This is a genomic window from Acinetobacter sp. YH12100 (assembly GCF_013419135.1).
Taxonomy (GTDB): Bacteria; Pseudomonadota; Gammaproteobacteria; order Pseudomonadales; family Moraxellaceae; genus Acinetobacter; species Acinetobacter pseudolwoffii.
In genome coordinates, this window is record NZ_VPAQ01000002.1 from 1 (window position 1) to 230,686 (window position 230,686).

Annotated in this window: 211 protein-coding genes, 10 tRNA genes and 3 pseudogenes (1 of these 224 cut by a window edge); 122 read left to right on the top strand and 102 right to left on the bottom strand. The window is 45.0% G+C overall.

Annotation, left to right across the window (positions count from 1 at the left end; genetic code table 11):
* The 3 genes and pseudogenes from FTU40_RS01855 to FTU40_RS01865 all read left to right on the top strand — a co-directional run.
* Positions 1 to 110: pseudogene (locus FTU40_RS01855) on the top strand (IS5/IS1182 family transposase); the annotation flags it as partial.
* Positions 106 to 1,404, top strand: coding sequence for an APC family permease (locus FTU40_RS01860; protein WP_373686043.1), 1,299 nt, complete (start codon positions 106 to 108; stop codon positions 1,402 to 1,404). The pseudogene FTU40_RS01855 and the gene FTU40_RS01860, both read left to right, overlap by 5 nt.
* A gap of 40 nt (positions 1,405 to 1,444) precedes the next feature.
* On the top strand, positions 1,445 to 2,851 hold the full coding sequence (locus FTU40_RS01865) for an FAD-binding oxidoreductase (protein WP_180039561.1): 1,407 nt from the start codon (positions 1,445 to 1,447) through the stop codon (positions 2,849 to 2,851).
* 63 nt (positions 2,852 to 2,914) lie between these two features.
* Here FTU40_RS01865 and FTU40_RS01870 read toward each other — a convergent pair whose 3' ends face one another.
* The 7 genes from FTU40_RS01870 to hisB form a co-directional block, all read right to left on the bottom strand.
* Positions 2,915 to 3,835, bottom strand: a complete 921-nt coding sequence (locus FTU40_RS01870) for a DMT family transporter (RefSeq protein WP_180039563.1) — start codon at positions 3,833 to 3,835, stop codon at positions 2,915 to 2,917.
* A 64-nt stretch (positions 3,836 to 3,899) separates the two neighbouring features.
* Complete coding sequence (gene hisA / locus FTU40_RS01875; RefSeq protein WP_074383906.1) at positions 3,900 to 4,634, bottom strand: 1-(5-phosphoribosyl)-5-[(5-phosphoribosylamino)methylideneamino]imidazole-4-carboxamide isomerase; 735 nt, start codon at positions 4,632 to 4,634, stop codon at positions 3,900 to 3,902.
* A gap of 145 nt (positions 4,635 to 4,779) precedes the next feature.
* Positions 4,780 to 4,944: a hypothetical protein gene (locus FTU40_RS01880; RefSeq protein WP_180039565.1), complete on the bottom strand. Its 165-nt coding sequence runs from the start codon at positions 4,942 to 4,944 to the stop codon at positions 4,780 to 4,782.
* An 8-nt stretch (positions 4,945 to 4,952) separates the two neighbouring features.
* The gene (locus FTU40_RS01885) at positions 4,953 to 5,612 is read right to left on the bottom strand and encodes a 3'-5' exonuclease (protein WP_180039567.1); all 660 of its coding nucleotides are present in this window, start codon (positions 5,610 to 5,612) and stop codon (positions 4,953 to 4,955) included.
* Between the two features lie 103 nt (positions 5,613 to 5,715).
* A complete protein-coding gene (locus FTU40_RS01890; RefSeq protein WP_005173134.1) occupies positions 5,716 to 6,249 on the bottom strand; it encodes a DUF805 domain-containing protein in 534 nt (177 codons plus the stop codon).
* 160 nt (positions 6,250 to 6,409) lie between these two features.
* Positions 6,410 to 7,027 (bottom strand): imidazole glycerol phosphate synthase subunit HisH, encoded by a 618-nt coding sequence (gene hisH, locus FTU40_RS01895; RefSeq protein WP_180001416.1) that lies wholly within the window; start codon positions 7,025 to 7,027, stop codon positions 6,410 to 6,412.
* A complete protein-coding gene (gene hisB, locus FTU40_RS01900) occupies positions 7,027 to 7,620 on the bottom strand; it encodes an imidazoleglycerol-phosphate dehydratase HisB (RefSeq protein ID WP_005095198.1) in 594 nt (197 codons plus the stop codon). Before hisB ends, hisH begins: the two co-directional genes overlap by 1 nt.
* A gap of 96 nt (positions 7,621 to 7,716) precedes the next feature.
* Between hisB and FTU40_RS01905 the strand changes: the two genes are divergently transcribed.
* The 8 genes from FTU40_RS01905 to tehB all read left to right on the top strand — a co-directional run bounded on the left by FTU40_RS01905 (position 7,717) and on the right by tehB (position 12,507).
* Positions 7,717 to 8,094: a GNAT family N-acetyltransferase gene (locus FTU40_RS01905; RefSeq protein WP_005095200.1), complete on the top strand. Its 378-nt coding sequence runs from the start codon at positions 7,717 to 7,719 to the stop codon at positions 8,092 to 8,094.
* A gap of 201 nt (positions 8,095 to 8,295) precedes the next feature.
* Positions 8,296 to 8,371: transfer RNA gene (locus FTU40_RS01910), tRNA-Phe, on the top strand.
* Positions 8,372 to 8,507: 136 nt separating this feature from the next.
* Positions 8,508 to 8,583: transfer RNA gene (locus FTU40_RS01915), tRNA-Phe, on the top strand.
* A gap of 285 nt (positions 8,584 to 8,868) precedes the next feature.
* On the top strand, positions 8,869 to 9,381 hold the full coding sequence (locus tag FTU40_RS01920) for a hypothetical protein (protein WP_225553284.1): 513 nt from the start codon (positions 8,869 to 8,871) through the stop codon (positions 9,379 to 9,381).
* A 237-nt stretch (positions 9,382 to 9,618) separates the two neighbouring features.
* Entirely contained in the window at positions 9,619 to 10,122 is a 504-nt protein-coding gene (locus FTU40_RS01925) for a hypothetical protein (protein WP_074383911.1), read from the top strand.
* Between the two features lie 173 nt (positions 10,123 to 10,295).
* The gene (locus FTU40_RS01930) at positions 10,296 to 11,045 is read left to right on the top strand and encodes a hypothetical protein (RefSeq protein ID WP_180039569.1); all 750 of its coding nucleotides are present in this window, start codon (positions 10,296 to 10,298) and stop codon (positions 11,043 to 11,045) included.
* A 109-nt stretch (positions 11,046 to 11,154) separates the two neighbouring features.
* Complete coding sequence (locus tag FTU40_RS01935) at positions 11,155 to 11,427, top strand: hypothetical protein (protein WP_005095207.1); 273 nt, start codon at positions 11,155 to 11,157, stop codon at positions 11,425 to 11,427.
* Between the two features lie 213 nt (positions 11,428 to 11,640).
* The gene (gene tehB / locus FTU40_RS01940) at positions 11,641 to 12,507 is read left to right on the top strand and encodes an SAM-dependent methyltransferase TehB (RefSeq protein WP_100329469.1); all 867 of its coding nucleotides are present in this window, start codon (positions 11,641 to 11,643) and stop codon (positions 12,505 to 12,507) included.
* 96 nt (positions 12,508 to 12,603) lie between these two features.
* Here the strand turns inward: tehB and FTU40_RS01945 are convergent, their stop codons facing one another.
* From FTU40_RS01945 to fadB, 4 genes and pseudogenes are all read right to left on the bottom strand, one after another.
* On the bottom strand, positions 12,604 to 13,029 hold the full coding sequence (locus FTU40_RS01945) for a hypothetical protein (protein ID WP_005173119.1): 426 nt from the start codon (positions 13,027 to 13,029) through the stop codon (positions 12,604 to 12,606).
* Positions 13,030 to 13,179: 150 nt separating this feature from the next.
* Positions 13,180 to 13,782 (bottom strand): annotated as a pseudogene (locus FTU40_RS01950) (ImmA/IrrE family metallo-endopeptidase); the annotation flags it as partial.
* A gap of 54 nt (positions 13,783 to 13,836) precedes the next feature.
* The gene (fadA, locus tag FTU40_RS01955) at positions 13,837 to 15,009 is read right to left on the bottom strand and encodes an acetyl-CoA C-acyltransferase FadA (RefSeq protein ID WP_180039571.1); all 1,173 of its coding nucleotides are present in this window, start codon (positions 15,007 to 15,009) and stop codon (positions 13,837 to 13,839) included.
* Between the two features lie 12 nt (positions 15,010 to 15,021).
* Positions 15,022 to 17,172: a fatty acid oxidation complex subunit alpha FadB gene (fadB, locus tag FTU40_RS01960; protein ID WP_005173108.1), complete on the bottom strand. Its 2,151-nt coding sequence runs from the start codon at positions 17,170 to 17,172 to the stop codon at positions 15,022 to 15,024.
* A 583-nt stretch (positions 17,173 to 17,755) separates the two neighbouring features.
* Here fadB and FTU40_RS01965 point away from each other — a divergent pair.
* Positions 17,756 to 18,184 (top strand): PH domain-containing protein, encoded by a 429-nt coding sequence (locus FTU40_RS01965; RefSeq protein ID WP_180039573.1) that lies wholly within the window; start codon positions 17,756 to 17,758, stop codon positions 18,182 to 18,184.
* A gap of 1 nt (position 18,185) precedes the next feature.
* Here FTU40_RS01965 and FTU40_RS01970 read toward each other — a convergent pair whose 3' ends face one another.
* Complete coding sequence (locus tag FTU40_RS01970) at positions 18,186 to 19,247, bottom strand: AAA family ATPase (protein ID WP_100534497.1); 1,062 nt, start codon at positions 19,245 to 19,247, stop codon at positions 18,186 to 18,188.
* A 224-nt stretch (positions 19,248 to 19,471) separates the two neighbouring features.
* Here FTU40_RS01970 and uvrC point away from each other — a divergent pair, with 224 nt between their 5' ends.
* From uvrC to FTU40_RS01990, 4 genes are all read left to right on the top strand, one after another.
* Complete coding sequence (gene uvrC / locus FTU40_RS01975) at positions 19,472 to 21,271, top strand: excinuclease ABC subunit UvrC (protein ID WP_180039575.1); 1,800 nt, start codon at positions 19,472 to 19,474, stop codon at positions 21,269 to 21,271.
* 115 nt (positions 21,272 to 21,386) lie between these two features.
* Positions 21,387 to 22,181 (top strand): thioesterase family protein, encoded by a 795-nt coding sequence (locus tag FTU40_RS01980; protein WP_180039578.1) that lies wholly within the window; start codon positions 21,387 to 21,389, stop codon positions 22,179 to 22,181.
* Between the two features lie 107 nt (positions 22,182 to 22,288).
* Positions 22,289 to 22,876 (top strand): CDP-diacylglycerol--glycerol-3-phosphate 3-phosphatidyltransferase, encoded by a 588-nt coding sequence (pgsA, locus tag FTU40_RS01985; RefSeq protein WP_005095228.1) that lies wholly within the window; start codon positions 22,289 to 22,291, stop codon positions 22,874 to 22,876.
* A 41-nt stretch (positions 22,877 to 22,917) separates the two neighbouring features.
* Positions 22,918 to 23,193 carry a hypothetical protein gene (locus tag FTU40_RS01990; RefSeq protein WP_100329464.1) on the top strand — a complete coding sequence of 92 codons (276 nt, stop codon included), beginning with the start codon at positions 22,918 to 22,920 and terminating at the stop codon, positions 23,191 to 23,193.
* Between the two features lie 285 nt (positions 23,194 to 23,478).
* Here FTU40_RS01990 and FTU40_RS01995 read toward each other — a convergent pair whose 3' ends face one another.
* Positions 23,479 to 23,748 carry an oxidative damage protection protein gene (locus FTU40_RS01995; protein ID WP_180039580.1) on the bottom strand — a complete coding sequence of 90 codons (270 nt, stop codon included), beginning with the start codon at positions 23,746 to 23,748 and terminating at the stop codon, positions 23,479 to 23,481.
* A 15-nt stretch (positions 23,749 to 23,763) separates the two neighbouring features.
* A complete protein-coding gene (gene argH, locus FTU40_RS02000; RefSeq protein WP_180039582.1) occupies positions 23,764 to 25,194 on the bottom strand; it encodes an argininosuccinate lyase in 1,431 nt (476 codons plus the stop codon).
* Between argH and FTU40_RS02005 the strand changes: the two genes are divergently transcribed.
* The 26 genes from FTU40_RS02005 to rplL all read left to right on the top strand — a co-directional run bounded on the left by FTU40_RS02005 (position 25,185) and on the right by rplL (position 44,559).
* Entirely contained in the window at positions 25,185 to 26,339 is a 1,155-nt protein-coding gene (locus FTU40_RS02005) for a sensor histidine kinase (RefSeq protein WP_180039585.1), read from the top strand. The two genes, argH and FTU40_RS02005, sit on opposite strands and share 10 nt — an antisense overlap.
* Positions 26,340 to 26,408: 69 nt before the next feature.
* Entirely contained in the window at positions 26,409 to 27,149 is a 741-nt protein-coding gene (locus FTU40_RS02010; RefSeq protein ID WP_005095238.1) for a LytTR family DNA-binding domain-containing protein, read from the top strand.
* A gap of 107 nt (positions 27,150 to 27,256) precedes the next feature.
* A complete protein-coding gene (hemC, locus tag FTU40_RS02015; RefSeq protein WP_100354892.1) occupies positions 27,257 to 28,180 on the top strand; it encodes a hydroxymethylbilane synthase in 924 nt (307 codons plus the stop codon).
* On the top strand, positions 28,180 to 28,959 hold the full coding sequence (locus tag FTU40_RS02020; protein WP_180039587.1) for a uroporphyrinogen-III synthase: 780 nt from the start codon (positions 28,180 to 28,182) through the stop codon (positions 28,957 to 28,959). The genes hemC and FTU40_RS02020 overlap by 1 nt, the downstream gene beginning before the upstream one ends.
* On the top strand, positions 28,956 to 29,792 hold the full coding sequence (locus FTU40_RS02025) for a hypothetical protein (protein ID WP_180039589.1): 837 nt from the start codon (positions 28,956 to 28,958) through the stop codon (positions 29,790 to 29,792). The genes FTU40_RS02020 and FTU40_RS02025 overlap by 4 nt, the downstream gene beginning before the upstream one ends.
* Before the next feature lie 6 nt (positions 29,793 to 29,798).
* On the top strand, positions 29,799 to 30,992 hold the full coding sequence (locus FTU40_RS02030) for a hypothetical protein (RefSeq protein ID WP_100354889.1): 1,194 nt from the start codon (positions 29,799 to 29,801) through the stop codon (positions 30,990 to 30,992).
* 8 nt (positions 30,993 to 31,000) lie between these two features.
* A complete protein-coding gene (locus FTU40_RS02035) occupies positions 31,001 to 31,429 on the top strand; it encodes a thioesterase family protein (RefSeq protein WP_180039591.1) in 429 nt (142 codons plus the stop codon).
* A 142-nt stretch (positions 31,430 to 31,571) separates the two neighbouring features.
* A complete protein-coding gene (locus FTU40_RS02040) occupies positions 31,572 to 31,898 on the top strand; it encodes an H-NS family nucleoid-associated regulatory protein (protein WP_167381258.1) in 327 nt (108 codons plus the stop codon).
* Positions 31,899 to 32,079: 181 nt separating this feature from the next.
* A complete protein-coding gene (gspN, locus tag FTU40_RS02045; RefSeq protein WP_180039593.1) occupies positions 32,080 to 32,823 on the top strand; it encodes a type II secretion system protein N in 744 nt (247 codons plus the stop codon).
* Positions 32,823 to 33,686, top strand: coding sequence for a type II secretion system protein N (locus FTU40_RS02050; protein ID WP_074383927.1), 864 nt, complete (start codon positions 32,823 to 32,825; stop codon positions 33,684 to 33,686). Before gspN ends, FTU40_RS02050 begins: the two co-directional genes overlap by 1 nt.
* A gap of 38 nt (positions 33,687 to 33,724) precedes the next feature.
* Positions 33,725 to 35,977, top strand: a complete 2,253-nt coding sequence (gspD, locus tag FTU40_RS02055) for a type II secretion system secretin GspD (RefSeq protein ID WP_180039595.1) — start codon at positions 33,725 to 33,727, stop codon at positions 35,975 to 35,977.
* A 62-nt stretch (positions 35,978 to 36,039) separates the two neighbouring features.
* Positions 36,040 to 36,699, top strand: coding sequence for an FHA domain-containing protein (locus FTU40_RS02060; RefSeq protein WP_005095259.1), 660 nt, complete (start codon positions 36,040 to 36,042; stop codon positions 36,697 to 36,699).
* A 78-nt stretch (positions 36,700 to 36,777) separates the two neighbouring features.
* Positions 36,778 to 37,446, top strand: coding sequence for a phosphoglycolate phosphatase (gph, locus tag FTU40_RS02065; protein ID WP_005095262.1), 669 nt, complete (start codon positions 36,778 to 36,780; stop codon positions 37,444 to 37,446).
* Between the two features lie 108 nt (positions 37,447 to 37,554).
* Positions 37,555 to 39,048 (top strand): anthranilate synthase component I, encoded by a 1,494-nt coding sequence (gene trpE, locus FTU40_RS02070; protein WP_180039597.1) that lies wholly within the window; start codon positions 37,555 to 37,557, stop codon positions 39,046 to 39,048.
* 98 nt (positions 39,049 to 39,146) lie between these two features.
* Positions 39,147 to 39,222: transfer RNA gene (locus FTU40_RS02075), tRNA-Thr, on the top strand.
* A 54-nt stretch (positions 39,223 to 39,276) separates the two neighbouring features.
* A tRNA-Tyr gene (locus FTU40_RS02080) sits at positions 39,277 to 39,360 on the top strand.
* A 38-nt stretch (positions 39,361 to 39,398) separates the two neighbouring features.
* Positions 39,399 to 39,474 (top strand) — tRNA-Gly (locus FTU40_RS02085).
* Between the two features lie 17 nt (positions 39,475 to 39,491).
* Positions 39,492 to 39,566, top strand: a tRNA-Thr gene (locus tag FTU40_RS02090).
* A gap of 150 nt (positions 39,567 to 39,716) precedes the next feature.
* Complete coding sequence (tuf, locus tag FTU40_RS02095; RefSeq protein WP_005095265.1) at positions 39,717 to 40,907, top strand: elongation factor Tu; 1,191 nt, start codon at positions 39,717 to 39,719, stop codon at positions 40,905 to 40,907.
* A 52-nt stretch (positions 40,908 to 40,959) separates the two neighbouring features.
* Positions 40,960 to 41,035: transfer RNA gene (locus FTU40_RS02100), tRNA-Trp, on the top strand.
* A 74-nt stretch (positions 41,036 to 41,109) separates the two neighbouring features.
* The gene (secE, locus tag FTU40_RS02105) at positions 41,110 to 41,550 is read left to right on the top strand and encodes a preprotein translocase subunit SecE (protein WP_005095267.1); all 441 of its coding nucleotides are present in this window, start codon (positions 41,110 to 41,112) and stop codon (positions 41,548 to 41,550) included.
* Between the two features lie 7 nt (positions 41,551 to 41,557).
* On the top strand, positions 41,558 to 42,091 hold the full coding sequence (gene nusG, locus FTU40_RS02110; protein WP_180039599.1) for a transcription termination/antitermination protein NusG: 534 nt from the start codon (positions 41,558 to 41,560) through the stop codon (positions 42,089 to 42,091).
* Between the two features lie 119 nt (positions 42,092 to 42,210).
* A complete protein-coding gene (rplK, locus tag FTU40_RS02115) occupies positions 42,211 to 42,639 on the top strand; it encodes a 50S ribosomal protein L11 (RefSeq protein WP_004278614.1) in 429 nt (142 codons plus the stop codon).
* Positions 42,640 to 42,642: 3 nt separating this feature from the next.
* Positions 42,643 to 43,338 (top strand): 50S ribosomal protein L1, encoded by a 696-nt coding sequence (rplA, locus tag FTU40_RS02120; RefSeq protein WP_005095271.1) that lies wholly within the window; start codon positions 42,643 to 42,645, stop codon positions 43,336 to 43,338.
* A gap of 300 nt (positions 43,339 to 43,638) precedes the next feature.
* Positions 43,639 to 44,145 (top strand): 50S ribosomal protein L10, encoded by a 507-nt coding sequence (gene rplJ / locus FTU40_RS02125; RefSeq protein WP_005095272.1) that lies wholly within the window; start codon positions 43,639 to 43,641, stop codon positions 44,143 to 44,145.
* 48 nt (positions 44,146 to 44,193) lie between these two features.
* The gene (gene rplL / locus FTU40_RS02130) at positions 44,194 to 44,559 is read left to right on the top strand and encodes a 50S ribosomal protein L7/L12 (RefSeq protein WP_005095274.1); all 366 of its coding nucleotides are present in this window, start codon (positions 44,194 to 44,196) and stop codon (positions 44,557 to 44,559) included.
* Positions 44,560 to 44,622: 63 nt separating this feature from the next.
* Here rplL and FTU40_RS02135 read toward each other — a convergent pair whose 3' ends face one another.
* Positions 44,623 to 44,874 (bottom strand): hypothetical protein, encoded by a 252-nt coding sequence (locus FTU40_RS02135; protein WP_034608820.1) that lies wholly within the window; start codon positions 44,872 to 44,874, stop codon positions 44,623 to 44,625.
* Here FTU40_RS02135 and rpoB point away from each other — a divergent pair.
* From rpoB to FTU40_RS02150, 3 genes are all read left to right on the top strand, one after another.
* Positions 44,868 to 48,956, top strand: a complete 4,089-nt coding sequence (gene rpoB / locus FTU40_RS02140; protein ID WP_100357923.1) for a DNA-directed RNA polymerase subunit beta — start codon at positions 44,868 to 44,870, stop codon at positions 48,954 to 48,956. The genes FTU40_RS02135 and rpoB overlap by 7 nt on opposite strands.
* A gap of 177 nt (positions 48,957 to 49,133) precedes the next feature.
* Complete coding sequence (rpoC, locus tag FTU40_RS02145) at positions 49,134 to 53,324, top strand: DNA-directed RNA polymerase subunit beta' (RefSeq protein ID WP_005173031.1); 4,191 nt, start codon at positions 49,134 to 49,136, stop codon at positions 53,322 to 53,324.
* Between the two features lie 212 nt (positions 53,325 to 53,536).
* Positions 53,537 to 53,902: a hypothetical protein gene (locus FTU40_RS02150; protein ID WP_005095281.1), complete on the top strand. Its 366-nt coding sequence runs from the start codon at positions 53,537 to 53,539 to the stop codon at positions 53,900 to 53,902.
* 57 nt (positions 53,903 to 53,959) lie between these two features.
* Here the strand turns inward: FTU40_RS02150 and FTU40_RS02155 are convergent, their stop codons facing one another.
* Complete coding sequence (locus FTU40_RS02155) at positions 53,960 to 54,454, bottom strand: DUF4442 domain-containing protein (RefSeq protein WP_205668332.1); 495 nt, start codon at positions 54,452 to 54,454, stop codon at positions 53,960 to 53,962.
* Between the two features lie 117 nt (positions 54,455 to 54,571).
* Between FTU40_RS02155 and FTU40_RS02160 the strand changes: the two genes are divergently transcribed.
* The 5 genes from FTU40_RS02160 (at position 54,572) to htpG (ending at position 60,465) form a co-directional block, all read left to right on the top strand.
* Positions 54,572 to 55,447, top strand: coding sequence for an alpha/beta fold hydrolase (locus FTU40_RS02160; RefSeq protein WP_100329327.1), 876 nt, complete (start codon positions 54,572 to 54,574; stop codon positions 55,445 to 55,447).
* A gap of 100 nt (positions 55,448 to 55,547) precedes the next feature.
* The gene (locus FTU40_RS02165; RefSeq protein ID WP_005173021.1) at positions 55,548 to 56,912 is read left to right on the top strand and encodes a Na+/H+ antiporter family protein; all 1,365 of its coding nucleotides are present in this window, start codon (positions 55,548 to 55,550) and stop codon (positions 56,910 to 56,912) included.
* A 331-nt stretch (positions 56,913 to 57,243) separates the two neighbouring features.
* Complete coding sequence (locus FTU40_RS02170; RefSeq protein WP_180039737.1) at positions 57,244 to 57,861, top strand: OmpW family protein; 618 nt, start codon at positions 57,244 to 57,246, stop codon at positions 57,859 to 57,861.
* 181 nt (positions 57,862 to 58,042) lie between these two features.
* Positions 58,043 to 58,387: a lysozyme inhibitor LprI family protein gene (locus FTU40_RS02175; protein ID WP_005095291.1), complete on the top strand. Its 345-nt coding sequence runs from the start codon at positions 58,043 to 58,045 to the stop codon at positions 58,385 to 58,387.
* Positions 58,388 to 58,545: 158 nt separating this feature from the next.
* The gene (gene htpG, locus FTU40_RS02180; protein WP_180039601.1) at positions 58,546 to 60,465 is read left to right on the top strand and encodes a molecular chaperone HtpG; all 1,920 of its coding nucleotides are present in this window, start codon (positions 58,546 to 58,548) and stop codon (positions 60,463 to 60,465) included.
* A 428-nt stretch (positions 60,466 to 60,893) separates the two neighbouring features.
* Here htpG and FTU40_RS02185 read toward each other — a convergent pair whose 3' ends face one another.
* The 4 genes from FTU40_RS02185 to FTU40_RS02200 all read right to left on the bottom strand — a co-directional run bounded on the left by FTU40_RS02185 (position 60,894) and on the right by FTU40_RS02200 (position 64,126).
* The gene (locus FTU40_RS02185) at positions 60,894 to 62,015 is read right to left on the bottom strand and encodes a hypothetical protein (protein ID WP_180039603.1); all 1,122 of its coding nucleotides are present in this window, start codon (positions 62,013 to 62,015) and stop codon (positions 60,894 to 60,896) included.
* A 92-nt stretch (positions 62,016 to 62,107) separates the two neighbouring features.
* Positions 62,108 to 63,502 carry a hypothetical protein gene (locus tag FTU40_RS02190; protein WP_180039605.1) on the bottom strand — a complete coding sequence of 465 codons (1,395 nt, stop codon included), beginning with the start codon at positions 63,500 to 63,502 and terminating at the stop codon, positions 62,108 to 62,110.
* A 9-nt stretch (positions 63,503 to 63,511) separates the two neighbouring features.
* Positions 63,512 to 63,691: a hypothetical protein gene (locus tag FTU40_RS02195; protein ID WP_180039607.1), complete on the bottom strand. Its 180-nt coding sequence runs from the start codon at positions 63,689 to 63,691 to the stop codon at positions 63,512 to 63,514.
* A 267-nt stretch (positions 63,692 to 63,958) separates the two neighbouring features.
* Positions 63,959 to 64,126 carry a hypothetical protein gene (locus FTU40_RS02200; protein ID WP_171063334.1) on the bottom strand — a complete coding sequence of 56 codons (168 nt, stop codon included), beginning with the start codon at positions 64,124 to 64,126 and terminating at the stop codon, positions 63,959 to 63,961.
* A 400-nt stretch (positions 64,127 to 64,526) separates the two neighbouring features.
* On the opposite strand from FTU40_RS02200, the gene FTU40_RS02205 reads away from it, so the two are divergent.
* Entirely contained in the window at positions 64,527 to 64,727 is a 201-nt protein-coding gene (locus FTU40_RS02205; RefSeq protein WP_005095303.1) for a dodecin family protein, read from the top strand.
* Positions 64,728 to 64,836: 109 nt separating this feature from the next.
* Here the strand turns inward: FTU40_RS02205 and FTU40_RS02210 are convergent, their stop codons facing one another.
* From FTU40_RS02210 to ompR, 4 genes are all read right to left on the bottom strand, one after another.
* The gene (locus FTU40_RS02210) at positions 64,837 to 65,487 is read right to left on the bottom strand and encodes a DsbA family oxidoreductase (RefSeq protein ID WP_005095305.1); all 651 of its coding nucleotides are present in this window, start codon (positions 65,485 to 65,487) and stop codon (positions 64,837 to 64,839) included.
* A gap of 229 nt (positions 65,488 to 65,716) precedes the next feature.
* A complete protein-coding gene (locus tag FTU40_RS02215) occupies positions 65,717 to 67,234 on the bottom strand; it encodes an acetyl-CoA hydrolase/transferase family protein (RefSeq protein WP_180039609.1) in 1,518 nt (505 codons plus the stop codon).
* A gap of 205 nt (positions 67,235 to 67,439) precedes the next feature.
* Positions 67,440 to 68,900, bottom strand: a complete 1,461-nt coding sequence (locus FTU40_RS02220; RefSeq protein WP_180039611.1) for an ATP-binding protein — start codon at positions 68,898 to 68,900, stop codon at positions 67,440 to 67,442.
* Between the two features lie 259 nt (positions 68,901 to 69,159).
* Positions 69,160 to 69,924 (bottom strand): two-component system response regulator OmpR, encoded by a 765-nt coding sequence (ompR, locus tag FTU40_RS02225; protein WP_004278590.1) that lies wholly within the window; start codon positions 69,922 to 69,924, stop codon positions 69,160 to 69,162.
* 336 nt (positions 69,925 to 70,260) lie between these two features.
* Between ompR and FTU40_RS02230 the strand changes: the two genes are divergently transcribed.
* Positions 70,261 to 72,615 carry a Tex family protein gene (locus tag FTU40_RS02230; protein ID WP_180039613.1) on the top strand — a complete coding sequence of 785 codons (2,355 nt, stop codon included), beginning with the start codon at positions 70,261 to 70,263 and terminating at the stop codon, positions 72,613 to 72,615.
* A 54-nt stretch (positions 72,616 to 72,669) separates the two neighbouring features.
* Here FTU40_RS02230 and FTU40_RS02235 read toward each other — a convergent pair whose 3' ends face one another.
* The 7 genes from FTU40_RS02235 to FTU40_RS02265 form a co-directional block, all read right to left on the bottom strand.
* Complete coding sequence (locus FTU40_RS02235) at positions 72,670 to 72,987, bottom strand: hypothetical protein (RefSeq protein WP_074383938.1); 318 nt, start codon at positions 72,985 to 72,987, stop codon at positions 72,670 to 72,672.
* A 60-nt stretch (positions 72,988 to 73,047) separates the two neighbouring features.
* Complete coding sequence (locus tag FTU40_RS02240; RefSeq protein ID WP_100534686.1) at positions 73,048 to 74,127, bottom strand: patatin-like phospholipase family protein; 1,080 nt, start codon at positions 74,125 to 74,127, stop codon at positions 73,048 to 73,050.
* A 90-nt stretch (positions 74,128 to 74,217) separates the two neighbouring features.
* A complete protein-coding gene (locus tag FTU40_RS02245) occupies positions 74,218 to 74,640 on the bottom strand; it encodes a hypothetical protein (RefSeq protein WP_180039615.1) in 423 nt (140 codons plus the stop codon).
* Positions 74,641 to 74,712: 72 nt separating this feature from the next.
* The gene (locus FTU40_RS02250) at positions 74,713 to 76,332 is read right to left on the bottom strand and encodes an AarF/ABC1/UbiB kinase family protein (RefSeq protein WP_005095319.1); all 1,620 of its coding nucleotides are present in this window, start codon (positions 76,330 to 76,332) and stop codon (positions 74,713 to 74,715) included.
* Between the two features lie 12 nt (positions 76,333 to 76,344).
* Complete coding sequence (locus FTU40_RS02255) at positions 76,345 to 77,022, bottom strand: SCP2 domain-containing protein (protein ID WP_005095321.1); 678 nt, start codon at positions 77,020 to 77,022, stop codon at positions 76,345 to 76,347.
* A 12-nt stretch (positions 77,023 to 77,034) separates the two neighbouring features.
* Positions 77,035 to 77,979: a bifunctional demethylmenaquinone methyltransferase/2-methoxy-6-polyprenyl-1,4-benzoquinol methylase UbiE gene (gene ubiE / locus FTU40_RS02260; RefSeq protein WP_005095322.1), complete on the bottom strand. Its 945-nt coding sequence runs from the start codon at positions 77,977 to 77,979 to the stop codon at positions 77,035 to 77,037.
* 146 nt (positions 77,980 to 78,125) lie between these two features.
* The gene (locus FTU40_RS02265; RefSeq protein WP_074383941.1) at positions 78,126 to 78,830 is read right to left on the bottom strand and encodes a hypothetical protein; all 705 of its coding nucleotides are present in this window, start codon (positions 78,828 to 78,830) and stop codon (positions 78,126 to 78,128) included.
* Positions 78,831 to 79,035: 205 nt separating this feature from the next.
* Here FTU40_RS02265 and FTU40_RS02270 point away from each other — a divergent pair, with 205 nt between their 5' ends.
* Complete coding sequence (locus FTU40_RS02270; RefSeq protein WP_180039739.1) at positions 79,036 to 80,454, top strand: phosphate--AMP phosphotransferase; 1,419 nt, start codon at positions 79,036 to 79,038, stop codon at positions 80,452 to 80,454.
* 53 nt (positions 80,455 to 80,507) lie between these two features.
* Here the strand turns inward: FTU40_RS02270 and FTU40_RS02275 are convergent, their stop codons facing one another.
* Positions 80,508 to 81,008, bottom strand: coding sequence for a hypothetical protein (locus FTU40_RS02275; RefSeq protein WP_005095328.1), 501 nt, complete (start codon positions 81,006 to 81,008; stop codon positions 80,508 to 80,510).
* Between the two features lie 175 nt (positions 81,009 to 81,183).
* Here FTU40_RS02275 and FTU40_RS02280 point away from each other — a divergent pair, with 175 nt between their 5' ends.
* The 5 genes from FTU40_RS02280 (at position 81,184) to pnp (ending at position 94,381) form a co-directional block, all read left to right on the top strand.
* On the top strand, positions 81,184 to 84,888 hold the full coding sequence (locus FTU40_RS02280; protein WP_180039617.1) for an exodeoxyribonuclease V subunit gamma: 3,705 nt from the start codon (positions 81,184 to 81,186) through the stop codon (positions 84,886 to 84,888).
* Positions 84,889 to 84,892: 4 nt separating this feature from the next.
* Positions 84,893 to 89,014, top strand: coding sequence for a UvrD-helicase domain-containing protein (locus FTU40_RS02285; RefSeq protein ID WP_180039620.1), 4,122 nt, complete (start codon positions 84,893 to 84,895; stop codon positions 89,012 to 89,014).
* Between the two features lie 71 nt (positions 89,015 to 89,085).
* Positions 89,086 to 90,867: an exodeoxyribonuclease V subunit alpha gene (gene recD, locus FTU40_RS02290; RefSeq protein WP_180039622.1), complete on the top strand. Its 1,782-nt coding sequence runs from the start codon at positions 89,086 to 89,088 to the stop codon at positions 90,865 to 90,867.
* Positions 90,868 to 91,764: 897 nt separating this feature from the next.
* Positions 91,765 to 92,034: a 30S ribosomal protein S15 gene (gene rpsO / locus FTU40_RS02295; protein ID WP_004637724.1), complete on the top strand. Its 270-nt coding sequence runs from the start codon at positions 91,765 to 91,767 to the stop codon at positions 92,032 to 92,034.
* 259 nt (positions 92,035 to 92,293) lie between these two features.
* Positions 92,294 to 94,381, top strand: a complete 2,088-nt coding sequence (pnp, locus tag FTU40_RS02300; RefSeq protein ID WP_171063368.1) for a polyribonucleotide nucleotidyltransferase — start codon at positions 92,294 to 92,296, stop codon at positions 94,379 to 94,381.
* A gap of 196 nt (positions 94,382 to 94,577) precedes the next feature.
* Here the strand turns inward: pnp and FTU40_RS02305 are convergent, their stop codons facing one another.
* From FTU40_RS02305 to FTU40_RS02330, 6 genes are all read right to left on the bottom strand, one after another.
* The gene (locus FTU40_RS02305; protein ID WP_005095339.1) at positions 94,578 to 94,841 is read right to left on the bottom strand and encodes a YdcH family protein; all 264 of its coding nucleotides are present in this window, start codon (positions 94,839 to 94,841) and stop codon (positions 94,578 to 94,580) included.
* Positions 94,842 to 94,929: 88 nt separating this feature from the next.
* Entirely contained in the window at positions 94,930 to 95,262 is a 333-nt protein-coding gene (locus FTU40_RS02310; RefSeq protein WP_074383946.1) for a chaperone modulator CbpM, read from the bottom strand.
* A 446-nt stretch (positions 95,263 to 95,708) separates the two neighbouring features.
* Positions 95,709 to 96,170 carry a DUF2147 domain-containing protein gene (locus tag FTU40_RS02315; RefSeq protein ID WP_005095344.1) on the bottom strand — a complete coding sequence of 154 codons (462 nt, stop codon included), beginning with the start codon at positions 96,168 to 96,170 and terminating at the stop codon, positions 95,709 to 95,711.
* A gap of 323 nt (positions 96,171 to 96,493) precedes the next feature.
* Positions 96,494 to 97,369: an Hsp33 family molecular chaperone HslO gene (locus tag FTU40_RS02320; RefSeq protein ID WP_005095347.1), complete on the bottom strand. Its 876-nt coding sequence runs from the start codon at positions 97,367 to 97,369 to the stop codon at positions 96,494 to 96,496.
* A 50-nt stretch (positions 97,370 to 97,419) separates the two neighbouring features.
* A complete protein-coding gene (locus FTU40_RS02325; protein WP_180039624.1) occupies positions 97,420 to 99,273 on the bottom strand; it encodes a cation:proton antiporter in 1,854 nt (617 codons plus the stop codon).
* Between the two features lie 76 nt (positions 99,274 to 99,349).
* Positions 99,350 to 101,572 carry a primosomal protein N' gene (locus FTU40_RS02330; RefSeq protein WP_180039626.1) on the bottom strand — a complete coding sequence of 741 codons (2,223 nt, stop codon included), beginning with the start codon at positions 101,570 to 101,572 and terminating at the stop codon, positions 99,350 to 99,352.
* A 150-nt stretch (positions 101,573 to 101,722) separates the two neighbouring features.
* Between FTU40_RS02330 and gspF the strand changes: the two genes are divergently transcribed.
* The 3 genes from gspF (at position 101,723) to FTU40_RS02345 (ending at position 104,062) form a co-directional block, all read left to right on the top strand.
* Positions 101,723 to 102,928 (top strand): type II secretion system inner membrane protein GspF, encoded by a 1,206-nt coding sequence (gspF, locus tag FTU40_RS02335; RefSeq protein WP_005172955.1) that lies wholly within the window; start codon positions 101,723 to 101,725, stop codon positions 102,926 to 102,928.
* Between the two features lie 79 nt (positions 102,929 to 103,007).
* Entirely contained in the window at positions 103,008 to 103,442 is a 435-nt protein-coding gene (gspG, locus tag FTU40_RS02340; RefSeq protein ID WP_005095357.1) for a type II secretion system major pseudopilin GspG, read from the top strand.
* Between the two features lie 284 nt (positions 103,443 to 103,726).
* Positions 103,727 to 104,062 carry a hypothetical protein gene (locus tag FTU40_RS02345; RefSeq protein WP_180039628.1) on the top strand — a complete coding sequence of 112 codons (336 nt, stop codon included), beginning with the start codon at positions 103,727 to 103,729 and terminating at the stop codon, positions 104,060 to 104,062.
* Between the two features lie 153 nt (positions 104,063 to 104,215).
* On the opposite strand, the gene lnt is transcribed toward FTU40_RS02345, so the two are convergent.
* Together lnt and FTU40_RS02355 are read right to left on the bottom strand one after the other, a co-directional pair.
* Entirely contained in the window at positions 104,216 to 105,775 is a 1,560-nt protein-coding gene (gene lnt / locus FTU40_RS02350) for an apolipoprotein N-acyltransferase (protein WP_180039630.1), read from the bottom strand.
* Positions 105,772 to 106,611, bottom strand: coding sequence for an HlyC/CorC family transporter (locus FTU40_RS02355; RefSeq protein WP_218951623.1), 840 nt, complete (start codon positions 106,609 to 106,611; stop codon positions 105,772 to 105,774). Before FTU40_RS02355 ends, lnt begins: the two co-directional genes overlap by 4 nt.
* Before the next feature lie 202 nt (positions 106,612 to 106,813).
* On the opposite strand from FTU40_RS02355, the gene tusA reads away from it, so the two are divergent.
* Entirely contained in the window at positions 106,814 to 107,074 is a 261-nt protein-coding gene (tusA, locus tag FTU40_RS02360) for a sulfurtransferase TusA (RefSeq protein ID WP_004729361.1), read from the top strand.
* Between the two features lie 248 nt (positions 107,075 to 107,322).
* On the opposite strand, the gene FTU40_RS02365 is transcribed toward tusA, so the two are convergent.
* Positions 107,323 to 109,035, bottom strand: coding sequence for an electron transfer flavoprotein-ubiquinone oxidoreductase (locus FTU40_RS02365; RefSeq protein ID WP_180039632.1), 1,713 nt, complete (start codon positions 109,033 to 109,035; stop codon positions 107,323 to 107,325).
* Between the two features lie 186 nt (positions 109,036 to 109,221).
* Here FTU40_RS02365 and FTU40_RS02370 point away from each other — a divergent pair, with 186 nt between their 5' ends.
* From FTU40_RS02370 to FTU40_RS02390, 5 genes are all read left to right on the top strand, one after another.
* Complete coding sequence (locus FTU40_RS02370) at positions 109,222 to 109,833, top strand: DUF1285 domain-containing protein (protein ID WP_005095365.1); 612 nt, start codon at positions 109,222 to 109,224, stop codon at positions 109,831 to 109,833.
* Positions 109,834 to 109,881: 48 nt separating this feature from the next.
* Positions 109,882 to 110,754, top strand: coding sequence for a glutamate racemase (gene murI / locus FTU40_RS02375; RefSeq protein ID WP_180039634.1), 873 nt, complete (start codon positions 109,882 to 109,884; stop codon positions 110,752 to 110,754).
* 118 nt (positions 110,755 to 110,872) lie between these two features.
* Positions 110,873 to 111,901 carry a DUF4062 domain-containing protein gene (locus tag FTU40_RS02380; RefSeq protein ID WP_005095369.1) on the top strand — a complete coding sequence of 343 codons (1,029 nt, stop codon included), beginning with the start codon at positions 110,873 to 110,875 and terminating at the stop codon, positions 111,899 to 111,901.
* Positions 111,902 to 111,966: 65 nt separating this feature from the next.
* Positions 111,967 to 112,980 carry a ferrochelatase gene (gene hemH, locus FTU40_RS02385; protein ID WP_180039636.1) on the top strand — a complete coding sequence of 338 codons (1,014 nt, stop codon included), beginning with the start codon at positions 111,967 to 111,969 and terminating at the stop codon, positions 112,978 to 112,980.
* Positions 112,981 to 113,002: 22 nt separating this feature from the next.
* Positions 113,003 to 113,647 carry an MBL fold metallo-hydrolase gene (locus FTU40_RS02390; protein WP_159516190.1) on the top strand — a complete coding sequence of 215 codons (645 nt, stop codon included), beginning with the start codon at positions 113,003 to 113,005 and terminating at the stop codon, positions 113,645 to 113,647.
* A gap of 38 nt (positions 113,648 to 113,685) precedes the next feature.
* On the opposite strand, the gene FTU40_RS02395 is transcribed toward FTU40_RS02390, so the two are convergent.
* Together FTU40_RS02395 and FTU40_RS02400 are read right to left on the bottom strand one after the other, a co-directional pair.
* A complete protein-coding gene (locus FTU40_RS02395; protein ID WP_005095373.1) occupies positions 113,686 to 113,868 on the bottom strand; it encodes a hypothetical protein in 183 nt (60 codons plus the stop codon).
* Positions 113,869 to 114,041: 173 nt separating this feature from the next.
* Positions 114,042 to 114,215 (bottom strand): DNA gyrase inhibitor YacG, encoded by a 174-nt coding sequence (locus FTU40_RS02400; RefSeq protein ID WP_005095374.1) that lies wholly within the window; start codon positions 114,213 to 114,215, stop codon positions 114,042 to 114,044.
* 85 nt (positions 114,216 to 114,300) lie between these two features.
* Here FTU40_RS02400 and FTU40_RS02405 point away from each other — a divergent pair, with 85 nt between their 5' ends.
* Both FTU40_RS02405 and FTU40_RS02410 read left to right on the top strand, forming a co-directional pair.
* Positions 114,301 to 114,945 carry an SAM-dependent methyltransferase gene (locus tag FTU40_RS02405; RefSeq protein WP_171063366.1) on the top strand — a complete coding sequence of 215 codons (645 nt, stop codon included), beginning with the start codon at positions 114,301 to 114,303 and terminating at the stop codon, positions 114,943 to 114,945.
* Between the two features lie 4 nt (positions 114,946 to 114,949).
* Complete coding sequence (locus FTU40_RS02410; protein ID WP_180039638.1) at positions 114,950 to 116,149, top strand: TIGR03862 family flavoprotein; 1,200 nt, start codon at positions 114,950 to 114,952, stop codon at positions 116,147 to 116,149.
* 157 nt (positions 116,150 to 116,306) lie between these two features.
* On the opposite strand, the gene FTU40_RS02415 is transcribed toward FTU40_RS02410, so the two are convergent.
* The gene (locus tag FTU40_RS02415) at positions 116,307 to 116,888 is read right to left on the bottom strand and encodes a hypothetical protein (protein ID WP_180039640.1); all 582 of its coding nucleotides are present in this window, start codon (positions 116,886 to 116,888) and stop codon (positions 116,307 to 116,309) included.
* A 15-nt stretch (positions 116,889 to 116,903) separates the two neighbouring features.
* Positions 116,904 to 117,680: a class I SAM-dependent methyltransferase gene (locus tag FTU40_RS02420; RefSeq protein WP_100355485.1), complete on the bottom strand. Its 777-nt coding sequence runs from the start codon at positions 117,678 to 117,680 to the stop codon at positions 116,904 to 116,906.
* A 113-nt stretch (positions 117,681 to 117,793) separates the two neighbouring features.
* On the opposite strand from FTU40_RS02420, the gene FTU40_RS02425 reads away from it, so the two are divergent.
* From FTU40_RS02425 to FTU40_RS02435, 3 genes are all read left to right on the top strand, one after another.
* Entirely contained in the window at positions 117,794 to 119,065 is a 1,272-nt protein-coding gene (locus tag FTU40_RS02425; RefSeq protein WP_159516193.1) for a hypothetical protein, read from the top strand.
* Positions 119,066 to 119,191: 126 nt separating this feature from the next.
* On the top strand, positions 119,192 to 119,389 hold the full coding sequence (locus FTU40_RS02430; RefSeq protein WP_005172920.1) for a hypothetical protein: 198 nt from the start codon (positions 119,192 to 119,194) through the stop codon (positions 119,387 to 119,389).
* Positions 119,390 to 119,478: 89 nt separating this feature from the next.
* The gene (locus FTU40_RS02435; RefSeq protein ID WP_180039642.1) at positions 119,479 to 120,432 is read left to right on the top strand and encodes a 2-hydroxyacid dehydrogenase; all 954 of its coding nucleotides are present in this window, start codon (positions 119,479 to 119,481) and stop codon (positions 120,430 to 120,432) included.
* A gap of 69 nt (positions 120,433 to 120,501) precedes the next feature.
* Here FTU40_RS02435 and FTU40_RS02440 read toward each other — a convergent pair whose 3' ends face one another.
* Positions 120,502 to 120,996, bottom strand: a complete 495-nt coding sequence (locus tag FTU40_RS02440; protein WP_180039644.1) for a hypothetical protein — start codon at positions 120,994 to 120,996, stop codon at positions 120,502 to 120,504.
* Positions 120,997 to 121,222: 226 nt separating this feature from the next.
* Positions 121,223 to 121,612: a hypothetical protein gene (locus tag FTU40_RS02445; RefSeq protein WP_100329299.1), complete on the bottom strand. Its 390-nt coding sequence runs from the start codon at positions 121,610 to 121,612 to the stop codon at positions 121,223 to 121,225.
* An 11-nt stretch (positions 121,613 to 121,623) separates the two neighbouring features.
* On the opposite strand from FTU40_RS02445, the gene FTU40_RS02450 reads away from it, so the two are divergent.
* The gene (locus FTU40_RS02450; RefSeq protein ID WP_180039646.1) at positions 121,624 to 122,673 is read left to right on the top strand and encodes a hypothetical protein; all 1,050 of its coding nucleotides are present in this window, start codon (positions 121,624 to 121,626) and stop codon (positions 122,671 to 122,673) included.
* A gap of 25 nt (positions 122,674 to 122,698) precedes the next feature.
* On the opposite strand, the gene glyS is transcribed toward FTU40_RS02450, so the two are convergent.
* Complete coding sequence (gene glyS, locus FTU40_RS02455) at positions 122,699 to 124,768, bottom strand: glycine--tRNA ligase subunit beta (protein ID WP_180039648.1); 2,070 nt, start codon at positions 124,766 to 124,768, stop codon at positions 122,699 to 122,701.
* On the bottom strand, positions 124,768 to 125,751 hold the full coding sequence (gene glyQ / locus FTU40_RS02460) for a glycine--tRNA ligase subunit alpha (RefSeq protein ID WP_005095400.1): 984 nt from the start codon (positions 125,749 to 125,751) through the stop codon (positions 124,768 to 124,770). The genes glyS and glyQ overlap by 1 nt, the downstream gene beginning before the upstream one ends.
* A 312-nt stretch (positions 125,752 to 126,063) precedes the next feature.
* On the opposite strand from glyQ, the gene FTU40_RS02465 reads away from it, so the two are divergent.
* Positions 126,064 to 126,906, top strand: coding sequence for a transglutaminase family protein (locus FTU40_RS02465; protein ID WP_180039650.1), 843 nt, complete (start codon positions 126,064 to 126,066; stop codon positions 126,904 to 126,906).
* A 232-nt stretch (positions 126,907 to 127,138) separates the two neighbouring features.
* Entirely contained in the window at positions 127,139 to 128,257 is a 1,119-nt protein-coding gene (locus FTU40_RS02470; protein WP_180039652.1) for an HPP family protein, read from the top strand.
* A gap of 122 nt (positions 128,258 to 128,379) precedes the next feature.
* Here the strand turns inward: FTU40_RS02470 and FTU40_RS02475 are convergent, their stop codons facing one another.
* From FTU40_RS02475 to FTU40_RS02485, 3 genes are all read right to left on the bottom strand, one after another.
* Positions 128,380 to 129,792, bottom strand: a complete 1,413-nt coding sequence (locus tag FTU40_RS02475; protein WP_005172903.1) for a DASS family sodium-coupled anion symporter — start codon at positions 129,790 to 129,792, stop codon at positions 128,380 to 128,382.
* 83 nt (positions 129,793 to 129,875) lie between these two features.
* Positions 129,876 to 130,661: a sulfite exporter TauE/SafE family protein gene (locus tag FTU40_RS02480; protein WP_100329294.1), complete on the bottom strand. Its 786-nt coding sequence runs from the start codon at positions 130,659 to 130,661 to the stop codon at positions 129,876 to 129,878.
* Between the two features lie 216 nt (positions 130,662 to 130,877).
* The gene (locus tag FTU40_RS02485) at positions 130,878 to 131,153 is read right to left on the bottom strand and encodes a PspC domain-containing protein (RefSeq protein WP_005172901.1); all 276 of its coding nucleotides are present in this window, start codon (positions 131,151 to 131,153) and stop codon (positions 130,878 to 130,880) included.
* Positions 131,154 to 131,396: 243 nt separating this feature from the next.
* Here FTU40_RS02485 and FTU40_RS02490 point away from each other — a divergent pair, with 243 nt between their 5' ends.
* The gene (locus tag FTU40_RS02490; protein ID WP_180039653.1) at positions 131,397 to 132,089 is read left to right on the top strand and encodes a hypothetical protein; all 693 of its coding nucleotides are present in this window, start codon (positions 131,397 to 131,399) and stop codon (positions 132,087 to 132,089) included.
* Between the two features lie 191 nt (positions 132,090 to 132,280).
* Here the strand turns inward: FTU40_RS02490 and FTU40_RS02495 are convergent.
* The 5 genes from FTU40_RS02495 to FTU40_RS02515 all read right to left on the bottom strand — a co-directional run bounded on the left by FTU40_RS02495 (position 132,281) and on the right by FTU40_RS02515 (position 138,258).
* Positions 132,281 to 132,356 (bottom strand) — tRNA-Lys (locus FTU40_RS02495).
* A 58-nt stretch (positions 132,357 to 132,414) separates the two neighbouring features.
* Positions 132,415 to 132,490, bottom strand: a tRNA-Lys gene (locus tag FTU40_RS02500).
* Positions 132,491 to 132,510: 20 nt separating this feature from the next.
* Positions 132,511 to 132,586, bottom strand: a tRNA-Lys gene (locus FTU40_RS02505).
* A gap of 195 nt (positions 132,587 to 132,781) precedes the next feature.
* Positions 132,782 to 134,623, bottom strand: coding sequence for a long-chain-acyl-CoA synthetase (locus FTU40_RS02510; protein ID WP_180039655.1), 1,842 nt, complete (start codon positions 134,621 to 134,623; stop codon positions 132,782 to 132,784).
* 173 nt (positions 134,624 to 134,796) lie between these two features.
* Complete coding sequence (locus tag FTU40_RS02515; RefSeq protein WP_180039657.1) at positions 134,797 to 138,258, bottom strand: Rne/Rng family ribonuclease; 3,462 nt, start codon at positions 138,256 to 138,258, stop codon at positions 134,797 to 134,799.
* 766 nt (positions 138,259 to 139,024) lie between these two features.
* Between FTU40_RS02515 and FTU40_RS02520 the strand changes: the two genes are divergently transcribed.
* From FTU40_RS02520 to FTU40_RS02550, 7 genes are all read left to right on the top strand, one after another.
* Positions 139,025 to 139,981 (top strand): RluA family pseudouridine synthase, encoded by a 957-nt coding sequence (locus FTU40_RS02520; RefSeq protein ID WP_180039659.1) that lies wholly within the window; start codon positions 139,025 to 139,027, stop codon positions 139,979 to 139,981.
* A 167-nt stretch (positions 139,982 to 140,148) separates the two neighbouring features.
* A complete protein-coding gene (locus tag FTU40_RS02525) occupies positions 140,149 to 140,817 on the top strand; it encodes an HAD-IA family hydrolase (protein WP_180039661.1) in 669 nt (222 codons plus the stop codon).
* Between the two features lie 406 nt (positions 140,818 to 141,223).
* Complete coding sequence (locus FTU40_RS02530; protein WP_005095421.1) at positions 141,224 to 142,021, top strand: 2-keto-4-pentenoate hydratase; 798 nt, start codon at positions 141,224 to 141,226, stop codon at positions 142,019 to 142,021.
* 24 nt (positions 142,022 to 142,045) lie between these two features.
* A complete protein-coding gene (locus FTU40_RS02535) occupies positions 142,046 to 142,939 on the top strand; it encodes an acetaldehyde dehydrogenase (acetylating) (protein ID WP_004278526.1) in 894 nt (297 codons plus the stop codon).
* Positions 142,940 to 142,950: 11 nt separating this feature from the next.
* A complete protein-coding gene (gene dmpG / locus FTU40_RS02540) occupies positions 142,951 to 143,970 on the top strand; it encodes a 4-hydroxy-2-oxovalerate aldolase (RefSeq protein ID WP_100534659.1) in 1,020 nt (339 codons plus the stop codon).
* Positions 143,971 to 144,399: 429 nt separating this feature from the next.
* Positions 144,400 to 145,695, top strand: coding sequence for an OprD family outer membrane porin (locus FTU40_RS02545; protein ID WP_180039664.1), 1,296 nt, complete (start codon positions 144,400 to 144,402; stop codon positions 145,693 to 145,695).
* A gap of 284 nt (positions 145,696 to 145,979) precedes the next feature.
* Positions 145,980 to 146,840 carry an alpha/beta fold hydrolase gene (locus tag FTU40_RS02550; RefSeq protein WP_005095425.1) on the top strand — a complete coding sequence of 287 codons (861 nt, stop codon included), beginning with the start codon at positions 145,980 to 145,982 and terminating at the stop codon, positions 146,838 to 146,840.
* A 379-nt stretch (positions 146,841 to 147,219) separates the two neighbouring features.
* Here the strand turns inward: FTU40_RS02550 and hcaR are convergent, their stop codons facing one another.
* Positions 147,220 to 148,128 (bottom strand): DNA-binding transcriptional regulator HcaR, encoded by a 909-nt coding sequence (gene hcaR / locus FTU40_RS02555; protein ID WP_180039666.1) that lies wholly within the window; start codon positions 148,126 to 148,128, stop codon positions 147,220 to 147,222.
* 280 nt (positions 148,129 to 148,408) lie between these two features.
* Between hcaR and hcaE the strand changes: the two genes are divergently transcribed.
* The 8 genes from hcaE (at position 148,409) to FTU40_RS02595 (ending at position 156,507) form a co-directional block, all read left to right on the top strand.
* A complete protein-coding gene (gene hcaE, locus FTU40_RS02560; RefSeq protein WP_180039668.1) occupies positions 148,409 to 149,776 on the top strand; it encodes a 3-phenylpropionate/cinnamic acid dioxygenase subunit alpha in 1,368 nt (455 codons plus the stop codon).
* Positions 149,773 to 150,291 carry a 3-phenylpropionate/cinnamic acid dioxygenase subunit beta gene (hcaF, locus tag FTU40_RS02565; RefSeq protein WP_004647365.1) on the top strand — a complete coding sequence of 173 codons (519 nt, stop codon included), beginning with the start codon at positions 149,773 to 149,775 and terminating at the stop codon, positions 150,289 to 150,291. The genes hcaE and hcaF overlap by 4 nt, the downstream gene beginning before the upstream one ends.
* Complete coding sequence (gene hcaC, locus FTU40_RS02570) at positions 150,291 to 150,617, top strand: 3-phenylpropionate/cinnamic acid dioxygenase ferredoxin subunit (RefSeq protein ID WP_074383972.1); 327 nt, start codon at positions 150,291 to 150,293, stop codon at positions 150,615 to 150,617. The genes hcaF and hcaC overlap by 1 nt, the downstream gene beginning before the upstream one ends.
* A gap of 2 nt (positions 150,618 to 150,619) precedes the next feature.
* The gene (gene hcaB, locus FTU40_RS02575) at positions 150,620 to 151,435 is read left to right on the top strand and encodes a 3-phenylpropionate-dihydrodiol/cinnamic acid-dihydrodiol dehydrogenase (RefSeq protein WP_004278515.1); all 816 of its coding nucleotides are present in this window, start codon (positions 150,620 to 150,622) and stop codon (positions 151,433 to 151,435) included.
* A 113-nt stretch (positions 151,436 to 151,548) separates the two neighbouring features.
* The gene (locus FTU40_RS02580) at positions 151,549 to 152,514 is read left to right on the top strand and encodes a 3-carboxyethylcatechol 2,3-dioxygenase (RefSeq protein WP_074383973.1); all 966 of its coding nucleotides are present in this window, start codon (positions 151,549 to 151,551) and stop codon (positions 152,512 to 152,514) included.
* 5 nt (positions 152,515 to 152,519) lie between these two features.
* Complete coding sequence (hcaD, locus tag FTU40_RS02585; RefSeq protein ID WP_100329290.1) at positions 152,520 to 153,746, top strand: 3-phenylpropionate/cinnamic acid dioxygenase ferredoxin--NAD(+) reductase subunit; 1,227 nt, start codon at positions 152,520 to 152,522, stop codon at positions 153,744 to 153,746.
* Between the two features lie 297 nt (positions 153,747 to 154,043).
* Complete coding sequence (locus FTU40_RS02590; protein ID WP_180039670.1) at positions 154,044 to 154,952, top strand: DMT family transporter; 909 nt, start codon at positions 154,044 to 154,046, stop codon at positions 154,950 to 154,952.
* 499 nt (positions 154,953 to 155,451) lie between these two features.
* On the top strand, positions 155,452 to 156,507 hold the full coding sequence (locus tag FTU40_RS02595; RefSeq protein WP_074383975.1) for an MBL fold metallo-hydrolase: 1,056 nt from the start codon (positions 155,452 to 155,454) through the stop codon (positions 156,505 to 156,507).
* Positions 156,508 to 156,561: 54 nt separating this feature from the next.
* Here FTU40_RS02595 and FTU40_RS15315 read toward each other — a convergent pair.
* The 3 genes and pseudogenes from FTU40_RS15315 to FTU40_RS02610 all read right to left on the bottom strand — a co-directional run.
* Positions 156,562 to 156,762: pseudogene (locus tag FTU40_RS15315) on the bottom strand (DoxX-like family protein); the annotation flags it as partial.
* Positions 156,752 to 157,183, bottom strand: coding sequence for a thiol-disulfide oxidoreductase DCC family protein (locus FTU40_RS02605; protein ID WP_180039673.1), 432 nt, complete (start codon positions 157,181 to 157,183; stop codon positions 156,752 to 156,754). The pseudogene FTU40_RS15315 and the gene FTU40_RS02605, both read right to left, overlap by 11 nt.
* Positions 157,184 to 157,279: 96 nt before the next feature.
* Positions 157,280 to 158,800 (bottom strand): catalase, encoded by a 1,521-nt coding sequence (locus FTU40_RS02610; protein ID WP_180039675.1) that lies wholly within the window; start codon positions 158,798 to 158,800, stop codon positions 157,280 to 157,282.
* A 642-nt stretch (positions 158,801 to 159,442) separates the two neighbouring features.
* Here FTU40_RS02610 and FTU40_RS02615 point away from each other — a divergent pair.
* The gene (locus FTU40_RS02615; protein WP_005095450.1) at positions 159,443 to 159,622 is read left to right on the top strand and encodes a hypothetical protein; all 180 of its coding nucleotides are present in this window, start codon (positions 159,443 to 159,445) and stop codon (positions 159,620 to 159,622) included.
* On the opposite strand, the gene FTU40_RS02620 is transcribed toward FTU40_RS02615, so the two are convergent.
* The 3 genes from FTU40_RS02620 to FTU40_RS02630 all read right to left on the bottom strand — a co-directional run bounded on the left by FTU40_RS02620 (position 159,619) and on the right by FTU40_RS02630 (position 163,017).
* Positions 159,619 to 160,107 carry a hypothetical protein gene (locus FTU40_RS02620; protein WP_180039677.1) on the bottom strand — a complete coding sequence of 163 codons (489 nt, stop codon included), beginning with the start codon at positions 160,105 to 160,107 and terminating at the stop codon, positions 159,619 to 159,621. The genes FTU40_RS02615 and FTU40_RS02620 overlap by 4 nt on opposite strands.
* Before the next feature lie 41 nt (positions 160,108 to 160,148).
* Entirely contained in the window at positions 160,149 to 162,446 is a 2,298-nt protein-coding gene (gene ptsP, locus FTU40_RS02625) for a phosphoenolpyruvate--protein phosphotransferase (protein WP_180039679.1), read from the bottom strand.
* A gap of 88 nt (positions 162,447 to 162,534) precedes the next feature.
* A complete protein-coding gene (locus FTU40_RS02630; protein WP_005095455.1) occupies positions 162,535 to 163,017 on the bottom strand; it encodes an RNA pyrophosphohydrolase in 483 nt (160 codons plus the stop codon).
* A 182-nt stretch (positions 163,018 to 163,199) separates the two neighbouring features.
* On the opposite strand from FTU40_RS02630, the gene FTU40_RS02635 reads away from it, so the two are divergent.
* Both FTU40_RS02635 and FTU40_RS02640 read left to right on the top strand, forming a co-directional pair.
* On the top strand, positions 163,200 to 163,850 hold the full coding sequence (locus tag FTU40_RS02635; protein WP_005095456.1) for an HAD family phosphatase: 651 nt from the start codon (positions 163,200 to 163,202) through the stop codon (positions 163,848 to 163,850).
* 169 nt (positions 163,851 to 164,019) lie between these two features.
* Positions 164,020 to 164,268, top strand: coding sequence for a DUF2789 family protein (locus tag FTU40_RS02640; protein ID WP_005095458.1), 249 nt, complete (start codon positions 164,020 to 164,022; stop codon positions 164,266 to 164,268).
* A gap of 43 nt (positions 164,269 to 164,311) precedes the next feature.
* On the opposite strand, the gene ovoA is transcribed toward FTU40_RS02640, so the two are convergent.
* The 3 genes from ovoA to FTU40_RS02655 all read right to left on the bottom strand — a co-directional run bounded on the left by ovoA (position 164,312) and on the right by FTU40_RS02655 (position 167,943).
* A complete protein-coding gene (gene ovoA / locus FTU40_RS02645; RefSeq protein WP_180039681.1) occupies positions 164,312 to 166,486 on the bottom strand; it encodes a 5-histidylcysteine sulfoxide synthase in 2,175 nt (724 codons plus the stop codon).
* 149 nt (positions 166,487 to 166,635) lie between these two features.
* Positions 166,636 to 167,511, bottom strand: a complete 876-nt coding sequence (locus FTU40_RS02650; RefSeq protein WP_005095462.1) for a LysR family transcriptional regulator — start codon at positions 167,509 to 167,511, stop codon at positions 166,636 to 166,638.
* Positions 167,512 to 167,706: 195 nt separating this feature from the next.
* Positions 167,707 to 167,943 (bottom strand): DUF2061 domain-containing protein, encoded by a 237-nt coding sequence (locus FTU40_RS02655; RefSeq protein ID WP_005172852.1) that lies wholly within the window; start codon positions 167,941 to 167,943, stop codon positions 167,707 to 167,709.
* Between the two features lie 261 nt (positions 167,944 to 168,204).
* Here FTU40_RS02655 and leuC point away from each other — a divergent pair, with 261 nt between their 5' ends.
* From leuC to leuB, 4 genes are all read left to right on the top strand, one after another.
* The gene (leuC, locus tag FTU40_RS02660; RefSeq protein ID WP_005172850.1) at positions 168,205 to 169,638 is read left to right on the top strand and encodes a 3-isopropylmalate dehydratase large subunit; all 1,434 of its coding nucleotides are present in this window, start codon (positions 168,205 to 168,207) and stop codon (positions 169,636 to 169,638) included.
* 105 nt (positions 169,639 to 169,743) lie between these two features.
* A complete protein-coding gene (gene leuD / locus FTU40_RS02665) occupies positions 169,744 to 170,394 on the top strand; it encodes a 3-isopropylmalate dehydratase small subunit (protein WP_100329281.1) in 651 nt (216 codons plus the stop codon).
* 87 nt (positions 170,395 to 170,481) lie between these two features.
* The gene (locus tag FTU40_RS02670) at positions 170,482 to 171,045 is read left to right on the top strand and encodes a hypothetical protein (RefSeq protein WP_005095471.1); all 564 of its coding nucleotides are present in this window, start codon (positions 170,482 to 170,484) and stop codon (positions 171,043 to 171,045) included.
* Positions 171,046 to 171,087: 42 nt separating this feature from the next.
* Positions 171,088 to 172,167 (top strand): 3-isopropylmalate dehydrogenase, encoded by a 1,080-nt coding sequence (gene leuB, locus FTU40_RS02675; RefSeq protein WP_180039683.1) that lies wholly within the window; start codon positions 171,088 to 171,090, stop codon positions 172,165 to 172,167.
* Positions 172,168 to 172,250: 83 nt separating this feature from the next.
* On the opposite strand, the gene FTU40_RS02680 is transcribed toward leuB, so the two are convergent.
* From FTU40_RS02680 to infA, 3 genes are all read right to left on the bottom strand, one after another.
* Positions 172,251 to 172,655, bottom strand: a complete 405-nt coding sequence (locus FTU40_RS02680) for a hypothetical protein (protein WP_180039685.1) — start codon at positions 172,653 to 172,655, stop codon at positions 172,251 to 172,253.
* 146 nt (positions 172,656 to 172,801) lie between these two features.
* Positions 172,802 to 173,182: a hypothetical protein gene (locus tag FTU40_RS02685; protein ID WP_180039687.1), complete on the bottom strand. Its 381-nt coding sequence runs from the start codon at positions 173,180 to 173,182 to the stop codon at positions 172,802 to 172,804.
* Positions 173,183 to 173,315: 133 nt separating this feature from the next.
* Positions 173,316 to 173,537: a translation initiation factor IF-1 gene (infA, locus tag FTU40_RS02690; RefSeq protein ID WP_001284370.1), complete on the bottom strand. Its 222-nt coding sequence runs from the start codon at positions 173,535 to 173,537 to the stop codon at positions 173,316 to 173,318.
* A gap of 230 nt (positions 173,538 to 173,767) precedes the next feature.
* Here infA and FTU40_RS02695 point away from each other — a divergent pair, with 230 nt between their 5' ends.
* The gene (locus tag FTU40_RS02695) at positions 173,768 to 174,775 is read left to right on the top strand and encodes an AraC family transcriptional regulator (protein WP_005172840.1); all 1,008 of its coding nucleotides are present in this window, start codon (positions 173,768 to 173,770) and stop codon (positions 174,773 to 174,775) included.
* Between the two features lie 90 nt (positions 174,776 to 174,865).
* Here FTU40_RS02695 and truA read toward each other — a convergent pair whose 3' ends face one another.
* The 5 genes from truA to asd all read right to left on the bottom strand — a co-directional run bounded on the left by truA (position 174,866) and on the right by asd (position 180,910).
* Positions 174,866 to 175,663 (bottom strand): tRNA pseudouridine(38-40) synthase TruA, encoded by a 798-nt coding sequence (truA, locus tag FTU40_RS02700; RefSeq protein ID WP_180039689.1) that lies wholly within the window; start codon positions 175,661 to 175,663, stop codon positions 174,866 to 174,868.
* A 15-nt stretch (positions 175,664 to 175,678) separates the two neighbouring features.
* Entirely contained in the window at positions 175,679 to 176,647 is a 969-nt protein-coding gene (locus tag FTU40_RS02705) for an asparaginase (protein WP_100355814.1), read from the bottom strand.
* A gap of 47 nt (positions 176,648 to 176,694) precedes the next feature.
* Complete coding sequence (locus tag FTU40_RS02710; protein ID WP_005095483.1) at positions 176,695 to 178,005, bottom strand: hypothetical protein; 1,311 nt, start codon at positions 178,003 to 178,005, stop codon at positions 176,695 to 176,697.
* A 67-nt stretch (positions 178,006 to 178,072) separates the two neighbouring features.
* Positions 178,073 to 179,668, bottom strand: a complete 1,596-nt coding sequence (locus FTU40_RS02715) for a hypothetical protein (RefSeq protein WP_100329276.1) — start codon at positions 179,666 to 179,668, stop codon at positions 178,073 to 178,075.
* Between the two features lie 123 nt (positions 179,669 to 179,791).
* Complete coding sequence (asd, locus tag FTU40_RS02720) at positions 179,792 to 180,910, bottom strand: aspartate-semialdehyde dehydrogenase (RefSeq protein WP_100329275.1); 1,119 nt, start codon at positions 180,908 to 180,910, stop codon at positions 179,792 to 179,794.
* A gap of 188 nt (positions 180,911 to 181,098) precedes the next feature.
* Here asd and FTU40_RS02725 point away from each other — a divergent pair, with 188 nt between their 5' ends.
* Together FTU40_RS02725 and FTU40_RS02730 are read left to right on the top strand one after the other, a co-directional pair.
* Entirely contained in the window at positions 181,099 to 182,229 is a 1,131-nt protein-coding gene (locus tag FTU40_RS02725) for an endonuclease/exonuclease/phosphatase family protein (protein ID WP_180039692.1), read from the top strand.
* Between the two features lie 375 nt (positions 182,230 to 182,604).
* Positions 182,605 to 182,937, top strand: coding sequence for a GNAT family N-acetyltransferase (locus FTU40_RS02730; protein WP_257223507.1), 333 nt, complete (start codon positions 182,605 to 182,607; stop codon positions 182,935 to 182,937).
* A gap of 43 nt (positions 182,938 to 182,980) precedes the next feature.
* Here FTU40_RS02730 and FTU40_RS02735 read toward each other — a convergent pair whose 3' ends face one another.
* Positions 182,981 to 183,916 (bottom strand): hypothetical protein, encoded by a 936-nt coding sequence (locus tag FTU40_RS02735; protein ID WP_005095497.1) that lies wholly within the window; start codon positions 183,914 to 183,916, stop codon positions 182,981 to 182,983.
* Positions 183,917 to 184,024: 108 nt separating this feature from the next.
* Complete coding sequence (locus FTU40_RS02740) at positions 184,025 to 185,923, bottom strand: ATP-binding cassette domain-containing protein (protein ID WP_100355804.1); 1,899 nt, start codon at positions 185,921 to 185,923, stop codon at positions 184,025 to 184,027.
* A 33-nt stretch (positions 185,924 to 185,956) separates the two neighbouring features.
* Between FTU40_RS02740 and FTU40_RS02745 the strand changes: the two genes are divergently transcribed.
* From FTU40_RS02745 to FTU40_RS02790, 10 genes are all read left to right on the top strand, one after another.
* On the top strand, positions 185,957 to 186,202 hold the full coding sequence (locus FTU40_RS02745) for a SlyX family protein (RefSeq protein WP_005095502.1): 246 nt from the start codon (positions 185,957 to 185,959) through the stop codon (positions 186,200 to 186,202).
* 274 nt (positions 186,203 to 186,476) lie between these two features.
* Positions 186,477 to 187,475 carry a hypothetical protein gene (locus FTU40_RS02750; RefSeq protein ID WP_005172818.1) on the top strand — a complete coding sequence of 333 codons (999 nt, stop codon included), beginning with the start codon at positions 186,477 to 186,479 and terminating at the stop codon, positions 187,473 to 187,475.
* A 70-nt stretch (positions 187,476 to 187,545) separates the two neighbouring features.
* Positions 187,546 to 187,995 (top strand): ammonium transporter, encoded by a 450-nt coding sequence (locus FTU40_RS02755; protein ID WP_100355802.1) that lies wholly within the window; start codon positions 187,546 to 187,548, stop codon positions 187,993 to 187,995.
* Between the two features lie 30 nt (positions 187,996 to 188,025).
* Positions 188,026 to 190,668 (top strand): type I DNA topoisomerase, encoded by a 2,643-nt coding sequence (gene topA / locus FTU40_RS02760; RefSeq protein ID WP_180039694.1) that lies wholly within the window; start codon positions 188,026 to 188,028, stop codon positions 190,666 to 190,668.
* A gap of 98 nt (positions 190,669 to 190,766) precedes the next feature.
* Positions 190,767 to 191,522 (top strand): hypothetical protein, encoded by a 756-nt coding sequence (locus tag FTU40_RS02765; protein ID WP_005172813.1) that lies wholly within the window; start codon positions 190,767 to 190,769, stop codon positions 191,520 to 191,522.
* Positions 191,523 to 191,586: 64 nt separating this feature from the next.
* Entirely contained in the window at positions 191,587 to 192,732 is a 1,146-nt protein-coding gene (locus FTU40_RS02770; RefSeq protein ID WP_180039696.1) for a glycerate kinase, read from the top strand.
* 294 nt (positions 192,733 to 193,026) lie between these two features.
* Positions 193,027 to 195,015, top strand: a complete 1,989-nt coding sequence (locus FTU40_RS02775) for an ATP-dependent helicase (protein ID WP_180039698.1) — start codon at positions 193,027 to 193,029, stop codon at positions 195,013 to 195,015.
* 83 nt (positions 195,016 to 195,098) lie between these two features.
* Positions 195,099 to 195,350 (top strand): RNA-binding protein, encoded by a 252-nt coding sequence (locus FTU40_RS02780; protein WP_005095517.1) that lies wholly within the window; start codon positions 195,099 to 195,101, stop codon positions 195,348 to 195,350.
* A 204-nt stretch (positions 195,351 to 195,554) separates the two neighbouring features.
* Entirely contained in the window at positions 195,555 to 196,058 is a 504-nt protein-coding gene (locus FTU40_RS02785; protein ID WP_074383987.1) for a DUF6586 family protein, read from the top strand.
* Positions 196,059 to 196,163: 105 nt separating this feature from the next.
* Positions 196,164 to 196,442 carry a hypothetical protein gene (locus tag FTU40_RS02790; protein WP_004278462.1) on the top strand — a complete coding sequence of 93 codons (279 nt, stop codon included), beginning with the start codon at positions 196,164 to 196,166 and terminating at the stop codon, positions 196,440 to 196,442.
* Positions 196,443 to 196,665: 223 nt separating this feature from the next.
* Here the strand turns inward: FTU40_RS02790 and FTU40_RS02795 are convergent, their stop codons facing one another.
* The 4 genes from FTU40_RS02795 to FTU40_RS02810 form a co-directional block, all read right to left on the bottom strand.
* Complete coding sequence (locus tag FTU40_RS02795) at positions 196,666 to 198,381, bottom strand: cation:proton antiporter (RefSeq protein ID WP_005172795.1); 1,716 nt, start codon at positions 198,379 to 198,381, stop codon at positions 196,666 to 196,668.
* A 135-nt stretch (positions 198,382 to 198,516) separates the two neighbouring features.
* Positions 198,517 to 198,672 carry a 50S ribosomal protein L33 gene (rpmG, locus tag FTU40_RS02800; RefSeq protein ID WP_001205031.1) on the bottom strand — a complete coding sequence of 52 codons (156 nt, stop codon included), beginning with the start codon at positions 198,670 to 198,672 and terminating at the stop codon, positions 198,517 to 198,519.
* A gap of 12 nt (positions 198,673 to 198,684) precedes the next feature.
* Positions 198,685 to 198,921 carry a 50S ribosomal protein L28 gene (rpmB, locus tag FTU40_RS02805; RefSeq protein ID WP_000048256.1) on the bottom strand — a complete coding sequence of 79 codons (237 nt, stop codon included), beginning with the start codon at positions 198,919 to 198,921 and terminating at the stop codon, positions 198,685 to 198,687.
* A 165-nt stretch (positions 198,922 to 199,086) separates the two neighbouring features.
* Positions 199,087 to 200,535 carry a coniferyl aldehyde dehydrogenase gene (locus FTU40_RS02810; protein WP_005172791.1) on the bottom strand — a complete coding sequence of 483 codons (1,449 nt, stop codon included), beginning with the start codon at positions 200,533 to 200,535 and terminating at the stop codon, positions 199,087 to 199,089.
* A gap of 115 nt (positions 200,536 to 200,650) precedes the next feature.
* On the opposite strand from FTU40_RS02810, the gene FTU40_RS02815 reads away from it, so the two are divergent.
* From FTU40_RS02815 to FTU40_RS02835, 5 genes are all read left to right on the top strand, one after another.
* Positions 200,651 to 201,382 (top strand): TetR/AcrR family transcriptional regulator, encoded by a 732-nt coding sequence (locus tag FTU40_RS02815; RefSeq protein ID WP_034608773.1) that lies wholly within the window; start codon positions 200,651 to 200,653, stop codon positions 201,380 to 201,382.
* Between the two features lie 47 nt (positions 201,383 to 201,429).
* Positions 201,430 to 202,296, top strand: coding sequence for a formyltetrahydrofolate deformylase (gene purU / locus FTU40_RS02820; RefSeq protein WP_005095527.1), 867 nt, complete (start codon positions 201,430 to 201,432; stop codon positions 202,294 to 202,296).
* Between the two features lie 192 nt (positions 202,297 to 202,488).
* Positions 202,489 to 203,259, top strand: a complete 771-nt coding sequence (locus FTU40_RS02825) for an energy transducer TonB (protein ID WP_180039700.1) — start codon at positions 202,489 to 202,491, stop codon at positions 203,257 to 203,259.
* A gap of 25 nt (positions 203,260 to 203,284) precedes the next feature.
* Positions 203,285 to 203,908 carry a MotA/TolQ/ExbB proton channel family protein gene (locus tag FTU40_RS02830; RefSeq protein WP_180039702.1) on the top strand — a complete coding sequence of 208 codons (624 nt, stop codon included), beginning with the start codon at positions 203,285 to 203,287 and terminating at the stop codon, positions 203,906 to 203,908.
* Positions 203,908 to 204,312, top strand: coding sequence for a biopolymer transporter ExbD (locus FTU40_RS02835; protein WP_005172785.1), 405 nt, complete (start codon positions 203,908 to 203,910; stop codon positions 204,310 to 204,312). The genes FTU40_RS02830 and FTU40_RS02835 overlap by 1 nt, the downstream gene beginning before the upstream one ends.
* A gap of 64 nt (positions 204,313 to 204,376) precedes the next feature.
* Here FTU40_RS02835 and msrA read toward each other — a convergent pair whose 3' ends face one another.
* The 6 genes from msrA to FTU40_RS02865 form a co-directional block, all read right to left on the bottom strand.
* Positions 204,377 to 204,901, bottom strand: coding sequence for a peptide-methionine (S)-S-oxide reductase MsrA (gene msrA / locus FTU40_RS02840; RefSeq protein WP_005095533.1), 525 nt, complete (start codon positions 204,899 to 204,901; stop codon positions 204,377 to 204,379).
* Positions 204,902 to 205,004: 103 nt separating this feature from the next.
* Positions 205,005 to 205,466 carry an META domain-containing protein gene (locus tag FTU40_RS02845; RefSeq protein WP_100329269.1) on the bottom strand — a complete coding sequence of 154 codons (462 nt, stop codon included), beginning with the start codon at positions 205,464 to 205,466 and terminating at the stop codon, positions 205,005 to 205,007.
* A 101-nt stretch (positions 205,467 to 205,567) separates the two neighbouring features.
* Complete coding sequence (locus tag FTU40_RS02850; RefSeq protein WP_180039704.1) at positions 205,568 to 206,617, bottom strand: DUF4105 domain-containing protein; 1,050 nt, start codon at positions 206,615 to 206,617, stop codon at positions 205,568 to 205,570.
* Between the two features lie 23 nt (positions 206,618 to 206,640).
* Positions 206,641 to 207,153 carry a dihydrofolate reductase gene (locus FTU40_RS02855; RefSeq protein WP_180039706.1) on the bottom strand — a complete coding sequence of 171 codons (513 nt, stop codon included), beginning with the start codon at positions 207,151 to 207,153 and terminating at the stop codon, positions 206,641 to 206,643.
* Positions 207,154 to 207,250: 97 nt separating this feature from the next.
* The gene (gene thyA, locus FTU40_RS02860; RefSeq protein ID WP_180039708.1) at positions 207,251 to 208,093 is read right to left on the bottom strand and encodes a thymidylate synthase; all 843 of its coding nucleotides are present in this window, start codon (positions 208,091 to 208,093) and stop codon (positions 207,251 to 207,253) included.
* 181 nt (positions 208,094 to 208,274) lie between these two features.
* Entirely contained in the window at positions 208,275 to 208,766 is a 492-nt protein-coding gene (locus FTU40_RS02865) for a lipocalin family protein (protein ID WP_100329265.1), read from the bottom strand.
* A 400-nt stretch (positions 208,767 to 209,166) separates the two neighbouring features.
* Between FTU40_RS02865 and FTU40_RS02870 the strand changes: the two genes are divergently transcribed.
* On the top strand, positions 209,167 to 209,682 hold the full coding sequence (locus FTU40_RS02870; protein WP_180039710.1) for a CHAP domain-containing protein: 516 nt from the start codon (positions 209,167 to 209,169) through the stop codon (positions 209,680 to 209,682).
* A gap of 18 nt (positions 209,683 to 209,700) precedes the next feature.
* On the opposite strand, the gene FTU40_RS02875 is transcribed toward FTU40_RS02870, so the two are convergent.
* The 3 genes from FTU40_RS02875 to lgt all read right to left on the bottom strand — a co-directional run bounded on the left by FTU40_RS02875 (position 209,701) and on the right by lgt (position 211,372).
* Complete coding sequence (locus FTU40_RS02875) at positions 209,701 to 210,087, bottom strand: hypothetical protein (protein ID WP_180039712.1); 387 nt, start codon at positions 210,085 to 210,087, stop codon at positions 209,701 to 209,703.
* Positions 210,080 to 210,472, bottom strand: a complete 393-nt coding sequence (locus tag FTU40_RS02880) for a hypothetical protein (RefSeq protein ID WP_005095547.1) — start codon at positions 210,470 to 210,472, stop codon at positions 210,080 to 210,082. Before FTU40_RS02880 ends, FTU40_RS02875 begins: the two co-directional genes overlap by 8 nt.
* A 90-nt stretch (positions 210,473 to 210,562) precedes the next feature.
* A complete protein-coding gene (lgt, locus tag FTU40_RS02885; RefSeq protein ID WP_005095548.1) occupies positions 210,563 to 211,372 on the bottom strand; it encodes a prolipoprotein diacylglyceryl transferase in 810 nt (269 codons plus the stop codon).
* Positions 211,373 to 211,465: 93 nt separating this feature from the next.
* Between lgt and FTU40_RS02890 the strand changes: the two genes are divergently transcribed.
* On the top strand, positions 211,466 to 212,248 hold the full coding sequence (locus FTU40_RS02890) for an NRDE family protein (protein WP_180039714.1): 783 nt from the start codon (positions 211,466 to 211,468) through the stop codon (positions 212,246 to 212,248).
* Between the two features lie 52 nt (positions 212,249 to 212,300).
* Here the strand turns inward: FTU40_RS02890 and FTU40_RS02895 are convergent, their stop codons facing one another.
* The 4 genes from FTU40_RS02895 to tatA all read right to left on the bottom strand — a co-directional run bounded on the left by FTU40_RS02895 (position 212,301) and on the right by tatA (position 216,171).
* Positions 212,301 to 214,553 carry a PhoX family phosphatase gene (locus FTU40_RS02895; protein WP_159138506.1) on the bottom strand — a complete coding sequence of 751 codons (2,253 nt, stop codon included), beginning with the start codon at positions 214,551 to 214,553 and terminating at the stop codon, positions 212,301 to 212,303.
* A 194-nt stretch (positions 214,554 to 214,747) separates the two neighbouring features.
* Positions 214,748 to 215,524 carry a twin-arginine translocase subunit TatC gene (tatC, locus tag FTU40_RS02900; RefSeq protein WP_005095554.1) on the bottom strand — a complete coding sequence of 259 codons (777 nt, stop codon included), beginning with the start codon at positions 215,522 to 215,524 and terminating at the stop codon, positions 214,748 to 214,750.
* Positions 215,521 to 215,943, bottom strand: a complete 423-nt coding sequence (gene tatB, locus FTU40_RS02905) for a Sec-independent protein translocase protein TatB (protein WP_005095555.1) — start codon at positions 215,941 to 215,943, stop codon at positions 215,521 to 215,523. The genes tatC and tatB overlap by 4 nt, the downstream gene beginning before the upstream one ends.
* Before the next feature lie 9 nt (positions 215,944 to 215,952).
* Positions 215,953 to 216,171 (bottom strand): Sec-independent protein translocase subunit TatA, encoded by a 219-nt coding sequence (gene tatA, locus FTU40_RS02910; RefSeq protein WP_100355649.1) that lies wholly within the window; start codon positions 216,169 to 216,171, stop codon positions 215,953 to 215,955.
* A 185-nt stretch (positions 216,172 to 216,356) separates the two neighbouring features.
* On the opposite strand from tatA, the gene FTU40_RS02915 reads away from it, so the two are divergent.
* Entirely contained in the window at positions 216,357 to 217,238 is an 882-nt protein-coding gene (locus FTU40_RS02915) for a hypothetical protein (protein WP_005172765.1), read from the top strand.
* Positions 217,239 to 217,379: 141 nt separating this feature from the next.
* On the opposite strand, the gene rdgB is transcribed toward FTU40_RS02915, so the two are convergent.
* From rdgB to FTU40_RS02955, 8 genes are all read right to left on the bottom strand, one after another.
* The gene (gene rdgB, locus FTU40_RS02920) at positions 217,380 to 218,006 is read right to left on the bottom strand and encodes an RdgB/HAM1 family non-canonical purine NTP pyrophosphatase (protein ID WP_180001633.1); all 627 of its coding nucleotides are present in this window, start codon (positions 218,004 to 218,006) and stop codon (positions 217,380 to 217,382) included.
* A 102-nt stretch (positions 218,007 to 218,108) separates the two neighbouring features.
* A complete protein-coding gene (locus FTU40_RS02925) occupies positions 218,109 to 218,699 on the bottom strand; it encodes a tetratricopeptide repeat protein (RefSeq protein WP_100534625.1) in 591 nt (196 codons plus the stop codon).
* Positions 218,696 to 219,289: a methionine biosynthesis protein MetW gene (gene metW / locus FTU40_RS02930; RefSeq protein WP_004278415.1), complete on the bottom strand. Its 594-nt coding sequence runs from the start codon at positions 219,287 to 219,289 to the stop codon at positions 218,696 to 218,698. Before metW ends, FTU40_RS02925 begins: the two co-directional genes overlap by 4 nt.
* Positions 219,289 to 220,449, bottom strand: a complete 1,161-nt coding sequence (locus FTU40_RS02935) for a homoserine O-acetyltransferase (RefSeq protein ID WP_180039716.1) — start codon at positions 220,447 to 220,449, stop codon at positions 219,289 to 219,291. Before FTU40_RS02935 ends, metW begins: the two co-directional genes overlap by 1 nt.
* 113 nt (positions 220,450 to 220,562) lie before the next feature.
* The gene (gene leuA, locus FTU40_RS02940; RefSeq protein ID WP_005095570.1) at positions 220,563 to 222,260 is read right to left on the bottom strand and encodes a 2-isopropylmalate synthase; all 1,698 of its coding nucleotides are present in this window, start codon (positions 222,258 to 222,260) and stop codon (positions 220,563 to 220,565) included.
* Between the two features lie 428 nt (positions 222,261 to 222,688).
* Positions 222,689 to 223,372 carry a Fe2+-dependent dioxygenase gene (locus tag FTU40_RS02945; protein WP_100355653.1) on the bottom strand — a complete coding sequence of 228 codons (684 nt, stop codon included), beginning with the start codon at positions 223,370 to 223,372 and terminating at the stop codon, positions 222,689 to 222,691.
* Positions 223,373 to 223,444: 72 nt separating this feature from the next.
* Complete coding sequence (locus FTU40_RS02950) at positions 223,445 to 225,676, bottom strand: TonB-dependent siderophore receptor (protein ID WP_180001635.1); 2,232 nt, start codon at positions 225,674 to 225,676, stop codon at positions 223,445 to 223,447.
* A gap of 313 nt (positions 225,677 to 225,989) precedes the next feature.
* Positions 225,990 to 228,197, bottom strand: coding sequence for a TonB-dependent receptor domain-containing protein (locus FTU40_RS02955; protein ID WP_180039718.1), 2,208 nt, complete (start codon positions 228,195 to 228,197; stop codon positions 225,990 to 225,992).
* A gap of 265 nt (positions 228,198 to 228,462) precedes the next feature.
* Between FTU40_RS02955 and tig the strand changes: the two genes are divergently transcribed.
* The 3 genes from tig to clpX form a co-directional block, all read left to right on the top strand.
* Positions 228,463 to 229,794 (top strand): trigger factor, encoded by a 1,332-nt coding sequence (tig, locus tag FTU40_RS02960; RefSeq protein WP_005095580.1) that lies wholly within the window; start codon positions 228,463 to 228,465, stop codon positions 229,792 to 229,794.
* A 195-nt stretch (positions 229,795 to 229,989) separates the two neighbouring features.
* On the top strand, positions 229,990 to 230,595 hold the full coding sequence (gene clpP / locus FTU40_RS02965) for an ATP-dependent Clp endopeptidase proteolytic subunit ClpP (protein WP_005095582.1): 606 nt from the start codon (positions 229,990 to 229,992) through the stop codon (positions 230,593 to 230,595).
* Positions 230,596 to 230,624: 29 nt separating this feature from the next.
* Positions 230,625 to 230,686, top strand: the 5' portion of a protein-coding gene (clpX, locus tag FTU40_RS02970) for an ATP-dependent protease ATP-binding subunit ClpX (RefSeq protein WP_100329253.1). Its footprint extends 1,249 nt past the window's final position; 62 of the gene's 1,311 nt are visible here — the first part of the coding sequence; its start codon is at positions 230,625 to 230,627; its stop codon lies beyond the right edge, outside the window.

A 230,686-nucleotide genomic window follows, 5' to 3' on the forward strand; every position in this document is an offset into this window, starting at 1 on the left:
AACTTAAACATTTTCGGATATTAACAGAACGCTATAGAAATAGACGGAAACGCTTTGGTCTAAGAATGAATTTAATTGCTGGAATGGTGAATTGGATGCTCTTAAATTAACTTTCGCAAGAGATCTATTGGTGTGGCATATATGACCCCGATGGTTGTTTTTGATACCTTTGGGATTGTTTCCGGCATCACTGAGGGACGTGTTCCACTCGCGTATATCCTTGCCTTAGGTGCCATGCTGTTAACGGCATTCAGCTATGCGCGATTTAGTCGCCAGACAGAAAAACCGGGCTCGGCTTATACTTATACGGCGGAATCTTGCGGGCCGAAAGCCGGTTTCTTTGTTGGCTGGTGTGCCTTAATGGATTATATATTGCTGCCGCTCGTGAATGCTTTACTGGCCGGGATTTATTTGGAAGCTCTGATTCCAGGCGTGCCATATTGGGTGTGGGTCTGTATCTTTACCGGTTTGGTGACCCTGATTAACTGTTTCCGCATTAATATCTTGGCGAACTTAAGCCTGGTTTTTGTGGTGGCTCCCTTGATTTTAATGCTGCTGTTTATCTATCTGGTGATCAAGGGTATTGGTACGGAGCAAGGTTATCATCACGTCCTGACCATGACGCCATTATTGAACGGCGATAGCAGTATATTGCCGTTAATTGCCGGGGCATCAATTTTATGTTTCTCGTTTCTGGGCTTTGATGCCGTGACGACAATATCACACGAAACTAAAGACCCGAAAAAAAATATTCCACGTGCTGTAATGCTGACCACGTTGACAGGCGGGGTGATTTTCTTCTCGGCATCGTGGTTTATCCAGTTGTATTTCCCCAGCAATGTCCGCTTTAACAACCCCGATGAAGCATTGCCTGAAATTGTGATGTATGTCGGTGGGGCACTATTTCAGGCAGTGTTCCTCTGCGCGCAAATCATGAATACCTTTGCTTCAGGTTTGGCGACTCATGCCAGTGCCTCGCGTTTAATCCATATCATGGGACGTGACGGAATTTTCCATAAAGGCACATTCGGTCAAGTGCATAACAAGTTGGGTACACCACTTTATGCCGTGCTGTTCATTGGCTTAACTTCACTCCTCGCCATCAGCCTTGATCTTGCGACAGTGGTGAGTATGGTGAGTTTTGGTGCCCTGATTGCCTTTACTGCAGTGAATTTCTCGGTATTTGTGAAATTCTTTGTTCAGGATAAACAGCGCCAAGGCTTAAAAAATATCTTCCTTAACTTGGTTTTGCCCCTGCTTTCGGTGGGCGTGATGTTGGGTTTATGGATCAACCTGGAAATGTCAGCTTTGATCTGTGGCTGTATTTGGCTCGCAGTAGGCGTGCTGCTCTATATGTATAAGCGTCTGCGTAAACAGAATATTGTGATTAGTAGTGCTTACTAAAATCGAATCAATTGTATTGAAGTAATAGTGAGAAGATGAAATGAATAAACCAAAATTTATTGAAGATGTCGAGTTTAAAGCCAGTATTAATACACAGAGTGGCAAAGAGTGGAACTGGATTAATCCCAAACATGGCAATTTTGAACATCCTGCCAATTACTATGAAAGCTCACTCGAAACTGGGCATGCGTTTCCAGGTTTAAATGCCGATCTTGAATGTGATGTGGTGGTGATTGGTGGTGGGCTACTTGGAGCATCGACAGCACTCCATCTGTCTGAACATGGCATAGATACCATTTTGGTAGAAAAAAATCGCATTGGTGGCGCTGCTTCAGGACGTAATGGTGGACAGCTCACACCAGGGCTAGCGCGTTGGGAAGCGTCAGAAATGATTGAGCATTTCAGCTATGCAGATGCGAAAAAACTCTGGTACTTTAGCTCTACTGAAGCGATGTCTTTAATCGATGACATTGCAGCAAAATACCAACTTGAGCTACAGCGTAAACGTGGACATATTACCGCAGCAGTGCATGAAGGGCACTTGGTTGGTTTAACTCAAGGGGCAGATGCACGTAAATTTTTAGGTGAAGACCACACCAAAATTGTCGGTGAGCATGAGCTGAAACAGCATATTGCTTCAGAGAATTATTGTGGTGGTCTAATTGACTCGCTGGGGGGACATATCCATCCACTCGCACTGAACCGTGGACTGGTTTATGGCTTCTGCCAAAACGGTGGACAGGTGTTTGAGCAAACTGAAGTGGTGTCAGTAGAAGAGCGTGAAGATGGGATTTATGTCACGACCATAAGTGGCGTAGTAAAAGCGCGTAAGAGTGTGGTCATGGGCGTACATCATGCTTCGTTTAAACTGCTGCAAAAGAACAATCAGACCACAATTCCATTTTATACTTACGTATGTACCACCGCGCCTTTAGAAGTAAGTTTAAAAGAGCTATTGCCAACCGATGCGCCTGTCTACGACACCCAGTTCCAGATTGATTATTACCGGGGTGTGTCTCAAAACCGAATTTTATTTGGTGGTGAAGGGACAGGTTCGTGTTGGAGTCCTGAAAAAACCCATCAGTATTTGTTAGGTCGAATTCAGCATGTATTCCCACAATTAAAACAGGTTGAGCTGGATTTTGTCTGGAGTGGAACCACGGATCTGACCATGAATGGTGCAGCCGACAGCCGTAAATTTGGCCATAAATTCCCGATTTATGCCGTGCAAGGCTGGAGTGGGCATGGTGTGGCGCAAACGGTGCGTATCGGTAAAGCGATTGCAGATGATTTCTGTGGCAAGGCAGATGATTTCAATATGCTGACCACTATTCAGCATCAGGATATGTTGTTTGGTCGCACACTTGCCCCTGTGGTGATTCCAATTGCCAAAACTGCCTATGGACTGGGAGCATTGGTGAATCCGGGCAAGATGGTATCTTTCTAAAATTAAATATAAAAAATTCCCCTTTCTTAAAAGGGGAATTTAGGGGGGATTAAAAAGAGGAAATTAAGTGATTTGTTCTTTTACTTTCCGCTTTAAAAACTTCGGTTTCCATTCACTGGCAATTACGCCCAGTACCACCATCAATCCGCCCAACAGTGCCAGTGCAGGTAAGCGTTCTCCTGCAAGTCGGCCAAAAAGTGCTGCCCATACCGGTTCACCGGCATAGATAATTGCTGCCTGTGATGGATCTACCCTACGTTGTGCCCAGTTCATGACCAGTTGAATCATCGCACTGGCAATGCCTAAACCGACTAAAATGCCTGCCAGATGCCAGTGAAATTCAGGTAGCTGAGATTCACCTAAAACAGGTGCAATCATAAAGCAGAACAAGGACGCAAAAATCAGTTGCAGCACTGTGACCCGGCGTACATTCACCTGCTCAGCAAAATAACTGATCAAAATAATCTCCAGGGCAATGGCAATGGAGCCAAGTAAAGTCAAAGTTTGTCCAAAACTGAGCTGAATTGCTGCAAAGCCATTACCAGTCAAAAACACTAACCCGATAAAGGCAAACAATGCCCCGATCCAGGTCATCACCTGTGGTTTTTGACCAAACAGCAGCCAGAGCAGGATTGGTACCAGTGGAACATACAAGGCGGTTAAAAAAGCAGACTCGCTGCTGCTAATCGTTTGCAATCCCACGGTTTGGGTGCCGTAACCGATGGCGATCATGAGCCCAATCACCGCGCCGGCAATAATCTCCTTGAGGGTCATACCTTTTAAAGATTTTAATGAGATCAGGGTCACGGCAATGGCGGCTGCAGCAAAACGCAGCCCAACAAACATAATCGGACTGCTAAAATTCAGCCCGTATTGTACGGTAATAAAACTGCCGCCCCAGATCAGGGTAATCAGAATTAAAGCAAGCTGCGGAAGTTTGGCTGCCAGAGCGGGAGAGCGAAAAGTGGAGATGAGGGTCGACATATCAGGAGATCGGAAAATAACAAATAAAAAAGAGGCCCGAAGACCTCTTGTGCAGCAGGCTTAATTATAGCGCCTGTTGTTCATCTAACAATAACTGCGCTTCACGCAGGCTTAATGTACCTTCGTAAATGGCACGACCAGTAATAGCACCTAGAATGCCCGGCTGATCTTTCAGGTTACGGACGTCATCCATATTGGTTACGCCGCCTGAAGCAATCACAGGTAAACCTGAATATTGTGCCAGATTTACGGTTTGCTCAATATTCACACCCTGCATCATGCCATCACGGGCAATGTCAGTATAGACAATGCTGGATACGCCCGCATCGGCAAAACGCTTGGCCAGATCTGTCGCTTTGACATCCGTCACATTGGCCCAGCCATCGGTTGCCACCATGCCATTCATGGCATCAATGCCGACAATGATATGACCCGCGAATTTTTTGCATGCTTCTTCCACAAATTCAGGATCCTGAACTGCTTTGGTACCAATAATCACAAAAGATACGCCTGCTTGCAGATAATGCTCGATGGTTTCCATCGAACGGATACCGCCGCCAATCTGGATCGGTAAATCTGGCTGCGCTCTGGCAATGGCTTCAACCACTGGCTTATGGATAGGCGTACCTGCGAAAGCACCGTTTAAATCCACTAAATGCAAGCGGCGAGCGCCTTCATTTACCCAATGCTGTGCTGTTGCGACCGGATCGTCAGAAAATACGGTATCGTCTTCCATACGACCTTGTTTTAAACGGACACATTTGCCATCTTTCAGGTCAATTGCAGGGATGATCAGCATGCTTTCGCTCCTTGCTTAATCTTTAGAATGAATTTGAGTGAGTTCATCTTAGCAAATAAAGTCGAAATTTCTAACTCTTAAACAGTATCAATAAAGAAAACCTGTCCGAAGACAGGTAGCAGTGAGGTCATTTATTTTAATGGCATTAATGATTCATCTCTTGAATGGAGATCAGGTTTTCCATAACGGGTCGTGTACTGAGCTGGTCGATGATCGAAGCGGTAAGATCTGTTAAAGTCACAACCACCTCATCGATCGTGCTCATCACGGCATTCATGCGTACATCAAGTTGCCAGAACCAATACGCCACTTAAACGCTTAAGCCGTCGATGAAGGACGGATTCTCAATTTCAATGAAGTATTGGGAATCTCTCTGGGTAATAAATCCCGACGCAGCAATTCTTCAAATACCAACACTGGCGCATAGGCATCTGCAGCTGCATAGTCAATCTGGGCTGCACTTAAGTTTTTGCTGGCCCAATTGGAAGTGCTAATCCGTTTCGATTTAGGAAAATTTAATCCAAATAACAGGGCGATGGCATTTTTCAGTCCGACCGGATTTTTTAGACCAAAATGACCAAAGCATTTCGACAGCTCAATCACGCTATTCAGTTCTATGCCTCGTTTACGAAACAGATGCGCATCATTTTTCAGGCCAAAACCAACCTTGATCTGATCACGATTGGCAAAAATCGGCGCGAGAAATGTCCAGATCGCCGGACTCATTTGAAATAAATAGGCTTTGTCTAAAGTCGCCAGCTGAATCAGATGTGGCCCAGTGGAGACTTCACCGACTTTAAAGGTGGGCTTGGATTCAGAATCGAAACCCAGGACTGCACAGCTTTTTAGCTCATGTTCAAGGGCATGACACTGTTCCAGGCTATTAATCACCTGAATCTGTTGCATCGGAAGATTTTGAAATACAGGAAAGGTCTGAATTTTTTCCTTGCTTGGTAAAATGTCCAGCAGCTGTTCCATACGCATTAATCATGAAATGAATGCGTTCAGCTTAATCACTTTTCTAGCGCTAGGCAAAAATAAAGCCCATAAAGAATGAGCTTTATACAAAATTTAAATAGGATTAATCAGTGTGATAGCTACTCTGTTCCATCTGCGCCTGTTGAGCACGCGTCACATAGTCTTGATAAGCTGGGATTGCAATCGCGGCTAAAATACCGATTGGAAAAATAAGTACATAAATCAATCCCAACACCTTTTCCCAAGCTTTGGTGGTACGTCGCGGGCCGTATTGATTGCTTCTGTCATCACCTTTGGCAAAAATCAGATAAAGGATAAAAATCAGATTGAGTAGCGGAACCAAGATCAGCAGCGATAACCATCCAGTATGATTGCGGTCATGTAGACGGCGAATAGTAAAAACAAAACTAAAATAAAGCATGACCAAGTAAGCGAGTCCGATGAGAACAGTTGCAACCATGGATGAGCCTGCCAAGGCAGAGCTATCCATAAATAGGCCAGGTGAAAAAGCTGCAATGATCCCAATGATGATCAGGAGCGAAAAGGTCATTAGCATGTTCCAGCCGAGATAAGACAAGCGGCCAAAACGACCATTTGGGCTTAAAGCTGATTCATTGCTTGGATAGTGTGGATTCATTATTGTATTTCCCTTGAGTTTAATTATTTTTAAATATAATGAGTTACTTCAACATCATAACAATTTTAATGACTAAAAAATAGTCAGAATCACTAGCAGTGAACTAATCTAAATGAATAAAAAAGCCCGCAATCTGCGAGCTTTTTAGGTGAAAGGAAAATCAGATTTTCCAGTCCACAAAGTTTTTCAATAACTGCAAACCGGCGGTATGACTCTTTTCCGGATGGAACTGGGTCGCGAACAAGTTTTCTTTATGAATCGCGGTACAGAACTCGATGCCATAGGTACAGCTGGCAGCCACCAGCTCTGAATCTTGTGGCTCGACATAGTAGCTATGTACAAAGTAGAACCGCGCATCCTGTTCAATATTGTTCCACATCGGATGGTCTGGATTGGCCTGATGTACCTGATTCCAGCCCATATGTGGCACTTTTAGACCGGCCATTTCCGGGAAATGCTTGACCGCACCTTTGAAAATACCCAGCGCATTTGTGCCACCATTCTCTTCAGAATGCTGCATCAAGGCCTGCATACCGACACAGATTGCCAGTACCGGTTTGTTAAACACGGCATTGCGTACCACTTCATCGATACCTGCTTCATGCATACCTTGCATACAGTCACGCATGGCGCCTACACCCGGAAAGACAATTTTGTCTGCTTGCGCAATCAATTTGGGATCATTGGTCACATCAACCGTGGCACCGACATGTTCGAGTGCTTTTGCTGCAGAGTGCAAATTTCCCATGCCATAATCAAGAAGGGCAATACGGGTCATTACAGCGTTCCTTTGGTTGAAGCGACCGTGTTCGCAGCACGCGGATCCACTTCACAGGCCATACGCAGCGCACGCGCAAAAGCTTTAAATACGCTTTCGATCTGGTGATGGCTATTTTTGCCTTTCAGGTTGTCGATATGCACGGTCATCAATGAATGATTGACAAAGCCCTGGAAGAATTCAGAGAATAAATCCACATCAAAACGGCCGATCATGGCACGGGTAAATGGAATATCCATAAACAGGCCTGGACGACCGGACAGATCCACCACAACACGGCTTAAAGATTCATCGAGTGGTGCATAAAAGTGACCGTAGCGTTTCAGGCCTTTTTTATCGCCCAGCGCTTGTGCAAAAGCCTGACCCAAGGTAATACCACAGTCTTCTACGGTATGATGGTCATCAATTTCCAGATCGCCTTCACAATGAATATCAATATCAAACAAACCATGACGCTTGATTTGATCAATCATATGGTCTAAAAATGGAATACCCGTGTTTAAGGTGCCTTGACCAGTACCGTCGAGATTCAAACGAACTCGAATTTTGGTTTCGTTGGTATTTCTTACCACTTCACTGATACGATCTGTCATAGACACGTTCCTCAAATACGTCAAAATGATTGATGTAGAAAATATTTTCGCCGTGACGACGTCACTGCATATTAGATTGCTCAGGAGGGTTTATCAATGCCTATTACCGTACATGCTTATACTTCTTTAGAAAATGATGAAGTGCGCAGCCAGCTTGAGCGACTGTATGACACTAGCCCTGAATTTAGCGATGGGGCAGATGCCATGGAACAACTAGAGCAAAACCTTACACAGTATACCTCAGTTTATAGTGCAGAATTTAATACCAAGATTATCGGGGCAATCTGGTGCACCGGACAGGGAGAAAGCCGGATTCTGGAAAATATCGTGGTGCATCCGGCCAACCGCGGGCGTGGCGTTGCAGAAAGGCTGGTCAGTGAAGTCTGCCGCATGGAAGAAGAAAAAGGGGTCAAGAATTTTGTGCCGGGGTGTGGTGCCATCCATCGTTGTCTGGCCAATCTGGAAAAAATCTAAAAATAGATCAAGCAGTCGCAGCCTTCGGGCTGCTTTTTTGTAAATAAGACCGCAGATTTGTTTTATTGGTGAAGTCTTTGGTAAAAACTGTTTAATTTATGACTCAAATTGATGCGAGTTGATGGAAAAGTAAACATTTGATGAAAATTATTCTCTGCGCTCTTGACGATTTAAAGCTGAAACTGTTTAATACGCGACATCGGCGTGATAGCTCAGTAGGTAGAGCAACGGATTGAAAATCCGTGTGTCCCCAGTTCGATCCTGGGTCTCGCCACCATATTTTAAAACATTTTAAAGTTTTCAATCCCTGATCCCATCAGGGATTTTTTTTAGACCAAAATTCAGTCATTCAATTATTTTTTTTATAATTTTGATTGACTAATGCAGCCAGATACGGCTTAATACACCGCATCGGCGTGATAGCTCAGTAGGTAGAGCAACGGATTGAAAATCCGTGTGTCCCCAGTTCGATCCTGGGTCTCGCCACCATATTCGAAAAAACCTCAAACATTGTTTGAGGTTTTTTTTCGCCTGTCATTTTGTCTTTCAGCTGAAAACAGTGGTTTTGCCTCACTATTCGGCTTTCAGACGATGAGTCCATGCTTTGCTGACTTTCAGGATAATTCACATGAGTTGCCATTCATCTGAGCAAGCATGAGTTATCCAATTAATCAATGTAATCTAGTAGATAAGAATATTGAAAATAGACTGAATCATCGTCAGTTGCAGTATTTGGGCCATCAATAATAGGGGAAAGGCAAACCAATGAATATCATGAAAATGTCTATATTCGGACTCATGCTCGGTGTTTACAGCATCGGAGCGCAAGCCGAGGACGAGCAAGCGGTGGTGACGCTACCAACCCTGACCGTGATGGCTGAACCTGAAATGAGTAATGAAACCGGCTATGTACCTTTTGTACAGGAAGAAAAGAATCTGCGTGCCTTACAGCATCAGGTGATTCGTGGTACCCGGGATGCAGAGAATTTTATGGTCAATCCTGATGTGGTGGCAAACCTCGAGATCCAGCCCATAAAAGCACCTGATTTAGATTCATTGTCACCGGCACTACAGCAGTACGTGCTCACCATTGCCCAGGGACTGCAATCCAGTGATCCAACCCAAGGGCTGTATACCATTCTGGAGAATTTTGGCATTGATCGGAGTAACAGCCTGCAGCCAGATCGCAATATGAAAATCCAGATCAATCTGGACAAGGTGAATATCGACCTGCTTGAAAATCACCTTAATGTACCTGCTGTCATACAATTACCGAAACAGCCCTGAAATACTGTCCAATGCTACCTATCCATCCCCGCCAGTCGGGGATTTTTTATTGCTAAAATTTACGGTAAAAGGAGCATTAATTTCTAATCGCCCGCTTAAAACCAGCTCGAAATATGCGCCAGTGATCAGGCTGACATGACCGTGTATCAATCCTCACAGTAATGCTGATCATATTTACACAAGTTTAAGGAACAATAAGGTATCTCCCCCTGAAATGAAGATGCGGAGGTTTTCCTTATGCGTCCCCTTAGCACAACTTTCCTTGTATTAATAAGCCTGTTTTCTGTGCTGCATCTGGTCAATGCACATGCCGCACCAGAATCTGTCACTTTACCGACACTGACCGTGATGGCAGACCGTGAATTGCGTGAAGAAACAGAGTTCATGCTTCCCCTGCAACAACAATCCAGCCAGAAAAAAGCGTTAAAGATGCGGATGCTGAAGATTGAACGCGAATTGCAGGACTACACGGTTAATGCTGATTTCGCGGGTGATCTCGACATTCTACCTAGCAGCAATCCGGCACGACTGGATAGCCTGCCACCGGGGCTGCAACAGTATGTGCAGGCGATTGCGGATGGTTTACGCTCTGCTGACCCACGTGATGGTATTTATCTGATGCTGGTGCCATTTGGTATTAACCGTAATGCAACTTCGGTTCAGGCTGCCCGAGAACAATTCAACCTGAATAATATTGACCGGACGCTGCTGAATGAATGGTGTGCTGCGAATGGTTGCTAGATAAAGTCAAACGATACAGCGCGAGCTTAAAACAGCAATGGTGATCAAATTTCCTTTTGGAACAGTTCGTGCCTTTGCAGAGGTTTTGTATAGAAGAATTGATTTTTGTTTAAAAAATAAGCATATTGATAAAAAGGAAATCTATACATAACCTGCAGCAGGAGAGCATGTGCATGCCGCGTGTTTTTATGATTTTAGCCGCTGTGACACTGGCAATTTTTATCGGGCTGTTTTATCAAAACTCTGCCCAGAAAAAACATCAGGCTGATTTGCTCGAATATGAAACTGTGCTTGAAGAAAAAACCGAGAGCATTGCGCAGCAAGCACAGGACTGGTCTAAACCGATTCAGCTTGAGCTTGAGGATGATCGTCTGGATGGGGACTATGCCATCATGGCCGAATTTATGCTGGGTCAACTACGGGACAGTGCCGAGGAGCGCAATCAGTATCTACGCGACCTGAAAGCGGCCAACTGGCAGAATTTTCTGGATATTGACCGTCTGGCCAAGGATCAGGCACAAGACTATAAAGAAACTGAAGCCATGCTCAAGCAAGTGCATCAAATTGTGAACAGCTATCAGCAGCAAATTCAGCAGCGTGATGCCGAGCTGATCAATAAGGCACAGCAACTGGATATTAAAAACCGTTATCGCCAGCAGCTGACCGCGAACCTGCAAGCCGATCAACAGCAAAGTAATGCCCATGCGATCTTTGAGATTGAGAAACAAAGTCTGGCCAAGGCAGATGCCTTATTTGCCGTATTGAAAAAGCATAAATGGCAAAAGAAAAATAAAACTTTCATGTTTTATGAAGATAAAGCAGTGAAAGAGTTTAATGCGCTGTATAAAGAAATATTAAATCTGAATAAACAGATGCAACAGATTGCGACAGCAAACCAGAAAGCGGTGGAAAACAAGTTATAAGCTGCTAGAGATAACAGGATTGCCATAGGACTGTCATCTGCTGTTCAAACTCGCTTGCTAAGTTGGAGGGGTCGCACAGATCACGACATAACATTTAAGCAGGTGAGTCATGCAAACAATTCAGGTTTTTGCTGATATTCAGCAGGTGTACGGTGAGTTTGTCGCAAATAAAATATGTCCAAAACTACAAAGTCTGAATAATGAGGGCAGGAGCCGATTTTTCTTGAATCAATATTTCAAGCTGATCGAGGACTGGCACTATACTGAACAGATTGTGATCCAGTTTAATCAGCAATATTTCAGTCTGGATCTGGAAGGCGCGCCGGATTTTATGGATCAGGAAAATTATATGCGCTGGCTACAATCAGAACTACTGCATTAATCCAGTCACCCTATTCATTCTCTGGCTAAACTCAAGCTGTCGATCGAGGCAGCTTTTTTATTTTCCAGATTTGGTCTGCATCTTGCTGCTGTATTGGCACAGCGTAAATAAGCGCTGATTCCAATTCCGGCCTGAACCAGCTATGCTGAAATGAATAAAACCGTCGCTATAAGCATGACAGGCGGCGCATGCATGAGATGGAGGGCGATATTGATGCAAGAACTGATTTGTTATAAGCAACTTCCGGTCTGGACAGAAAAGAGTATTCCTCAGGGCTTCAAGAATCAGCACAATACCAAAGCAGGGACTTGGGCCAAACTGACGCTACTTAAAGGCGAGCTGCGTTTTGCCATGCTGGAAGCATCCGGTGTGGTGCAATCTGAACATGTATTTACACCAGAACAGCAACCGCCATTTATTGAACCTGAGGCTTGGCACAAGATTGTTTCTGCCAGCGAGGATGTCGAATGCCAGCTGCGTTTTTATTGCCGGCCTGAAGATTACTTCATCAAAAAATATCAGTTGAATCCTACCCATTCTGAAGTGCTGGCGGCCATGCCCTATTTAAAGGGTGGCCGTGCGCTGGACGTCGGTTGCGGTACAGGACGTAATGCGCTGTATTTAAGTCAGAATGGTTTTAATGTCGAAGCCTGGGATGTCAATGAAAACAGTTTGCAGACCTTAAGACAGATTGTGCAGACGGAGCACATTGATCACGTGCAGATCCAGCGCCGTGATCTCAACACAGATACCAGTATTACAGGCCAGTATGACTTCATTTACTGCACCGTGGTGATGATGTTCCTCGAGGCCAAAACCATTGCACCCTTGATTGCGCAGATGCAGCAGGCCACCGTGCCGGGTGGTTATAACCTGATTGTTTGTGCGATGGATACGCCAGAGATTCCGGTACAGCCCGATTTTCCATTTAGCTTTAAGCCGGGCGAGTTACGGGCTTATTATGAGGACTGGAAGATTGTGAAATACAATGAAAATATTGGTGAGCTGCATCGGGTGGATGCACAAGGCCAACGGATTAAACAGCATTTTGCGACCATGTTAGCGCAAAAGGTCGAATAAGTGCTTTAAGCTGCTGTTAAACTCTTGAATTAAAATGAGAGTGTTCAAAACAAAAAAAGATGTCGTAATGACATCTTTTTTATGCTTTTAAAAAGCTTAAGCCGCTTTTTTAAACCAAGAGAACCAGCCTTTTTTCTCAGCTTTTACTTCTGCTTGAGCAGCTTCGGCTTTCTCAGTAGTCGCGTCTTTTACTTCAGCAGCAGTTTCAACAGTTGCGTCTTTTGCTTCTGCTACTTCTGTTTTTGCAGCTTCAACTTGTTGTTCTGCGGTTGCCTGTGCAGTTTCTACTTGAGCAGTTGTTTCAGCTTTTACTGTTTCAACTTTCGCTTCAGTTACTTGTTTTGCATCTGTAGCAGTGGCTTGAGCAGCTTCAACTTTTGCTTGCACAGGCGCAACCGCTTCTGTAGCAACAGTTTGAACTGTAGTGGTTGTAGCAGCAGGTGCTACTTGAGCTTCAGTTGCCATTGCAGATGCAGAAGTTGCTACGATTGCAGTCGCAAGCATTGTTTTAAGCATGTTCATATAAACCCCTTAAGGAAGTAGGAAAAAAGAGGCTTGATCATACACAGATAAAATTTAAGCGATTCATAATTAAGATTTTAATGGTGGAAAAATAAACCAATTTTACAAAGGGATAACATTCTAGTTTAAATAAAAAAGCTCCGAAGAGCTTTAACTAATGACATAAAGCTTTGGTCGAGGTTTAGATTCTTCATATTTAATTAAAGAATCAAATGTTAGTTCATTAAAGTCTTTTTCAGATATACGAATTTCATCGAGCATTTTCTGCTTACTAAATTTTGGATCTGAAGCTAATGTTAAAATTAATTTAGGAAGCATTACGCTTTCATCACGGTGAGTTTCGTTAGGCTCATTAATGTGATAACCTAAGGTATTAATTTTCATAGAGTTACTTCGATAAAACCAATCTGTTATACGTTGCAATTTATGCGATTTATAATTTATAGCCTTTAAACATGTTCGCCATACTTTCTTATAGTCGATCATATTTTCAATCGTTAAATAAGAAGGAACTGTACTTAAAAAACCTTCAGTAGGCATTAAAAATTCTGAAGCAAACTTATCTGCTTCAGTTTCTAAAATGCGATTGTCTACTTCATTGCGGACATATTTATTATGTGTGTGCATAACGGTGTGGCCTAATTCATGCGCACAATCGAATCTTACCCGTTCGGCAGATTTTGTATCATTCAAAAAAATAAACGGTGAGCCTGATTCATCATCAAAAAAAGAAAGGGCATCAATTTCTTTTTTTGTATAAAAAACCCCGCACTAAGCGGGGTTTATTTTTATCTGAGTATTTAAGAATTAAACACGTTCGATAATGGTCGCAATACCTTGACCCAAACCAATACACATGGTCGCAAGACCAATTTGTGTATCTTGCTGTTCCATCACGTTCAACAACGTCGTTGTGATACGCGCACCAGAACAGCCCAATGGGTGACCCAATGCAATCGCACCACCGTTCAAGTTTACACGGTCTTGTTGGTCATAAATGCCTAAGCCTTTAAGAACAGATAAACCTTGTGCTGCGAATGCTTCGTTCAGTTCAAATGTTTGAATATCAGCAATCGACAAGCCAGCACGTTTAAGCGCTTTTTGAGTTGCTGGCACTGGACCATAACCCATGATCGCCGCATCACAGCCTGCAACCGCCATCGAGCGAATCACAGCACGTGGCTTAAGACCTAAAGCTTGAGCACGTTCAGCAGACATCAGCAACATTGCAGAAGCACCGTCAGACAACGCTGAAGAAGTCGCAGCAGTCACAGAACCACCTTTCGGGTCGAATACTGGACGTAAAGCCTGGAACGCTTCAAGGTTAGCATCTGGACGAATGACTTCGTCTACATCGCACAGGACTTTGAAGCCATTTTGGTCATGACCTTCAACACCAATAATTTCGTTTTTGAAACGACCTTCTTGGGTTGCAGCCCAAGCACGGCGGTGAGATTCCACACCAAACGCATCCTGTTCTTCACGGGTAATGCCGTTCATACGACCGAGCATTTCAGCGGTTAAGCCCATCATGTTCGACGCTTTTGCATAGTGCTTAGACGCTTCTGGGTTAAGGTCGATGCCGTGCATCATACCTACGTGGCCCATATGCTCAACACCACCAATAATAAACACGTCGCCTTGACCGGTCATGATTTGTGCCGCAGCCGTATGGATCGCTTGCATCGAAGAACCACACAGACGGTTAACGGTTTGACCTGCAACAGTCTTCGGTAAATCAGCCAATAACGCAATGTTACGGGCAATGTTCATCCCTTGTTCCAGGGTCTGATTCACACAGCCCCAGATCACGTCTTCAACTTCATTCGGGTCGAATTCGTTACGTACCATCAGGGCACGGACAAGTTCAGCAGACAGGCTGTCCGCACGTACATTGCGGAACATACCGTTTTTGGTTTTACCCATTGCTGAACGTACGCCATCGACGATGACAACGTCACGTGGATTTAAAGTAGCCATTCACGTTGCTCCTTAACCGTAGAATTTTTTGTTGTTAGCAGCCATTTCACGCAACATTTCTGGCGCTTCATAAGCTTTACCAAGGTGCGCATACTTATTGCAAAGCGCAACATATTCAGCTACACCGGTTTGATCTATGTAACGGCATGGACCACCACGGAATGGAGGGAAACCGACACCCATGATCATTGCCATATCTGCTTCAGAAGCAGTCGCGACAATGTTGTCTTCCAGGCAACGAACCGTTTCGTTACAGAAAGCCAGCATCATACGGTCAATGATTTCCTGAGCGTCAAATTCACGTTTTTCCACAGTTGCAACAGAGGCCACAAGCTCATATGCAGTTGGATCAACCACTTTGGCTTTTTTGCCTTTACGGTCAAGTTCATACTTGTAGAAACCCACGTCGTTCTTTTGCCCCAGACGTTTGTTCTCATACATGGTTTGAATCGAACCTTTGAAGTCCGGTTTCATACGATCCGGGAAGCCTTCAGCCATCACTTCTGCACCATGCACGCCAGTATCAATACCGACCACGTCCATCAGGTAAGCAGGGCCCATCGGCCAGCCGAATTTTTCCATCACTTTATCGATTTGCTGGAAATCAGCACCATCTTTAAGCAATAGGTCAAATGCACCGAAGTAAGGGAACAATACGCGGTTGACCAGGAAGCCCGGGCAGTCATTCACCACGATTGGTGTTTTACCCATTTTCTGAGCAAGTACCACAGTCGTTGCAATGGCTTCGTCAGAGGTCTTCGCGCCACGGATCACTTCAACCAAAGGCATCATATGTACCGGGTTAAAGAAGTGCATCCCCACGAAGTTCTCAGGACGTTGCAGGCTTTCAGCCAGACGCGTGATCGAAATCGTAGACGTATTTGAAGCAATGATGGTGTTCTCACGTACTGATTTTTCAGTATCAGCAAGTACAGCAGCTTTGATTTTAGGGTTTTCAGTTACCGCTTCAATCACGATATCCACTTCTTTAAACTCTTCCAGGCTTAAAGTCGGACGGATACGTGCAAGCGTTTCACCCATTTTCGCTGGTGTCATTTTTTTGCGTTCAACCTGTTTGGTCAACAGTTTGTTCGCTTCAGACATACCCAATGCAAGCTGTGGATTACCAATATCTTTCATGATGATTGGTGTGCCTTTGCTCGCCGCCTGATAAGCAATACCACCACCCATGATCCCAGCGCCAAGTACCGCCGCCTGGTTTACCGGATGCGCACCTTTTTCGTAGCGCTTCGAGGTTTTTTTCACGATCTGATCGTTCAGGAACAAACCGATCAATGCACCTGCTTGTGGCGTAACTGCAGCTTTGGCAAAGCCTTCAGCTTCAACTTTTAACGCGTCATCACGATGCAGGCTCGCACCGGCCTGTAATGAATCAAGCAGTAATTTTGGCGCCGGATATTGAGCCGGATTGGCCTTGGCCAAAACCATGCCTTTCGATGAGTTAAACGCCATCATCTGTTCAATCGGGCTGAGTTTAACCGGATCCAGTTTTTCCTGACGCTTGGTTCTCCAGTCTAAACGGCCATGAATCGCCTGTTTGACCAGATCAAGTGCAGCATCTTTAAGTTTGTCAGCAGCAACCACCGCATCTACAGCACCGTCTTTTAGTGCAGCAGCAGGCTTTTTCGGGTTGGCCATGGCCATCCATTCTACGGCGTTGTCGATACCGATCAGACGGCTTAAACGCACTGTACCACCGAAGCCCGGGAAAATGCCCAGCTTGATTTCAGGCAGACCGACTTGCGCCTGTTCTGACATGACACGGTAGTCACACACCAGACACATTTCAAAACCACCACCCAGTGCCATGCCATTAATGGCCGCCACTTTAGGAATGTCGAGATCTTCGAAGCTGTTGAAAATTTCATGTACCGGCATCGCCCAGTCAACAATTGCTTGTTCACCCTGAGCAAAGTTATCGCCGAATTCTGTGATATCGGCACCGACAATAAATGTAGATTTGCCTGAAGTGACAATCAGACCTTGAATATCGGCATGGGAGACGGCTTCAATAGCAGCCTTGAAATCTTCAATCGTTGCACGGTTGAATTTGTTAACAGACTCACCTTGTAAGTCAAAGCGGAATTCTGCAATCCCGTCCTCTAGCATTTGGACGGTAATGGCATTGCCAGCGTGGATCATGCCCTGATCTCCTTTATTTTGGAGGACTTCTAAGTTGATGTTGTGAAGCAAATGCGCATATCCCGCGCACTTTTAGACTTCGCTAATCTTACGATAACTATATCCAAAAAGAACATAACAAGTTGTATCAAGCCGTGACGCAAGGGTCATCAATTTTTGCCGAATCGATTCCATCTGCGCTGTATTTTTGTTGCCGTTTTTGACCACAGCCTGAACTAAAGATTCTGTTTCAATTCATTATTTTTTATCGATTAGCCTGATTGATATGGAGCAGGGTGGACAATATTCAAGGGCAGGCTTTACCGCTCTTTGGTCAATTCAGTCAATTATCGGCCTGTGGAACAAGGAAAATCAGGGCTGAATCTCGCTCAGTACAGGGCGTGCAGGCATGTATAGATATTTTCGGATCAGCCGCAATAAAACTGCAGTTGATTGTTTTAGTCGAGGGTTTTCTGAGGATTTCAGCCCCAGCATGCCTATGTTGATGCTAGGCCTGAAATAACAGTGCTTCTGTTGAATATGACCTCTGTCATCTGGCACAGAATTGTTTATGATGATTAGGCACATAGATATGGGGATCTCGATGCACGTGTTTCGTTCTAAAAAAGACTGGTGGTTACTGGCTTTTGTGATTTGTATGAGTGGCCTGCTGCTGCAACTGCTGTTGACCATGCAGGCTAAAGGGACCATGCAGCAGTATCCGCTGCATACCGCTGTGTATATTCTGACTATTATTATCCTGTGGTGGCCGCTGTGGAGTACGCGCTATGTGGTGGACAATGGGGTATTGACCATAAAAAGCCTGTGGTTAAGCTGGCAGATTCCGTTGAGCGCCATCCAGTCCATTCAGCCGACAGATCACTCTATCATTGCACCGGCCTTGTCCTTAAAGCGTCTGCGGATTGACTATAGGGAAGACGGCGTGCAGAAATTTGTATTGGTTTCACCTACAGATCCGACCGCTTTTAGACAGGCAATTCAAGCAAATAAAACGGATAGTGAGTCTGCATGATTTAAGCTTTTGCTTGCTCAGGCAGAACCACAAATTGTCCATCGACACAGTCCAGATGCAGACTGAACTGCTCGGGCTGGCTTAAAAAATACAGCGCCAGAACCGGTTCCAGTTCGGTACGCAGCTTGCGGCCCAAATGCCGGGCGCCGTAACGAATATCATAGCCCTGATAGAAATAGGCTTTGGCTGCATCCGATAAATGTACTTGTCGGTTTTGATGTTGCAGGCGTTTATTGAGTTTTTCCAGTTCAATTTCGACCAGACGTGGCAGGGCATCATGCTGTACCGCCTGATAATGCAGGCTGCGGTCAATCCGGTTTAGAAATTCAGGATCGAATTTACGCTGCATGACTTTTTCAATAATGCGCTGGGTGGGTACATGTTTCAGGCACAGTGCCTGTATTTGCTGTGGCAGGTAGCTGAGTTTTTCCAGATATTGCTGTGCCGCCTGTGCGCCGACATTACTGGTCATAAAGATCATGCAGTTACGGAAATCAATAGTTTTGGTTCCAGCTGTCAGGGTCAATCTGCCAGTATCCAGCACATTCATCAAACCACGAATCACCTCGTTACTGGCTTTTTCCAGTTCATCAAACAGCATGATGCCGGGACGGGTATGGCTGCCGGCAATCGCCGTTTCATCAAACAGGCTGTGACCTTCTTTAGAACCGACATAACCTGGCGGCGCACCGGTGAGTGCCGCGGCATAATGTTCCTGTGCCAGAGTGTTCATGTCAATCCGGCAGAAAGCATCCGGACGACCATAAATCGCTTCGGCAATCAGACGCACGGTTTCAGTTTTACCCACGCCGGTTGGGCCGAGCATCAAGGTGACCGAGAGTGGACGCTCCGGACTGGAGAAATCGGCCTTGACCACATGCAGCATTTTTTCAATTTCATTCAGTGCGGCATCCTGTCCAATCATCCGTTCACGCAGCAATTGCATCACGTGATTCGGCTCGAAATGAAAACGCGGTTTGCCAATCCGGCGATCACGCTCAGAGGGGTGATGGGTGGAGCTGGATGGTTGAACAATATGGATGCCCGATTGCTGCATGGTCATGCGAATCATCTCAAAACTAGACCCTTTGAGCATAGCAAAGTTAAAGGTTGAAATTTAGAGCTTTTAGCAATCAGATCATGCGGAGAAAGCTATAGATTGCAAAGATGGCTGAGCTATAGTTTTAAATTGGGTGTCAAGTTGAGGGGAATTTTGTGTTTTCGCTTGAAAATAACCGAATAATCATCACATATATCTGCAGATTGCATGTAAAAAATAGGCTTTAGGTGAACGAAAACGCACGTCCTCATATCGAGAAAATTCTGGCCAATATGACCAGCCTGCCCGGGGTCTACCGGATGTATGGCAAAGACGGCGAACTGTTGTATGTGGGGAAAGCCAAAAATCTAAAAAACCGGGTCTCCAGCTATTTTGTCAAAACGCTGGATCATCCCAAAACCCAGGCCTTGGTGGCGCGGATTTATGATATTCAGACCTTGGTGGTGCGCTCTGAAACCGAAGCCTTGTTGCTGGAACAGAACCTGATCAAGCTGCATCATCCGCCGTATAACATTATGCTGCGCGATGATAAATCTTATGTCTATATCTTTGTTTCCGCAGATAAACCTTATCCACGACTGGCCAGTGGGCGCGGCAAGGGCAAGCATCAGGTCGGCAAGTTTTTTGGGCCTTATCCGAGTGCCTATACCGCCCGGGATACCTTGGTAGTGCTGCAAAAACTGTTTAATGTGCGTTCCTGTGAAAACAGCTTTTTTGCCAACCGAACCCGTCCTTGTCTGCAATACCAGATCAAGCGCTGTTCTGCGCCCTGTGTCGGATTTATCTCTCCGGAAGACTACAAAGCAGATGTGGATAACTCGATTCACTTTTTGCAGGGCGATACCAAGGAGCTGAATCAGGAACTGATCGCAAAAATGGAAGCGGCAGCCGAAGCTCTGGAATTTGAAAAAGCCGTGTTCTATCGCGATCGGATGGCACTGTTAAGAGATGTGCAGTCACAGCAGGCGATTTATAAGCTCAAAGGCGAAGCCGATATCCTGTCTATTGCTTATCAGGCCGGGGTGACCTGTGTGCAGATCATGCATGTGCGCAACGGTAAAATGCTCGGCGGAAAAAGCTATTTCCCGGATATGCTCAGTGATGATCTGGGGCAGATGCTGGCCGATTTTATTGCCAATTTCTATTTTCAGGTGGCGGATGAAATTCCGGCCGAGCTGATTGTCAATGTCGAAGTGGCCGATCGCAAGGAACTGGAAGCTGCCCTGTCGCAGCATTTTGATAAAAAAATCCAGATCAAGTCCAAGGTTCGTGAAACCCGCGCGGAATGGCTGGAACTGGCACAAATGAATGTACAGCATGCGATTCAGGGCAAGTTGGCCAATCATTTTGAACTGAATGACCGTTTCCATCAGCTGGAACAGGTGGTCGGCCGCCCGGTGGACCGGATCGAATGTTTTGATATTTCGCATACCATGGGTGAAGACACTATCGCATCTTGTGTGGTATTTGATAGTGGTGGGGTACGTAAACGTGATTATCGTCAGTTTTCCATCCATGACATTCAGGCGGGCGATGACTATGCCGCCATGCGTCAGGCTTTGACCCGTCGTTATAAAAAAGCCATGCTGCCAGATTTACTCCTGATTGATGGCGGCAAGGGGCAACTGCATATGGCGATGGAAGTGATGCAGGAACTAGGGCTGGAGGCCTTTATGGTCGGTGTGTCCAAAGGCGAGGGGCGTAAACCCGGTCTGGAAACCCTGCACTTTACCGATGGTCGCAAGATTCAGTTGCCAGAAGATCATAAGGCACTCCATTTGATTCAGCAGGTGCGGGATGAAGCGCATCGCTTTGCGATTACCAAGCACCGCGCCAAACGCGATAAAAAACGCGGTTCATCGGTACTAGAAGTCATTCCGGGCCTTGGGCCAAAACGCCGTCGTGACCTGTTGACCCATTTTGGCGGGATTCAGGGCGTACTGAAAGCCTCAGAAAGAGATCTGCAACTGGTGCCGGGATTGGGTTCAGTCATGGCACGGATGATCTATAAAGTGCTGCATGAATAATTATCAAGCCCAATGCAAGGGCAAAAGAGCACATTGACGCACGGGTCATTGATCATTCACAGCAGAGCAAGCTTGACTCAATATACTGAGGATCAAGACTCACTGAGGGATCAACATGTCTTTGCAGGCGCTTTATGCACAAATTTCCGAACAGGAATGGGTGGAATTTCCATCAGGATGGTTACAGGGGCGCACCCTGTATGGTGGTCTGGCTGCAGCAATGATGATGCAAAAAGCGGTTATTCAGATCAATGATCCGGTCAAACATCTGCTCAGTTGCAGCGTCACCTTTGTTGGGCCGATCCAACAGGCGAAAGTGCGACTAAGTGCTGAAATTTTGCGGGAAGGTAAGTCGGTCACCACCATCGAAGTGCGTCTATGGCAAGACGAGGTAGTACAAAGTATTCTGATTGCCAGTTTTGGTATCTCGCGTGACTCGGAAATTCAGGTGCAGCAAGAAGAACAGGCACCTGACTATGCTGCACCAGAGCAGCTGTTGCAGATTCCTGCTGGTTATGGCCTGCCAGAATGTTATGACCATTTTGAAATCGCCTGGGCGGACGTCAATCTGCCTTGTAGTGCCAGCTCACGTCCGGACTTTGGCGGCTGGTGCCGTTTTCATCCTGAAAAGCATAGCAATCGTGAATTCCTGATCGCTGACCTGATGGCAATTTTCGACATCTGGCCACCTGGTGTACTGCCGATGTTTAAAAGTATGGCACCCGCGAGTAGTCTGACCTGGAGCGTGACCTATGTGCATCCGCTTCAGCATCAACTGCATGATTGGTTTAAATATAAAGTATTTACGGATCATGCTACGGATGGTTATGCAACCGAGCATGCCTATCTCTGGGATGCAGAAAATCGCCTGATTGCGATGGCAAGACAAACAGTGACGGTGTTTGCCTAGTGACACTGACAGCCAATTCGTATAAAGTGAAGCCTATTAATGATGGATCAAACCTCTAAAAAAGTGTGCATTTTCATCGTACATGAGGGGAACAATTGGCGGTGTCTATGACTACAGGTCGTATCCTGAATATTCCAAATATCTTGACCTTGGCGCGTATCGCTCTTATTCCGGTATTTTTATTGGTGGCTTACTGGCCGCCTGCAATGGGCTTTGAAGCCAACCATTCTGACATGACACGGCATATTATTTTGACCACGATCTTTGTAGTGGCTGCAGTGACGGACTGGTTTGATGGCTATCTGGCTCGAACTTTAAACCAGACCTCTGCTTTTGGCCGTTTTCTCGATCCGGTCGCAGATAAATTGATGGTCGCAGCTGCGCTGATTGTATTGGTGCAATGGCAACCTTCGATGTCGATGGCTTTTGCTGCGATTGTAATTATTTCACGTGAAATTACTGTTTCAGCATTACGTGAATGGATGGCAGAACTCGGTGCGCGGACCAATGTTGCGGTTTCAACAGTGGGTAAATACAAAACGGCTTTTCAGATGATTGCGATTACCGTGTTTTTGCTGAACTGGCCACCGCTAGAAATGCTGGCGTATGCCTTGTTGTACACAGCAGTCATCCTGACTTTATGGTCGATGTTTATTTATCTGAAAGCGGCTTGGCCCTATTTGAAACAGCCTTAATCGAAATGAAAAGAGAAGCTCCTTGAAAGGGGGCTTTTTTTATGCGCTTAAATTATCAAGCCAATCGGCAAATTGCAGGCAAAAAAATACCCAGCCTTTGGGGGAAGAACTGGGATGAAATCGGGGTATTTGTTGCTTATTATTATAGTTATTCAAAGATATCTCATCTTCTTAGAGCTCATTATAGAGAGACCATTTTACAAAATCATATGACTTCTTGTAGCAGATTGTTGTGTTTTGTGATCGGTTTGTATGTAGGATTTACAATCTATAATTTTGATACAAATATGAATGTTTTTCAGCAGGATAGTGGCTGACTATTGGCGGGGGATAGGCTAGGTAAAAATGCTTTTTAATCCTTCAGCTTTTGTCTAAAAAGTACAGAATACCGGCCGCCGCCCAATCAAAACCCTGAATTCAAGACATCAATAACTTAGCTTGCTGCTATTACTCTGTTCTTGAAATTTGAAAGCGCTATTGGAAAGAAAGATTTATAATTTCAGAAATGAAAAAGAGCCTCAAAAGAGACTCTTTTAGATTAAAGCCTACGCGCAGCATAGCTGCTTGTCTTGCGTTCGGGTGGAGCAGCGCTCCACTAATCCTCACTCAGGCTTTAGCCCTTCAGCTTTTTCCAAAGTTTCGTCATTGCTAAAGAACTTTTCACGTTGTTCTTCTAGAAACTTTTTCGCATCAGCTTCAAACACGTTTAAACGCTTTTCATTAATTAGCGTGGTTTGGTGTTTTAGCCATTCTTGCCAAGCCTGTTTAGACACATGGTCAAACAGTTCCTGACCCTTGGGACCTGGGAAGGGTGCAAAGTCCAGGCCTTCCATTTCTTGTTGATACTTACGGCAAAAAACTTGTCGAGACATATCCATACTCCAAAATTATGCGTAAAGTTGTTCCAAACGCGCATGTGCGCGCTCAATGGCTGCTTTCACTTGAGCAGGCGCGGTGCCACCAATGTGGTTACGTGCATTTACAGATGCTTCAAGAGTTAAGGCTTTTTCAAATACGTCTGCTTGAATCAGGTCAGAGAACTGTTGAAGTTGCTCAAGTGTCAGCTCAGACAAATCTTTCGACTCTGCAACACCCAGTGCTACAGCTTTACCTACAATCTCGTGCGCATCACGGAATGCCACGCCGTTTTTTACCAAGTAATCAGCCAGGTCAGTCGCAGTTGAGAAACCACGTAGTGCTGCTTCGCGCATTTCAGCAATGTTTGGAACCAGTGCAGGAATCATGTCGGCAAATGCCATGAGTGAACCGCGAACGGTATCAATTGCATCGAACAATGGCTCTTTATCTTCTTGGTTGTCTTTGTTATAGGCTAGTGGCTGGCCCTTCATTAAAGTCAGCAGGCTCATCAGGTCACCATAGACACGACCAGTTTTACCACGTACCAGTTCAGGTACATCCGGATTTTTCTTCTGTGGCATGATTGAAGAGCCTGTACAGAAACGATCTGGAATATTCACGAATTTGAACTGCGCTGAAGTCCATAGAATCAGTTCTTCAGACATACGAGACAAGTGCATCATAATTAACGATGCAGCGGCATTAAATTCAATTGCAAAATCACGATCCGATACTGCGTCTAAAGAGTTTTCAGCAACGGCTTCAAAACCTAACAGCTCAGCGGTGTAAGCACGCTCAATCGGGTAGGTGGTTCCTGCAAGTGCAGCAGAACCCAGTGGCATACGGTTGACACGTTTACGGCAATCAATCAGACGCTCAGAGTCGCGTACCAGCATTTCAAACCAGGCCATTAAGTGATGACCAAAAGTCACCGGCTGAGCGGTTTGTAAATGGGTGAAGCCCGGCATGATGGTATCGGTATTTTTAGCCGCCAAGCTTAAAATACCTTTTTGTAATTTTTCGAGTAATTTTAAAATCGCATCAATTTCATCACGTACATAAAGACGAATGTCAGTTGCGACCTGATCATTACGGCTACGGCCAGTGTGTAATTTCTTGCCTGTGATGCCAATACGCTGAGTCAGGCGCGACTCAATGTTCATGTGCACATCTTCTAGGTCAATGCGCCATTCGAACTTACCTGCTTCAATATCGGCTTGAATGGCAGTCAGACCTTCGATGATGTCATCGCGTTCCTGTGCCGTCAGTACGCCTACTTTGGCCAGCATGGTTGCATGGGCAATCGAGCCTGCAATATCCTGTTTATAAAAACGTTGGTCAAATTGAACAGATGCTGTAAATTCAGCAACAAAAGCATCAGTCGCTTCAGAGAAACGACCACCCCACATACCCGAAGTCTGGGCTTGTGATGGATTAGAGGAATTAGAAGATGTGGTCATGTCGGCTCAATCAGATTAAAAGCAGTAGAACGAAAAAGAGTATAACAAATTCAAAGCCTATTGCCGAAGTCACATCTGCTCAATCTTTCGCATCGATAAACAGGCAAACACAAAGTTCCTATTTTTTTAGCCAGATTGGCAATCTTCGCTATTTGCTGGAACTGTTTGTCGGCGGCAATATTCTGGCCATGATTCTAGCGCTCGCAGAAGCACAGTCGTGGCAAGCTTTAAATGCGATGCATCTGCTGCAATATATGCTGTATATCAACTGGGTACTGTTATGTTTTGCAGCACTGGTGGAATTATTCCATCAGGCCTTTCAGCATATGGGGATTAAGCTGGCGCTCATTTCCGGTTTTTTGCTACTACAGGCCATTGTGGTGCTGACCACCATCAGTCTGAATGTTGTGATACATTTTGGAATGAATTTTAATTTTCAGGGCTTAAACCTGGCAATTGCCCTGGATCAGGTTGGGTTACATCTCAGTTTGGGTGTTTTGCTCGGTATGTTTTGTTTTCGCTACCTGTATTTGCGTGAACAATGGGAACAGCAGCAGCATAGTGAACTGAATGCCCGGATTCAGGCCATGCAAGCGCGGATTCAACCGCATTTTCTGTTCAATAGTATGAACAGTGTGATTAGCCTGATCAGCATCGATCCGGATAAAGCCGAACATATGCTGCTGAATCTGTCCCGCTTATTTCGTGCCAGTTTTCAGGAGTTGAAACTGGTCAGTCTGCAAGAGGAAATTGATCTGTGCCAGCGCTATCTGGAGATTGAGCAGATCCGTTTGGGTGAACGCCTGCAAATCGAATGGAAGTTAGAAAACAAAGACTTATACTCACAAGTACAAATCCCATTATTAACTTTACAACCCTTGTTAGAAAATAGTATTTTCCATGGAGTTGAAAAAATTCTCACAAAGAGTACGATAAGCATATTGGTTGAAATATTGCAAAATCAAATTAATATCATTATTACTAACCCTTATACGCAGGATAATAAAACTTTAAAAAAGGGGCATGGTATTGCAATAGAAAATGTCAGACAGCGTCTGCAAGCTTATTACGGACCCAGTATGACCTTTCAAACCTTTGCCGGCGAAGGGATGTTTACGACGGTAGTGCGATATCAATATAAATAAAAATAAATCAAAGAAATCGCAGTTAGCTTTATCATGTATTTGATCATGTTAACTGGGTAAGGAGGAGCAATGGACATCCTGATTTGTGATGATGAGCCTTTGGCTGTCGAGCGATTATCACGTTTAGTCTCTCAGCTGGGGCATGATGTGGTGGCGACTGCAAGTCATGGTCGTCAAGCGATTGATCTGGCTCACCAATACGAACCCGATGTCATACTATTAGATATTCAAATGCCTGAAATGAATGGCCTTGCTTGTGCGCAGTATTTGCGTCAGCTGGACCCGATGCCGGCAATTATCTTTTGTACGGCCTATGACCAACATGCGCTGGATGCATTTAAATCAAATGCCGAAGGCTACTTGCTTAAACCCGTGATGCAACAGGAATTGGCACAGGTTTTGGAGCACTTAACTAAACTTACCCAAGCTCAGATGAGCCAACTAAAACAAAAAGAAAATATGGACGAAATCAATATCAGCCGCCAGCAGATTGCGGCAAAGACCTATCGTGGTGTCGAATTGGTGCCAGTTGAAAATATCTATTATTTTCTGGCGGATCAGAAATATGTCACTGTACGTCATAAAAACGGCAGTGTACTGATTGATGAAACCTTAAAGGAGCTAGAGCAGGAGTTTGGGAACCAGTTTATCCGGATTCATCGTAATGCCTTGATCTCGGTGAATTATCTGGATGGTCTGGAAGTGGTCAGTTCAGGTCAGTATCAGGTGCGTTGTCGTGAGCTGGACGACCGTTTAGCGGTCAGTCGGCGACATTTGCCATTTTTAAGGGATCGGATTCAAAAGCTATAGCAGGAATCAATGAGAGCATTCAGTTGAAACTTGTATAAATTCACTTGCATTTTAAAGTGAGCAGGTTAAGTTTAGACTATTGTTCTCATTTACTGTTATTGAAATTTATGAAGACCCTAAAAATTGCAACTCGACAAAGTCCACTTGCGCTTTGGCAAGCGGAACATATCCGTGCGCGCCTACAAGATTTGCACGCTGGTTTGCAGGTCGAGTTAGTCACTTTTGTTACACAGGGCGATAAAATCCTAGATACGCCGCTGGCCAAAATTGGTGGTAAAGGTCTATTTGTAAAAGAATTAGAAGCTGCTTTACTCGATGGCCGTGCCGATCTGGCCGTACATTCCATGAAGGATGTACCGATGGCATTGCCGGAAGGGCTGAGCCTTGCGGTGATCTGTGAGCGTGAAGATCCACTGGATGCCTTTGTCTCGAATACCTATGCCAGCTTTGATGAATTGCCACAGGGCGCCAAAGTGGGCACTTCCAGTTTGCGCCGTAAAACCCAGATTTTAAAACAGCGTCCTGATCTCGAAATCATTGATTTGCGCGGTAATGTCGGTACACGTTTGTCCAAGCTGGATGCCGGTCAGTATGATGCGATTATTCTGGCCAGTGCCGGTTTGAAACGTTTAGGTCTGGCAGAACGTATTCGTCATACTCTGACTCCTGAAATCAGTCTACCGGCCGTAGGTCAAGGTGCACTGGGGCTGGAATGCCGTACCCATGATCAGGCGGTACTGGACTTGATTCAGCCATTATTACATGCAGAAACGGATGCCTGCGTGCGTGCTGAGCGTGCCTTTAATGCCTATCTGGAAGGCGGATGTCAGGTGCCGATTGCCGGCTATGCCACGCTCCAGAATGATGCGATTTCAATCGAAGGTCGCGTTGGCAGTGTTGATGGAACGGTTTTGCTGCGTGCACAGCACACTGGAAAAATTGCAGAAGCTGAACAGTTAGGGGTGGAATTGGCCAAAAATTTACTCGATCAAGGTGCAGGCGAGTTGCTGAAAGCACTTTATTCAAACTGATGTTACTGATTAATACCCGTCCGAGTGAGCGTGCTGCGGGTTTGACTCAGCAGTTACAGGCAGCGCAGATTTCTGTACTAGAATTGCCTTTGCTGGAATTGCACGCACAGCCTTATTCCGACGAGCTGTTACGCTTGTGTCGCCAGCTGGATCAGGCCAAAATCATTGTGGTGGTCAGTCCGACTGCCGCCCAGATTGGCATGCAATATTTACAGCAAGCGGAAATTATCTTATCGCGCTTGGCAGATGTGCAATGGGTGGCGGTGGGTAAAGCCACTGAGCAGGCGCTGGCTGGTTATGGTATTCAAAGTCATGTGCCTGAACTTGAAACTTCGGAAGGCATGTTGCAATTACCCGTGTTAAGGCAACTGCCTGCTGGCTCAGCTGTGGCCTTCTGGCGCGGAGAAGGCGGCCGTCAATTTATGATGGATCATCTGCGCGCAAATAATATCAAAATTTTGAATTTTATTTTATATCGGCGGCAATGCCCCGCAAGCACAGCAATGATTTTGGCAGAAAACCTGGCATTGCTTGAGACGCAGCAGCGCTTTGCCGTGCTAATCAGCAGTGAAGCAAGCTGGTTAAACTGGCTGACATTAATGCAGGATAATTCGGATTTAATGCATCAGGCCCGTTATTTGGTTTTGGGGCCGCGTTTGGCCACTCTTCTTGGGGAATATCAACAACAGCATCAGGCAGGGTTTGAATTTGTGCAAATTGATGATTTAGAGGCGAATACGATCTTGCAAAAAATGAGACTGATACTAGGGAACGCATGAAGAAACTATTTATTGTATTTTTCATTTTGAGTGTGGTGTGGCTCATCAAACTCAGCTATGACCTTTATGTTCTCAATGCAGCGCAGACTGGACTTCATCAAGGTGTTAAACAGTTGCAGCAGCAAAATGCCAATCTCAATGATCAGTTTGTGGCATTAAAACGCCAGTTTACCGCCCAGCAGCAAAATGCAGGCACTCCCTCAGCTCAGGCAGCAGCTGCAGTGCTAACTGCTGACACGCAGAATGATATTGCTCTCGTACAACAGCAGCTGGATCTGATTGAATTTGCACTGCAACAGCAACAATATGCCACCGCTATTGAAAAACTAAACCACCTGCAGAATGAGTTGGATGAGTATGTCTTGGCGCCCGCCTTGGTCAGTAGTCTGCAGCAAGTGATTGCGAAAGATCAGGACATGCTGAAAAAATTCGTCAATAGTCGCTTGGTGCAGCAAAATAAATTAAAAGAAGTATTGATGCAGATGGATGCTGAAATTGAAAAAGAAATTCAGGCTCCGCATCTTCAAAGTTTGGAAACTCAACGCTCTTTCTGGCAGCGCTGGATTCAGATCGAAGCTGCAGAGCAGCCGAGTACCGTATTAATGCAACGGCATCTGGTATTGAAAGAAGCTCAGTTGCGCTTGCTCATTGCACAAAATACGTTGCAGCAAGATCAATCTGTCGCCTTTCAGCAAGCGTTGAATGCGGTGATTGATGTCTTGGAGCAATTACCGGATGCACGTAGTCAGTACTGGATTCAGCAGTTGCATCAAATCAAGGCCACACCGGTCACTCCAACGCCTTTATTAAATACACGCACCTTAGTTGGCTAATTGCTTATGAAACAGATTTTGCTGGCCTATTTATTTATCTGCCTACTGGGTATAGCGGGGCTGAGCATCCTGAGTTATGGGCATGGGGCCGGCTATGTCTATTTATATTGGCGTGAGTGGCAGTTACAAACCACATTGTGGTTTTTGGCGGCCTCACTGGTCACGTTCAGTTTTCTGATTCATTGCCTCTGGTACGCGATCAAACAGTATCGCAGCCGTGAACAGCGTAAAAATGAAACCGTATTTAGTTTTGCCCATTTACATCCTTATGAACAACTGGCTGTAATCTGGTTATTAAATGCAGCTCAGGATCAACGGGATTTTATTCAGCAGTCTTTTAGCAAGTCGGGCTTACTCAAACATATTATTGATGCACGATTATCTTGGGGGCAACAGCAATATACAGATGCCTTGACTGCTTTAAATCAGTCTAACCCGATGGCATTTGAGTTGGCAGAATTGCAGCGAATTGAAATTTATTTATCGCAACAGCACGGTGAGCAAGCACTGACTCATTTAGAATTTTTAAATCAGCATGAATTATCACCATGGTTAATACAGGTGAAACCAGCCTATGAACAGCGACTCACCACATTATGGGGTGTATTTGCCCTACAGTTTCCCTGGTTATATTTACGCTCGACTAAATATGGACATTTAGAACAAGAAGTAAAAAAAATATGGCTTGAACAATTATTATTGGCCTATGATCAAGCCACACAAGATGATTTAATTTATTTACAACAGCGTTATTTAGATTTAAAAAAGCAAGTATTTGATCGTGACTATACAGTCAAGTTATTATGGTTGAAATTATTATTCAGAATACCTGAAATGAGTGCCGAACATGAAACAATGGCAATTCATTTATTAGAGCAACAATTTAATCAGGACGTATTTTATTTGTGGTTTCAACAGCAATTGTTACGGCAGAACCCGGATTATGATCATATTGCACAGCAGATTTCGCATTGGGAAACCAAGTATCCGGCATTACCGATTTTGAGTTTTGCAAAATGGCATGTGTTACAGGCCACCGGTTATACAGAGGAAGCCCAGCATTTGCTTGACTTATATCCTGATGATATTCGTATGAGTTATTTGAGAATTAAAGCGGCCTTACAAGACCGTGAAGACTTGCTCCAGCAGTTAAATGCAGTATTTGAATCCAATGTAAACTTTATCGAAATTAAAATTTGAGAATCATCATGTCAGAATTACAACAATATCCAGTGGTTTATGCACAGAGCGTGGCATGGGGAGACATGGATGCATTGGGCCATGTGAATAATGCCATGTATTATCGTTACATAGAAAATGCACGTCTGGCTTATCTGAATGCATTGGATTTACTGAATGAATCGGTCTCTACGGTGGTCTCTTCAAATCAGTGCCGTTATTTAAAACCGGTGGTTTTTCCAGATCATTTAAAAATTGCAGCACGTATTGAAGAGATTCGAAATAGTGCATTCCGCATGCATTATTTATTATGGAGTGAAAAACAGCAAAGTATAGTAGCAACTTCTGAAGCGGTTATTGTTTGTATTGATCAAAAAACCCTGCAGAAAACTCAAATTCCAGAACATATCCGAAATAAAATCGAAGCACTTGAATTAACAGCCGGACATGAAATCTAAAAAATGAATTGATTATTTAATTTTGTCATTATTTCTAAACTTTATTGTTATTGATTTAAATATTTATATTGAATGTTTTATTTAATATAAATATGATGGGGTATTATTTAACAAAACAAATAATATTATTTAATCGGAGAGCATTATGCCAGATATTACTCATTTATCAGTAGAAGAGTTAAAGCGTTTACAAGCCGAAGCAGAATCACTGATTGCTTCAAAAAAAGACCAAGAGATCGAAGATGCTTATCAGCAAATCTTGGCCGTTGCTGACAAAGTAGGTATGACGGTTGAACAGTTACTTGAATTTGGCGCGTCTAAACGCAAGAAATCATCACGTAAATCGGTAGAGCCACGTTATCGTAGCAAAAGCAACCCAGATGACACCTGGACGGGTCGTGGCAAGCAGCCGCGCTGGTTGGTGGCAGAGCTGGACAAAGGTGCCAAGCTTGAAGATTTCTTGATCTAAGCCTCGATTTGATCTCGTCATTAGGCTGTCATACAGACAGTCTAAGATTGCTGAACCAAGCATGATTGCTTGGTTTTTTTATATCTATGAATTGGCGTTGGGAAAAAAGTGTGCATAATGTGTCTGTATAAGGAAAACATTATAAATGGGGATTTAGACTTGAGATATTGGTCGTGGTGGGATGAGCAATAAACCTAAAACTTTAAGATGGTTCATCCTTGCTCTTGTGGCGTTTTTTGTCTTTGTGATCCTGCAAGTGCCAGCTGCCTGGTTGATTTCAAAATTTTATAAAAATAATCAGGCCTTGCACAATGTAAACGGGAATATCTGGCAGGGCAGTGCTGACTGGAAAAAAGGTAATTTGCGGGGCAGCCTGAACTGGAAAGTACGGCCATTGGACTTGCTATTGCTGCGAGTTGGGGCAGATGTTGAATTGCATAGCGGCAATACTCAGCTTTCAGGGGTCATGGGCTATGGGCTGAATAAAGCCTTGATCGTCAAAAATCTTGAGGGTCAGCTCGCGCCGGAAACCTTAAAAAAAGTGGCAGACTGGCAATGGCCAGCGACTGCTATTCAGTTTAAAGAGCTGGATTTTAAATATAAACAGGAACAAGGCTTCAGTCAGGTGACCGGGCAAATGCAATGGGCGGGTGGTGAGCTGATTTATAGCTTTGCCCAGCGTCAGGAACGTATGAATGTACCGGCCATGACCGGACAACTGGCAGATGAGAGCGGACAGCTCTTACTCAACGTTCGGGATAACCGAGAGCAACGTATGCTGAATATAAAGCTTGATCCCAGTCTGATGCTCGATATCCAGCTTACCCAGCGCTTTTTAATGAATGCACCCTCCTATGAAGGTAAAGCTGGCCTGGATACTTATGTGATTAGTACCCGCCAACCCCTAATGGGAGGCTTGAACTAATGGCCATTTCTCTTGGCGATCTAAAAAATATCGATCTGAAACAGGCCAATCGTGTTGCGCCTGTCGTGTTGCTGTTGTTGATTCTATATTTATGCTGGAAACTGGCGGCCATGTTCTGGTTGCTGATTGCACCACCTCAAGCTATGCAGCTGGATCGGGTAGAACTGGGTTCACAACAGGCGCAAATCCCCAATATCAGTGCATTTTCGCTGTTTCAGGAAAGTGGACAAACAGCAGCAGGAGCAGAAGCTGCCAATATTCTTTTGCAAGGCGTGGTGGTTGCCAGTCCAAGCTATAACTCTTCTGCAGTGCTGAAAGTCAATGATCAGGTGGATCGTTATCGCGTTGGAGAAATGCTGGGCAGTAGTGGTTTTGAGCTGGCCGAGGTCTATTGGGATCGGGTCATTCTGCGCAGAGCAACCGGTGCCACTCATGAAGTGTTATTCAAGGGTCTGGAAAATGGCTTGAATCAGCCGATCGTGCCGGCAACCCCAGCATCTAATACGATGTCTGCTCCATCTTCGATTATGAATAGCGCAGCTGAAGCACAAAATCTGCCTTCAGCGCAAAATGAAATCGGTCGGGCAATCCAGCAGATGCAGGAAAACAAGGATCAGTATTTACAGAATATGGGGGTCAGTGCGTCGGATGGAGGCTTTGAAATCACTTCCCGGACACCAGCTGCACTGCGTAATCGACTCGGTTTAAGACCGGGAGACCGGATTTTATCTTTAAACGGTCAGACGCTATCGCAGGGGCAAACCGAGGCGCAATTACTGGAACAGGCTCGACGTGAAGGTCAGGTCAAACTCGAAATAAAACGTGGTGATCAGACGATGACCATACAACAAGATTTGAAGTGATGTGTCATCACGCATAGGGTTAGGAAACACAAAAGTTTATGGCTTTATTTAATAATAATCGATCAGCATGGGCATGCTGTGTGGCCGCCCCGCTCGTAGCAATGATCAGTACGACGGGTTATGCGCAAACCTGGAAAATCAACCTGCGGGATGCTGACCTCACCGCATTCATTAATGAAGTGGCTGACATTACCGGCAAGAACTTCGCAGTCGATCCGCGGGTGCGTGGTAATGTTACCGTTATTTCCAATAAAGCACTGAATAAAAATGAAGTCTATGACCTGTTTTTAGGTGTGCTCAATGTCAATGGTGTGGTGGCGATTCCTTCGGGCAATACCATCAAGCTGGTACCGGACAGCAATGTCAAAAGCTCGGGCATTCCCTATGATGCCAGAAGCCGTGCCAGTGGTGACCAGATCGTGACTCGGGTATTGTGGCTGGAAAATACCAATCCGAATGATCTGATTCCAGCACTGCGCCCTTTGATGCCGCAATTTGCCCATCTGGCAGCAGTGCCGGGCACCAATGCGCTGATCGTATCAGATCGGGCCAATAATATTTATCAGCTGGAAACCATCATTCGTAATCTGGATGGCACCGGTCAAAATGATATGGAAGCGGTCAGTCTACAATCGAGTCAGGCCGAGGAAATGATCGAGCTGATCGAGTCCATGACAGCCACGGGTGCAGCCAAAGATGTTCGTGGTTCGCGGGTACGTGTCATCGCAGATACCCGCACCAACCGGATTATCATTAAAGGTGATCCGACAACGCGTAAGCGGCTGCGTCAAATGATTGAAACTTTGGATGTGCCGGCGGCAGACCGTCTGGGCGGCTTGAAAGTCTTTCGTTTGAAATATGCCAGTGCCAAGAATCTGGCAGAGATCTTGCAGGGACTGGTGACAGGGCAGGCGGTGAACAGTAGTTCAAATTCCACTAGCACGTCTTCGGGTTCATCTTCCCTGAGTTCGAATAACAGTTTAAGCAATAACAACAGTAGCAACACCAGCGGAAATAATACTTCCTCCGCTATTCAGTTGAATACCGGCATGAACACCGAGCAGGGTGGAATTAGCAGCTTTAGCGCAAATGGGGTGAGTATTATTGCCGATGCCACGCAAAACTCTTTGGTGGTTAAGGCCGATCCGCAATTGATGCGGGAAATCGAATCAGCAATTAATCAGCTGGATATTCGCCGTCAACAGGTACTGATTGAAGCTGCCATTATCGAAGTAGAAGGTACAGATGCCGATCAGCTTGGGGTGCAATGGGCCTTGGGAGATATCAGTAGCGGTATTGGGCTGATTAACTTTGATAATTTTGGTACCAGTCTAAAAAATGTGGCAGCCGGCTATCTCACCGGCGGTGGTGCAGGTGCTGCAAGTACCGTGGGAGCTGGGACTTCGTTGGTGCTCGGCGATTATCGTGAAGGCAGTGATGGTTCACGCCGTCTGTATGGTGCGCTGATTCAGGCCTTAAAAGAAAGCACCAAGTCCAATCTGTTGTCTACGCCATCCATTGTGACTATGGACAACGAAGAAGCCTATATTGTGGTTGGTGAAAACGTACCCTTTGTGACAGGTTCGGTTTCAACTGGCGCTGCTGGGGTGGCCAATCCCTATACCACGATTGAACGTAAAGATGTCGGGGTCACTTTAAAAGTGGTGCCGCATATTGGTGAAGATGGTACGGTGCGTCTGGAAGTGGAGCAGGAAGTATCGGCTGTTAATCGGGATCGTGGACAAGCGCAGGATCTGGTAACCAGCAAGCGTGCGATTAAAACTTCGATTCTGGCCGAAAATGGGCAAACCATTGTGCTGGGTGGTCTGATTTCGGATAACACCAGTTATGGCCGTCAGGCAGTTCCGGGTCTGGGCGCAATCCCTGGTCTTGGGCGTTTATTCCGTTCTGAAGGTAAATCTAATCAGAAACGTAATCTGCTGATCTTCATCCATCCAACGATTGTGGGTGATAAAAATGAGGTCAGTAAACTGACCCAGCAACGTTATAGCCAACTGTATAGTCTGCAACTGGCCCTGGATGCTGATGGTAATTTTGCCAAGCTGCCGGAACAGGTCGGTGATGTCTATCAACAGCGTATTCCGGTTTCGAAAACACCTTTACAAAATTCGTCTTATCAAACTGTGCCGACGGCTCCAGTGCCGACTCAGTCAGCTGCTGTGGTAGTCACGCCTGTCGCGATTGAGCCTGTGTTGCAGTCACAACCCGGACAACACGTCGAAAAGCGTAAAAATACCGTGACCACCACAACACTTAGACCGAAAAGCTAAGTGATGTAGCATGAACAAACAGCATGTTATGATAATGTCAAAGAGAAAAGAGAAGTAAATTCATGACTTGGAAAATACACGCGATTACAGGTGACTTGACAGGGCAAGAGATTAGCATTGACCGTGATATGCTGGTGGGACGTCATCAGGCCGCAGACATTGTGTTGCAGGCCGCAGAGATCTCGCGCAAACATGCTGCTTTCTTGCTCAAAGATGATGCGCTCTGGGTACAGGACTTAGGATCATCGAATGGCACTTTCGTCAATGATGTGCAGATTGCACAGGAAACGTTATTAAAACAGGATGATATCGTTCAGTTTGCCAGCCTGAAATTTTCCGTGTTGGCGCCTGTGGCTGCGGTAGAAGTTCCAGCAGAAATAGAAGCCACGGCAGAAAAAGTCGTGGCACAGGTTGAAGTGACTGAACCAACGCCAGCACAACAAATGAATGAGCAGGGTATACCGGAACTGACACAGCGAGATGCCTCAGTCCAGCTGACCCGAGATGGCATGCCAACCCATGTCGGGATTCCAAAACCAGCGCCGATTCCTGAAGGCGTCGATCTTGCTGCAGTGAAACCAGAACCTACGCCAATGCCGGTTGAGCAGCCTGTGTCACGGGTAGAGCAGGAAAAAGAAACCCAGAAAAATGTGTCTGTTGGTTTGATTTCAGTGATTGTATTGATTATTTTGGCAATTATGGCTTGGGTAATGTTTAAATAAGCCGATGATTGGTTACAATCAAGGCATGCACAGCGCATGCCTTTTTTGTGGCTGCGAATAATATAAAAGAGGGTCGGGATGTCTATTGCACAATTAGAACAGCGTGAACTGATCTTGTTTGATCTGGATGGTACTTTGGTTGATTCGGCGCATGACCTGTATCGTGCCATGAATATGAGCCTGAATGTGTTGCAATTGCCTTTGGTCACGGAAGAGCAGGTTCGTACCTGGGTGGGCAAGGGCACCTCGATATTTTGTGAAAGTGTATTGCTACATCTGGTCGGTGAAGTTACACCCGCACAGCATCAGGAGCTGCTGAATACTTTTCTGGATATTTATAATGTCGATCCTTGTGTCGACACGGTTCCATTTCCCGGGATTCTGAAGTTTCTCGACTGGGCCAAAGCGCAGGGCAAAACCCTGATCTGCGTCACCAATAAGCCGGAGCTTCCTGCTTGTGCTATTTTAGAGACATTGGATATGGCACATTATTTTGCCGAGACCATTGGTGGCGACCGTTTTAGCGAGCGTAAACCGCATCCGCGTCAATTATTGCACTGTGTCGAACAGTATGGTGTAAGTAAAGAACAGGTATTATTGATCGGGGATTCTTCCAATGATGTGGAGGCTGCGCGTCGCGCCGGGATTGATTGTATTGTGGTGAGCTATGGCTATAATCATGGTGAAAATATAGCAGACTGTCATCCTCAAGAAATTGTAGATGATCTACGTGAATTGCTTGCTTAATTAGGGTGTTAGGAAAATAAAATGAATAGTGATCAGGTTTTTCGATGGCGTCGCTCAGTTCAAGTCTATTTATACACTGAGTAAACCCAATTTAAAGAGAAAAACCGCATGACCACACAAGCACAATTCCAGCAACTTGCTGCACAAGGCTATAACCTGATTCCAGTGTACCGTCAGCGTCTGGCCGATACGGATACCCCACTTTCTATTTTCGCGCGTCTTAAGCAGCATCAGCAGGCTTATCTGTTTGAATCTGTCGAAGGTGGAGAAAACTGGGCACGCTATTCGATTATTGGGCTGGGCGAATCTACGGTATTTTCCTGTAATGCCGGTGAACTGACGGTACAGCATGCGGACGGCTCGCTTGAAAAGCAGCACTGTGCAGATCCTTTTCACTATATTCGTGACTTTCAGGCTCAGTTTAAAGTGCCGACCCAACAGGACTTGCCTGCATTGCCAAGCTTCACTGGCGGTCTGGTGGGCTACTTTGGTTATGATGCTGTACGTTATATTGAACCCAAACTCAAAAATGTGCCTGAAGCAGATCCGGTTGGCTTGCCTGATATCTGGATGATGTTGTCTAAAACCGTCATTGTCTTTGACAATTTAAAAGATACCTTATTTCTGATTGTGCATGCCGATGCAGCTGACCCGATTGCTTATGAAAAAGCACATGAACAATTGAATGAATTGGAAAATATTCTGGCAACACCGATTAGCCTGAAAGCTGAAAAACATAGTCCGCCACATTTTGAATCTCTAACCGGACATGACAACTTTATTGCCTCGGTTGAAAAGGTCAAAGAATATATTCGTGCTGGCGATGTGATGCAGGTGGTGCCCGGGCATCGTATGGTGTCAGATTTCGATGGTGATCCCTTACAGGTCTATCGTGCGCTACGTCATCTGAATCCTTCGCCGTATCTGTTTCTGGTACAAGGGCAAACCTTGGAAAACAATACACCGTTCCATATTGTCGGTTCATCACCAGAAATTTTATCGCGTTTGGAAAATGGCATTGCCACAGTGCGTCCTTTAGCAGGCACACGACCACGTGGCAAAACCAAGGAAGAAGATCTGGCCCTTGAGCAAGACTTGCTCTCTGATGAAAAAGAAATTGCCGAACATGTCATGCTGATTGACTTGGGGCGCAATGACGTCGGACGCATTGCAAAAATTGGTAAAGTTCAAGTGACTGATCGAATGGTGATCGAACGTTATTCGCATGTCATGCATATTGTCTCGAATGTACAGGGTGAAGTGCGTGACGATGTCGATGCCTTGGATGTTTTCAAGGCAACTTTCCCTGCCGGTACGCTTTCAGGTGCACCAAAAATTCGTGCCATGGAAATTATTGACGAAGTTGAGCCGGTAAAACGTGGAATTTTTGGTGGCGCTGTCGGTTATTTAGGCTGGCATGGTGAAATGGACATGTCGATTGCGATTCGTACCTGTGTGATCCGTGAAAATAAGGTCTATGTTCAGGCCGGAGCAGGGCTGGTTGCCGACTCAAATCCCGAATCTGAATGGAATGAAACCCAAATAAAAGCTCGCGCAGTGATCAAAGCGGTTGAATTATCATCAAATGGTTTGATTTTATGAGTTTTTGGGGTTTTTTTTGAAAAAAACACTTGCATGGTTTGTGAGTTTTGCTAAACTGCACACCGTTCCGATACGAAACGTACGAAACACTAAGAAACGCCGGCATAGCTCAGTTGGTAGAGCAACTGACTTGTAATCAGTAGGTCCACAGTTCGAATCCGTGTGCCGGCACCATCTTAGAGAGTTTCAAGGGTTGAGTAAAGAACAGCACTGATGTAAGTGTAAAATGGTGAGGTTCCCGAGCGGTCAAAGGGGGCGGACTGTAACTCCGCTACGAAAGTTTCGAAGGTTCGAATCCTTCCCTCACCACCAATTTTAATACTTCAATAAGTGGTTTGTACCAACATCGTGCGGGAGTAGCTCAGTTGGTAGAGCGGTAGCCTTCCAAGCTGCATGTCGCGAGTTCGACCCTCGTCTCCCGCTCCATTGAAGTGCTAATATTTGCTCTTATAGCTCAGTGGTAGAGCACTCCCTTGGTAAGGGAGAGGTCTCGAGTTCAAATCTCGATAAGAGCTCCAGATTACAGTTTAGCAATTTTTATTGCACAATATTCCAGAAGCAGGCTATTTAGTCTGCTTTTCAAGTATTTGGTATTTGGTTTTTTAAAACGACATGTCGGAACTGGGTTTTACTCAGAATTGTGTTCGACGTAAACGAGGAGTATTAACATGGCTAAGGCTAAGTTTGAACGTAATAAGCCACACGTTAACGTGGGCACAATTGGTCACGTCGACCATGGTAAAACAACTTTAACAGCTGCGATTGCAACTGTATGTGCGAAAAAATTCGGTGGCGAAGCGCGTGATTACGCTGCAATCGACTCTGCACCAGAAGAAAAAGCACGTGGTATTACAATTAATACTTCACACGTAGAATACGACTCTCCAACTCGTCACTACGCTCACGTAGACTGCCCGGGCCACGCCGATTATGTTAAAAACATGATTACTGGTGCTGCTCAGATGGACGGCGCGATCCTTGTATGTGCTGCGACTGATGGTCCTATGCCACAGACTCGTGAACACATCCTGCTTTCTCGTCAGGTAGGTGTACCTTACATCGTTGTATTCTTGAACAAATGCGACCTTGTAGACGACGAAGAGCTTCTTGAGCTGGTTGAAATGGAAGTTCGTGAACTTCTTTCTACTTATGACTTCCCGGGCGATGACACTCCAGTAATCCGCGGTTCTGCACTTGCTGCACTTAACGGTGAAGCTGGTCAGTATGGCGAAGACGCTGTTGTTGCACTGGTTGAAGCACTTGACTCTTACATTCCAGAGCCAGAACGTGCAATCGACCTTCCATTCCTTATGCCAATTGAAGACGTATTCTCAATCTCTGGTCGTGGTACAGTAGTAACTGGCCGTGTAGAGACTGGTATTGTTAAAGTGGGCGAATCAGTTGAAATCGTTGGTATCCGTGATACTCAAGTAACTACAGTTACTGGCGTTGAAATGTTCCGTAAATTGCTTGACGAAGGTCGTGCAGGCGAGAACTGTGGTGTTCTTCTACGTGGTACTAAGCGTGAAGACGTACAACGTGGTCAAGTATTGACTAAACCAGGTGCGATCAAGCCACATACTAAATTCGATGCGGAAGTATACGTACTTTCTAAAGAAGAAGGTGGTCGTCACACTCCATTCCTTAACGGTTACCGTCCACAGTTCTACTTCCGTACTACGGACGTAACTGGTGCGATCGCGCTTAAAGAAGGCGTGGAAATGGTTATGCCTGGTGACAACGTTGAGATGTCAGTAGAGCTAATCCACCCAATCGCAATGGACCCAGGTCTACGTTTTGCGATCCGTGAAGGCGGTCGTACAGTGGGTGCTGGTGTAGTTGCTAAAGTAACTGCATAATCATAGAATAAGATAAACGGGTTGGGGTTTAGGCTCCAACTTGTTATTTTGCAGGTCAGTAGTTCAATTGGTAGAGCGTCGGTCTCCAAAACCGAATGTTGGGGGTTCGAGTCCCTCCTGACCTGCCAAGTTTTGAAAAAGACGCTTGATGTCGGCAAAATTGGTCATATAATAAGTCGCGAAACCTACGACGAGTACAAAAATGTCGAATGAAAAATCACGCGACGCATTAGGCGAAGCGGCAATTCCTCAAAGAAATAATCCTGCAGTAGATGTAAGTTCTGGTTCTCCATTAGACATGGTTCTATGGGTTATCGCCTTGATTTTATTGGTTGGTGCAATGATGGTAAACCAATATTTACCAGCATACTGGGCCCCTGCGAATGATATTTGGGTGCGTGTTGGGGTGATTTTGGCTTGTATCGTTGCAGCATTCGGTTTATTATACGCCACCCATCAAGGCAAAGGCTTTATTCGTCTGCTGAAAGATGCACGAATCGAGCTCCGTCGAGTGACCTGGCCTACCAAGCAAGAGACTGTGTCCACATCTTGGCAAGTTCTTGTTGTAGTCGTAATTACCTCCATTGTTTTATGGTGTTTCGATTATATTTTAGGCTGGTTAATCAAGTTTATTATCGGGTAAGAGAGCTATGAAACGTTGGTACATTATTCATGCCTATTCAGGTTATGAAAAACAAGTAATGCGTTCGCTTAATGATCGAATCCAGCGTAGCGCTGTTGCCGATAGCTTTGGTGAAGTCCTGGTTCCTACCGAAGAAGTGGTAGAAATGAAGGATGGCAAGAAACGTAAATCAGAGCGCAAGTTCTTTCCTGGCTATGTTCTAGTCGAAATGGAAATGAATGACGACACTTGGCACATTGTTAAAGAATGTCCGAAAGTTTTAGGCTTTATTGGTGGTACGGCGGAAAAACCGGCGCCAATTACGCAAAAAGAAGCTGATGCGATTCTTGCGCGTGTACGCAATACTGGTGAAGCACCTCGTCCTAAGACGATGTTTGAACCAGGCGAAGAATTACTCGTAGTTGACGGTCCATTCACGGACTTTAAAGGTGTGGTGGAAGAAGTTCAGTACGAAAAGTCACGTTTAATGCTGACCATTAATGTATTTAACCGTCCAACTCAAGTTGAACTGGAATTTCGTCAAGTCGAAAAATCAGTTTAATTGGTTTGGGTTGAAAACGCCTGATTTGCGTGCAAATCAGGCATTGTTGTTGTAACGGTATCGTTACTTGAAATCATTGGGGAGCCTTCACCGGCGTTTGCACCCAGAGGTAATTTGAAATGGCTAAGAAGATTGACGGCTATATCAAGCTGCAAGTTCCAGCTGGTAAAGCGAATCCATCTCCACCGATTGGTCCTGCACTAGGTCAACGTGGTGTGAACATCATGGCATTCTGTAAAGAATTCAATGCTGCGACACAAAAAGTTGAAGCTGGTCTACCAATTCCAGTCGTGATCACTGTGTACAACGACAAGTCGTTCACATTCATCATGAAAACTCCACCTGCTGCTGTTCTTCTTAAGAAAGCTGCTGGTATCCAGAAGGGTTCAGCTGTACCTAACAAAACTAAAGTTGGTAAGTTGACTCGTGCTCAAATCGAAGAAATCGCGACTACTAAAGAACCAGATTTGACTGGTGCTGATTTAGACGCACGTGTACGTACCATTGCTGGTTCTGCGCGTTCTATGGGCTTGGAAGTGGAGCTTTAAGACATGGCTAAATTAACTAAACGTCAAAAAGCGATCGTAGCTGCTGTAGAAGCGCACAAAGTTTACACGCTAGAAGAAGCTGTTGCAGTTTTAGAGAGCCTTCCAGCTCCTAAATTCAAAGAATCTTTGGATATCGCGGTAAACCTAGGTGTTGATCCTCGTAAATCTGACCAAGTTGTTCGTGGCGCGACTACACTTCCTGCAGGTACGGGTAAAACTGTACGTGTAGCTGTATTCGCTCAAGGCGCTGCTGCTGAAGCTGCTAAAGCTGAAGGCGCAGACGTTGTTGGTTTCGATGATCTTGCTGAAAGCATCCAAGCGGGTAACCTTGACTTTGACGTTGTAATTGCTGCTCCAGATGCAATGCGCGTTGTAGGTAAACTTGGTACGATCCTTGGTCCACGTGGCTTAATGCCAAACCCTAAAGTGGGTACGGTAACTCCTGACGTAGCAACTGCAGTTAAAAATGCAAAAGCTGGTCAAGCACGTTACCGCGTAGACAAAGCGGGTATTATCCACGCTGCGATCGGTCAAGTAGGTTTCACTGCTGAAGCTGTTCGTTCAAACGTTGAAGCACTTGTTGCTGACTTGAAACGTTTGAAACCTGCGACTTCTAAAGGCGTATACATTCAAAAGATCACTTTGAGCTCAACTATGGGTCCTGGTTTGATCGTTGATGTAGCAAACGTTTCTAAATAAGTCTCGACTTATACAGAATTTTAAAGCCCTGAGTAAGTTTTAAAGCACTGCTTTAAAACTTACGCAAGAAACGCTCCGTCGTATTTTGCAAACTTAGGCAAACTTTGAATTGATAAATGAAAATTTATCAGCGTCAAAGACCGCGGGCGAGGGGAGTTTTATGCTTCGCTCTTAATCGTCCAGCCTGCGTAGACGCGGTGGTGTGATTTGTTCATCCTCCGCGTGTTAGTCCAGTGATGGATTAACGAATTGGGAGTGTACTTCGCGTAAGTACATAAATCACCGTTAGGAGGTTTTACAATGGCTCTTCTTATCGAAGGCAAAAAACAGATCGTAGCTGAAGTAACTGAAGTTGCTTCTACTGCATTTGCCGCTGTTGTTGCTGACTATCAAGGTTTAACTGTTGAGCAATTAACTGCTCTTCGCGTTGAAGCTCGTAAACTAGGTGTTCACACACGTATCGTGCGTAACACTTTGGCTAAACGCGCTCTTCAAGATACTCAATTCAATATCTTGAACGACAACCTTGTTGGCCCAACAATCTTAGCTTTCTCGACTTCTGAAGACGACATGGGTGCTGCTGCACGTTTGTTCGAAGAATTCGCTAAAACTAATAAAGCATTTGAACTTAAAGCTGCTGCATTTGATGGCAAACTTTATCAAGGCGAAGAAGTTAGCGTTATCGCGAATCTTCCGAACCAAGAGAAAGCGCTTACTATGCTTGCAAACGTTCTTCAAGCTCCTATTTCGAAATTGGGCCGCTTACTTACAGCGCTTCAAGAGAAAAACGAGTCAGAAGCTGCTTAAGCTCAAACTTACACACACATCATTCAATACCCATTTGGAGTTAATCTCATGGCTTTAACAAACGAAGAAATCCTAAACGCAGTTGCTGAAAAAACTGTTCTTGAACTTGTTGAACTTATTTCTGCTTTCGAAGAGAAATTCAACGTTTCTGCTGCTGCTGTAGCTGTTGCTGCTGGTCCTGCTGCTGCTGCTGCTGAAGAGCAATCTGAATTCAATGTTGAATTGACTTCTTTTGGCGCAAACAAAGTTGCTGTAATTAAAGCAGTTCGTGAAGCAACTGGCCTTGGCTTGAAAGAAGCTAAAGACATGGTTGAAAGCGCTCCTACAGTTCTTAAAGAAGGCGTTTCTAAAGAAGAAGGCGAAGAACTTAAGAAGAAACTTGAAGAAGCTGGTGCTACAGTTACTCTTAAGTAATAGCTTAAGGGAGCCGGTTTTTTTATAATCAGCTCCAAAAATTGGCTGATGGCTCTTGGGTCATCAGCCTTTTTGCGTTACAATAATCGGCTCGATTTTTGTTTGCATGATATAAAAATCATACAAATTAAAAATAAACATAATGAACAAACGTTTACCAATATTTTTCAGTAAAAAAATATTGATAAGCGTTTTAATACCACTAAAAATTGCAGCATTTGTAAAGAGTGGTGGCCATATCGGCCAGCGTAATTCCTTCTGAGCCCGTTCTGCAGGCGGGCTTGGTTTACACTTTCCGAGGACTCCAGATGGCATACTCATATACCGAAAAGAAACGGATCCGTAAGAATTTTGGTAAATTGCCTAGCGTTATGGATGCTCCGTACCTGCTCGCGATTCAAGTCGACTCGTACAGAACGTTCTTACAAGATGGCAAATCACCAAAAAACCGCGAAGATATCGGTCTCCAAGCCGCATTTCGTTCAGTTTTTCCTATAGAAAGTTATTCTGGCAATGCTGCTTTAGAATTTGTTGAGTATAGTCTTGGTAAGCCTGAGTTTGATGTACGCGAATGTATTCTTCGTGGCTCAACTTATGCAGCACCAATGCGTGTAAAAATTCGTTTGATCCTGAAAGATCGTGAAACGAAGTCAATTAAAGACGTACGTGAACAAGAAGTCTATATGGGCGAGATGCCATTGATGACGGATAACGGGACCTTTGTAATTAATGGTACCGAGCGTGTAATCGTATCTCAATTACACCGTTCACCAGGCGTATTCTTTGACCACGATAAAGGTAAGACTCACTCAAGTGGTAAAGTCCTTTATTCAGCGCGTATCATTCCTTACCGTGGTTCATGGTTAGATTTTGAATTCGATGCCAAAGACCTGGTCTATGTACGTATTGACCGTCGTCGTAAATTACTTGCGACTGTGGTGCTGCGTGCGCTGGGTTATAGCAACGAAAACATTCTCAACATGTTCTACGAGAAAGTCCCTGTATATCTTGACATGGGTAGCTATCAAATTGACTTGGTGCCGGAACGTCTGCGCGGCGAAATGGCACAATTTGACATCTTGGATAAAGATGGCAAGGCAATCGTTGAACAAGGTAAACGTATTAACGCGCGTCATGTACGTCAGATGGAAGCTTCAGGTCTTGAAAAACTTGCAGTGCCTGATGAGTATTTGTATGAGCGTATCACGGCTGAAGACATCGCATTAAAAGATGGCGACGTGATTGCTGCAAATACCGTATTGAGCCATGAAGTCATGGTGAAAATTGCAGAAGGCGGCGTGAAGCAGTTTAATGTTCTGTTCACCAATGATATCGACCGTGGTTCATTCGTTGCAGATTCTCTACGTGCAGATACTACGACCACTCGTGAAGAAGCATTGGTCGAAATCTACAAAGTCATGCGTCCGGGCGAGCCACCAACCAAAGAAGCAGCTGAGAACCTGTTCAATAACCTGTTCTTCTCTTCTGAGCGTTATGACTTGTCTCCAGTCGGTCGTATGAAGTTCAACCGTCGTTTGGGTCGTCCTTATGAAGTGGGTACAGACCAGAAGTCGCGTGAAGTTGAAGGTATTCTCTCGAACGAAGATATCACTGATGTATTGAAAACATTAGTTGAAATCCGTAACGGTAAAGGTGAAGTCGACGATATCGATCACTTGGGTAACCGTCGTGTTCGTTCTGTGGGCGAAATGACAGAAAACCAATTCCGTGTCGGTCTGGTTCGTGTAGAACGTGCTGTTAAAGAACGTTTATCTCAAGCTGAAACAGACAACCTGTCTCCGCAAGATCTAATCAATGCGAAGCCTGTTGCTGCTGCAATCAAAGAATTCTTTGGTTCAAGCCAGTTGTCTCAGTTCATGGATCAAAACAACCCGTTGTCTGAAATCACGCACAAGCGTCGTGTATCAGCACTTGGTCCCGGTGGTTTGACGCGTGAACGTGCGGGCTTTGAAGTACGTGACGTACATCAAACGCATTACGGTCGTGTATGTCCAATTGAAACGCCGGAAGGTCCAAACATTGGTTTGATCAACTCGCTTTCTGTATATGCTAAAGCGAACAACTTCGGTTTCCTGGAAACGCCTTACCGTAAAGTAGTTGATGGCCGTGTAACCATGGACATTGAATACCTGTCTGCGATTGAAGAAGTGGGTACTGTGATTGCTCAGGCCGATTCTGCAGTAGATGCTGATGGTAATTTATTAGAAGAAGTTGTATCTGTACGTCACCAAGGTGACTTCGTACGCATGCCACCGGAAAAAGTAACGCATATGGATGTATCTGCTCAGCAGGTTGTATCTGTGGCTGCGTCACTGATTCCGTTCCTTGAACACGATGATGCCAACCGTGCATTGATGGGTTCAAACATGCAACGTCAGGCTGTTCCTACGTTAATCGCTGACAAACCACTCGTAGGTACGGGTATGGAAGCGAACGTAGCACATGACTCTGGTGTATGTGTGATCGCTCAGCGTGGTGGTCGTATCGAGTTTGTTGATGCATCTCGTGTAGTCATTCGTGTGAACGAAGAAGAGATGATCGCAGGTGAGGCAGGTGTAGATATCTATAACCTGATCAAATACACCCGTTCAAACCAAAACACCTGTATCAACCAGAAAGTTCTGGTGAACCTGGGCGATAAAGTGGGTCGTGGTGATGTATTGGCCGATGGTCCATCGACTGATGGCGGTGAGCTAGCGCTTGGTCAAAACATGCGCGTCGCATTCATGACCTGGAACGGTTATAACTACGAAGACTCGATCTTACTTTCAGAACGTGTACTTCAAGAAGACCGTTTAACCTCGATTCATATCCAGGAATTGTCATGTGTCGCACGTGATACTAAGCTTGGTGCTGAAGAAATCACGGCCGATATCCCGAATGTGGGTGAAGCAGCGCTTTCTAAACTTGATGAATCAGGTATTGTTTACATCGGTGCTGAAGTAACAGCAGGTGATATTCTTGTTGGTAAAGTGACGCCTAAAGGTGAAACGCAGCTAACGCCGGAAGAAAAATTGCTTCGTGCAATCTTCGGTGAAAAAGCAGCTGACGTTAAAGATTCATCTTTACGCGTTCCATCAGGTACTAAAGGTACAGTCATTGACGTTCAAGTGTTTACACGTGACGGTCTTGAAAAAGACGAACGTGCTCAAGCAATTGAAAAAGCGCAATTGGATGCATACCGTAAAGACTTGAAAGAAGAATTCAAAATCTTCGAAGAAGCTGCACGTGAACGTGTAATCCGTCTACTGAATGGCCAAGAGTCGAATGGTGGCGGTACAACTAAACGTGGCGACAAACTGTCTGAAGACGTGTTGTCTGGTTTAGAGCTTGTTGATCTTCTTGAAATTCAACCAGTTGATGAAGCAATTGCTGAACGTTTAACTCAAATTCAAGTGTTCTTGAAAGAGAAGAGCTTCGAAATTGACGAGAAATTTGCTGAGAAAAAACGCAAACTTTCTACAGGCGATGAACTGACGACTGGCGTATTGAAAGTAGTTAAAGTTTATCTTGCTGTAAAACGTCGCATCCAGCCGGGTGATAAGATGGCGGGTCGTCACGGTAACAAAGGTGTTGTATCAAACATCTTGCCGGTAGAAGACATGCCACACGATGCCAATGGTGTACCTGTTGATATCGTACTGAACCCGCTGGGCGTACCATCGCGTATGAACGTGGGTCAGATTCTTGAAACTCACTTAGGTATGGCTGCCAAAGGTCTTGGCGATCAAATCGACAAGATGATGAAAGAACAGCGTACTGTACTTGAGCTTCGTGATTTCCTGGACAAGATTTATAACAAAGTTGGTGGCGAGCAAGAAGATCTTGACAGCTTGACTGATGATGAAATCTTGAAACTTTCTGGTAACTTGCGTGCTGGTGTGCCTTTGGCAACACCTGTATTCGATGGTGCTGAAGAAGGTCAGATCAAAGAATTGTTACAACTTGCAGGTCTATCAAGTACTGGTCAGACAGTATTATATGATGGTCGTACTGGTGAGCGTTTCGACCGTCCAGTAACTGTAGGTTATATGTACATGCTGAAACTGAACCACTTAGTTGATGACAAGATGCATGCGCGTTCAACTGGTTCTTATTCTCTAGTCACGCAACAGCCGCTGGGTGGTAAAGCACAATTCGGTGGTCAGCGTTTCGGTGAGATGGAAGTCTGGGCACTAGAAGCTTACGGTGCAGCATATACGCTACAAGAAATGCTGACTGTGAAATCGGATGACGTTGAAGGCCGTACCCGTATCTACAAGAATATTGTAGATGGTAACCATTATATGGACCCGGGTATGCCTGAATCGTTCAACGTATTGACCAAAGAGATCCGTTCTTTAGGTATCAACATTGAACTGAAAAATGGTGACTAATTAGTTCCATTGAATCTCCCTTGCGAAGCAGTGCTTCTCACCTCTTTAAGAAAGAGGGGAAAGTCCCTCTTTATAAAGGGGGATTTAGGGGGATTCTTGGGATTCCCAATTCAGTTAAAAACAATATTTGTGACCCAGTCGAGAAGTGAAAATCTCCTCGACACACGGAGAAAAAAATTGAAAGACTTGCTCGATATCATGCGCAAAAAGACGGATTCAGACGGTCATGCTCCTGTAGAGTTTGACCGCATCCGTATTGGTCTTGCGTCACCAGAAATGATTAAGTCATGGTCTCACGGTGAAGTTAAAAAGCCAGAAACCATTAACTATCGTACGTTCAAACCTGAACGTGATGGTTTATTCTGTGCCAAAATCTTTGGTCCAGTAAAAGATTACGAATGCTTGTGTGGTAAATACAAGCGTATGAAATACAAAGGCGTCATTTGTGAAAAATGTGGCGTTGAAGTAACAACTGCGAAAGTTCGTCGTGAACGTATGGGTCACATCGAGCTAGCTTCTCCAGTTGCACACATCTGGTTCTTGAAATCATTGCCGAGCCGTATCGGTCTATTATTAGACATGACGCTACGTGATATCGAACGCGTATTGTATTTCGAATCTTATGTGGTTACCGATCCTGGTATGACACCATTTGAGAAATACCAGCTTCTGAACGATGAAGAATACTTCAATGCGTTGGAAGAACACGGTGATGAATTCACAGCGAAAATGGGTGCTGAAGCGGTTCAAGACTTGTTGAAAGACATCGATCTTGAAGCTGAAATTGCGCGTCTTCGTGAAGAAATTCCTGTGACAACTTCAGAAACCAAGCTGAAAAAAGCCTCTAAGCGTTTGAAGTTGATGGAAGCATTCAACGATTCGAACAACAAGCCAGAATGGATGGTGTTGACTGTACTTCCAGTTCTGCCACCAGACCTTCGTCCGTTGGTACCACTTGAAGGTGGTCGTTTCGCGACTTCTGACTTGAACGATCTTTACCGTCGTGTGATTAACCGTAACAACCGTTTGAAGCGTCTTCTTGACCTTGCAGCGCCAGACATCATCGTACGTAACGAAAAACGTATGTTGCAAGAGTCTGTCGATGCATTGTTAGATAACGGTCGTCGTGGTCGTGCAATTACCGGTTCAAACAAGCGTCCGCTTAAATCTTTGGCAGATATGATCAAAGGTAAGCAAGGTCGTTTCCGTCAGAACTTATTGGGTAAACGTGTCGATTACTCAGGTCGTTCGGTCATTACCGTTGGTCCAAACCTGCGTTTGCACCAATGTGGTCTTCCGAAGAAAATGGCACTTGAACTGTTCAAGCCATTCATTTTCGCGAAACTACAAGCATCTGGTCAAGCAACCACCATTAAAGCTGCGAAGAAAATGGTTGAGCGCGAGACGCCAGAAGTTTGGGACGTTCTTGCTCACGTGATCCGTCAACATCCAGTGATGTTGAACCGTGCGCCAACACTTCACCGTCTAGGTCTTCAAGCATTTGAACCGATCCTGATTGAAGGTAAGGCGATCCGTCTACACCCACTTGTATGTGCTGCGTTTAACGCCGACTTCGATGGTGACCAGATGGCGGTACACGTACCATTAACACTTGAAGCTCAGCTTGAAGCTCGTGCGTTAATGATGTCGACGAACAACATTCTGTCTCCAGCGAACGGTGAGCCAATCATCGTACCGTCTCAGGACGTGGTCTTGGGCTTGTATTACATCACGCGTGATGCAATCAATGCCAAAGGTGAGGGCATGGTGTTCGCGGATACTCACGAAGTAAACCGTGCACTGGCAACAGGTCAGGTTGATCTACACGCTCGCGTTAAAGCACGTGTACACCAGACTGTCATCGATGAAGATGGCAACCGTGAACATCAAACCATTATTGTAGATACCACACCTGGTCGCTGCCTACTTTGGGAAGTTGTGCCTGAAGGTATGGATTTCCAGCAAATTAACGTTGAGATGACCAAGAAAAACATCTCTAAGTTAATTAACTCTTGCTACCGTAAATTGGGTCTGAAAGATACTGTTATCTTCGCTGACCAATTGATGTACCTAGGCTTCCGTCAGGCGACGCGTTCAGGTGTATCTGTCGGTATGGAAGACATGGTTATTCCACCGCAAAAACAAGTCATTATTGGTAAAGCGGAAGCTGAAGTTCGTGAAATCGAACAACAGTTCGAACAAGGTTTCGTAACTGCCGGCGAACGTTATAACAAAGTGGTCGATATTTGGGCGCGTACCAATGACCAGGTTGCTAAAGCGATGATGGACAACTTGTCTTTCACGACTGTTAAAAACAAACAGGGTGAAGACGAGAAGCAAAAATCATTCAACTCGATCTACATGATGTCTGACTCGGGTGCCCGTGGTTCGGCAGCTCAGATTCGTCAGTTGGCGGGTATGCGTGGTTTGATGGCGAAGCCGGATGGCTCGATCATTGAAACGCCTATTAAAGCGAACTTCCGTGAAGGTTTGACTGTACTACAGTACTTCATCTCGACACACGGTGCGCGTAAAGGTTTGGCCGATACAGCACTGAAAACTGCGAACTCTGGTTACTTGACGCGTCGTCTGGTAGACGTTGCGCAAGACTTGGTGATTACCGAGCCAGATTGTGGCACCTTCGACGGTCTAGTAATGACACCATTCATTCAAGGTGGCGATGTCATCGAGAACTTGGGTGCACGAGTATTGGGTCGTGTGGTTGCTGAAGATGTGAAACGTGTCGGTACAGACGAAGTTCTGCTTCCACGTAATACTTTAATTGACGAGAAACTGGCGACGTTTATCGAAAGCCAAGGTGTCGACGAAATTAAAGTACGTTCGGTTGTAAACTGTGCGTCTACTTTCGGTGTATGTGCGAAATGTTACGGCCGTGACTTGGCGCGTGGTCATCAGGTGAACCCGGGTGAGTCTGTTGGTGTCATGGCAGCTCAATCAATTGGTGAACCAGGTACACAGTTAACTATGCGTACCTTCCACGTGGGTGGTGCTGCAAGCCGAACGTCTGCTGCAAACAGCGTACAAGTTCGTAACCAGGGTACAGTGCGTTTCCACAACGTGAAAACAGTACAACATGCCAAAGGTCACTTGGTATCGACTTCACGTTCAGGTGAGATCGGTATTGCGGATGATTTAGGTCGTGAGCGCGAGCGCTATAAACTGCCTTACGGTGCATCTATCTTGCTAAAAGATGGCGAAGCTGTAGAAGCAGGCGGTATCGTGGCGACTTGGGATCCGCATACACATCCATTGGTAACAGAAGTTGCAGGTAAAGTGCGTTTCAGCCAGATCGCTGATGGCGTGACCGTGACTTCGAAAACTGATGATGCAACAGGTATGTCAACCATCGAAATCTTGCCAGTGACTTCACGTCCTGCGTCAGGTAAAGATTTGCGTCCTGCTGTAGTGTTAGACACAGTTGAAGGCACTGAACAGTTCTACTTCTTGCCACAAAACACTATTCTTTCTGTCCGTGATGGCGAAACGATTGGTGTCGGTGACGTTATTGGTCGTGTACCACAAGAATCTTCACGTACCCGTGATATTACCGGTGGTCTACCGCGTGTAGCTGACTTGTTCGAAGCACGTAAGCCGAAAGAGCATGCAATCCTTGCAGAAGTATCGGGTGTTGTGAGTTTCGGTAAAGAAACCAAAGGTAAGAACCGTCTGGTGATTACACCGGATGATGGCTCTGAGATTTACGAAGAGCTGATTCCGAAATGGCGTACCATTAACGTGTTCGAAGGCGAACATGTGAACCGTGGTGAAACCATTTCTGACGGCCCACAGAACCCGCATGACATTTTACGTCTGAAAGGTGAAGTGGCGCTGACCAACTACATCGTGAACGAAGTTCAGGACGTATACCGTCTGCAAGGTGTAAAAATCAACGACAAGCACATTGAAGTCATCGTACGTCAAATGCTGCGTAAAGTGGATATCACTGATGGTGGCGATACCAGCTTCATCAAAGGCGAACAAGTGGATTACATCCGTGTTGTACAAGAAAACCAAGCAGTTCTTGCACAAAACAAGTTCCCTGCGAAGTTTGAACGTCTGTTGATGGGTATTACCAAAGCGTCGCTTTCGACTGACTCGTTCATCTCTGCTGCATCGTTCCAGGAAACAACTCGTGTGTTAACTGAAGCGGCTGTAACAGGTAAAGAAGATGACTTACGCGGTCTGAAAGAAAACGTGGTTGTAGGTCGTCTGATCCCAGCGGGTACAGGTTTGGCTTACCATCTCGAGCGTCGTCGTCAAGAAGCAGAAGCTGCAGAATTTGAACTGCACAATGACTTCTCTGATGTTGATCAAGCTTTAAGTCAGGCATTTAACGAAGAATTCTAATTCAAGTTAAAGCTAAAAAAGAGACGCCTTCGGGCGTCTTTTTTTGTCTTAAATACATAAAAATTAAAAGCTAATTAAAGGCTAAACAGCGGAATAATCCATTGATACTTACAAAACTCAGCAGGAATACCGAGAGAAGTAACACGCTCCATGTTTTAGTTTTATAAAATGAAGATAAGCTAAATTAAAGTATGAAAAGGAAGGCCAAAGTCATGAAAAAATTAATGGGTGTGATGGCAGTTGCAACTCTCTCCACCTTTATGCTGGCAGGTTGTGAAAGTATGTCTGCCAATGAGCAGCGTATCGGTGCTGCCGCCTTAGGTGGTGCAGTCGGTGGTGGTGTAGGTAATAGTGTCGGGGGTGGTCTTGGTTCTGCAGTCGGTGGTGGTGCAGGCGCAGCCGTGGGAAGTAAGTCCCAAGGTGGCTCAAACCGTAATGCGACCTATAGTGGTGTCGGCGGTGCTGTAGGCTCAGCTGTAGGTAAAAGCATATTCGGTGGGAATGCTGGTGCTGCGATTGGTGGTGCAATCGGTGGTGGCGCAGGTGCTGCGATCGAACAGGATAACCGCCGTCGTTAAGTCTGCACTGACTTTAAATCGATTCAGATCTAAAAGCGCCCATGTGGCGCTTTTACCTTATCCAGTTTTTTGAATTTTTCCTTTGCTTTGTTTGCGCCGGATATAAACCGTTTTTTGTACTTCGGCAATTCGAACGCCAGCCTCATCATAGATATTGAGCTGGTAATGGCGATATACCGGTGCATAGTCAGCAGCCAGGTCAATAATAGTACTGACTTCTTCAGCAGAGATGCGCACATCAGCAAAGACGGTGCCGCGACCCGGTGCTAAAAACTGGATACTCGCGCCCTTATCCCAGACGATATATTTCGGCCCTAAATGATGCATCAGTAAGAGCATATAAAATGGATCGACCATTGAATATAAGCTGCCACCAAAATGGACGCCGACAATATTCTGGTTTTTACGGGTCAGTGGCATTTTGACCCGAATGTGATAATGATTAAAATCAATTTTATCAATTTCGATGCCTGCACCACGATAGGGGGCATAGCGGTTCAGAATAAATTTTGAAACCAAGGGCAGTTTTTGAATTTTCTGGAATAGGCTCATGCTGACATTCTTTTTTCTTGTGTAGTTATGCATACTAGAGCAACAAAAATGCGCTGGCATTGATAAATTATTCCGATTTATAAACTATGCGGTCAATAACAACAACAGGATCAAAACATGGAAATGCAATGGGTCGATACCACGGATCAGCAGCGTCTTTGCGTTAAAACTTACGGACAGCCCACACGGCCGGCATTGGTACTGGTTCATGGCTACCCCGATCATCAAGCAGTTTGGGAGCCAGTCATTGCTTATTTGAGTCAGGATTATTTTGTTGTGAGCTATGATGTGCGCGGCGCAGGTGAGTCCAGTATTCCTCAAAAAATTTCGGATTACCGCCTGGCACGCTTAAGTCAGGATCTGGAAGAGGTAGTGAGCAAGGTATTGCCGAATCGTGGTTTTCATCTGGCAGCGCATGACTGGGGTTCAATTCAGTCTTGGGAATCTGTCACAGATTTAAGATTCAAAGGCCGAATTCTGTCTTATAGCACGCTGTCTGGCCCTTGTCTGGATCATGCTGCTTTCTGGATGCGCGAGCAGTTCAATCAAGACAAAGCAAAATTTTTAAAGCAAATGAGCAAGTCCTGGTATATCGCGGTATTTCAGTTACCTTTACTAGCCCCCTTGGCCTGGAATTTTTTTAATCCGCAGCGCTGGGCCAAGATTGTCCGGCAATTAGAAAGACGGGACGATCTGCCGCTGAACCCGAAGATCGTCAAAGATGGCAAGTATGGGGTAAACCTATATCGGGCCAATTTTTTACCGCGTTTGGCCCGACCACGGCAGCGCTTTGCCATCTGTCCGGTACAAGCGATTGTACTGAAATATGACCAGTTTGTCGGGCCTGATCTGGTCGATGAGATGGCAAAATGGGTCGATAATTTATCTAAAGTGGAACTGGACGCCAATCACTGGGCAATTCTGAGCCAGCCAGAACAAGTGGCTCAATTAATTGATCACTTTATTCAGCGTCAATCTGCTGAAGTCGTTTAATCAGCCCCAGCACTGAACATGACTGCTGAAAGGAAAAGTGGCGGAATTTTTATCCGAATTTTCTGATAAAATAGCCGCTTTCTCTCTATTCCGATTCATTATGTTCGCAATTCTTGCTGCTATTGGAGTCATGTTCGGACTCTCATTGGCACGTGTACCTGTGGTTTTTGCCCTGGTCATTGGTGCTGTTACGGGTGGTTTACTGGCAGGTCTTGGCCTTCAGGGAACCTTGGACGCGTTTAACAATGGCTTGGGCGGCGGTGCCAAAATTGCCTTGGCTTACGGTATTTTAGGTGCATTTGCTTTGGCGTTGGCACGTTCAGGTTTGCCGGATTTGTTGGCGTATAAAATGATCAACACCTTAAAAGGTGAGGCTGATTTTAAAGCACAAAACCGGGTGAAATATCTGATCTTTTTTACAGTAGCCATTGCTGCGGTATTTTCCCAGAACGTGATTCCGGTACATATCGCCTTTATTCCAGTCCTGATTCCACCATTATTGACTGTATTTAACCATTTAAAGCTCGACCGTCGTTTGATTGCCTGTTTGCTGACCTTTGGTCTGGTAGGCACCTATATGCTGATTCCGGTCGGTTTTGGTGCCATCTTCCTGAATGACATTCTGGGTCATAACATCAATACTTTTGGTAAGCCATATGGATTTGAAATTAGCTATGACCAGATTCCATCTGCGATGGCAATTCCAGTATTCGGTATGTTTGTGGGCTTATTGGTGGCGATCTTTATTAGCTATCGCAAACCACGTCAATATCAAGATATTCATGTCCAGGAACAGCAAAGTATTTCCGCTGAATTGGGTGTGGCTGAGCAGGTTAAACCGCAGATTGCCAAATTTACCATCTGGATGGCCGGCCTTGCAGTTATTGCCACATTGGCGGTACAGCTTTATTCAGACTCGATGATTCTGGCCGGTCTGGTCGGTGTCGCAATCCTGAGTTGTGCCGGGATCTTTAAATGGAAAGAAGCGGATGATGTGATCATTACCGGTATGCGCATGATGGCGCTAGTTGGCTTTATCATGATTGCGGCACAAGGCTTTGCCGCGGTGATTGAAGCGACTAATCAGGTACCAACCTTGGTTGAAGCATCAGTAAACTGGATTGGTAATAGTCAGGCACTGGCCGCATTTCTGATGCTGTTGATTGGTTTGCTGATCACATTGGGCATTGGTTCGTCTTTCTCGACTATTCCCATTCTGGCGATTATTTATGTTCCGCTGTGTATCCAGTTTGGTTTCAGCCCGGCTGCGACCATTGCCATTATCGGGACTGCGGCGGCTTTAGGCGATGCCGGCTCTCCAGCGTCAGATTCAACTCTAGGCCCAACATCCGGTCTGAATATGGATGGTCAGCATGACCATATGAAGGATAGTGTGGTTCCAACCTTCATTCATTTTAATATCCCGCTGATGATTTTTGGCTGGATCGCGGCGATGGTGCTGTAATTTAATTATACGGACTTGAGTGAATATTAAATTCACTCAAGGGTATTTTAAATGGCTTTATAATATATATTTAAAATACATGTTTTAATGATTTTAAATATAAAAATGAATTAATTTTATCTAAATATGGCTATTTAATTCTGATTGGATTGGTTGGTATTAAAACCAACCAATTTAGTATATTTAAAATAAATAATATATAAAAACAATAACTTAAATAATATTTATAATTTAGTTTTATAATAACTATTGCATATTAAATCCCTCCATGTTTATCATTAAATTAATATTTAAATTCTTAATAAATAATCTTCCAGTGGGGTATTTAAAAATGTTAAAGCAAGTTGCTCTAATTGCATTAATGGGTCTTTCTGCATCAGCGATGGCGGGTCAATGGCAAGTGAAAGTCGGTGCTAGCTCTTTAGCACCATCAGAAGACAAAAATGTTTTGGCAGGCGGTGCATTTGATAATGTCAAAGCATCTCAAGAATATGGCTTTACACCATCTGTAGAATATTTCTTTAATGATAATTTTTCAGCTGAATTATTACTGGCAACACCTTTTAAGCATGATGTTTCTTCAGCAGGGCAGGATATCGCATCTTTTAAGCATTTACCGCCAACTCTTACAGCAAAATACAATTTTAAAAACTCAACCCGCTTTACCCCGTATATTGGTGTGGGTGCTACCGTAGTTGTTCCATGGGATGAAGAAATTGCATTACCAGGTCATAAGCTTGATGCAGATGTCGCTTATGGTGTAGCCGGTCAGGTTGGTTTTAACTTCCAGCCAGCCGATGCTAAAAACTGGGGTGTATTTGCAGATGTTCGCTACGCTCAAGTTGAAACAGATCTTACTTTGACAAAGCCTGATGGTACAAAAGTCGACTTGGGTGAATTAAAGGTAAATCCTTGGGTATATACAGTCGGCTATAGCTATAAATTCTAAGCTTGCATTTTTCTGGATTGATTTTCCAAAAGCCTCATCTTGTATGAGGCTTTTTTTCAAAATAACAACGATTTATAACCTATTGAAATTGAGCAGATTGGCAATGTTCAAATATATTAAAGCGAATAAAGTAAATATTAATTGAATACGACTTAATAATTGAATAATAAGGAAGATCAGCATGAGATTTTTAATGAAGAGTATTGTGATCTTCTGCGGCCTATTGGTCGCACCTGCCTATGCCGCAAGTTTTGATTGTCAGAAAGCTGAAACCGTGACCGAAAAAGCCATTTGTGAACATCGTCTGCTCAATGATGCTGATGTGAAAATGAGTACCAGCTATCATATCTTACGGCGTATGGTTCCGATGGGCACGCGTTCAGTGATTCAGCGCGATCAGGTCAAATGGTTGCAGTTTCGCGACCAGTGTCTGGAGTCGGTCTCTTGCCTGAACCAAGTCTATAATATGCGGCAACAGCAACTGGACTTGCAGTTTCAGCGCATTTATAAGCTTGGGCCTTATTAAGTCTGACAGTCGGTCTGGCAAAGATTAAAACCCTGCCAGATCAAGTGCTCAAAAATATCTTGTGAAAAAATATACAACTGACTATTGAAAATTGAGGAACTCACTCCATTCATATAGGCAACAGTATTGACCTGTATTTAAAATAAAAGGAGTGATTAATGAGAGAGTCTAACGCACAAAAACATAGTTTCCAGGCTGAAGTGGCTCAGTTACTACATCTCGTGACCCATTCGCTTTATTCAAACCCTGAAATTTTTCTGCGCGAACTGATCTCGAATGCCTCGGATGCTTGTGACAAATTGCGTTTTGAAGGGATCAATCATCCCGAATTTTATGAAAATGATCCGGATTTACGTGTTCGTGTCAGCCTTGATGCAGAGAATAAGACCATTACCATTTCAGATAACGGAATTGGTCTAAGCGAACAGGAAGCTATTGATAATTTAGGCACCATTGCCAAATCGGGCACCAAAGACTTTATGTCTAAACTGACCGGTGACCAGAAGGCCGATGCCCAGCTGATTGGCCAGTTTGGGGTCGGTTTCTATTCCGGTTTTATTGTGGCAGACAAGATCACGGTAGAATCACGTCGTGCCGGTGCAGATGCATCTGAAGGCGTACGCTGGATCAGTGGTGGTACTGGTGAATTTGAAGTTGAACAAATTCAAAAAGCAGGTCGTGGTACCGATATTATTCTGCATCTGCGTGACGATGCGCTGGACTATTTGCAAAGCCATAAAGTCAAACAGATCATCAATAAATACTCAGACCACATCAGCCTGCCAATCCAGATGCAAAAAGAAGTCTGGCAGGAAGAAGAAGCAGCTGAAGGGGAAACACCGAAAGGTGGCCAGTATGTCAAGACTGATGAGTGGGAAGCGATTAACTCGGCCAGCGCACTCTGGACACGGAGCAAGTCTGAAATTACTGAAGAACAATATGTCGAGTTCTACAAAAACTTAAGCCATGATTTCACGGTGCCATTGGCCTGGGCGCATAACCGGGTGGAAGGCAGCACTGAATATACCCAGTTATTGTATATTCCAAGCAAAGCCCCACATGACATTTTCACCCGCGAATCCAAAGCTGGTATCAAGCTGTATGTGAAACGCGTCTTTATTATGGATGATGCGGATAATCTGATTCCGAATTACCTGCGTTTTGTACAAGGCGTGGTAGACAGTGCGGATTTACCACTGAACGTCAGCCGTGAGTTGCTGCAAGAAAGCCGCGATGTGAAAACCATTCGTGACGGGAATGCCCGCCGTATCCTGACGATTCTGGATCATCTGGCCAAATCTGAAGATGAAAAAGATCAGGAAAAATTCAAGACTTTCCATCAGGAATTTGCTTCAGTCTTGAAAGAAGGCCTAGGCGAAGATTTTGCCAACCGTGAACGTATTTTGAAACTGCTGCGTTATGCAACCTCGAACAATGATGAAGTCAGCACTTCATTGGCAGACTATAAAGCACGCATGAAAGACGGTCAGAAAGCCATCTATTATGTGACTGCAGACAGCCTGAATGCTGCAAAGAATTCACCGCAGTTAGAACTGTTCAAGAAAAAAGGCATTGAAGTTCTGCTCATGACCGAACGCGTAGATGAATGGGCGATGAACTTTGTGAATGAGTTCGATGGCACGCCGTTGCAAAACGTGTCTAAGGGTGCAGTTGATTTGGGCGATCTTCAGGATGCTGAAGAGAAAAAAGCACTTGAAGAAGCCGCAGCCCAGTTTAAACCGGTGGTCGAGAAGCTGACTGATTCACTCAAAGACAAGACCAAAGAAGTGCGCGTGACTACGCGTCTGGTCGATTCACCGGCCTGTCTGGTGACTGGAGAAGGGGAATTATCTCCACAATTAATTCGTATGCTGAAAGATGCAGGTCAGCCTGTACCGGATATGAAGCCGATTCTGGAAATCAACCCGGAACATCCTTTGGTGAAAAAACTGGATGGCTCAGCGCAGTTTGACGATCTGGCCAATGTGATCTTTGATCAGGCGGTGATTGCAGAAGGCGGATTACCAGAAAATCCTGCTGAGTATGTGAAGCGTATCAATAGCTTGTTGCTTGCTTAATACATGATGCTCTAAGCTAAAAAATCCCTCTACGGAGTAATGCCAGTCAGTTAAGGAATTGACTGGCATTTTCTTTTTCAAATTCATGATTATATCTGATAGATAGAAAAGTCATCCGCAACTGTTTGAGGCATGAGGTGTATTGCACCGTAAGATTTAAAAATGATTGTTTCTGCGACAAATTTACTAATCGATGGTGGCTGACGAGTTTTGCGGTGAGGAGTGTTGCTCCGCAAGATGCCTTCCTTGCGAAGCTTCGCTTCTCATTTGGGCGAAACCAAAGTAACAAATAATTTACAAGAATTTGATTTATGACATTAATACTCCGCCGTGAATGACTAAAAAATTAAAGAGTCTATTTCTAAACTCTTTAACTGGTCAGCATTACCTCTACGGAGGGATTTTTTAGCTTTGCACAGCGCTTGAGTTTAAAACAATGCCTCTAAACGCACCAAAGCACCAACATAATGATCACGATCTTCGCGATGGTCATTCAGATAGTTGAGGTCGGTCTGGACAAAAAACCATTCACGTAAAAAAGGCTGTCTCCAGGACACATACGGTCCCCAGCGATTGAGGCGTAGATCCTTGTCATTTAGATAACCGCCAGTATAAATACCATAGCTAAAACGGTTGTCCTGAAAAAACTGATGTTGCCTAAAGGTATAATTGTCCCAGGTCAGATCGTCATCTTGATCATCTGCATAGGTCAGGCTGAGCTGATTGGAAAAAAATGCCTGATTGGGACGGGCATGGATCAGTTCCAGATTGGTACGCAAATAGTTTTCACTTTGAATCCCGTAGCGATAAATCTGTTCGGCATGAAAAAAGTAGTTATTTTCCAGTGTCCAATCTTTACTGGCTTTGACGCGCAGGTAAATATCATCTCCGGAGCGTAAACCCAGATCCAGATCGGTTTCAAAAGGAATCCGGTCTGACCATTCCGACCAGCGTAAGGCGAATGAGCTGTTATCCTGGCGTGCGCGCTTGGTATCGAGACGCTTATCTCCAGATGTTGCCGGATTTTCATTGGTAATCGCGACATTACTGTCTAATTCATTGTCCAGACTGTCATCACCGAAGACCAGACTCAGCTTTTGTTCTAAGGTGGGAAGTTTGATTCTGCCACGGATACGGGGCTTAATCTCATAGCCCTCATATTCATCCCAGCGATTATCCAAAATGACACGCAGTGTGGCGGCAGCCGGCTGATCCGGATCAGTTTCACCAAACCAGTTATCAATTTTATGCGCAGTACGATCTGCCCATTCTCGGATGCTTTTCTGTTTCTGATCGGCCCATGAATGATTTTCCGTTTCTAGCGTTGGCGGGACGATGGCGGTATTCGACTGCTCTGGAAGAATGGTTGGTGTTGCATCAATCAAACGCGGAATTTGATCCAGCAGTCCTGAACGTACCGGCTCAACATTCTCCGAGCTTTTTTCCTGGTCTGAAGAAGCATCTTTTACTGAATTTGCCCAAGACATGCTACTGCTGATTCCCACGCCAAGAGAGAGCAGGAAGATCTGAGTAATTCGATTTATTTGCATGAGATATTTATTACTCTTGTATTCTTTTATTCAGCTGTAGTTTTCTTAAATATAGCGATAAAAAGCAAGTTAAAGCTACAAAATAACAGCAATTATTCAATGATTTGAGTCTGAATTGCCTGATAAAGCTCCATGACCTGAATGGGTTGCGACATCATTAAAATAATCGTGTGAATTTTTTGCCAGTTTAGCTGTTGATCACGTTGCAGCAAGATAGATGGATAGGCCAGTTCATCCTCTGCGAGAGACAGGCGTTTTTCACCATGAATCACGCGTATTCGCTGATGTTCTTGCAATAAGAGTATCGGTGTAGAGAAATCCGCAAGGGCTTCCTCAAATGAGATAAATTTTTGTTTCTGAATCGAATCTGCCGGAATATAAGGATAATAATCGGGTTGTGTCCAGACTATTTCTGCTTGTTGCAAATAGGCTTTTGACAACAGATGCAATTGCGTGAAACCTGTACTTAATTGAGGCCACGACAGCGATTTAATCGCAGCAGCCTGATACTGATGCTGACTCAACCAATGCTCAATACAATAGTGCGCCTGTAATTGACTTGATGCACCCAAAAGCATCAGATATTTAATAAACTGGCCTTGCCGATTCAGCTGCTCCACCAAATAAACTTGGCGTGCCTGCCAGTGATCTTCTGCGGCATAGTACAGCACAATATCCAGATAGGCTGGATGCCCGACATCAGGTTCCAATTCTAAAGCACAAAGCCGCTGGAGATTGGTATCTTCCGGAGTCAAAGGCTGAACCTGCGCAATCACGTCTCCCAGTTGAATCTCGGTGGGAAAATCGATCACTTCTGGGACAATAATTTTTTCCTGCACAACCGCAGTTTCAGTGGGTAATGGATGATCTAGATACTCAGACGTGGCCTGTATCTGAATGTGTGATTCATCTGAATGATTTAAGCTTAATGGGTTGATTTTTGCTTTTTGTCGGCCACGATGATATCGAGTCGTTGCCGCCGCTTTTAAGCTGGCTTCTGCTTCATTCAGGGATAAGGCCGGTACAGTCAATGGAGGAGCCGCTTGCAGACCGGTTGTCAATTGTTGCTGTGACAGCCAGATAGAACATTGTTGTAACTCATTCCATTCACTGTTTAGTGCAGGATGCTTCGGTGCCGGAATTAGCCAGACCTGCCAGCCACGCTCAGGATGATGTAGAATTGCCCAGCCTATATCTGGCTGGGTATACAGTGCCTTTTCCAGAGCTGGAATTTCAGTGAAATAACCACAAAAACTTAGATGATAGGGGGTACTGGCGGAAAATTGATAGGCAGCAAGTTCAGGCTGGGTCTGGGCTTTAAACGCTAAAATCTGATTTTTAAAAATAGGTTCATCACAAAGATTAAAGATATCACGAATTCTTTTTTTGAAACGGGCCACGTCGTACAGAGGTAGAGCCTGATGCTCCAGTTGCTGGATCAATTCATGTAATTCCTTGACTAAGTGTGCTTTTTTTAAAGCGTTCATTTTATATCTCTAGATATGTTTTAGCGCTTTATCCAAAGTTTGGGCCAGCACCATATTCAGCGCCAACTCGATTAATTTGTATTCAGCAGAATGAGGATCTGTATGGCGTTCTGCCATTTCAAACAGAAAATCAATAGAAATGGACTGAGGTGAAATTTTGCCCTGCACCAATGCCTGAAGTCTGTTCATAACAATGCTTTTGTATTATCAGTATTTTTATATTGCTACAATTATATGCGTAGATCACATGAAATAGTGATTTATTTTAACTGTTTTATATTTATAAACTAGTAAATTTAATGACAAAAAAGCGATCAATATCAATGGAAAATAACAAAATATGAAATGATCGATAATTTTTAAAATACAGATTTTCTTCAGAGAGCAGCTAAATTAAATCGATATAAAAAAACAGGCTGAATCAATCAGCCTGTTTGCATAAAAACTTGTTGGGTATTAAGCAGTTTTTTCAGTTGCCGGCGTTGCAGTTTCTGTATTTACAGTTTCAGCAGGTGCTTTGCTTGCCGGAAAGTCTGGCAGATAAACCACTTGTGCCATTTGCGCTGATGCTTGAACAGAAAAAGCCATAACAGTTGCTGCGAAAGCAAATTTAAGAGCATTCATGGGACGACCTTTAATATCAGGGTGTTCAACAACTTGAACAGAGGGGAGAGTATTTAAACTTGATTCGGGTGAAATCATAGCAAATAAGGCTGAATAGAAAATGATAGATTCGGCAAAAGCAGCACCTAAAAATTAGAAAAATTATTCTACAAAACAATATATTAGTGTATTTGCTCTAGTCTGGATTTCGGCTGTTTACGGGGCTTTTATGGTTGTTAGTCACAATGGAAATTTGAATATCATGAACTGCTAAAATAAGGTCAACAGATTTTCATCTGCTCAGATGAAAGCTTTGTTCAATCCATGTAAGTTTTTGCTGTCGCTTGTTTACGCGCTGCTGCAATCCTGTGGGAATGAACTAAGATGGATTTTCATTCATGTTTACAATGAGAGTTTCATTATGGCAATTGCAAAAGTGGTGGAAGTTAATTCAAGCAGTACGAAAAGCTTTGAAGATGCGATTCAAACCGGTATTCAAAAAGTCACAGAAACCATCAAAAATGTACAAGGTGCCTGGATCAATGAACAGAAGGTGGTCATCAAAGAAAATAAAATCACGGAATATCGTGTAAATTTAAAAATTAGTTTTCTGGTCGACTAAGTCAATGAGTGTAAATGACATGCAAAAAACATCCCCATCTGAAATGGGGATGTTTTTATAAATTTTCTGAGTTCGATTGCCTAGGCGTATTGCAACTCTCTGTTGAGTATTATTCAGCCGGATTTTCTGCTGCAGTCTCCAGCGCTTTCTCAAAAACCTGCAAGAACACGTCTTTAGGCTGCGCGCCTGCCAAGGCCACACGTTGATCAAAAACAAAGAAAGGTACACCAGTCACTTTGAGCTGATCCTGTGCCACTTCCTGATCAAATTTGACAAAATCGGAAAATTCATCAGAGTCCAGTAAGTCATCGACCTCGACCGGATTCAGGCCAATACGTGCTGCGACATCTTCCAGTGTTTCACGCTCTCCAATGGCCAAGCCTTGCGTCATATAGCTATAGAAGAAAGCTTCCTGTGCATCAGTACCCAAACCTTTGCTTTGCGCCAGATGAATAATACGATGCGCATTGAAAGTATTGCCTGAGTTGGCACCTTCCCAGTTAAATTCAATGCCTTCAGCTTTGGCCATCTCGGCAATATTACGCTGCATTTCTTCGACTTCAGCTACGCTACGACCATATTTTTGTGCCAGACGCTCAGAATTGGACACTTCCTGGCGCACTGGTGCTTCAGGGTCGAGCTGGTAACTGTGCCAATGCACTTCAAGTTCAATGCCTGCTTCTTGTGCAGCTGCTTCTAAACGTTTTTTACCAATATAGCAGAAGGGGCAAACCACATCTGACCAGATATCTACGCGCATGTCATGTCTCTAATTTACTCTTGTGTTTAAGTATGAGGGTGAAGAATCAGAATTTAAAGTCCTTGAGCATCAGAAGGGGATTTCTACAGCATATTGGCAGCATGAAGATTGGACGAGAATATGAATGATAGCCTGATGATTTTGTCCAGAGAGTCTGCTTATGGCTATTCAAGAAAGATAAAAATCCCATAAAAAAACGCCCCGTAGGGCGTTTTTCGAATGCAGTCAATTATGCAGTTTTTACTGCAGCTTCAACAGCCAGCATGTGACCATTTTCTTCGAAGTTTGAATGCCAAGACAGCGCTTCACGAAGCAGATGAGGCGTATGGCCGCCTTTTGCAGAAGCACGGTCAAAGTAATCATTCAGGGCATCACGATACATGGGGTGTGCACAGTGATCAATCACTGCACGGGCACGCTCACGTGGCGCTAAACCACGAAGATCTGCCAAACCTTGTTCAGTTACCAGAATATCTACATCGTGTTCCGCATGGTCGATATGTGAAGCAAAAGGCACTACAGAAGAGATGTCGCCACCTTTCGCAATAGATTTGGTCACGAAGATCGCCAGGTGCGCATTACGTGCGAAGTCACCTGAACCACCAATACCGTTCATCATTTTGGTACCGCAGACGTGAGTCGAGTTCACATTACCGTAAATATCAAACTCAAGTGCCGTGTTGATACCAATAATACCTAAACGACGTACCAGTTCAGGATGGTTCGAAATTTCCTGTGGACGTAATACCAGTTTGTCTTTGTATTGTTCCAGGTTGTTAAATACTTTCTCGCCATATTTAGCAGACAGGGTAATCGAAGAACCTGAAGCAAACTTCATTTTGCCTGCATCAATCAATTCAAAGGTACAGTCTTGTAGTACTTCTGAGTACATGATCAAGTCTTCGAAGTTTGAATCTTTCAGACCCGTCAATACGGCGTTTGCAATTGAACCGATCCCTGCTTGAAGAGGTCCGAGGTTTTTCGGTAGACGGTCTTCAGCTACTTCTTTTTCAAAGAAAGCGATCAAATGGTTGGCAATGCTTTGAGTCTCATCATCTGGTGCGGTTACAGTAGATGGAGAGTCGTGCAATTCGCTGTTAAATACGATACCAACAATTTTAGATGGATCGATATTGATCGCATGCGTACCAATACGCTCATCCACTTGAGTCAAAGGAATCGCTTGACGCGTTGGACGGTATGACGGGATATAGATATCGTGTAAGCCTTCAAATGCCGGGCTTAAGTTGGTATTGATTTCTACAATTACTTTTTCAGCAAAGATTGCAAAGCTTGCAGAGTTACCTACAGATGTGGTTGGAATGATGCCACCATCTTCAGTGATTGCAACCGCTTCAATGATCGCAACATCTGGTTTTTTCAGCTGTTGGTTACGCATTTGTTCAACAGTTTCAGACAAATGCTGGTCAATGAACATCACTTCGCCGTTGTTGATCGCTTTACGTAAAGTGTTGTCGACCTGGAACGGTAAACGACGTGCCAGTACGCCAGCTTCAGTCAGTTGTTTGTCTAGATCGTTTCCTAGTGATGCACCAGTAATTAACGTGATCTTTAATGGATTTGCTTTTGCTTGTTGAACTAAAGCTAAAGGAACCGCCTTCGCTTCACCCGCGCGAGTAAAGCCACTCATACCCACAGTCATGCCATCTTTGATGAATTCAGCCGCTTGTTCTGGGCTAATGACTTTGTTGTGTAGGGAGGCTAAACGGATACGATCTAAAGACATTTTAACTCTCATTAATTCTTAAACTATGAGACGGATTGTACCGCTCAAAAAATGTATTGTGCATAGGTGTTAGGCTAAGGTCTAATTTTTTAGCTAAATGTAGGTATAATAAAAAATGATGATTTTTAAGTGATTGAATTAATGAAATATAAAATGAATTGTATAGAAAAACTACAAAATCATTTGCTCACTGACTGATCGTTTCTTAAAAGCGATCAGTCAGTGTTTGGCGGATTTTATCAAGTGTGGTGGCTGGGGGAGGCGTCTCTGGGTTAAGCTGATTCAAGGGGAGTGAGATGATGGCTTCAAGTCCGCCTTCAGGGCGATTATGAATGCGTAATTGACCTTGGTGAATATCGACAATCCGTTTCACAATTGCCAGTCCCAAGCCACTGCCTTGGACGGTTCGTGCTGAATTTCCCCGTACAAAAGGCTGCATCAGCGCTTCAATCTGGTCTTCCGGAATGCCTTCGCCATGATCTGTAACACAAATTAACAGCTGGTTTTCCTCGACATGTGCAGAGATTTCAATCGGTTCTGAACCATAGCGTTTCGAGTTATTGATCAGGTTGCCAATCAGTCTTTTTAGCGACATGCTGCGCGCCTGAATCATCGGTATTTCTTGCGGACTGAAACGGATGTCGAGCGGTTTAAACTGCTTGACCAGTTCCTGAAGCAATACATTGACATTGGTGTCCTGTGGTTCTTCATCGGAACCATCGCGCATATAGGAAATGAACTGATCCAGAATCGCGTCCATATCTTCCACATCATAAATCAGACCTTCTTTGAGAAAGTCTTCATCGGGCATCATTTCGGCACTGAGACGAATCCGCGTTAAAGGCGTGCGCAAGTCATGTGAAATACCGGCAAGCATAATGCGGCGTTCCCGCTCGGTCTGGTCCAAGGTATAAATCATCTGGTTAAAGGCATGATTGACCTGACGGATTTCCAGTGGGCCATGATTGGTGTCCAGATAAGGTGCTGAACCAATGCGGCTATAACTGTTGGCGGCATTCTGCAAGCGGCGTAAAGGACGGTTGAGCTGACGCACCAAGGTCAGGATAATAATGCCGACAATAATCGGCGTGCCCAGTAACCAGCCCAGAATCAGCTCATTACTATAATTGGCATAGGTTTTTAAAGGCTCTTGCACCCAGTGACCATTCATTTCAGGGGTCTGGATCCAGATGCGCGGGCTTGGTTTAAACTGGAAATAGACCGTGGCCTCTTCAATACGTAGTTCTTTGGCCAGCTTGGTTTCGATCTGCCGGGTAAAAAATTCTGCAATCACTTTTTCCCGGACAGTGGGATACTCTGCCGGATTGGTCACATATTCAATACCAACGCGGTTTTTTAACCAGGTATCAATATCGACTTCCTGCTGTTTATGATACAGGCGCAGATCGGGATTATTGAGAATTTCCAGTTCCATGGCCAGATAGCGCGCATGTTGCTGGATTTCAGGTAAAAATAAGGTACGCCAGAAGAACCACAAAGACATGAACAGGCTGAAACAGACCACAAAGACCACCAGAACTGTGGTACGCATGGCGGCAGAACGCGGTTTGATCTTGTCCAGAAAGCGTTCCCCACGGGTGCGTTTTTTTTCTGAGTAGGTAACAAAATCGGTAAATTTTTGTGGGTCGATGGGGTCGAGTTTCACACTGCGTCCTTTTGCTCAAAAGGGGAGGCTTCCCCCGTAGTTGGATACACGTTAAGGTCATCCGCAACTGTTTGAGGCAAGACTTAAGATGATCAATGATGTTTCTGCGAGAGAATTGCTTGAATGACGGAGGTTGTCGAGTTTTGCGGATGACAATGGTTTTGCTTACTTTTGTCGAAACAAAAGTAAGGCGAACCGCAGGTTAAACCCTATAAATGAGCTTAAACCATCAGACTCCGTCATGAATCAAGGTATTAATTTACTCCGCACCATCTGGAACAAACACATAACCCACCCCCCAAACGGTCTGGATATAACGCGCACGCGCCGGATTTTCTTCAACCAGACGGCGTAAACGTGACACCTGAACATCAATCGAACGTTCCATGGCACCCCATTCACGACCACGCGCCAGATTCATCAGCTTGTCACGGGTGAGCGGTTCGCGTGGATGCTGAACCAGAGCTTTCAATACCGCAAACTCACCTGTGGTTAAAGTCACGACTTGACCTTCACGGGTCAATGTACGGGTTGATAAATCCAGTGACCAGGGGCCAAATGAGACCACTTCCATTTGCTGGCTCGGTGCGCCCGGTACTTCACGCACTTGACGACGCAATACCGCACGAATACGCGCCAGCAATTCATTCGGATTAAACGGTTTAGGCAGGTAATCGTCCGCACCGGCTTCAAGCCCTGCAATACGGTCAGAATCGCTGCCGCGCGCGGTCAGCATAATAATAGGCGTATCGATATTGGATTGGCGTAAACGACGACAGATACTTAAACCGTCTTCGACCGGAAGCATAAAGTCGAGCACGATCAGAGAAAACAGTTCCCGCTGTAAAAGTCGATCCATCTGCGTGGCATCGTGTGCAGTTTTCACCACAAAGCCTTTATCTTCGAGGAAACGTTGCAATAGGGTACGCAGACGAACATCATCATCAACAACCAAGATGCGTTCGACTCGGTCTGTTTCGGTATGTACGGCATCGGCTTTTTCAGCAGGTACAACTAAACTCATGAGATGCTCCTTTATTCTTTATTGTCGTCATAAACAAAAAATGAAATATGCTTTGAGTATACGATTCATTGATATTAATTGACTATGCTCTAAAGCACCAAATATTGCAGTTAAAATCAAGACATAGATACCAAATATATACATCTAAATGGACAAAAAATATGATTTGGAGCAACATAAAAAGCAAAGTTCATGCAAACTATATTCAGAAAAGCTGAAAACTGTCGCACTTCATAATATAAAGTTGAGACAAATTAATAAAAACAATGGTGGATTTTATAGGCCCGGTCTTTATAATCATGCCATTTAGTACTTATCCTTGTGGGATCAAACACGATGACTGACTTAGTTCAGCAGTTGGCAAAAGAACTTGCCGTACGTCCAAACCAAGTTGAAGCTGCCATCAAGCTTATTGATGAAGGTGCCAGTGTTCCTTTTATTGCACGTTACCGTAAAGAAGTAACGCAAGGCTTAGACGATACGCAATTACGTCAACTCGATACGCGTCTATCATACTTGCGTGATTTGTATGAGCGCCGTGACAAGGTGATTGAATCACTCAAAGAACAAGATAAATTGTCTGATGATTTGTTGGCGCGTGTGAATGCAGCTGAAACCAAAAATGCATTAGAAGAAATTTACGCGCCGTACCGTCCAAAACGTACCAGTAAATCATTTAAGGCCAAGGAAGCCGGTTTAGGCCCAATCGCCGAGAAAATTTTTGCTGAAGCGGTAGATCCAAGCGACGCATTGGCCGGTTTTAGCCATGACGATTATCCAGATACTGAAAGCCAGCTTGATGCGATCCAGCACATCCTGATTGATGACTGGGCACAAAATATCGCGCTGACCACTGAACTGAAAGCCACTTTTGCCAAAACTGCAGTGCTGAAAAGTTTGGTTGCTTCTGAAGAAAAGAAAGAAGTCGGTAAAAAATTCCGTGATTATTTCGATTTCTCTGAAAACCTGAACAAAGTGCCTTCACATCGTTTATTGGCGATGCTGCGTGGCCGTCAAGAAAACGTCCTGGGCCTGAAAGTGGATGGCGAAGATGCTGCACCATTGGCACGCATTGAGACTGAATACAATTTAGAAACGATTCAGCCGCAAGCACGTCAGGACTTCTTGAAGCAAACTGCAAAACTGTTCTGGCTTGGCAAAGTGCGTCCAAGCATTGAACATTCATTGCTGACTGAAAAACGTCTGGCTGCTGAAACAGAAGCCATGAACGTATTTGCTGAAAACTTGCGTCATTTACTGCTTTCTGCTCCTGCAGGCGCGCGCACCACTCTGGGCGTTGACCCGGGTATCCGTACCGGTGTGAAACTGGCTGTGGTGAATGCATCGGGTGATGTGCTGGCACACAGCACGATTTATCCATTTGCACCCAAAGATGATAAAGCAGGTTCATTGGCTGAACTGGCACGTTTATGCCGCGAGTTCAATGTTGACCTGATTGCAGTGGGTAATGGGACGGCAAGCCGTGAAACTGAAGCTTTAGTGGCTGAAATGATGGCGGCGAATAGCGATCTTAACCTGACCCGTGTATCTGTGTCTGAAGCAGGTGCGTCGGTATATTCAGCATCAGAACTGGCTTCTCAAGAACTGCCAGAGCTGGATGTGTCGATTCGTGGTGCAGTGTCAATTGCACGCCGTTTACAGGATCCATTGGCTGAACTGGTAAAAATTGATCCGAAATCGATTGGTGTGGGTCAGTATCAACATGATGTGAACCAGACCGGTTTAGCGAAAACCCTTGAAGCAGTGGTAGAAGATTGTGTGAACTCGGTCGGTGTCGATGTCAACACGGCATCTGCGGCGATTTTGGGTTATATCGCGGGTCTGAACAAATCGATCGCACAGCAAATTGTGGAATTCCGTAAGGAAAATGGTCGTTTTGACAATCGTCAGTCTTTGAAGAAAGTACCACGTTTAGGCGAGCGTACTTTTGAGCAGGCTGCGGGCTTCTTGCGTATTCAAGATGGTACAGAACCACTGGATGCTTCTGCAGTTCACCCTGAGTCATATGCTTTGGTGAGCAAAATTGTTGAAGCAAAAGCCACGACTGTAAAAGACATCATTGGCAATACTGAAATCATTCGCCAGGTCAATGCTGAAGAATTTGCAGATGAGCAATTCGGTCTGCCGACCATTCAAGACGTATTGGCTGAACTGGAAAAACCGGGTCGTGACCCGCGTCCAGAATTCCGTACGGCGAAGTTCCGTGATGACATTACTGAAGTTGCGCAATTGTCTGAAGGCATGCAGCTTGAAGGTGTGGTGACCAATGTCACTAACTTCGGTGCATTTGTCGATGTCGGTGTGCATCAAGACGGTTTGGTACATATTTCTGAACTTGCCAATGAATTTGTCGCGGATCCGCATAAAGTGGTGAAACCGGGTCAAATCGTGCAAGTGCGGGTCTTGAATGTGGATGCTGAACGTAATCGTGTGAACTTATCGATGCGTCCTGAAGGTTCTGAAGCGCCGGCAAAAGCACCACGTCAGCCACGTCGTGAAAACAATGAACAGCGCGGTGAGCGTAAGCCTCAAGGCAAACGTCCACAGCAAGCGCGTCCGCAAGGTGAGCGTCCTCAGGGCAAGAAACCGCAAGTGGCTAAACCACAAGAGCAAAAAATTGGTGGTTTAGGCGCATTGTTATTACAAGCAGGGATTAAAGGTTCAAAGTAATCTTTAATTGCTAAAAGAAAACCTCCCATCGGGAGGTTTTTTTATATCTGATTTTTATGAATTGATCATCGGTACAATCCAGCTGGTAATAATCAGCAAAATACCCAGATGCCCCATTTTTCGTGTCACATAAACCAGTTTCGACGGTGGCTGTTCCAGTCGTTTGGCATATTCTTCCATGCTAATGCCTGCTTTGGTTTTACTGCTAAATAAAAACACGCCCAAGTCAATACAGATCAGAATCGTACCAATATCAGCGACCAGCTCCATCAGGACAAAATCTTGGTTATACAGCGACATGCTCACGCTATAAGTCAGATAGACGGCAAAGGCCAGACACAGGTATTGCAGGACCACTAAAAACTTCTGCATAAATCTCAACAGTTCACAAAATGAAGGCAATTATACAAATAATCGGGCACTCTCGGTCAATTACAAGCCTTTCATGACCTCAGCAAAATTTTGCTTCTCGACCAGTTCCAAAAATTCATCGCCTAAACGCTGACTTTCAGCAATACAGGCTTTCCATAATTTGATCCGCTCTGCCTGATCTAGGCCCTTCAGGGTAAAATCCTTACGATCCGGTAAGCGGCCTAAAGGCAAACTTTGCAGATAGTCCTGCGATGGAGAAAGCAACAAGGTGCGTGCCTGATTTTCCGGATTTGAGGTACGTTTAAATAACTTGTCAAACCAGCCGGGGGTAATGCTGTCAGTAAAATGTGGATAGAGCACAATGCCTTTGCTCTGAAAGGGCAGGTCAATGTGATAGTCAATCAGACCACCATCGCGGTAATAACCCTGCGGTGCATCTGGAATATTGTTCACCGCTGCCATTACCCCGGGAATCGACGCCGAGGCCATCAGCCAGGACAATACACTCTGCTCGGTCAGGGCATGATAATGTGTAGTAAATCCATCTTCCGCGATTTGAAATTGTTCCCCCATATTCGGCTGGCTAATCACACGTTGCATAAAATGACGGCTGTGTTTACGTGCAACAGCAGTCGTTCCGACAATTCCGGCTACAGAGGCCAGCAAAGGCAGCACTTTGTCACTCTGGAAAATGTGCTGGGCTTTAATTGAAATGACTGCGAGATGATAATCCGGATGATTGACCAGATCATTTTCCTTGCCTTGTACCAGGTCGAGTAGCATGCCGCGGCAAACTTCGCTGACCTCCTGGCGGGTCATTTTTTTATGGAAATAAAGGTTGGTATACAGCTCAGCTAAACGCTCGGTTCCCTGTTGAGCCCCATGTGCAGCCATACTGGCAAAACGCCAGCTACCAATCGAGGAACCAACGAGAGTACGCCGTTGTGGGGCACGTGGGAAAAACTCGCCAAAAATCGCCTGATCCAGACCCTGAATCCCGATTCCTTTTGGGCCACCCGCAGCACCGGGGATAATATCGACCTGTTCAGGTTGTAATCCTTGTTGCAGAATCAGCTCACGTGCCAGATGGCCAGCACGAATCGTCAGCGCAGGCGCCCGTTTTTGTAAAATCTGTACCATGATTCAACCCATACCAGCCAAGTGTGTGCTTATTTTAATCGATGCGTCTTTAGACCCAATGGCAAGATATGTCCTAAGGTGACTTGAGAGTCATGGCATCGGGTTGATGTAAGTGTGCATGAGTTCTTTATTGCGTAAATTTAAAAAAGGTAGATTAAATGAAATAATCAAAAGCGTGGTTATAGGATAGCTTGGCCAGTAAAAAGCATGAATTAGAAACAAACTACCTGCAAGACCTATCCATATTTTTAAAGCTAGTATTAGCTGTGTTTGTCGTAGACAGAATAGAAATAACAACGGAAGCAGGTTAAAGCTGACAATGAGCCAGAAATAGTCACTATGAATCAGGAGGTAGAATGTGGTATTGGCAGCAGAGGACCATGCCAGCCAATGGGCTGTTTGGTTGATATAGAAAAAAATATCTATCCATGTTGGGAAGCTGTAAAGTAGTGCAGTGAGAAAGGTTTTTTGTCTATTCTGGCGATACAGTGCCCATAAAAAACTATATTTCATTTGGATATTCTTGTTTTATTTTTTCAATAATTTAAGCATAAAAAAGCCTGACGAATCAGGCTATTTAAAAAATTATTTCGCAATTCGCCAGACGGCAAGAACACTCGCTAGCACAATCAGAAGCACCGACACAAACCATGGTGAAATAATCGCAATCGACAGCAGAATGGCCATGATACTGCCAAACATCCAGCTACGTTTTTGCTGAAGTTCCATTTGCAGGCGCATGCTTTGCAGTTCATTGAGCTGTTTGGCATGCCAGGCTGACTGGTTTTTCAGACCGTTCAGGCTATCAATCATCAAGGTTGGTAGATCCTGTGCCCCTAATAGCAAATCCGGAATTTTTTGTCCCAGTTCTTTCAGGTTTTTCTGCGGATTCATTTGTGCCTTGATCCAGTCCGTCAGGATCGGTTTGGCTAGACTCCAGATATCCAGTTCCGGATACAGGTCGGTTCCCAAGCCTTCGACATGCACTAGTGTTTTGAGTAGCAGCATCAGTTGCGGTGGAATTTCCAGATGGAAACGACGGGCAATGTCCATCACTTCAATCAGAATACCGGCGAAATCCAGTTCATGCATTGGTTTAGAGACCATCGGCCCGACACTGCGGCGCATTTCACGAGCCAAAGCATCCTGATCGGTACCCGGTGGAATCCAGCCAGCTTGATGCACCACCTGAATCAGTTGCATGAAGTCGCTGTTCATGACAGCCAGCAGCATGCGTGCTACGGTCATCTGGTCATGCTTAGACAGCTCGCCCATAATCGCGCAGTCCAGCGCAATAAAACGCGGATTACTCGGATTGATGGTTTCGACAAAAACATTGCCCGGATGCATGTCGGCATGGAAAAAGTTATCGCGAAAGACCTGGGTAAAGAAAATAGTCAGGCCTTTACGTGCCAGATCAGCACGATCCATGCCGAGTCGGTCAAAGGTCGCGATATCTGAAATTGGCACTCCGGTAATGCGCTCGGCCACCAGCACATCTTTGCTGTCCATATACACTTCCGGCACGTACATCATGCTGGAGCCGGTAAAGTGGTGGCGCATGCGGCGGGTATTGTCCGCTTCCAGGGTCAGGTCCAGCTCATTTAAAATGATCTGGCGGTAATCCTGAATGATTTCAGATAAATGTAAGGCACGCGCTGCTTCGAGACGTTTTTCCAGAAAGTCCCCCAGCCATTGCAGAATTTCAAAATCCTGCAAAATCTGCTGGCGAATATTCGGACGGGTCACCTTGACCACCACTTCACGGCCATCATGCAGGGCAGCGGTATGAACCTGTGCAATCGAGGCAGCAGCCAGAGGCTGGGTGTCAAAACGGGCAAACAGGGTATTCACATCGGCTTTCAGTGATTCCTGGATGCGCATCTTGGCCACGTCATTGTCAAAGGGCTTGACCTGATCTTGGAGCAAGACCAGTTGCTGTAAAAGTTCAGGTGCAATCAGGTCGCGACGTGTAGAGAGTAACTGACCCATTTTAATGGCCAGCGGACCCATTTCCTCTAAAGCCAGTTTTAGCTTGAGCGGGTTTTTACGTTCACGACTGGACCAGGCGGCCGGATGCATACGGATCAAAGACAGAATATGCCGGGCCTTTTCTGGTAATTCTTCCGCAGGAAACAACGTGTCGAGTCGATAGTGCGCGGCGATGCGCCAAAGTTCGAGTAAACGTGAAACATGCGGAATCATAAAGCAGCGTACCTAGTCTTGAGTAGAATTGTTTGAGGTATCGATCTGGGCCTGAAGCTGCTGGATTTTCGCTTCAACCCGATCTAAATTTTGATTCAGGATACGGGTGTCCTGATTCAGGTCATCCATTTGCCAGCGTGGGGCAAACAGACCACTGTCTTCTTTTAAGGCATCTTCGGCAAAGAATAGCTGACTTTGCAGGGTACGTTTCAGCTGTTTGGGTAATAGCTGAAATTTACCAATTTCATGTGCCAGTGCCGGGCCAATCCAGGGACTTAAGTGCGCCGCCAGATCCAGCTCTGCCTGTTGCATGATGCGCTGGATTTCCTGCAATAACTTGTAGTCACCTTGCAGTGGAATATTGCCGACTTCATCGGACAGCAGCAGCTTGAGTAATTCCACCACATTGCTGACCTGCAAGGTTGCAGTCGCTTCGGTGACTGTAGATGAGCCAGCATCAAATGGACGCTGTTCAAAGATTGAAGATGCTTCACTATGACCAGTCGCGGTCGGCTCCAGACGAAGCTTGTCTTTATCAAAAAACACATCGACCGAAAGCTGCGGCGAAGCAATCACCACCCGCAGCATTTTACCAGACAAAGCATTTAGCTGGATGCGGGTAATCGCATCCAGATCAATCACATGGTGAATCACGCGTTCAACAGCACCGAGTGCCAGAATTGACCACATAGGGAGTGAACCTTAAAGTTTAAAACCGCGGTGAACTGCAACAATCCCGCCAGTCAGGTTGTGATAGTCACAATTCTGGAAGCCGGCATTTTCCATCATGCCTTTTAAGGTGCGCTGGTCTGGATGCATACGAATCGATTCAGCCAGATATTTATAGCTTTCAGAATCATTGGCAATGATTTTACCCATGATTGGCAAGGCTGTGAATGAGTACAGATCGTAAAGCTTAGAGAATGGCTCAAACACCGGTTTAGAGAATTCCAGCACCAGTAAACGACCACCTGGCTTGAGTACGCGATACATCGATGCAAGTGCGGCATCTTTATCAGTCACGTTACGCAGACCGAAAGAAATCGTCAAAAGATCAAAACTGTTGTCTGCAAATGGTTCTAAGGTTTCAGCATTGGCCAGTACGAAATCGACATTGGTACAGCCGGCATCGATCAGACGGTCACGACCGACATTCAGCATCGATTCGTTAATATCAGACAGCACCACATGACCGGTCGGGCCCACTTCACGGCTAAACACTTTGGCCAGGTCACCGGTACCGCCGGCAATATCCAGCACCTGCTGGCCACGGCGTACACCGGACATATTGATTGCAAAACGTTTCCACAGACGGTGAATCCCGAAAGACATCAGGTCATTCATGATGTCGTATTTGCTGGCCACCGAATGGAACACTTCAGCCACTTTCTGGGCCTTTTCTTCGCTGTTTACGGTTTGATAACCAAAATGTGTGGTTGAACCCACGTTGCCGGTATTGGCACCGCGTGGCAGGTTATATTTCGGCACCGAGCCTGTGACTGGCGTATCAGTCAGGCGTTGTTCGAGGGATTGTTGCTGACCTTGCGGCGTACCTTGTGGAAGAGGTTCAGTTAAGAATGGGCTCACTTTGTCTGTCTGTTGTGCCGACTCAGGGGTAGGGGTAGGCGTTGTATTTTCATTCGACATTGGAGTCACTCCTAACATATCAATCGGGTTAATCTTGCATTGTCTGCATCATGACAGATTCTAAAGGCTTATTCAGCAATCATGATGCAATTGTTATGAATAATATACAGAAAAATGTGCGCTTGGCAGAAATACTGCACTACTATTTATTGAAATGGCAACGCATCGCCAGAGTGCACTTTATCAATAATCTGGCGTTCGGTTGCGGTAAATTCACGGACAAATTTTTCTGCCGATTTCAGCGGCTTCATGGCCAGGAAACCATCCTGCATAAACGCATACATCACCTGAAAGTTATATTTATTGGCCGCGCCTTTACACATCTTGAAGGCCGCATAGACCACAAAGGAGCGCATGTATTTATCCAGACTCATACCGAGCTGATCCAGCAAGGCCAGTTGTTTTAACCGTGCCTGACCCTGATCCAGTTTGAGATAGGTCAGGCGCATCATCTCATCGGTCAGTGTTTCATGCGGATGATAATCCTGTAATAACTGAATCGCGACCTGCTCATCCAGCTGTACCGCCAGAATCGCCAGTTCTACACCCAATGTCCCGGTTTTGATGGCATTTTCAGGAATCACTTTTTCTGCTTTATGGGCATATTTCATCAGCCGGGCAATCTGTGCTGCCAGTGCATCAAATTCGGCACCACCATAGAGACGGTTCAGGAAATATTCGGCCATCAACTGATTGGGTTTTTCCGCAAAATGCGCGCGATGAGTTCGCTGCATGCGAACTTTCTGCCAGGCCTGTACATCCTGTAAACGGCTCAGAATATCCGGTTGGGTATGATAGCTCAGCTGATAATAATGCGCTAACAGATCATCGAGAACGGCAAGTTTGGACATGAGATTTCAATTATAGTTTGAGAATGCAAGAATCTTAGAGGCTGCCGGGCAATCCTGCTATGACAAATTGAACAGAGATCGGGCATTTGTCTGTCAATGTGTTGTTTAAATAGCCAATTTAATCGTGTGAAAAACGTTGCCAGAGCTATTTTTGCGCCAAAACTCATCGTTATACTGCAAACAGAATAAAACATCAGGGTTGAAGATACGCATGGAACAACCACAATTTCAGTTAATGGATGAAGATCAGTTATCGGTCGAGCTGATTGATGCTCAATATGATTTAAAAAAAACACGTGGTCAGAAAAATGCCAAAAGCCTGTTGATTCTGGTCAACGGGATTGAGCTGGCCGGTAAGGGTGAAGCGGTCAAGCAGCTGCGTGAATGGGTCGATCCGCGCTATTTGCGCGTGAAAGCGGATGCACCGCAAGTGGCCGGGCCTAAACAGACTTTGTGGCAGCCTTATGCGCGGTTTATTCCGGCCGAAGGACAGATCATGGTCTTGTTTGGCAACTGGTACAGCGACCTGCTGAGCAGCGCCATGCAAGCTGAAAGCCCGCTGAGTGATGCACAGTTTGATGAATATCTGCAAGAGATGCAGGCCTTTGAACAGGACCTGAAAAATAATCATGTCGATGTGGTCAAGGTCTGGTTTGACCTGTCCTGGAAAGCCCTGCAAAAACGGCTGGATGCCATGGATCCGAGTGAAGCGCACTGGCATCAGCTGCATGGTCTGGACTGGCGCAACAGAAAACAGTACGACACCTTGCAGCGCTTGCGTCAGCATTTTACCGAAGACTGGTTCATTATTGAGGGTGAGGATGAGCAGCAGCGTGACCAGCAATTTGCCCAGCATATTCTGGGTGCTCTCAAGCATTGCCCCAATCATCCGGCCAGAGCCAGTGGACGATGGAAACAGGCCAAGATTCCCGAACTGTTAAAACATCCTGCCGAAACTCGAGCCAAGGCAGAGGATTACAAGCCGGAGCTGAAAAAATTAACAGCTAAGGTGGCCAAGGCGATGCGGTCCGATCCGCGGAATGTGGTGATTCTGTTTGAGGGCATGGATGCTGCTGGAAAGGGCGGCGCGATCAAGCGCATTGTGAAAAAACTGGATCCGCGTGAATATGAAATTCATACCATTGCCGCACCAGAAAAATATGAGCTGAGCCGTCCCTATTTATGGCGCTTCTGGACCAAACTGCAAAGCGATGATGATATCTGTATTTTTGACCGTTCCTGGTATGGGCGGGTGCTGGTAGAGCGGATAGAAGGTTTTGCCAGTGCCGCAGAATGGCAACGTGCGTATGCGGAAATTAACCGTTTTGAGCAAAGTCTGGTCAAGCATCAAACCGTGGTGATCAAACTGTGGCTGGCCATTTCCAAAGATGAACAGGCCGCACGTTTCAAGGCACGCGAAGATACACCGCATAAGCGTTTTAAAATTACTGAGGATGACTGGCGTAACCGGGAACGTTGGGAGGATTATCTGAAAGCGGCAGCCGACATGTTTGAACGTAGCTCGACCGATTATGCGCCTTGGCATATTATTGCGACCGATGATAAAAATACCGCACGGGTCGAGGTGTTAAAGGCCATTTTAAAACAGCTTCAGGCAGAATAATCTGCCTGAAGTAGCACGGGCTCAGCTGTTTAAAATATTGAGCTCAAATGTGCTTAACCTTGAGCGACCTGTTTTTGCTGGATATTTTTAGCCGCACGGTAGCATTCCTCGACATGGGCTTCGGCAATTTTTTTCATGACAAAATAGCCCAGACTGGCGGCAATCAATTGACCACCCAGGGGAATGAATTTTGTCACTTGCTTTGTGATCACTTTCGCTGCAACATTGTTCAAAGATTTTTTGACAGCAGTTCGCGCGACCACCAGACCAGAAAATTCTACGCCGCGTTTACGCAGCTCATTCCAGTGCACCTGACGGGTTTTGGGATCATAGACACTGATCTGATCAGGCGCCAGTCCGAAGCGGGCATTGATCTCGGGAATCAATTGCGACAAGATGCCGATGTCAATGACGACATCCATAAACGGCACTGGAATAATGGCGGCACCCGCAGAATAGTAGGCACGTTTTTTGGTGAGTTCCAGGCACTCGGCACGAATTTGTTCCAAATCTAAGCTTGGATCGATACGTTCAGGAATTTTATCTAATTTCATGGGCACTACCTAAGCTCTATGTTATTTTTTTCTATGAAAGCATCATTAAGATGCTTTTTTCAAAGAAATTTTTCGACTGAAGTGTGATTTTAAAGTGTCATACAGCGCTCGAGATGTATAGTAACTAATCTTTATCATTTTGTAGTAAAACTAGTTCAGCAGTTCAGGGGAAACGATGGCAATCCATGTTATTCAGAGTCAACGCATTGATGTGCTTTTGGATAGTATGCTGCGTATTGTCAATCAAACTGCCCGGCATCCGTTTGAAGTGTTACAGCCCCGGCATTTTATTGTGCCGTCTCCGGCCGTAGAAAGCTGGTTGACTCAAAAAATTGCCGAGAAGAAAGGCATCAGTGCCAATAGCCAGTTCCATCACCGGATTCGTGCCTTTCAGTGGACGTCTTATCAGTGGGTGCTGAATGCGCCTAAAGAAGTCGAACAGGTTCGAGAAGCCAATATTCCGCGTATTATCATCAAATGGCGCGTGTTTCAGGCACTGCGTAAATGTATTCTGCCAGAACATATTCCCTTAGACGTCGATCATCCGCTGTATTCAATTGTAAAGCGGATTTACGACAGTGCCGACCGGCTGGAGCAGGGCACGGAAAAACAGCTGAAAAAACAGAGCATGCTGTACTGGGTGGCCGAGCAGGTATCGCGCCTGTTCAGCCATTATATGGATTATCGCGGTTATTGTGCACGTAACTGTCCACCGCAAAGCTGCAGCTGTCCGACCAACTGGCTAGAGGCCTGGGGACAGGATATTGCGCTGGATATCGAGCAGATGATTTATAGTCCCAAAGATGAAAATGGTCACGAAATGCAGGTGGCCGATTTCGTCAAAATTCAGGCGCGTGAGCTGGAAGCCTGGCAACGCTGGTTGTGGCAGCATGTATTTCAGGAGGATTATGCCAAAATTCTGGAGATTGAGCGCCTGTATTGGGAACGGCTGGAGAATCCGGAAACACGAAGCGAAGCCCTGAAACGCTTGCCGGCACAGATAGTGGTATTTAGCCTGCTGGAACTTTCGCCCAGCCAGCTGGACTTTTTACGCCGGCTGGGGCAATACATAGACATTTATATCTTTCATTTTAACCCCTCGCAGGAATACTGGGCCGACAGTGTCGATCCAGACTGGAAAGCCAAATTTGATCTGCAACGGGAAGAGCGCTTTATTCAGCGCTTTGAAAAAACTCGCCAACGTAAACCGAATGATGCTGAACTGAAAGAATTTCGAATCAAGCAGCTTAACTTTAATGCCGAAGATCGTGAATCGCGGCATCCGCTGTTGACCCGATTTGGCAAGCAGGCGCGGGATCATTTCTCTTTACTCTCCAAACTGTCTTCTGGAGAAGAAGGTCTCTGGGCCGATGTTTTTGTCGATGACTATCAGGACAAGCTGCTGGCAAAAATCCAGTCAGATATTTTATATTTACTCGAACCTGAACAGCATCAATATGCTTTAAGTCCGGCCGATGATTCGGTGCAGATTCATGTCTGTCATTCCTCGTTGCGTCAGCTGGAAGTACTCAAAGAACAGGTCATTCACTGGCTGGCACAAGGCACGGAACAGCAGCCACGGCAACCGAGCGACATTCTGGTGCTGAGTCCGAATCTGAAAGAACTGGAACCGGCGATTCGCAGTGTCTTTGCCCCGCCACCACGTGAGCGTGAGATCGGCAGCCAACGGTTGCAAAAAGATAACCTGTATTTACCGATCCAGATTGCCGGGGTGTCGCGTCTGGATGTTAGCAATGCCTGGTGCGCGGTACTGGGCCGGATCCAGTGGGTACGTCGCCGTTTCAGTATTGAGGACTTTGCTGACTGGCTCAGCCTGAATGCCACCCAGCAACGTTATGCGCTGGACTATAGTCAGGTAGAACGGATGTTGCAGTTGCTGACGGATGCTGGCTTCAAGCGTGGTCTGGACCAGCAGCATTTACAGCAAAGCCTGAGCGCAGGCGATGATGATTACCGTTTTAGTTTTAAATTCGCGCTAGACCGTCTGGCTTTGGGCTTGGCCATTCCTGAACATACAATGTTTGAGGATACCTTGAGTTATGCCAAGGTTCTGACCAGTGATTTCCCACTGATTTCGACCCTGATCCAGATTTATCAGGATCTGGTGCAGCGCCGTGACTGGCTGACTTTGCATGAGACCGGACAGCGCACACCGGTGAAAACCTGGCTGGAATATTTGCGGGCTGACCTGAATGAATTTCGTGATGCCGGGGTGGAATCGCTCAAAACTGTTGCCGAGATTATCGACAAGCAGATGCGGATGCTGACCCTGGCCGATTATCATGAGCAGGATGATTCACATGCCAGTCAGGAGCTGGTGGCACTGAGTTTGCCTTTGCCTTATGTGCTGGAAGAAATTCAGAATATGCTAGAAATGCAGCTGGATCAGGCCGAGCCAACCGGACAGATCACTTTTAGCCAGATTGGCCAGATCCGGCCACTCCCTTATCAGCTGGTGGTGATGCTGAATCTGGATAGCGGTAAGTTTCCGAGCCGGAATCAACAGGTGCCGTTTGATCTGATGCGCAGCCTGAAGCCGCAACTCGGCGATCGTTCGCGTCTGGATGATGAGCAGGGCGCTTTTCTGGATGCCTTGCTATTGGCGCAGGATAATTTATGGCTGTTTTATAATGGCTTTGATCTGGACGATGGCGAGGCCCGAGATCCATCCACTGCCTTGCAGGAACTGATTCAGCATATCGCATTCATCTGTCAGTCGGAACAGCCGGATGCCGAAGTCGATCCTGTGGTGGAAATCAATGGTCTGTCAGTCGCCCAACATATCCAGCAGCTTTATCATGTACATCCCTTGCAGCCTTTTGATCCAGCCGGATTTGCAGATGCGCAAACACCGCGTTATCGGGATCAGTGGTTTGCGGTGGCAGAATATATCCGAAGTGCCGAAGGCAAGCGCAGCAGCTGGATCAATGCGCATTATCCGGCAGTTGAACAAAAAGAACTACGGGTGCTGAAAGGGGATGAGTGGATTCGGGACATGATTTTCCCGGCACGTTTATTTCTGAAAAGTGTCGGAATTTCCACAATTCGCTATGCAGATTTGCCGAGTTCCCGTGAGCCCTTGTTATTAAACAAGCTGGAACAATATCAGGTGCGGGATTTTCTATTACAACAAGATCAGCAGATTGAGCCGAGCTTGATGCTAGACCGTTTGCCAGTAGGCAAAACCCAGCAAGCCACCTGGCTCAGCAGTCAGCAGGAACAGCAGTTGTTGCAAGAACGTTTGCTACAGCTCGGCAAAGAACTGACGCCGGTGACCCAGCAATCCCTGCAATTTAGTCCTGAACTGATCATTCATATTAACGTGCCTCAGGTTTCATACAGCAGTTGCTGGTTAAGTCTGCAATCCTCTTCGGCCTCGGAAAAACGCCGTGCCCAGATCTGGCTGGAATATCTGTTATGGCTGGCTTATCTGAATGATGATGCACGCTCACCGGAACTGGAACGTATTGTGATTTTCAGTAATAAGACCCTGAAATTTTCCGGCTTGAGTTCAACTAAAGCGCGAGAATATTTACAGTTCTGGTTCAAAGCCTGGGAAATTGGTCAACAGCAGCCGCTGGTGTTGCCAGCGGAATTGTTGATGAAAAAAGAGTGGCAGTGGGCCGAAAATGAACAGGGCAAAATGACCATTGTGGAAATGCCGGAACTGCTAAAAGCCTGGAATAATAGCTATGAAAGTGCCAAGCCTTTGGCTTCGGATGAATCCAGCCTGTTGCATCAGGACTGGCAGTTTATTTTGCAGGATCAGGACCCGGATCTGGCCTTGCAGCGCTGCTGTCATGATTTCGCCCATGCTCTGTATGCGCCGATTCACCAACATCTGGAATGGGTGAAATAGCAATATGACCGTGTTAAAGCAGCAGATGCAAAAAGCCATTTCTACCAATCCGATTCAGGACATGACGTTCCGGGGCTTACACTGGATTGAGGCCTCGGCAGGCACCGGCAAGACCTATACTTTATCCAGTTTGATGGTGCGGATTTTTCTGGATCAGTATTATCCGCATCAGGTGATTGCAACCACCTTCACCCGCAAGGCAACGGCCGAACTGAAAAACCGGGTACGGCTGCGGGTCGAAGAAACTTTGGCCTATATCCAGCGTCATCAGCAGCTCAATTCTGTGGAAATTGCAGCGAAGATTCAGAGCGAAACTGATCCTTTATTTCAGCAGGTATTGAAAGATTATGGCACACGGATGGACTATGCCCGTCGCCGCTTGCGTCTGATACTGAACCAGCTGGATGAACTGTTTGTCGGGACGCTGGACAGCTTTAGCCAGAAACTGTTACGTGAATTTGCTTTTGAAAGTGGCAAGATTGAACGTGCTGAACTGACCGAAGATCAGGATTTATATATCCAGCAACTGATTCATGATGTGCTGCGTGACTGGATTCAGCAGCAGCCACAATATATGGTCAATCATTTGTATGTGCAGAATCTGCTGAAACCGGTCGAGCATTATACCGGGCTGGTTCGGGATGCTCTGAATTTTAGCAAGCAGCAATTCCAGAAGGTCGAGCCGGCTGAATGTGATCTAGGTAAATTAGAAGCCTGTATTACCCAATTATTGAATATTCATGAGCATGATCTCGAAGTCATGCGGCGCTATTGTCAGGAAAGTCCAAAGTATTTTCACAAGAGTTTTTTGACCAAGTTAACCGACGTTTGTGAAAACTTTATGACCTGGAGCGCAGCCCTAAAAACTCAGGGTGGCATGAGTTTCTTTGATGCGGAATTGCAACCGATTTTACTGAATCTGTGCCATTTACGCCGTAAAAAAACTGATTTCCAGCCGACCACTCAGGTTTTTAACAAGAGCTGTCCGGAAGCGGAGCAGCAGCTGATTTTGCAACACAGCCTGATTGTGGCAATTGATGCACTGTGTGAGGTCAAACAGGATCTGGATGAGCAGTTGAAGCAGCTCACGACCTATCTGGAATTTCATATTATTCAAAGTGTGCAAACTCGTTTGCCGCAAACCCTGCAACAGCAGGGTGAAACGACTTTTTCCCAGCAAATCCGCACACTGGCAGAAGCACTGCAAGGACAACAAGGCCAGCGCTTTGCCCAGTTTGTACAGGCACGTTATCCGCTGATTCTGGTGGATGAATTTCAGGACACCAATCAGGATCAGGATGACCTGCTGGCCAAGATCTGGCGGGATGCCAGCCGGGTTCAATCCGGCTGCATGATTATGGTCGGCGATCCGAAACAGGCGATTTATGGTTTCCGTGGTGGCGACATGCTGACCTATAACAAGGCACATGCTGACGTGCGGCAGAAGCAGGGCCGCGAATATACCCTGATGCAGAACCATCGTTCGGTCAAAGCGCTGGTCGAAGTGGTCGATGCTTTATTTCAATGCCAGATGGATTTTGGTGAACAGGTGCAGTACACCCTGATTCAGGCCGGTAGTCGGCCACATCCGGATCTCATCGATAGCGCTGTCTGCAATCCGCAGCCCTTACGCTGGATTCAGTTGGGTGAGTCGGATGTAGAAGCCGATCAGGTGGCCTGGAAAATCCGTGCACTCCTCAATCAGTCTGCTCAACAGCAGTTATATTTTCAGCAGCAGAACAGTATTCAAAGCCTGAAAGCCGATGATATTGCAGTGCTGGGGTTTGGACATTTTTCCCTTGAGCAGGTCAAGCAGCGCCTACAGCGTATGGGTATTCCTTGTTATAAAGAGTCCAAACAAAGTGTTTTTGCCAGTGCTATTGCGCAGGATGTCGCGGCCGTCTTGACTGCAATCATGGATCCTTTTAATGAATCCAAGGTCAAACGTGCCTTACTGACCCGCCTGCTGGGTTTCAACCTGAAAAAACTGATTGAGTTACAGGCGCAGAGTGAAGGGCTCAGTCGCTATATTGCCGATCTGGATGCAATTCGGGAAATGTGGTTCGAAAAAGGTTTTCTCACGGCATGGAATTATGCCTTAAACCTGTTTCAGGTCTGGACTCATCTGGTGGCCAGTCAAAGTCTGGATAATGAACGGGTGGTTGTGAATTTGCGTCATCTGACCGAAATTCTGAGCCAGCAAAGCGAATATTATCAGGGTGCCCAAAAACTCTATCACTGGTATTTGCGTCAGTTACAGTCCCCTTCAGGCAAAGACAGTGAAAAAGAACGCAAGCTGTCTGGTGATCATGGGGTACAGCTGATGACCATCCATGCCTCTAAAGGGCTGGAATTTAAAGTGGTATTTTTATTGGGCGCAGATGCTGCTTTTGATGTAAATAAAGGCAACTTGAACTTTTCATTAAGTGGCACACTGTCTGAAAGTATTTTAGAACAATCCCGGGTGATTGCAGTCAATCATAAGCATTTGCACGAGCAGGCGATTTTACAGAATGCAGCGCGTAATGCAGCGGAAAATCACCGGCTTTGGTATGTGGCGCTGACCCGTGCCAGTCATCGGGTGTATGCCATGTTACAAGACCACGCTGCACAATCCGATTCGGGCTTGGCGTTCTGGCGTGGCCAGGGCGATGCCATCTTCGAACATGCTTTATCTCTGGTCGAGCAGCCGCTGTCTCAGGAACCGGCACGTCTGGTCGAGCAGTCACACCATCATAAGATCGACATGCTGGCGCAACCTTTGCCAGAGCGACAGTTCTATCCACGCACCAAAACCAGTTTTACCGCATTGTCGCAACACCAGTCACATGCGCCAGTTTTGCAGGATGATCTGGTCAATACACAGGAACACCCGGATAGTGCAGCGGATGAAATCAATCTGAATGCTTTAGCAGATCAGCCGGCTGTCACACCGTTGGACTGGATCAAGCTGAATTTCCCCAAAGGTACGGTGGCCGGGACTTTCTTGCACAGTATTTTTGAACATGTCAATTTTCAGGATAGCAGTTACTGGAATCTGGAAATTCGCCGTCGTTTTAAAAATACTGCACCGCAAATCTGGCAAGAACTGAAAGAAAAATTTGAACAGGCCTTTCAACTGCGTACTGTGCTGGAGCAGACCTTTGCGCCGCATTATCAGGCCGCAGCGGTGAATCTGCGTAGCCTTTTTCAAGCCGCAGCGCAGGCAAATTTCAAAGCAGATGAGTTGCAACAGAGTATGCAACGCGTTTTGTCCAGCCTGAACTATAAATTGCTGAGCGGCATTCGCCTGCATGATCAGAGCGAAGCTTATCGTCAACAATGGCGAGAGTTGTTTCAATCGGCACAGCAAGACCGATCAGCCTTGATGCTCTTTTTAAGCCAGTTTGAGCGTTATTTCACCGAGCTGGATGATGACAGCTTTATCCTGTTTTTTGAACAGGAAATGGCCCAGATTGCACACCTTGCAAGTCCTGAACAGCTCAATGTCGAAAGCATCTTCCAGACTGCTTTAGATGGATTGCTTGATGAAATTAGGGAAGATATTTTACTCAATCTGATGCATGACTGGGTGCATGACATTCTGGTCACTCCGATTCAGGCAGATTTTGTTTTGGCACAACTGGGTGATCAACAGTATCTGTCAGAATTCCCGTTCTATCTGTCACTGACCGATGCGCCTTTGCAGATCCGACAAATTCATCAGCTCTTTGTTGAACATGACATTGTCATGAGCGATTTTAATGAAGCCAAATCGGCACGTTATCTGACCGGTTCCATCGATCTGGTGTATTTTGATGGCCAGCGTTACCATATTGCCGATTATAAAAGTAACTTTCTCGGCCCAGATCAACAGCATTATACAACTGAGGCGATTCAGCAGAATATGAGCCAGTCCAGTTACTGGTTGCAGGCAGCCTTGTATCTGGTGGCCCTGCATCGTTATCTGAACGCAAATATGCAGGCGTATTCAATGCAGCAGCATCTGGGCGGCGCAAGCTATTTATATTTACGCGGTATGCACGGGCAGATGGAACAAGGTGTATATCACTGGCAACCAGACATCGAATTCGTTGAAAAACTGGATCAGATTTTGGGCTATTTTGAGCAGAAAAAAACAGCATAATTTTGCTGCCTGATAAAATATATAGAGATTAAACAGAAAATTATCCTGTGGATAACTTTGAGGATAACTGTGTGGAAAATGAGCAGAATCACGTGTCGCAACAAAACGCCAGTTTGATGGCCTGGATTGACTATTTATGTCAGCCTCCATTTAGCTCGGCTACATTTGATCCGGCAGCAAAATTACTGATTCAGCAATTGCTTGAGGCGATGCAGGCCGGCGATAGCTGCATTGAAGCGCTTCCTCAACAAATGGCATTATTGCATAATCTGGTGCGTGATCATGCTCAGCAAGGCACGGGTATTGCCCCCTTGGTGTTTGAAGATCAGCATTTATATCTGTACCGCTACTGGCAGCTGGAACAGGCAGTGGCAACGCATATAGCACGAATCAAGACCCAGTCTATTGCAGCCCTGGAGTTAACAGCACGTGACCGCAGTCTGCTCTCAGATCCACAGCAGCAAAAAGCCCTGCAAATGGTGGCAGAGCAAGCCTTCAGTATTATTACTGGCGGGCCGGGAACCGGTAAAACTTATACGCTGGCGCATATTATTGCAGTTTTATATGATGCGCTGCCGAATATCCGGATTGCCATGGCCGCGCCGACCGGAAAGGCTGCACAGCGGATGAAAGAAGCGCTGCAAAAAGCCTTACAGACTGAAGTTTTGCAGCAGTTTGAAATAGCTGCACTACAACAGTTACAACCCGTGACCCTGCATCGTTTATTGGGATTGGGCACGCGCGGACAGCCACGTTTTCATGCCAAACAGCCTTTGCCCTATGACGTAATTGTGGTCGATGAAGCCTCGATGCTGGATTTAAGTCTGTCACAGATGTTGCTGGCCGCTGTACCATCTCAGGCACGTCTGATTTTACTTGGCGATGCAGACCAGTTGGCTTCTGTGGATGTCGGCACCGTTCTGGCAGATCTGCAACAGGTTGCGACTTTGCAGGATAATCGGGTCAACTTAATCACCACACGACGTTTTAAAGCAGGGGCCAAGATTGGGGCAATGGCTGATTTTATTCAGCAGCAGCATGAAGCTGCCAATGTCCTGCAAAAATTTGAGCAGCAGATTGTCACTACCAGTGAATTACAAGCCATCACCTTGGATCAGGTTGAGATTGACCAGATCCAGTTGCAATATTTAGCGCCTAGTGCTGAACAGACGGCCACTACATTGAATCAATATTATGATCAGTTGATGTATGGTTATCAGGCCTATACACAGGCTGTCAAAAATAAGCAAGGCTTAGATGATTTCGAGCAATATGTACAACAGGTGGTGAGATCATTTGATGATTACCGTATTTTAACTGCGATTCGTTCTGGTGATCTGGGCTTATTCAAAATCAATCTACAGATTGAACAACGCTTTTTAGCAGCTCAAGGTCAACTGAAGCAGGGTGACTGGTATGTCGGGCGGCCGGTCATGATGACCTATAACGATTATCAACTGGGTTTATCCAATGGTGATATTGGCATCTGTTTTTTACGTGAGCAGTCTGGTCAGTGCCAGTTTGAAGTCTATTTTCCGAGTCTGGAAAAATGGGTCTTAGCCACCCGTTTGCCAAAGAGTATAGAAACCGCTTTTGCACTGACCATTCACAAATCTCAAGGTTCAGAATTTGCACATACCGCAGTGGTGCTGGATCAATATGCGCAAAATCTATTAAGTAAAGAGTTGATTTATACTGCAATTACCCGTGCTAAAAAAGTGGTCAGTTTATTGGTAGATTGTGACGCTTTTACACAAGCCTTATGCGTACGAACCACACGTAAAAGTGGTTTAAGTCAAAAAATACTTGAACAATCTACTAGTTTATTGGCAAAAAATAATCAGATCTTGTAGGTAAAAGCTTACACGGATTCAAGAAATTGCCGCATAGAGCTTTTAATCAGTTTTTGAGAAGATTGGTCATACAAAATAACTCAACACGGAAAGTTGAGCATAATCGTATAATTATAAAAAGAATGTCAGTAGACAGCGAACTTACAGTGAGGTAAGTAAAAAGAGGAAACTTACAGCCGCTAAGCCTTGTAGTTTTGGGAGAGACTACAAGGCTTTTTTATATTTAATTAATTTATATTTCAAAATACTAGATATTTACCTTAATTCTAAAGTTGGATATTGTTGTGGAATGGCTGGATTTAAGCGAATTAGGTTAAATAAAGTGGTATTAATGTAATATTATGCAACTTTTAGGCTAGTTATTGTACGAAATAGCTTACAGCAAGATACGCTAAATGCCTCTACTTGTCTTTGTAGAATATGGCAAAATCTACCACACAAGGAAGGTGATTTTTCAACAGGATGTTTGAAAATAATAACAAGCGTAAAACGCTATAAAAAACACAATAAATAATAATGATAAGAGAAAGAACTACAGCGCCAAAAAGCCCGACTAAACTCGGGCTTTTTTTTATCTATTTTTTATTCAGACAGACGACGGTACATAAAACAATAGAAAAAGCGTTCTAATTGCTTAGGTCGATTTCTCTATTTAAGTGGTCTAGACGATCTCGCTTAAAACAGTACAGATCTTGAATAACTCAGGATCAATGGACAACAGCTTCGCTTTAAATAAATCACCGATTGAAAACATTTAAAAGTGCTGATCTATTTTTGCAATTTGGCGCATTTTCCCTTAAAATATACAACTTGCTGTAGTGATGCACGGCAGTCAAAGTTTTGAATTCTCATTACATTGATTTTTATCAAAATATATAAGCATCTCGGAGAAATCGAATGGCTTTAACTAACGCAGATCGCGCAGAGATCATTGCTAAATTCGCACGCGCTGAAAACGACACTGGTTCACCAGAAGTTCAAGTAGCTCTTTTGACTGCTCAAATCAATGACTTACAAGGTCACTTCAAAGAGCACAAACACGACCACCATAGCCGTCGCGGTCTAATCCGTATGGTTAACCAACGTCGTAAGCTGCTTGACTACCTAAATGGTAAAGACCACGGTCGTTATGTAGCATTGATCGGTGCTTTAGGTTTACGTCGTTAATTCGATTTAAACTTTATTTTCGGGTTATTGCATGCTTTGTGCTTTATTGCTGAAAACTAAAGTCGGTTTAGCTTTTGGCTAGGCCAGTGGAAGGGGCGAATGTTTCGCTCCTTCTTTGTGTTTAAAAATAGTATTTAATCTGGTGAGGTCGGCTTCTAAGCTTTGTCATTTGTTCGTCTATATAGTCGTGAATGCCAAACCTTAGGGGTCTCCACTAGAATAATTGTTCACAAGAACTAGGAAAAAATAAAACATGTCGATGTTTAATATTATTCGTAAAGAATTCCAATTCGGTCAACACAACGTGATTCTTGAAACAGGTCGCGTTGCACGTCAAGCAAACACTGTTGTGATTACCATGGGCGGCGTACAGGTTCTTGTTGCTGTTGTAGCGCAACCTAAAGCAAAAGCCGGTCAAGACTTCTTCCCATTGACTGTTAACTACCAAGAAAAGCAATATGCTGCAGGCCGTATCCCGGGTGGTTATGGTAAGCGTGAAGGCCGTCAGTCTGAAGCTGAAACTTTAATTTCACGTCTGATCGACCGTCCAATTCGTCCATTGTTCCCAGAAGGTTACTTCAACGAAATTCAAGTGACTGCAACAGTAATTTCATCTGACAAAACCATGGATGCTGACATTGCTGCAATGCTGGGTACTTCTGCTGCATTGTCGATTGCAGGTACGCCTTTCCGTGGTCCAATCGGCGGCGCTCGCGTTGGTTTGATCAACGGTGAATACATCCTGAACCCGAACCACGAACAGTTAAAAGAGTCTGATCTTGATCTGGTTGTTGCAGGTACTGAAGCTGCAGTATTGATGGTTGAATCTGAAGCGAAAGAACTTTCAGAAGACCAAATGCTGGGCGCTGTATTGTTCGGTCATGACGAAATGCAAATCGCGATTCAAGCGATCAAAGAATTTGCTGCAGCAGCTGGCGCAGTTGAGTCAACTTGGGTTGCTCCAAGCAAAAATGAAGCGCTTCTTGGTCAATTAAAAGATGCATTCGAAGCGAAAATCTCTGAAGCCTACACAATTGCTGTGAAACAAGACCGTTATGCGGCGCTTGATGCACTTCACGCAGAAGCTGTTGCCCAATTCGTTCCTGAAGAAGATGAAACAGGTATTGCTGACGAAGTAAACGAACTCTTCGAAGATCTTAAATACCGCACGGTTCGTGACAACATCTTGTCTGGTAAGCCACGTATTGATGGTCGTGATACTAAAACTGTTCGTGCAATCGATGTACAAGTGGGCGTATTAGGTCGTGCTCATGGTTCTGCATTGTTCACACGTGGTGAAACTCAGGCATTGGTTACAACAACTTTGGGTAATACCCGTGATGCGTTGATGGTTGATACCCTTGCAGGTACTAAAACTGACAACTTCATGCTTCACTACAACTTCCCTGCATACTCTGTAGGTGAAACGGGTCGTGAATCTGGTCCTAAGCGTCGTGAAATCGGTCACGGTCGTCTAGCACGTCGTGGTGTTCAAGCAGTTCTTCCTGCAGCTGACCGCTTCCCGTACGTGATCCGTATCGTATCTGACATCACAGAATCGAACGGTTCATCTTCAATGGCTTCTGTATGTGGTGCTTCTCTATCACTTATGGATGCAGGTGTTCCACTTAAAGCACCAGTTGCGGGTATTGCAATGGGTCTAGTAAAAGAAGGCGAGCGTTTCGCAGTTCTTTCTGACATCCTGGGTGATGAAGATCATCTTGGCGACATGGACTTTAAAGTCGCAGGTTCTGCAAACGGTATTACTGCACTGCAAATGGACATCAAGATCGAAGGGATTACTGAAGAGATCATGGAGTCTGCATTGAACCAGGCTTATGCCGGTCGTATGCACATTCTTAATGAGATGAACCAAGTAATTTCACGCGCTCGTCCTGAAATTTCGATGCATGCACCAACATTCCAAGTGATCAACATCAACCCGGACAAAATCCGTGATGTAATCGGTAAAGGCGGCGCGACGATTCGTGCGATTACTGAAGAAACGAAAGCTGCAATCGATATTGAAGATAACGGTACAGTTCGCGTATTCGGTGAAACTAAAGCGGCAGCCGCTGCTGCAGTTGCTAAAATTCAAGCATTAACTGCTGAAATCGAACCAGGTACAATTTACGTGGGTAAAGTGATTCGTATCGTTGAATTCGGTGCGTTCGTAAATATTCTTCCGGGTACTGATGGCTTACTTCATATCTCTCAAATCTCGAACGAACGCATTGCGAACGTTGCAGATGTATTGAAAGAAGGTCAAGAAGTGAAGGTACAGGTTGCAGACGTTGACAACCGTGGCCGTATCAAATTGACCATGAAAGACATCGAACAAGTTTAATCTACTGAATATTCCCATGAGTTAGCTCATGGGAATGAAATATCAAAGCCCTGAGCTTGATCAAAGTGCTTACTTTGGCTGTTCAGGGCTTTTTTTATGCTTCGGAAAATCTCCGCACATCTGGCCAAAATGTTTGAATCGCCCACAGGCTGTCAACGATTGTCGCACGATCTGAGTCTGTATTAAGCAGTTGATCTTAGGTCAGGGGATCGGCTTCAGAACTTTTTAGCAGACGATAAATTTCATCTTTCAATTTTAGCTTTTTACGCTTGATCGCTTCAATATCATTGTTGATATGATTGACCGGGTCGAGTTCAAGCTGACTAATTTTCCTGTCCAGCTCATTATGTTCCTCAAACAATTTGGCAAAGTATGGATTTTCCTCGCGAAGTTGTACAATCAAGTCGCGGTATTCGGGAAACATGTATTTCATTTTTTTATTACAATCTTTGGTTTTCATAGCGCTTTTTATACTCTAATCATCAAATTAAAAATAAATATGCCCTGATCTGCAGCGAAAGATGCAGATAGACAGAGCATCAAAGGACTTACTTAAAATGCAAATGTTTGACCTCGCGGCGTAACTCCTGCACTTCATCGATGAGGTCCAGCATCATCGCGACTGCGGTAAATGACGCATCAAAATCGCGTTGCAGGCGATAGGCGCGTTGTGCACGCGAAATATCCTCACCGAGGAAAGTGCTGGCTGGCGTGATAGGAGAACGATCGGGCAGAATTCCATGTTCAATCAATTGCATGACCCATTCCGGGCTTTGTCCGCATGCTTCTGCGAAGTGGATGAGGTCAAATGAGTGATCGTCCATAATTTCTGACGGGGTATAGTCCTGTGAAAAGCTTTCTTGGTACTGAATTGTAGTCATGGCTCTACTCCTTAAACAGCCAAGTGTGCAAAATTGAGAGAATGAAAAGGTGCTGAAGTAAAACGCTTTCTATTCTTCGGATATGCAGACTCAAATGATCACGAGAAAAAAATCGGTATGTTTCGGTATTCAATGCCTCAGGAACGCGCGAATAAGAGAAGGTGAAAGTGAACGCTGTTTTTATAGTTTTATGTTTTATTGACCGAGTGTGTTCAAACACTTTCCTGTGTTGAATATACGCTGCCCTATGAGGACGGCAAAGCAGACCTGATGACAGAATTGAACAAGGCTGAAGATTGATCATCATAAATGGATAAAAAATAACCGTCTTCGATCCATTATTATGACTTTAGCTGCGCCAAAACAGTTTTTATTTGTACCTTATTGTTTCAAATCATGACAAAGAAAAAGCCCCTGATACAGAGGCTTTGAAAATCTTTCTGAAATTAATGTTTTATCCAGGTTACACTGCGGCCAATTACTGAGACACCGACATAACCACGCAAGGTTAGACGTTTGCCATTGGCGCTTAGGCGTGCTTTGCCTTTGTAAATTTTGCCACTGATCGGATCAAGCACTTTGCCGTCATGGTATTCACGTGGCTTTTTCGGATCTGCTTTAAAATCCCAGATAAACGGCAGGCCTATAAACGGTTTGTCTTTGAGCTGACCTGGACATTTATGACAGATGCCCATTTTCTCTGCGCCAGGCAAGCTACGTGTTGCGACAATTATTCCTTCATAGCTACCATCCGCTTTCTTACGAACTTCTACATCCGCACGAGAATAGCCTGATTGATCATCAATGGTTTTCCATTTACCCACTAATGGATCTTCATAGGCAAAGGCCAAGCTAGAAACCGCAGCCAAACTTATCCCCATCACTAGAGTGTTCAATAATTTTTTCATAACATACCTGTTAAATTTGATACTGTATTCATTTTAGAATTATTACTCTAATTTATTTTAAAAGCATAATTAAATCAATACTATAAAATGTGATTGTATTCTCATAATTTTTTTAAAACGATGATTATTTGGTCTTTGTTAATGTGAATAGTCTTATAATTTAAATGGGATTTTGAGGTGGGGTTTATCTGAGGATCTGATTCAGTGAATAGGCAGGTTTTCTACTGGAGGTAAATATGCTCTGTTGAGCTTCGTCATGTAAATTTTAAAACATAAAAAAGCACTCCTGAGGAATGCTTTTTTAAACTCATGCTTAGCACCGTTTAGCTTAGATGTTCACCACATAGACCTAAGGCCTCTTCGGCTGTAAAGGTATATTGGCTATTACAGAACTGACAATCCATTTTGATCGGATTCTGGAATTCCAGTGTTTCACGTATTGATTCTACGCCAATCTGTTGTAAGGCCACTGCACAGCGCTCTTTAGAGCAGGTACAGCCAAATTTCAAGGCTTCAGTTTCTGGTAAGCGCACCTCTTCCTCATTATATAAACGGTAAAGAATGTCAGTGGCTTGCAGGCCGATTAGTTCTTCAGTTTTCAAGGTTTCAGTGAGCATGGTCAGACGCGGCCATAAATCTTCATCAACACGGCGCTGTTCTTCTTCACTATTCCGTGGCAATAGCTGAATCAGTAAACCACCGGCGCGCTGATGGTCGCTTGCCAGTACAATGCGCGTTGGAATCTGTGCAGACAGGTCATAATACTGCATGAGGCAGCCAGCCAGATTTTCTTTGTCCAGCGGCACAATACCTTGATAACGCTCACCAAATTCTGGTTCGATATTGATAAACAGCACTGGAGAAACCAGTGACTTTAAGATGGTGCTGCTGTCTTCACCCACCAGAAAGTGCGGATCTTCTTCATAGTCCGCCAAAGCGCGAACTTCACCCAGGTGGTTGCATTCAGCCATTGCCCATTTAAATGTGCCCGATGCCTGAATTTGCAGGCTGATACGCCCTTTAATCTTCAAGGTGCTGGCAAGCAGTGCAGTCGCAGTGAGCATTTCACCCAACAGAATCTTGACCGCAGGTGCATAGTCACGTTGCGCTAAAATGGTTTGTAAAGCTTCTTCAAGATGCACCACTTCACCACGAACAGGGCTATCTTCAATAAAAAAGCGTTGGCGTAAATCAGACATAAAATTCTCCATAACCCTGCTTTAATGGTGTCATTATTGTAAAACACAAGTTATGACAGATCATCTCTTAACGCATCAATTCCTGCGCCGTTTGTATCCTGTTGCGGCTGTGTATCTGTTTTTTGAACTTTGTTGCGTTGATCCTGCGCAAACAGATGTTCGAGTTCTGCCAAGCTACTGCGGTGATGTTCATAACTTGCGTGTTGATCCGAATCTAGATGGTATTGACTGTTGAGTAATTTTTCATCATGTGCGCGGAAGTATTCAATCTGTTGCTGACTTTCTTCCGGAGCAGTATTCAACTGGCTTAACAAAGCCTCACTCATTTCCAGTGCTGAAAAGTAGTTTTCACGCCAGATTTTCTCTACACCTAAATCCTGTAACAGATGCACATGATGACGATCACGCGCGCGTACCCATAAACAAGTTTCAGGATAATTCAGCCGGATATACCGCACGATCAGCATCGAATCTTCAATATCATCAATGGCAATAATCACTTGCTGGGCCATCGCAATTCCTGCATGTGCCAAAGTTTCTGGCTCTGTCGCATCGGCCTGATAGAAAGGAATTTGATACTGCGCAAGCAGTTCAGTGGCTGGCACATTGCTGTCCATGACACTAAATGCATGCTGTTGTTGCAGTAAAATCCGGGCAATAATTTGTCCAAAGCGGCCAAATCCAATCAGCAAAATAGGGGGGCTGGCTTGAGGACTGGAATCGGTTTCAAAGGTCGCAGCCAGATGATTGTTTTGATCCAGACGCGGTAAAACCTGACTGTGTAATAACCAGTAAAATGCCGGGCTAAGTAACAATGAGAAACTCACCATCCAGAGCAAGGGCGACAGCAGATTGGCTGCGATGATCTGGTCGGATACCGCAATCACCAGCGCCAGCAAGGCAAACTCGCCACCTTGTGCCAGGCTGGCTGCCAGCAAGCTACTGTTGCGCCAGCTATTTTGATGATAACGCGCCAATACCAAACTGATTGCAAACTTGACCAAGATCAAAGTGAAAGTGCCACCGAGAATGATCCAGAGGAAATTCAACAGATCAGATAGCTGTAATGACATGCCCAGACTGATAAAGGCTAGGCCCATCAATAAGCCCTGAAAAGGCCGAATGGTGCTTTCTACCGCGGGCCGGAAATCTGAATCTGCCAGTAAAATCCCGGCAAATAAAGCGCCAAGAAACAGATTCAGTCCAAGCGTATTCATCAAGAGCAGCAGTGCCAAAGTTACCGCAATCGCCACAATGGCATGCAGTTCGTGACTGCCACTTTTTGCAATCCAGCGATATAGTGGCTGCATCAGATAGCGATTACACAGGAACAAGCCGGTAAAAGTAGTGATCATCGCGGCAAAATAAGCCACTCCGTGTTCGGTCGAACGAATCCCGGCAAATAAAGGAATGGCGGCAATCACAGGAATGGCCAGCAGGGCATGCAGCAGCAGGATTGAATAGGTCTTTTGACCATAGCTGGTGGCAAACTGTTCCTGATTGTGGAGTTGTTGAATCACCAAGGTCATGGCTGACAGACTGCCAGCAAGTCCAATCACAATACTGGCAAGCAGGCTTTGTTGTAGAAAAATCCAGGCCAGCAGGCTAAAAATCAAGGTACTCATTAGTACCTGCAAAGCAGCCGTCATCCACAGAGATTGACTGATCTGGGCGATGCGTTGTGGTCTGAGTTGCAGCCCGATCCAGAACAGCAGTGCCAGCAGGCTGACGTTCATGAAACTGTTCATCAGGTCTGGAGTCTGAATCAGATGCAAAACACCCGGACTTAAGATCAGTCCTGTTAACAGATAGCCCAGTACGCTTGGTAGTCTGAGCCTTTTACTCAGTGGCACTATTAACAGTGCGACCACCAAAACCAGTGTTATTTGTAACAGTATCGACATTTTCCTGTCCTAAATTTTATGCTTGATCCAGACGTTGATGCGTATGTCCCGGACATGGACTCAGATGCAATTTCTCTTAGCTGAGTTCTTGGGGGTCAATGTCCAGCGTCAGCTTCATGCTTGAAGGTTTGTCCTGCAGCATATTCTGCCACCAGCTGCGCACATAGTAATGCAAACGTGGACGATCTGCTGACAAGAGCACCATATGCGACTGATAGCGCCCAGCCTTACGTTCCATCGGCGCAGGAATTGGCCCCCAGATGTCCAGCGCCAGATCAGGATATTGCCTGAGGAATGCCGCATGTTTCTGTAAGAATTCGGTGTTTTGTGCCTGATCCTTGGATTCGCAGCGAATCAGGATGGCATAACGATAAGGCGGCATCTGGGCAATTTGCCGTTCCTTTAAGGTCTGCTGGGCAAACACACGATAATTTTCATTGACCAAGGTATTCAGCAGGGCATGATCCGGTCTGAGCGTCTGCAAATAGACATCGCCTTTGTGTTCACCACGTCCAGCCCGGCCTGCGACCTGAACGATCAGTTGTGCGGTACGTTCGGTGGCACGGAAATCCACACTGAGCAGACCGGAATCAATATCCAGAATCGCCACCAGCGTCACATAAGGAAAATGATGCCCTTTGGCCAGCATCTGGGTGCCGAGCAGAATCGCGGGTTCACTTTTTTGAATCTTGTCATAGATTTTTTGCCAGCTACCCACCCGACTGGTGGAATCGCGATCGACCCGAATCACTTCATGATCTGGAAAAAGTTCATTCAGATGTTCTTCGACCTTGCCAGTGCCCATACCCAGTGTGACCAGTTCCTGATGCTGACACTGCGGACAGTGCTCTGGCATTCGGTGAATGGTGCCACAGTGATGGCAATGCAGATGCTGATAAGGCTGGCGATGCACAGTAAAATTGGCATCGCAGTGCGGACATTGTGCCTGCCAGCCACAACTGCCACAAAGCAGGACGGGGGCATAGCCACGGCGGTTTAAAAAGATCAGTACCTGTTCTTTTTTCTCCAGACGCTTTTTGATGTCCTGAATCAGTTGCAGACTGATGCCATGCTTTTTCTGTGCCACCTTTAAATCCAGAATATGGATTTTCGGCATTAAGGCTGTGCCGGCACGTTGATTCAGCTCCAGCACCTGCATTTTGCCATGTTCAACCAGCGCATAACTGTCGATACTTGGTGTCGCTGATCCCAGCAGCACTGGACATTGCTGTAAATGGCCGCGGTACAGCGCCACATCGCGGGCATGATAGCGGAAACCTTCCTGCTGCTTAAAAGACAAATCATGTTCTTCATCCAGAATGATCAGACCCAAATTCGGTATGGGGGTATAGATGGCGGAACGTGTGCCGAGGATGATTGAAGCTTTGCCAGTCTCTGCTGCCTGCCAGGCTTGCAGACGTTTTGTATCGTTTAGGCCTGAATGCAATAGCGCGATATGACACTGAAAACGCGACTGGAAACGGCTAATCGTTTGCGGGGTCAGACCAATTTCCGGCACCAGCACCAAAACCTGCTTGCCCTGTTTCAGCACCTGTTGCATGATTTGTAGATAGACTTCGGTTTTACCACTGCCGGTCAGACCATCCAGTAAAAAAGCCTGATATTGATTGCGATACTTTAATACCTGATCAATGGCATGTTTCTGTTCAGGATTAGCGGTCAGCGGCATTTGCGCCAATTGCATCGGCTGTGGACTGAAATCTTGTGGCTCCAGCACACAGGTACAAATCTCTTTTTTCTCCAGTGCTTTTAAGGTCGCAGTTTCAATTCCGGCCAAATTCAATACATTTTCAGTGGTGCCAACCGGATGCAGTTTTAAAATCCGGTAGGCTTCCTGCTGCTTTTCCGAACGGCGTATTTTAGCTTCAGCATCAGGGTTCAGAAGTTTCCAGGTGCGGGCCAGCAGGTTATAAGGCTTACCTTGGCGTAACAGCGTTGGCAGGGCACTGTGCACCACTTCACCCATCGGAAACTGATAATACTGTGCCGACCATGTCAACAAACTTAAAACTTTAGGGTCTATGATGGCACGTTCATCCAGCAATTCAGTGACGGGCTTGAGTTTAAAACGTGGGTCGACCGGAGTATCTGCGGAGAGCTTTTCGATAATCACCCCGACCAGATTCTGCCGACCAAACGACACCAGTACGCGTGCGCCGACCTGGGCCTGTTCAAATTGTTCTGCACTCATCGTGTAATCAAAACAATCAAATACATGTACAGGTACAGCAATGCGTACGCGATAAAGTGGACTTGAATCGGTGTGAGAATTTTGCATATCTTGGGGTGGAGATCCTGAAGAAATTTCGTCGTGCTTAAAGTTCGATTATGTTAGAGTGAGCAGATAATTTATATCAAAGAATATGAATGATTTCGGTGGTCTGACGCAACAGCGTTGAGCAAAATTTTGGAAAATTAGAGCATTACAATGCCTGCATATCAGTTTATTGCGCTTGATGCTTCAGGAAAGCAGCAAAAAGGCGTGCTGGAGGGGGACTCTGCACGTCAGATCCGGCAACAATTACGGGATAAAGCACTTATTCCGGTCTCTGTTGATCCTGTCGAAAAAAAAGATCAGCATCGTCGTCGAAAATGGTTTGAAAAAAGCATCACCGCCTATGATCTGGCCCTCATGACCCGGCAATTATCCGTGCTGGTCGCTGCCGCGATTCCATTGGAAGAAGCCATCCGCGCCGTCGGCAAGCAAAGCGAAAAAGTACATGTACAAAATCTGCTGATGTCGGTGCGTTCCAAGGTGCTGGAAGGGCATAGTCTGGCGCAGGGTCTGCAACAGTCCGGGCGGTTTCCAGAATTGTATATTGCCACCATTGCGGCCGGTGAACGTTCCGGGCATCTGGATCTGATTCTGGATCAATTGGCTGACTATACCGAAAACCGTTTTGCCATGCAGAAAAAAATTCAAGGCGCGATGGTCTATCCAATTATTCTGATGCTGATGTCTTTTGCCATCGTGATGGGGCTGATGACTTATGTGGTGCCAGATATCGTCAAGACTTTTGATCAAAGCAAAGATGCCTTACCGTGGATTACCGTGGCCTTGATGAAAGCCAGTGATTTTATTCGTATTGCGTGGCCATTTCTCTTGGTTGGCGGTTTCTTGGGCATCTCCCTGCTGATACGATTCTTAAGAACCACAGCCGGGCATTATGCCTTCGACCGTTTAACCCTGAAACTGCCTTTATTTGGAAAATTATCACGCGGGATTAATGCCGCACGTTTTGCCAGTACCTTGTCCATTTTGACCCAGTCAGGCGTGCCTTTGGTCGATGCCCTACGGATTGGCGCTGCAGTCAGTAATAACTGGGTGATTCGTGATGCGGTCAATCTGGCAGCGGAAAAAGTCACCGAAGGCGGCAACCTGGCAACCCAGCTGGAGCGCAGTGGTTATTTTCCGCCGATGATGGTACAAATGATCAAAAGTGGCGAAGCCTCGGGCGAACTGGATCGCATGCTGGAGCGTGCATCACAGATGCAGGATCGGGAAGTCACCACGCTGATTTCGACTTTACTGGCCTTATTGGAACCTTTAATGCTGGTGCTAATGGCCAGTATTGTTTTGGTCATTGTGATTGCGGTGATGCTGCCAATCGTCAATATGAATAATATGATTTAAACAGAATCAAGTTAAAATTCTCGTGGTATTAAAATTAAATTGAATGTTGTGAATGATGCAAATGAATGAGAGAGATTGAATGAAAAGAAATCAATTAAATAAACAGACGGGCTTTACCTTAATCGAAGTGATGGTGGTGATTGTGATTCTCGGTGTGCTTGCTGCACTGATTGTACCGAACGTGATGGGACGCGGTGAAAAGGCCAAAGTGGATACCACTGTGATCAAGTTACAGAGTATTGCTGGTTCACTGGACCAATATAAGCTGGACAATGGCAAATATCCAAGCATGCAGGAAGGTGGTCTGGATGCACTGGTGAATCAGCCAGCGACTGCGAAAAACTGGTTGCCGGGCGGCTATGTCAAGGGCGGCTATCCTAAAGACAGTTGGGATAATGATCTGCAATATGTGATGCCGGGCACCAATGGTCGTACTTTTGATCTGTATTCATTCGGTGCAGATGGTCAGTCGGGTGGTGAAGGCACCGATGCTGATATTTATTATCAGCCTTGATTGAGAATCAATATAAACTCTCAATAGATGAAATATATCACTTCACTTAATAGACGTTTTCAAGACTAAGTGAAGTGATAATAACTCTTAATTATAAATTATAATCTAAGTTTTTGATATTTATTGTAATTAATTAATAATTTGTATATGCGAGTTATAATAAGAATTATTCCCATATTTATCTATTACAATTATCATAAAATATGAATAAATATAGACTTTCTATTTACTCAAAAAGGCTCATAATGATCTGAACGGCACTTGACGAGCCAACGGAGAAGAATATGAAAGCATTAATCTTAGGGGATGAAATAAACCAATTTCATTGGTCGATGCTGAAATCTATTCTTTTGGTTTTAAGCATGTTACCGATTAGTCAGGGCATTCTGCATTTATGGCAGACTACCGAGGGTAGCAGCCAGATTATGGTAGGTTTTTTTGCCATCAGTTTGATGAGTTCATTATTTGCATTGTGTTTCTGGTCGGCATTGAAAGCCTCGGTATTGCAATTAAAACAACGGCAGATGTCTGTATTCGAAAATATGATGGTGCAAACTTACCGCTATCTTCCGATGTTATCCCTCGCCAGTATGATTTCTTATCTAGCAGTTCAGTCCTAAAATTTGAAATATAAAAAACCGAGGCATTGACCTCGGTTTTTTATTGCCTTGAGTGTCCGTCCCTTTCGTAAAGGGAGCTTAGGAGAGATTGATAAGATGTTATATCTAGTAATCCCCCTAAATCCCCTTTTGTAAAAGAGGGACTTGGAGAAATTATCTTCTCGACTTAAAGCTGACATCCACTTTACGGGGACGGAAGCGCCAGCCCACCAGCAAGAGCAGAATCGAGAAGATCATCACCGGCCAATCACTGAGTTTCATATACAACGTTTCACCTTGCATGGCTGGAAGTTCACCCCGCAGTACCGCTTCCTGATCCATCGGGGCTTTTTTCACAATATGGCCATTGTGGTCAATAAAGGCGGTCACGCCGGTATTGGTGGCACGGATAAACCAGCGGCCATTTTCCTTGGCGCGCATTTGCACCATTTGTAGATGCTGCAAAGGTCCTGCCGTGCCGGTAAACCAGGCATCGTTCGAGACCGTAACTAAAAAGTCACTTTGACTGGCATTGCGGCGTGTCAGGTTTGGATAAGCAACCTCATAACAAATTGCGGAACCTAAAGGATGGTTTTTCACATTCAAGGGCTTTTGATTGTCCGCCCCACGGGAAAAACCGCTCATTGACGGGTCATTTTGTAATGCCGGCAGAACCCAGCTTAACCAGCCTGAAAGTGGAATGTATTCACCAAAGGGTACCAGACGCTGCTTCTTGTACAGTCCATTAGCCTCATCACCACTGGCCATGATGCTGTTGTAATATTTTGGATAACCTTCAGCTTGCGACTCTGGCAAATCCCAGTAAGGAATCCCAGTGACCCAGGCAGTACCGGATTTTTCCGCCTGAACTTTCATGGCTTCCAGAAAGGCTTCAATATCGGTCTGGAACATCGGAATCGAAGATTCCGGCCAGACAATCAGGTCACGGCCCCATTCGGTCTTGCTCAGATTGGCATAGATCAATAAGGTTTTTACCTGATATTCGGTTAGCCATTTCAGATCTTGCGGAATATTGCCCTGAATCAGTGAAACTGTCAGTGGTTTCTGATCCTTTTGTTCCACAAAAGTCAGCTGTGCTGCACCCCAGGCACCGAGCAGTAAAACTACGGCTGGCACGGCCCAGAACAGACGTCGGTTCAGGATCTCGACCAGCGCACAGGCCAGAATAATCACCACAAAAGATACCCCAAACACCCCGAATAACGGCGCGTAGGCATCGAGGTAGCGTTCGGTAAAGGCATAACCGGCAAATAACCACGGGAAACCGGTGAAGACCCAGGTTTTAGACCATTCAAACAGCACCCAGAGCGGGGCAAAGGTCAAAGGCGTTTCCGGAAAAAAGCGCCGATAGAGGAAGGTTTGCACCGCAGTAAACAGCCCCATCACCAGCGCCATGATCAAAATCATTATCACACTGAGGAAAGCACTGGTATCGCCGTAGACATGGATTGAGGTATACAGCCAGAAGGCGCCCACAAACCATAAGCCGATCCCATAGGCCCAGCCAATGCCAAAGGCCTGTTTGGCAGTACGACCGCGCAGACAGGCATACAGCAATGCCGGAGACAGAATCGCCAGCCACCAGTAATGATAGGGAGCCAAGGCCAGACTGAAGATCGCACCTGCGAATAAGGCAATTAAGACCGGATAGATGAGCGGTAACGGTTTTTGCTGTTGAGAAGAACTCAACAGCTTATCGAAATACGCCCTCATTGGCGCACAGCTCGAATCAGGTGAATGGAACGTGAATCTGCTTCAAGAATGGTAAATTGCCAGTTTTCCAGCTCGATGGTTTGACCTTCAAGATCATTGACCAGACCAATTTCCTGTAATAACAAGCCGCCCATGGTTTCTACTTCATCATCAGAGAAAGTTGCACCCAGCATGTTATTAAAATGTTCAATCGGCGTCAGCGCTTGTACTACCCAGGTATTGGCAGTAGCCGGGTCATTATCCGGAACAATGAACTGTGCTTCTTCATCGGCATTGTCATGTTCATCTTCAATTTCACCGACAATTTCTTCCAGAATATCTTCTAGCGTCACCACTCCGGATGTGGTGCCGTATTCATCAATCACCACGGCAATATGGGTCTGGGTGTTTTTCAGCATGCGTAGCACCTGATCCGAACGGGCACTTTCTGGTACAAATAAGGGTTGACGCATCAGTGCGCGAATATCGACTTTGGAGGTTGGTTCGGTCAGAAAAGGCAATAAATCCTTGGCCAATAGAATGCCGACCACATTATCGGTTTGATCGGAGGAAAAGACCGGAAAACGCGAATGCGCAGATTCGACCAACACATGCAGGATATCCAGCAGTTGGTCATCTTCCTGTAAGCTGATCATCGACGTGCGAGGCGTCATGACTTCGCGAATTTTGGTTGCCGGAAGGTCAAGTACACCTTCAAGCATGGCAACAGTATCTGGTTCTAAAAATCGACGTGAATCTTGTACTAATTTTAGCAGTTCGTCGCGAGTTTCGGGTGCAGTTCCCAGCCATTTACGTAAGCCGCGCATACCCCACGACGGGCCTGATTCCTCGTGCATGATTTTTCCTGAAGACTCTTAATATCTAAAAAAACGTGGTTTTATCATACCGCAGAAAATACGCTTGTCTATTGTAAATATGATGTGCAGGCATGATCGTATCAGTCAGGGCTGCGTTTAGTCGTGTGTACTTTGGCAAAGCCGCAATGCCCGAGCGGGATTATGCTAAAATATTTTCAGTCTTCCACTCTTGAGTCTATCGATGTCCCCAACTGAAATTATCCCAAGTCTGCAATTAAATACCCGAGGTTTACGCTGTCCTGAGCCAGTCATGATGTTGCATCAGGCCATTCGTAAATCTAAAGCCGGTGATGTGGTTGAGGTGTTTGCTACCGATAATTCAACCTCTTGGGATATTCCAAAATTTTGCATGCACTTGGGACATGAGTTGCTGTTGCAGGAAGAGCGACTGGATGAAAACGGCAATAAAGAATTTCATTATCTGGTGAAAAAGGGCGGCTAAATTGGCCGAATTTTTTTTGAAATTTATGATCTGATAAGAGTTCTTATTCGATCTTAAAAATAATATTATCGTCACTCTCCAGAAAATAAACCCGCTCGAAAGCGGGTTTATTTTGTTCTCATGAGAGCTTAAATATTCGGATATGAGAACTTGCGGAATATATTCCTCATTCGCAAGATTACCCTAACATTACATGTTAGGGTATGAGCTCGCGCAAGGACTAGCCGAATTACATATTCGGATACTAATTACATGTTAGGGTAATTAGGACCACCGCCACCTTCTGGTGTTACCCAGGTGATGTTCTGAGACGGATCTTTAATGTCACAGGTCTTGCAGTGCACACAGTTAGCTGCATTGATCTGGAAACGTTTTGAACCGTCATTATTTTCCATGATTTCATAGACACCCGCCGGGCAGTAACGCTGCGCCGGTTCATCCCATTTAGGCAGGTTTACTTCAACCGGAATAGAGGCATCGGTCAGCTTTAAATGCGCAGGCTGGTTTTCTTCATGCACGGTATTCGATACAAATACAGAAGATAAACGGTCAAAAGTCAGCTTGCCATCCGGTTTTGGATAGTTTGGCTTGAAGCTTTCAGCGGCTTGGGTTTTCAGTGCAGCATGGTCTTGCACCAGATCATGCAGGGTAAATGGTACTTTGAACACGTTCTGGTCGATAAAGTTAAATGCACCACCCATCCATTGACCGAACTTGTGCATCGCCGGGCCAAAGTTACGTGAATTGTATAACTCTTCTTTGAGCCAGCTGTTGTTGAACTTGTCGGTATAAGCGGTGAGTTCCTTAACAAAGAAATCGTCACCCTCAACCACACGTGCAACCGCCAGATCACCGCCTTTTTTCACACCAGCCGCAATCGCTTCAAATACCGCTTCACCGCAGAGCATGCCGGATTTCATTGCGGTATGTGAGCCTTTGATTTTGGCAAAGTTCAGGAAGCCGGCATCATCACCAATTAAAGAGCCACCCGGGAAAGTGAACTTCGGTAACGAGTTAAAGCCACCTTTGGTCACGGCACGGGCGCCATAAGAAATACGCTTGCCGCCTTCTAAATACTGCTTGATTAAAGGATGGGTTTTCCAGCGCTGCATTTCCATGAATGGATACATATGCGGGTTGGTGTAGGACAGATCCACGATCATGCCCAAAGTCACCTGATTGTTTTCAGCGTGATACAGCCACCAGCCGCCTGAAGAACCGGTTTCATTCAATGGCCAGCCGGCGCCGTGCATCACCAGACCTGGTTTGTGCTTGGCAGGATCAATCTCCCAGAGTTCTTTAATGCCGATCCCGTAATGCTGTGGATCTGCATCTTTGGCCAGATTGAACTGTTCAATCAGACGTTTACCGAGGTGACCACGACAGCCTTCAGCAAAAATCGTATATTTGGCATGCAGTTCATAACCCGGAGTAAAGTTATGCGTCGGTTCGCCATCTTTACCAATGCCCATGTCACCGGTCTGGATGCCTTTTACCGTACCATCTGCATGATACAGAATGTCTGAGGCGGCAAAGCCCGGGAAGATTGAAACTTCCAGTTCTTCTGCTTTTTGGCCTAACCAGCGCACCACATTGCCGAGCGAGATGACGTAGTTGCCATCATTGTGCATGGTTTTTGGCACCATCCAGTGTGGTGCTTCTTGTGATTTTTCATCTGAAAGCAGGAAGAAGGTTTTATCTTCAGTCACCGGCACATTGAGCGGCGCACCTTGTTCTTTCCAGTCCGGGAACAATTCATTGATGGCACGCGGTTCTAGCACAGCACCAGACAGAATATGTGCGCCAACTTCGGAGCCTTTTTCTACGACACAAACGGACAAATCATTTAAGTTGTTTTCAATTGCAAGTTGACGGATTTTGATCGCAGCAGATAGACCCGCAGGGCCTGCGCCGACGATGACGACGTCAAACTCCATCGATTCACGTTCGATGTGTTCCATGTAGGACTCCTCATATTACTATTCGGTGGCAACCATAATCGGATGATTGGGTGCTGCCATAAGTGTTCTTGGTTCCTAGACACAAAAATACTGGTGTCTTTGATAATCTGGGCTAGTATAGTTTTAAACCGAGTTTTAGCCAATTGGCTGAAACATATTATTTTTCCGTCATTAAGGTCTTCTTTTATGGATAAGCCAGTACCCAGCAAACATCTGACGAAAAAAGTAACTTCTCCTGATGATAAAAATTTAATGGATATCGCGCAATACTTAAAAGATGCACAGGGCGGTCACAAAAGGTCAATTCCCCCTTTGGAGCAATGGCAGCCAAAGCATTGTGGCACAATGGATCTGAAGGTTTTGGCCAATGGAGAATGGTGGCACGAAGGTCAATTGATCAAACGCCAAGCCATGATTGACCTGTTTGCAACCGTCCTTTGGAAAGAGCAGGGAAAATTCTACCTAAAAACACCGGTAGAAATGATTGAAATTGAAGTGGAAGATGAACCTTTATTGGTCAATCAGGTCGATCAGGTCGAGATTAATGGACTCAGCTATTTGCAACTGGGCACCACAACCCAAGACCTGATTATTGTGGATGCTGAACATCCGATCTTTATGCGTGAATATAAAGATGAGTTGCGACCTTATGTGCATGTACGTTTTGGAATCAATGCCCTGATCCAGCGTGCCGCATTTTTGCATCTGGTCGAGATGGGAGAGCTTGATGAAAATCCGGCAGGTGAAGCCGTTTTAAGTTTGAAAAGTGGCGATTTAGACTTGCATTTGAGCACCTGAGGTTTAAGCTTGGTCGCTAGAGTTTTTGACACCGCAATTCAGACCGTTATGAGCGCCATTCAACCCATTTCCCCGCTATTAGACCCGATGCCCAACGCAACAGCAGATGCGCCGATTGGTATTTTTGACTCGGGCGTAGGCGGCTTGTCGGTGGCTCTGGAAATTGCCCGCCATCTGCCGAATGAACGCTTTGTCTATTATGCCGATACTGCCCATGTGCCTTATGGCCCGAGAGATGATCAGGAAATCCGTAGCCTGACTGCTCAGGCGATTGAATGGCTGTATCGTCAGGGCTGTAAAGTGGCAGTCGTGGCTTGCAATACCGCTTCCGCTTTTAGTCTGGATTATTTACGCGAGCATTATGGTGAAAACTTTCCGATTATCGGTTTGGTGCCCGCACTTAAGCCGGCCGTCCTGAATACCCAGTCAAAAACGGTTGCAGTACTGGCTACACCTGCAACCTTCCGCGGCCAGCTGATTAAAGATGTGATTACCCGTTTTGCCGAACCTGCTCAAGTCAAAGTCCTGCCGGTCACCAGTCTGGAGCTGGTGCCTTTTGTTGAGGCCGGAGAGCAGATGAGTGAAGCCTGTTTACAGACATTAATAGAGATTTTACAACCGGTTGTGGATCAAGGCGCTGATTATTTAGTGCTGGGATGTACGCATTACCCCTTCCTAAAAGCGTCAATTCAGTATATTTTTGGTCAAAAGCTGACATTAATTGACTCAGGATTCGCAGTTGCGAGACAAACGGCCCGAATTTTAATTAAAAATGAGTTATTATTTGAGCATGAATGTAAAGAAAGCATGAAAATTGAATTGGTGGTGAGTGGGCAGAATGCTGAACAGCTCCGGCCGGTTTTGCAGCACCTGATTCCTGCCGGTTTAAAATGGCAGATCAGTAATATGAGTGCAGTTTAAAACTCATTTTTATAATTTTAAAAGAACGATATTTTTTCATTTTGGGGTGGTCATATTGTGTCAAAATGCATGAATTCATGCATTTTTTATGCAAATGTACAGGAGAAGAGGATAGCCCATGCTGGATAAACGATACCAAGTGTTCATCTCAACCTCTGGGGCAGAAATGCAGCCGGAACGTATCATTTTGTCTCAAACATTAGTGGGTATGGGGTTCTTCTCTTGGGGACTGGAACAGCGTACGCCGCTGAATACTGCTTTTTCACGCCGCCAGATTGATGATTGTGACTATGTAGTGATTTTGCTAGGCAGTCAGTATGGGGAACAGTCTGTCTCGGGTGTCGGTTATATGCACCTCGAATACATCTATGCAGTGACCAAGCAAAAACCGATTATTGTGTTTATGCATGATGATCCGGCATCACGTGAAAGCTCATTACATGATACCAAGCCGGAATTACGGGAAAAGTTTAAGGAATTTCGTCAATTACTGCAGCAGGAAGTAGACCAGGTCTTTACTTATCGCAGCTTGCGCGATCTGGAAATGGCAGTACGTTTTAATATGCCGCAAATGCTGGAGCGTTATCCGGTGACCGGATGGGTGCGTCCGCAAAATACCCAGGCGCTGCATGACGAGATTGATCAGCTTAAGGCTAAAGTGAGCCAACTGGAGCGTGATGGTGGAACGGCGGAAATAGATCCGTTCCTGAGCCTGCCTAAAGTATCCATGCATGAAGTTTTTTCTTTTGAATACCGGATGCAGGCTTATCAGGATGGAAACTTTAAGGAAATTAAAGTTCAGAAGAAGCTGACTTGGGCGCAATTATTGGCCCTGCTGGGCTCTACCTTTGTCAATCCGACACCGGAAGAGTTTTTCTCCAAGCGGATGAATGAATATTTAAATGAAAACGGTCTGGAAGATGCACGGGCAGAAATGCCACGTGCACATGCCGTGGCTCGTGCCCAGATGAATATTCGTGCCTTGCATAGCTTGAAAATTCAGATGCGCCAGAATGACTGGATTGTGCCATCAGGTCGGGATGACCGCCAGCGCATGCTCTGGCAGATTACGCCGAAAGCTCAAAAATTACTGGACAGCAGTTTGCTGGATTTAGATCGTACTTTTCAATCTAAGTCAGTGTATTAATCCATATAGAGAATCAATCAAAAACTGTTAAAGTACAGGGGTTGATACCATGACGGATAAACTGAATGTCTTCTCCTGCTAAAGCTAAAGTGACGATTATATTGGCCAACTTGGGTACGCCAGATGCGCCCACGATTCCAGCAGTACGCCGTTTCCTGAAGCAGTTTTTGTCTGATCAGCGGGTGATTGAAATTCCGAAACCCATTTGGCAAATTATCCTGCGTTTATTCATTTTGCCATTTCGGCCTAAGCGGGTTTCACAGGCCTATGCACAGGTCTGGGGAGAGGATTCACCGATGCGTGAAATCCTGTTGCAACAGATCAATACAGTCAAAACTCATTTGACCCCGCTCTATCCGCAGTTTGAGTTGAATGTGGTGCCAGCAATGACTTATGGCAATCCGAATATTCAGCAGGTTTTGGCCCGAGTGTCTGAACAGCCGCAGGACCATGTGATCTTATTTCCACTATTTCCCCAATATTCTGCTACTTCGACTGCACCTCTCTATGATGCCCTGGCAAAATGGGTGGTGAAGCAACGCAATTTGCCTGGTTTGAGCATCATTCGGGATTATTATCAACATCCTTTATTTATTCAGGCTCTGGCGCAAAGCGTGCGTGACTATCAGGCAGTACATGGTCAGCCGGAAAAACTGTTAATGTCTTTTCATGGTATTCCGCAGCCTTATGCCGACAAAGGCGATCCTTATGCCGATCGTTGTCGTATTACCGGACAACTGGTTGCACAGGCGTTAGGGCTGAGTGCAGAGCAATATGCGATTAGCTTTCAGTCACGTTTTGGCAAACAGGAATGGATTAAGCCCTATACCGATGTTGTGCTGGAAGACTGGGCCAAACAGGGGGTGAAATCCGTGCAGGTGATGAGTCCGGCATTCTCGGCTGACTGTCTGGAAACGCTTGAGGAACTGGCCATAGAAAATGCCGAAACTTTTAAATCTCTGGGGGGAGGCAGTTATCGTTATATTCCTGCTTTAAATAGCCGTGAAGATCATTTGCGATTGCTGAACAGTTTGCTACAGGCTAATCTGGAGGCATTGACACAAACGCTTGCTCATTAATTTTTCCGAGGTTTTTTGCCCTATGTTACAAGTCAAAATTGTTCCGGTTACTGCTTTTCAGCAAAACTGTTCGATCATTTGGGATACGGACACGAAAGAAGCCATTTTGATTGATGCAGGGGGCGAAGCTGAAAAACTCAAAGCTGAGGTCGAAGCTCTGGGCTTAACCGTGAAAGCTTTATGGCTGACCCATGGACATCTGGATCATGCAGGTGCAGTAGGCGCCTTGAAAAAGGCCTGGAATGTACCAGTAATTGGGCCACATAAGGAAGATGCTTTCTGGCTGGACATGATTCAGGAGGTTTCAGCGCGTTATGGTTTTCCGATTCCAGAAAAAGTTGAAGTGACACAATGGCTGGAAGGGGGGGAAATACTGAAGCTCGGTGATGAAGAATTTGAAGTGCGTTTCGCGCCAGGGCATACCCCGGGCCATGTGATGTTTTATAATAGCAATCATGCCCTGTTATGGACGGGCGATGTGCTGTTTAAAGGCTCGATTGGCCGTACGGATTTCCCGCGTGGCGATCATCAGCAGCTCTTGGATTCAATTCAGCGTGAATGTTTTAGCCTGCCGGATGAAACCCAGTTTATTTCAGGACATGGACCGATCAGCACCATTGGTTTTGAAAAGCAGCATAATCCCTTTGTTGCAGGCAAAGCGGGTTAAATATCGACGTGAATAAAAGACCAAGTATCCTTGGTCTTTTATTTTGAAAATGGATCACTGCTAAATTGACGAGTTTGCATGTGAATTAGCCAGGCCATAAAAGCAAAAAGTACACCCAGTACAATAAATAAGCTATCTTGTTGGAAAATACCGACTCCCAGAGAGAGAAGTGCCAGTAGACCCACCCCAACTAATATGACTTTTAAAATAATATAGCTCATATTATTGCTCTAAAAATAATGTGAAGATTTAAAGTAGAACAATAATGCTAAGGCACGATGAATGGTGTTAATTCGTGTTGGCTTTTCAGGGTGATTTTATAAACTTTATGTGATTTTTGGCTAATTTTCTACATAGTCTTCAGTTTAGAAATATTTTTTACTGCAAAGAACTTCTAATCCTCAGAAGTGTCCGCCTGCGGTGCATCTTGAGTGGGCAAGCTATATTCTTCATTGGCCCATGCGCCCAAGTCAATCATCTTACAGCGTTCTGAACAGAAAGGACGGAAATCATTCTCTTCCCAGGTCGTCAGTTTGCCACAGCGCGGACAGTTTAAAGTAGTGGGCATGAGATCAACTCCAAAGAAAAATAAAGCTTCGATTAGGCAAATATAGCCGCACTTGGTAGACTTATGCGGTTTTTATTAGTTTGATCTGATTATGCCGATTCGTCAATTTCAAGCACAGCGTATGCATGCACCCCGTGATTTTCAAAGCATCAGTCCTGAAGCGGTCTGCATCGAAGTCGGGGCGGGTAAAGGCAAACATGCTTTGTTATTTACCAAGACCCACCCCGATACTCAACTGATTGCGATTGAACGTACCCGCGAAAAATTCCTGGCCATGCAAAAACAGCACGGGATTGAAGGTCAGGCCAATTTACAGACCGTTCATGCCGATGCTTTGCCGTGGATCGTGCATGCATTGTATCCAGAGCAGGTAGAACAATTCTTTATTTTGTATCCAAATCCGGAACCGCATAATCCGGCGCAGCGCTGGGTCAATATGCCATTTTTTGAGTTTTTACTTTCCCGTTTAAAGACGGGTGGAACCATTACACTGGCCAGTAATATTCCTGCCTATATCGAAGAAGCAGAACAGCAGGCAGAACAACTGTGGAAATTACCTTTTATTAAAGAAGTTATTGCCCAGGATTCAGCACGCACCCATTTTGAAATTAAATATCTGGAACGTGGGGAATTGTGTCAGCAACTTATTATTACTAAACCTGAAGCTTATGTGACACGGTTTGATGATTTCCAGCCTTTGCAAGGGCAGAATGCTAGCATCGCGGAATAATCAGATGAGCAAACGTATTGCCATTGTTGGCGCTGGCCCTGCCGGGTTAATGGCCGCAGAAGTCCTTAGTCAGTTTGATTATGAGCTGCACGTCTATGAGCAAAAACCGTCTGCTGCACGTAAATTTTTGATGGCAGGCAAAACCGGCCTGAATATCTCTCATGCGGAACCGGTTGAGCAATTTGTGCAGCGTTATGATCAGGTGGACTGGTTGTCGCCATGGGTCAAACAGTGGGATGCTGTCTGGATTCAAAACTGGATGCAGGAACTCGGCATTGAGCCTTATATTGGTTCATCCGGTCGGGTATTTCCCACAGAGATGAAAGCTGCTCCCTTGCTGCGTGCCTGGCTCAAGCGCTTGGCCAGTCATGGCATCCAGTTTCATTACCGGCATAAAGTCAGCCGCCTGCATCAACAACAGCTTGAGCTGCACGATCTAAAAAATAATGAACTTCGCACTGAAAAATTTGATGCGATTATTTTGGCCTGTGGTGCAATATCCTGGTCAGAACTGGGCAGTGACGGCGCATGGCAAGCCTGGTTAAAACCCGATGAGATTGAGGTTTTTCAGGCCAGTAATGCCGGGGTGGAATATCCGTGGTCCACATTTATGCAACCTATCTTTGGTCAGCCTTTAAAGCGTGTAGAAGCCTGGGTCGGGCAAGGTGAAAAAACCACGGGTGACATTGTGATCAGTCATTATGGGCTTGAAAGTGGTTTGATTTATAAGCAGGGAAGAGGTTTACGCGAACAGCTAAAACAAGGTCAGCAAATGCAACTGAGTCTGGATTTATTTCCTGACCAAAGTGTGGGGCAATTGGCGAAAAAATTACAGCCGACTAAGAAGCAGTCTTTAAGCAATGTTTGGCGTAAAGCCGGATTGGATGGTGCCAAAGCGGCTTTGGTGCGTGAACTGGTGGCCAAGACTTGGTGGCAAGATGCTGCTGAATTAGCCAAGCAGATAAAACATTTGACCATTCCACTTACAGGCTTTCGTCCGATTGAAGAAGCGATTAGCTGTGCAGGTGGGGTCAAGCGTGAAGTGCTGTCGGAACAGCTCCAACTTAAATCCAATCCGTATGTATTTCTTTGTGGGGAAATGCTGGACTGGGATGCACCGACTGGAGGTTATCTGCTGACAGCCTGTTTTGCTACAGGCCGGGCGGCAGGTCAAGGGGTGCATCAGTTCCTAAAGGCCAGCTAAGTCATTTTATGCTGAGGGAGAAAAAGCCCTTATTCTGAAATGCAGACCAAGCCTGGACAGTATCATGCTTATTCAAGGTGCCTGTATGCACCCATTGAGCTTAGATATTCGCTGTGTATTTTAGTCAAGCTGGGTGCAAGCAATGAGCTCCATGGAATTAACTGGCTGGGCGGGCAGGTGCTGTGTTGGCATTCAGATCCGGATATTGCGAACGCCAGCGTTCTAGTTGCTCTTGCGCATGCAGATATTTCCCTAAACCTTTGACACTTTCACTGGCCTCATTCACTGTTTTGGTTTGAGTCTCAGGACTATTTACCAATTTGTCCTGATGTTGCCAATATTGATACATCATGCCCTGAATATAACGGCCCTGTTCGGTTTTCAGTTCTAAATCCTTCAGCATATTCAGGGCTGACTGTACATGATCGCGCTGGCGTTGCTGAATAAACTCCGGACTCAAGCTATCTTCATCACGCATGCTGTTTAATTCTTTTTCCAGCTCCGCACTCATTTCCTGAAAACGTTGCTCATAATCGGTCAGTACTGCAATATCATGTGGATCCTCAGTGGTTTTGGGAAAGTCTTTCAGCGGCTCGGTTTTCAGTTCCTGCATCACCTGATCTGAAACCGTGCTGTCTGCAGCCGGTTCGGTACTTTCCGATGTTTTCTGGTCACATGCCATGAGCAGCATGACTGCTGCAAACAGGGCAGTGCGTGTCATTCCTGATATTTTATGCATGATTGACTCCTGTTTTTAATTAGTTTTTTTAAATACGTATATATGAGTAATATAAGGAAAATCAATCATTTCCTCTATACCTTTGGCTGTATAGTCCCAGATAATCTGTTCAAACTGTTGTTTGAGCTGTGCTTGCCGGGATGCCGGCATGGCTGCAATAAAGCTGGTCGAGAGTAGCCGTTTTGATACCACCTGCTCCACACTGCCATGGTGTTGCCGGGTCATGCTGGTTTCTGCATACGGCTGAAACAGGGTTTGTTGTTCAAACACCTTGCGCCACGCTCCGCTATGATAACGCGGGGTATCACCTTCTAATGGGGCGATACAATCTGCCAGTGCCTGAACCCAGTCTACCCGGGTATCCCGCTGATTCCAGACCAGAACCAGATAAGCATCGGGTTTTAGGACTCGGTTGAGTTCCTGTAAGGTCTCTGCATTCGCAAACCAGTGAAATGACTGTGCACAAAATACCGCATTCAGGCTATGATCAGGCAAGGGGAGTTGATGGCTCAGGCCTTCAACAGCCTCAATGTCCGGATGGGCCAGTTTTAATTGTGCCAGCATTTCCGCAACCGGATCGACAGCGATGATGTTTTTACTGAGCGGGCGTAAATAAGGAATAAACTTGCCGGTCCCACTGCCCAAATCCAAAAGACGCGCATCGACAGGCAAAGTCAAAGTATCGGCCAGCCACTGACTGATCTCTGCCGGATAATCGGGACGCACTTGCTGATACAGCTCGGCAGATGCACTAAAACCCCGTTTTGCTGCCGGATGTAATGATTGTGTCATATTTTGCGCTTTTTAATCTTTTTGATCGATATAAAATAGCATATTCACTTTTTTGACAGCATTCATTGATTGAATTGTTGTGGAAGGGTTCGATTTACCAGCACGGGAAAGTTATGGACAAGCAGATTGTTTTTGAAGATGAGCATATACGCGCGATTTTTATGCCGGGGTCATCTTCAGAATTGATTTTTTCATTTGGCGATTTGATTACCCGTGCCAAGGGCCTCAACATCAATGCAGAAAAGTCGCTACAGAAATTTGAATTCAATGTTCTGGGTATTATGCCCAAGCACAAGTCCTGGTTCCCGCAAGGTTCCATGTGGAACATGTTAAAGGCAGTGGCTGAACTGATTGCGCCGTTTCAGCAGCGGGTTGCCTATGGTGGCTCGATGGGTGGCTATGCCGCGATCAAGTATTCCCGCGCCTTAGGCGTGCAGCGCGTGGTGGCGATGGTGCCGCAATATTCGATCAATCCGGATGATGTACACGATGCCCGCTATAATATGTTCTATCAACCAGAGCTGAATGCAGGAATGCGGGTTGAAGCCGAAGATATCGATAGCACGTGCGAATATATTATTGTCTATGATCCGTATTGTGCCGAAGACCGTGCGCATTATCTGAAATTACAGGCCCTGATTCCGCAGCATCATGTGCTGCATTTGCCATTTACCGGACATGATGCCATTGCCGTTCTGGCCAGTTCCGAATTGCTGTATGACTTTTTGGTACATGATTACGAACCGAGTTATTTTTACCAGAAAATGCGTCGGGTCAAGAAAAACAGCAAGTTCTATTATCGCAAAGTCATTGAAAATGTTTTGCCACGCCATCGTATGGCCTTGGGGCGTATCCTGAAAAATAATGATCTGCAACTGGATAATCAGTTTTTTGATGCCAGCCAGAAACAGGTGATCTTAAGAGAATTATTGCAAAATAAACAGGTCGATCAGCATGACCTGCTCAAGCTCGGCATTCATGTCAATTTGCCGCAGGAAAATCGTCAGTTGCTTCTGGATCAATATGGACATGGTCTGGTATTTAATGTCATCAGTCATAAAATCGAAAGTTATGCAGAAGGCGCGATTGCCCTGAACCATAAATTCCTGATTCCGATTTATGCCAAAGGCAATGGCCTATTGAGCATCAGCTTGAATGATGAGCGTTATCTGGTGGTGATGAATGACCGGCATGTCATGAAACTGATCAAGGAGCAGGATGAACTCAGTCTGGGCATGCACCCGATTCTCATGAAACGTTATAGCGATTATTATATGTTCAGCTATAAGCACTTGAATTTAAGTACCAATGAGTATGGCGCTGCGGCCTTTATCGATGAAAGTGACAAAAATACGCAGTTTGTGACGCACAATGAGATAAACTAGCTTTATTTTTTAATAAAAAACAATTACTTGACATGTGATTGGCTAGGCATAATATAGAGATAGGCGGTACAAATAATATCCACCCGTACTGCTCCCGATAGTTGAAACGAACCAGGGGGTCTCTATATGATGCAATCTGCCCAGATGATACAAGTCTGTTTCATGGTCGGTTTAGCGCTGCCCAATCTGGCACATGCAGAAAGTGTACATCCAGCCGTGATTATGATGAGTGCATCGATTATTTTCATGATCATTCTGGCGGTGTATGTGATCTATAAAATCCGGCGTTCATTGCGCAATCATCTCGATAAACCGCTAGATTAAGATTGGCAGAGCGGAAACTGCTTGAAAAGCCTCAATGACTTGTTTTAAATGATAAAGATCAATGGTTCAACAGGATTGAGGGAACAGCCATGAAAGCCGTTTATTTAGACTATGCTTCTCTAGACCAACAGGATTTGGACTTTCAGGCACTGCATGCAGCCTTTGATCCGCTTGTGTTGTATCCAACGACTTCGGCTGCCGAGATTGCTTCCCGCGTGGCCGAGGTTGAGGTCATTATTAGCAATAAAGTACTGATTGATGCTGCGACCATTCAGCAATCTCCTGAACTGAAACTGATCCTGATTTCTGCGACCGGCAGCAATAATGTCGATCTGGCTGCGGCCAAAGCACGCGGCATTGTGGTCTGTAACTGTCAGGCCTATGGAACGTCTGCGGTTGCGCAACATACTTTAATGTTAATGCTCAATCTGGCCACTTCATTTCTGTCTTATCAACATGCGCTACAACAAGGCCAGTGGCAAAAATCTTCACAATTCTGTTTGCTGGATGCGCCAATTGTCGAGCTGGCCGGAAAAACACTGGGCATTGTCGGTTATGGTGAACTGGGCCATGCGGTGGCGAAACTGGCTGAAGCTTTTGGCATGAAAGTTCTGATTGCGGCGCTGCCAAACCGTCCAGCAGATGCATCCCGTGTAGCATTTGCCGAGTTGCTTGCTCAAGTTGATTTTCTCAGTCTGCATTGTCCACTCACTGAAGACACCCGGCATTTGATCAGTCATGCTGAACTCGAAGCCATGAAGCCAAGCGCATTTTTAATTAACTGTGCGCGTGGCGGAATTGTCGATGAAGCAGCCTTGGCGCAGGCGCTGCGTGAGGGTCAGATTGCCGGTGCAGCGACCGATGTTTTAACGGTGGAGCCACCGAAAGAAGGCAATGTCCTACTCGATGCAACAATTCCAAACCTGATTGTGACGCCGCATAATGCATGGGGCAGTGTTGATGCACGGCAGCGCATTGTGAATCAGATGGTCGAAAATGTTGAGGCTTTTAAAAATGGCCAGCCAATTCGACAGGTGAATTGATTTTAATCCTTCTCTTGAAGTGAATATTTTTTGCTGAAAGATAAATAAAAAGCCCATGACGGGCTTTTCTTATAAATCAGTCACTGCATAGCTGGTGGCAGTGCCGGAACCGGATTGAGGCTGCATCTGTGGTGTTGTGGTTTGCGGAGGCGCAGAGGATTCACTCAAAGGCTGTTGCACAATCGGTGCTGCTTGTTGAGGGTTGGTGCGCCACACTTCTTTGGTTTGCTGGATTTTCTGATTGGTTTGTTGGGCTGCTTGCGTAGCTCCCTGATCGACTTTTTGTGCGGTTTCTGAAGCCGCTGCCTTGGTATTTCCCCAAGCACGATCTACACCTGGTTTGACTTTGGCAATGCCTTTTTCAGTCACTTCACCGACTTTTTCTGCGGTATTGATGACGCCTTCCTGAGCTTTATAGGCAAAGACATGCAAAAGATTTGGATTGGTGCCATATGGCGCAATAGGTTTGCTGGTTTGTGCTTCTGATTCGGTTGCAGCTTGTGTCAATACCGGAATGCAGATTAAAAATGCAGTGCCGAGAATAATAGCTTTTTTCATCATCATAATGTGATCGACCTCGAAGTAGTCAAATAGCGATCTTTTGTTTGATTTTGAGTGTAGCGGATAATTTCACGAAAACAATGAAGAACTGATGGATTCGCTAGCGCTTCCAAGAAGTACAATTTAGCTTTTTTGTAATGAAAGACGGCGCGGTGAGATATGAAACCGGTTTTTATTTATTTTAGATAAAGAATTGCCCCATTTTCTGAATAAAAACAGGGCAGGATGCTTAGTCACATTGAGTTAATGCATCTTTGGCAAAGTGATGGCGGAGTGAAATAAAGTTTTTTTGTACATTTTCGGCATGTAGATCAAACTTTTGTGCAGTGCTGGTGCCGTCGCGCTGGAAAGTTGCTGAACCTGCATCCATCAGGGTAAGGCCTTTAAATGACCATTGTTCAACGACACGGTTATTGCCAAGATCGCCGGTAAATTCAATCACGCATTTGTCGAGGAACTTGGTCAGTTTTGCCTTGTTGTTGGTGGTTTCTGGAGATACTTCGAGGTTTTGTACTTCCTGTAAGACGCCAACTTCAAGCTGCGGGATTTTTGGTGCAGATGTACAAGCTGTAACTGCGATACTCGCAAGACCCGTCAAAATAAGAGCTTTAAATTTCATATGATTCTTTCTTGTTGAGTGTTGTTAGGTTGAGTATAGGCAATTCAGATGAAATTGCCTATGATTTGAAAACTAATTTTAAAGAATACTCTACCCGTATAGATATAAGTATGGATCATCTACTAGACTCTTTAGATCAAATAGAAAATTTAGAAAATCAGCTGCGTAATTATATTAATTGTGGAGTTCTTCATTACCAATTATTAAATGATAAGCACAGATGGTGGATGCTATGCAGTGCTTTAGATGTGTTAGGAGACACATCCTTAGCCTTTAAGGATTATCTGCAAACGGAGTTTCCTAAAGAAACAGGGCTTAAATACATTCATTGCTATGGAATTTTACAATGTTTCATTCTTCAACAAGATAGCTTGAAGCATCTATATGAAGTATTCAAAGTTCAATGGGAAGCAAATAGTGAGTTGAAAAAGATCCGTAAGGTTCGGAATGCTTCGATTGGGCACACAATCCTAAATAATGAAGGAGGAAGAAGCGAAAAAGATAAGGATGAATTTAATAATTTTATTTCTCGTATCACAATTAATAAATCTGGTTTTGACTTGTTGAGATATTCTAAAAAGAAAGAAGATACAGTTTATGAAGAAATTTCTATTTATGAGTTACTCAAGAAGCAATTAGATGAAGCAATTGTTCTCTTGAGAAGACTGAATAAAGAAATAATTATTATGGAAAATGAAGTTAAAAAGAAATTTGAAAATGAAAAATTAGTTGGCTTGTTGCCAATTTCTTATTGGTTTGAAAAAACTCATAGTATTTATGATGAGCAGAATAAACTATTTGCTTATACAGCTTTAGATAATATCCAGAGAGAATATTTAGCGTTAAAACAATCTTTAGAAAATCGATTATTACATGGTGAATATTGGTTTAATGAAATTGAAGATTATCTAGTTGCAATCGAGTTAATGAGAAAAGCAATGCGGAGCAATGATGAACGAGCTGGACGAATATATAATTTTTATCTTAATGAAAAAAATGACTATTTCAAAAGCTTAATGGCTGAAATTGATGAAAAGTATGAAATAAAAAACCCGCTTTAAAGCGGGTTTTTTATTAAATCGGAACTTAGTGCTGTAACACTGAAATATCAGCGACTTTCGTAAACAAATCACGCAGCTGAGCAAGCATACGTAAACGGTTTGCTTTAAGGTCTGCATCATCAGCCATCACCATTACACCGTCAAAGAACGCATCGACTGGCGCACGAAGTGCAGCTAAAGCTGAAAGTGCAGCAGTGTAGTCTTTGGCAGCAAATAACGGCTCAACCACAGGTGTGATTTTCGCAAGTTCAGCGAACAATGCTTTCTCAGCATCTTCAACCAGGCTTGCTTCAACAATTTCACCTTCAGGTGCAGCTTCTTTTGCAAGAATATTGGCAACACGCTTGTTGGCAGCAGCAAGGGCAGCAGCTTCAGGCAAGGCACGGAAGTGATTGACCGCATTGACACGCTTGTCAAAATCAAGTGGAGATTTTGGTGACAAGGCTTGAACAGCTTGAATCACATCAACAGCTACGCCTTGGTCTTCGTATTTCGCACGGTAACGGCCTTCAAGGAATGCAACTGCATCATTTAAAGTCTTGTCGTGATCTTTCAATACATCGCCATAAGCAGCTAAAGCAAGTTTGATCAGGTCTTCAATCGACACATCAAGTTCATTTTCAGTCACAAGACGCAAAATACCAATTGCAGAACGACGCAGTGCAAACGGGTCTTTAGAGCCTGTAGGCGCTTGACCAATACCAAAAATACCCGTCAAAGTATCTAAACGATCCGCAAGGGCAATGGTTGTACCTGTTTTGGTTTTCGGTAAAACGTCACCCGCGAATTTAGGTAAATACTGCTCGCCTAAAGACTCAGCAACTTCATCATTTTCGCCTTCAAGACGTGCGTAGTAAGTCCCCGCGATCCCTTGAAGTTCAGGGAACTCACCCACAAGTTCAGAGGTTAAGTCACATTTTGCAAGAAGCGCTGCTTTTTCAGCGTCTTGAGCATTTGCACCCGTAATAGGCGCTAAAGCAACAGCCAATTTTGCAATACGTTCAGACTTGTTCCAAAGCGTGCCCAATTCTGCTTGGAACACCATGTTCGCCAATTTCTCTTTACGAGAAGCAAGCGGTTGTTTTTGGTCTTGCAGGAAGAAGAATTCCGCATCCGACAAACGTGGACGAACCACTTTCTCGTTACCTTCAATAATTTGTGTTGGGTCTTTCGACTCAATGTTCGATACCGTAATGAAGTACGGTTGCAGTTTATTGTCAGCATTCACTAAACAGAAGTACTTTTGGTTGTCCTGCATGGTGGTAATTAATGCTTCTTGCGGAACAGCAAGGAAGCGTTCTTCAAAGCTGGCACGAAGCGCAACAGGCCATTCAACCAGTGCAGTCACTTCGTCACGTAAATCGCTTGGTACAATTGCAATGGCATTGACTTCATCAGCCAACGCTTTCACTTGTTGGTCGATAATGGCTTGACGTTCTTCAAAAGAAGCCACAACATGCGCTGCTTTTAATTTCGCTAAGTATTCGTCAGCATGCGTTAAAGTGATTGCTTCAGGTGCATGGAAACGATGACCGAAAGTCACGTTAGCTGCTTTGTGATCTTGAATGGTTGCATCAACAATATCGTTGTCTTTAAGCAATACCACCCATTTCACAGGACGTACAAATTCAGTACGGCTCGCCGCAGAACGCATGCGTTTTGCAATTGGCAGGTTGTCTAATGCATTTTGTAAAATTTGTGGTAAAAGTGCATCAAGGCTTTGGCCTTTGACATCTTTTAGGTAGCACACTTTTTCAACTTTACCGGCTTGGAAAGTCGATACTTGATCAACCGTGATGCCTTGACCACGCATAAAGCCTTCAAGCGCTTTGGTTGGGTTGCCTTCCGCATCAAAGGCTGCTTGCTTTGCAGGGCCGTCGAAACGTTTTTGCGTGTCAGCTTGCGCGCCATCAACATTGGTAATTTTTAATGCTAAACGACGTGGTGCTGCATAGGCTTCGATAGAATCAAAAGCAAGACCAGCATCTTTTAAGCCTTTTACGGTTTCTGCTTGCAATGCATCACGTAATTTTTTAAGGCTTTTCGGTGGAAGTTCTTCACAGCCTAATTCGAACAAAACGGTATGTTTAGACATTATTTGCTCTCCTTAGATTCAACTTTTGCTTCTGCTTCAACTTGTGCTTTTAACTGTGCTAAAACTTCATCACGAAGCTCAGGTTCAGCCATCGGGAAGCCCAATTTCGCACGCGCTGCTACATAGCTATTTGCAATGGCACGTGCCAAAGTACGCACACGTAAAATATAACGTTGACGTTCAGTCACCGAAATCGCGCCACGCGCATCTAATAAGTTAAAGCAGTGTGATGCTTTAATCACTTGCTCATAAGCAGGCAATGGCAGTTCAGCTTCGATTAAACGCGTTGCTTCAGCTTCGTAGAAATCGAACAGCTCAAACATTTTTTCAACGTTTGCATATTCAAAGTTATAAGTTGACTGCTCAACTTCATTTTGATGGAACACATCGCCATAGGTCACAGTACCGAACTGACCTTTGGTCCAAACTAAATCGTAAACCGAGTCTACACCTTGCAAGTACATGGCAAGACGCTCAAGACCGTAGGTGATTTCGCCTGTCACTGGGTAGCATTCAACACCGCCCACTTGCTGGAAATAAGTAAACTGCGTCACTTCCATACCGTTGAGCCAGACTTCCCAGCCTAGACCCCAAGCACCGAGTGTTGGTGATTCCCAATTGTCTTCTACAAAACGAATGTCGTGTACCAGTGGATCGATTCCAATCGCTTTAAGCGAGTCAAGGTAGAGCTGTTGGATGTTGTCCGGGTTTGGCTTCAGTACCACCTGGAATTGGTAATAATGTTGCAGACGGTTCGGGTTTTCGCCATAACGGCCATCTTTCGGACGACGTGACGGCTGAACGTAGGCTGCGTTCCAGGTTTCAGGCCCTAAAGCACGAAGGAAAGTCGCTGTATGGAATGTTCCTGCGCCCATTTCCATGTCGTAAGGCTGCAAAATTACACAGCCTTGCTCCGCCCAGTAAGTTTGTAAGGCAAGAATTAAGCCTTGGAAGGTATCAATATGCGATATGGCGCGACTCATGGTCATCCACTTAAAATTAGAGAAAAATTGTGCTCAATTATAAGGACTTTGCAGGGGAGTGGCAAAGGGTTAATGTGTGGAACCTTTTTTGAAAAATCCAGAATACCTTTAAACAAGAAGAGTCATCTATGCATCTGTCGTGATTTCAGCTTTACTGGCCAATTGAGGCTAACTTAAAAATCAAGAATAAATCAGATATATGGCATCCGATTAACCGGAGCGTTATAAAGCTCAACTGATCTTATACGATTAGCATCCTAAAATTAGTTTAATATTCACACAATATAATAATGCTTAAAAATAAGGAAATTCATGACCACTTATCAAATTCAATGTCATTTAAAATATAAGGTTGTCCAGACCACAGAATTTGTTTTTCTGATTCAGGCGGCACATCATTCCGATCAAACTATTCTTGAACAACAACTGACATTTAATATGCCTGTCGTATGGCGTGAATTCCAGGATTTAAATCATCAAAATCGTTATATACGTCTGCATGTCCAACCTTGTGATGTCTTTGAAGTGCATTATAACGCGACAGTTGAACGTCATCCGGTGATCAATGCAGATGCGCAGCATAATCTGAATGAAGTGCTGATTCCGGATTTGCCTGATGCGGTGCTGCCTTATTTGCTGGCCAGCCGTTACTGTAATTCGGATTTATTTGCAGAAATGGCCAAGCGGTCCTTTGGCTGGATGACGCCGGGTTATGCGCGGGTCAAAGCGATTGAACAATGGATTTATAACAATATATTTTATGTTTCTGGCAGCACGGATCAGTTTAGTACTGCAACAGATGTGCTCATCCATCGGGCGGGCGTCTGTCGTGACTTTGCTCATTTAGGTATTGCGCTGTGTCGTGCTTTAGGCATTCCAGCACGCATGGTGGTCGGTTATGTCGAAATCGAAAAGTTTTTACCCGATTTTCACGCCATTTTTGAAGCTTATTTAGAGGGTGGGTGGGTACTGTTTGATCCGACCCGTTTGGCGCCTGTAGAAAATTTAATTCGGATTGGCACTGGCGTCGATGCCGGAGATGTGGCATTTTCGACCTTCTATGGTGAGGTCGAGCTGATTAAAATCGAGCCGATTATTCGCTCTGAATCAGATGAAAATCCGCTATCAAAGCCTACTGAAATTACTGCAAAATAACATGATTTTAAACAGTTTTATCAGCTTCATTGTAAGTCATGATGTTGTTGGAATATGCAGAAGCATAAAGCCTTAGCTATTCAAAACCATTTTGATAATAAGCAATCATGCCGACATTTTTTTTCTAAAAAGTAGGCATACATGCAACATTAAAAGATATAAAACAAATATACCTTTAAGGCTGCTTGGTTCTATAATGCGGAAAATCGATAAAAAGTAAATCAGGTAGACTGTGTTTCACTCAAATCTAGACTGGCTCAATACCTTAAAACCAAACTTCAAAGTCCTTCCGCTCAAAGACCGTCTGTTATGCGGCATCGGTGCCCTGATCGGCTTGGCCGTATCCTCATTGCTGAGTTTGTGGATTCTGGGTGATTTTAAGGCCTGGTATATTGCACCGATGGGGGCGTCTTCGGTGTTGCTGTTTGCAGTGCCGGCCAGTCCTCTGGCACAGCCCTGGAATATTATGGTGGGGAATACCATTGCGGCTGTGGTCGGCGTAACCTGCGCATTATTCATGGTCAATCCGACTGAAGCTTTTAGTGTCGCCGTCGCTCTGTCGATTATGCTGATGATGACCACAGATTCCTTGCATCCCCCGAGTGGTGCGGTCGCGATTACTGCGGTCTTGGGCGGAAATGCGGTACATGATCTGGGCTATGCCTTTGTGTTTTATCCGGTGCTCTTAAATTCACTGCTGCTGATGATCATCGCCATTGTATTTAACCGCATGATTGGCAAGAGCTATCCGCAGCAGGCGCAACTGAATACCCGTTCTAAAGATCCAACCCCGACCCAGAAAGTTACCATTCAGCCGCAGGATATTCAGGACGTGCTAGACCAGCAAACAGAATTGCTGGATATCAGTGAATATGACCTGCAAAAGATTATTCTGGAAGCACAGGATATTGCCAATGCGCGGGCGGTGCATGAATTTACTTGTCAGGATATTATGACCAAAGATGTGGTCACGCTGCATGAAAATGACAATATTCATCATGCGCTGGACAAGTTTAAACAGATGAACCTGATGAGCCTGCCCGTGGTCAATGCAGAAGAAAAACTGGTCGGCACTTTGGCCATGTATGACGTGGTGGAATGGTTTAAGCGTGCTTCGGATATTCGCAGCAGTTGGGAAGATCAGGTCAGGCATATTATGAGCTTAAAAGTCGTCACGGTGCAGCCGACCCAGCCGATTCAGGATCTGGTGCCTTATTTTGTTGAACGTTCTTTTAATTATATTCCGGTGGTCAGTCAACAACAGCTGGTGGGAATTATCAGTCGTGCCGATATCATTGCTGCACTGAATCAGGAACTCAATCAACTTAAGATCAAAAGCAGAACTGAATAAGATGATTTTAGAGAAATTATCTGAGTTTAATGCATCTGCTTTGAGCAAGGATTTTGCTTAAAAAGCAGCGATACTTGCCAATAAAAAAGCACGCCAAAACGTGCTTTTTTATTGGACTTGGTTTAGAGGAAGAACCAGTAAATAAACAGTGAAATAATAAAGATACACATAATATTCAGTACAAAACCGACTTTCATCATTTCGCTTTGCTGGATATGACCGGTTCCAAAAACAATCGCATTGGGCGGGGTAGCTACCGGCAGCATAAAGGCACATGAGGCACCAATACCAATGACAATCACCAGAATTTCTTTGGGCATGCCCATCTGATCCGCAATTGCGGCAAATACTGGTACCAGCAGGGCAGCCGAAGCGGTATTACTGGTAAATTCAGTCAGGAAGATAATAAAAGTGGCGACTACAAAAATAATCATCAGCGGGGAGGCATCACCAAAGGCATTGGCCAGAGTTTGCCCCAGTACCAGCGAACTGCCTGAATCCTTCAGAATGGCACTCAAGGTCAGACCACCACCAAATAGGTACAAGACCCCCCAGTCGGTATTTTCTGCAATCTGTTTCCAGCTTGCGGTACCTAGAATTACCACCATACAGGCAGCCGAAATTGCAATCCAGGTATCCGGCTGAGAAATACCAAAAATTTCGGTGAATTTTTTACTGAAAATCCAGGCAATTGCAGTACAGAGAAAGAGGATCATGGTGGCTATACGGGTGCCGGTCCAGGGAATATCTTCGGTCACAAATTGTACTTTGTGATTTAGTTTTGGACGTAGTACCAGATATAAACTGACTAGCATGGCGGGGAGAATAATGAACATCATCGGCAAGCCGATTTTCATCCAGTCGGCAAAATCATAGCCGAGTGCCTTGGCGGCAATGGCATTCGGAGGGGAACCGACCATGGTGCCCAGCCCGCCAATACTGGCCGAATAGGCAATGCCGAGCAGGATAAAGACAAAAGTTTTACGATCCTTGCTGACATCCAGATGTGAAAGCAAGCCTAAGGCCAAAGGCAGCATCATGGCAGCAGTGGCCGTATTGGAAATCCACATGGACAGCAGCGCCGTCACCACAAAAATCGCCAGTACAGAAATACCCAAATGCCCACCAGACATGGAGATAATCCACATGGCAATTTTCCGGTCCAGCTTCTGGATATGCAATGCCGTTGCCAGCGCAAAACCACCAAAAAACAGGAAAATGACAGGATCGGCAAAAGTGGCCAAAGCGGCTTGTGTGGTGATGGGAACCAGTCCCCCGTCAGAGGCCATTGGCATGGCGAGTAACACCGCCATCACTGGAACTAAAAGTGCGGTAATGGTGATATGAATCGCTTCAGTCAGCCAGAGAATACCGATAAAAGCCAGCAGAGCCAGACCCTTATTGGCATTCTGGTCATAGGGCAGATAAAGATAGAGGCTATAGGCCACAATAGCTGCAACAACAATAAGGATCCAGCCTTTGAGCAGCCCTTTAGGCATCGCATTGGTTGGGGTGGCTAGATTGGTCTGAGTCATATGCTCTCCTTGCAAGGTTTTTATTTACGTCATTTTTTTATATCAGCTTTGAATTTGTAATTTTGCTTTGTTTAAAAAATACCCTATTTAAAGATACTATAACCAGATTGTTGCAATAATCCAGCACTTTGCCAGAGGGCATACAGGCCCAAGCCAAAAAGTAAAGCCAGGACAATCCATTTGAAGTGCTGCTGAGATAAACGATGGCGTATTTTGCCTCCGATCCAGACACCAGCAAGGGCGAATAAGCTGATCCCGATCAGAATATGCTGTTGATGGGTTTCCAGTGTGATCAGAATTGGAAATAGTAAAATCAGCTGGATCAGTTTACCGGCAATAAAATTGAGATTACTGATAATAACAATATCTATCTTTGAGAGCTGGCAACTCATCAGATACATCATCAGAAAAGGTGCCATAGCATTGGTCGCACCTCCAATAATGCCGGCCAGTAAACCAAAACAGAGCATGCTGGAAATATGCGGACTAACTTGTAAGGGTCGTGCCCGTAACTGGTCCAAGACATAAAATACAATTACCAGACCCAATAACAGTTTTAAATAAGCCTCATTTAGCCAAAGTAACAGCTTGACCCCGAGTACACTGCCGATCAGGCTACTAAGCATTAATGGCCAATAGCGTTTTATATAATAGCCAATACTATTCAACAGACTATGTGCAGGATCGGCATTGAGCATGATCAGATTCAGCAGCAAACAGGGCAGAATGACAAGGGTAACCGCGATGCTAAGCGGATATGCGCTGGACAGAACAGCCGTACTCATCATGGGAAAGCCAAAGCCGCTTAAACCATGCAGCAGGGCTGCTACGGCACAGAGCCACAGCATCATCCATTCTGCCTGAGTCATCTGACATCCATTTCAAACATTGGAATATTGAATTTATCGCTAATTGAGCTAAAAGATAAAGTAAAAAGCTGTCATACAGCATAGAAATAACAAAAATATAGGCAAAAAAAAGCCACGATAATCTAGGGGAATTATCGTGGCATCAAAATCTCACCCCATTAGACTGGGTGAAGGAGGAAGCACTTCAATACATCTTGCTATAAATTAGGATGCAGATTAATAGCGTTTATCCTGATTGACGGTGCGCACAGGATTTTGATAGTCCTGAACTTGCTGAACCTTGTCCTGTTCAATGCTGTACTGCTTTTTTGGCATGATTAACCACAGAACCAGATAGACCAGAATACCCGGAAATGCAGCACTCATGACCGAAATCACCACAAAGATAAGGCGTAATAAATTTGCGTTCCAACCAAAACGTTCAGCAATACCACCCATCACACCTGCAATCATGTTTGAGCGGTTAGAGCGATATAAACCAACATTGGCCATTAAAATCTCCTGATTAAAAATAGGGTTGAATCCTAAAACAGATCCATACTTCAAAAATGGAGTTGGATCAAAATTTTTAAAGTGCTGATTGCAAATAAATTCGTTAAGTAATGTTAATAAAGATTAAATCCAGCTCTAAGAGCCACTAACATAGTGAAAATTCTATTGAACTCTTGTGTAAAGTTCATTGGCTTGCAATGTGCTCTGTACGTGCTGTGTTTCCTAATTTAGGTATGCTTTAAAATGAAATTGGATGTATCAAGTTGTACATTAAGCAGTTTTTTTAAATTCGGCCTAATGTTGGGGGGGATGGGCATACTACAGGCTTGTGATCGCCATCAAGTCAAGCCTGAGCAGGAGCTTCGGGCAGAATCAGGACAGGAGGGGGTGAAAATTTCCGCTGCGAATGCACAGCCTGATGTTGTGCCGGTGAGTGCAAAATCTTTAACTCAGGTAGCAGGGCAAGCTACCCTTCGGGCAGAAACCGAGTCAAATCTGGCCGTCGTACCAGATTATGCCAAAGATTTTATCGGTCGCTATTATACCGAGATCGACTGTGATGGTAACTTTGCGCCCTGCAATGAGGGTAAGGCAGAATTTATTTTGACCTTAATGCCGGATGGTACGGTGCATCGCAGCATTTTGCAGTATGGCAAAGTGTTTATTGATAATGCCAAAAGTAGCACTGCCAGCAATATCACCTATCGCAAAGACCGTTGGTTTATCAATCCGGAGCGTACCGAGGTGGTGGTGAGTCGCAAAGAAGGGGCGAGCTTTTATTATACGATTAAGGATTCGAACCATCTGGTGATGAATCTGGACAAAATCTATAGTGAAAAGGAAAGAATCAATCGTGAATTATTTGATCGCGGCTATCCTGCACCCTCTAAAGCTTATGAACTGGTAAAAGACACCACATTTGATATTAGAAAATAATGCGATAAGAAACGGCGCTGCTCTTTTTTTTAGAATTGGATTAAAGAAAACTATTTATAACTGTTTAAAAATCAAAACAAGTTTTGAAGACAAATCAGCCTAAAATCCAAGCGTGAAAATATAATAGCAGCTGATAGAAAGCAAATCAAAATAGTGTAAGGGATGTTTCAGAAAAAATTCTAAGCAAAGAATGGTGGGCCGTCCGCGACTCGAACGCGGGACCAATGGATTAAAAGTCCACTGCTCTACCAACTGAGCTAACGGCCCATTCTGGGTAATCAAAATGAATTTGATTGAGATTTCTAAAACTGATGTTTTAGAATGATGGTGGGCCGTCCGCGACTCGAACGCGGGACCAATGGATTAAAAGTCCACTGCTCTACCAACTGAGCTAACGGCCCATCAAGGGATATCAAAGAAATGGTGGGCCGTCCGCGACTCGAACGCGGGACCAATGGATTAAAAGTCCACTGCTCTACCAACTGAGCTAACGGCCCTGAACCGGCATTCAAACTAGGTTTGAATGTATAGTGCAAGTCAAGCTAAATAGCTTAAAGCACCACTTTGTTTGATGGAGCGTATTGTAGCAAGATCTCATTTCAGCGCAAGCAAAAAATAACAAAGTTGCCCATGTTTGATTATAAATAGAACAATTGTGCTTTATCTAAACAAAAAATAGGCAACTTCAGTACTTAGAAGCGATATTGGTAGGCCTGAATGTTGGCAAAAATCTCTGCTGTGAGCTCAGAATAGGCCGTTGCACCTGGTAAGAGAACCAACAGGCGTTCATCGGTTTTATTCGGATCGAATGCTTGCTCTTTCAACCTGTTTTTCTGGTATTTAAAGGTGCCTGTGGTTTCAACCTGCTGTTGTATACGTAAAAATACCGGTACTGCATAAGCCGGTAAGCACTGTTTAAAGGCGCTGACCATCTGTTGCAGGTCTTCTTGATCCAGTTGCATATCTGGTTTTAAGGTCAGCGCTGCCATCCCGGCACGACCATTGGTATTTGGAATTTCAACGCCATAGACCACGGCTTCAACAATTTTGTCATACTCGGTGAGCATATTTTCGACTTCGGTGGTCGAGACATTTTCACCTTTCCAGCGGAAAGTATCACCTAAGCGGTCGACAAACTGGGCATGACGAAAGCCGATATTACGTACCAGATCACCCGTATTGAAATAAGCATCACCTTTGCCAAATACATCCTGCATGATCACGGACTTGTTTTTTTCCGGGTCGGTATAACCATCAAAGGGTGAGCGACGGGTAATTTTACCAATCAGTAAACCTGTTTCACCTTTTTTCACCCGTTTGCAGTGACCCTTGTTATCCCGAACCGGTTCATTTTTATCTTTATCAAAGGCAATAATGGCATAGGGTGTCGGGGAGAAACCGACGGTATTATCAAAATTGAAAATATTGCTAAAACCGACATTGCCTTCACTGGACGCATACAATTCCAGCACTTCCTGAATCCCAAAACGGGATTTGAACTTGTCCCAGATATTCGGGCGCATGCCATTTCCAATCATTCGGGTGACCCGATGGTCTTTTTCCAGTTCAGAGGGAGGGGCATCCATCAGATAGCGGCACAACTCACCGACATAGCCAATCGCAGAGGCATCAAATTTCTTTACATCTTTCCAGAAGGAGGAGGTCGAGAATTTACGTCGAATCGCAAGCGTTCCTGCACCTGCAATCACGCCACACCAGCACACCACCATGCCTGTGGCATGATAAAGCGGCAGGGTGCAGTACATCACATCATCTTTCTTCAGGTTTAGCACATGGCCATAGGTGCCATAAGCCAGCGTCCAGCGCCCGTTGGTAAAGATGACTGCCTTAGGCAGGCCGGTGGTGCCCGACGTATAAATGTAGAACAGCCCATCTTTGCCTTGCACCGAATGGGTGGTCGGTGGATTGAATTTCGGGGAGAGATCGATTTTTTCAGCCAGATTGATAAAGCCCGCAGGCGCCTGACCCGGATCGGCTTGAGTATTTTGATCGGCAAACCAATGCAGGCGATCACTGCTAATATTGAGGTCATCACGAATCTCGTTGACCGCGTTCCGGCACTCTTCACCGACAATCACCGCAATTGGTTTGACCAGGTTGATACTGTGGGTCAGCACCTTACCCACTTGTGAGGTATTGACCAGTGCCGTGGTGACACCGAGTTTGGCCAGACCGAGCACGCTGGCAATGAGTTCAGGGCGGTTCTCGACCATCAGCGCCACGACATCACCTTTTTTGGCACCCAAGGAAAGATAGAAATGTGCAATCTGGTTGGCCCAGGCATTAAGAGCGGTATAACTATAGCTTTGATCTTCAAAACGCAAAGCGATACCTTCCGGATTACGCTGTGAAGCTTTTTCAAAAGCCAGACCCAGACCGGCCGGTGTATTCGGAGTACGTAAATAAGCCTGTCTTAGCCCAGTCAGCAAATTAGGCACTTTGATTAAGAAGGCCGGGATTTTGGCAGCGACATCTGCAATACCAATAAGATCGTGCGGTTTCATTTGGGTCATGAGAATCCTATTTGTTTTTCGTATCCGATAGGTTTAATTTATATACAGTAGACAAGCTATCCATCTTTTAACGTTAAAAAGCTAGTGCAATCTACCTATTTTGACCAAATCTAGCAAAAAAAACCTAGTCATCGAAATGACTAGGTTTTTTTATGTGACTGCAATTGGGCAAATTATGACTCAGTTGCAGTATTGGCTTTTTTCGGTGGACGGCCACGTGGACGACGCGGGCGAGCAGCTTGCTTCTCGGCTTTTTCCGCTTCGCTGGCTTCAGCTTCCTCTACGGTCGCTTCTGCCACATCTTTGCTTTTTGCCACAGGCGCTTCTGTTTCAGCTGGAGCCGCTTCTTCGACCTGAACTTCAGCTGGTGCAACTTCAGTGGTCACTTCTACTGGTGCTGCGGTTTCAGTTGCTGGTTCCGTCGGCTGAGTATTTTCCGTCGTTTCAACCACTGCTTCCGATGCTACAGGTGCTTCAGTTACAGCTGCTTCAACAGGTTCAGCTGGTGCTTCTACTGCTACAGGTTCTGGCACAGTTTCAACCGCCGGCGCGGCTTCTACTTTTGCCTGCTGTTTGGCTTGTTGCAAAGCCTGTTCCGCAGCCTGTTTGGCCAAACGGCGACGCTCACGTGGATCGTTGGCAACACGCTTGTCTGAGACCGGTTTTGGTGGGTTCAGGTCCAGGACTGGAGCAGGCTCTGCTTCAACCTTGGCTACCGTTACTTCAACATCACGGGTGACCGGTTTTTTCTCTGCAGCAGCAGGTGCTGCGGCAGCCACCAGACTCGCGTTGTACTCTTTCGTGAACTTTTCTAAAGCACGGTTGAAGGTTGGTAATAAACCAAACTGTTCAATCAGCACTGAGCAGTCTTCACCATAGACATGACGAATCAGGCTACCAATGGTGAACTGGCCCAAAGTTGGCACTTGTGACGGTGTTAACTGCTGAGCTGCAGGTTGTTGCGACTGTGCTGCACGCTGCTGGCGACGACGCTGACGCGGATCGTTGCTGGCCCGTGTTTTTTCAGACGTTGCTTCAGTCGCTACAATTTCTTCCACAGGAGCTGTCAAGGTGGCTTCAACCACATTTTCAGCTGCAGCCGCTTCAACTGGCGCATCTACCGGTGCAGTGACTTCAACTGCTGGCGTTGCAACTGTAGCATTGTCATTCAATGCCACGATTTCGCTTTTTGCCTGGTCAATATTTACGACCATTGCTGTTGGCATCACATCCGTACGGGGTGCATCGACCAATTCAACACGAAGCTGCTTGTCATTGACGGCCGGCGCTTCAACAACTGCAGGAGCTGCCTGAGGCGCTTGTTCGTTCAGAACACTTGGATCGCGGTGGCGATTTGGGCGTTCCGGACGTTGCTGGTTGCGGCGGTCACGGCGCGGCATTGCCTGTTGTGGCTGTTGTTCATTGTTCTGAACATCATTTTGCTGCGCTGGCTCGTTGTGATGCTGACGGCGAGAATGACGCTTGTTTTCACGTGCTTCATGGCGTTGTTCTTGACGAGACACCTGAACCACTTCTTCATGCACTTGATGTTGCTGAGGTGCAGGAGCTTCAGACTGAACCTGCTCGCGCGGTTCTTTGTGCTTCGGGTTCGGGTTACGCGGTTTCTTGTTGTGACGTGGTGCCCTTTCTTCACGCTCTGCCGGTTTTTCTGCCGCATCACGTTCCTGTTTTTGTGCAACAGTCGATGGTGCCAGGTAAGCATTATTGTTGCTTGATACAGCAGCAGGTTGTGCTACGTGCTGTGGTGCTGGCTGTGCAACCGGTGCAGCCACCTGACCGAACTGGCCACGACTTACCGCACCGCCATTGATCATTTGTTCAATCGCTGCTGCAGCATTATTGGCAGTACGTGATGGATCAACAGTCGCTGCCTGTTTTTGTACAAACAGGTTTTCTAACCATGCACATGGGCTGCTTGAAGCTACTGCCTGTACAGGTGTTTGCTGTGCCACTTGCGGTTGAGCCGGCTGGTTTTGTGGATTGCGGCGTTTATTGTTATTACGGCCGTTGTTTTGTTGCGGCTGTGAAGGCGCTGGTGCTGCGTGTTGCGCATGCTGCTCTTCTTCTAGATGCCATTCAGAAGACTCATAGCCCAATTCTTTTTCACTTGAACGGGTCGCTTCGGTACGTTCATAGCTGGTTGGGGCAAAGCCTTCGGCATTATAGGTAATTTCATAATGCGGTGTTTCTAGATGCGGATGCGGCAATACTGTCACACGTACATTCGAGGTTTGTTCCAGATATACCAGGGTATGACGCTTTTCATTCAACATGAATGCAGCAATTTCGACCGGAACTTCGACCTGAACTTCACCTTGACGCTCACGCAGTGCAATCTCTTCCACTTTACGCATGATTGAAAGTGAAAGTGAACGCAAGTCACGTACCATGCCGGTACCATGACAGCGTGGGCAGACATAGCCAGTCGCTTCTTCAAGAGAAGGACGTAGACGCTGACGGCTCATTTCCATCAGGCCAAAACGTGACAATTGACCGAATTGAATACGGGCACGGTCACTCTGGGTCGCTTCACGAAGTTTCGCTTCCACCATACGCTGGTTGCGATCTTTGGTCATGTCGATAAAGTCGATCACCACCAGGCCGCCGATATCGCGTAAACGGAGTTGACGCGCAATTTCTTCTGCAGCTTCAATATTGGTGTTCAGCGCAGTATCTTCAACATCGCTACCGCGGGTCGATTTTGCTGAGTTGATGTCAATCGACACCAAAGCTTCAGTTTGATCGATGACGATCGAACCGCCAGAAGGCAGTTTTACTTCACGTTCATAGGCAGTCTGAATCTGGCTTTCAATCGCGAAATGAGCAAATAAAGGCTCATTTAAGGTATAGGTTTTTAGTTTGTCGAGTTGACGTGGCATCACTGCTTTTACGAAGTTATAAGCTTCGTTATAGGCTTGCTCAGAGTCAATCAGAATTTCCGCAACATCATCACGCAGGTAGTCACGAATGGCACGTGTCACCACACCCGCTTCCTGATGCACCAACATTGGAGATGGGCCAGAACTTGCTGTTTTCTGGATTTGTGCCCAAAGGTCAAGCAGATGTTGCAGATCAAGTTGCAGCTCTTCTTGTGAACGGCCGATGCCGGCAGTACGCACAATCACGCTCATGCCACGTGGTACGTTAAGCGTCGCCAGCATTTCTTTCAGTTCTTCACGCACAGCACCAGAAATTTGACGGCTGATACCACCACCTTTCGGGTTGTTTGGCATTAAAACCAGGTAACGGCCAGCAAGTGAAATAAACGTAGACAGGGCAGCACCTTTATTGCCACGCTCTTCTTTTTCCACCTGAACCAAAAGCTCGGTGCCTTCCGTGATCAGTTCACGGATATTTGAGGTCTGGCGTGGATCGGCTTTGTAATATGAGTTTGCGATTTCACGCATCGACAGGAAGCCTTGACGACCTGCACCATATTCGACGAATACAGCTTCTAAAGAAGGCTCAACGCGAGTCACGTGACCTTTATAGATATTGGATTTTTTTTGTTCACGGGTACGATTCTCTAAATCAAAATCGTAAAGACGCTGACCAGTGACAAGTGCAACGCGAATTTCTTCGGCATGTGTTGCATTAATCAACATACGTTTCATGGGTGTAACACCTTATAGTGATACACAGCAAAAAATCGCTATACACGTAGCGAACATCACACATCACGGATCAATGGCTCAAATCTGCAATGAATTTCATTGTGGTCTGAGTCTTTTCTTACCGGCTTCTACTTGTATAGATAGGCTTCGGTTTTGATTCACGTATTGATGATGGCAATACGGCTTCAATCTTTAAACGGATTAAAGTCACCTGAACGCTTCACTGGCGGACGAGCGGTGCATTGGATGTATGTAACTTTCACTGTCACATTGCTCGAAGATCATCCCTTCTTTATAGAAAGTGTCTTGATACGGAATTGTCGTCGTATCTTTACAAACTGTGCAGATCCAATGCATCGACGCTGTAGCCTGAAGTCGTCTTCAGGGTGCGACTAATCTGATGTGTATCAGTTTACGTTTAAAAACCAACGAAAGTTGGCGACATATTTTTTAAGACAAACTGATTTATGTACCTGAGGTACAATTAAACGCAACAGTTTGCTTTGTTTGCCGATATAATAAGCCTTCGGCGTCGGCATAATTCTTTGGGGACCTTCCCGTATCATGTGAGTCTTTAATTGAACAATCAAGTTCAGAAAAATCTGAAATGATTCAACTTTTACCCACAAACGATGGTTTCCGTGCGCTGACTATATCAAACCTTGCATCATCTGCCTATGGGCTAAGCTTATGTTTCTTGTGTAAAGCATAACCTAAGTGATCAGTTTTTAATCAATTTTAGTATTTTTTGGGTCATAGTAACTGTATGAATTCTACGCAACAATGGCAAGACGTCACTTGGTTTGAAGTGGATGAACATCAAGATGGACAACGCATCGATAATTTCCTGTTTAGTCGTCTGAAAGGTGTGCCAAAAAGCCGTATCTATCGTCTGATTCGTGAAGGCCAGGTACGGGTCAATAAAAAACGCGTCAAGGCGGAAACCAAACTGGCAATTGGTGATCAGATTCGCGTTGCGCCGATCCGTTATGAGCAAAAAGATGAATCTGCTGCGCCAATCTCTGACAAGGTTGCCAATGGTTTGTTGGCCCGGGTAATTTATGAAGATGAAGGTCTGATGGTGGTCAACAAGCCTTCAGGCATTGCGGTGCATGGCGGTAGTGGTGTGGCCTATGGCCTGATTGAAGGTTTACGTGCCGCCACCGGTAAAAAATACCTGGAACTGATTCACCGTATTGACCGTGACACGTCTGGTCTGGTGATGATCTCGAAAAAACGTAGCGTACTGAAAAGCTTACAGGACATGCTACGTGAACATAAAATTAAAAAAACCTATGCTGCTGTGGTCAAAGGTAACGTAGCACTTGACCGTCAGTTGATTGATGCGCCTTTACATCGGTATGAGCTGGCCAATGGCGAGCGTCGTGTCTGTGTATCGACGAAAGAAGGTAAAGAGTCGAAGACGCAGTGGAATGTGCAGGAACGCTTTATGCATGCCACACTGGTCTATGCCTCTCCACTTTCGGGTCGTACCCATCAGATTCGTGTACATGGTCTCAGTATTGGTCATCCGCTGGTTGGTGATGAAAAGTATGGTCATGAAACTGGCTATAACGGGCCGAAACCACGCCGTCTTTGCCTGCATGCCATGCGTCTGGAAATTCCGGGTTATGCCATGATTGAAGCACCTTTGCCGGAAGATATGCAGAGTCTGGTGGCACAGTTAAGAGCACAGAAAGCGGATAAGCCGACGGCTCAGTAAAGACTTATTTTTTTCTTTTAATAAATTCAATCCACCCTAACCCTCTTTCTTAAAGAGGGGCTAGGGGAGATTTTAGGCATTAAACCTCTCTCTACCCTCTTCTACAAGGAGAGGGCTAGAGAGAGGTGGTAAAGCTACCTAACCTTGAATCAAATTTAGGAAACCTTATGAACACACCTGTAAAACTGGTCATTTTTGATTGGGATGGCACGTTATTTGATTCGGTCAGTCAAATCGTGGCGAGTTTGCAGTTTGCAGCACAACAGTTTCAGCAGCCTTTAAGCGATGAAGACGCGAAAAGCATTATTGGCTTAGGTTTGCCTGAAGTGGCACAGCGTTTATTTCCGAATGTGCCTGAATTGCATGCCAATATTTTACAAAGCTATTCAGAACACTATGTGGCAAACTCTTCCGGAGATTCCTGGTTTGAAGGGGTGGCACATATGCTTGCGGATTTGCAGCAACACGGTGTGAAGCTGGCAGTGGCGACGGGTAAAAGCCGTAAAGGTCTGGATCGTGTCTTGAAGCAGACCAACAGTGAGCAGCTGTTTGTGACCACGCGTGCTGCCAGTGAAACCCGTTCCAAACCAGATCCACTCATGTTAGAAGAAATACTGGCAGAAACGGGTGTACAGGCCGAACATGCGCTTATGGTCGGTGACACTTCTTATGATCTGGAAATGGCACAAAATATGGCCATGCCAAGTATCGGTGTCAGCTATGGCGTGCATGAACCTGAGCTTTTGGCGCAATTTAATCCGATCTGTATCGTAGATGATGTGACCGCTTTACATGCGGCATTGTTGGCTAAAGTCCAATGGAAACAAGTGATTTAATCTATTATCTTGGTTACAGTAAAAAATGGTATTTCCCCGGTTTAAAATTGCCGGGGAGCGCCACAGATTTAAGCGTTTGCTCTTATCTTTTAGTCTAAAGTCGCAATTATGTTGATTTTATTCGGTCAGATTAGCGGAGTTTTTCTGCTAAATGATGATGCATTTTAAATACTAAGATTTTGTTTTGTCTTGGTTTTTATGGATTTTCTTTATAGATAATAGCTATAGCAAAAAATAAAATAACTATTGGCATAAAAGCCGTATTTTTCCCATCCTAAAACTGTTTATTCCTATGCTCGCTCTGAGAAAGGTAATCCTGACGGATTATCGGCCTGATCATGTCCATATTTTCTGTCCATCTTAGATCTCAGCATAAGCCTAATTTTTGCAGTTTAAGGAAACATTGATGTCGAATTCTGCTGTTGTTGAATCAGTTGCACAAGCCCTTCGTAGCGCTGAATTATCACAAACTGCGATCGCGCCGATTCGCCCAGAACTGGGTGGTGAAAGTGCTGACGTAGATATTGCCTATGCCGTTCAAGAAGTGAATACCGAGCGCGCTTTGTCTGAAGGTCGCCGTCTGGTCGGCCGTAAAATTGGTTTAACCTCTAAAGTGGTTCAAGCGCAACTCGGCGTAGATCAGCCTGACTTCGGCATGTTGTTTGCTGATATGGCCTATGGCGATGGTGAAGTAATTCCTGCAGGTCTGCTGATTCAACCTAAGGTTGAAGCGGAAATCGCATTGGTAATTAACCAGGATTTGACCAAAGAAAAACATACCTATGCAGACATTATCAGCGCGACTGAGTATGCCCTGCCTGCAGTTGAGGTGGTCGATAGCCGGATCGAAAACTGGAAAATCAGTTTAATTGATACAGTTGCAGATAACGCATCTTCCGCAGCATTCGTTTTAGGTTCTCAACCTGTAAAACTTGAAAACCTTGATCTGGTGAACTGCAAAATGGTCATGACGCGTGGTGACGAAGTTGTGTCTCAAGGTGTGGGTAAAGCATGTCTGGCCAATCCACTCAATGCTGCAGTTTGGCTGGCAGATGAAATGGTACGCCGTGGTCGTCCATTACTTGCAGGCGACATTATCTTAACAGGTGCCTTAGGGCCTATGGTTGTGGCTCAACCAGGCGATGAATTCAAAGTTGAAATTGAAGGCTTCGGTTCTGTTACAGCTGCATTTGCTGCTGAATAATCGAGATTCCAAGAGAGTACATTCATGAAAAAGATTAAATGTGCAATGATCGGTCCAGGTAATATTGGTACGGATTTGCTTTATAAATTACAACGCAGCGAATGGTTAGAGCCAGTGTGGATGGTGGGGATTGACCCGACCTCTGAAGGTCTGGCACGTGCTGCAAAAATGGGTTTAAAAACCACCGCTGAAGGTGTGGATGGTCTTCTTCCTCACGTGATTGCAGATGATATTAAAATTGCATTCGATGCAACGTCTGCTTATGTACATGCTGAAAACAGCCGCAAGCTCAATGAACTTGGCGTACTGATGATTGACTTAACGCCTGCTGCGATCGGTCCTTTCTGTGTACCACCGGTCAACCTTGAAGCATTGCTTGCGGGTGGCGAAGTGCCAAACGTAAACATGGTCACCTGTGGCGGTCAGGCAACGATTCCGATGGTTGCTGCAGTTTCTCGCGTTCAACCGGTTGAATATGGTGAGATCATTGCAACGGTATCGACTAAATCAGTAGGTCCAGGTACACGTAAAAACATTGATGAATTTACCCGTACCACTGCCGGTGCCATTGAGAAAGTGGGCGGCGCGAAACAGGGTAAAGCGATTATCATCATCAACCCGGCTGAGCCACCACTGATGATGCGTGACACAGTTCACTGTCTGGTAGAAGGTGAGCCAGATCAAGCTGCGATCACTGAATCTGTACACGCAATGATTAAAGAAGTTCAAAAATATGTACCGGGTTACAAGCTTGTCAATGGTCCAGTTTTTGATGGCAACCGCGTGTCAATTTACTTAGAAGTTGAAGGTCTTGGTGATTTCCTGCCGAAATATGCCGGTAATCTTGACATCATGACTGCTGCTGCTGCACGTACTGCAGAGATGTTTGCAGAACACGTATTCAATAAAGACGCTTAAGGAGCAACCACATGTCTAAGATTATTGTTCATGATATGACGTTACGTGATGGTATGCATCCACAGCGCCATCAAACCACTGTTGAGCAAATGATTGCGATTTCAACAGCACTTGATGATGCAGGCGTACCTTTAATTGAAGTCACGCATGGTGACGGCCTTGGCGGTTCATCCGTCAACTACGGTTTTGCTGCTGCGACTGACGAAGAATATTTAACAGCTGTTGTACCACGTATGAAGAATGCCAAAATTTCTGCACTTCTTCTGCCTGGGATCGGTACGGTTGACCATTTGAAAATGGCGCATGAAATTGGTGTATCTACTATTCGTGTGGCAACACACTGTACAGAAGCAGACTGTTCTGAACAGCACATCACGGCTGCACGCAAACTAGAAATGGACACGGTCGGTTTCTTGATGTTGGCGCACATGGCATCTCCTGAAAAACTGCTTGAAGAAGCGAATAAGATGGTGTCTTACGGTGCAAACTGTATCTATGTCACTGACTCAGCAGGTTATATGCTTCCTCAAGATGTCATCGATCGTGTTGGTCATTTACGTCAACACTTGGACCCAAGCATTGAGCTCGGTTTCCACGGTCACCATAACTTGGGTATGGGTGTATCGAATACGGTTGCTGCGGTACAAGCCGGTGCAGTACGTGTTGACTTGGCATCTGCAGGTTTGGGTGCGGGTGCGGGTAATACACCACTTGAGTTGTTCATTGCGGTTGCAAACCGTATGGGCATGGACACTGGCGTTGACTTGTTCAAAGTACAAGACGTTGCTGAAGATCTGGTCATTCCAATGATGCACAACCCGATCCGTGCCGATCGTGATGCAGCAACTTTGGGTTATGCGGGTGTGTATTCTTCATTCCTGCTGTTTGCTAAACGCGCTGAAGCAAAATATGGCGTTTCTGCACGTGAAATCCTGATGGAGCTTGGTCGTCGTGGTACGGTCGGTGGTCAGGAAGATATGATTGAAGATTTAGCATTAACCATGTCTAAAGCGCGTGAGTTACAAGCTTAACTTTTAATCGCTCAGTATTAAAATAAGTTTGATAAAAAAGCATCCAAATTGGGTGCTTTTTTATTTTAAATGAGACTGATTAATATATTAAAACTCTGGGGTGAGATGTTTTAGTTATAATATTGTAGGGCGATTATTTTGGCTTTATATTTTCCTTAAACATAAAAACGATAAATAAAAAATGGCTGCTGAAAGATTTTAAAAAATTTACTCTTATTAATAGAAGAAACAAAAGTTTGAATTAAATATCTGGTCAATTTTTTATTTTAATTAATCGTTTTAAAATCTAAGCGATTGGTTGCTTGAGGAGAGGTCTGAAATATCGGCCGATGAAAGCAGAAAATCTTAATACTGTGGTCGGATTTTTTATTTAAATCGACTTGCGCATGATGGCGACATAGATTTTATCTGTTAAATGGGGAACTCATGATGCGTCGTCAAAACTTATGGATAGCAATGTTTGCTGCGATAGCAACTTTAGGAACAACTGCAGCGAATGCAGATTTTATTGACGACAGTAATGTGCAATTAAAATTTAAAAATTTCTATTTAGATCGCCAGTATCAAGATGATGCTTCATCACGTAACTGGGGTTCTTGGTCACAAGGGGTGACTCTGGATGCCAAGTCGGGTTATCACGATATCGGTGGTGGTGTGCAGGTCGGTGCAGATCTTCTTATTCAGCATGCGTTCCGTTTGAATGGTCGTGATAATAATCCTGACTGGGTTTTACCGCATGAAGGACCAGGCAAAGGGCAAAAAGATAATTTTGGTAAAGTTGGTGCGACCTTAAAAGCCAAAGTGTCACAAACTGAACTGAAAGTCGGCGAGTTATTGCCTGTATCTCCAGTCTTGGTATTTGATCCATCGCGTCAGTTATTGACGACTTATAGTGGTGCCTGGTTAGAGTCTAAAGACCTTAAGGATACCAAGTTAACTCTGGCTTATATTGATGGCATTAATAACCGTTATGACAACCAGTTCCGTGATTTAACTTTATTTGCTCCAGGTAAAACATTGCCCGACGGTGTTTCAAAAGGACATTATGATTTAGGTCCTGAATCGGATGGCATGTGGATTGCAGGTGTAGACCACCAGCTTACTAAAGAAGTAGGTGCGAGCTACTGGTATGCCGATGTTCAAGACATTTACCAACAGCATTATCTAGGTGTCAATTACAAAACTGCGCTCGGTGAAAAAACCAAATTAGATAGCCACATCCGTTACTTCGATAACTCGGAGTCAGGTGACAAGCTGTATGGTGAGATTGATAACCAGGCTGTGTCTGTCGCTGCAAAAGTGAATCATGGTGCACATACCGTAGGTGTGGGTTACCAGCAAATGTTTGGTGATAGCGCATTCCCGACATTGGGAGGCTGGGTGCCACAGCCTTATTTGGCGAACTGGGGAGTCTCAACTTTCACAGCGCCGGAAGAAAAGTCATGGCATGTGTCTTATGGTTATGACTTTTCTGAAGTCGGCTTGAAGGGACTAAATGCAACAGCGATTTATTTCAAAGGCTATGATCAGCAAGGTACCGGAGTATATCAAAGTCAAAACTTCAATACGGATGAAGTGAATGCAATCGTCAATTACACTGTGCCAGAAGGTAAATTAAAAGGTTTAGGCGTACAGGGCATGTATATTGATGTGAATTTTGCAAATCCAGCAAAACCAGACCTTCAGGAATACCGTGTAGCAACTACTTATACCTATAAGTTCTAATTCTGCTGCCTTGATCAAGAGCGCTATCCGGTGTAGCGCTGTTTTTCTATCTGCACATAAACTAAATCCTGAAAATAAATAAGGATTTTCATATTAAAATAACCATATAAAACATAAACTTAAATTATATTTATTTTGTAGTGTGCAATCGTAATTTTGTATCAGTTGACCCGTCTTGAGCGGTTAAGATAAGGATGTAAAAAAGTCATTTTAATGAGTCAACTTGACGTCGAATTCTTGAAAAGAGAGGGACACGCAAGCGAAAGACTGTAAGAGGAAGTAATATGAGCACTGTTCAAATCCCTGACTATCAAACAGATCCGTTCTTTGGCTTGGAAGACAAATGGATTGAAACTGCTGAAGGTGAGTTGACCCATTACCACGAAATTGGTGAAGGTACGCCTATTCTATTTTTACACGGTTCAGGCACAGGTGTATCTGCTGCGGCAAACTGGTGGTTAAACCTGCCACAAATTGGTGAGCAAGCACGTTGCATCGCGATTGATACCATTGGTTATGGCCAAACTGTGGTTGCGCCAAACACTGAATATGGTATTCGTGCCTGGGTGGACCATGCGATCCGTACGCTAGATGCTTTGGGTATCGAAAAAACCTGGTTAGTGGGTAACTCTTTAGGTGGCTGGTTGGCATTCCAGTTGGCACTGGATTATCCAGAGCGTGTTTTGGGTATCGTGTCTATGGGGACAGGCGGTGCGAAACAAACTGCTGCACTCAAAGCGCATGCAAACCCGGTGTTGACTGAAGAAGGCATCAAGAAAACCTTGTCAATGTTTGTGGTAAATAAAGACTTGATCACGGATGAACTGGTTAAAGTTCGCTTTGCTTCTGCTGCAAATGACTATGCATCAAATCGTTTGATGGATGTAGTTGGCGCACGTGACCGTGACCGTTTCGAATTCCCGCTTGATTTCGAAAAAATGAAAGATATTACTGTGCCAGTGTTATTGATTCATGGTACGCAAGACGTGGTCATTCCAGTATCACGTACTTGGGACATCCTGAATGTGGTTCCAAATGCTGATGCGCACATCTTCAGCCAATGTGGTCACTGGTCTCAAGTTGAGAAAGCAGACGAATTCAATACTGTGATCAAAAACTATCTTGCTGTTCACGGCGTAAAATAATTTTACCGTGTTTTAAAAAGGGATGGCTTCGGTCATCCTTTTTTTGTGGGCAAAATATTGAACAGAATGTATTTAAGTGCATATGATTCTCATTTGTATAGGTTGATGTAAAAATCTAATTATTTTTAGCAAGTTATTAAATTTAAGCCGAGAAAAAACTGACTTAACTTTTATTAGACTTAAGTTGTAAATGAAGGGAGTTTAGGGTGAAAAACAGGCAGTATTAGCCTAGATCAGGCGACCAATTAAGGAGCTACAGATTGATCCTTTATCAAAAAATAGAATTTAAAATAAATTTTTTAGCAAAAAATGATAAAACAAAAAAGCACATGCCACTCAAAAGTTGAATGGCATATGCTTGATCGGGGATGGAGCGGCATTAGTCCTGTTCGTCGCGGTTAATGTCCAGATAAAACACCCGGGTTAATAGCTCAAGGAATTTGGTTACCGCATAGGATTTGTTGTTTTTGTGGTAACTGACATACAGATCCAGATATGGCAGTTCCACGTCCAGCGGACGAATCACGGTATTATCCATGGTTAGTGGTGCAATATAGCCAGGCAAAATGGTACAGCCTAGGCCCATTCCGATCGAGTTGATATTAAATAAAATATTATCGGCCTTTTGCACGATATTGAATTCAATGCCGTTGGCTTTGGCAAAGTCCAGAATCGCCTGGTTCAGGGTCAATGACTGCTCTGCTGATGGAATAATAAAATCAATACCATTCAATGCTTTAACTGGAATTCTCTCGTATTTTGCCAATGGGTGATCTTTAGGTAATATAAAAATCAAAGGCTCACGAATCACAAACTGGCTTTCAATTTCATCACTATTGAAGTTATGACGGGTAAAAGTCAGATCCAGATCGCCTTTTTTCAACAGACGCATTTGTTCATTATTGTTCAGGCTGAGCAATTCAATTTTTAAATCCGGATTTTGCACACGCAGATTTGGCAAGATATACGGGAAGATTTTCATCTCGGCCACCGGAACAAAACCAATCCGTAGCATTTGCTGCTTGGCTTGTGACACCTGACGTGCCATGGCAACGGCCTTGTCTGCTTGTGCCAGGGTCAGACGCGCCTGTTCCAGAAATACGGCACCTTCTTCGGTCAGCTCCACTTTACGTTTGGTCCGGTTGAGTAGCTTGACGCCGACATCTTCTTCCAGGTCTTTGATTTGCTGGCTAAGTGAGGGTTGAGCCGTATAAAGTTTAAGTGCTGCCTTACTAAAGTTCAGTTCTTCAGCAACGGTGATAAAGTAGCGAAGGTGTCGTAATTCCATGTCATCAGCCCGAAGAGTAATCCAAAAAATGTCTTACTATAATTTCATAGAAGTATAATCTATAAACAACTATGTCGTGAAGGTTATTTTGATATTTAGAAAGTAAATACTCTTGAGATATTTATTAATGTTTTAATATCAGAACAAGCACGTGGAATAATTGCTTAAAGCTATTAATTGAAACAAAAAAAATATTTCCCCAAAATCAATCCAAAATCCATTATCCATTCGAATTGAGTCTATTTACTTTGTGCCTTGATGGGTCACAGGAGAGCTTTTCATGAGTGGAAAAATTGATGTGCGTGAAATCGACGCTTTAGTCGATGCACAAAATGGGCGTATCACTCCATCTATCTATACAGATCCAGATATTTACGAATTAGAACTTGAACGCGTTTTTGGCCGTACTTGGTTGTTCCTTTGTCATGAAAGCCAGATTCCAAAGGCGGGTGACTTCTTCAATACCTATATGGGTGAAGATCCGATCATCGTGGCACGTCAAAAAGATGGCTCAATCAAAGCATTCTTAAACCAGTGCCGTCACCGCTCTATGCGTGTGAGTTTCGCAGACTGTGGTAATACCCGTGCATTCACTTGCCCATACCACGGCTGGTCTTATGGCATTGACGGTTCTTTAAAAGACATTCCGCTTGAAGAACGTGCTTACCCACAAGGTGCATGTAAAGAGCAATGGGGCTTGGTCGAAGTGAATCGTGTCAAGTCTTACAAAGGTCTGGTATTCGCTTGTTGGGATGAAACCACACCTGATCTTGAAGAATACATGGGCGATATCGCCTGGTATCTAGATGGTGTACTTGACCGTCGTCCAGGTGGTACAGAAATTATCGGTGGTGTACACAAATGGGAAATCGAGTGTAACTGGAAATTTGCAGCGGAACAGTTTGCATCTGACCAATATCATGCCTTGTTCTCTCATGCATCTGCGATCCAAGTCCTTGGCGCAAAACCAGATGATGAAGCATCGAAAAAACTTGGTGCTGCACAAACGGCTCGTCCAGTTTGGGAAACGGCTAAAGATGCACTTCAGTACGGTTCACGTGGTCACGGTTCAGGTTTCTTCTTTACAGAGAAACCAGATGCAAACGTATGGGTCGACGGTGAAGTAGCCAACTACTTCCGCGAAACTTATGAAGAAGTGAAAGAGCGTTTAGGTGAAGTCCGTGCCCTGCGTCTTGCAGGTCATAACACCATGTTCCCGACCTTGTCTTGGTTGAACGGTACGGCAACGCTTCGTGTATGGCACCCACGTGGTCCAAACAAAACTGAAGTATGGGCATTCTGTATTGCGGATGCTGAAGCATCACAAGAAGTGAAAGAAGCATTTGAACGTTCTGCAACGCGTGCTTTCGGTCCTGCTGGTTTCCTAGAGCAAGATGACTCTGAAAACTGGATCGAAATCCAGAAAGTTTTACGTGGTTATAAAGCCCGTCAAAACAAACTCATTATGGAAATGGGTAAAGGTAACGAGAAAATCCGTGAAGATGGTATTCCGGGGATCACCAACTATATTTTCTCTGAAACTGCAGCACGTGGCATGTACCGCCGCTGGGCAGATTTATTGATCCATGAAAAATGGGAAGACGTTGAAGCAGCAGCTGACGAATATGAGAAGGAGCTTATGAAATGAGTCAAATCAGCTTAGAACTTCATCACCAAATTAGTCAGTTCCTGTATCGCGAAGCAAAATTGCTAGACGATTGGAAATTCCGCGAATGGTTAGATACCTTAGCTGAAGATATTTCTTACACGCTACGTACCACACCAAACGCACAAACCCGTGACCGTCGTCGTTCAGTTGAACCACCTACAACTTGGGTGTTTAACGATTCGAAAGACCTTTTAGAGCGTCGTGTAGCGCGTCTGGAAACCGGTATGGCTTGGGCTGAAGAGCCTCCATCACGTACCACCCACATGGTGAGCAACGTGATCGTAGAGCCAACTGAAGTTGAAGGCGAATACGACGTGTACGTAACCTATTTGCTATATCGTACGCAAAAAGAGAAAGACATTGTCATTTACTGCGGTAAACGTCATGACAAGATCCGTAAAGTTGAAGGCGGCCTCGGCTTCCAGATCTTCAACCGTAAGATCACGCTTGATCAAGCGACATATAGCTCACATAACCTGAGTGTGTTCTTCTAATGAATAAGATTTTTGTTTGCCAAGTTGACGAATTAGACGAAGGCGAAGCGTTAAAAGTAGATTGTGGCGTAAACGGTATCGAAGCGCTGGCTGTATTTAACAATGGCGGTGAATTCTTCGCTATGAACGATAAATGCAGTCATGGTAATGCTTCTATGTCTGAAGGCTATCTGGAAGATGACGGTACTGTGGAATGTCCATTGCATTCAGCACGTTTCTGTTTAAAAACAGGTGAAGCATTATGTCTACCTGCAACTGATCCAATCAAAACATTCCCAGTGATTGTTGAAGATGGTCAATTGTTTGTAGAGATGGTAGGAGAGTAATCATGGGTTGGCTACAGGGCGAAGTTGCACTTATTACTGGTGGTGGTTCAGGCTTAGGCTGGGCTTTGGTAGAGCGTTTTATTGAGGAAGGTGCGCAAGTCGCTGTTCTTCAGCGTTCAAAAGCTAAAGTAGATGCATTAAATGAACACTTCGGTGGAAAAGTTCTTGCGATCGAAGGTGATGTAGCCAGCTATGCAGATAACGTTCGTGCAGTTCAAGCAACTGTGGAACGTTTCGGTAAACTCGATTGTTTCGTTGGTAATGCCGGTATCTGGGATCACTATGCCGATATCGTCAATACCTCTGGTGAGCAGCTGGAAAAAGCCTTTGACGAGATTATGGGGATTAATACCAAGTCGCTCATTCTCGGCGCGAAGGCTGCACTGGATGCATTGATCGCTTCTGAAGGTTCTATCATATTTACTTTGTCTAATTCGGCACTGTACTCCGCTGGCGGAGGCCCTGTATATACTGCATCTAAGCATGCAGGGGTGGGTATTATGAAAGAATTGGCCTATGAGCTTGCGCCTAAAGTACGAGTGAATGCGGTTGCACCGTCAGGTATGAATGTGAATATCAAAGGCGCAGCGTCGCTCGGTCAGGAAAATGTTGGCCTGCTCGATGCACGTGATCCTGAGAAAATTGCACGTGGTATGCCACTGAATTTCTTGCCTGAACCGGAAGATATGACAGGTTCATACGTACTCTTGGCATCTCGTCAAAATAACCGTCCTTTGACTGGCGTTCTGATCAATGCAGAATGCGGTCTGGGGATTCGTGGCTTACGTCAGCCCCGTGCCGGTTTCTTTGACGAATAAAAATCTGCTTTTAAAAATCTCCCCTTCCCCCTCTTTATAAAAGAGGGAGAAAATCTCCCTCCTTTTTAAAGGAAGGATGGGGAGGATTTAAGTCTTCCTTTTTGGAGTCTCTCATGGCCGTTAAACTTATTTGTGCATCGCACAGTCCGTTAATGGAATTTGCTTCACCACAGGAAAAGCGTAAAGAACAAGCCGTTCGTGATGCTTTTGAAAAACTCTCTGCTGAAGTAAAAGCTTACGACCCAACCCTGATCATCACCTTTGGTCCTGACCATTTTAATGGTTTCTTCTATGACCTGATGCCAAGTTTCTGTGTCGGTATTCGTGCCAAAGCTGCGGGTGACTGGGATTATGGTAAAGACAATGATCACATTGATGTACCTGAAGACAAAGCATTAGGTTTGGTTCGACGTGTACTCGATGAAGGTGTCGACGTTGCATATTCTTACCGTATGCAGGCGGATCATGGGGTGACTCAGCCATTGCACTTCCTGTGTGACGGCAAACTCGATCGTTATCCAACGATTCCAATTTTTATTAATGGCGCTGCAGCACCGATGCCAACCCCCAAGCGTACCATTGCTTTGGGCCGTGCTGTAGGTCAGTTTATTAAATCTTTAAACCTTGAAAATGAGCGTGTCCTTGTTTTAGGTACAGGTGGTCTGTCGCATGATCCACCCACACCGCAAATGGGTTCGGTTCCACCACAAGTAGAAGAATTCCTGATTGCAGGTCGTAATCCAACGCCTGAAGCACGTGAAGCACGTCAGGGCAAAGTCATTGCAGTCGGTCAGAAACTGGCAGCAGGCGATACTTCGGTTGCAGTTCCTTTAAATGCTGAATGGGATCGTGCACTGCTTGAAACCTTCAAGAACGCTGATTTTGCGACCTTAGAAGCCATGACAGAAGATGAAATTCGTCGTGACGGCGGTCGTGGTGGTCAGGAAGTCCGTTCCTGGATGGCCGCATTTGCAGCCTTAAGCGAAATGGGCGAATACGACATGACAACACACTGCTATGAAGATATCAGTGAATGGATTGCGGGCTTCGGCATCGTATCTGCAGAGTTAAAAGGTTAATTGACATGAGCAACATCGAAACCATCGTAATTGTAGGGGCTGGCCAGGCAGGTGCAAGCGCGATTTTAGAACTTCGTGGCAACAAGTACGCAGGTAAAATCATTCTGATTGGTGATGAAACGCATCTTCCTTATGAGCGTCCGCCACTGTCGAAAGATGTGATTCTAAAACCTGAGGACACCAAGATTGAAATTCTGTCAGCAGAAAAACTGGCTGATCTTGGCGTGACCACGATTCGTGGCAATGGCGTGACTCAAATCAACGCGACCGCGAAAACGGTTGAACTTCAAAATGGTGATGTTGTTGCTTATGACAAATTGCTTCTCGCAACAGGCGGTGCCGCGCGCCGTCTGCCAAACTTCGATGCGTTAGGCAAACATGTTTATACCTTGCGTAACCTTGAAGACTCACAGGCATTGGTTCCTGTATTGCAAGCAGGTCAACGTATTCTGCTGATCGGTGGCGGTGTGATCGGTCTTGAACTGGCATCCTCTGCGCGTTACAAAGACTGTCAGGTGACTGTGCTTGAGCAGGGACCAATGGTAATGGGGCGTTGTTCACCGCGTATTTTAAGTGAATTTCTGCTTGAACAACACCGTCTGGCAGGCGTAGATGTTCGCTTAAATACTCAAGTTGCAGCTTGCCGTTTAGATGGTGAAGAAATTGTGGTGACTTTAGCTGATGGCGAAGAGTTACGTGCTGATGCTGTGGTTTATGGAATCGGAATTGTGCCAAACGCACAGCTTGCCATTGCAGCCGGTTTAGATGCTGATCTTGCGATCAAGGTCAATGAAAATTGCCAGACTTCAAATGCCCATATTTATGCAGCAGGCGATGTCGCGACACAACTTCGTGAAGACGGCGAATTCCGCCGTGTCGAGACTTGGGAAAATGCCAATCTTCAGGCAGGCATTTTTGCGCGTCATGTCATGGGTGTCGAACATCCAAAAGCCAATCCGGCCTGGTTCTGGACCGATCAGCTCAATATCAACTTCCAGTTTGTCGGTGATATGGCAGCGACCCAATGGCTGGTTCGTGGCGACATGGATGCAGCCAAAGGCGCAGACAATTCATTTGTGATGTATGGTGTGACAGATGGTCAAATCGTTGCCGGTATTACCGTCAATGCGGCCAAAGAAATGCGTCATCTGAAAAAAATGATCAGCAAGAATACGGCTTTTGAAGCTGAAAAACATTTGGATCTGGCACAAGACTTACGCAAAATTGCTTAAGTTGTATTGAGATATCTTGGAACAGATCTATGTTTTGCATAGGTCTGTTTTTTTATGTTTATCGAATACTCTCTATATGATCACTACCTCAAGTTTCAGTTTTGGTTTGTATTACTTTGCGTAGGTAATGCCTCACTTTTGAGAGGTCAAAAGTGACAAAAATCTTTTTCTAAACTGAGGATATGTCCATATATCCCAGTTTAGCGGCGGCATCCATGCCGCAATCAGTATTGTCGATTGTGGATTTGAACGAGAAGTTAGTTCAATTCTTTCTGATTAACTTTAATTGAGTCTTTTATGAATTCAAATTCATCTCCCATGCTGGTGACGGCAAGTATTTACGTTTTACTTGTGCTGATTTGGGCCGCAACGCCTTTGGCGATTGTCTGGAGTGTGGCCGAGATTCACCCGATGTGGGTACTGATCATTCGCTATTTTGGCGCATCGATTATTGCGCTATTCCTGCTAAAAATCATGCGTGATCCCTTGCCTTTTGACGGCACTTCAATGAAAAGCTATCTGGCCGGCAGTCTGAATTTAATCGGTGCACAGCTGTTTATTTATCTGGCAGCCAATTATCTGACCTCAGGTCTGATGGCCCTGATTTTTGGTTTTTCGCCGCTGATTGCCGGTCTGATCGGGCATGTGATCTTAAAAACTCATCAGTTAGTGTGGCTGCAATGGTCGGGTATGGCTGTTGCCATTGCCGGACTGAGTTTTGTATTTTTAGATTCGGCAGACAGCAAGGTGAATCCTTGGGGTGTGGTGCTGATGCTGATCAGTATGGTGTCCTATATCAGTTCAATCTTCTGGGTCAAACAGATCAACGCACCTTTAAGCCCAATGTCACAAGCGACAGGTTCATTGCTGCTATCAGCAGCCGGTTCACTGCTCTTGATTCCATTTATCTGGCAGCATATGCCGACCCAGTTGCCTGGCACACAGGCGCTGATCGGGTTTGTATTTACCATGATCATGTCCTCGATTGTGGCGATGCTGTGTTATTTCTGGCTGATTCGGCGTTTAAATGCTTCAACAGTATCTTTGAGTAATGTCATGACGCCAGTCATCGCACTGGTACTTGGTGCGACTCTGAATCATGAAATCATCAGCAGTCATGCCTTTGCAGGAATTGCCGTGGTGATGTTCGGCATCATTATGTACTTTTGGAAAGAGTGGCGTGAGCAATACTTTTCCAAGCGCTAAATCTGTAGCAAATCAAAAGGGCGAAAGCCCTTTTTTATGCTTTAAATTTTTTAGATGAAAGAAGTCTATGGCTACATCCGTTCACAAGAGTTTAAGCAAGTTTATTTAGCAGATTGGCCAAATGTTAAAAATAGTAGATGTCATCGTCCGCACTCTCAATCGTTGCATAACTCAGGCATGCACGATCAAATCAGCACATTATGAGGATAAAATTTTGGCTGAAATCAGCAGAGTAGGGCTTGGTATGATTTTGTATTTTTTAAAAAACTGCATGCATCATGTCTTTCTCGATAGTACCCCTAGTCCGGCCAGCCAGCAGGCTATCAGAGCGCTATTTTTTTGCTAAAATAACAAAAACATACATGATTGTCTGTGATGGATTTCATACTATACTCAAGTGCGCCTGTTTTTAGTTTGTATGCTCATTAAAAGATGCGTCGCCTGACCATTTCAAGCGGTTGCTGTCTTGCATATAGCGAATAATAAATAGTGGATGTTTATGCAAGATCTTCTCAAAACTAAAAAATTTCAGTTAACCACGGAGTCCAGCTGGAAACATCTCTGGTCTAAGCCGGTATTTGAGTATCTGCATTCAGATCATTTCAATGGACAACAGTTTCGTAATCTCGAGCATCCTGCTCGGGCGCACAGTCGTTTTGACTTATATAAATGGCTCATTACCCGAAAATCCAAAAACTGGAATATCAATCTCGATGCAGAACGTGCCGAGTTTTTTGCGCGACCGCGTGCATTGCCACAGCAGCGTCCCGATGCGCCTTTAGATGACTGGCAAATCTGGTTTATTGGTCACGCCACTGTGCTCATTCAAATCGGGCCTTATAATTTCCTGACCGATCCGGTCTGGGCTGAATATGCCAGTCCTTCTGCATCCACTGGCCCGCAGCGGGTCATTCCTGCCGGTATTGCGCTAGATGAACTGCCACATATTGATGCTGTGTTGCTCAGCCATAACCACTATGATCATATGGATCTGGCCACACTGGAATGGTTGCATAGCACATTTGAAATGCCAATTTATACCGGACTGGGCAATGCCTGGTATTTGCCAAAGCACTATACCGTGCATGAGATGGACTGGTGGGAAAATGCATTTTTTGAAGAAATCCGCATTGTCTATACGCCGGCACAGCATGCCTCGGGGCGCGGTATGCGTGATCAGAATTGTGCTTTGTGGGGTGGCTTTTCCTTATTGCATGGTCAGGAACATTGTTTCTTTGCCGGAGATAGTGGTTATGCCTCGCATTTTAAAGAGGTTCGCAAGCGTCTGGGTGCGCCCCGAATTGCCTTGCTGCCCATCGGTGCCTATGAGCCGCGTGCACTGATGCGTGCGATTCATATGAATCCGGAAGATGCATTTCATGCACATCAGGACTTGCAGGCCAAATGCTCACTGGCGATTCATTACCGTACTTTCCAGCTCACTGATGAAGATCGGGATGCACCAGAGCATGAATTGCATGAAATTATCAAACATTCTTCCAAGCTGATTAATCCGTTTTACTGCGTACATGAAGGCAAACGGATTATTGTCTAATGGCTTCACGCTGTTCTTGCTTGATGAGTTGAATGGCAAGCACAGAAAGCATCAGCCAAACAGCATTTCACCTATGCCAGAAAATCCAACCAAGACTTTGGCCAGTACCCGCTCAAAGCCCAGGTTTTGCCAGATTGTGATTTCAGCAGGGGACTGAAACAGTATTTTTGGAATCAGTCCTTGATAGAATCAGCGCATTGCCAAGCTTAGCTGAATGTTGCGAAGTGTTTGGGTGAAAACAGGCTCAGAATTCACGAATAGCATTTTCCAGAAAATGGTGTTTATTTTCGCTAGATGGAATCAGGCAATAATCAGTTTTACCAAATAGTTGGTAGCGCTTTAAAGCAACGCCACGATACAGAAAGTCGCGGATAAAACGCGGCACTAAATAGCCTGTACTCATTAAATTCAACGGAAAACCGACTTTTAACAGGGCAGTGGATTCGGTATAAAGTGTGCCAGCTTGGATGACGAGCATCGTGCTGTAATGTGCAGTGGACATCTGGTAATGCTCGAGCAGGGCAACACCTAAAGGGGATTGGGCAGAGACCAGTTTAAACTGTATCTTGTTATCGTATTGAATCAAAAATCGTGCCCAGCCATTACAGATCACACAAACAGCATCAAATAAAATGATGTCGTGTTGTTGAATGATGTCTTCAATATCTTTGCTCATCGTTATATTTTTTCTAGTGACGTATTATTTGTATACTGCTTGATATCACACTAAAAAACCACCCGAGGGTGGTTTTTTATATATCGCTAAGGCAGCTTAAAGCAAGCTGGCTAAGCCTTTGGCTGGATCGGTTTCACGAGCAGCCTGTGCATCTGCCACTGTCATGCCGAGTGCTTGTGCTACGCCTTCGCCATAGGCCGGATCGCAACTATAACAATTGCGGATGTGACGGTATTTAATGAAATCTAGTGCATCACCCATCGCGCCAGCCGTGTTATTAAACAAGGCCTGCTTTTGTTCATCATTCATCAGGTTGAACAGGGCACGTGGCTGGCTGAAGTAATCGTTATCATCTTCACGGAAATCCCAGAAATCGGCAGCACCGGTGATTTTTAGTGGTGGCTCTCTGAATTCCGGTTGCTCCTGCCATTGGCTGAAACTGTTCGGCTCATAATGTGGCAAGGAACCGTAGTTGCCATCCATACGACCCTGACCATCACGACGGTTAGAATTGACCGGACAGCGTGCAGCATTGACCGGAACCTGTGAGTGATTCACGCCGACACGGTAACGCGCGGCATCGGCATAGTTAAATAAACGTGCTTGTAACATCCGGTCCGGCGAGTAGCTGATGCCCGGTACCAGATTGCTGGGTGCAAAAGCCGCCTGTTCCACATCCTGGAAATAGTTTTCCGGATTGCGGTTCAGTTCGAACTCACCGACTTCAATCAGCGGATAATCACCTTTCGGCCAGACTTTGGTCAGGTCAAATGGATGATATGGTACTTGTTCTGCCTCAAGTTCTGGCATGATTTGTACGAACAGGGTCCATTTCGGGAAGTCCCCACGTTCAATCGCATTGTACAGGTCAGTCTGGCTGCTTTCGCGGTCACGACCAACCAGTTCTGCTGCCTCGGCATCGGTCAGGTTTTGAATGCCTTGTTGCGTGCGGAAATGGAATTTCACCCAGAAACGTTCATTGTTGGCATTGATGAAGCTGTAGGTATGGCTACCAAAACCATGCATGTGACGATAACCGACTGGAATACCACGATCTGACATCACAATGGTGACTTGGTGCAATGCTTCCGGCAGCAATGTCCAGAAATCCCAGTTATTGGTCGCATTACGCAAGTTGGTGCGTGGGTCGCGTTTTACTGCTTTATTCAGGTCAGGGAACTGGCGAGGGTCGCGGAAGAAGAATACTGGTGTGTTGTTACCAACCAAATCCCAGTTACCTTCTTCGGTATAGAATTTCAGGGCAAAACCACGAATATCACGTTCTGCATCGGCAGCACCACGTTCACCGGCAACGGTAGAGAAACGCGCAAACATTTCAGTTTTTTTGCCCACTTCAGAGAAGATTTTAGCGCGGGTATATTGGCTAATGTCATGGGTCACGGTAAATGTACCAAAAGCACCTGAACCTTTGGCATGCATACGGCGCTCAGGAATCACTTCGCGAACAAAGTTAGCCAGTTTTTCATTCAGCCATAAATCCTGAGCAAGTAATGGACCACGTGCACCTGCGGTCATACTGTTCTGGTTGTCGACCACAGGCGCACCCGCTTCAGTGGTCAGGTGGGTAACAGGGCATTTTTTAAAATCTTGGCTCATTTTTCCTCTCCAAGTTTTGAATATCTTGTAGCGTTTATCCAGTATTTATAAAATATTGAGTTATCTGCGAAGGGCATCAGGTTTTACTCTATTTTCAATATCTTGATATAAATACTGTTAGCGCACAAAGTGGAATTCACAGGATATAATTGAGTGATGTCACTCAAAAAATATTTTTAAAGTTAATAAAGTCTAAAATATTTAAAATTAAATGGTTACTTTTTAAAAGTAGCCGGTTTTCTACTCTTTGACAATATCAAATTCTCTATATTTTGGATAACTCAAATAATGAATCGGATTAAACGAAAATAACAATCTTTAAGTCCCTTATATGTTTTTATCAAAGGATCAAACTAATAGATGAATCGTGCTGTTTAAAATAAATCTTATAACTGATTTATTTTAAATGCTTTTTTTGATTAGGTTTTGTCTGTGTGAAAAACATCATAAAGTGCTGAATGTAATCAGCATGTTTTCCGGCTATAGTGCTCATTTTTGTATACAGAATATCCTGCTTAAATGGTCTTTATTTTTAAAAAAAGCATTGGCAAATATGCTTGAAAATTGTCCAAAATGGCGTATCATTATTTTCCCACTCGCGTGGAAACTCACTAAAATCTAGTTAAAAGGCGAAAGTACAACATGGCCAAGAAGAAAACAGTCGAGCATGTGGTGATCCATAATTTTGTGGCAAAACACATGCATGAAGTCAACAAAAGTCAGGTTTTTGTAGACCGAAAGAAAAATGCAAAACGTGGCTACAACAAGCACAGACAAGGGCGATATTCTATGGAAGATCGCCCTTTTTTAATGGCAGCTTAAGATCTGTAAGGTGGTTGAGGATGACGCGTTGGCTGTTTGGGGTTGGTTCCAAGTGGAGAGAGCGGGGCAACGGGGCGGTTGCTACGATTTTGTGTATTTTGAGTGGAGCGCCGCGATGAATTTGTTGGCTCATCTCGTATAAAATCATTAAATAATTGATTCAGTCTTCCCTGATTTGGCTGTCCATAATGTGCAGGGTGAGGTTCAGTTCTGGCCTGCTGAAAACTGGCAAATTGATCTTTTTGCTGACGATAGAGTTTGGCCGCTATCACAGAGGGATCATTTCGGCCTAAACGCCGTCGCTGGGATGCTGAAATTTCGATGCCCAATAGAGGGGACATTTTAGGCCGATCGGCATAGCCGCTGGCAGGACGTGTATAAGATGAACCGGAATAATCCGCATTTTTCCGGGCCCGCAAGGCAGGTGCAATAATAACAATATAGAACACCGCAATGAGCATGAACAGGATAACCAGAAATTCCATAACCACCTCTACACTCGTCGAGGGACTGGAAAAGTCCCGGATTAGGCACTCACCATACGCGTGGCTGATTTCACCATATCACCCAAACCATGGGTTCTGAAATAATATTCCAGCCAGCTTTTTACCATCAGTGGATTGTCCATTTTTAACACATGCTGTAGCAATTCCTGTGCATCACTCATCGGCACGTGACAAATGGTTTTACGTACCTTCAGGATATTACTCGAACTCATTGACAGGGTATTAAAGCCCATGGCCATGAGCAAAACCGCAGACAGCGGATCACCTGCCATTTCACCGCAGATACTGACCGGTTTTTCATTACGATGACAGTCCTGCACCAGACGGGTCAGGGCACGCAGTACGGCAGGATGTAAATGTGAATAGACATTGGCAACCCGCGGATTATTGCGATCGACTGCCAAAAGATATTGAGTCAAATCGTTAGAGCCAACCGAGAAGAAATCGACCAGTTCGGAAAACTCATCAATCTGATGCAGCACACTCGGCACTTCCACCATGATGCCGAGTTTTGGCTTGTTCACTTTGACCTGTTCTTCTTCCTGAATCGCCGCATGATCACGTTCCAGTAAATAGAGGGCTTCTTCAACCTCACTGACACTGGTCACCATCGGCAACAGAATATGCAGGTTATTCAATCCGATACTGGCTTTAAGCATGGCGCGAATTTGTGAAGAAAAAATTTCTGGATGGTCCAGGGTAAAACGAATGCCACGCCAGCCCAGTGCCGAATTTTCTTCTTCAATTGAAAAATACGGCAGGTCTTTGTCTGCCCCAATGTCCAGGGTACGCATCACTACCGGTTTATTGGCAAAATGAGTGAGTTGCTGGCGATAAATCGCGCGCTGTTCTTCTTCGCCCGGGAAGCGGTCGCGTAGCATAAATGGAATTTCAGAACGGTATAAACCAACGCCTTTGGCACCACGTTGCACGCCACGGACCACATCGATCATCAGGCCGGTGTTGACGTACAGTTTTACCGCTACCCCATCCGGGGTAATCGCATCTTTGGTTTCGTACTGACGCAGATCTTTGGCGATCTGTTCTTCTTCTTTTTGAATTTCTTTATAGCGACTGCGCAAACGCCGTGGCGGATTGATGAAGACCCGGCCTTGATGCGCATCAACGATCATTTCTACATCATCCAGGGTATTAATTGGCAGTTCAGTCACACCGACCACAGTCGGAATGCCGAGGGCACGTGCCACAATTACCATATGCGAGTTCATGGCACCTTCAGTGGTGACAATCGCAGCAATTTTATCCACTGGCAGTTCAACCAGAGCTGCAGTGGAAATCTCTTCCCCTATCAGAATACTCTCATCGGTCAGCTCACGATGACTGGCATCAGCTTCCTGTAAACGCGCCAGAATACGGCGGCCCAAGTCTTTTAAGTCTGCCACCCGTTCACGTAAATAATCATCCTGCATCTGGGCAAACTGTGCCACATGACTATCAATCACGATGCGCACTGCACCCTGTGCCCAATGGCCTTCGCGAATGAGCGTCTTGATTTCTGCCGGCAGGGCATTTTCATCCAGCATCCGCAAGAATACGCTAAAGAGCGCGCGTTCTTCGGCCATCAGCGCATCCTGCATCTTGTCATCGAGCGACTGGATTTCTTCACGGACTGAGTTGAGGGCGCTGTCTAATAATTGTAGTTCTTCGCTGATGTCATCGGCTTCACGATCGGGAACAGCGGCCAGATCTGCTGGCGGGTAGAGAATCACGGCCCGGCCCAGGGCAATTCCGCCTGAACCGGACACCCCCTGAAAGGTTTTATAGGCAGGCAGGTTACTTGGCTTGCGGAAGACATCAATATTGCCCACCGCATGGGCATGGGCAATTACGCCAGAGAGCTGCGCGCACAGTGTGACCAGAAATGATTCGGCGGCTTCAGAGAAATCTTGAGATTCTTTATTCTGAACCACCAACACACCCATCACCTTACGGCGGTACATCACCGGGACGCCCAGAAAAGAGTTATACAGCTCTTCACCGGTTTCAGGCAGGAACAGGAAGCGTTCATGTTTGGGTGCATTGTCCAGATTGACAATTTCTTCACGCTGGCCGACCAGACCCACCAAACCTTCGCCAGTCTGTAACGATACGTGACCTACAGACTCAGCCTTCAGGCCCTTGGAAGCCATCAGCAGATAACGCTGGTTACGTTCATCCAGAAGGTAAATAGAGCAGACATCGACATGCATGGCGTCCGCGACATGCTTGACCATGATATCGAGGGATTCATGCAAACTGGCAGATGCATTGATCTCTTGAACAATACGTCTCAACGTGTCCAGTTGCATATTCGACATAAGGTCTGCTCCGTCTATTCAGAATTTCAGTGATACGTTTATTTATAACAATAGCCGACCAAAAAATCTGCATGATTTATGCGATTTTTTAAGGTTTTTGCTGGGGTAGCTGCTGACACAACTCCACCAGGGCTTTGCGATAAACATCACGTTTGAAATTCACGACTTGACCTAATGGATACCAGTAACTGACCCATTGCCATTGATCAAATTCCGGCGGATCAGACAGATTCAACTGAATATGCTGAACGGGGGCCGTGAGTTTGAGTAAAAACCACTTTTGTTTTTGACCGATGCACACCGGATCGGAGTCCGGTCGTATGTATCGATGCGGCAAACGATAGCGCAACCAGCCTTTGGTTTGCGCGATGATCTGGACGTGTTCGGGCAATAAGCCAACTTCTTCTCTCAGCTCACGATAGAGTGCCTGCTCAGGGGTTTCTCCATATTGGATACCTCCTTGTGGAAATTGCCATGCATTATGACCAATGCGTTTTGCCCATAAAACTTGTCCAGCATCGTTTGCCAAAATGATCCCGACATTTGGTCGGAAACCCTCAGAGTCGATCATTTGGCTACCTAAAAATTGTTTAATTTATACCTTTGCCATCGGGGAGCGTTATTTCTTCATCCAACTCGAAAAAAGCAAAGTTTAAAAATGTTAAAATTGCTATGATCTTAACGAATTTCTATCGACTAGCGGAGATAGATTTACAATTTTTTTCTTAAATTTCAGTTTTTACGAGTATTTTCATGAAATTGGCGCTATTTGATCTCGATCACACCTTGTTAAACACGGATTCGGATCATTCTTGGGGAGAGTTTCTGGTCAGCGAGGGCTTGGTCGATCCGGTGCAGCATCGTGCCATGAATGACAAGTTCTATGACGACTATAAAAAAGGTCAGTTAGACCCCTATGCCTATAATGAATTTGTGTTCCAGTTTCTGACCCAACATGAGCATGCTTATTTAACCGAGTTGCACCAGCTGTTTATGCAAAAGGTGATTCGCCCGCAAATGCGTCCAGAAGGTTTTAAGGCCATTCAACGGCATAAAGACGCCGGTCATGCTCTGGTCGGGATTACCGCGACTTCGGATTTTATTACTGCACCAATTTTTCGTGAATTCGGCATTACTGAAATTATTGCCACCAATGCTGAAGTACTCGATGGCAAATATACCGGAAAAGTGATCAATACCGCGTGTTATCAACAAGGCAAGCTAGTGCGTCTGGAACAGTGGCTGCAAGGTCGCGATGTGACCGAGTCTTGGGCCTATTCAGATTCGATTAATGACCGTTTCTTGCTGGAATATGCCGATCATGCCATTGCGGTGAATCCGGATGACCGCCTTGAAGTTTTAGCCAAAGCGCAGGGCTGGAACATACAGGACTGGTCGATTTAACTGATTGCATTTTATCCATCTGATTGATCCAGCACAACTTCGGTTGTGCTTTTTTATCTGCCCGAATTCAATGTAAGTGTTAATGTTTTTTCACAGTCCGCTTGCCTCGGACATGTTATGCTCAAAAAACAGAACATGAAAATAATGGAAAAGTTTGAGGTGTAATGCTATGACTCACGTTCGACCGCGTATGACACATCTGTTTCAGCAGCTTGGCTTGGATGCCACTCAGGAAGGCATTGAAAAGTTTATTCACGAACATCAACTGCATAAAGATCTGACTTTGCTCGATGCACCGTACTGGTCAGAAGCACAACGTCAGTTTTTAACCGAAAAAATTGCATCTGATGGTTCATGGGCCATTGTGGTGGATCAACTCAATGAATCCCTGCATGAAAACTCAACCAGTGAAGGATGAAATAAAAGCCAATCGAATGATTGGCTTTTTTAGCTTGAAGGCTTTAGTGAGTGCGTCGCCAGATGCTGACTTGTGACAAGCTATGTTGATATTTTCTGGCGGTTTCACGAATAACAAAAGGCACATCCTGGGGCTGGGTCACCAGCTCAAAATGAGCCTTTAATATTTCCGAGATTCCCTCCAGTGTAGTGACCTCTCTGTCTGCCTGCTTGAAGCCGCCCAGCCATTCATCACGTGCAGTATGTTCTTCCAGCCAGGTATAAGGCGAACTGAGCAGTAGAATTCCACCCATATTTATCCGATGATGGATCTGCATCAAAAAGTCTTTGGGATGATGCAGCCGGTCGATCAGATTTGCTGCCAGAATAAAATCATAGCCACTAAAATGTGCTTTCAGATTACAGGCATCGGCCTGAAAAAATTCCACTTTAGAGGCAAGCTGATCCAAAGCGAAATCCTCAAGCGAGCAGATTTTCTCTTCGCTTAATTCACCTTCTGTGGGGAGCTGATAACGGATTCGGTGACCTTGGGCCAGAAAGACGGCTTGCTGAATAAAGCGTGCAGAAAAATCCAGACCGGTGACCTGATCAAAATAGTGTGCCAGTTCAAAGCTGGCGCGGCCAGTAGCACAGCCAATATCCAGAGCACTTTTACATGCAGTTTCTCGGAAATACGGCTGCGCCAGCTGCACCAATGTTTTTGCAAAATTGGCGATGCCAAAGTATTCGGCGCCGTACTGAAACTCCAGATATTGAGACACCAACTGGTCGCTTTCATACTGTGAAGGAAACTGTTGCAAGGCTTGATCAGAGGCGACATAGCGGAAGCCAGCGTGTTGAAAGAAATGCCGTCTAAAAGCATAACGTGCGCTGTGCAGGGCTTCATTGCCTGCTGAAATCCAGGAGCCACCTTTAATAATATTATGGCGCCCGTCAAAGGTCGGGGTACTAAAATCATCATAAAGAGGATGCACCTGAAAGCCCTGAAACGGATAGATTGGCGTTTCAGTCCATTGCCAGACATTGCCCTGAATATCATAGAAATCGCCCTGCCGAAAATGATCGACCGGGCAGGAACTGGTGCCATATTTCAATTCGATATTGGCCTGTTCAGGACTGGGTAAATCTGGATCCAGGTCTGAAACCGCATACAGGCGATACCATTCATCCTCAGTCGGTAAACGAATGGTTTTTTCAAGCTGTTGCGATTTCCACTGACAAAAGGCTTTGGCTTCATGATAATTTACTTCTACCGGCCAATCCCAGGGCATGGGGACTTCTTCCAGCATCAGGCGCAATGACCAGCCGAGTTCAGTCTTGCGCCAAAAACACGGATGAGTCGCTTGTGAAAATTGTAGCCAGCCTAAGCCTTCTTCACTCCAGTAGTGTCCGGTCTGGTAGCCATCTGCTTCGACAAAGGCCAGAAACTCCTGATTCGACACCAGATATTTTGCAGCTTCAAAGGCTGCAACTTCGGCTTCATGCTGGCCGTATTCATTGTCCCAGCCATAAAAAGGATGGTTAAAATCTTTCTGTAGATGTACCTGGCCTTCAGGCACAGCAATCAAACTATTTTCCGGGGCAATGCCGGTAATGATATTGGCACGCCACTGCGGATGCTGGTGTACATGTTCTAAAGCATGCTGACGAATCAGCACCGATGACGTTTCCAGATGAATCCGTTCATGTTCGATGCCCATAATCAGCGTCCACCACGGATTGTGCCAGTTTAAGGGCAGATTCAGCGGGGCATGCTCAACAATGTTCAGAATCAGCGCGCGTACCTGATGTCGATAATCCCGGACTGCCTGCACAGTCGGCCAGTCATAATGCACTTCATCCAGATCATCCCAACTCATTTCATCAACCCCGATCGCAAAAATACTTTCAAAATGCGGATTCAGACGTTCAGTAATGAGTTTGCTCAGCAGCAGTTTATTGACAAAAAAAGTCGCGGTATGACCAAAATAAAAAATCAGCGGATGACGCAAGTTAATTGGCTTGATAAAAAAAGCATCTTCATGCTTGAGGCATTCAAATAACTGCTCATAGGTATCAAAGGTATTCAGGAAGTAGTCACGCAGGCTGTATCGCGCTGTTTGTTCGTCGGCAAAATCAAGCGCAGGGGTAGGCAACAGCATCGGTTTGGCCGAAAGCCATAGGCTGCTGGTATTTGTTTTATCTTGAGAGAGGGATTTTAGGGGAGAATCGAGCTGCATCCGTCAGGCTCCATCGAATAATTTTAAGTATTTCTCTGCATCGCAAAAGAATAGATTTATCTTAAAAATACGCGAAAGAAATCCCCAGATGGGTGTATTTAGGTAACAAAATGCTGCACTGTTTTGAATGCAGCATTTTTAGAAATGAATTAAAGAGGTAGGGAACTACTTTGCATGAGTTGAACCAGAGCTTGCGCCGCTTTGGACTGAGTACGACCCGGATGCCAGACCATGCCCAGCCGGCGGTTCATTTCCAGATTGATATCCAGCTGATGCAGATCGTGATTGACCAGAGTTTTTGGCAGCACAGACCAGCCGAGACCAATGGATACCAGCATGCGGATTGATTCCAGCGGATTATTGCTCATGCTGACTTTTGGTTTAATGCCCTGTTTTTCAAACTCGGCCAAAGTAATCTGTGAGGTATAGGTTTGTGAAGACGGTAGCAGGCTCGGGTAATTCAGCAAATCTTCCAGGCACAGATTTTTTTGCTGGGCCAGTGGATGAAAGGGTGCAACTACAAAGACCAGAGGATCATTCCAGATGGTGACATAATTCAGACGTGCATCGCCCCGTGGCGGCAAGGTTAAAAATGCCAGTTCCAGATCGCCGGCAATGACTTGTTCGTGCGCCTGCTCGGAATCGACAAAATGTACATCCAGCCTTACATCCGGATATTCTTGTACATAGCGGCGCAAATGACTTGGAAGATGATGCAGGCCAATATGATGGCTGGTGCCGATTTTCAATTTTCCCTGTACCTGACCCTGTTCATGGCTCAAGGTATAATGAATATCACCGAGTTCATTCAGCCAGTTTTTCACTTTAGGCAATAGCGAATGCGCGGCATGGGTGGCTTGTACACCACGTCCGGCGGATTCAAACAGTTTGACCCCAAAATATTCTTCCAGACTGTGAATACGTTTGGTGACGGCAGGCTGGGTAATAAAAAGCTGATCTGCGGCCAGAGAAATCGAACCAGTTTCCATGACTTTTACGAAGGCTTCAAAAGCTGCGAGATTCATCTTAATCACCTATAAAGAATTTTTATGTGTAATTATATTATTGTTATTTTTTAAGAATAAATCAAAGCATAATTCGCTTGTTTGTATTGCATTGCTGCATTACTAAACATTTTCAAAGCCTTGGGATTTAAATAGCGTCAAAAAAAGACCCTCTTGGATGAGATGGTCTTTGGTCAGGAACATCGACAGAAAAGATCAGGCGGTGATGTCCTCATTCTGCTGTTCGATATTGCGCTCCCAAATTTTTTCGTGGAAGAAGAACGCAACTGCCTGTACTGTGGGTTCCAATAAACTTAAGGCAATTGCCATGGCCAAACTGCCAGTCACCAAATAACCGACAATCATCGCCACCGTGATGTGCATAATGTAATAGCTGAAGGTCTTTTTAAACATACGCTGATTATTGTCTACAAAACGTTGGATATGTGCCATGTCGAAGTTCCTCAAAATATAAATCTCTGTCTATGCAGGAATAATAATAATTCTCATTTGATTTGTAAAAACGAATATTTTTAATAAATTGATCGGAAAAGTAGATTTATAGGAATGCAGCGAAAGCATGATTTTATTCAGCTTTTGAAAGATTCCAAAAAGTTTTTTAACTAATAAAAATGATAAATTAGATTTATGTGACAGCAGCGATATAATCAAAATCAGAGCAAGAATTTACCCAGTCCAGTGGAGTACATCGACATGGCAGGCGCAACCCAAACAGCAAAAACATTATATGATAAATTGTGGGATGACCATTTAGTAACACAACGTGATGATGGTTCTGCCTTACTGTACATCGACCGTCACTTATTACATGAAGTAACGTCGCCACAGGCATTTGAAGGTTTACAACTCGCCGGGCGCAAGCCATGGCGTTTAAGCGCAAACATTGCTACACCAGATCATAACGTACCCACCTCGAAAAAAGAGCGTGAACAGGGTGTTGCCGGCATTGAAGATGAAACTTCGCGCATTCAGGTACAAACCTTGGACGACAACTGCAAGACCTTTAATATTGTTGAATTTGATATTAATGATATCCGTCAGGGGATTGCGCATGTGGTTGGGCCTGAGCAAGGTTTAACCTTGCCGGGCATGACCGTGGTCTGTGGTGATTCACATACTGCGACCCATGGTGCTTTCGGTTGTTTGGCGCATGGTATCGGTACTTCAGAAGTTGAACATGTATTGGCGACCCAATGCCTGGTTCAAAAGAAGATGAAAAACATGTTGGTACGCGTTGACGGTCAGTTGGGTCAGGGCGTGACACCGAAAGATGTGGTCTTGGCGATTATCGGCAAGATTGGTACAGCAGGGGGTACTGGTCATGCGATTGAATTTGGCGGTCAGGTGTTCCGTGACATGTCGATTGAAGGTCGTATGACCGTGTGTAATATGGCAATCGAAGCCGGTGCACGCGTAGGTATGGTCGCTGTCGATGACAAAACCATCGAATATGTTAAAGGCCGTCCTTATGCACCGACTGCAGAACAGTGGGATCAGGCCGTAGTGTATTGGAATACCTTACATTCGGATGAAGATGCACACTTTGATACAGTTGTGGTCTTGCAAGGCGAAGAGATCGAGCCGCAAGTGTCTTGGGGAACCTCTCCTGAAATGGTGATTCCAGTGTCTCAGACAGTACCAACTTTGCAACAAGCCAAAGACGAAGTACAACGCAATGACTGGAACCGTGCTTATCAATATATGGGTTTAAATGCCGGTCAGGCCTTGGCTGAAATTCAATTAGACCGTGTCTTTATTGGCTCATGCACCAACTCGCGTATTGAAGATATTCGTGCTGCGGCTGAAGTGATCAAAGGTCGTAAAGTTGCGGCAAGCATCAAGCAGGCGATGGTGGTTCCAGGTTCGGGTCTGGTCAAGGCCCAGGCAGAAGCTGAAGGCCTGGATAAAGTGTTTGTAGAAGCCGGCTTTGAATGGCGTGAACCAGGTTGTTCAATGTGTCTGGCAATGAATGCTGACAAGTTACAACCGGGCGAGCATTGTGCATCGACGTCTAACCGTAACTTTGAAGGTCGTCAGGGCAATGGCGGTCGTACGCATCTGGTCAGCCCTGCAATGGCAGCCGCCGCGGCAATTGCCGGTCACTTTGTTGACGTGCGTAGTTTCTAAAAATCCCCCTCAGTCCCTCTTTTAGAAAAGGGGAAAGTTCCCCTCTTTAATAAAGAGAGGGTTAGGGGAGATTTAAAGTGATGACATTCTTTAGGAATAAAGACAATGAAAAAATATACCGTTGAACAAGGTATCGTTGCACCATTAGACCGGGCCAATGTCGATACCGATTTAATTATTCCAAAACAGTTTTTGAAATCGATCAAACGTAGTGGTTTTGGTGCGAATTTATTTGATGAATTGCGTTATCTGGATGAAGGCTATTTGGGTCAAGACAACTCAAAACGACCTTTAAACAAGGATTTTGCATTAAACCAACCTCGTTATCAAGGCGCGAGCATTTTGATTTCACGCGCCAACTTTGGTTGTGGTTCTAGTCGTGAACATGCGCCATGGGCATTGGAAGAATACGGTTTCCGTACCGTGATTGCACCAAGCTATGCCGACATTTTCTATAACAACAGCTTTAAGAATGGCATGTTGCCTGTGATTTTGTCTGAAGAGATTGTTGATCAGTTATTCAAAGAATGCTTTGCAACTGAAGGTTATCAACTCACCATCGATTTGAACGCACAAGAAGTACGCACACCAAATGGTGAAAGCTTTCAATTTGAAGTCGATCCATTTCGTAAGCATTGCCTGTTAAATGGTCTGGATGATATTGGTTTAACTTTACAAGCTGCGGATGACATTCGTGCTTATGAGGAAAAAACCAAACAATCACGTCCATGGGTATTTGCCGAAATTCAGGGCTAAATCAGCGAAAATTGTCATAGCATGACTGCGATGCCCTTGCTAATATCGGAAGATTATTGGGTTTTTTGATTGGGTAAGACAGACATTATGGCGAATTATTGGAAACAGTGGCTTGCTTTAAGTACGGTGTCGGTGCTGATGACTGCATGTCAAAGCATCGATACCATGAAGCTCAAACATGCCAAAGAAAATGCCGAAAGCAAAAACAATGCGTTGATTTACTGTAAAGGAACATCGGATTGCCAGTTCGAGCGCTTAAACCAGACCATCATTGTCAATAACGACAATGGCCGCCTCAGTAATGAGGCGCGAAAGCAAAAACTGGTACGTTTGCAGGCTAAGAATTTGAATCAGGCCAATCCGATTTACTTGTCAGTACCCGCAGGACAGCATGAATTAGTCGTCCGTTTTTATCCAATCAGTAAGGATAAAGCGGAAATTTTACATGTGTTTCATCGCTTTCAGGCCAACAAAACTTATACCTTGAAAATGTTCCGCGACCGTAGTGCGCGTAGCAGCAGTTTATTAAATGCCTCTGCACCTGATCCGCTTTGCGTGGATTTATTGCAAGAGCAAAAAACCATTCGTCGTTTTTGCAAACCTTATAATGTGGTCAACGGCATTGCAGAGTTTGTAGAAAAGAAAATTTAACCTTTGTCAGGTCTGAATCTGACGCTTTAAACGGAAAATCTCATGTCTAAACAAATTTTGATTTTAGCTGGTGACGGTATCGGTCCTGAAATTGTCAAAGCGGCAGAGCAGGTGCTGACTCGTGTAAATGAAAAATTTAATCTCGATTTGACATGGGAACAGGGTTTACTCGGTGGTGCAGCCATTGATGCGCACGGTTCACCGTATCCAGACGTGACTTCTGAACAGGCTAAAAAAGCCGATGCGATTTTACTCGGTGCCGTGGGCGGTCCAAAATGGGACACGATTGAGCGTTCAATCCGTCCGGAACGTGGTTTATTGAAATTGCGTAGCGAACTGAATCTGTTTGCCAACTTGCGCCCAGCGATTCTCTATCCACAATTGGCTGATGCTTCAAGCCTGAAACCTGAAATCGTGGCAGGTCTGGATATCCTGATCGTGCGTGAATTGACGGGCGGTATTTATTTCGGTCAGCCACGTGGGATCCGTGAACTGGAAAACGGCGAGAAGCAAGGTTATAACACGGATGTGTATTCAGAATCTGAAATCAAACGCATTGCCAAAGTTGCCTTTGAAATGGCGAAGCTGCGCGGTGCCAAGGTCTGTTCAGTGGATAAAGCCAACGTACTTGAAGTCACTGAGTTGTGGAAACAAACCGTTACTGCGTTGAAAGAAGAACAGTATCCAGAAATTAACTTGTCACATATGTATGTTGACAATGCTGCGATGCAACTGGTGCGCGCGCCAAAACAGTTTGACGTGATTGTCACCTCTAACCTGTTCGGTGATATCTTGTCTGACGAAGCAGCGATGCTTACCGGTTCAATCGGCATGTTGCCATCAGCCTCGCTAGATGAAAATGCTAAAGGCATGTATGAGCCTTGTCATGGTTCAGCCCCTGATATTGCGGGTCAAAACCTGGCGAACCCATTGGCCACAATTTTGTCTGTTGCGATGATGCTACGCTACACTTTCCGTGAAGAAGCTGCAGCCAAAGCGATTGAAGATGCCGTAGGCAATGTTTTGGATCAAGGCTTGCGTACAGCAGATATTATGTCTGAAGGCATGCACAAAGTCGGTACAGTTGAAATGGGTCAGGCAGTGGTTGCTGCATTGAACTAAGTCCGTTTTGATTAAAAAAATGATTAAAAAACGCAGCTTTGAGCTGCGTTTTTTTATGTCAGATTTCTCGTATCTAGCTCAGGTTAGCAGGTTCGACCTGTAGTACGAACTGCGGTTGCAATATTATCTTTGAGTAAGAAGGTGATCTTACATTGCAGATTGACGTCATAGCCACCTGAAGGACTCACAGGAACCGGAATAGGTACAGCACCGCCTGCTGCCGGAAACTGTGCTACAGGCAAAGGAATTGCAACAGGGCGCTGTACCACATAGCTTAATTGCTGGGCACTGAGTTCAGGCCCACTGACCTGCTGATAACCTAAACGTTTCAGATCCAGAGTTTGATCGATCAGCTGGCTGCTTTGTCCAATAAACTGCTGCAAATAGGCTTCGCGTTCAGATTGGCCCATATTGGGGGAATGTGCACAGCCCGCTATTAAAACACTGGCCAAAATACCGAGCGATAGTTGGGGATAGGAAAATCGCATCATTTCACTCCTTCACAGGAACGACTCATCAATAGTGTAGGCAGGAAGTGTGATTGGTATTGTTGTAATTTGACACGCGGTACAGATGGGAGCGAGAGCTAACTCAACATCAATCCATCAAAGAAATTGGATTACAGGATGACAGCTTAACAAGCCCTGCCGCTATAGCGAACGGATTGGACAATTTCATCTTTCAGCTCAAACCGGATTTGGCATTTCATCTCGATGCTATAACCGCCATTTGAGGGGGTTGGCATGGGTGCACCGATTGAGATACTTTGACTAATATTCGGTGTGCCCATTGGAATATTCATATCCCGAAAAATCGTGTAGCTGAGAGATTCTGCGGTTTGAATCGGTTTCTGCGAGGTTTTGAATCCCATGGCACGAAGATCAAGTTGACTGCGAACCTGTGTTGCAGTTTGACCGACATAGGGTTGGAGAGACTGATGCAGATGCTGATTGCCGCCAGTGGCACAGGCAACGAGAAACAAGCTGGAAAGCAGGATTAAACACTTCATATTCATTGTTTTTATGCATGTACTTTAATTAAATGAATAATCCAGAAATTATTAGCTCCTGTCAAATTGATTTATTCGTGGGTAAATAATTAAAGTCATAAAAAAAGCCACTAACAGTGGCTTTTGCTTGCGCTAAAACTTAGCGTGCACGATAGGTGATACGACCTTTGGTCAAATCATAAGGTGTCATTTCAACCTTCACACTGTCGCCAGTTAAAATACGGATATAGTGTTTACGCATTTTACCAGAGATGTGGGCAATCACTTCGTGACCGTTCTCTAAACGTACACGGAACATAGTATTAGGAAGCGTCTCGGTGACAACGCCTTCGAACTCGATGAGTTCCTCTTTATTGGCCATAGCCTACCTGAATGAATAAATTGGGAAGGCGCAAATTATAGTCAATTTTTTTGTAAAAAACAAGATGAAACGGGCGTTAGACTGATCATCTGCCAGTAAAATAAGCGAACTGTCACGATAATTTTTTAACTAAAAAAATGTCGGTTTCTGTTGTCAGTTTGGTCAATCACAGTTAATCTAAAATTAATCTTTTTAAGTATAAATGAAGTACATACAAGGAAGGCTTTTGAGTGAGTCAGCTAACGGATGCATCAGTCGTATTACGTTTGGGCTATCAGGCGATTCGTCGTGCAGGGTTGCCAACAGAAGAACTTTTGACCAAAGCAGGAGTTGCTTTAAATCAGGTCGAGGCCAATGACCGTACGCCGCTAAGCGCCCAGTATGCCTTCTGGGTAGCCGCAGAGGAAGTTAGCAAGGACCCGGACATTGGATTGCATCTGGGTGAGCACTTGCCACTTTATCGTGGTCAGGTCATTGAACACCTGTTTGTTTCATCTGAAAACTTTGGTGAAGGACTGAAACGTGCTTTGGCCTATCAGCGACTGATCAGTGATGCATTTGCTGCCAAGTTAGTGATCGAAGATGATCGCTGCTATTTAACCAATGGTGAACAGCCTTTTGCTGAAAGTCTGGTGAATCGTCATTTTACCGAGTGTGCCATGTCGGGTGTACTGCGTTTCTTTAAATTTATTACCGAAGGACGTTTTGAACCGATTTATATCGATTTTAATTTTTCCAAAGGTGCTCCTGACGAGGAATATTTCCGGGTTTATGAGTGTCCGGTCAGCTTAGGTCAAAAAGAAACCCGACTTTATTTCGATCCAAGTATTCTAGAGTTTCCGCTGTGGCAGGCTGAACCAGAGCTTTTACAATTACATGAGCAGCTTGCAATTGAAAAACTGCAGGAACTGGCGCGTTATGATCTGGTCGGTGAAGTTCGTCGTGCGATTGGCTCTACTTTGGAAAGTGGCGAAACCACACTGGAAACTGTAGCTGCACAGCTAAACATCACGCCACGCCGCCTAAGAACACAACTGAGTGAAGCACATACCAGCTTTCAACAGATTCTGTCGGATTATCGCTGTCGTCTGGCCAAGCGTTTGCTGGCGAGTACCACTGAAAGTGTTGAAAGAATTGTCTATCTGACCGGATTCTCGGAACCAAGTACGTTTTATCGTGCCTTTAAACGCTGGACCAATGAAACGCCAGTGGAATATCGGAAACGCAAGCAGCGTTAAAAATCCCTCCTAACCTCCCTTTAAAAAGGGAGGAATTCCCCTCCTTTCAGAAGGAGTTAGGGGAGGTAAATATTCTAAAAAATTTAAAAATTATTCCGGCAGATTCAGCCAATGCGGCCCCAAAGGTAATTTAGGCAATTCAAACTGCTCCGGATAGTCGGCATGAATAAAATATAAACCATCGGCAGGCGCAGTCACGCCAGCAGCTTTGCGGTCTTCGGCCGCGAAAATACTATCAATATGATCGGCAGCATACATGCCCTGACCAATTTCCAGTAGGCAGCCCATGATATTACGCACCATATGATGCAGAAAGCCATCGGCCTGAATATCCAGTACCAGATACTGACCATGCTGAATCAGACGGCAGTGGCTGACATGGCGCACCGGTTGATTGGATTGGCAGGCTGCAGCACGGAAGCTTTCAAAATTATGTGTACCTTCAAACTTTTTCGCAGACAGCATCATCTGTTCAATATCGAGTGGAGCATAGACATGGGTGACCTGTTTATGCAGCAAGGCAGGTCGCACAGGATGATTATAGACCACATAGCGGTAACGGCGTGCCTGAGCCTTAAAGCGGGCATGGAAGCTGTGATCCATCTCTTTGATCCACTGAATCGAGATATCTTTGGGCAACTGGCTATTGCAACCCATCAGCCAGCCACGTTCAGAACGAATGGCATCGCTATCAAAATGTGCCACCATATTGGTCGCATGTACCCCCGCATCGGTACGTCCGGCACCATGTAGGCTAATCGGTTGATCGGCAACCCGGCTCAGTACCTTTTCAATGGTTTCCTGCACACTTGCAACACCCGGCTGTTGAGTCTGCCATCCCCGATAATGCATCCCACAAAACTCAATTCCCACCGCAAAACGCTGCATAATGACCTCAAAACCTTATTGATCGTACCAATGACGATGCCATTGCTCTACAGTGTCGTATTGTAAATACATTTTCAGTGCTTTTGCATACAGATCCGCATGGCCATAACTTTCATTCAGCAGAATTTTGCAGTGATTGACCCATTCTGCAATGGCATAGCGCTGATCTGTCGCGCCAAAAGGCACCTGGGTGGTCAGTACAGAGAGACAGCCTTGATCATACAGTTGATCAATGAGTGCGATCAGGGCCTCATTGACAGCGAGATTACCCGTGCCAAAACCTTGCAGAAATAAAAAATGCGGTGGTCTGGCTAATAAGCTGTGCAGGTTGTTCAGTTGCTGGGCCAGATCAATCGGTTGCATCATGATACTCATGCAGTTAAATCCAGCGGCTTTCCTAATATCTTCAGCTTTGACTTGATAACACTGCTGACTGGCCTGGATTGTAATATTGGCCTCAAGACCTGAGAAGGCATTTAACTCGGTGGTATGCTGTTTGAGTGCCGTCTGGGCATGCATTAGTTGATGATGAAAAGCCAGATAGACCCCTGCGGTACACATGCTGACAGAATCCAGGGCGAACCTCAGATTATCCAGCGCATCACTAAATTCGCGCTGCTCATTGCCCTGAGCATTCAGCAGCGGATATTGACTACCAGTCAGTACCACATGTGCCGAGTTGCCGAGAAAATGTGCCAGGACTGCACTGGCATAACTCAGAGTATCTGTACCGTGAATAATCACAAAATATTGGATCTTTCGAGATTGCAGTTTTTGAATAAACTGCACCAATTGCAGCCAGTCCGCGGCTGTGCAGGCACTACTGTCTTTAATGGCTGGTGCGCGGTGGCATTCAACGAAATATTGGTCTGCGAGTATCTGTTCGAGCTTGGGAATAAATAAATCCGCAGACATCGGGGCAAGTGGATCGCCGACACAGCCGAATGTGCCACCCATATAAATTAATGCAATATTTTTCATCATAAAAAAAGCAGCCAACCCTTGACTGCTTTAGTGTAAATCGAAATGCATCAAGATGCGATTTGATTCAGTAATTGCTCTGCGCGTTGCTGTTGCTCGGCCGTATATTCAGCTTCTCGCTCTGCAATGATCTCACGTGCGGCAACATAGGCACCGAGCTGAATATATTGCTGCGCAAGATCCAGATTCAGACTGGCCTCATTGATGTCCAGTAATTCCGGGAAAGATTGTACCAGTGGATCATGCTGGTCTGTGGCTGTTTGAACTGATGTAGCAGGAATGTCGAAAGTAACACCTGTTGCAGCAGGTTTAGTTTCTGCATGATCTAATTTAAAGTCTAGGCCTGATGAAAGGTCTGTCTGTGTCGCAGATTCACTCACAGGTGCAGCAGCAGAAAGACTAGACAGATCAAACTCAATTGCTGGTTCTGAGGTTTTTTCGGCGACAGGCGCTGGAGTTCCTATAGAAAATGAGAAATCCAGAGGCTTGATCTCTTCAGATACAGCAGCCGCTGTTTCTACTGGAGCAGCCTGCTGCAATTCCAGTTTAAAATCTAAAACAGGTGCGGTTTCTGTTGCTGCCGTAGGTGTAGTTTGCACAACAGCAGATGAAGTATCTTGAAATTCAAAATCTACAGCAGGTACCGGAGTTTCTTCAGATTTTGGCGCTATGACCGGCGTAGTTGTCGGTTCAAAATTAAATTCAAGTGGCTGAATATCCGCAACAGGCTCAATTGCTGGAGCTGGCTTGCTTGGTTGAAACTCTTGTTGCAACTGTTCAAATGCCTGCTCATTTGAAGGCGCGGGAGCGACCAGATCAGCAAAGGCATCGGAAGATGCCGAGGTTTCCTGTACAGATGAAGTTTTAAGCTGTGCACTTGGGAAATCAATCGTATCTTGAACAGCAGATAAAGATTGATCAAATTCACGCTGTTTGGCTTCAGCTTGCGCCAGAATCTCATCTAAATTTAAAGAACGGATATGGTTGAGCAGTTGTGAAATCGCAAACTCATCTTTCTGTAAGATATGAATATCTAACAACAGCAGATAGAGCTCATGCTGGGAATTGTCGCGATTCAATGCCTGGTTAATCTGAGCTTCGGCCGCAAAAAAATTACGTTCCTGAATCAGGCCTTCAATTTTTTTACGCGTTTCTGCGGATAATGGCGTTGCTGATTTTTTTGCGACCCCGACTGGCTCAACTACTTTGGTTTTTTGTGGGGCAGTTTTTGAAGCAGAGCCAGGTTTTTTCGCTTTTACAGTTTTAGTTTTTGCTTTATCTGATTCTTGAGCATCTTGTCGTTTTTTGACGACAATTAATACGATGATCAATATCACTAATGGAATCACATAAATCAGCATGTTTTACCCCTTGAGGATAGAGTGTATTCAATGTTCACTCATCCCAATAAATCGTCATGTGTAACTTTTAATTAACTGGCTTCTTATCTGCTTGTTGGGCTTTAAGCTGTTGTTGCAGCTGGGCCAGACGCGCATTTAATAATTGAATTCTGTGATCCTTCTGATTGAGTGCCAATTCTAATTCGGTTACGTTTCTCTGTAATTTAACGGTTTTTTCTCGGGCTGTCATAACTTTTAATGACAATTCCTTCGATGTTTGATTGTGTTCTGTGTTCTGGTTTGCAGAAAGCTGTCCGGAATCGTGCTGGTTCTCAGCAACCAGACTCATTTCAGCCTGATTCAGACGGTATTTAGTTTTGGTAGCAGGCTGAGAAGGTGCCTGTGTCTGCTTGGCGGCGGTGACTTTGATCGGAGCAGTTACAGTACTCATCATAGCTAAATTCAGTGCTGCACCTTTACGTAAACGATTGGCATTTCCTCCGATAAAGGCATGTTCATTGTTTTGCTTGATTTGCTGCATCACTTCATTAACCGGACGTTGCTGTTCTGCTGCAATTCGTGATGCGATTCCCCACAGCGACTCATTGGACTGAACCATATAAGTCGGTTGAGCTTGGGCTGAGGCACTCTTGGCTGGTGTAACTTTTGTTGTAATTGGAGCTGGGGTCTGTACAGGAGGAGTTGAGCCAGCCGATTTTCTGGCCTGTTCCTCGGCAAATTTCTTGACCAATGGATCGCTGGAAGCGCTTTGATGTTCAGAACCAGTCTCAGCCGGTTTTTGCATAGATACTTTATTTTGCTCTGGAGAAACATGATCTGCTGATAACTTGCTCGCTGGCGTATTTGCAGATACAGACTGTGCCGGGGTTGGTTTTACTGTAACAACAGGCGAGGATGGAATCGGCTGCGAAGTATGATGCGTTGAATCTGAAGTGGCCGATGCTGGAGTTTTAACCGTAGTTTGAGTATTGGCAGCAGTTACAGACTCGCTTTTAATTGTAGGAGCGATAGATTGCGCCGGAATCGATGGTGCTGCTGGCGCGAGTGTAGCTTGAGGAATTGAACTGCTAGACAATGTCGGCGGACTAACATGTTGCACAGCCAGCGGCTTTTCTAAAACCGGTTGCTTATTTGAAGTGGCTGGAGAGCTGTTGTAATGGGTAGTCACTGGCAGGTTTAAAGCAATATCTTTTTCACTGACCATGACAACTGGCGCAAGTGGGCGTTCATTCTGTTTTAGACTGGCTTTTAATAAATCGGTTTTCGCTTGCAAAGGCGTGCGGATATGTTGCAAACGTGCAGCATTGCCTTCCTTAATTTTGACAATGATATTCAGTTCCCGATCGGTTATTGGTCGAGACGATGTAATGGTAATGACTCCGGTGCCATTACTACTACGCCGGGTGAAAAAGTTCAGATGACCAGGCGGTTGATGTGATGCACCCATCGAGATTAAATCTTCAGGCGAAGCCAGACTCACCTCAATCGGTAAATTCATATCAGATTGTCGAAAGGTCATTTCAGCATAGAGTAACTCTCCAGGCGCAGACTGGATCTGAACCGGATCTACGTTAATCGCATAAATATTCTGTGAAGCAACAATGGCTAAAATGGCAAGCTTTAATTTTTTATATACAGTCATCTTAATTGTGAGCTCAGTCATTATCGCATAGCGAAAATTATAGATTAACGGGATGTTTCTTTTTTGTAAAATACTTACGCAATAGTTACATAAAAAAGCCGATCAATAAAGATCGGCTTTTTGTTTTATATCCATCTCGGGATATTAAACGTTTTTATAATCAATCAGGATGCGCAGCATACGGCGTAATGGTTCAGCAGCGCCCCAAAGCAATTGGTCACCGACAGTGAATGCACCCAAGTATTCTTTACCCATGTTGAGCTTGCGCAGACGCCCCACTGGAACCGATAACGTACCTGTCACTGCAACTGGAGTCAGGTCAGTCATCGAGGCTTCACGGGTATTCGGAACCACTTTAGACCAGTCATTGGCACGTGCAATGATGTCTTCGATTTCATCCAGAGGCACGTCTTTACGCAGTTTTAGCGTCAATGCCTGAGAGTGGCAACGCATGGCACCAATACGCACACAGTGACCATCAATCGGCACGATCTGCTGGTTGCCCAGAATCTTGTTGGTTTCAACCTGGCCTTTCCACTCTTCTTTCGACTGGCCGCTTTCCAGTTGCTTGTCGATATAAGGAATCAGTGAACCGGCCAAAGGCACACCGAAGTTGCTGGATGGGAAGCCTTCACCGCGTTGTAATTCAGCAATTCTCGAATCGATATCCAGAATTGGAGAGCGTGGATCATCGAGTAATTCTTTGGTGTTATTGTATAAATAACCCATACCGCTGATCAGTTCACGCATGTTTTGCGCACCCGCACCAGACGCTGCCTGATAGGTCATAGACGTTGCCCATTCCACCAGATTGTTCTGGAACAGACCACCTAGACCCATCAACATCAAGGAAACCGTACAGTTACCGCCAACAAAAGTTTTGGTGCCTTTTACCAAACCGTCTTTGATCACATGCATATTGACCGGATCAAGTACGATGATGGCTTCATCATCCATACGTAAGGTCGATGCTGCATCAATCCAGTAACCATTCCAGCCTTCAGCTTTCAGTTTCGGGAAAACCTCAGAGGTATAGTCGCCACCTTGACAGGTAATAATGACATCCATCTGCTTCAGACTGTTAATATCTGATGCATCCATAAGTGCTGGGGCAGTCTTACCACCAAATGCTGGCGCTTCACCGCCTGCATTACTGGTAGAGAAATAAAATGGCTCAAAATGAGCAAAATCATTCTCTTCAACCATACGTTGCATTAGGACGGAACCGACCATCCCGCGCCAACCGACCAGACCTACTCTCATGTCACTTTGCCTCGGTGCGTTAAAAATTCTAAAGGGATTCGAGTGTATCAAAAAGGGACTCAACTGCAAGTGCTACACAATCAAAACATCAATATTCTTGAGCGAAATATCTGCTTTATGATACATACAAAATTGATAACGTCATTTTTCTTTCAGAAAAAATAATAACTTAATTAAGAGCACGCTTTATGATATGGGTTATCCAAATTGTGGCAATCATTGTCATTTGGTTAAGTTTCTGGTCACTGATCCCACGCGATGAATGGTGGATTCGAGGTGCGGATTTTCCACGCTTACAAATTCTGGTCTTGGGCTTTATTGCCTTTGTGCTGTTTTTGGTGGTGGAGCATCCCTGGGCTGTCTTGAATCAGCTGATTTTTGTGGCCCTGATTGCGGCTTTGGCTTATCAGCTAAAAATGGTATTGCCCTATACCTTTATCTGGAAAAAACAGGTCAAGCAGGTCAAACAGGATCAACTGGATCCGCAGCGGCAAATCTCCCTGATTGTTTCGAACGTACTGACCACCAATACTCAATATCATCGACTGATTGAACAGATCCAGACCCATCAGCCAGACTTGGTGTTAACGCTGGAAACGGATCAAACCTGGCAAAATGAACTGTCGGTGATTGAAGCAGATTATCCTTATCGTGTGCCTGTGCCTTTGGATAACCTGTATGGCATGCACCTGTATAGTAAACTGGAACTTCGCAATACCCAGGTCAAGTTTATTTTAAGCGACGAGATTCCGTCCATTCATACCACAGTGATTTTAGGCTCAGGACAGCCGGTGCAGCTGTACTGCCTGCACCCGAAACCACCGAGCCCAACTGAAGCCAAGGATTCTACTTTACGTGATGCGGAATTGTTAATTGTCGGGGATCAGATCAAAGATTTAGATGAAAGTTGCATCGTCATGGGGGATCTGAATGATGTGGCCTGGTCTCGTACTACGCGGCTGTTTCAGCGCATTAGCGGACTGCTGGATCCACGCGTCGGACGTCATTATGTAAACACCTTTCATGCAGATTATCCTTTTTTTCGCTGGTCGCTCGATCACGTATTTCACAGTACCGATTTTGCTCTGGTCCATATGGAGCGTCTGCCCCATATCGGTTCTGATCATTTTCCGGTTTTTCTGGTTTTACAAACCGGTCGGGTCTTTGAGCATATTCAGGAAGAATTGGAGCAAACCGATGAAGATGAGCAGGAAGCACAAGAGGCCATAGAAGAGGGGATTCAGAAAGCAGAGAAAGAGGAAAAAATAGTGACCGATGAAATTGCCATGGCTTATAAAGATGGCGGCAAAATCTCTTAACTTTTTAAGAGAAAAGTGTAAGAGATTGCTTACATCAGTTTGCGCTTCTTGCGGATGGGCAATCATGAGCAATCCAGGTATTCTAGGTTTATCAGCACAGGGAGTCGAGAAAGGATATTCTCATAAGGAAGACGAAGCTGAATGAAAACATCATGGATATGATGCTGAAAGGGAAATCACAAAAAATAGAACCAATTATAATAGATGAAAGCACAACCTCATTAACCCGGGTTTTACAGGATGTAGAACCCGGGTTAAATTATTTTCAGAGTGAATTTTTTAAATATTTAATTGATTATTAAAGATAATTTTAGGTTTAAAGCTATATTTTACAGTGCAGAATGGAAAATGTTATTGCCAGTGATGACTCAGTGAATGGATCAGAAATACTTCAGCTCTATCGTGCCAATCCATGGTCTGGTCACTGCACGTATAAATGGTCAGCTGGTCGGACTGGCGAATGCGATTTCAGATGGCTCTCTGGGGGTGTATTTCCCACACTTATTGATTGATCCGGACTGGCAACGACAAGGCATTGGTCGGCGGATCATGCAAAGTATGCTGCAATATTATTCAGGATTTCATCAGCAGATTTTAGTGGCCGATCAGCAGACAATAGGAATTTTATCAGGCTTTAGGCTTCACGCGTGCGGGACTAACGGAAGCTATGTAGATCTATCAAGGTACAGATCATCAACAGGATTTTAAACTGTAGGAGCTGTAGCGATTTAAAGTCCGCGATCAAACAGATTTAGTAAATTTCCTTATAACCTTCAGGGCGAGTTTTAAAACGGCGGTGGAACCACATATATTGGGTCGGTGCGATGCGTAGCTGCTGTTCAATTATCAGATTCACGCGAGTAGCATCCTCAACTTCATTCTCACTAGGGAAATTCTCCAGTGCCGGTTCAATCAGTACATGGTAGCGTGGATTTTTGATATCGCCATGACGATAGAAATATAAAGGAATCGCGGCAGCTTTGGTCATTTTTAACAAACGACGGTGCGCGGTGACGGTTGCCGCCGGTACACCAAAGAAAGGTGCCATCACCCCTTGTTTTAAACCATAATCCTGATCCGGACTGTACCAGATTGCATGGCCTTTTTTCAGATTACGTACCAGACCGCGCATATCATCATGATCAATCTGATGGGCATAAATCGTGGCGCGACAACGGTAAATCAGCATGTCCAAAAGTGGATTATTCTGTGGGCGATACACCACATCCGGTTCAAAATATTGTGCACACAGATATCCACCAGCATCCAGTAAGGTCGAATGGGTGCCTAGTAATAGCATACCCCGGCCTTCGGCTTGAGCATTCTGAATATGTTCCAGTCCTTCAATACTGACGCGATCCTGAAACCATTTCGGACTGTACCAGGCATTTAAGGTCTCAAAAACCCCCAGCATTTGATCGATAAAAACCTGACGCGCATTGTCCTGTATCTGCTCGGCAGACCATTCAGGAAAACAGACTTCCAGATTGCGCAGTGTGGTGTCGCGACGTGAGGGCAGATACTTAAAAGACAGATGGCCCAGCAGATAGGCCAGACGATACTGAATGGCCCACGGTAAAATCGCCAAAATCATCAGGAAAATAATACCCAGCCAATTGCCCCAGTATCGAGGTAACAGGAATGACCATTGAAATTCGCCGGGTTGATATGCAGGCTGGGTACTCATAGAACAATATAGGGCTAAAAGATTAAGTGCAGTCTAACAGAGAAGATTCTTGAAATAAAAAAAGCATCTGTACGAATACAGATGCTTGAGCAAATACTCGTGGAATATTTAACCGTTGCTAAGATTATCCAGCTCTTCCCAACGTTCCAATTTTTCCAGTAACAATTCATCAATTTCTGATAAACGCTGAGACAGTTGCATGGCTTTATCGGAATCACTGACAAATAAAGAGCCATCAGCCAGTTGTGCATTGATCTCGGCTTGCTCTTTTTCCAGCGCTTCCATTTCAGCCGGAAGTTGCTCGAGCGCGCGTTGATCTTTGTAGCTGAGTTTGACTTTTTTGGCAGCAACGGGTGCGGCTTCAGCTTTGGCCATGGCTTTTTTCACGGCACTTTTTTGATCGACCACGGTCTGATCTGGACGCTGTTCAAGATAATCCTGATAACCACCGACATATTCGTCGATATTGCCTTTACCATCAAAGACCCAGGTCGATGTCACCACGTTATCCATAAAGGCACGGTCATGCGAGATCAATAACAAGGTGCCTTTGTAGCCACCGAGCATTTCTTCCAGTAACTCTAAGGTCACCATATCCAGATCGTTGGTTGGCTCATCCATCACAATCAGGTTCGATGGTTTCAGCAACAGTTTTGCCAATAAGATACGGTTGCGTTCACCACCAGACAACGCTTTGACTGGGGTACGTGCACGTTCTGGCGAGAACAGGAAGTCTTGTAAATAGCTATAGATATGACGACGGTTACCATTCACATCCACGTGGTCAGAGCCTTCAGAAACGTTATCTTTGACCGACTTTTCCAGATCCAGTGCATTACGCAGTTGGTCGAAATAGGCTACTTCCAGCTGTGTACCGGTTTTCACCGTGCCGCCATGCTCAAGCTCGCCCAGAATGGCTTTAATCAGTGTGGTTTTACCGACACCGTTATCACCGACCAGACCGATACGGTCACCGCGTAAAACCAGTGCCGAGAAGTTGTTAATGATCGGTGCATTGTCACCGAATTTCACACTCAGGTTCTCAATCTCAAAGACCAGTTTGCCGGAACGGTTGGCATCCTGAGTCGCCATCGCCACTTTACCTTGTTGCGAACGGCGCGCTTTGGATTCTTCACGCAGTGCTTTTAGAGCGCGAACACGACCTTCGTTACGGGTACGGCGTGCTTTGATGCCCTGACGGATCCAGACTTCTTCTTCAGCCAGCTTTTTATCAAACAACGCATTCTGCTTTTCTTCAGCTTCCATTTGCATGGCTTTGAGTTCTAAGTAACGTGAATAGTTACCTTCATAACTGCGCAATTGACCACGATCCAGTTCTACAATACGGGTGGCGATGCTATCGACAAAGGCACGGTCATGCGAAATGAATAACAGAGTTAAATTGTTTTGATCGAGCAGGAATTTTTCCAGCCACTCGATACTTTCAACATCTAAATGGTTGGTCGGTTCATCCAGTAATAAGACATCTGGCTGAGTCAGCAAGGCACGTGCTAATAGGACACGACGCTTACGACCACCCGACAAATCGGCAAGATCTGCATCTGGGTCCAGCCCCATTTTGCTTAAAATCGAATTGACCTTGGTTTCCAGCGCCCAGCCATCGAGCTGGTCCATTTTGTGTTGCAGATTACCCATGCGGTCACAAGCGTCCATATCGCCCAGTACACAGGCTTCACTGGCTGCATGGTAGGCACGCAAAACTTCCGACGCTTCACCGGCACCGTCAGCCACGATATCCGCCACTCGGCCTGAGTCCATCGGTACATCTTGCGCCAGCATCGAAATCGTGATGCCATTTTGTAATGAAACTTCGCCGCTATCCGGCAGTAAACTTCCTTCAATCAGCTTAAGTAAGGTAGACTTACCCTCACCATTACGGCCAATCAAACACACTCGTTCGCCGCGCTCCAAGTTAAAATTCGCGCCGTTGAGCAGGGCGGGTCCACCAAACGCAAGTTGGACATCCCTAAGGGTAATATAGGCCATAATGTTTCCTGAAATCCCCAATGAGGACTTTAAATGACTAAACAACAAAATCTAAATGATCAGGCGTCATTTTCCGCACCCATTGAAGATTTGCAAGTGCGAATTGCATTTTTAGACGATTTAGTTGAACAGTTGAATGATCAGGTGGCTAAACAGACTCTGGAAATTGCCGATCTGAAAAAGCAAATGAGCCTGTTATATCAACGTGTTGAGTCCTCAGACCGTTCTGAAGGAATTGCGGATTTTGATCCGGTTGCTGATCGTCCGCCACATTATTAATTTGCAAGCAATCATTTAATAAAACCCTTATATGCGATAAGGGTTTTTTTATTACAGCTGCTATTTCACCGATGATTCGATTCATTTAATCAGCTCTCAGCCTGGAATCTAGCGATTTCTGACCTGCTTGCAGCAAGATCAAATATGTAATCTTCCACTCGGTTGGAATCTGGTAAATCCGCTGCAACCTGAATATTCACCATGAAATTATTTGACCTTTCACTCACTTCCTACTCTAATACTGGCTTTCAGGTACATTTCAGAAGCTTGTCCCATGCATCCAAAAGTTGTTCTACTCGACCTCGAAAATAATTTTCCGACGGCCAAGTTACTGCGTGAAATTGTGACGCATTATTCCAGCCTGTATCTGTTTAATTGTGCCGGAACATTTGAATTTTCATTAGAAGATTTAACCGAGCTGGCCGGCTGGATTGCGAGTGGACAGATCATCATTCTGGATACACCTGAATCGCCCCAGAAAGAATATGAATATGCGGTCATTGTCGGTCAGCTGATGGCGTTGTTGGAGCCGGAAACCGAAGTCGAGTTGATCTCGGCGATGGACAGCAGCGAGATGTTGCAGCAGATGCTGCAAGCCTCTGATATTAAATGTAGCCTGATTCAGATTCAGCCCGATGAAGTCTCTATTCCAGCAGAGCATGTTAAAAATTACCTGCCTAGTCTGGAGGCGATCCGCAACAAACCGGCCTTGCAACTGGTGAAAAAGTACTGTGATGCTCTAGGGAAAATGAGTGGTAAGCCAAATACCTTGGAAACCTTAAAAAATTCAGTTGCCAATATTCTGCACGTCATGCCCGTGAAGGCCCAGCATGTGGTCGGCATGCTGATTAACCTGAAAATTGTCAAACGCTATGATGAGCAGATCAGCTTCCGTAAAAAAGTCCTGAAACAGTGGCTACAGCTCAATCTGGATGAACAAGATCCGCTTGAAAATCCAAAACTGGATCAGGTCATGTCCCGGCTCAAAGTTGATGATGCTCCAGTTGAAGCATTGCAAACTCCAATTCAGTCAGCCCAGCAAGACCTGTTTAAAAACTTTAACCGGATTGATCCAGTGCAACTGGAAGTCGCACGTAAACTGCGCGAACTTCAGGGCGACAAACCCAAGGATATTTATGAATTACGTGATTTGCTAGAGCAGCTCTTTCCTCAATCGGATATCCGTCTGCTGCTGAAAGAGCTAATTGAGAAGGGTTATATTTACTGGAATGGTCACGAAGTTTTATATAGTCATGAAATGTTCTTGAATTAATTTTATCGTGCAAACTTGCGTTTTATATTGTGCTTATGCAACTCTAATAATAGAACATAAAGGTTGAACTATGGAAAACACTGGAATTTGGGTAGCGGTGATCATCATCATTTTTGTCATGGGGTCAATTTTTGGCTTACGTGTCAGCCCAAGAGAAAAAGCGCTTGGCATCATGCGTGACAAAGCCCGCAAAATGGGTCTGCATCCACGTTTGGTGGTTGCACCCGACTGGACCAAAATTCCAAAGGCCACTGAAAGTCGTGCCAGTATGGTTGCGTACTACAGCGTACTCATGCCAGATGCGCGTTTACCCTTGATGCGTGCCCGTGTTGTCGATAATAAACTCGAAATTGTGCAGGGTGATGAGAAATTTAAAGATTTTCCCATTGCATTAAAAGGCATTTATGCTATTGATATGCAGGCCAACTGTGTCGGATTGTATTGGGATGAACATGCTGATTTAAGAGCAGCCCAACTCAACGATATCAAAGCACTATTACACGCTTTGGCTGAACTTTAATTTAGAAATAAACAGGATTAACGGTTAATTATGGCGAACGCTCCTCGGTCCACATCAAAAAGCAGCACAGCAAAGTCTCCCGACGCTGGAAGTAAGCGTGCCTTAGTGATTGTGGAGTCGCCTGCAAAAGCGAAAACAATCAATAAGTACCTTGGTCCAAACTACATCGTAAAATCATCAGTCGGTCATGTCCGTGACTTGCCAACAGGCGGCTCTGCCAAATCGACAGAGAAAAAGCCGGCGACACGCACCAAACTGACAGATGAACAGAAAGCTGAAAAATCACAGAATGCGTTGATTAACCGCATGGGTGTCGATCCGGAACATGACTGGAAAGCCAAATACGAAGTGCTTCCTGGCAAAGAACATGTGGTTGCCGAACTGAAAAAACTGGCAGCGCAAGTCGATGAAGTCTATCTGGCAACGGATATGGACAGGGAAGGGGAAGCGATTGCCTGGCATTTAAAAGAAGTGATTGGCGGCGATGAGTCACGTTATCAACGTGTGGTCTTCAACGAAATTACCAAAAATGCCATTCAGGAAGCCTTTAAGCATCCTTCACGTCTGGACACCAATAAAGTCAATGCCCAGCAGGCACGCCGTTTTCTGGACCGCGTGGTCGGCTTCATGATTTCACCACTCTTGTGGGAAAAGATTGCCCGTGGCCTGTCAGCCGGCCGTGTACAGTCGGTTGCGGTGAAACTGGTGGTTGAGCGCGAACGTGAAATTCGGGCCTTTATTCCTGAAGAATACTGGCAGGTGTTTGCCGATACCAAATCGAAAAAAGATGACATCCGTCTGGAAGCAGTCAAGCAACATGGCAAGACTTTAAAGCTTCGTAATAAAGACGAAACGGATGCACTTTTAAACCTGATTAAAGATGCGGATTATACCGTTTCTGCCCGTGAAGATAAGCCAACCAAAGTCAATCCAAGCGCGCCCTATATCACGTCAACGTTGCAACAGGCGGCCAGTACCCGTCTCGGTTTTTCTGTGAAGAAAACCATGATGCTGGCACAGCGCCTGTATGAAGCCGGTTTCATTACCTATATGCGTACCGACTCGACCTTCCTGAGTGATGATGCGGTAAGCATGGTCCGTGGCCATATCGAATCAGAATTTGGTGAGAAGTACCTGCCGGCCAAACCCAACCGCTATGGCAATAAAGCCGGCGCGCAAGAAGCGCATGAGGCAATCCGTCCATCTACTGTGAGTCTCAAAGGTGACAGTCTGGTCGGTGTGGAGCGTGATGCACAGCGTCTCTATGACTTGATCTGGCGCCAGTTTGTGGCCTGTCAGATGACACCGGCTGAATACCTGTCTTCAACCATTTTAGTCAATGCCAATGGCGTAGAACTGAAAGCCAAAGGCCGGACGCTGGTCTTTGATGGTTTTACCCGGGTGCGTGGTGCCAACAAAGCGGATGACGATATTCTATTACCGGCAGTGAAAGTCGGTGAAGTGCTGAAACTTCAGAAGCTTGATCCATCTCAACATTTCACCAAGCCACCAGCTCGTTTTACTGAAGCCTCACTGGTCAAAGAACTCGAGAAAAAAGGCATTGGCCGTCCATCGACCTATGCTGCAATTATCTCGACCATTCAGGATCGTGGTTATGTGAAGCTCGATAACCGTCGTCTCTTTGCCGAGAAGATGGGTGAGATCGTCACCGACCGTCTGGATGAAAACTTCAATAACCTGATGAACTACGCCTTTACCGCAGATCTTGAAGGTCAGCTGGATAAGGTGGCAGATGGTGAACGTAATTGGAAAGAGCTGTTAGACAGCTTCTACGGCGATTTCAAGCAGCGTTTGACTACGGCACAAGGTGAGAACGGTATGCGCCGTAATCAGCCAGTGGAAGTGGATGCGGTACATTGTAAAGAATGTGAGCGCCCAATGCAGATTCGTACCGGAACCACAGGCGTTTTCCTGGGCTGTTCTGGTTATAACCTGCCACCGAAAGAACGTTGCAAGGGAACCTTGAACCTGACCCCAGTCGAGTCTTTGGCTGCACTGTCTGATGATGATGCGGCCGAAACCGCTGACCTGATGTCGAAGAAACGTTGTCCGGTGTGTGAAACGGCAATGGACAGCTATGTGATTGATGGCGGTCGTAAACTGCATGTTTGTGGCAATAACCCGGACTGTGATGGTTATGAACTCGAAGAAGGAGAGTTCAAGATCAAAGGTTATGATGGCCCAACCATTCCATGCGACAAATGTGATGGCGAAATGCAGCTTAAAACGGGTCGTTTTGGTCCATACTTCGCCTGCAACAGTTGTGACAATACCCGTAAAGTATTAAAGAGTGGTCAGCCGGCACCTCCGCGTGTCGATCCGATCAAGATGGAACATTTGCGCTCGACCAAGCACGATGACTTCTTTGTGCTGCGTGATGGTGCGGCCGGTTTATTTTTGGCTGCCAGCAAGTTCCCGAAAGTACGTGAAACACGGGCACCGAAAGTTGCCGAGATTCGCTCTGTGGCTGAACAGCTAGATCCGAAATATCAGTTTATCTTGCAAGCGCCTGATGCAGATCCGGAAGGTAACCCGACTTTGGTGAAATTCAGTCGCAAGAACCAATCGCAATATATTGGCTCTGAAAATGCGGAAGGCAAGCAAACCAAATGGTCTCTGGTTTACCAGGATGGAAAATGGGTTGAAGCCTAAATAAAGTTTAAACTTGAAAAAAATGCTGACGAAAGTCGGCATTTTTTATTTATGATGTGTCGATATTTTAAAAAAAATAAATAAGGTTGCTTGGGGATATGTGGAAAAAGATTCGGATTCTGATTTTATTAAGTATTTTATTGATCGTTGCAGTCAATGCCTATCGTGATCAAAATCAGAACTGGTCAAAGCCGGTCATGGTTCTGTTGCATCCGATTAATGCAGATGGATTACCGACCACACAGCAATACATCCAGCAACTGTCAGTTCAGGATCTAGAAACGGCAAGAGACTTTCTACAAAAATCAGCACAGCAATATCGGAATCAACCCACTTATTTTTATTTTAATTTGGGTCGTGAGCTTAAAGTTTTACCGCCTAAAGTCCCTGAGCAGGCCTCAATTTTCGATACTGTTGTATGGAGTTTAAAGTTTCGATTTTATGCCTGGAAACAGCAACAAAGTTCGGACCCTTCTGCCAGTCTGACCCTGTTTTTAAATTATTATGATCCGGCACAAACCCGGCAATTAAAGCATTCAACTGCCTTGCAAAAAGGCCGGATTGGTTCGGTCAACCTGTTTGCCTCTCAAAAGCAGTCTGAACAAAATAAAATTGTTTTGGTACATGAGTTACTGCATGCCTTTGGTGCCAGTGATAAATATGATCTGGCCACAGGTCAGCCGATTTATCCAATAGGTTATGCATTTCCAGATCAGCAACCTGTGTTCCCACAAGCCAAGGCAGAACTGATGGCAGGACATATCCCGCTGTCCGAAACCACGAGTAAAATGCCGGGATCTCTGGATCAGACCCTGATTAATGAGATCACAGCAATTGAGTTGGGCTGGAAATAAAGACTTGTAGATTCTCTTGGATTTATCCAGAATCTAGACTTTATTGATAGATAAAAATAACCATATGCCGCTTACTTTTGTTCTTGCTCCAGATTCCTTTAAAGAAAGTATGAGTGCTGAACAAGCCTGTCAGGCCATGCAGCGTGGCATTCAAAACGTGTTGCCTGATGCTTTGTGCATTCATGTTCCTATGGCGGATGGAGGGGAAGGCACTGTCGATACACTGATCTCAAGTTCAAAAGGACAGCGCATTCCCTGTGAAGTGACCGGCCCATTGCCTGATCAGCGCATCCAGACGTATTTTGGCGTAATTGATGCAGGAAAAACCGCAATCATTGAAATGGCCAAAGCCAATGGCATAGATCTGCTGGAAGCTGCAAGGCGTAATCCTCTGCTGACCTCAACCTGTGGCACAGGAGAAATGATCAAGTCTGCGCTCGATTTAGAGGCCAGTAAAATCATCATTGGCTTGGGTGGCAGTGTGACGAACGATGCCGGTGCGGGAATGGCACAGGCTTTAGGCGCTCGGTTTTTAGATGCCCAAGGATTAGAAATACAGGCTTGCGGTGGAAACCTAGATCAAATCATAGCAATTGATTTATCCGAACTGGATTCACGGCTGGCGGATATTGAAATTATCATTGCATCGGATGTGAATAATCCGCTGTGTGGACCCAATGGTGCTTCAGCGATCTTTGGCCCACAAAAAGGTGCGACACCGGAAATGGTCAAGCAACTGGATCAAAACCTCAGTCATTTCGCCGATCTGGTTGCTCGGCACATTGGACGTGATCATCGTCATGTTGCAGGTGCGGGTGCGGCAGGTGGACTCGGTTTTGGCTTAATGGCATTCACAGCTGCTTCTATTCGATCAGGTGTGGAACTCATCATTCAGCAGACAGATTTAGCCAATAAAATAGCTCAAGCCGATTATGTTCTGACTGGTGAAGGCAAGCTTGATCAGCAAACTAAATTAGGCAAAACCCCATTTGGCGTGGCACAAGTAGCACAAAAATTCAATAAACCGGTGCTTGCATTTGCTGGACTGGTGGGGGATGGGATTGAGTCACTATATGAGTCTGGATTTAGTCAGATTATCGGGATTAATCCACCAGATTGTAGCCGGGAAGAAGCCTTAAAAAATGCGGAAGTGAATCTGGAAAAAGCAGTGTCCAAAACAATTAAAAATATTGAGGAACAGCGTATTTAGTTTTCTTTTACAAGATCGTCATTGCTGCACAAGCTTTACGTAATGGCAGATAATAATGCATAAGCAGATCTTGCTTTTCATGAATGAGAAGCACTGCTTCGCAAGGTAACAAAAATCCTTTGCTGGATTGAGGAAATATCCCTCTATCTCAATCCAGCAGACGGCATCCATGCTGTCGACCCTCTAGCAAACAAATCAAGAGATAAAATTTGCTGCTGTTTCAGGGCGGATGAAAAGCCATAATTATAAGAGCGATCTGCTAAACTACAGCCATCCACAAAACGATGAGTGAAAATGAGTTTAGCCAACCTGATTGATGAATTAAATCCCCAACAAAAGCAAGCAGCGACCACAGAAGCAAAACACAGTTTGGTGCTGGCCGGGGCAGGTTGTGGCAAAACCAAAACCATCGTGGCACGCGCAGCTTACTTGATTGAGCAGGGTGTGCCTGCCAACCAGATTCAGATTCTGACTTTTACCCGCCGTGCAGCCAGTGAAATTGTGGCGCGTGTCGAACTGGCACTTGGTGAAGAAGCCAAGGGACTGCGAGCCTCGACCTTTCATACCTTTTGTATGTATCTGCTGCGCCGTATTCCGAAAGCTTTTGGTCTGGAACAGTTTTCGATTATTGATCGTGATGATCAGTTGATGATGTTCCGTCTGATTCGGGGTCGTGATGACAAAAAAAATCCCAATCATCTGCCCAAGCCACAAGAACTCTGCGATTTATATTCCTTTGCACGTAATACTCGGCAGAAGCTCAGTCTCGCGCTGGAAAAGCAGATGCCGGAATATTTGGCGCTGAAAGATCAAATTGCCGAGATCATGAAGGAATATGAAGCACGCAAACAGGCGCGCAGTTTTCTGGATTATGACGATATTCTGGCGGTGGTGGCGACAGCTTTGGCACAATCAGAAGGCTTGGTCGATTATGTGGCTTCAATCTGTCGACATATGCTGGTCGATGAAATGCAGGATACCAATCCATTGCAATGGGCTTTGTTGGAGCCACTGAAAGACCGGATTAGCCTGTTCTGTGTCGGTGATGATGCTCAATCGATTTATGGTTTCCGTGGTGCCGATTTTGAAAATATTCATCATTTCAAAGAACGGGTACCAGATGCGCAGATTTTTAAACTGGAAAAAAACTACCGCTCGACCCAGGAAATTCTGGATCTGTCCAACTGGCTGCTGGATCAGTCTGAAATCAAATATGACAAACGTCTGGAAGCTTATCGTGGCGAGGGCCTAAAGCCGCGCATGCATATATTTCCGAATGAGTTTGATGAAGCCAAATGGATCGCAATTGATATTAAAGAGCGTCATTATCTACAGGGCAGCAAATGGGGCGAACATATGGTACTGGTGCGTTCCAGTTTTGCCGCGCGGCATATTGAAGCAGCCTGTATCGCGGCCAATGTACCGTATCGATTTATTGGCGGTATGAAGCTGCTGGAAACGGCACATGTCAAAGATTTGCTCAGCATGCTGCGTGTGGTCGCCAATCCGCTGGATGATATCGCCTGGATGCGTTTCTTGACCCTGTGGAATGGTGTCGGTGATGTCGGTGCAAGCAAGCTGGCGCAACACATTCTGCTGGAACCTGAAATCGATAAAATCTCCGATAAACTGGAGAAATTTGGCAAGATACCTCTAAATGCGATTCTGATCATGAAGCAGATGAGCGTGCTGAAAGGCGAAGTGCAGGCTTGTGTCAGTCTTGCGATTCAGGCAATTGAAACACAACTGGCAGAGAACTATAAAAAAGACTGGCCACGTCGTCAGGGTGATTTTGAACTGGTGAAACAACTGGCCTCCAAGCACTCACAGCTGAGTGAATTTTTAGAGGAATATGTGCTCGATCCAGTGTCGATTTCGGAAATTGAACGCCAGTCCGATCATGATGTGGTGACGCTGATTACCATTCACTCGGCAAAAGGTACCGAGCAAAATGTCTGTTATGTGGCCAATGTTACGCCGGGGAATTACCCGCATGCACGTGCTCAGGGCGACTTTGATGATGTCGAAGAAGAGCGTCGTGTGCTGTATGTAGCACTGACCCGGGCAAAAAATGAATTAATTCTGACCAAACAGAACCTGAATCATTGGGCGCGGGAAACGGTCGATGAGCAGGGGCGTAAAGTCGAAAGTTATTTCCTGAATGATCTCACCCGGCATTTATGCACTACAGAAACCCATTACAAAACCCGGCAGCAAACCGTCAAAAGTGCCTTGATTGAACGTCAATCGATTAATTTAGATTTTGGCATTGATCTCGATTAAACTATAGCAAAGTTGTTGCATACAAAAAGTAGAGTAGGCGCGTGCTTTTTGATATTTTTTGCCTATCTTCTTAAGGTTATCAGATGAAAATTTTAGTTCGTAATTTAGAACGTACGGTCACAGAAGCCGAGTTGCTGAAGTTGTTCCAGGAATATGGCACAGTGAATACTTGTACTTTGGTGCTCGATGCGGCAACCGGGAAATCAAAAGGTTTTGCCTTTGTAGAAATGCCGCATGCACGTGAAGCCATCAAAGCCATTAAAGGCCTGAATACTTTGCGTTTGCACGGACATGGAATCCGGGTAAAACAAGCAGAAGATAAGCCCGAGGCTTAAACTGGAAAAGGAGCACTTGATATGCTCCTTTTTTATGGCTGAAATTTAGCCTTGTTGTGCTCATGGTTGTACTCGTGCAGGCAGTTAGATTTTCTGGATTTCAGTACTGGATGGATTCAGTTTAAACATGTTTTGATTGCGAAATGAAAGCGAACCTTTTACTTTATAAAAGCCAAAATTTGTTTAAAACCTTAGGAAATATCAATGACCCGTGTTGCTCGCTATCATGCGGACCGTACCAATCAAAAACTGTATTTTGCCCGTCTTGCCTGTCAGCAGGCAGAGCAAACCGAGCATGTGCAACAGGCTCAGGCACAACGTGAGGCGACTGTGTTTCATTTGCATGGCGCTTTATTGGCATTTTTGCAGGAACTGGTGCGTTACTATCGCCTGAATGATGCCAATCCGACGTTAAAATCGATCGAAGAACTAATGGCAGCCAAAGGCCAGATTTCACCCGAAGTAGCCGTATTACAACACTTATCCAAGAGCGGTTTCATTGCTGAACTAAAACGTGCGTATCGTCTGTGCCAGTATGCGCCTGAACCGAGTACACCGGAACCCGAAGACGAAACCTCCTCAAATCTCATCATTAAAGTCACACAGTCTCCACAAGCATGGTTACCTGATCCTGCTATATTAAGAGAATGGCATCGTGACTTGACACAACTCATCGATGGTTTTCGCAATGAGATGATTGAATTTTAATCGGATCGACCGTACTTGAAATTAGAATTTTTAACCCTATATCAATTACTCTAATGATGCAAAGTGCACCCGGCTCTTTGCCACCATGTTGAACATGGAGGATATATGTCTATAGAACAGTTGAAAGACTTATTTGGTAATCAAGACGCGATTTTAGAACTCGTTCAACTTGAAGGTGGTGCCTTGGCTTTACGCAATGCAGGTTCGCATAAACAGCCTTTGGTCATGATTCAATTTAATGATGAGGTGAAAGCTCTACTTGGAGAGCAGACGCCTGTGATTGCGCAACAGATGATTCAGGCAGCACTCTATGGTTTGCTGGAACAGCAGGTCAATGAATGGCAGGCTGAAGTCGTAGATGAAGAGCCGAAGTATATGAGTTAAGATTACAATGTATTCAAAAGCACACTATCGGTGTGCTTTTTGATTTTAAAGGGTTGGGGAATAAGTTAGATTTTAAGTACGAGCTCAAGGTGAGTTTCAAGAAATGAAAACCTCGTTTCTTTGATTTTACTCCTGATGATTTGAAGTCAGCTTATTACAAAAAATCTTGTGATTATGCATAAAAAAAGTTGCCACATTGGGCAACTTTTTTTATGCAGAGAGATTAATGAGAAGGGGGATGCTGATGCGCAATTTCGATCTGGTTTAAAATATGATTACTCATATTTTTCGCCATTTCTTCTTTGGCATAATACACCGCGCCGATATTATCACGACGGATCGCTTCAGCTTCTTCCTTGCTTTCGGCACAGACCAATACCTGAATTTTCGGATTCAAGGTCTTGGCAATATCTACAATTTTATGAATATCGATGATATCCATAGGGGAAATGACCAGTAAGCGCGCATGTTGAATATGCGCCTGGATCAAAACACCGGCTTCAGTCGCAGCGCCTGAAACCGCGGCAATACCTTTTTCACGCAGATTTTCGACAATATCGCGGTTTTCTTCTGCAATAACCACCTTGATATTTTCTTCCATTAATGAGCGGGTAATACGACGACCCACTTCACCATGACCAATCAGCACCACCTGATCACGCAAGTAATCCTGTGAAACTTCATCGGGTAACATTGCCAATGGATCACCACTGCGTTCCAGTAAGCGTGCCAGGGTCGAGCGTTCCCGAATCCATTTTTGTACCGGTTCAATCGCGGAGAAGATAAAGGAATTAAGAGTGATCGAGATCAATGCACCCGCCAGAATCAGGTTTTGACCTTCTAGTGAAAGCAGATTCAGTGACACCCCAAGTGCTGCCAAAATAAATGAAAATTCACCAATCTGTGCCAGCGAAGCGCCAACAGTCAGCGCGGTATTGATTGGATAGCGGAAGAACAATACCAGTGCCATTGCTGCAAGAGTTTTACCAATCAGAATAATGCCGACGACTGTCAGCACATGGAGTGGCTGTTCCAGTAAAATACGCGGATCAAACAGCATGCCGACAGAAACAAAGAATAAGATTGAGAAGATTTCACGCAGCGGCAAGGTTTCTTGTTCCGCGCGATGACTGAAATCTGACTCTTTCACCACCATCCCGGCAAAGAAAGCCCCCAGCGCCATAGATACCCCAAAAACCTTATAGGCCCCAAAGGCAATCGAGATGGCCGCAGCGACCACAGTCAGGGTAAACAGCTCACGAGAACCCAGACGTGCCACGACTTGGATGATCATCGGCACCAGACGTTTACCAATAATCAGCATAAAGGCAATAAAGCCTGCGACTTTCAGCAGGGTAATGCCTAAAGTGGCCCAGATATTTTCATCGCTCGCACCTTCAAGTGCTTGTCCGCCTAGAAGTAAGGCAGTGGCCGGCAATAATACCAAGGCCAAGACCATGACCAGATCTTCGACCAAAAGCCAACCGACGGCAATCCGGCCATTAATTGAATCGAGCAGACCACGATCACCGAGTGCTTTGAGTAGAACCACCGTACTGGCACAGGATAGGCTTAAACCGAATACGAGCGCAGAGCCAAAGCTCCAGCCCCATAACATCGAGACTCCCACTCCGAGCAGAGTGGCGACTGCAATTTGCAAAATTGCACCGGGCAATGCAATCCGCCGCACCTGCATCAGATCACTTAGCGAGAAATGCATCCCGACCCCGAACATCAGGAACATGACACCTAATTCTGCCAGCTGGTTGGCCAGATGAATATCGCCGACCACACCGGGTGTATTGGGACTAATCAGAATGCCGGCCACCAGATAGCCGATAAGTGGAGGGAGGCGCAGACGTGCAGCGATATAGCCAAAAACCAGGGCTAAGCCAAAACCAACAGCCAATAATATAATGAGTTCTACGTCATGTGGCACTAAATACTCCTTTAGTTAGGTTTGCTGGGAAATAAGCACAAAAAGTGCCAAAACATGTAGAAAGTTTATCAAGTGGGGTAAAAAAAATGCAAAAAAAAACGACCTGAAAGGGTCGTTTTTTTTAAAAAGCCAAAATTATTTGATTTTAGCTTCTTTGAAGATTACGTGTTGACGGATTTTTGGATCAAATTTTTTGATTTCCATTTTTTCCGGCATAGTACGTTTGTTCTTAGTCGTGGTATAGAAATAACCTGTACCAGCTGAAGAAACTAAGCGAATTTTATCACGCATGGTTCAGACTCCTTAGATCTTTTGACCTTGAGCACGTAGGTCAGCAACAACCTTTTCAATGCCCAATTTGTCGATAATACGCATACCTTTAGTGGTTAAACGAAGACGTACAAAACGTTTTTCGCTTTCTAACCAGAAACGGTGGTGGTGCAGGTTCGGCTCGAACCGGCGTTTAGTTTTGTTGTTGGCGTGTGAGACGTTGTTACCAACGACTGGACGCTTGCCGGTAACTTGGCAAACCTTAGACATGGTGTAACTCCATTGATTTAGCCAACAGCAAATCTGTATGGCCAGTCAAAAATAAACGGATTGAAATCATTCAAGGGGCGTTTTATATCAAAAATGCGCTTAAAAGACAAGCGATTTTCGTCAAAACGCAGCACGAGCTATATCGATAGCTCATGCCTTGATCATTTAACGGAGAAGTGTCTTCGAAATCAGCTTGTGAATCGGTTTATTGAACGGCGGCAGAATGTATTTCAAGCTATACAGCTTGGGATTCGACATTACCGAGCGTTCATGCGACAAACTGAAGAAGCCTTCTGGACCGTGATATTTCCCCATACCTGATGCACCGACACCCCCAAATGGTAGATCGTCTTGTGCAACATGGGTTAATACCGTATTTTGCCCGAAATGCCCTGAATGGGTACGCTGTGCGACATAATCGGCACGCGCTTGATCAAAGTCGAAGTAGTATAAAGCAAGTGGGCGTGGACGGCTATTAATAAAGTCGATAACTTCATCAATTTGATCATATTCCATGATTGGCAGCAGTGGACCAAAGATTTCATGCTGCATGATCTGCATGCTTGGTGTGACATTGGTCACAATGGTGGGGGCAATTTTACGCAGATCAGCGGAATTTTCATGGCGCGGATTGATTTCAATAACATGAGCACCCTGTTCACGTGCATCATCCAGATAGCCTTGCAGACGGTTGTACTGTTTGTCATTCACAATCGAGGTGTAATCCTGATTATGGGTGATATCCGGATACATACTTTCTACGCAGGCTTTAAAATGATCAATAAATTCTGCCGTCTTGCCACGAGGCAGGAACATATAGTCCGGTGCGACACAGGTTTGACCGGCATTCCAGAGTTTGCCCACCGCAATCCGCTGTGCGACATCACGCAGATCAATTGATGGATGTACCAGGACTGGAGACTTGCCCCCGAGTTCCAGAATCACCGGAACCAGATTTTCTGCTGCGGCTGCCATCACGGTTTTACCCACAGCAGTCGAGCCGGTAAAAATCATTTTGTCGAAGGCTAGACGACAGAAGGCATCTGAGATCACACCGCCACCATTAACCACTGCGACCAGTTCTTTCGGAAAGGCTTCTGCCAAGGCTTTTTCAAGCACTTCACCAAACGCAGCCGATGCGCTAGAAATCTTGATCATGGCGTGGTTGCCGGCAGCCAATGCACAAATGAGTGGGCCAATGGACAGCAACAATGGATAGTTCCACGGTGCAATAATCCCAATCACGCCCAAAGGCTGATATTGCACCCAAGCTTTGGCCGGTTGATGAATAATGCCGACATGACGCTTGGAGGGTTTCATCCATCGGGTCAAGTTTTTGCTATAATATTTGATATGTTCCAGACAGGTGAGCAGTTCACCAATTTTGGTTTCCCCAATCGAGCGGTTACCATAATCCTGATTAATTGCCTCTGCAAATTGATCTTGATACTTAACTAAGATACGCTTAAGTCGAGCTAAACGATCGATGCGTTCCTTTGCCGTCGGCAAAGGATAGTTTAAGTAAGCATGTTTTTGTTGTGCCAAAAGCTCATTTAAGTATTGGCCATCAAAAAAATGTGGTGTCATTGATATTGTTTTTGTGTGACTGTTCATGCCGCACTACCATTATTCAAAAATCGATTAATTAATTTTTAGAGCAAATACTCTAATTAGTCAAGTGACTTTGTGTGTTAGCCTGCTAATGCACGAACTGAATGGTTATTTTAGGATGTCCCAAACCAAAACCTTAAAAACTAAAGAGCGTATCTTGCAGCTCAGTTTGCAGCTGTTCAATGAACGTGGCGAACGCTCTGTGACCACCAATCATATTGCGGCTGAACTCGGGATGAGCCCTGGTAACCTGTATTATCATTTCCGTAATAAGAATGAAATTATTAAAGAACTGATGGAGGAGTACCAGCAGCAAACTCTGGAAATGCTGGCGCTGCCGGATGATCGTGCTCTGGATGCCAATGACAAGATTCATTATTTTCAGGTACTGAGCAGTCAGCTGTGGGCTTATCGTTTCCTGCATCGCGATGTCTATCATCTGGTCGAAAATAACGAAGATTTCCGCAAGATGTATCCACGCTTTGCCGGCGAGGTGATGCAGCAAGGTCAGAAAATCTATAAGGCTTTTGTGAATGCTGGCTTGATGGACATGACCGATTCAGAAATTGAAGCACTGATCATTAACCTGTGGATTGTACTGACCAACTGGACCAACTTCCTATATATGTCAGGTCATCTGACCGATTCCAATACGCTGGAAGAAAAATGGGTCTGGCAGGCACTCCGTCAAATGGTGTTCCTGGAAGGGGCCTATTTACGCGGTGAAAGCCGTCAAACTTATGAAGGTTTGCTAAATAGCCTGGGTTCTTCGGAACTTTTTGCCAGCCTGTCATCTGCAAAAAACACAGAAGTCGAGTCGCCTATTCAGAATATTTCGGAAACGCGCTAGAATACTCGGCTTATTTTTAATTTAACTGATTAGTGACTTAAACCAACATGAATATGACGACTGCTAACACCGCACGTTTATTGATTACTTGTGAAGACAAGCCGGGCATCGTGCAGGCTGTTTCGAGCTTCTTGTATCATCAAGGTGCCAATATTACTGCGCTTGACCAATATGCGACAGCAGCGCAGGGCGGCCGTTACTTCATGCGCGTTGAATTTGAACTGGATCATCTGCAAAGCCGTAAAGAAAGCATTACCCAGACTTTTGCGGTAAATGTCGCAGAGCGTTATGGCATGCAATGGCGTCTGGCTCTGGTCAGCGATGTGAAGAAAGTCGGTATTTTGGTGTCTAAGGTCGATCATGCCTTGCTTGAGCTGTTATGGCGTCATGCCCGTGGTGGGTTGCCATGTGAAATTACCAAGGTGGTATCGAATCACGAGACTTTACGCGAAGCGGTTGAAAACTTTGGGATTCCATTTGAAGTGGTGCCGGTGACCAAAGACAACAAGCCTGAAGCCTATGCAGAAATTGACCAGTTAATGCAGGGCAATGACCTGTTGGTATTGGCACGTTATATGCAGATTCTAGATGAAGAATTTGTAAGTAAGTGGGAAATGAAAGTGATCAATATTCACCATTCATTCCTGCCCGCATTTGTCGGTGCAAATCCGTATAAGCAGGCGCATGAAAAAGGTGTCAAGCTGATCGGTGCGACTGCACACTATGTTACTGCCGATCTGGATCAGGGTCCGATCATCGAGCAGGACGTAGAACGTGTCAATCATGACTTTACCGTTGAACAGTTGCGTGAACTCGGTCAGGATGTAGAACGTAATGTACTGGCACGTGCAGTGAAATGGCATTTGGAAGACCGTATTATTGTCGATGGCAATAAAACTGTGGTGTTCCAATAAAACTTGCATCCCTATTTAAAAAGGCATACTTTTAGTGTGCCTTTTTTGTTTTGATGCAAAAAAAATCAGTGAAAGGCATGATTAGTAGTTGCAAATGAAAACACTTCTCATTTATTATTGGCGTACTTTAATTGTGCTAACCGATGAGCTTGATTGTTTGTTTCACATCATCTCCTCAAGGTAATAGATTTAATGAGTCAAGTTGCTGCTCCCATGCCACCTACACCGCCCAACAAGATGAAAAAGAAAGTCATCTCGATTCTGGCGGCCGTGTTCGTCGGACATGTGGGCCTATTGTGGGCAGTGAGCCAGATGGACGCACCGGAGCTCAAGCCTGTAGAGAAAGAGCCGCTTAAAGTGCGCTTTGTAAAATTGCAGGAAGCACCAAAACCTTTACCGCCAAAGCCGAAGGCCGAGCCACAAAAAGAGCCGCCTAGGCCCAAAGAAGTCAAAATTGTAGATAAACCGCTGCCACCACCACCAAAAAAAGTTGAAAAAATAGAACAGGTGAAGAAGGCAGAAGCACCTAAAGTCGTGAAAGCACCACCCGTTGAAGCTAAACCAACCCCAAGTCCGGTGGTACCGACAGTGGTCACCGAAACCAAAGTGCAACCGGCACCAGCTCCAGTCGCGCCACCTGCGCCTGTAGCACCGCCAGCACCTGCTGCGCCGCCATCACCAAAAAGTGTCTCGATTGGGGGTGGAGTGAGCTGGCAGCGCGCACCGAAAGTTTCCTTGTCTTCAGGTGAGTTAAGAGCGACTTGTTCGATGGTAGTCGATGTGGCGGCAAATGAGCAGGGTAAAGTGGTTTCTGCAACTGCACGAAATTCAAGTTGTAGCTCGGCAGTGAACCGTAAAGTTGAAGCAGCGGTACGCCGCGCGCAACTAACCAAATATGTGGAAAATGGTGTGGCTTATCCAACCCGGGTTGAGCAGCCTTTCGATTTTCAAATTACCAAATAACGGCTAACCCATTAGGAGTTCGAAGATGAACTTTTCAGTTTATTGGCAACACGCTGATGCAGTCAGTAAAACGCTGTATTTCGTGTTATTGGCAATGTCGATTGCGACATGGACCATTTTTGTGCTGCGTTTGATGGGCACTCGCCAGCTTAAACAAGTTGCTTATACCCAGCTGTCTCAAGCATTGGAGCAACTGAAAACCAAACTGGCTCCTTTGGGCTTTGAACAGCGTAAGGCAGTGGCAGAACAGGCATTGTTACGTCAGATTTCAGCAGAAAAAGCCAATGCCGAAAAAGGTGTATCAGTTCTGGGTACGATTGCTTCGATTTCACCATTTGTCGGTTTGTTTGGTACCGTGTGGGGTATTTTCCATGCGCTGGTTGCAGTGGGTAAAAGCGGTCAGGCTGGTCTGGCACAAGTGGCAACCCCAGTCGGTGAAGCCTTGATCATGACGGGTCTAGGCTTAGCCGTCGCGATTCCTGCGGTACTGGCTTATAACATCTGTGTGCGTTTCAATCGTGGTTTGGCGCATGAGTTACAAGATCAGGCACATGGCTTGTTGATTGACACCATGTTGCAACAGGAATCTGCTGCAAAAAAGTCTGATGAAAAAGTAACACAACAGAGTTTCGTGGGAGGTCAAGCTTAATGGCTTTTCAACTGGGTGAAGACAACGATGTAGGTATGAATGAGATGAACCTCATTCCCCTCATCGACATTATGTTGGTATTGATGATCATCTTCTTGGTGACAGCGACCGTTGCGAACCCATCAATTCCATTAACCTTGCCACAAACCACTGCGGAGATTATTGATCTGCCGCCTGAAAATGTCACAATCAGCATCAATGCGGAAGGTGAGATTGCCTGGAATGGCAATGTCCTGACCCTAGACGAATTGCAGACCCGTTTTAATGAAGCAGGTCAGACCGAACGTCAGCCGACGATTGTGCTGAAAGCAGATAAAGAATCCCGTTATGACACGGTAGCTCAAGTCATGTCGCGTGCGAGTGGAGCCGGACTCAGCGATATTGCCTTTGCAACCGATAACTAAGATTCAGCTAACAAAAAAAGCGACTGATTTCAGTCGCTTTTTTTATCCCCATTTTTTATGCAAATTAATGGGTTTTTAACAAAGTCATAAATTTACTGCGTAATTTATTCAGTTTTGGCGGAATGGCAAAATTGCAGTAACCTTGGTTTGGGTTTTTCGCAAAGAAATTTTGGTGATATTCCTCAGCAGGATAGAAGGTCGGCATCGGGCTGAGTTCAGTCACAATATTCAGGCCTTCATTTTTTAAAGCATCCATGGCTGCTTCTGCCTGAGTTTTTTGTTCAGCATTCAGATAATAAATCACGGAACGATATTGGGTACCGACGTCATTGCCCTGACGGTTCAAAGTGGTTGGATCATGCGTCGCAAAAAACACCTCAAGGAGCTGGGCATAGCTGATCTGGTTTTCGTCGAAATCAACCAGAATAACTTCAGCATGGCCGGTTTCACCGCCGCACACGGCCTCATAATTTGGCTCAGGGGTATGACCGCCGGCATAGCCACTCAGGACTTGCTGAACGCCCTGAATTTGTAAAAATACCGCTTCGGTACACCAAAAGCATCCACCACCAAAAAGTGCTTGTTGCATGGCTGATTCCTCATTCGATTGAACTGGGCTGATGGTTAAATCCTGGCCCATCAGTATGAAAGATAAAAAAAGCCCGCCAATACAGGCTTTTTGTAGGGAAGTCTTAACGTGGCTGAACTGCACTTTCCAGCTGAATTAACACATTACCATGACGATCCAATAGTTTTAGGGTTTTACCAAATACCTGATAATGCGTCACCTTGGCTAAAGCTTCATTAAATTTTTGATCAAGCTGATCATTATGCATACAGGCCATGCGTGTTGTTGCCATCTGGCTTAAATTCAAAGTATCTTTGCCCGCCGTATAGCTGCCCATGATCCGGTTACAACCATCTGAACCGGAAACACGCTGGGTGCTGGTATCAAATTGCAGACTTGGAAGATGAGGTGCAGTAGCTGCGGTCTTGATTTCAGTATTGCCAATCTGTGTGGCAATCCAGGTGCGATTTTGCAAAAGTTGTAAATGATTCGTGGTTTGTGTAGTGGCGGTATTCGGCACGGTCTCGCAGCCCATTACAGCCAATACCGAGCCTAATAGGGCAATTGCAGTTAATTTTTTTAGCATGAAAGATACTCTGATTATTGACTAGCTATTTGTATATAAACAAAAAAATGATCCGGGTTCCAGTTGATTTTGTATCTTTATTTACAGTAATAAAACGCCAGTTAATGTGTCTGAGGTGCAGGCAGGCCTTGACGAAGTCGCTGCGAATATTCCTGGCTGGACAGATCGGCGCTCTGTTTGACTCGTGGATTCACATGCGCCCGTTGGTACCAGGTGTGCATATCCCAGGATTGATCCAGCACTTTCAGATCATAGAGATAATTCGGTAAATAGCCGGACGCTAACAGTCGATAATCTGAAGGCAATTGTTGTTGCGATACTGCCTGAACCATATCAAAGACCAGAGTGGTGCAATTACTGGTCAGGGTGTTATACCACTTGGGTTCTCTGGCCAATTCATCGGCCTGGGCCAGATATTCTTTGAATAAGGCTTTGGCCTGAGCTTGGGGCATATTCACCGGAAAGAAATACACCTGCTCCCCGCGAATATTACTACGCGTATACACAATATCTTTTTCGTCCGATGCCACCAGACTCAATTCATATTTACGGAAAAACCCACCAATTGCAGAAAACTCTTCATGTTTTTCCTTGCGGATTTCAATCGAGAAAGTGAGAGGTTTTTGATTGGCAAAATCGAAGCTGACCAACGTGTGGGCAATTTTCGGACCCATCCAGTAGGAGGTAATGATATTCACCCCGCTAATCTGGTTCAGGTCAAAACTGCGGCTTTCCCAACGTTCGATATAACGACCATCAGCTTGCCAGTCAAAGTTCCGGATATTGTGCAGGGTGACCTGATCGTCTTGTTGTTCATAGTGCAACAACTGAGCCACTTCAGGATTCCACTCCCGATCCTGACGCGCTTGCAGACTAAAATAGCCCAGCAGACAAAACAGAAAGACCAGAAGATATAGAATGCTATCGGCTTTACGCGAGATCAGGTGCCGGGTGAAGTAGATCCCGAGTACAAGCAGGGAAAACGTTAACCAAACACCAATCAGGATCAAGCTGCCAATCTTGCCGAGAGGTTGCTGAACCCAGAGCATCAGGCTGAGCCACAGGCTCGACAGAATGACAAAGAGGGTAAACAGGCTACCCAGCAGCCACAGACTCCAGTGCTTGGAAATATATTCGCGTCCCTGCATCATCACTTTTTCATGAGAAATAGGCTTTATTTTCTGTAGGTTGTAAACTCAAAAGCAATCCCGGTTTTGTCGTCAATATGTTGCTCGGTCGCGACTTTTTTAAATTTTGCCGGAATTTCAGGATAATAGGCATGACCTTGTACATCCAGGTCGACATGAGTCAGTTCCAGACGGTCGGCAATGTCCATGGTCTGTTTAAAGATTTCACCGCCACCAATAATAAAAATAGACGTCGGTTTTTCTGAGCTGTGTACATCAGTAACTGCCTGAATAAGCGCATCTTCAATGTTATGAGCAACTTTAGTGCCTTGAAAAGACCAGTCAGGATCACGGGTAATGACCCAGTTCACGCGTTTAGGGAGCGCACGCCCCATCGATTCAAGGGTCTTGCGGCCCATGATAATCACACCGCCCTGAGTGATTTCTTTAAAATGCTTGAGATCGGCTGAGATATGCCAAGGCAGGTCATTGTCCTTACCAATACAGCGCTGCTGATCCATTGCAACGACATGAACGACTTCTAAATCCTGAAATGCCATACCTACACTCAAAAACAAATAAAAATTTGCTCCTATTAAAATGCAAAATCCCACTTTAAGCAAAGTGGGATTTTGATTTTCTTTGGTTTGGGAACATTTACACTGCAACGGGTGCCTTAATCCCCGGATGTGATTCATAACCAATAATTTCAATATCTTCAAATTTGAAGTCGAACAGGTCTTTGATCTCAGGATTCAATTTAAGTTGGCACAGGCCCAAGGGCTCACGGCTGAGCTGTAACTGGGCTTGCTCGAAGTGATTGCTATACAGGTGTGTATCGCCACCGGTCCAGACAAAATCACCGACCTCCAGCTCACAGACTTGCGCGATCATATGCGTCAACAGGGCATAGCTGGCGATATTAAATGGAACACCGAGAAAAACATCGGCGCTACGCTGATACAGCTGACAAGACAATTTGCCATTGTGGACAAAGAACTGGAACAGGGTATGGCAAGGCGGTAATGCCACTTGGCCCGCTTCATTCGGATTCCAGCCAGATACAATCAGACGGCGCGAATTCGGATTGGTTTTAATTTCATTAATCAACCATTTGATCTGATCAAAACCATCCTGATTATAGCTATTATCTGCATTTTTGCTGGCACCAAAATTACGCCACTGGTGACCGTAAACTGGCCCCAGTTCACCTTCAGGGCGGCCAAAACGCGCGGTCTGTTCGGCGGTTGCCCACTCATCCCAAATCGAAACTTTATGCTCTTTTAAATATTGAACGTTGGTATCGCCTTTTAAAAACCATAATAATTCAATCACGATAGAACGGAAATGAACTTTTTTGGTGGTGAGTAAAGGGAAACCTTGGGAAAGATCAAAGCGCATCTGATGACCAAATACCGAACGTGTCCCTGTACCGGTACGGTCGCCTTTATCGCCGCCGTTGTCGAGAATGTGTTGTAAAAGGTCAAGATATTGGCGCATAGGTCTCTCTATTTAAATCTGTTGAAAATCGCCGTTTTAACAGCAGTATAGATTATTTCAAAAATAATTTGCTGTCGAAAGGGACAATTTAAATTGCGCATATCATAGCATTTTTTGATGAGCTTTCATCGCTCAAACCAGAATAAAAAAGACCTCCTGATAGAGGTCTTTGTACAGTAAATTAAGCCGTTTTATGGCCAGTATGCACGGTGTGAATCAGATCGGACAGATCATAACCTAAGGATTCTGCATAGCTTAAATATTCACGTTGAGTGGCTTCATCTAAAGTCGTCCCGCGATGTAGCAGCCATAAGTATTCTTTACCAGGTTCGCCCACAAGGGCCGTCTGATAATCCGGATCGATTTTTAATACCCAATAATCGCCCTTGGTAAACGGAATCCAACGCAGGCCTTCAGGTAAAAAACTGACTTCGAGCTTGGCATGTTCTGCATCGACAATGGTCGCTTCAGCAATGGCTTCATCCAGCTTACCCTCACCATCCAGACAGCGGTTCTGAACCCGAACCTTGCCATTTTCATTTAAGCTATATACCGCAGAAATATCGGTGCTGTTCTCGGGTTGGTGTTTCATCGGCAAACGTGCAATTTCATACCAGGTGCCTAAATATTGTTCTAAATTAAAATTTGAAACGGTACTTAAAGTCTGACTCATTTTTCTTCTCCGTTTAGTTCAATATTTAAAAATGCCGAATCAGTGTAATACAGGGTGCAAAGCTCAAAATGATGTAATCATGTAGTGAAATGTTGTCTGAAAATGGCCGAGCTACAGCTTAAAGTCACACGTTTGAGTAGAAAAAAAATAAGGACTCATTTTGTGTATTTCAGGCTGAAAAGACTTTGCAAGGCGTCGGAGTTGGCTTTGCTTTACATTTTTTTTGCAAAGATGATGGGTTTTGTAACTGTATTAGAAAGAACGGCTTAATTTGAATGCCGCAAAAATAGACAAATTTATTTACATTTTTAATGTGAAAGATAACATTTAAACGACTAGTATTCTCGGCTTGTTAACAATATGAAAGCCTAAATTACAGGCGAGGAGCGGTTGGTAAGGCATGATCTATGATCATCAAGTAAACATGAGCGAAGTATATGCTTCTGTCCAAGCGAATATCATTGTGCGTTCCCAATCGGAGCAAAGACCTAAAAAGTCATCCCACAAAGCCACTGTCCGTAATGCTTCAGGCGTAAGCAATGGCCATCGTATCAATATCGAGAAATTTACCAGTTATCTGCAAGGCATTACCCGAAATACCAGTACACAGAAATGTGCGCGCAGTATTCGTGTCGGTCTGCAATCCTCTGGTGCGAAAATTGTGAACCATCCAGTCGCAGCGGCAGATTGGGGAAGTACCCTGATGCAGCTGGGCTATAAGAAAATTAATGCTTCTTTTGATCGGCCGAAAAAAGGCGATATCTATATTATTGACCGTACTCAGGGACATAAATATGGACATATCGCGGCTTATTCAGGTAGTGCCTGGGTATCGGATTTCAAACAGCGAGATCATGCGGTTTATCGCAATAAAAACGTGACTTATAGTTACTATCGTCTGGAAACTTACTTCTAAGAAAATACTGCGAAGTGATCAGTCCTCAAAACGCTTCGCACGGCTTTCATAGATTGAAACGATAAATAATCCAATCGCGGCAAAGCCAAGACATTGCAGACCCCAGGCAAATTTGCCCCATTGTTGGTGCTGTTCAGGCAAATAGCCAAACAGGGTAATTAAGGCAATGATGGGAATCACCCGGCTCAAGGCGCTAAAGCCATTTGCATAGGGATTGGATTTCGAAATTTTCAGGCGGAAATGGTGCAGTAAATGCACGACAATCCCAATCGCTAAACTCACCCCAACAAATACCGGATCTAACTGGGCCACAGTTGATGCTGCGTAAATGACAATACAGGTCGCAATAATCACCATCAGTTTGATTTGACGGTGACAGCGTTCGGAATACCAAAATTCAAGCATGTGGCGGCTCTGGATCGTGAGAGTTCTGATTGAGCAGTGATAGCGGTGAAAACAGACAAATTGCCAGTGCCATAAAAGCAATGCCTTGTGCACCCGGAATCAGGATTTCACCCTGCTGCATGTTCATAAAAACTAAAGCAATCAATAAGGCAATTGGAATCCAGGTCAGTAGTCTATACAGTAAACCGGTCGGATTTTTGCTGGCAAAGTGGATTTTGCAGTAACGACAAATCAGAAAAATCACACCCGTACCGACAAACATCAGAATTGCATCCAAGGGCAGTGGTTCCATCCAGTACAACACTGCAGCTGTCACGGCAATCACAATAAAGATCAACAGTTTTTTTAGAACAGACACCTGTGGATTGAACCAGAACTCAAGCATAGTGATGAAGAAATCGAAAAGATAATCGGCACTTTAGCATATTTTGGCTATAAAAAAGCGAGGCCTGTGCCTCGCTCAATTGAGCTGGTTTTAACTGTTTTTCTGTGGACCCCAGTCATAGATTTTCTTTTGGTAGGCATACCACATCATCCACAAACCAATCAGGATCATTGGCAGGCTCAGGAATTGGCCCTTGCTCATCCAGCCAATAAACAGCTGACCATTGTCCGGCTCACGGAAGAACTCGACCACGAAGCGTGCCAGACCATAACCGATCAGGAACAGTGCAGAGACCGCCATACGTGGACGCGGCTTGGAACTGAACCACCACAATACAATAAACAGAATCAGGCCTTCACACAGCGCCTGATACAATTGTGATGGATGACGCACCAGCTGCAAAGGATCGGTCGGGAAAATCATGCCCCAGGCAAAGTTGGGATCGGTCACCTGACGGCCATACAATTCACCGCCAATAAAATTACCAATCCGGCCAAACATCAGCCCCGTTGGTACGCAGGGTGCGATAAAATCCAGGGTCTGGAACCAGGTCATCTTGTATTTCCGGCACCACCACAGCATGGCCAGAATGACACCGAGGAAACCACCGTGGAAGCTCATACCACCGGTCCAGATCTGGAATAACCATAAAGGATCTGCGAGGAACTGAGAAAAACCATAGAACAAGACATAACCGACACGGCCACCGATGATGACACCAAGCGCACCGAAGAAAATCAGGTCAGAGACCATATCTGGCGTCCAGCCGCGTTGTTTGGCTCGAAACGTTGCCAATCCCCAGGCAAATAAAAATGCCAGTAAGTACATCAGTCCATACCAGTGGACTTGCAGGGGCCCGAGCGAAATCGCGACGGGATCAATATTGGGATAGGTGAGCATTCCTGTTCCTTGTGATTCTGTTTTGCACAGATTTTAGCTGAAAGCAAAGAAAAATGTTGTACATTCAATGTGTAAAGATCGAGAGCGTAAATTATGTGTATCGTGGCATTGGCTTGGCAGGTTCTGGATCAGAGCCCATTATGTCTGATTTCAAATCGGGATGAGTTCTATCAGCGTCCTACGCAGGAGCTGCATGAATGGGAGAATAGTCCGATAATTGCCGGGCAGGATCTGCAGTCGGGCGGCACCTGGATGGGAATTACGGCTTCCGGTCGCTGGGCGGTGATTACCAATTTTCGTGATGGACAGGACAAAGGGCACTATCCGACTTCACGTGGTCATATCATCCAAGATTTTTTAAATTCGGACTTAACGCCGATTCGTTTCGCGCAAGATCTGGAACAACGGCAGTGTGACTATGCCGGTTTTAACCTGTTCGTTGGAGACCAGCAGCAGGCGGTGTATATGAGCAATCGCGGCGAAGCACCGCAAGTGCTGGCACAAGGCGTCTATGTTGTCTCCAATGGCCTGATGAGCGAAGACTGGTATAAGACCCGGCATTTGCGTAAACGCTTTACCCAGGAATTTTTACCCATGCTGCAACAACCAGCCATGCCAGAAACTGATCTGTGTCATGCGGTTTGGGATATTCTGGAAGATGAACGCAAGGTGATTCCTGAACTGTTGCCGGAAACAGGGATCTCGGTTGAAATGGAACATCTGCTGTCCTCGACTTTTATTCAAAGCCCGACTTACGGCACCCGTTGCTCGAATTTTCTAAGAATGCAGCGAGGACAATGGCACTGGATCGAGAAGTCACAACAAGGTGTGACTGCAGGGCAATTGATCGAGAAAATCATGATGCTACAACAATAATCCCAGATAAAAAATGCCGACATCTGCCGGCATTTTAATGAAACTTATTTTTTTATGCTGTCGCTTGTTCCAAGGCTTCACCGGCAATCGCACCGCCATCCTTACGGGTAATGACCACAGTCGCAGAGCGAGGCACTTTGCCTAAACGGCTATAACGCTCACTTTGATTGGCTGGCCATGCACCGCCTGGATGCTGCACATTGACGAAAATTGCTTTGTAGTCCGGCGTAATCGTCACACCGGTAATTTCACAGCCCGATGGCCCTGTGAGGAAGCGGCGAACCCGATCATTATTCAGTTTGGCACCGACAAAGGTTTCCTGTCCTTCAGCCTTGGTGCTGGCTGCCAATGCTTTTCTGCCATCACCGACTGTACCTGGCAGGGCTGCCAGCATCATACAGTTGGTTTCATCGGTGTACTGGCCATCATCCGTCTGGATCCACAAAATACCACGCGGATCGAACCACATCCCGTCCGGGCTAGAGAAGTCATTTAAATCATCCAGACCTGACAGGTTGATGTTAGAGGCAGCACGTGCTTCTGCACCGAACAGGAAGATATCCCAGGCAAATGTCGTGGCTTTGACATTATTCTCATTTTCACTAAAACGGATAATATGACCATTCATATTGCCTGAATTGCTGGCATTTGAACCTTTGAAGTCGATATAGCTACGTGGGTTGGCAGCATCAGTTTCATATGCACGACCACGGTTACCGTTATTGGTGAGAGTGACATAGACTTCACCATTTTCCGGATTGACGGCAACCCATTCCGGACGGTCCATTTTGGTCGCGCCGACATGATCGGCAGCAAGACGGAGATTAATGACGATATCGTCTTGGCCTGCAAATGGATAAATTTCGTTGGCAGCAGTTAAACCATTTTTACCATAGCTAAGTTCTAACCATTCACCAGTACCATCATCATTGAATTTAGCGACATATAATGTGCCTTTATCCATGTATTTATCACCAGCGGTATAACCCCCATTGACATCTTTCGGATCCCAGACTGCATCAGAAACAAATTTATAGATATATTCGCCTGTTGCATCATCCCCCATATAGAAGGCTAATGGCTGACCCGGAATCGGATTACTACAGCGGCAGTCTTCATGGGCAAAGCGGCCCAATGCAGTACGTTTAACCGGACGTGTGTTCGCGCTAAATGGATCAATCTCGACAATGAATCCGCAGGTATTCATGACATTACGATAATCAGCTAAAGCACTGGCGCCTTTTACTGAAATATCCCAACGATCATACAGTCCTTTATCACCGGTTAATTCAGCAACCGGAGTATTCCAGCGGTATTGAGATGAACGGGCCTCACTACCGCCACGACCATAACGTGACAAGGCAATTTCTTCTTTTGCAATCGCGCGGGTGTCATTGGCTTGACGGGCAAAATAACCACTCCAGTTTTCTTCAGCCGTTAAGTAAGTGCCCCAAGGTGTATACCCATTACCACAGTTGGCAAAGGTGCCGCGCGTCAACGTTCCATCGGGTGAGAAAATCGTTTTCACCAAGTCAGAGCCGCGAGCGGGTCCATGAATTTCCATCTCGGTTGCTGCCGTGATACGACGGTTAAACTTAGAATTTAAGTTAATTTTAACCTCTTGTGTATTGGCATCTTTGCTAATCTCAATGACCGAAACCCCATGCGCATTCACTTCACGAAGGACCTGATCTTCTGGACGTACACCGTCGATCGTAATCGGGCCTTCTGGCGTATGGAGTTGAGCTTGTTGCAGGTATTCGTGATTTAAAACCAGTAAACCTTGGGTGGACTCTTTGGCCGCATAGTTTTTGTTACTTGGATGCATACCGAAAAAGCTCATGCCGTCATGGTTATCGCCTGCACGGAACTGATAAGAAGCACCTGAAGCTAATGTTACATCTGTCTTTTCTGAATATGCAGGGTTAATTGGATCACCGACCGCATATAGCACTTTCAGTTCATAGCCTTCAGGCACGCTAAAGAAGTTTTGCGTATTTTTGCGAACCGGCTCAAAGGTCAATTTATTCGGGCGCGCTTTCAGGTCACTCCATGCATGTTGATCTGGGTTCGTGGTGTCTGGTGGTGTGGTGGGGTTAGTGTCAGGCGTGCCAGAATCATTATCATCATCTGAACAACCACTTACTGTTGCTGCAAAGGCTAAGGCCATTGCCCCACTGGTGGTTTTTGCAATAAAACTACGGCGACTGGTGTATTGATCCAGAATTGTTTGAAAGTGGCTATTGTTTGAATTATTACTGTCTTCAACCAGATCCTGGCAAGGTATCATGTCTTCGTTTTTCATTTTAAAGTCTCAAGTAAAAATAAGTGCTTGGTGGTGTAGAAGTTTTCAATACCTTAAGTCTGAGATGTGACACTAATCTTAAGGAAATGTGACATTAAGATTAAATAAATCAGTATTTTACTGATATTTTAAAAATAAAAAGACAGCCGGAGCTGCCTGAGTTAAAGCATGATTTTTGTTTTGGCTGATTGTTCTTATTGCGCTTTTAAACGCCGTTTTTCGATCAGTTTTCCGGCCAGCAAACCCAGTTCAAACAGCAACCACATCGGTACAGCCAACATGATCATCGACAGTGCATCTGGTGGTGTCACGAACATCGCGACAAAGAAACAGCCGACAATAATAAAGCGCCGTTTCTCCACCAGGGTTTGTGTTGAAACTGCCCCAATCAGGATTAAAACCAAGGTAATAATCGGGATTTCAAAGGTAAAACCAAAGACCAGAAACAGCTTTAAACAGAAGCTAAGATAACTGTTAATGTCGGTCATCGGTGCCACAGTTTCCGGCGAGACACTGATAAAAAAATGCAGGATCGAAGGCAAGGCCACAAAGTAGGCAAAGCTGATCCCGGTATAAAACAGCACAATACTGCCGATCAAAAGCGGCAGCGCCAGACTCTTTTCTTTGGCATATAACGCCGGTTTAACAAATGTCCAGAGCTGATACAGAATAAACGGCATTGTGATCATCAGCGCCACAAAGAAATTCAGCTTAAACGGTGCCATGAATGTTGCCGTCACATCCGTGGCAATCATGGTCGAGCTGGCAGGCAATTGTGCCCGTAAAGGTTCAGATAACCATTGATAGGTCTGATTGGCAAAGGGCAGCAAACAGAAAAACAGGCCAATCAGGACAGCAACCACTTTAAACAGATGTTTTCTTAACACCACCAAATGCTGGGTAATCGGCATCTCTTCAAGGTTCAGCGCTGCAGCATCATTTGAAGCAGGTGTGGTCGGTGAAGACGTCATACGGCCACCTTCATTTCTGTATAGCGTTGTTGGGAAATCACTGCTTGAGTTTGTGCAGGCTGAGGTAAATACACCACTGATACGGGCTGTACTACAGGCTGATAGCGAAGCACGGGCTGGGCAGCCTGAGGCTTTACTTTTAATTCATCAGTTGCAATCGGCTGCTGCAAATCTGCCATTTGTGCCTGCATCTTGGCTTCGAGTTGCTGGATCCGCTGCATTTCGGCCTGCATCTGTTCTCGCAGTTCGGACAAGCGTAATTCACGATCCAGATCGTTCTGAACATTGCTGACCATGCGCTTGATCTTGCCATACCATGTTCCGACAAAACGGACTGCCTCAGGTAACTTGTCTGGCCCAAGCACCAGAAGTGCAATAATCCCGAAAATCAGCAGCTCGGTCATTCCGATATTGAGCATAGCGGACTCTTAACTCTTGATTGAGGTTTCAGGGGTTTTGACTTGTGCATCAATCGTTCGCGGTTCTTGCAGCTTGGCCATTTCTGCTTCTTCATCTTTGACTGATTTTTTAAAGTCTTTAATTGCACCGCCGACATCTTTACCCAGGTTTTTCAGCTTCGATGTACCAAACAATAAAATCACCACAATTGCAAAAATCAGCACATGCCAAATTGATAATCCTGCCATTATTTTATCCTCTATATTTCATGCCCCTATCTCAGCAGGCTTGTATGACAGCGCGGTGACGCTTTAATGACAGTTTGCCGACACGGCAGCAGGGTAATGAGTAATTCATATGAAAAATCTATCATTAGATGAAAAGGATGCTGTGCTAGCATATAACCTGATATGGAAATCTCAGCAGCACTGTCATGGCCTTGATTCTTCCCCTGCTGTCTTTTTTGATTGGTTATTGGGGTGTGCAATATTTAAAGCCGGTTCGACCTGTCTTGGCGGCTTTATTGGCACGTGTCCTGATTCCTGTGCTGATTATTTACAATATGGTGTTTTATAAAGCGGGCAGTCTGTGGCTGATGGGCTTTAGTATTTTTAGTTCAATTGTGCTGTTTAGCCTGTTTTATTATTTTGCCAAAGATAAATTGCGTGCGCTGTGTTTTAGCTATTTGAATGGCGTATGGCTCGGTCTGCCGTTTGCCTTAGCAGTGTTTGGCACTGACGCAATGTCGACCATGATTGCACTTTATATTGGTGGCTCATTATTTGGGAATGTCAGTGCTGTCATTGCCGTGAGCCAAACTCGCCAAGATTGGACATTTATTCTGAAAAATATCCTGCAATCGCCACCGGTGATCGCACTCAGTATTGCAGGGGTTTTATCATTTTGGGACTTTAGTCATTATGAGTTTCATCCCACCCTTCAATGGGCATATGCAGCCAATAAATTTTTAGTCACTTTTGCAGGAATGTGCATTTTGGGCATGTGGCTTCGTCATGTCCGTATTCAGCTGAGGGATTTAAAGCGCAGTCTGGTGCTGATCAGCGGGCGCTTTATTTTTGCATTAGGCTTGGCTGGTATTGCCTATATATTCTTGCCGATTCCACATCAGCTCCTGACTTATAGTGTAATGATGATGTATTTCTTATTGCCACCGGCAGCGAACATCGTGGCTTTAGAAACCCATTATCAGGGCACAGGGCATTCTGCCAAATATATTGCTTCGGGGACGATTGCGAGTGCAATTTTGATTGGGATCTATGGGCTGGTGTTGCATGCGGTGATGCCTACGCTATAAAGTTTCCTTTTTTGGAGAGAAGGCTAGAAAGAGTTATAAAGTCCCCCCCCTTTGAAAAATGGGGATTTAGGGGGATTCTTGATAAGAGGTAAATTTGAATCCCTCCCGACCTCCCTTTGGAAAAGGGAGGGGTAAAACAAATTATTTCGCCAAACTGGCTTTAAACAGCTGCATGGCCTGACCACGATGACTGATTTTATTCTTTTCTTCTTTGCTCATTTCTGCACTGGAAATACCGAGTTCCGGCAACCAGAACAGCGGGTCATAACCGAAGCCATTTTCACCGCGTGCTGCTTCTAAAATTTCACCCGTCCAGATGCCCTGGAAAATTTGTGGCAGTGGATCTTCAGCATGTTGAACCAGTGCCAGTACACAGACAAACATGCCTTCAATCGCTTCGCTATCTTTACGCAATGGTTTCAAATCTGCCAGCAGTTTCTTATTGTTGGCGGCATCATTGCCATGTTCACCGGCATAACGTGCTGAGTAGATCCCAGGAGCTCCGCCAAGAACTGGCACACAAATGCCTGAGTCATCGGCAATCGCAGGTTTACCTGAGATTTTAGAGGCATGACGTGCCTTGATAATGGCATTTTCAACAAAGCTTAAGCCATCTTCGATGGCATCTTCGATATTCAATTTACCTTGCGCCACGACTTCAACAGGTAATTGTAATTCAGCAAACATTTTCTCAAACTCGGCAATTTTACCTTTGTTATTACTTGCCAATACCAGTGTGCCTTGGGATAACCAATCTGTAGAAGCCATGTGTCACTCATTCTCTAAATATCAATCGTGCTATTTTAACTGCCATTGCGGGTTTGTAGGCAATAAAAAAGCACCCGAAGGTGCTATTTATACCATTCAGCTTTATTGTGCCTGAATCCATCTGTCGGCACGGTCACGCGCCTGACGGATCTGTTCCTGGGTCAAGTTTGCCGCCAATGCTGTTTTCTTGCCTTCAGAAAGGGTAATCACTTTATTGTCGAGCATGCCATCACGGGTAGACAGTTCATACCACTGATAAGCACCCATGTAGTTTTTCTTTTTCTCTTCCATCATGGCCAGGTTAAAGCTGGCACGGTTATCACCACGGCTGGCTGCTTTTTCAAAATACTGACGTGCCAGCGCTTCATCTTTTCGGGTGCCCATGCCATCTGCCAGCATACGGCCGACATTTAACTGCGCCACAGCTAAACCTTGATCGGCAGCAGCTTTGTACCAGGCAAAGGCCTGTCGTTCATCTTTTTGAATGTCTTTGCCATACTGGTATTTGGTGGCCAGATAAAACTGTGCACCGGCCTGACCTGCTTTAGCTGCTTTGATCAGACTGTTGATATCCATTACTGAATACTGAGCCGCTTGACTGGCAACAGAAGGACTTGGAGCAACATAGTCGGCATGGGCTTGCATGCCAAAAAGTCCAGCCAGTAGCGTCGTACCTAATAATAATTTTTTCATAGCGCGCTCACTCGATAAATTGCGACTTCACCAAATAGATTAGGGAGATGCTTGCTCAGCAAACTATCTTCTTGATTCCCGTTCACAGCGAGTCGATTAATAATTTTGATATTATTTTCCGCACAAAGTGCTTCAAAATCACGAAATGTACATAAGTGGATATTCGGGGTGTTATACCACATATACGGCAAGGCTTCAGAAACCGGCATTCTCCCTTTGATTGCCAAGAAAGAACGGGTCTTCCAGTGGGCAAAGTTCGGAAACGTAATAATGGCCTGTTTCCCTACACGCACCATATCACGCAATAATACGTCAGGTGCATCTACAGCCTGCAAAGCTTGTGCCATGACCACATTGTCAAAAGACTGGTCGGCAAAGCGGCTTAAACCGAGGTTTAAGTCTTGTTGGATGATATTTAACCCGCGACTGACCGCAATTGCAATCTTTTCCTGATCAATTTCTAATCCGTATGCACGAATATCGTGCTTTTTGCTCATTTGTGCCAGCAGTTCACCGTCACCACAACCAAGGTCGAGTACGCTAGAACCCGGCTTGATCCACTTTTCAGCGAGTTGTTGATCGATACGCATTATATGGTCTCCTTCGGTGTTGCTTTAAGGTGTTCTTCACCCCCGAGAAATGCACGCAAAGATTTTACATAGAGCGGAATCGGGAACAGGAAGGAGTCATGACCTTGTTCCGCATCAATATCCAGATAGCTGACAGGTTTGTGGTTGCTGATCAAGGCATCCACGATTTCCTGTGAGCGGGCAGGGGTAAAACGCCAGTCAGTGGTGAATGACACTACAAGGAACTTGCACTGGGTATTGGCCATGGCTTTTTTAAGCGACTGTTCATATTCACGCGACGGATCAAAGTAATCCAGTGCCTTGGTCATGATCAGATAGGTATTGGCATCGAAGTTACGGCTGAACTGCTCACCCTGATAACGCAAATAACTTTCGACCTGGAATTCGACATCAAAACCATACATAAATTTGCCAGATTTCAGATCACGGCCAAATTTCTGCTTCATGGCTTCTTCGGACAGGTAGGTAATATGACCGACCATACGCGCCAGGATCAGGCCACGTTTGGGATAGCTGTCATTTTCCAGATAACGGCCGTTGTGGAAGTCAGGATCAGACAAAATTGACTGACGTGCTACTTCATTAAAGGCAATATTCTGTGCTGAAAGTTTTGGCGCACTGGCAATAATCACACATTTTCTTAAACGGTTCGGGTAATCCACTGACCATTGCAGTGCCTGCATGCCACCGAGTGAACCACCAATGATGGCATCCCAAGTCTGAATGCCTAAACGATCGGACAATAAAGCCTGAGTTTTAACCCAGTCGCGGACCGTGACCAGCGGAAAATCTGGACCATAAGGACGGTTTTCATTTTCAGGATTTGGTGAGGTTGGACCGGTAGAGCCACTACAGCCCCCAATATTATTCAGTGAAACCACAAAGAATTTTGCAGTATCAATGGCTTTGCCGGGACCAATACAGGCGTCCCACCAGCCGGCCTTTTTATCATCTTCATGATGATAACCTGCGGCATGATGATGACCAGAAAGGGCATGACAAATCAGAATGGCATTCGACTTGTCAGCATTTAAGGTACCGTAAGTTTCAACCATCAGTTCAAAACGGGGGAGGATGCGACCGCATTCAAGCTCTAACGGCTCTTCAAATTGGAACTTTTGTGGGACAACAATGCCCACTGAGTCAGCTGGAAAAGACACGGGGAGGATTCGCCTTAAAATCTTGAGTATGAATAATAAAAGGATACCACTAGCGGATATCCTTCTAAAGTCATTTTAGTGCTATGAATTATCGCTAATTCTAATACAGCCGGTTAGACCGCAGCAGCGATTACCTGATCAGTGCTTAATACACCTTGATCAATCAGACGGTTGGTCGATGCAAGAATTGCTTCGATCGAAGAGGTCACGATGTTGTCATGCACACCCGCACCAAAGGCAGACTTGCCAGTGCCTTTGACTTGCAGTTCAATCAAGGCCAAGGCTTTGGCATGCGCACCTGAACTGATGCTGCGCTCTTCATAGTTCACCACATCAATCGGTAACTGAAGTGCATCCAAGATTGCAGAAATTGGACCATTGCCTTCACCGCGAACACGGCGGGACTGACCCTCAACTTCAAGATCCAGCTCAATCACCTGATTGCCATTGTCATCCGATAACTTGTAGTTCTTAGTTGAGTAATGTACATGTTTAACATCGACATAAGTCTCTTTAAACAACTTCCAGATCTCGGTTGCAGAAATTTCAGTGCCTTGTTCATCGGTACGTTTTTGTACAATTTGCGAGAACTCGATTTGTAAACGACGTGGTAAAGTCACGTTGTAATTCGATTCTAACAAGTAGGCGATACCGCCTTTACCTGACTGTGAGTTAACGCGAATCACCGCATCATAGTCACGGCCCAAGTCTTTTGGATCGATTGGTAAATATGGCATATCCCACATTTCTTGGTCTTTCTGGAATTCGAAACCTTTTTTGATCGCATCCTGATGTGAGCCGGAGAATGCAGTAAAGACCAAATCACCTGCGTATGGATGACGTGGATGTACTGGCAAACCGGTACATTCTTCTACAGTCGCGATAATTTCATTGATATTGGAGAAATCCAGGTTTGGCGCAACACCTTGGGTATACATGTTCAATGCGATTGCTGCCACATCGACATTACCGGTACGCTCACCGTTCCCAAACACACAACCTTCAACACGATCGGCACCAGCCATAATCGCCAATTCAGATGCCGCGATGCCGCAACCACGGTCATTATGACAGTGCACTGAAATGATTACACCATCACGACGCTGAATATTGCGGTGCATCCATTCGATTTGATCGGCATAGATATGTGGACCTGAAACTTCTACCGTTGCTGGCAAGTTCAAGATCACTTTATTGGTCGGTGATGCTTCCCAGATTTCAGTCACAGCATCACAGACATCTTTTGCGACTTCTAATTCAGTCGCAGTGAAACATTCCGGACTGTACTGGAAGACAAATTCAGTTTCAGGCTGTTTTGCGGCATATTCTTTGACTTTTTGTGCTGCATTGACGGCTAATTGTTTTGCGCCCGCTACATCTACATTTAAGACTTTCTCGCGGAAAGTCGGTGAATTGGAGTTGTAGATATGCACAATGGCACGTTTTGCACCCTGTAAAGATTCAAAGGTACGAGCAATTAAATGATCACGGGCTTGAACCAAAACTTCGATATAAACATCTTCAGGAATATGATCTTCTTCAATCAATTTACGAGTGAAATCAAAGTCAATTTGCGATGCTGAAGGGAAACCAATTTCAATATGCTTGAAACCGATTTTCACCAACATCTGGAACATCTTGAATTTTTGCTCCATGTTCATTGGCTCGAAGATCGCCTGGTTACCATCACGCAGGTCAGTACTCATCCAGATTGGCGCTTTGTTGATTTCATTGTTCGGCCATTGACGGTCTGGTAAGTCCACACGTTGATACATGCGACGGTATTTTTTACTTGGATCAGCCAACATCATGAGAGAGCTCCTTGTGTAACCTGATAGAGTCTGCGCTTGGTTGAAGCACTGGCAAAGGTTACCGAATAGATTGTGTCTATAATCGTCTACATACAGATTGGAACCAGCATTAAAACTAAAAATCTTCTGGAATATTTGGGATTTAGTTTTAATCAAAAAACCTGCATGATCAACTTATAACTTTAAGTTTAATCCAGTTAAACCGAAAAGTTTTTGCTTTTTTAATAGATTTTAGTCGTATCTTAATAAAGATTTTCTTATAAGCTTTAAGTTTTGAAAAATATTCCCATATATTTTAAGTATAGTGTTTTATATTTTCTTGATTTTGAAATAAGCCGTTATTTTTTACACCCAATCATGCCATATCAGCCTCTATTTTTAGAAAAGATAGCCCTAGATGGTTAAAGACATTTCATCCGGGCAAGCTTTTAAAGCTCGGCCCATTTGCGCATGAGGTTGTGATACAAATTGGTCAGTTTCATAACTTCTGCATGCTGATCGCCCAGTTGCATTCTCAAGTTTTGAATGCTTTGATCCAGATTAAACAGCATATGCCGTTCTGCATCATCACGAATCATGCTTTGTATCCAGAAAAATGAGGCAATTCGGCAACCTGAGGTGATTGGGGTGACTTCATGCAAACTGGTGGATGGATACAGAATCATATCCCCGGCAGGCAGTTTTACTTCGTGATAGCCATAGGTGTCTTCAACCACCAGTTCACCACCGACATATTCTTCCGGCTCACTCAGGAAAACCGTACAGGATAAATCTGTTCTGAGACGTTCATTGCTCCCACGAATACGACGAATCGAATTATCGACATGAAAGCCGAAAGATTCATTATTTTCATAGCGGTTAAACAGGGGAGGAATAATATCCAGAGGAATTGCCGCTGATAAAAATAAAGCATGCTGTCCCAGAGATTCCAGAATAATATTGCTGAGATGATGAGTGAGTGGATGATCTTCAGGCAATTGCTGATTCTGTTTCACGCTGGCAGAGAGTGTACCCGCTGTGACTTTGCCATTGACCCACTCAATCTTCTTCATCTCCTCACGGAAATATTGCACCTGTTCTTTGCTCAGTACATTTGGAATATGATGCAGCACTGGAAACCCTCGAATAATTGCATTTTCAAAATAGCATAGCCTCCCATCAGGAGGCTATGCGCTTATATTGAATTAATATTTAAAGTTGACTGCCAGCACTGCACTGCGGCCTTCTGCTTCAGTGGCATAGTGAGAGGCATAAGCTTTAGTGAAGTAACGTTCATCAGACAGGTTGTTGACGTTTAATTGCAAATCAACATTTTCATTCACGTTATAACGCGCCATGGCATCATAACGGACATAACCTGGAACCCACTTGGTATTGGCTGCATCACCATAAACTTTATCCATTGCAACAGCACCCGCTCCTAAAGTTAAAGCAGGTGTTACAGCATAGGTAGTCCAAAGGGTTGCAGAATTTTTAGGTACATTCTGCATTTGCTTACCTTTGGCAGGGTTATCCGGTGTACACACGCCTTGACGGTTACAGGATGGGCCCGGGTTCACAGTTTCACTGTCGAGATAAGTATAACCAGCAGATACAGCCCATTTATCCGTAATTTGGCCATTTACGCCCAGCTCAAGACCGTCTACTTGGGTTTCGCCGCCATTGGTATATGTAGCAGCATCCAGTTGAATCCGTGTATTTTGTTTTTCAGTACGGAACACGGCAGCGGTTAAACTCAGTCTTTCATTTAATACATCCCACTTTGTACCGATTTCAAAGGTACGGCTCTCTTCTGGATCTAAGTCCATATAGACTTGGCCAATTGCTTCTGAACCATCCCCGCCATCTACACCGACCGGATTGGCAGAAGTCGCATAACTTGCATAGATAGAACCATTTTCAACAGGTTTAAAGATTAATCCAGCCTGATAGGTCAGGAAATCGGTATTATTTTCAATAGAGTCGCCAGTCGCGTTTGTGGTTTGCTTGGTATCAAATTTATCCCAACGTAAACCCAAATCTAATAACCATTGCGGGCTAAACTCGATATTATCTAAGAGATAGACAGATGTAGTCTCGGTCGTGGTTGTCGTGAGATTTTTGTTGGCTGCGGAAGAGCCCAACCATTGATCACGTGAGTCTGGATTAGTTAATGATGTACACCATGCATCGTTGATAGCACAGTCGCTGTTGAAACCACCTGTGGTGGTACCTGGATAGCCTGGATAACTTGTTAAGTAGTTACCTTTGTCAGATTTTTGATCTGAGTACTCTGCACCTATATTAAAGCTATGCTTGAATGCACCTGTATTAAACTTACCTGTCAAAGCAAGCTGGTCGGTAAAGATGTTGGTATCAGTAATACGTGAGTTTATACGATGCCAGACTTTATCATTCAGCACGTTCCCTTTGGAGTCATCTGGCTGGGTCCATAAGTAGTCATTTTTGGCAGTGCTATATACCGCTGTATTACTCAGGGTCAGGTTATCCGTTAAATCGTGTTCCAGTTTGATGGTACCGATCTGATTTTCCTGTTTCTGGAAATCACGACTTAATAAACCATAATAAATGCCCTGTTTTACATCGACAGGTTTACCGACGGTGGCTTTTTTTGCCGCATCATACTTATAAGGAACCCCTGAATCCGGCGTGTCATCCGATTTTAAATAGTAATAACTTAAAGTCGCACGGGTAGGGGTGTCCAGACCAAATACAATACTCGGTGCAATACCGGCACGTTTATATTCGGCACCATTTTTCTGGCCAGCTTTTTCATTATGGTGACCCATCACGGCCACACGTGCTGCTATACCATTTCCAAAATCTTTATTGCCATCCAAGGTTATGCGTTGATAGTTGTCAGTACCACCCGCGACAGAACCTTCTAGAAAGTCACCCGCTTTAGCAACTTTAGAAATCATGTTGATACTACCACCAGTCGTTCCTGCACCGCCCATGGCAGATGCAGAACCTTTGGTGACTTCAACCTGTTCGACAGCAAACATTTCACGGTTCTGTGAAGTGGCGTTGCGTACGCCGTCTACATACATGGAGCTTTCAGAATTATAACCCCGAATAAAAGGACGATCACCGTTTGGGTTGCCACCTTCACCCGCGCCCAAGGTAATCCCTGGAACTGTACGCAAGGCATCACTTAAGGTAGTGACTTGTGTATCTTCAATTAACTGTTTTGAAATGAGCGCAACTGACTTGGGGGTATCGAGTAAAGGCGCTACAAATTTGCTGTTTGCAGATTGGCTTACTTTGAAGCTAGGTGCCGGTTCAGCTTTGACTTCTTGATGAATCGTCTCTAACTGGATCACCTGTTCTTCTGCCATCGCAGATCCAGCCACCATTGATAAAGATGAAACAATTGCAGAGGAAACGATTTTTTTACGTGTTTTAATGAAGGTCATGTTAAACCTAAAAAATGAATATTAAAAAAGTATGAGAATAATAATGATTCTTGTTTTTATTTTTATCCTTTTGTCATAGGAATTCATGATCTTTAAGAAAATATTAAATGAGATTTCAAATGTAATGTTATATCAATACTTGATTAAACAATTGATTTTAATAAATATTGATAAATAAAGCTGATTGTTAACTTTTTATTGAGAATAATGATGTTTATTAGAAGGGCATGAATTAGCAATGTTTTGGAAAGTATTGATCGCACGATAAGAAAAAAACCCTGCCAGGGCAGGGTTTTTTTAAGAGATGTATTTCTTAGAATTTAAAAGTTGTACTTAACTGAACGCGACGACCTTCTTGGGTATTGCTATATAAGTTATAGGCAGTACCATCAACGATTTCATACTTATTAAAGTCTTTATCGAAAATGTTGTAGAGTGCAACACCAATATCCCAGTTATCATTCACGGCATAATTTGTGCCTAAGTGCATTAAACCATATGCCTCATAGTCACCCAACGTATTATAAACAGTAAGATCATCTCCAGTTAAGTTTGTGGTTTTGAAGCGAGAGCGTTCGGTACGGTATTCACCACGTAACCAAAGATCAGCATTGTCAGCGACATTCCATTTTACAGTTGCATTAAACATATGCTCAGGGGTGTCTTGTAACTTTTTCCCTTTATCTTTACCTTTGGTAACCTCAGTTTCAGTCCAAGTGTAGTTAAAGTTTAATTTCCAATCTTCAGCAAAGCCCCAATTAATACCTAGCTCTGTACCATAAATTTCAACTTCATCAACGTTGTCAGGTCGAGTGATCATAAAAGCACGATCACTGGATTGATTAAGCCACTGCCATGGAGTGCCGAGACCAGTTAAATAGTCTGCACAAGTTTGGTTTACTAAACATTCACCTGGATTGCCACCTGTATTTACCGAAGTATCTGTGATTGCACCTGAAACAATTTTATCTTCAACGGTACTGATAAAACCTGTCAAGTTAATATTTAAGTCATTATTAGGTGTGAAATAAATGCCAAGCTCATAGTTATCGCTAGTTTCAGGTTTTAAATTTTGATTACCAAAAATAGGTTGAGCACCTTGACGTCCAACGTTTACTACACCATTTGTCAACTGTTCTAAACGAGGAGCTTTATAGCCTTCTGAATAACCGCCTTTTAGTGTCCAAGTATCGTTAACATTCCAAACAGCATAAGCACGAGGAGTAATGAAATCACCAAAAGTATCGTGATCATCATAACGCAGACCTAATGTTAAGGCGAAGTTTGGTAAGATATTCCATGTATCTTCTGCAAACAAACCAACTTGAGTAAAGTTAACCTCAGGTTTAGATGAACGTAGGCCATCTGAAATGCTGGCATCCCACCATTGGCCACCTAAGATCAAGTTATGATTTGCTATTGAATTTACAGACAGTTTAGTATCAAAAATAGTATCTTCACTTTCAATTAGTCGCGGGGTTTTAGTAACTAAATCGCCACCTTGCATACGTGATGGAATAAGACGACCAACAGTTTCACTTTCATTACGGGTAATGCTGCTGTCTAAAGTACCAATGTCATTACGCCATTGATGAGCTAGCACATATTTATCACGATTAAATTCCATCTCATTATCATAGCCACCTGCTGGGCCTACAGTACCTAATTGGAAACCGTTGGTATTTTTCGGATTTTCATATGATTGGCGCTGAGACTCTGCATCAATAGATATGTCATGCTTGTCTGTGGGTGTTAATGTTAAACGTGCACCTAGGGTATCAATTTTACCTTCAGATGGATTATTACCTGTACCTAATGTTGTTTGGTCAATATCTCTAGTTACATTCGATTCGTCACGTTCCCAATGTTTTGCGCGAATTTGTAAGCCCAAAAGGTTTTGTACTAAGGGACCAGTTGCATACAAATCGATACTACGTTGGTTACCAAAATCAGAGCTTTTCGGCAAGATTGATCCTTCTAAACCAATCGAACCGGTCCATTCGCTGCTTACTTTTTTAGTAATAATATTTACGACACCTCCCATTGCATCCGAACCATATAAGGTAGATGCCGGGCCACGAATAATTTCGATGCGTTCAATTGCAGACAATGGAGGAATAAAATTATTTTTTGTTTCACCAAAGCCATTCGGTGTAATATCGCCGGTACTGTTTTGACGGCGACCATCAATGAGTACAAGTGTGTACTCAGATGGTAAGCCACGAATGCTAATATCTAGACCGCCTGTTTTACCAGCCGTAGGACTAATATCAATACCTTCTACATCGCTTAAAGCATCTGCTAAAGAAGTAATACGTTTAGTTTTAAAATCTTCTTCTGTTAGAACTGTAATAGATGCTGGAGCATCTTTAATTTTTTGTTCATACCCTGCCGCTGACACAACAATCGTGGAAAGTTGAGTTGTCGGAACAGATGTTGTGCTTGTTGTTTCAGCATGAGCAGCAGCTGTTGTAACCCCAAGAATAGCCACAGCTAAAGGTCGAAGATTAAAATCACGCATAACCAAAATTCCAATATGGAGAGAGTTCAAAGTTTTGTATCAAATTTGAAAGTGAATACTAGTGATAATATTTATCATTTGCAATAAAAATATACAATTCCTTCATTTCAATTTAATCGCCTGAATATTTGAAAAGATGCCAATTCAAGTAAAAAAAGGGTTTAAAAACTGGAACTCGCGCGTATTTTTTGTATATCCTTAAATGTTGTCATATAATGTGGCACATTTTTATAAACCTGTTATAACCTAATATATAGAGGAAGCCATGCAAGTAACTTCTGAAGCGGTTTCGGGCGTTGCCCGTCGTTTAAATGTTTCTGTACCGACGAGCCGTATTAATGAGCAATTTGAAGCTCGTTTAAAACGCACTGCTAAAACTGCGAAGATCAACGGCTTCCGTCCAGGTAAAGTGCCTGTAAACGTAGTTCGTCGTGAATACGGCGCGGGTATCTACCAAGAAGTAGTAAACGATATTATTCGTGACACAGTTTTCGAAGCAATCCAGCAAGAGAAAATCAATGCTGTGGGCATGCCAAACATCGAAAAAACTGAAATGAAAGACGACGCGCTGGTATATACAGCGACTGTTGAAGTTTATCCAGAAGTTGAAGTGAAATTCGAAGGTCTGGAAGTTGAACGTAAAGCAACTGAAGTCAACGATAAAGACGTTGAGAAGATGATCGAAAATCTTCAAAAACAACGTGCTGCTTGGGCTGAAACCAAAGGCATGGCTAAAAAAGACATGCAAGTGACTTTCGATTTTGAAGGTACGGTTGATGGTGAGAAATTTGAAGGCGGCGCTGCTGAAGACTTCAAACTTGTACTCGGTTCTGGCCGTATGATTCCTGGCTTCGAAGACGGCATCGTTGGTATGAAGAAAGGCGAAGAGAAAGTGATTGATGTAACTTTCCCTGAAGATTACCAAGCTGAAAACCTTGCTGGTAAACAAGCTCAATTCAAAATCACTGTGAAGCTTGTTGAAAAACAAAAACTTCCAGAAATTGATGCTGAATTCCTGGAAATCTTCGGTGTGTCTGAAGAAGAAGGCGTTGAGAAGTTGAAAGCTGACGTTCGTAAAAACATGGAACGTGAAGTGAAAAACGGCCTGCGTAACCAGGTAAAAGGTGCGACTTTTGATGCGCTTGTTGCTGCAAACGAAGTTGAACTTCCAGCGGCTATGCTTGCTCAAGAAATTGACCGTCAACGTCAACAAATGATTCAGCAGTTCACTCAACAGTTCGGTGCTCAAGGTGCGCAAGCATTTGATTCAAGCATGCTTCCAGACGAATTGTTCAAAGAACAAGCTGAAAAATCTGTAAAACTTGGTGTATTGGTTAGCCGTGTTTTAGCTGATGCGAAAATCGAAGTAGATGCTGCACGTGTTGAAGCGTATATCCAAGACATGGCGTCTTCTTATGAAGATCCAAACGAAGTGATCGAATACTTCAAAAACGATGCGCAACAACGTCAACAAATCGAAGCTGTTGTACTAGAAGACCAAGTTGTTGATTACATTTTGGCTTCTGCTAAAGTAACTGATGCGACTGTAAGCTATGAAGACTTATTGAAAGAGCAGCAAGCTCGTCAACAAGCTTAATTTTAGCTTTCCATAAAAAAGGCGCTTGATGCGCCTTTTTTTCATATTGATGCCTGAAAAAAGCATTTCTGATTTTCACAAAACTAATGCAAAAAATATGATGGATTTATTGGCGAATTTTTTGCAATTTCAGTGATTATCCCTCATATTGTGATTATGGGTTAGGTCACAAAAAATTTAGGAATAAATAAACGTATGTATGTTCCAACGATTGAAAACGCTTTAGTGCCAATGGTGGTAGAACAATCCTCTCGTGGTGAGCGTTCTTTTGATATTTATTCACGCCTTTTGCGTGAACGTGTAATTTTTATGACGGGCGAAGTTGAAGACAATATGGCGAACCTTATCGTTGCGCAAATGTTGTTTTTAGAGGCTGAAAATCCAGATAAAGATATTCATTTATATATCAACTCGCCAGGTGGTTCAGTGACTGCAGGTATGGCAATTTATGACACCATGCAGTTTATCAAACCTGACGTGGTGACCTATTGTATGGGGCAGGCAGCATCTATGGGTGCCTTCCTGCTCAATGCCGGAACTAAAGGTAAGCGTTACTGCTTAGAAAATGCCCGTGTTATGATTCATCAGCCACTCGGTGGTTTCCGTGGTCAGGCTTCGGATATTGAAATTCATGCCCGTGAAATTCTATTTATTAAAGAACGTTTAAATCGTTTAATGGCTGAACACAGCGGTCAGGAATACGAGAAAGTAGCACGCGATACAGACCGTGATAACTTTATGACTGCTCAGCAAGCGAAAGAATACGGTCTTGTGGACGAAGTTTTAACTAAACGTCCATAAGTTTTAAAGATTCAGATAGTGGAGTAAATATGTCCGAACATCCTCAAGGACAAAAGCATTGTTCATTTTGCGGTAAAACGCAGTCTGAAGT

Bases quoted from the DNA above. Each gene is read 5' to 3' on its own strand.
- FTU40_RS02465 (WP_180039650.1), top strand. From the start codon at position 126,064: ATGACCACTTATCAAATTCAATGTCATTTAAAATATAAGGTTGTCCAG.
- FTU40_RS02890 (WP_180039714.1), top strand. From the start codon at position 211,466: ATGTGTATCGTGGCATTGGCTTGGCAGGTTCTGGATCAGAGCCCATTA.
- tatB (WP_005095555.1), bottom strand. From the start codon at position 215,943: ATGCTCAATATCGGAATGACCGAGCTGCTGATTTTCGGGATTATTGCA.
- FTU40_RS02205 (WP_005095303.1), top strand. From the start codon at position 64,527: ATGGCAATTGCAAAAGTGGTGGAAGTTAATTCAAGCAGTACGAAAAGC.
- FTU40_RS02855 (WP_180039706.1), bottom strand. From the start codon at position 207,153: ATGGCATTTCAGGATTTAGAAGTCGTTCATGTCGTTGCAATGGATCAG.
- hcaR (WP_180039666.1), bottom strand. From the start codon at position 148,128: ATGGAATTACGACACCTTCGCTACTTTATCACCGTTGCTGAAGAACTG.
- FTU40_RS01920 (WP_225553284.1), top strand. From the start codon at position 8,869: ATGAAAATGTCTATATTCGGACTCATGCTCGGTGTTTACAGCATCGGA.
- FTU40_RS02395 (WP_005095373.1), bottom strand. From the start codon at position 113,868: ATGAGCTATATTATTTTAAAAGTCATATTAGTTGGGGTGGGTCTACTG.
- FTU40_RS02785 (WP_074383987.1), top strand. From the start codon at position 195,555: ATGACCCGTGTTGCTCGCTATCATGCGGACCGTACCAATCAAAAACTG.
- FTU40_RS02610 (WP_180039675.1), bottom strand. From the start codon at position 158,800: ATGAGCCAAGATTTTAAAAAATGCCCTGTTACCCACCTGACCACTGAA.
- FTU40_RS02025 (WP_180039589.1), top strand. From the start codon at position 28,956: ATGAAGAAACTATTTATTGTATTTTTCATTTTGAGTGTGGTGTGGCTC.
- metW (WP_004278415.1), bottom strand. From the start codon at position 219,289: ATGCGTATCGATCAACAACTCGCTGAAAAGTGGATCAAGCCGGGTTCT.
- FTU40_RS02240 (WP_100534686.1), bottom strand. From the start codon at position 74,127: ATGGTACAGATTTTACAAAAACGGGCGCCTGCGCTGACGATTCGTGCT.
- glyQ (WP_005095400.1), bottom strand. From the start codon at position 125,751: ATGAGTCGCGCCATATCGCATATTGATACCTTCCAAGGCTTAATTCTT.
- FTU40_RS02345 (WP_180039628.1), top strand. From the start codon at position 103,727: ATGAAAGCATTAATCTTAGGGGATGAAATAAACCAATTTCATTGGTCG.
- FTU40_RS01935 (WP_005095207.1), top strand. From the start codon at position 11,155: ATGCAAACAATTCAGGTTTTTGCTGATATTCAGCAGGTGTACGGTGAG.
- FTU40_RS02410 (WP_180039638.1), top strand. From the start codon at position 114,950: ATGAGCAAACGTATTGCCATTGTTGGCGCTGGCCCTGCCGGGTTAATG.
- FTU40_RS02955 (WP_180039718.1), bottom strand. From the start codon at position 228,197: ATGCGTGATTTTAATCTTCGACCTTTAGCTGTGGCTATTCTTGGGGTT.
- FTU40_RS02835 (WP_005172785.1), top strand. From the start codon at position 203,908: ATGGCTTTTCAACTGGGTGAAGACAACGATGTAGGTATGAATGAGATG.
- FTU40_RS02770 (WP_180039696.1), top strand. From the start codon at position 191,587: ATGCCGCTTACTTTTGTTCTTGCTCCAGATTCCTTTAAAGAAAGTATG.
- FTU40_RS02790 (WP_004278462.1), top strand. From the start codon at position 196,164: ATGTCTATAGAACAGTTGAAAGACTTATTTGGTAATCAAGACGCGATT.
- FTU40_RS02425 (WP_159516193.1), top strand. From the start codon at position 117,794: ATGGACAAGCAGATTGTTTTTGAAGATGAGCATATACGCGCGATTTTT.
- gspF (WP_005172955.1), top strand. From the start codon at position 101,723: ATGCCTGCATATCAGTTTATTGCGCTTGATGCTTCAGGAAAGCAGCAA.
- FTU40_RS02780 (WP_005095517.1), top strand. From the start codon at position 195,099: ATGAAAATTTTAGTTCGTAATTTAGAACGTACGGTCACAGAAGCCGAG.
- FTU40_RS02640 (WP_005095458.1), top strand. From the start codon at position 164,020: ATGACTCACGTTCGACCGCGTATGACACATCTGTTTCAGCAGCTTGGC.
- FTU40_RS02030 (WP_100354889.1), top strand. From the start codon at position 29,799: ATGAAACAGATTTTGCTGGCCTATTTATTTATCTGCCTACTGGGTATA.
- FTU40_RS02830 (WP_180039702.1), top strand. From the start codon at position 203,285: ATGAACTTTTCAGTTTATTGGCAACACGCTGATGCAGTCAGTAAAACG.
- FTU40_RS02440 (WP_180039644.1), bottom strand. From the start codon at position 120,996: ATGATGATGAAAAAAGCTATTATTCTCGGCACTGCATTTTTAATCTGC.
- FTU40_RS02535 (WP_004278526.1), top strand. From the start codon at position 142,046: ATGAAAAAGATTAAATGTGCAATGATCGGTCCAGGTAATATTGGTACG.
- FTU40_RS02255 (WP_005095321.1), bottom strand. From the start codon at position 77,022: ATGTGGTCAATTCTGGCACTCGGTGCTGTTGAACGCGTGATTCACCAT.
- FTU40_RS02010 (WP_005095238.1), top strand. From the start codon at position 26,409: ATGGACATCCTGATTTGTGATGATGAGCCTTTGGCTGTCGAGCGATTA.
- FTU40_RS02285 (WP_180039620.1), top strand. From the start codon at position 84,893: ATGACCGTGTTAAAGCAGCAGATGCAAAAAGCCATTTCTACCAATCCG.
- FTU40_RS02475 (WP_005172903.1), bottom strand. From the start codon at position 129,792: ATGACTCAGACCAATCTAGCCACCCCAACCAATGCGATGCCTAAAGGG.
- FTU40_RS02655 (WP_005172852.1), bottom strand. From the start codon at position 167,943: ATGGCACATATCCAACGTTTTGTAGACAATAATCAGCGTATGTTTAAA.
- topA (WP_180039694.1), top strand. From the start codon at position 188,026: ATGGCGAACGCTCCTCGGTCCACATCAAAAAGCAGCACAGCAAAGTCT.
- FTU40_RS02670 (WP_005095471.1), top strand. From the start codon at position 170,482: ATGGCGAATTATTGGAAACAGTGGCTTGCTTTAAGTACGGTGTCGGTG.
- FTU40_RS02420 (WP_100355485.1), bottom strand. From the start codon at position 117,680: ATGACACAATCATTACATCCGGCAGCAAAACGGGGTTTTAGTGCATCT.
- FTU40_RS01995 (WP_180039580.1), bottom strand. From the start codon at position 23,748: ATGTCTCGACAAGTTTTTTGCCGTAAGTATCAACAAGAAATGGAAGGC.
- hisA (WP_074383906.1), bottom strand. From the start codon at position 4,634: ATGCTGATCATCCCTGCAATTGACCTGAAAGATGGCAAATGTGTCCGT.
- FTU40_RS02895 (WP_159138506.1), bottom strand. From the start codon at position 214,553: ATGAAAAACGAAGACATGATACCTTGCCAGGATCTGGTTGAAGACAGT.
- FTU40_RS02435 (WP_180039642.1), top strand. From the start codon at position 119,479: ATGAAAGCCGTTTATTTAGACTATGCTTCTCTAGACCAACAGGATTTG.
- ompR (WP_004278590.1), bottom strand. From the start codon at position 69,924: ATGAGTTTAGTTGTACCTGCTGAAAAAGCCGATGCCGTACATACCGAA.
- FTU40_RS02530 (WP_005095421.1), top strand. From the start codon at position 141,224: ATGTCGAATTCTGCTGTTGTTGAATCAGTTGCACAAGCCCTTCGTAGC.
- rplA (WP_005095271.1), top strand. From the start codon at position 42,643: ATGGCTAAATTAACTAAACGTCAAAAAGCGATCGTAGCTGCTGTAGAA.
- FTU40_RS01925 (WP_074383911.1), top strand. From the start codon at position 9,619: ATGCGTCCCCTTAGCACAACTTTCCTTGTATTAATAAGCCTGTTTTCT.
- htpG (WP_180039601.1), top strand. From the start codon at position 58,546: ATGAGAGAGTCTAACGCACAAAAACATAGTTTCCAGGCTGAAGTGGCT.
- FTU40_RS02400 (WP_005095374.1), bottom strand. From the start codon at position 114,215: ATGCCCACTACTTTAAACTGTCCGCGCTGTGGCAAACTGACGACCTGG.
- FTU40_RS01980 (WP_180039578.1), top strand. From the start codon at position 21,387: ATGTCTTTGCAGGCGCTTTATGCACAAATTTCCGAACAGGAATGGGTG.
- rpoB (WP_100357923.1), top strand. From the start codon at position 44,868: ATGGCATACTCATATACCGAAAAGAAACGGATCCGTAAGAATTTTGGT.
- leuA (WP_005095570.1), bottom strand. From the start codon at position 222,260: ATGATGTTGGCTGATCCAAGTAAAAAATACCGTCGCATGTATCAACGT.
- FTU40_RS02305 (WP_005095339.1), bottom strand. From the start codon at position 94,841: ATGAAAACCAAAGATTGTAATAAAAAAATGAAATACATGTTTCCCGAA.
- FTU40_RS02810 (WP_005172791.1), bottom strand. From the start codon at position 200,535: ATGAACAGTCACACAAAAACAATATCAATGACACCACATTTTTTTGAT.
- hisB (WP_005095198.1), bottom strand. From the start codon at position 7,620: ATGACAGATCGTATCAGTGAAGTGGTAAGAAATACCAACGAAACCAAA.
- tatA (WP_100355649.1), bottom strand. From the start codon at position 216,171: ATGGCAGGATTATCAATTTGGCATGTGCTGATTTTTGCAATTGTGGTG.
- hisH (WP_180001416.1), bottom strand. From the start codon at position 7,027: ATGACCCGTATTGCCCTTCTTGATTATGGCATGGGAAATTTGCACTCT.
- lgt (WP_005095548.1), bottom strand. From the start codon at position 211,372: ATGCTCACCTATCCCAATATTGATCCCGTCGCGATTTCGCTCGGGCCC.
- FTU40_RS01890 (WP_005173134.1), bottom strand. From the start codon at position 6,249: ATGAATCCACACTATCCAAGCAATGAATCAGCTTTAAGCCCAAATGGT.
- tuf (WP_005095265.1), top strand. From the start codon at position 39,717: ATGGCTAAGGCTAAGTTTGAACGTAATAAGCCACACGTTAACGTGGGC.
- hcaE (WP_180039668.1), top strand. From the start codon at position 148,409: ATGAGTGGAAAAATTGATGTGCGTGAAATCGACGCTTTAGTCGATGCA.
- rpmG (WP_001205031.1), bottom strand. From the start codon at position 198,672: ATGCGTGATAAAATTCGCTTAGTTTCTTCAGCTGGTACAGGTTATTTC.
- gspD (WP_180039595.1), top strand. From the start codon at position 33,725: ATGGCTTTATTTAATAATAATCGATCAGCATGGGCATGCTGTGTGGCC.
- glyS (WP_180039648.1), bottom strand. From the start codon at position 124,768: ATGTCTAAACATACCGTTTTGTTCGAATTAGGCTGTGAAGAACTTCCA.
- FTU40_RS02365 (WP_180039632.1), bottom strand. From the start codon at position 109,035: ATGGAACACATCGAACGTGAATCGATGGAGTTTGACGTCGTCATCGTC.
- FTU40_RS02155 (WP_205668332.1), bottom strand. From the start codon at position 54,454: ATGAGCCTATTCCAGAAAATTCAAAAACTGCCCTTGGTTTCAAAATTT.
- FTU40_RS02775 (WP_180039698.1), top strand. From the start codon at position 193,027: ATGAGTTTAGCCAACCTGATTGATGAATTAAATCCCCAACAAAAGCAA.
- FTU40_RS01905 (WP_005095200.1), top strand. From the start codon at position 7,717: ATGCCTATTACCGTACATGCTTATACTTCTTTAGAAAATGATGAAGTG.
- FTU40_RS01865 (WP_180039561.1), top strand. From the start codon at position 1,445: ATGAATAAACCAAAATTTATTGAAGATGTCGAGTTTAAAGCCAGTATT.
- FTU40_RS02740 (WP_100355804.1), bottom strand. From the start codon at position 185,923: ATGGCCTATATTACCCTTAGGGATGTCCAACTTGCGTTTGGTGGACCC.
- FTU40_RS02170 (WP_180039737.1), top strand. From the start codon at position 57,244: ATGTTAAAGCAAGTTGCTCTAATTGCATTAATGGGTCTTTCTGCATCA.
- leuB (WP_180039683.1), top strand. From the start codon at position 171,088: ATGTCTAAACAAATTTTGATTTTAGCTGGTGACGGTATCGGTCCTGAA.
- FTU40_RS02370 (WP_005095365.1), top strand. From the start codon at position 109,222: ATGGATAAGCCAGTACCCAGCAAACATCTGACGAAAAAAGTAACTTCT.
- FTU40_RS02875 (WP_180039712.1), bottom strand. From the start codon at position 210,087: ATGCTTGAATTTTGGTATTCCGAACGCTGTCACCGTCAAATCAAACTG.
- FTU40_RS02545 (WP_180039664.1), top strand. From the start codon at position 144,400: ATGCGTCGTCAAAACTTATGGATAGCAATGTTTGCTGCGATAGCAACT.
- FTU40_RS02160 (WP_100329327.1), top strand. From the start codon at position 54,572: ATGGAAATGCAATGGGTCGATACCACGGATCAGCAGCGTCTTTGCGTT.
- FTU40_RS02705 (WP_100355814.1), bottom strand. From the start codon at position 176,647: ATGATGAAAAATATTGCATTAATTTATATGGGTGGCACATTCGGCTGT.
- FTU40_RS02485 (WP_005172901.1), bottom strand. From the start codon at position 131,153: ATGGCCAATGTTGGTTTATATCGCTCTAACCGCTCAAACATGATTGCA.
- ptsP (WP_180039679.1), bottom strand. From the start codon at position 162,446: ATGTCGAATATGCAACTGGACACGTTGAGACGTATTGTTCAAGAGATC.
- FTU40_RS02865 (WP_100329265.1), bottom strand. From the start codon at position 208,766: ATGAGTCAGACTTTAAGTACCGTTTCAAATTTTAATTTAGAACAATAT.
- ovoA (WP_180039681.1), bottom strand. From the start codon at position 166,486: ATGCAGCTCGATTCTCCCCTAAAATCCCTCTCTCAAGATAAAACAAAT.
- FTU40_RS02510 (WP_180039655.1), bottom strand. From the start codon at position 134,623: ATGACCCAAATGAAACCGCACGATCTTATTGGTATTGCAGATGTCGCT.
- gspG (WP_005095357.1), top strand. From the start codon at position 103,008: ATGAAAAGAAATCAATTAAATAAACAGACGGGCTTTACCTTAATCGAA.
- FTU40_RS02630 (WP_005095455.1), bottom strand. From the start codon at position 163,017: ATGATCGACTCTGAGGGTTTCCGACCAAATGTCGGGATCATTTTGGCA.
- hcaB (WP_004278515.1), top strand. From the start codon at position 150,620: ATGGGTTGGCTACAGGGCGAAGTTGCACTTATTACTGGTGGTGGTTCA.
- FTU40_RS02245 (WP_180039615.1), bottom strand. From the start codon at position 74,640: ATGAAATATAGTTTTTTATGGGCACTGTATCGCCAGAATAGACAAAAA.
- FTU40_RS02185 (WP_180039603.1), bottom strand. From the start codon at position 62,015: ATGCAAATAAATCGAATTACTCAGATCTTCCTGCTCTCTCTTGGCGTG.
- FTU40_RS02230 (WP_180039613.1), top strand. From the start codon at position 70,261: ATGACTGACTTAGTTCAGCAGTTGGCAAAAGAACTTGCCGTACGTCCA.
- hemC (WP_100354892.1), top strand. From the start codon at position 27,257: ATGAAGACCCTAAAAATTGCAACTCGACAAAGTCCACTTGCGCTTTGG.
- clpP (WP_005095582.1), top strand. From the start codon at position 229,990: ATGTATGTTCCAACGATTGAAAACGCTTTAGTGCCAATGGTGGTAGAA.
- FTU40_RS02380 (WP_005095369.1), top strand. From the start codon at position 110,873: ATGCTGGATAAACGATACCAAGTGTTCATCTCAACCTCTGGGGCAGAA.
- ubiE (WP_005095322.1), bottom strand. From the start codon at position 77,979: ATGTCGAATGAAAATACAACGCCTACCCCTACCCCTGAGTCGGCACAA.
- FTU40_RS02725 (WP_180039692.1), top strand. From the start codon at position 181,099: ATGATATGGGTTATCCAAATTGTGGCAATCATTGTCATTTGGTTAAGT.
- FTU40_RS02175 (WP_005095291.1), top strand. From the start codon at position 58,043: ATGAGATTTTTAATGAAGAGTATTGTGATCTTCTGCGGCCTATTGGTC.
- rplK (WP_004278614.1), top strand. From the start codon at position 42,211: ATGGCTAAGAAGATTGACGGCTATATCAAGCTGCAAGTTCCAGCTGGT.
- FTU40_RS02550 (WP_005095425.1), top strand. From the start codon at position 145,980: ATGAGCACTGTTCAAATCCCTGACTATCAAACAGATCCGTTCTTTGGC.
- tusA (WP_004729361.1), top strand. From the start codon at position 106,814: ATGTCCCCAACTGAAATTATCCCAAGTCTGCAATTAAATACCCGAGGT.
- FTU40_RS02525 (WP_180039661.1), top strand. From the start codon at position 140,149: ATGAACACACCTGTAAAACTGGTCATTTTTGATTGGGATGGCACGTTA.
- FTU40_RS02710 (WP_005095483.1), bottom strand. From the start codon at position 178,005: ATGCTGATTTATGTGATTCCATTAGTGATATTGATCATCGTATTAATT.
- fadA (WP_180039571.1), bottom strand. From the start codon at position 15,009: ATGGCTACTTTAAATCCACGTGACGTTGTCATCGTCGATGGCGTACGT.
- nusG (WP_180039599.1), top strand. From the start codon at position 41,558: ATGAAACGTTGGTACATTATTCATGCCTATTCAGGTTATGAAAAACAA.
- hcaF (WP_004647365.1), top strand. From the start codon at position 149,773: ATGAGTCAAATCAGCTTAGAACTTCATCACCAAATTAGTCAGTTCCTG.
- FTU40_RS02355 (WP_218951623.1), bottom strand. From the start codon at position 106,611: ATGCACGAGGAATCAGGCCCGTCGTGGGGTATGCGCGGCTTACGTAAA.
- secE (WP_005095267.1), top strand. From the start codon at position 41,110: ATGTCGAATGAAAAATCACGCGACGCATTAGGCGAAGCGGCAATTCCT.
- FTU40_RS02765 (WP_005172813.1), top strand. From the start codon at position 190,767: ATGTGGAAAAAGATTCGGATTCTGATTTTATTAAGTATTTTATTGATC.
- tatC (WP_005095554.1), bottom strand. From the start codon at position 215,524: ATGACGTCTTCACCGACCACACCTGCTTCAAATGATGCTGCAGCGCTG.
- FTU40_RS02490 (WP_180039653.1), top strand. From the start codon at position 131,397: ATGAAATTGGATGTATCAAGTTGTACATTAAGCAGTTTTTTTAAATTC.
- FTU40_RS02445 (WP_100329299.1), bottom strand. From the start codon at position 121,612: ATGAAATTTAAAGCTCTTATTTTGACGGGTCTTGCGAGTATCGCAGTT.
- hcaD (WP_100329290.1), top strand. From the start codon at position 152,520: ATGAGCAACATCGAAACCATCGTAATTGTAGGGGCTGGCCAGGCAGGT.
- FTU40_RS02635 (WP_005095456.1), top strand. From the start codon at position 163,200: ATGAAATTGGCGCTATTTGATCTCGATCACACCTTGTTAAACACGGAT.
- FTU40_RS02200 (WP_171063334.1), bottom strand. From the start codon at position 64,126: ATGAATGCTCTTAAATTTGCTTTCGCAGCAACTGTTATGGCTTTTTCT.
- rpsO (WP_004637724.1), top strand. From the start codon at position 91,765: ATGGCTTTAACTAACGCAGATCGCGCAGAGATCATTGCTAAATTCGCA.
- rpmB (WP_000048256.1), bottom strand. From the start codon at position 198,921: ATGTCTAAGGTTTGCCAAGTTACCGGCAAGCGTCCAGTCGTTGGTAAC.
- FTU40_RS02135 (WP_034608820.1), bottom strand. From the start codon at position 44,874: ATGCCATCTGGAGTCCTCGGAAAGTGTAAACCAAGCCCGCCTGCAGAA.
- FTU40_RS02265 (WP_074383941.1), bottom strand. From the start codon at position 78,830: ATGTCCAAACTTGCCGTTCTCGATGATCTGTTAGCGCATTATTATCAG.
- FTU40_RS02430 (WP_005172920.1), top strand. From the start codon at position 119,192: ATGATGCAATCTGCCCAGATGATACAAGTCTGTTTCATGGTCGGTTTA.
- argH (WP_180039582.1), bottom strand. From the start codon at position 25,194: ATGACCACATCTTCTAATTCCTCTAATCCATCACAAGCCCAGACTTCG.
- FTU40_RS01870 (WP_180039563.1), bottom strand. From the start codon at position 3,835: ATGTCGACCCTCATCTCCACTTTTCGCTCTCCCGCTCTGGCAGCCAAA.
- FTU40_RS02745 (WP_005095502.1), top strand. From the start codon at position 185,957: ATGACTAAACAACAAAATCTAAATGATCAGGCGTCATTTTCCGCACCC.
- FTU40_RS02020 (WP_180039587.1), top strand. From the start codon at position 28,180: ATGTTACTGATTAATACCCGTCCGAGTGAGCGTGCTGCGGGTTTGACT.
- dmpG (WP_100534659.1), top strand. From the start codon at position 142,951: ATGTCTAAGATTATTGTTCATGATATGACGTTACGTGATGGTATGCAT.
- FTU40_RS02870 (WP_180039710.1), top strand. From the start codon at position 209,167: ATGATCTATGATCATCAAGTAAACATGAGCGAAGTATATGCTTCTGTC.
- FTU40_RS02825 (WP_180039700.1), top strand. From the start codon at position 202,489: ATGAGTCAAGTTGCTGCTCCCATGCCACCTACACCGCCCAACAAGATG.
- FTU40_RS02685 (WP_180039687.1), bottom strand. From the start codon at position 173,182: ATGAATATGAAGTGTTTAATCCTGCTTTCCAGCTTGTTTCTCGTTGCC.
- pgsA (WP_005095228.1), top strand. From the start codon at position 22,289: ATGACTACAGGTCGTATCCTGAATATTCCAAATATCTTGACCTTGGCG.
- FTU40_RS02275 (WP_005095328.1), bottom strand. From the start codon at position 81,008: ATGAAATTAGATAAAATTCCTGAACGTATCGATCCAAGCTTAGATTTG.
- FTU40_RS02925 (WP_100534625.1), bottom strand. From the start codon at position 218,699: ATGAAAAAATTATTATTAGGTACGACGCTACTGGCTGGACTTTTTGGC.
- FTU40_RS01965 (WP_180039573.1), top strand. From the start codon at position 17,756: ATGCACGTGTTTCGTTCTAAAAAAGACTGGTGGTTACTGGCTTTTGTG.
- pnp (WP_171063368.1), top strand. From the start codon at position 92,294: ATGTTTAATATTATTCGTAAAGAATTCCAATTCGGTCAACACAACGTG.
- FTU40_RS02755 (WP_100355802.1), top strand. From the start codon at position 187,546: ATGGAAAACACTGGAATTTGGGTAGCGGTGATCATCATCATTTTTGTC.
- rdgB (WP_180001633.1), bottom strand. From the start codon at position 218,006: ATGGCTTCTACAGATTGGTTATCCCAAGGCACACTGGTATTGGCAAGT.
- infA (WP_001284370.1), bottom strand. From the start codon at position 173,537: ATGGCCAATAAAGAGGAACTCATCGAGTTCGAAGGCGTTGTCACCGAG.
- FTU40_RS02850 (WP_180039704.1), bottom strand. From the start codon at position 206,617: ATGATGCAGGGACGCGAATATATTTCCAAGCACTGGAGTCTGTGGCTG.
- FTU40_RS02680 (WP_180039685.1), bottom strand. From the start codon at position 172,655: ATGCGATTTTCCTATCCCCAACTATCGCTCGGTATTTTGGCCAGTGTT.
- FTU40_RS02620 (WP_180039677.1), bottom strand. From the start codon at position 160,107: ATGGAATTTCTGGTTATCCTGTTCATGCTCATTGCGGTGTTCTATATT.
- FTU40_RS02215 (WP_180039609.1), bottom strand. From the start codon at position 67,234: ATGTCTTTAGATCGTATCCGTTTAGCCTCCCTACACAACAAAGTCATT.
- lnt (WP_180039630.1), bottom strand. From the start codon at position 105,775: ATGAGGGCGTATTTCGATAAGCTGTTGAGTTCTTCTCAACAGCAAAAA.
- FTU40_RS02915 (WP_005172765.1), top strand. From the start codon at position 216,357: ATGGCCTTGATTCTTCCCCTGCTGTCTTTTTTGATTGGTTATTGGGGT.
- FTU40_RS02035 (WP_180039591.1), top strand. From the start codon at position 31,001: ATGTCAGAATTACAACAATATCCAGTGGTTTATGCACAGAGCGTGGCA.
- FTU40_RS02330 (WP_180039626.1), bottom strand. From the start codon at position 101,572: ATGCAAAATTCTCACACCGATTCAAGTCCACTTTATCGCGTACGCATT.
- msrA (WP_005095533.1), bottom strand. From the start codon at position 204,901: ATGCAACAAGCACTTTTTGGTGGTGGATGCTTTTGGTGTACCGAAGCG.
- FTU40_RS01885 (WP_180039567.1), bottom strand. From the start codon at position 5,612: ATGGAACAGCTGCTGGACATTTTACCAAGCAAGGAAAAAATTCAGACC.
- rplJ (WP_005095272.1), top strand. From the start codon at position 43,639: ATGGCTCTTCTTATCGAAGGCAAAAAACAGATCGTAGCTGAAGTAACT.
- FTU40_RS02950 (WP_180001635.1), bottom strand. From the start codon at position 225,676: ATGACCTTCATTAAAACACGTAAAAAAATCGTTTCCTCTGCAATTGTT.
- FTU40_RS02150 (WP_005095281.1), top strand. From the start codon at position 53,537: ATGAAAAAATTAATGGGTGTGATGGCAGTTGCAACTCTCTCCACCTTT.
- FTU40_RS02315 (WP_005095344.1), bottom strand. From the start codon at position 96,170: ATGAAAAAATTATTGAACACTCTAGTGATGGGGATAAGTTTGGCTGCG.
- leuC (WP_005172850.1), top strand. From the start codon at position 168,205: ATGGCAGGCGCAACCCAAACAGCAAAAACATTATATGATAAATTGTGG.
- trpE (WP_180039597.1), top strand. From the start codon at position 37,555: ATGACCACACAAGCACAATTCCAGCAACTTGCTGCACAAGGCTATAAC.
- hcaC (WP_074383972.1), top strand. From the start codon at position 150,291: ATGAATAAGATTTTTGTTTGCCAAGTTGACGAATTAGACGAAGGCGAA.
- FTU40_RS02595 (WP_074383975.1), top strand. From the start codon at position 155,452: ATGCAAGATCTTCTCAAAACTAAAAAATTTCAGTTAACCACGGAGTCC.
- hemH (WP_180039636.1), top strand. From the start codon at position 111,967: ATGTCTTCTCCTGCTAAAGCTAAAGTGACGATTATATTGGCCAACTTG.
- FTU40_RS02735 (WP_005095497.1), bottom strand. From the start codon at position 183,916: ATGAGTACCCAGCCTGCATATCAACCCGGCGAATTTCAATGGTCATTC.
- FTU40_RS01945 (WP_005173119.1), bottom strand. From the start codon at position 13,029: ATGAACATGCTTAAAACAATGCTTGCGACTGCAATCGTAGCAACTTCT.
- FTU40_RS02590 (WP_180039670.1), top strand. From the start codon at position 154,044: ATGAATTCAAATTCATCTCCCATGCTGGTGACGGCAAGTATTTACGTT.
- FTU40_RS02325 (WP_180039624.1), bottom strand. From the start codon at position 99,273: ATGTCGATACTGTTACAAATAACACTGGTTTTGGTGGTCGCACTGTTA.
- FTU40_RS02605 (WP_180039673.1), bottom strand. From the start codon at position 157,183: ATGAGCAAAGATATTGAAGACATCATTCAACAACACGACATCATTTTA.
- murI (WP_180039634.1), top strand. From the start codon at position 109,882: ATGAGCGCCATTCAACCCATTTCCCCGCTATTAGACCCGATGCCCAAC.
- FTU40_RS02195 (WP_180039607.1), bottom strand. From the start codon at position 63,691: ATGAACAGACTTCAGGCATTGGTGCAGGGCAAAATTTCACCTCAGTCC.
- FTU40_RS02750 (WP_005172818.1), top strand. From the start codon at position 186,477: ATGCATCCAAAAGTTGTTCTACTCGACCTCGAAAATAATTTTCCGACG.
- FTU40_RS02060 (WP_005095259.1), top strand. From the start codon at position 36,040: ATGACTTGGAAAATACACGCGATTACAGGTGACTTGACAGGGCAAGAG.
- rplL (WP_005095274.1), top strand. From the start codon at position 44,194: ATGGCTTTAACAAACGAAGAAATCCTAAACGCAGTTGCTGAAAAAACT.
- FTU40_RS01990 (WP_100329464.1), top strand. From the start codon at position 22,918: ATGCGCTTAAATTATCAAGCCAATCGGCAAATTGCAGGCAAAAAAATA.
- tig (WP_005095580.1), top strand. From the start codon at position 228,463: ATGCAAGTAACTTCTGAAGCGGTTTCGGGCGTTGCCCGTCGTTTAAAT.
- FTU40_RS02480 (WP_100329294.1), bottom strand. From the start codon at position 130,661: ATGACTCAGGCAGAATGGATGATGCTGTGGCTCTGTGCCGTAGCAGCC.
- FTU40_RS02650 (WP_005095462.1), bottom strand. From the start codon at position 167,511: ATGAATCTCGCAGCTTTTGAAGCCTTCGTAAAAGTCATGGAAACTGGT.
- tehB (WP_100329469.1), top strand. From the start codon at position 11,641: ATGCAAGAACTGATTTGTTATAAGCAACTTCCGGTCTGGACAGAAAAG.
- FTU40_RS02165 (WP_005173021.1), top strand. From the start codon at position 55,548: ATGTTCGCAATTCTTGCTGCTATTGGAGTCATGTTCGGACTCTCATTG.
- FTU40_RS02515 (WP_180039657.1), bottom strand. From the start codon at position 138,258: ATGAAACGTATGTTGATTAATGCAACACATGCCGAAGAAATTCGCGTT.
- FTU40_RS02615 (WP_005095450.1), top strand. From the start codon at position 159,443: ATGGCCAAGAAGAAAACAGTCGAGCATGTGGTGATCCATAATTTTGTG.
- FTU40_RS02520 (WP_180039659.1), top strand. From the start codon at position 139,025: ATGAATTCTACGCAACAATGGCAAGACGTCACTTGGTTTGAAGTGGAT.
- FTU40_RS02190 (WP_180039605.1), bottom strand. From the start codon at position 63,502: ATGAACGCTTTAAAAAAAGCACACTTAGTCAAGGAATTACATGAATTG.
- FTU40_RS02415 (WP_180039640.1), bottom strand. From the start codon at position 116,888: ATGCATAAAATATCAGGAATGACACGCACTGCCCTGTTTGCAGCAGTC.
- FTU40_RS02815 (WP_034608773.1), top strand. From the start codon at position 200,651: ATGTCCCAAACCAAAACCTTAAAAACTAAAGAGCGTATCTTGCAGCTC.
- asd (WP_100329275.1), bottom strand. From the start codon at position 180,910: ATGAGAGTAGGTCTGGTCGGTTGGCGCGGGATGGTCGGTTCCGTCCTA.
- FTU40_RS01930 (WP_180039569.1), top strand. From the start codon at position 10,296: ATGCCGCGTGTTTTTATGATTTTAGCCGCTGTGACACTGGCAATTTTT.
- gspN (WP_180039593.1), top strand. From the start codon at position 32,080: ATGAGCAATAAACCTAAAACTTTAAGATGGTTCATCCTTGCTCTTGTG.
- FTU40_RS02715 (WP_100329276.1), bottom strand. From the start codon at position 179,668: ATGACTGAGCTCACAATTAAGATGACTGTATATAAAAAATTAAAGCTT.
- FTU40_RS02390 (WP_159516190.1), top strand. From the start codon at position 113,003: ATGTTACAAGTCAAAATTGTTCCGGTTACTGCTTTTCAGCAAAACTGT.
- FTU40_RS02880 (WP_005095547.1), bottom strand. From the start codon at position 210,472: ATGCTTGAGTTCTGGTTCAATCCACAGGTGTCTGTTCTAAAAAAACTG.
- fadB (WP_005173108.1), bottom strand. From the start codon at position 17,172: ATGATCCACGCTGGCAATGCCATTACCGTCCAAATGCTAGAGGACGGG.
- purU (WP_005095527.1), top strand. From the start codon at position 201,430: ATGAATATGACGACTGCTAACACCGCACGTTTATTGATTACTTGTGAA.
- leuD (WP_100329281.1), top strand. From the start codon at position 169,744: ATGAAAAAATATACCGTTGAACAAGGTATCGTTGCACCATTAGACCGG.
- gph (WP_005095262.1), top strand. From the start codon at position 36,778: ATGTCTATTGCACAATTAGAACAGCGTGAACTGATCTTGTTTGATCTG.
- FTU40_RS02235 (WP_074383938.1), bottom strand. From the start codon at position 72,987: ATGCAGAAGTTTTTAGTGGTCCTGCAATACCTGTGTCTGGCCTTTGCC.
- truA (WP_180039689.1), bottom strand. From the start codon at position 175,663: ATGCAGCGTTTTGCGGTGGGAATTGAGTTTTGTGGGATGCATTATCGG.
- FTU40_RS02730 (WP_257223507.1), top strand. From the start codon at position 182,605: ATGGATCAGAAATACTTCAGCTCTATCGTGCCAATCCATGGTCTGGTC.
- FTU40_RS01970 (WP_100534497.1), bottom strand. From the start codon at position 19,247: ATGACCATGCAGCAATCGGGCATCCATATTGTTCAACCATCCAGCTCC.
- FTU40_RS02250 (WP_005095319.1), bottom strand. From the start codon at position 76,332: ATGATTCCGCATGTTTCACGTTTACTCGAACTTTGGCGCATCGCCGCG.
- FTU40_RS02280 (WP_180039617.1), top strand. From the start codon at position 81,184: ATGGCAATCCATGTTATTCAGAGTCAACGCATTGATGTGCTTTTGGAT.
- FTU40_RS02005 (WP_180039585.1), top strand. From the start codon at position 25,185: ATGTGGTCATGTCGGCTCAATCAGATTAAAAGCAGTAGAACGAAAAAG.
- FTU40_RS02580 (WP_074383973.1), top strand. From the start codon at position 151,549: ATGGCCGTTAAACTTATTTGTGCATCGCACAGTCCGTTAATGGAATTT.
- FTU40_RS02050 (WP_074383927.1), top strand. From the start codon at position 32,823: ATGGCCATTTCTCTTGGCGATCTAAAAAATATCGATCTGAAACAGGCC.
- thyA (WP_180039708.1), bottom strand. From the start codon at position 208,093: ATGCGCCAATATCTTGACCTTTTACAACACATTCTCGACAACGGCGGC.
- FTU40_RS02210 (WP_005095305.1), bottom strand. From the start codon at position 65,487: ATGCGCGTAGATATCTGGTCAGATGTGGTTTGCCCCTTCTGCTATATT.
- FTU40_RS02320 (WP_005095347.1), bottom strand. From the start codon at position 97,369: ATGTCTGATTTACGCCAACGCTTTTTTATTGAAGATAGCCCTGTTCGT.
- FTU40_RS02310 (WP_074383946.1), bottom strand. From the start codon at position 95,262: ATGACTACAATTCAGTACCAAGAAAGCTTTTCACAGGACTATACCCCG.
- FTU40_RS02845 (WP_100329269.1), bottom strand. From the start codon at position 205,466: ATGCTAAAAAAATTAACTGCAATTGCCCTATTAGGCTCGGTATTGGCT.